Annotated in this window: 207 protein-coding genes, 3 tRNA genes and 1 riboswitch (2 of these 211 running past the window's edge); of the genes, 114 read left to right on the plus strand and 96 right to left on the minus strand. The window is 63.4% G+C overall.

All coding sequences use genetic code 11. The features are described 5' to 3' along the window. The 6 genes from ACQY4S_RS25450 to ACQY4S_RS25475 form a co-directional block, all read right to left on the minus strand. Positions 1-1194, minus strand: partial view of a CaiB/BaiF CoA transferase family protein gene (locus ACQY4S_RS25450; RefSeq protein ID WP_428487963.1) — the 5' portion only. The gene continues 9 nt to the left of window position 1, outside the view; the window shows 1194 of its 1203 coding nt (coding positions 1-1194); the start codon lies at positions 1192-1194; the stop codon falls past the left edge of the window. Further along, positions 1194-2051, minus strand: coding sequence for an HpcH/HpaI aldolase/citrate lyase family protein (locus ACQY4S_RS25455; protein ID WP_428487964.1), 858 nt, complete (start codon positions 2049-2051; stop codon positions 1194-1196). The genes ACQY4S_RS25450 and ACQY4S_RS25455 overlap by 1 nt, the downstream gene beginning before the upstream one ends. After that, the gene (locus ACQY4S_RS25460; RefSeq protein WP_428487965.1) at positions 2048-3415 is read right to left on the minus strand and encodes an LLM class flavin-dependent oxidoreductase; all 1368 of its coding nucleotides are present in this window, start codon (positions 3413-3415) and stop codon (positions 2048-2050) included. Before ACQY4S_RS25460 ends, ACQY4S_RS25455 begins: the two co-directional genes overlap by 4 nt. A 15-nt stretch (positions 3416-3430) precedes the next feature. After that, positions 3431-3742 carry a DUF4387 domain-containing protein gene (locus ACQY4S_RS25465; RefSeq protein WP_428487966.1) on the minus strand — a complete coding sequence of 104 codons (312 nt, stop codon included), beginning with the start codon at positions 3740-3742 and terminating at the stop codon, positions 3431-3433. A gap of 1 nt (position 3743) precedes the next feature. After that, positions 3744-5111 (minus strand): acyclic terpene utilization AtuA family protein, encoded by a 1368-nt coding sequence (locus ACQY4S_RS25470; RefSeq protein WP_428487967.1) that lies wholly within the window; start codon positions 5109-5111, stop codon positions 3744-3746. A 118-nt stretch (positions 5112-5229) separates the two neighbouring features. Beyond that, complete coding sequence (locus ACQY4S_RS25475; protein ID WP_428487968.1) at positions 5230-6429, minus strand: potassium channel family protein; 1200 nt, start codon at positions 6427-6429, stop codon at positions 5230-5232. 211 nt (positions 6430-6640) lie between these two features. Between ACQY4S_RS25475 and ACQY4S_RS25480 the strand changes: the two genes are divergently transcribed. Further along, positions 6641-9841 (plus strand): error-prone DNA polymerase, encoded by a 3201-nt coding sequence (locus tag ACQY4S_RS25480; RefSeq protein WP_428487969.1) that lies wholly within the window; start codon positions 6641-6643, stop codon positions 9839-9841. A 109-nt stretch (positions 9842-9950) separates the two neighbouring features. On the opposite strand, the gene ACQY4S_RS25485 is transcribed toward ACQY4S_RS25480, so the two are convergent. Next, the gene (locus ACQY4S_RS25485; protein WP_428487970.1) at positions 9951-10934 is read right to left on the minus strand and encodes an alpha/beta fold hydrolase; all 984 of its coding nucleotides are present in this window, start codon (positions 10932-10934) and stop codon (positions 9951-9953) included. Between the two features lie 71 nt (positions 10935-11005). Between ACQY4S_RS25485 and ACQY4S_RS25490 the strand changes: the two genes are divergently transcribed. Together ACQY4S_RS25490 and polA are read left to right on the plus strand one after the other, a co-directional pair. Beyond that, positions 11006-11218 carry a zinc-finger domain-containing protein gene (locus tag ACQY4S_RS25490; RefSeq protein WP_428487971.1) on the plus strand — a complete coding sequence of 71 codons (213 nt, stop codon included), beginning with the start codon at positions 11006-11008 and terminating at the stop codon, positions 11216-11218. 31 nt (positions 11219-11249) lie between these two features. Further along, positions 11250-14006 (plus strand): DNA polymerase I, encoded by a 2757-nt coding sequence (polA, locus tag ACQY4S_RS25495; protein ID WP_428488502.1) that lies wholly within the window; start codon positions 11250-11252, stop codon positions 14004-14006. A gap of 572 nt (positions 14007-14578) precedes the next feature. Here the strand turns inward: polA and ACQY4S_RS25500 are convergent. Genes ACQY4S_RS25500 through purM form a run of 3 tightly spaced genes read right to left on the minus strand, consistent with a single transcriptional unit; the run spans position 14579 to position 16510 of the window. Continuing rightward, positions 14579-14767, minus strand: a complete 189-nt coding sequence (locus tag ACQY4S_RS25500; protein ID WP_428487972.1) for a hypothetical protein — start codon at positions 14765-14767, stop codon at positions 14579-14581. 7 nt (positions 14768-14774) lie between these two features. Beyond that, positions 14775-15416 carry a phosphoribosylglycinamide formyltransferase gene (purN, locus tag ACQY4S_RS25505; protein ID WP_428487973.1) on the minus strand — a complete coding sequence of 214 codons (642 nt, stop codon included), beginning with the start codon at positions 15414-15416 and terminating at the stop codon, positions 14775-14777. Then, a complete protein-coding gene (gene purM / locus ACQY4S_RS25510; protein WP_428487974.1) occupies positions 15413-16510 on the minus strand; it encodes a phosphoribosylformylglycinamidine cyclo-ligase in 1098 nt (365 codons plus the stop codon). Before purM ends, purN begins: the two co-directional genes overlap by 4 nt. A gap of 462 nt (positions 16511-16972) precedes the next feature. Between purM and ACQY4S_RS25515 the strand changes: the two genes are divergently transcribed. The 6 genes from ACQY4S_RS25515 (at position 16973) to ACQY4S_RS25540 (ending at position 25968) form a co-directional block, all read left to right on the plus strand. Then, positions 16973-18139 (plus strand): AI-2E family transporter, encoded by a 1167-nt coding sequence (locus tag ACQY4S_RS25515; protein ID WP_428487975.1) that lies wholly within the window; start codon positions 16973-16975, stop codon positions 18137-18139. After that, positions 18139-18828: an HdaA/DnaA family protein gene (locus tag ACQY4S_RS25520; protein WP_428487976.1), complete on the plus strand. Its 690-nt coding sequence runs from the start codon at positions 18139-18141 to the stop codon at positions 18826-18828. The genes ACQY4S_RS25515 and ACQY4S_RS25520 overlap by 1 nt, the downstream gene beginning before the upstream one ends. A gap of 103 nt (positions 18829-18931) precedes the next feature. Next, positions 18932-21181, plus strand: a complete 2250-nt coding sequence (locus ACQY4S_RS25525) for an RNA degradosome polyphosphate kinase (protein ID WP_428488503.1) — start codon at positions 18932-18934, stop codon at positions 21179-21181. Positions 21182-21184: 3 nt separating this feature from the next. Next, positions 21185-22693 (plus strand): Ppx/GppA family phosphatase, encoded by a 1509-nt coding sequence (locus ACQY4S_RS25530; RefSeq protein ID WP_428487977.1) that lies wholly within the window; start codon positions 21185-21187, stop codon positions 22691-22693. 148 nt (positions 22694-22841) lie between these two features. Next, positions 22842-23651, plus strand: a complete 810-nt coding sequence (locus ACQY4S_RS25535) for an enoyl-CoA hydratase (protein ID WP_428487978.1) — start codon at positions 22842-22844, stop codon at positions 23649-23651. Positions 23652-24408: 757 nt separating this feature from the next. After that, positions 24409-25968: a beta strand repeat-containing protein gene (locus ACQY4S_RS25540; RefSeq protein WP_428487979.1), complete on the plus strand. Its 1560-nt coding sequence runs from the start codon at positions 24409-24411 to the stop codon at positions 25966-25968. Between the two features lie 55 nt (positions 25969-26023). On the opposite strand, the gene ACQY4S_RS25545 is transcribed toward ACQY4S_RS25540, so the two are convergent. Both ACQY4S_RS25545 and ACQY4S_RS25550 read right to left on the minus strand, forming a co-directional pair. Beyond that, entirely contained in the window at positions 26024-27052 is a 1029-nt protein-coding gene (locus ACQY4S_RS25545; protein WP_428488504.1) for a class I SAM-dependent methyltransferase, read from the minus strand. 213 nt (positions 27053-27265) lie between these two features. Then, positions 27266-29179, minus strand: coding sequence for a glycosyltransferase family 2 protein (locus ACQY4S_RS25550; RefSeq protein ID WP_428487980.1), 1914 nt, complete (start codon positions 29177-29179; stop codon positions 27266-27268). Positions 29180-29500: 321 nt separating this feature from the next. Between ACQY4S_RS25550 and ACQY4S_RS25555 the strand changes: the two genes are divergently transcribed. The 3 genes from ACQY4S_RS25555 to ACQY4S_RS25565 all read left to right on the plus strand — a co-directional run bounded on the left by ACQY4S_RS25555 (position 29501) and on the right by ACQY4S_RS25565 (position 32938). Further along, complete coding sequence (locus ACQY4S_RS25555) at positions 29501-30241, plus strand: SDR family NAD(P)-dependent oxidoreductase (protein ID WP_428487982.1); 741 nt, start codon at positions 29501-29503, stop codon at positions 30239-30241. A gap of 390 nt (positions 30242-30631) precedes the next feature. Next, the gene (locus ACQY4S_RS25560) at positions 30632-31639 is read left to right on the plus strand and encodes a hypothetical protein (protein WP_428487983.1); all 1008 of its coding nucleotides are present in this window, start codon (positions 30632-30634) and stop codon (positions 31637-31639) included. Between the two features lie 229 nt (positions 31640-31868). Beyond that, positions 31869-32938 (plus strand): IS630 family transposase gene (locus ACQY4S_RS25565; protein WP_428483117.1). Its coding sequence is split into 2 segments (ribosomal slippage): positions 31869-32355 and positions 32355-32938, totalling 1071 coding nucleotides; the frame shifts between segments, so codons are not numbered across the junction. A 14-nt stretch (positions 32939-32952) separates the two neighbouring features. Here the strand turns inward: ACQY4S_RS25565 and ACQY4S_RS25570 are convergent. After that, entirely contained in the window at positions 32953-33909 is a 957-nt protein-coding gene (locus ACQY4S_RS25570) for a peptidyl-alpha-hydroxyglycine alpha-amidating lyase family protein (RefSeq protein ID WP_428487984.1), read from the minus strand. 225 nt (positions 33910-34134) lie between these two features. On the opposite strand from ACQY4S_RS25570, the gene ACQY4S_RS25575 reads away from it, so the two are divergent. From ACQY4S_RS25575 to boxB, 5 genes are all read left to right on the plus strand, one after another. Continuing rightward, positions 34135-35622, plus strand: coding sequence for a class I adenylate-forming enzyme family protein (locus tag ACQY4S_RS25575; protein ID WP_428487985.1), 1488 nt, complete (start codon positions 34135-34137; stop codon positions 35620-35622). 148 nt (positions 35623-35770) lie between these two features. After that, entirely contained in the window at positions 35771-37324 is a 1554-nt protein-coding gene (locus tag ACQY4S_RS25580; RefSeq protein ID WP_428487986.1) for a benzoate-CoA ligase family protein, read from the plus strand. Between the two features lie 14 nt (positions 37325-37338). Beyond that, positions 37339-38343, plus strand: a complete 1005-nt coding sequence (locus ACQY4S_RS25585) for an alpha/beta fold hydrolase (RefSeq protein ID WP_428487987.1) — start codon at positions 37339-37341, stop codon at positions 38341-38343. Further along, the gene (gene boxC, locus ACQY4S_RS25590) at positions 38340-39983 is read left to right on the plus strand and encodes a 2,3-epoxybenzoyl-CoA dihydrolase (RefSeq protein ID WP_428487988.1); all 1644 of its coding nucleotides are present in this window, start codon (positions 38340-38342) and stop codon (positions 39981-39983) included. Before ACQY4S_RS25585 ends, boxC begins: the two co-directional genes overlap by 4 nt. A 14-nt stretch (positions 39984-39997) precedes the next feature. Further along, positions 39998-41446, plus strand: a complete 1449-nt coding sequence (boxB, locus tag ACQY4S_RS25595; protein WP_428487989.1) for a benzoyl-CoA 2,3-epoxidase subunit BoxB — start codon at positions 39998-40000, stop codon at positions 41444-41446. Between the two features lie 177 nt (positions 41447-41623). On the opposite strand, the gene ACQY4S_RS25600 is transcribed toward boxB, so the two are convergent. Both ACQY4S_RS25600 and ACQY4S_RS25605 read right to left on the minus strand, forming a co-directional pair. Then, positions 41624-42154 carry a Uma2 family endonuclease gene (locus ACQY4S_RS25600; protein ID WP_428487990.1) on the minus strand — a complete coding sequence of 177 codons (531 nt, stop codon included), beginning with the start codon at positions 42152-42154 and terminating at the stop codon, positions 41624-41626. Positions 42155-42250: 96 nt separating this feature from the next. Then, on the minus strand, positions 42251-42688 hold the full coding sequence (locus ACQY4S_RS25605) for a rhodanese-like domain-containing protein (RefSeq protein ID WP_428487991.1): 438 nt from the start codon (positions 42686-42688) through the stop codon (positions 42251-42253). A gap of 211 nt (positions 42689-42899) precedes the next feature. On the opposite strand from ACQY4S_RS25605, the gene ACQY4S_RS25610 reads away from it, so the two are divergent. After that, a complete protein-coding gene (locus ACQY4S_RS25610) occupies positions 42900-43418 on the plus strand; it encodes a GNAT family N-acetyltransferase (RefSeq protein ID WP_428487992.1) in 519 nt (172 codons plus the stop codon). 362 nt (positions 43419-43780) lie between these two features. Here the strand turns inward: ACQY4S_RS25610 and ACQY4S_RS25615 are convergent, their stop codons facing one another. The 4 genes from ACQY4S_RS25615 to ACQY4S_RS25630 form a co-directional block, all read right to left on the minus strand. Beyond that, positions 43781-44662, minus strand: coding sequence for a ribokinase (locus tag ACQY4S_RS25615; RefSeq protein ID WP_428487993.1), 882 nt, complete (start codon positions 44660-44662; stop codon positions 43781-43783). A gap of 86 nt (positions 44663-44748) precedes the next feature. After that, a complete protein-coding gene (locus tag ACQY4S_RS25620) occupies positions 44749-45630 on the minus strand; it encodes an alpha/beta fold hydrolase (protein WP_428487994.1) in 882 nt (293 codons plus the stop codon). Positions 45631-45634: 4 nt separating this feature from the next. Further along, the gene (locus tag ACQY4S_RS25625; RefSeq protein ID WP_428487995.1) at positions 45635-47029 is read right to left on the minus strand and encodes an amidase; all 1395 of its coding nucleotides are present in this window, start codon (positions 47027-47029) and stop codon (positions 45635-45637) included. Continuing rightward, positions 47026-47205, minus strand: a complete 180-nt coding sequence (locus ACQY4S_RS25630) for a hypothetical protein (RefSeq protein WP_428487996.1) — start codon at positions 47203-47205, stop codon at positions 47026-47028. The genes ACQY4S_RS25625 and ACQY4S_RS25630 overlap by 4 nt, the downstream gene beginning before the upstream one ends. A gap of 310 nt (positions 47206-47515) precedes the next feature. Here ACQY4S_RS25630 and ACQY4S_RS25635 point away from each other — a divergent pair, with 310 nt between their 5' ends. Then, positions 47516-48697 (plus strand): CaiB/BaiF CoA transferase family protein, encoded by a 1182-nt coding sequence (locus ACQY4S_RS25635; protein ID WP_428487997.1) that lies wholly within the window; start codon positions 47516-47518, stop codon positions 48695-48697. 23 nt (positions 48698-48720) lie between these two features. On the opposite strand, the gene ACQY4S_RS25640 is transcribed toward ACQY4S_RS25635, so the two are convergent. Further along, on the minus strand, positions 48721-49584 hold the full coding sequence (locus ACQY4S_RS25640) for a sterol desaturase family protein (protein ID WP_428487998.1): 864 nt from the start codon (positions 49582-49584) through the stop codon (positions 48721-48723). Between the two features lie 379 nt (positions 49585-49963). Here ACQY4S_RS25640 and ACQY4S_RS25645 point away from each other — a divergent pair, with 379 nt between their 5' ends. Continuing rightward, the gene (locus tag ACQY4S_RS25645) at positions 49964-50527 is read left to right on the plus strand and encodes a CHAP domain-containing protein (protein WP_428487999.1); all 564 of its coding nucleotides are present in this window, start codon (positions 49964-49966) and stop codon (positions 50525-50527) included. Positions 50528-50726: 199 nt separating this feature from the next. Here ACQY4S_RS25645 and ACQY4S_RS25650 read toward each other — a convergent pair whose 3' ends face one another. Continuing rightward, positions 50727-52469: an IS1634 family transposase gene (locus tag ACQY4S_RS25650; RefSeq protein ID WP_428483124.1), complete on the minus strand. Its 1743-nt coding sequence runs from the start codon at positions 52467-52469 to the stop codon at positions 50727-50729. Between the two features lie 222 nt (positions 52470-52691). Here ACQY4S_RS25650 and ACQY4S_RS25655 point away from each other — a divergent pair. Then, positions 52692-53634, plus strand: a protein-coding gene (locus ACQY4S_RS25655; protein WP_428483280.1) for an IS630 family transposase whose coding sequence is annotated in 2 segments (ribosomal slippage) — positions 52692-53027 and positions 53029-53634 — 942 coding nt in all. Because the reading frame shifts where the segments join, the coding sequence is not laid out codon by codon here. Between the two features lie 74 nt (positions 53635-53708). Here the strand turns inward: ACQY4S_RS25655 and ACQY4S_RS25660 are convergent. The 6 genes from ACQY4S_RS25660 to ACQY4S_RS25685 form a co-directional block, all read right to left on the minus strand. Continuing rightward, positions 53709-55139 (minus strand): acetamidase/formamidase family protein, encoded by a 1431-nt coding sequence (locus ACQY4S_RS25660; protein ID WP_428488000.1) that lies wholly within the window; start codon positions 55137-55139, stop codon positions 53709-53711. A 219-nt stretch (positions 55140-55358) separates the two neighbouring features. Further along, complete coding sequence (locus ACQY4S_RS25665; protein ID WP_428488001.1) at positions 55359-55484, minus strand: hypothetical protein; 126 nt, start codon at positions 55482-55484, stop codon at positions 55359-55361. Between the two features lie 61 nt (positions 55485-55545). Beyond that, positions 55546-55881, minus strand: a complete 336-nt coding sequence (locus ACQY4S_RS25670; protein ID WP_428488002.1) for a DUF1491 family protein — start codon at positions 55879-55881, stop codon at positions 55546-55548. Further along, positions 55878-57032 (minus strand): acyl-CoA dehydrogenase family protein, encoded by a 1155-nt coding sequence (locus ACQY4S_RS25675; protein ID WP_428488003.1) that lies wholly within the window; start codon positions 57030-57032, stop codon positions 55878-55880. The genes ACQY4S_RS25670 and ACQY4S_RS25675 overlap by 4 nt, the downstream gene beginning before the upstream one ends. A gap of 303 nt (positions 57033-57335) precedes the next feature. Beyond that, complete coding sequence (locus tag ACQY4S_RS25680; RefSeq protein WP_428488004.1) at positions 57336-58154, minus strand: enoyl-CoA hydratase; 819 nt, start codon at positions 58152-58154, stop codon at positions 57336-57338. 1 nt (position 58155) lies between these two features. Continuing rightward, the gene (locus ACQY4S_RS25685; RefSeq protein ID WP_428488005.1) at positions 58156-59373 is read right to left on the minus strand and encodes a CaiB/BaiF CoA transferase family protein; all 1218 of its coding nucleotides are present in this window, start codon (positions 59371-59373) and stop codon (positions 58156-58158) included. Between the two features lie 109 nt (positions 59374-59482). Here ACQY4S_RS25685 and ACQY4S_RS25690 point away from each other — a divergent pair, with 109 nt between their 5' ends. The 3 genes from ACQY4S_RS25690 (at position 59483) to ACQY4S_RS25700 (ending at position 60374) form a co-directional block, all read left to right on the plus strand. Next, a complete protein-coding gene (locus tag ACQY4S_RS25690; RefSeq protein ID WP_428488006.1) occupies positions 59483-59701 on the plus strand; it encodes a hypothetical protein in 219 nt (72 codons plus the stop codon). A gap of 95 nt (positions 59702-59796) precedes the next feature. Continuing rightward, positions 59797-60030 carry an AbrB/MazE/SpoVT family DNA-binding domain-containing protein gene (locus ACQY4S_RS25695; protein WP_428488007.1) on the plus strand — a complete coding sequence of 78 codons (234 nt, stop codon included), beginning with the start codon at positions 59797-59799 and terminating at the stop codon, positions 60028-60030. Positions 60031-60032: 2 nt separating this feature from the next. Beyond that, complete coding sequence (locus tag ACQY4S_RS25700) at positions 60033-60374, plus strand: type II toxin-antitoxin system PemK/MazF family toxin (protein WP_428488008.1); 342 nt, start codon at positions 60033-60035, stop codon at positions 60372-60374. 92 nt (positions 60375-60466) lie between these two features. On the opposite strand, the gene argF is transcribed toward ACQY4S_RS25700, so the two are convergent. Beyond that, entirely contained in the window at positions 60467-61426 is a 960-nt protein-coding gene (gene argF / locus ACQY4S_RS25705) for an ornithine carbamoyltransferase (RefSeq protein WP_428488009.1), read from the minus strand. Next, positions 61423-62622: an aspartate aminotransferase family protein gene (locus ACQY4S_RS25710; RefSeq protein ID WP_428488010.1), complete on the minus strand. Its 1200-nt coding sequence runs from the start codon at positions 62620-62622 to the stop codon at positions 61423-61425. The genes argF and ACQY4S_RS25710 overlap by 4 nt, the downstream gene beginning before the upstream one ends. Before the next feature lie 220 nt (positions 62623-62842). On the opposite strand from ACQY4S_RS25710, the gene ACQY4S_RS25715 reads away from it, so the two are divergent. After that, positions 62843-63436, plus strand: a complete 594-nt coding sequence (locus ACQY4S_RS25715; protein ID WP_428488012.1) for a regulatory protein RecX — start codon at positions 62843-62845, stop codon at positions 63434-63436. Between the two features lie 193 nt (positions 63437-63629). On the opposite strand, the gene ACQY4S_RS25720 is transcribed toward ACQY4S_RS25715, so the two are convergent. Then, entirely contained in the window at positions 63630-64157 is a 528-nt protein-coding gene (locus ACQY4S_RS25720) for a GNAT family N-acetyltransferase (RefSeq protein ID WP_428488013.1), read from the minus strand. Between the two features lie 132 nt (positions 64158-64289). On the opposite strand from ACQY4S_RS25720, the gene ACQY4S_RS25725 reads away from it, so the two are divergent. From ACQY4S_RS25725 to ACQY4S_RS25735, 3 genes are all read left to right on the plus strand, one after another. Next, entirely contained in the window at positions 64290-64583 is a 294-nt protein-coding gene (locus ACQY4S_RS25725; protein WP_428488014.1) for an NAD(P)H-binding protein, read from the plus strand. Positions 64584-64864: 281 nt separating this feature from the next. Beyond that, positions 64865-65836 carry an Hsp33 family molecular chaperone HslO gene (locus ACQY4S_RS25730; RefSeq protein ID WP_428488015.1) on the plus strand — a complete coding sequence of 324 codons (972 nt, stop codon included), beginning with the start codon at positions 64865-64867 and terminating at the stop codon, positions 65834-65836. A gap of 127 nt (positions 65837-65963) precedes the next feature. Continuing rightward, the gene (locus tag ACQY4S_RS25735) at positions 65964-66557 is read left to right on the plus strand and encodes a hypothetical protein (protein WP_428488016.1); all 594 of its coding nucleotides are present in this window, start codon (positions 65964-65966) and stop codon (positions 66555-66557) included. A gap of 19 nt (positions 66558-66576) precedes the next feature. On the opposite strand, the gene folE is transcribed toward ACQY4S_RS25735, so the two are convergent. The 3 genes from folE to metZ all read right to left on the minus strand — a co-directional run bounded on the left by folE (position 66577) and on the right by metZ (position 69240). Beyond that, a complete protein-coding gene (gene folE / locus ACQY4S_RS25740; RefSeq protein ID WP_428488017.1) occupies positions 66577-67218 on the minus strand; it encodes a GTP cyclohydrolase I FolE in 642 nt (213 codons plus the stop codon). Positions 67219-67315: 97 nt separating this feature from the next. Further along, positions 67316-67801, minus strand: coding sequence for a Co2+/Mg2+ efflux protein ApaG (gene apaG, locus ACQY4S_RS25745; RefSeq protein WP_428488018.1), 486 nt, complete (start codon positions 67799-67801; stop codon positions 67316-67318). Positions 67802-68022: 221 nt separating this feature from the next. After that, positions 68023-69240 (minus strand): O-succinylhomoserine sulfhydrylase, encoded by a 1218-nt coding sequence (gene metZ / locus ACQY4S_RS25750; RefSeq protein WP_428488019.1) that lies wholly within the window; start codon positions 69238-69240, stop codon positions 68023-68025. 54 nt (positions 69241-69294) lie between these two features. Beyond that, a riboswitch (SAM riboswitch) is annotated at positions 69295-69374 on the minus strand. Between the two features lie 372 nt (positions 69375-69746). Here metZ and ACQY4S_RS25755 point away from each other — a divergent pair. From ACQY4S_RS25755 to ACQY4S_RS25765, 3 genes are all read left to right on the plus strand, one after another. Next, the gene (locus tag ACQY4S_RS25755) at positions 69747-70961 is read left to right on the plus strand and encodes a calcium-binding protein (protein WP_428488020.1); all 1215 of its coding nucleotides are present in this window, start codon (positions 69747-69749) and stop codon (positions 70959-70961) included. A gap of 371 nt (positions 70962-71332) precedes the next feature. Beyond that, a tRNA-Gly gene (locus ACQY4S_RS25760) sits at positions 71333-71406 on the plus strand. Positions 71407-71501: 95 nt separating this feature from the next. Beyond that, on the plus strand, positions 71502-71828 hold the full coding sequence (locus tag ACQY4S_RS25765) for a hypothetical protein (RefSeq protein ID WP_428488021.1): 327 nt from the start codon (positions 71502-71504) through the stop codon (positions 71826-71828). 295 nt (positions 71829-72123) lie between these two features. On the opposite strand, the gene ACQY4S_RS25770 is transcribed toward ACQY4S_RS25765, so the two are convergent. After that, positions 72124-72471, minus strand: coding sequence for a DUF6481 family protein (locus ACQY4S_RS25770; RefSeq protein ID WP_428488022.1), 348 nt, complete (start codon positions 72469-72471; stop codon positions 72124-72126). Between the two features lie 180 nt (positions 72472-72651). Between ACQY4S_RS25770 and ACQY4S_RS25775 the strand changes: the two genes are divergently transcribed. The 5 genes from ACQY4S_RS25775 (at position 72652) to cobT (ending at position 78258) form a co-directional block, all read left to right on the plus strand. Then, entirely contained in the window at positions 72652-72948 is a 297-nt protein-coding gene (locus ACQY4S_RS25775; RefSeq protein WP_428488023.1) for an FAD-dependent oxidoreductase, read from the plus strand. 115 nt (positions 72949-73063) lie between these two features. Next, entirely contained in the window at positions 73064-74053 is a 990-nt protein-coding gene (gene hemB, locus ACQY4S_RS25780) for a porphobilinogen synthase (protein ID WP_428488024.1), read from the plus strand. Between the two features lie 482 nt (positions 74054-74535). Continuing rightward, positions 74536-75129, plus strand: coding sequence for a J domain-containing protein (locus ACQY4S_RS25785; RefSeq protein WP_428488025.1), 594 nt, complete (start codon positions 74536-74538; stop codon positions 75127-75129). A 76-nt stretch (positions 75130-75205) separates the two neighbouring features. After that, positions 75206-76222, plus strand: coding sequence for a cobaltochelatase subunit CobS (cobS, locus tag ACQY4S_RS25790; RefSeq protein WP_428488026.1), 1017 nt, complete (start codon positions 75206-75208; stop codon positions 76220-76222). Between the two features lie 158 nt (positions 76223-76380). Continuing rightward, complete coding sequence (cobT, locus tag ACQY4S_RS25795) at positions 76381-78258, plus strand: cobaltochelatase subunit CobT (protein ID WP_428488027.1); 1878 nt, start codon at positions 76381-76383, stop codon at positions 78256-78258. 116 nt (positions 78259-78374) lie between these two features. Here the strand turns inward: cobT and ACQY4S_RS25800 are convergent, their stop codons facing one another. From ACQY4S_RS25800 to ACQY4S_RS25810, 3 genes are read right to left on the minus strand one after another with little or no spacing between them, the layout of a single operon-like run. After that, positions 78375-78647 carry a hypothetical protein gene (locus ACQY4S_RS25800; RefSeq protein ID WP_428488524.1) on the minus strand — a complete coding sequence of 91 codons (273 nt, stop codon included), beginning with the start codon at positions 78645-78647 and terminating at the stop codon, positions 78375-78377. Then, positions 78616-79536 (minus strand): bifunctional riboflavin kinase/FAD synthetase, encoded by a 921-nt coding sequence (locus ACQY4S_RS25805; RefSeq protein WP_428488028.1) that lies wholly within the window; start codon positions 79534-79536, stop codon positions 78616-78618. Before ACQY4S_RS25805 ends, ACQY4S_RS25800 begins: the two co-directional genes overlap by 32 nt. Then, positions 79536-79958, minus strand: a complete 423-nt coding sequence (locus ACQY4S_RS25810) for a MaoC family dehydratase (RefSeq protein WP_428488029.1) — start codon at positions 79956-79958, stop codon at positions 79536-79538. The genes ACQY4S_RS25805 and ACQY4S_RS25810 overlap by 1 nt, the downstream gene beginning before the upstream one ends. Positions 79959-80068: 110 nt before the next feature. On the opposite strand from ACQY4S_RS25810, the gene ACQY4S_RS25815 reads away from it, so the two are divergent. The 6 genes from ACQY4S_RS25815 to ACQY4S_RS25840 all read left to right on the plus strand — a co-directional run bounded on the left by ACQY4S_RS25815 (position 80069) and on the right by ACQY4S_RS25840 (position 85323). Further along, a complete protein-coding gene (locus ACQY4S_RS25815; protein ID WP_428488030.1) occupies positions 80069-81193 on the plus strand; it encodes a M20 family metallopeptidase in 1125 nt (374 codons plus the stop codon). Between the two features lie 256 nt (positions 81194-81449). After that, complete coding sequence (locus tag ACQY4S_RS25820) at positions 81450-82010, plus strand: DinB family protein (protein WP_428488031.1); 561 nt, start codon at positions 81450-81452, stop codon at positions 82008-82010. A gap of 86 nt (positions 82011-82096) precedes the next feature. Then, entirely contained in the window at positions 82097-83098 is a 1002-nt protein-coding gene (locus ACQY4S_RS25825) for an alpha/beta hydrolase (protein ID WP_428488032.1), read from the plus strand. A gap of 14 nt (positions 83099-83112) precedes the next feature. Then, positions 83113-84609 carry an amidohydrolase family protein gene (locus tag ACQY4S_RS25830; protein ID WP_428488033.1) on the plus strand — a complete coding sequence of 499 codons (1497 nt, stop codon included), beginning with the start codon at positions 83113-83115 and terminating at the stop codon, positions 84607-84609. Beyond that, a complete protein-coding gene (locus ACQY4S_RS25835) occupies positions 84609-84962 on the plus strand; it encodes a hypothetical protein (protein WP_428488034.1) in 354 nt (117 codons plus the stop codon). Before ACQY4S_RS25830 ends, ACQY4S_RS25835 begins: the two co-directional genes overlap by 1 nt. Positions 84963-84972: 10 nt before the next feature. Next, entirely contained in the window at positions 84973-85323 is a 351-nt protein-coding gene (locus tag ACQY4S_RS25840; protein WP_428488035.1) for a hypothetical protein, read from the plus strand. 8 nt (positions 85324-85331) lie between these two features. Here the strand turns inward: ACQY4S_RS25840 and ACQY4S_RS25845 are convergent, their stop codons facing one another. Then, a complete protein-coding gene (locus tag ACQY4S_RS25845) occupies positions 85332-86273 on the minus strand; it encodes a LysR substrate-binding domain-containing protein (protein WP_428488036.1) in 942 nt (313 codons plus the stop codon). 365 nt (positions 86274-86638) lie between these two features. Here ACQY4S_RS25845 and ACQY4S_RS25850 point away from each other — a divergent pair, with 365 nt between their 5' ends. Next, a complete protein-coding gene (locus ACQY4S_RS25850; RefSeq protein WP_428488037.1) occupies positions 86639-87397 on the plus strand; it encodes an HAD family hydrolase in 759 nt (252 codons plus the stop codon). 181 nt (positions 87398-87578) lie between these two features. Here the strand turns inward: ACQY4S_RS25850 and ACQY4S_RS25855 are convergent, their stop codons facing one another. Next, entirely contained in the window at positions 87579-88445 is an 867-nt protein-coding gene (locus tag ACQY4S_RS25855; RefSeq protein WP_428488038.1) for an alpha/beta fold hydrolase, read from the minus strand. A gap of 505 nt (positions 88446-88950) precedes the next feature. Between ACQY4S_RS25855 and ACQY4S_RS25860 the strand changes: the two genes are divergently transcribed. After that, positions 88951-89715: an SDR family NAD(P)-dependent oxidoreductase gene (locus ACQY4S_RS25860; RefSeq protein ID WP_428488039.1), complete on the plus strand. Its 765-nt coding sequence runs from the start codon at positions 88951-88953 to the stop codon at positions 89713-89715. Between the two features lie 88 nt (positions 89716-89803). Here ACQY4S_RS25860 and ACQY4S_RS25865 read toward each other — a convergent pair whose 3' ends face one another. The 3 genes from ACQY4S_RS25865 to ACQY4S_RS25875 form a co-directional block, all read right to left on the minus strand. Further along, on the minus strand, positions 89804-91828 hold the full coding sequence (locus ACQY4S_RS25865) for an APC family permease (protein WP_428488040.1): 2025 nt from the start codon (positions 91826-91828) through the stop codon (positions 89804-89806). Positions 91829-92081: 253 nt separating this feature from the next. After that, complete coding sequence (locus tag ACQY4S_RS25870; RefSeq protein ID WP_428488041.1) at positions 92082-92717, minus strand: N-carbamoylsarcosine amidohydrolase; 636 nt, start codon at positions 92715-92717, stop codon at positions 92082-92084. 73 nt (positions 92718-92790) lie between these two features. Continuing rightward, positions 92791-94089 (minus strand): LVIVD repeat-containing protein, encoded by a 1299-nt coding sequence (locus ACQY4S_RS25875; RefSeq protein WP_428488042.1) that lies wholly within the window; start codon positions 94087-94089, stop codon positions 92791-92793. A gap of 241 nt (positions 94090-94330) precedes the next feature. Between ACQY4S_RS25875 and ACQY4S_RS25880 the strand changes: the two genes are divergently transcribed. Together ACQY4S_RS25880 and ACQY4S_RS25885 are read left to right on the plus strand one after the other, a co-directional pair. After that, on the plus strand, positions 94331-95536 hold the full coding sequence (locus ACQY4S_RS25880) for an ATP-binding protein (RefSeq protein ID WP_428488043.1): 1206 nt from the start codon (positions 94331-94333) through the stop codon (positions 95534-95536). Then, complete coding sequence (locus ACQY4S_RS25885) at positions 95514-96542, plus strand: ParA family protein (protein WP_428488044.1); 1029 nt, start codon at positions 95514-95516, stop codon at positions 96540-96542. Before ACQY4S_RS25880 ends, ACQY4S_RS25885 begins: the two co-directional genes overlap by 23 nt. Here ACQY4S_RS25885 and purH read toward each other — a convergent pair. The 3 genes from purH to ACQY4S_RS25900 form a co-directional block, all read right to left on the minus strand. Beyond that, positions 96514-98088, minus strand: a complete 1575-nt coding sequence (gene purH, locus ACQY4S_RS25890; RefSeq protein WP_428488045.1) for a bifunctional phosphoribosylaminoimidazolecarboxamide formyltransferase/IMP cyclohydrolase — start codon at positions 98086-98088, stop codon at positions 96514-96516. The genes ACQY4S_RS25885 and purH overlap by 29 nt on opposite strands. Further along, positions 98085-99236 (minus strand): glycosyltransferase family 4 protein, encoded by a 1152-nt coding sequence (locus ACQY4S_RS25895; RefSeq protein ID WP_428488046.1) that lies wholly within the window; start codon positions 99234-99236, stop codon positions 98085-98087. Before ACQY4S_RS25895 ends, purH begins: the two co-directional genes overlap by 4 nt. A gap of 67 nt (positions 99237-99303) precedes the next feature. Further along, on the minus strand, positions 99304-100167 hold the full coding sequence (locus ACQY4S_RS25900) for a LysR substrate-binding domain-containing protein (protein WP_428488047.1): 864 nt from the start codon (positions 100165-100167) through the stop codon (positions 99304-99306). A gap of 110 nt (positions 100168-100277) precedes the next feature. On the opposite strand from ACQY4S_RS25900, the gene ACQY4S_RS25905 reads away from it, so the two are divergent. Both ACQY4S_RS25905 and ACQY4S_RS25910 read left to right on the plus strand, forming a co-directional pair. Then, positions 100278-101297, plus strand: a complete 1020-nt coding sequence (locus ACQY4S_RS25905; protein ID WP_428488048.1) for a bile acid:sodium symporter family protein — start codon at positions 100278-100280, stop codon at positions 101295-101297. Positions 101298-101448: 151 nt separating this feature from the next. Beyond that, positions 101449-102391 (plus strand): IS630 family transposase gene (locus ACQY4S_RS25910; protein ID WP_428483280.1). Its coding sequence is split into 2 segments (ribosomal slippage): positions 101449-101784 and positions 101786-102391, totalling 942 coding nucleotides; the frame shifts between segments, so codons are not numbered across the junction. 28 nt (positions 102392-102419) lie between these two features. Here the strand turns inward: ACQY4S_RS25910 and ehuD are convergent. The 3 genes from ehuD to ACQY4S_RS25925 form a co-directional block, all read right to left on the minus strand. Beyond that, positions 102420-103100 (minus strand): ectoine/hydroxyectoine ABC transporter permease subunit EhuD, encoded by a 681-nt coding sequence (gene ehuD, locus ACQY4S_RS25915; protein ID WP_428488049.1) that lies wholly within the window; start codon positions 103098-103100, stop codon positions 102420-102422. Positions 103101-103175: 75 nt separating this feature from the next. Further along, positions 103176-104099, minus strand: coding sequence for a substrate-binding periplasmic protein (locus tag ACQY4S_RS25920; RefSeq protein ID WP_428488050.1), 924 nt, complete (start codon positions 104097-104099; stop codon positions 103176-103178). Then, positions 104096-104980 (minus strand): amino acid ABC transporter ATP-binding protein, encoded by an 885-nt coding sequence (locus ACQY4S_RS25925; protein WP_428488051.1) that lies wholly within the window; start codon positions 104978-104980, stop codon positions 104096-104098. Before ACQY4S_RS25925 ends, ACQY4S_RS25920 begins: the two co-directional genes overlap by 4 nt. A gap of 41 nt (positions 104981-105021) precedes the next feature. Here ACQY4S_RS25925 and ACQY4S_RS25930 point away from each other — a divergent pair, with 41 nt between their 5' ends. After that, positions 105022-105204, plus strand: coding sequence for a hypothetical protein (locus ACQY4S_RS25930; protein WP_428488052.1), 183 nt, complete (start codon positions 105022-105024; stop codon positions 105202-105204). Positions 105205-105210: 6 nt separating this feature from the next. Next, positions 105211-106101, plus strand: coding sequence for an NAD-dependent epimerase/dehydratase family protein (locus ACQY4S_RS25935; protein ID WP_428488053.1), 891 nt, complete (start codon positions 105211-105213; stop codon positions 106099-106101). Between the two features lie 67 nt (positions 106102-106168). On the opposite strand, the gene ACQY4S_RS25940 is transcribed toward ACQY4S_RS25935, so the two are convergent. The 7 genes from ACQY4S_RS25940 to ACQY4S_RS25970 form a co-directional block, all read right to left on the minus strand. After that, on the minus strand, positions 106169-107386 hold the full coding sequence (locus ACQY4S_RS25940) for a glycosyltransferase family 4 protein (RefSeq protein ID WP_428488054.1): 1218 nt from the start codon (positions 107384-107386) through the stop codon (positions 106169-106171). Beyond that, complete coding sequence (locus tag ACQY4S_RS25945; RefSeq protein ID WP_428488055.1) at positions 107383-108699, minus strand: nucleotide sugar dehydrogenase; 1317 nt, start codon at positions 108697-108699, stop codon at positions 107383-107385. Before ACQY4S_RS25945 ends, ACQY4S_RS25940 begins: the two co-directional genes overlap by 4 nt. Before the next feature lie 74 nt (positions 108700-108773). Further along, a complete protein-coding gene (locus ACQY4S_RS25950; RefSeq protein WP_428488056.1) occupies positions 108774-109862 on the minus strand; it encodes an LLM class flavin-dependent oxidoreductase in 1089 nt (362 codons plus the stop codon). A gap of 197 nt (positions 109863-110059) precedes the next feature. After that, positions 110060-111250 (minus strand): TIGR03557 family F420-dependent LLM class oxidoreductase, encoded by a 1191-nt coding sequence (locus ACQY4S_RS25955; protein WP_428488057.1) that lies wholly within the window; start codon positions 111248-111250, stop codon positions 110060-110062. 104 nt (positions 111251-111354) lie between these two features. Next, positions 111355-112911, minus strand: a complete 1557-nt coding sequence (locus ACQY4S_RS25960; protein ID WP_428488058.1) for an FAD-dependent oxidoreductase — start codon at positions 112909-112911, stop codon at positions 111355-111357. 94 nt (positions 112912-113005) lie between these two features. Beyond that, positions 113006-114409: an efflux RND transporter periplasmic adaptor subunit gene (locus ACQY4S_RS25965; RefSeq protein WP_428488059.1), complete on the minus strand. Its 1404-nt coding sequence runs from the start codon at positions 114407-114409 to the stop codon at positions 113006-113008. Continuing rightward, complete coding sequence (locus ACQY4S_RS25970) at positions 114406-117621, minus strand: efflux RND transporter permease subunit (RefSeq protein WP_428488060.1); 3216 nt, start codon at positions 117619-117621, stop codon at positions 114406-114408. The genes ACQY4S_RS25965 and ACQY4S_RS25970 overlap by 4 nt, the downstream gene beginning before the upstream one ends. A gap of 134 nt (positions 117622-117755) precedes the next feature. On the opposite strand from ACQY4S_RS25970, the gene ACQY4S_RS25975 reads away from it, so the two are divergent. The 4 genes from ACQY4S_RS25975 to ACQY4S_RS25990 all read left to right on the plus strand — a co-directional run bounded on the left by ACQY4S_RS25975 (position 117756) and on the right by ACQY4S_RS25990 (position 122108). Further along, positions 117756-118034: a metal/formaldehyde-sensitive transcriptional repressor gene (locus ACQY4S_RS25975; RefSeq protein ID WP_428488061.1), complete on the plus strand. Its 279-nt coding sequence runs from the start codon at positions 117756-117758 to the stop codon at positions 118032-118034. Positions 118035-118041: 7 nt separating this feature from the next. Beyond that, on the plus strand, positions 118042-119271 hold the full coding sequence (gene dmeF / locus ACQY4S_RS25980; protein ID WP_428488063.1) for a CDF family Co(II)/Ni(II) efflux transporter DmeF: 1230 nt from the start codon (positions 118042-118044) through the stop codon (positions 119269-119271). Between the two features lie 254 nt (positions 119272-119525). Further along, positions 119526-120131, plus strand: a complete 606-nt coding sequence (locus ACQY4S_RS25985; protein ID WP_428488064.1) for a uracil-DNA glycosylase family protein — start codon at positions 119526-119528, stop codon at positions 120129-120131. A gap of 339 nt (positions 120132-120470) precedes the next feature. Beyond that, the gene (locus tag ACQY4S_RS25990; RefSeq protein WP_428488065.1) at positions 120471-122108 is read left to right on the plus strand and encodes a hypothetical protein; all 1638 of its coding nucleotides are present in this window, start codon (positions 120471-120473) and stop codon (positions 122106-122108) included. Positions 122109-122405: 297 nt separating this feature from the next. Here the strand turns inward: ACQY4S_RS25990 and ACQY4S_RS25995 are convergent. Beyond that, a tRNA-Ala gene (locus tag ACQY4S_RS25995) sits at positions 122406-122481 on the minus strand. 72 nt (positions 122482-122553) lie between these two features. Continuing rightward, positions 122554-124317, minus strand: a complete 1764-nt coding sequence (gene asnB / locus ACQY4S_RS26000) for an asparagine synthase (glutamine-hydrolyzing) (RefSeq protein WP_428488066.1) — start codon at positions 124315-124317, stop codon at positions 122554-122556. Positions 124318-124824: 507 nt separating this feature from the next. Between asnB and rpsL the strand changes: the two genes are divergently transcribed. The 31 genes from rpsL to ACQY4S_RS26155 all read left to right on the plus strand — a co-directional run bounded on the left by rpsL (position 124825) and on the right by ACQY4S_RS26155 (position 143286). Beyond that, positions 124825-125196: a 30S ribosomal protein S12 gene (gene rpsL / locus ACQY4S_RS26005; RefSeq protein WP_428488067.1), complete on the plus strand. Its 372-nt coding sequence runs from the start codon at positions 124825-124827 to the stop codon at positions 125194-125196. Positions 125197-125206: 10 nt separating this feature from the next. Continuing rightward, positions 125207-125683, plus strand: coding sequence for a 30S ribosomal protein S7 (gene rpsG, locus ACQY4S_RS26010; RefSeq protein ID WP_428488068.1), 477 nt, complete (start codon positions 125207-125209; stop codon positions 125681-125683). Between the two features lie 85 nt (positions 125684-125768). Then, positions 125769-126956, plus strand: coding sequence for an elongation factor Tu (gene tuf, locus ACQY4S_RS26015; RefSeq protein WP_428488069.1), 1188 nt, complete (start codon positions 125769-125771; stop codon positions 126954-126956). Positions 126957-127058: 102 nt separating this feature from the next. Beyond that, on the plus strand, positions 127059-127367 hold the full coding sequence (gene rpsJ / locus ACQY4S_RS26020) for a 30S ribosomal protein S10 (protein WP_428488070.1): 309 nt from the start codon (positions 127059-127061) through the stop codon (positions 127365-127367). A 4-nt stretch (positions 127368-127371) separates the two neighbouring features. Then, positions 127372-128100: a 50S ribosomal protein L3 gene (gene rplC / locus ACQY4S_RS26025; RefSeq protein WP_428488071.1), complete on the plus strand. Its 729-nt coding sequence runs from the start codon at positions 127372-127374 to the stop codon at positions 128098-128100. Between the two features lie 17 nt (positions 128101-128117). After that, on the plus strand, positions 128118-128798 hold the full coding sequence (gene rplD / locus ACQY4S_RS26030) for a 50S ribosomal protein L4 (protein ID WP_428488072.1): 681 nt from the start codon (positions 128118-128120) through the stop codon (positions 128796-128798). Positions 128799-128818: 20 nt separating this feature from the next. Then, positions 128819-129115, plus strand: a complete 297-nt coding sequence (locus ACQY4S_RS26035; RefSeq protein ID WP_428488505.1) for a 50S ribosomal protein L23 — start codon at positions 128819-128821, stop codon at positions 129113-129115. Between the two features lie 12 nt (positions 129116-129127). Beyond that, positions 129128-129958: a 50S ribosomal protein L2 gene (gene rplB / locus ACQY4S_RS26040; protein WP_428488073.1), complete on the plus strand. Its 831-nt coding sequence runs from the start codon at positions 129128-129130 to the stop codon at positions 129956-129958. 17 nt (positions 129959-129975) lie between these two features. Then, positions 129976-130254 carry a 30S ribosomal protein S19 gene (gene rpsS / locus ACQY4S_RS26045; protein ID WP_428488074.1) on the plus strand — a complete coding sequence of 93 codons (279 nt, stop codon included), beginning with the start codon at positions 129976-129978 and terminating at the stop codon, positions 130252-130254. 1 nt (position 130255) lies between these two features. Then, the gene (rplV, locus tag ACQY4S_RS26050) at positions 130256-130651 is read left to right on the plus strand and encodes a 50S ribosomal protein L22 (RefSeq protein ID WP_428488075.1); all 396 of its coding nucleotides are present in this window, start codon (positions 130256-130258) and stop codon (positions 130649-130651) included. Between the two features lies 1 nt (position 130652). Next, positions 130653-131330 carry a 30S ribosomal protein S3 gene (rpsC, locus tag ACQY4S_RS26055; RefSeq protein WP_428488076.1) on the plus strand — a complete coding sequence of 226 codons (678 nt, stop codon included), beginning with the start codon at positions 130653-130655 and terminating at the stop codon, positions 131328-131330. 5 nt (positions 131331-131335) lie between these two features. Then, entirely contained in the window at positions 131336-131752 is a 417-nt protein-coding gene (gene rplP / locus ACQY4S_RS26060; RefSeq protein WP_428488077.1) for a 50S ribosomal protein L16, read from the plus strand. Further along, complete coding sequence (rpmC, locus tag ACQY4S_RS26065; RefSeq protein ID WP_428488078.1) at positions 131752-131976, plus strand: 50S ribosomal protein L29; 225 nt, start codon at positions 131752-131754, stop codon at positions 131974-131976. The genes rplP and rpmC overlap by 1 nt, the downstream gene beginning before the upstream one ends. Positions 131977-131988: 12 nt before the next feature. After that, positions 131989-132318 (plus strand): 30S ribosomal protein S17, encoded by a 330-nt coding sequence (rpsQ, locus tag ACQY4S_RS26070; RefSeq protein WP_428488079.1) that lies wholly within the window; start codon positions 131989-131991, stop codon positions 132316-132318. Positions 132319-132329: 11 nt separating this feature from the next. Continuing rightward, the gene (rplN, locus tag ACQY4S_RS26075; protein WP_428488080.1) at positions 132330-132698 is read left to right on the plus strand and encodes a 50S ribosomal protein L14; all 369 of its coding nucleotides are present in this window, start codon (positions 132330-132332) and stop codon (positions 132696-132698) included. Position 132699: 1 nt separating this feature from the next. Continuing rightward, positions 132700-133020 carry a 50S ribosomal protein L24 gene (gene rplX, locus ACQY4S_RS26080; RefSeq protein WP_428488081.1) on the plus strand — a complete coding sequence of 107 codons (321 nt, stop codon included), beginning with the start codon at positions 132700-132702 and terminating at the stop codon, positions 133018-133020. Between the two features lie 161 nt (positions 133021-133181). Beyond that, positions 133182-133721 (plus strand): 50S ribosomal protein L5, encoded by a 540-nt coding sequence (gene rplE, locus ACQY4S_RS26085; RefSeq protein ID WP_428488506.1) that lies wholly within the window; start codon positions 133182-133184, stop codon positions 133719-133721. A 66-nt stretch (positions 133722-133787) separates the two neighbouring features. Continuing rightward, entirely contained in the window at positions 133788-134093 is a 306-nt protein-coding gene (rpsN, locus tag ACQY4S_RS26090) for a 30S ribosomal protein S14 (protein WP_428488082.1), read from the plus strand. Between the two features lie 12 nt (positions 134094-134105). After that, the gene (gene rpsH, locus ACQY4S_RS26095) at positions 134106-134504 is read left to right on the plus strand and encodes a 30S ribosomal protein S8 (protein WP_428488083.1); all 399 of its coding nucleotides are present in this window, start codon (positions 134106-134108) and stop codon (positions 134502-134504) included. Between the two features lie 13 nt (positions 134505-134517). Continuing rightward, entirely contained in the window at positions 134518-135051 is a 534-nt protein-coding gene (rplF, locus tag ACQY4S_RS26100; protein WP_428488084.1) for a 50S ribosomal protein L6, read from the plus strand. Continuing rightward, on the plus strand, positions 135048-135410 hold the full coding sequence (gene rplR, locus ACQY4S_RS26105) for a 50S ribosomal protein L18 (RefSeq protein ID WP_428488085.1): 363 nt from the start codon (positions 135048-135050) through the stop codon (positions 135408-135410). Before rplF ends, rplR begins: the two co-directional genes overlap by 4 nt. Positions 135411-135463: 53 nt before the next feature. Further along, entirely contained in the window at positions 135464-136096 is a 633-nt protein-coding gene (gene rpsE / locus ACQY4S_RS26110) for a 30S ribosomal protein S5 (RefSeq protein ID WP_428488086.1), read from the plus strand. Continuing rightward, positions 136089-136271 carry a 50S ribosomal protein L30 gene (rpmD, locus tag ACQY4S_RS26115; RefSeq protein ID WP_428488087.1) on the plus strand — a complete coding sequence of 61 codons (183 nt, stop codon included), beginning with the start codon at positions 136089-136091 and terminating at the stop codon, positions 136269-136271. Before rpsE ends, rpmD begins: the two co-directional genes overlap by 8 nt. A gap of 1 nt (position 136272) precedes the next feature. Next, complete coding sequence (gene rplO, locus ACQY4S_RS26120; protein WP_428488088.1) at positions 136273-136758, plus strand: 50S ribosomal protein L15; 486 nt, start codon at positions 136273-136275, stop codon at positions 136756-136758. A 242-nt stretch (positions 136759-137000) separates the two neighbouring features. Continuing rightward, entirely contained in the window at positions 137001-138338 is a 1338-nt protein-coding gene (gene secY / locus ACQY4S_RS26125) for a preprotein translocase subunit SecY (protein WP_428488089.1), read from the plus strand. Further along, entirely contained in the window at positions 138335-139024 is a 690-nt protein-coding gene (locus ACQY4S_RS26130) for an adenylate kinase (RefSeq protein ID WP_428488090.1), read from the plus strand. Before secY ends, ACQY4S_RS26130 begins: the two co-directional genes overlap by 4 nt. Before the next feature lie 173 nt (positions 139025-139197). Then, on the plus strand, positions 139198-139575 hold the full coding sequence (rpsM, locus tag ACQY4S_RS26135; protein WP_428488091.1) for a 30S ribosomal protein S13: 378 nt from the start codon (positions 139198-139200) through the stop codon (positions 139573-139575). Positions 139576-139655: 80 nt separating this feature from the next. Beyond that, entirely contained in the window at positions 139656-140051 is a 396-nt protein-coding gene (gene rpsK / locus ACQY4S_RS26140; RefSeq protein ID WP_428488092.1) for a 30S ribosomal protein S11, read from the plus strand. 116 nt (positions 140052-140167) lie between these two features. Further along, positions 140168-141199, plus strand: coding sequence for a DNA-directed RNA polymerase subunit alpha (locus tag ACQY4S_RS26145; RefSeq protein WP_428488093.1), 1032 nt, complete (start codon positions 140168-140170; stop codon positions 141197-141199). Between the two features lie 114 nt (positions 141200-141313). After that, positions 141314-141736, plus strand: a complete 423-nt coding sequence (gene rplQ, locus ACQY4S_RS26150; RefSeq protein WP_428488094.1) for a 50S ribosomal protein L17 — start codon at positions 141314-141316, stop codon at positions 141734-141736. A 218-nt stretch (positions 141737-141954) separates the two neighbouring features. Beyond that, positions 141955-143286: a replication-associated recombination protein A gene (locus ACQY4S_RS26155; RefSeq protein ID WP_428488095.1), complete on the plus strand. Its 1332-nt coding sequence runs from the start codon at positions 141955-141957 to the stop codon at positions 143284-143286. A 116-nt stretch (positions 143287-143402) separates the two neighbouring features. Here the strand turns inward: ACQY4S_RS26155 and cysC are convergent, their stop codons facing one another. From cysC to carA, 6 genes are all read right to left on the minus strand, one after another. Then, positions 143403-145244, minus strand: coding sequence for an adenylyl-sulfate kinase (gene cysC / locus ACQY4S_RS26160; RefSeq protein WP_428488096.1), 1842 nt, complete (start codon positions 145242-145244; stop codon positions 143403-143405). After that, on the minus strand, positions 145244-146146 hold the full coding sequence (gene cysD, locus ACQY4S_RS26165) for a sulfate adenylyltransferase subunit CysD (protein WP_428488097.1): 903 nt from the start codon (positions 146144-146146) through the stop codon (positions 145244-145246). Before cysD ends, cysC begins: the two co-directional genes overlap by 1 nt. A gap of 45 nt (positions 146147-146191) precedes the next feature. After that, on the minus strand, positions 146192-147388 hold the full coding sequence (locus ACQY4S_RS26170; RefSeq protein WP_428488098.1) for a threonine ammonia-lyase: 1197 nt from the start codon (positions 147386-147388) through the stop codon (positions 146192-146194). Positions 147389-147620: 232 nt separating this feature from the next. Next, the gene (gene greA, locus ACQY4S_RS26175; protein ID WP_428488099.1) at positions 147621-148094 is read right to left on the minus strand and encodes a transcription elongation factor GreA; all 474 of its coding nucleotides are present in this window, start codon (positions 148092-148094) and stop codon (positions 147621-147623) included. An 84-nt stretch (positions 148095-148178) separates the two neighbouring features. Continuing rightward, a complete protein-coding gene (carB, locus tag ACQY4S_RS26180) occupies positions 148179-151439 on the minus strand; it encodes a carbamoyl-phosphate synthase large subunit (protein WP_428488100.1) in 3261 nt (1086 codons plus the stop codon). 167 nt (positions 151440-151606) lie between these two features. Next, positions 151607-153013, minus strand: a complete 1407-nt coding sequence (carA, locus tag ACQY4S_RS26185) for a glutamine-hydrolyzing carbamoyl-phosphate synthase small subunit (RefSeq protein WP_428488101.1) — start codon at positions 153011-153013, stop codon at positions 151607-151609. A 136-nt stretch (positions 153014-153149) separates the two neighbouring features. On the opposite strand from carA, the gene ACQY4S_RS26190 reads away from it, so the two are divergent. The 5 genes from ACQY4S_RS26190 to ACQY4S_RS26210 all read left to right on the plus strand — a co-directional run bounded on the left by ACQY4S_RS26190 (position 153150) and on the right by ACQY4S_RS26210 (position 158826). Further along, positions 153150-153608, plus strand: a complete 459-nt coding sequence (locus tag ACQY4S_RS26190) for a GatB/YqeY domain-containing protein (protein WP_428488102.1) — start codon at positions 153150-153152, stop codon at positions 153606-153608. Positions 153609-153629: 21 nt separating this feature from the next. Then, on the plus strand, positions 153630-155462 hold the full coding sequence (gene dnaG, locus ACQY4S_RS26195) for a DNA primase (protein ID WP_428488103.1): 1833 nt from the start codon (positions 153630-153632) through the stop codon (positions 155460-155462). 55 nt (positions 155463-155517) lie between these two features. Then, positions 155518-157476: an RNA polymerase sigma factor RpoD gene (gene rpoD, locus ACQY4S_RS26200; protein ID WP_428488104.1), complete on the plus strand. Its 1959-nt coding sequence runs from the start codon at positions 155518-155520 to the stop codon at positions 157474-157476. A gap of 149 nt (positions 157477-157625) precedes the next feature. Next, positions 157626-157892 carry a sulfurtransferase TusA family protein gene (locus ACQY4S_RS26205; protein WP_428488105.1) on the plus strand — a complete coding sequence of 89 codons (267 nt, stop codon included), beginning with the start codon at positions 157626-157628 and terminating at the stop codon, positions 157890-157892. Between the two features lies 1 nt (position 157893). Beyond that, on the plus strand, positions 157894-158826 hold the full coding sequence (locus ACQY4S_RS26210; protein WP_428488106.1) for a histone deacetylase family protein: 933 nt from the start codon (positions 157894-157896) through the stop codon (positions 158824-158826). Positions 158827-158966: 140 nt separating this feature from the next. Here the strand turns inward: ACQY4S_RS26210 and era are convergent, their stop codons facing one another. From era to rpoZ, 6 genes are all read right to left on the minus strand, one after another. Beyond that, the gene (gene era / locus ACQY4S_RS26215; RefSeq protein ID WP_428488107.1) at positions 158967-159863 is read right to left on the minus strand and encodes a GTPase Era; all 897 of its coding nucleotides are present in this window, start codon (positions 159861-159863) and stop codon (positions 158967-158969) included. Positions 159864-159874: 11 nt separating this feature from the next. After that, complete coding sequence (gene rnc / locus ACQY4S_RS26220) at positions 159875-160561, minus strand: ribonuclease III (RefSeq protein WP_428488108.1); 687 nt, start codon at positions 160559-160561, stop codon at positions 159875-159877. Continuing rightward, complete coding sequence (gene lepB, locus ACQY4S_RS26225) at positions 160562-161317, minus strand: signal peptidase I (RefSeq protein WP_428488109.1); 756 nt, start codon at positions 161315-161317, stop codon at positions 160562-160564. Between the two features lie 478 nt (positions 161318-161795). After that, a complete protein-coding gene (acpS, locus tag ACQY4S_RS26230; protein ID WP_428488110.1) occupies positions 161796-162203 on the minus strand; it encodes a holo-ACP synthase in 408 nt (135 codons plus the stop codon). Between the two features lie 92 nt (positions 162204-162295). After that, positions 162296-164566, minus strand: coding sequence for a RelA/SpoT family protein (locus ACQY4S_RS26235; RefSeq protein WP_428488111.1), 2271 nt, complete (start codon positions 164564-164566; stop codon positions 162296-162298). Between the two features lie 33 nt (positions 164567-164599). Continuing rightward, positions 164600-165007, minus strand: a complete 408-nt coding sequence (rpoZ, locus tag ACQY4S_RS26240) for a DNA-directed RNA polymerase subunit omega (protein WP_428488112.1) — start codon at positions 165005-165007, stop codon at positions 164600-164602. A 141-nt stretch (positions 165008-165148) separates the two neighbouring features. Between rpoZ and ACQY4S_RS26245 the strand changes: the two genes are divergently transcribed. Continuing rightward, positions 165149-165499 (plus strand): hypothetical protein, encoded by a 351-nt coding sequence (locus ACQY4S_RS26245; protein WP_428488113.1) that lies wholly within the window; start codon positions 165149-165151, stop codon positions 165497-165499. Between the two features lie 363 nt (positions 165500-165862). On the opposite strand, the gene ACQY4S_RS26250 is transcribed toward ACQY4S_RS26245, so the two are convergent. The 4 genes from ACQY4S_RS26250 to ACQY4S_RS26265 form a co-directional block, all read right to left on the minus strand. Continuing rightward, positions 165863-166987 (minus strand): Fic family protein, encoded by a 1125-nt coding sequence (locus ACQY4S_RS26250; protein ID WP_428488114.1) that lies wholly within the window; start codon positions 166985-166987, stop codon positions 165863-165865. 192 nt (positions 166988-167179) lie between these two features. Beyond that, positions 167180-168667 (minus strand): efflux transporter outer membrane subunit, encoded by a 1488-nt coding sequence (locus ACQY4S_RS26255; RefSeq protein ID WP_428488115.1) that lies wholly within the window; start codon positions 168665-168667, stop codon positions 167180-167182. Positions 168668-168778: 111 nt separating this feature from the next. Further along, positions 168779-170335: a DHA2 family efflux MFS transporter permease subunit gene (locus ACQY4S_RS26260; protein ID WP_428488116.1), complete on the minus strand. Its 1557-nt coding sequence runs from the start codon at positions 170333-170335 to the stop codon at positions 168779-168781. Continuing rightward, a complete protein-coding gene (locus ACQY4S_RS26265) occupies positions 170332-171504 on the minus strand; it encodes an HlyD family secretion protein (protein WP_428488117.1) in 1173 nt (390 codons plus the stop codon). The genes ACQY4S_RS26260 and ACQY4S_RS26265 overlap by 4 nt, the downstream gene beginning before the upstream one ends. 288 nt (positions 171505-171792) lie before the next feature. Here ACQY4S_RS26265 and ACQY4S_RS26270 point away from each other — a divergent pair, with 288 nt between their 5' ends. Together ACQY4S_RS26270 and ACQY4S_RS26275 are read left to right on the plus strand one after the other, a co-directional pair. Beyond that, on the plus strand, positions 171793-172815 hold the full coding sequence (locus ACQY4S_RS26270; RefSeq protein ID WP_428488118.1) for a glycosyltransferase family 9 protein: 1023 nt from the start codon (positions 171793-171795) through the stop codon (positions 172813-172815). Positions 172816-173161: 346 nt separating this feature from the next. Beyond that, a complete protein-coding gene (locus tag ACQY4S_RS26275; protein WP_428488119.1) occupies positions 173162-173953 on the plus strand; it encodes an enoyl-CoA hydratase/isomerase family protein in 792 nt (263 codons plus the stop codon). A 123-nt stretch (positions 173954-174076) separates the two neighbouring features. Here ACQY4S_RS26275 and ACQY4S_RS26280 read toward each other — a convergent pair whose 3' ends face one another. After that, the gene (locus ACQY4S_RS26280; protein ID WP_428488120.1) at positions 174077-175636 is read right to left on the minus strand and encodes a PLP-dependent aminotransferase family protein; all 1560 of its coding nucleotides are present in this window, start codon (positions 175634-175636) and stop codon (positions 174077-174079) included. Positions 175637-175734: 98 nt separating this feature from the next. On the opposite strand from ACQY4S_RS26280, the gene ACQY4S_RS26285 reads away from it, so the two are divergent. The 4 genes from ACQY4S_RS26285 to parC all read left to right on the plus strand — a co-directional run bounded on the left by ACQY4S_RS26285 (position 175735) and on the right by parC (position 181024). Beyond that, positions 175735-176475, plus strand: a complete 741-nt coding sequence (locus tag ACQY4S_RS26285) for a pyridoxamine 5'-phosphate oxidase family protein (protein ID WP_428488121.1) — start codon at positions 175735-175737, stop codon at positions 176473-176475. Positions 176476-176736: 261 nt separating this feature from the next. Further along, positions 176737-177426, plus strand: coding sequence for a hypothetical protein (locus ACQY4S_RS26290; protein WP_428488122.1), 690 nt, complete (start codon positions 176737-176739; stop codon positions 177424-177426). A gap of 573 nt (positions 177427-177999) precedes the next feature. Further along, positions 178000-178815, plus strand: a complete 816-nt coding sequence (gene recO / locus ACQY4S_RS26295; RefSeq protein ID WP_428488123.1) for a DNA repair protein RecO — start codon at positions 178000-178002, stop codon at positions 178813-178815. Further along, positions 178805-181024: a DNA topoisomerase IV subunit A gene (parC, locus tag ACQY4S_RS26300; RefSeq protein ID WP_428488124.1), complete on the plus strand. Its 2220-nt coding sequence runs from the start codon at positions 178805-178807 to the stop codon at positions 181022-181024. Before recO ends, parC begins: the two co-directional genes overlap by 11 nt. 83 nt (positions 181025-181107) lie before the next feature. On the opposite strand, the gene ACQY4S_RS26305 is transcribed toward parC, so the two are convergent. The 5 genes from ACQY4S_RS26305 to ACQY4S_RS26325 all read right to left on the minus strand — a co-directional run bounded on the left by ACQY4S_RS26305 (position 181108) and on the right by ACQY4S_RS26325 (position 185348). Further along, on the minus strand, positions 181108-182922 hold the full coding sequence (locus ACQY4S_RS26305; protein WP_428488125.1) for a glycoside hydrolase family 15 protein: 1815 nt from the start codon (positions 182920-182922) through the stop codon (positions 181108-181110). Beyond that, positions 182915-183154 (minus strand): SDR family oxidoreductase, encoded by a 240-nt coding sequence (locus ACQY4S_RS26310; protein ID WP_428488126.1) that lies wholly within the window; start codon positions 183152-183154, stop codon positions 182915-182917. The genes ACQY4S_RS26305 and ACQY4S_RS26310 overlap by 8 nt, the downstream gene beginning before the upstream one ends. 125 nt (positions 183155-183279) lie before the next feature. Beyond that, entirely contained in the window at positions 183280-183450 is a 171-nt protein-coding gene (locus ACQY4S_RS26315; protein ID WP_428488127.1) for a hypothetical protein, read from the minus strand. 338 nt (positions 183451-183788) lie between these two features. Beyond that, positions 183789-184712 carry a methylisocitrate lyase gene (gene prpB, locus ACQY4S_RS26320; protein ID WP_428488128.1) on the minus strand — a complete coding sequence of 308 codons (924 nt, stop codon included), beginning with the start codon at positions 184710-184712 and terminating at the stop codon, positions 183789-183791. Positions 184713-184895: 183 nt separating this feature from the next. Continuing rightward, a complete protein-coding gene (locus tag ACQY4S_RS26325) occupies positions 184896-185348 on the minus strand; it encodes a monooxygenase family protein (RefSeq protein WP_428488129.1) in 453 nt (150 codons plus the stop codon). Between the two features lie 48 nt (positions 185349-185396). On the opposite strand from ACQY4S_RS26325, the gene ACQY4S_RS26330 reads away from it, so the two are divergent. Then, positions 185397-185984: a TetR/AcrR family transcriptional regulator gene (locus ACQY4S_RS26330; RefSeq protein WP_428488130.1), complete on the plus strand. Its 588-nt coding sequence runs from the start codon at positions 185397-185399 to the stop codon at positions 185982-185984. Positions 185985-186083: 99 nt separating this feature from the next. Here ACQY4S_RS26330 and ACQY4S_RS26335 read toward each other — a convergent pair whose 3' ends face one another. Further along, positions 186084-186830 carry a DsbA family protein gene (locus ACQY4S_RS26335; RefSeq protein WP_428488131.1) on the minus strand — a complete coding sequence of 249 codons (747 nt, stop codon included), beginning with the start codon at positions 186828-186830 and terminating at the stop codon, positions 186084-186086. Positions 186831-187059: 229 nt separating this feature from the next. On the opposite strand from ACQY4S_RS26335, the gene ACQY4S_RS26340 reads away from it, so the two are divergent. The 3 genes from ACQY4S_RS26340 to ACQY4S_RS26350 all read left to right on the plus strand — a co-directional run bounded on the left by ACQY4S_RS26340 (position 187060) and on the right by ACQY4S_RS26350 (position 189179). Continuing rightward, the gene (locus ACQY4S_RS26340) at positions 187060-188508 is read left to right on the plus strand and encodes a gamma-glutamyltransferase (protein ID WP_428488132.1); all 1449 of its coding nucleotides are present in this window, start codon (positions 187060-187062) and stop codon (positions 188506-188508) included. A gap of 15 nt (positions 188509-188523) precedes the next feature. Further along, positions 188524-188832 (plus strand): hypothetical protein, encoded by a 309-nt coding sequence (locus ACQY4S_RS26345; protein WP_428488133.1) that lies wholly within the window; start codon positions 188524-188526, stop codon positions 188830-188832. Between the two features lie 272 nt (positions 188833-189104). After that, positions 189105-189179: transfer RNA gene (locus ACQY4S_RS26350), tRNA-Gln, on the plus strand. A 141-nt stretch (positions 189180-189320) separates the two neighbouring features. Here the strand turns inward: ACQY4S_RS26350 and ACQY4S_RS26355 are convergent. The 5 genes from ACQY4S_RS26355 to ACQY4S_RS26375 form a co-directional block, all read right to left on the minus strand. Beyond that, on the minus strand, positions 189321-189983 hold the full coding sequence (locus ACQY4S_RS26355; protein ID WP_428488134.1) for an ankyrin repeat domain-containing protein: 663 nt from the start codon (positions 189981-189983) through the stop codon (positions 189321-189323). A 294-nt stretch (positions 189984-190277) separates the two neighbouring features. Continuing rightward, on the minus strand, positions 190278-190919 hold the full coding sequence (locus ACQY4S_RS26360; protein WP_428488507.1) for a TspO/MBR family protein: 642 nt from the start codon (positions 190917-190919) through the stop codon (positions 190278-190280). A gap of 3 nt (positions 190920-190922) precedes the next feature. Further along, positions 190923-192020: an alanine racemase gene (locus ACQY4S_RS26365; protein ID WP_428488135.1), complete on the minus strand. Its 1098-nt coding sequence runs from the start codon at positions 192018-192020 to the stop codon at positions 190923-190925. Next, the gene (locus ACQY4S_RS26370) at positions 192017-193588 is read right to left on the minus strand and encodes a M81 family metallopeptidase (RefSeq protein WP_428488136.1); all 1572 of its coding nucleotides are present in this window, start codon (positions 193586-193588) and stop codon (positions 192017-192019) included. Before ACQY4S_RS26370 ends, ACQY4S_RS26365 begins: the two co-directional genes overlap by 4 nt. 67 nt (positions 193589-193655) lie before the next feature. Next, the gene (locus ACQY4S_RS26375) at positions 193656-194789 is read right to left on the minus strand and encodes a threonine synthase (RefSeq protein ID WP_428488137.1); all 1134 of its coding nucleotides are present in this window, start codon (positions 194787-194789) and stop codon (positions 193656-193658) included. 114 nt (positions 194790-194903) lie between these two features. On the opposite strand from ACQY4S_RS26375, the gene ACQY4S_RS26380 reads away from it, so the two are divergent. Next, on the plus strand, positions 194904-196037 hold the full coding sequence (locus ACQY4S_RS26380) for a M20/M25/M40 family metallo-hydrolase (protein ID WP_428488138.1): 1134 nt from the start codon (positions 194904-194906) through the stop codon (positions 196035-196037). A 151-nt stretch (positions 196038-196188) separates the two neighbouring features. Here ACQY4S_RS26380 and ACQY4S_RS26385 read toward each other — a convergent pair whose 3' ends face one another. Continuing rightward, positions 196189-196689 (minus strand): PEP-CTERM sorting domain-containing protein, encoded by a 501-nt coding sequence (locus ACQY4S_RS26385; RefSeq protein ID WP_428488139.1) that lies wholly within the window; start codon positions 196687-196689, stop codon positions 196189-196191. Positions 196690-197198: 509 nt separating this feature from the next. Beyond that, positions 197199-198626, minus strand: coding sequence for an aldehyde dehydrogenase family protein (locus tag ACQY4S_RS26390; RefSeq protein ID WP_428488140.1), 1428 nt, complete (start codon positions 198624-198626; stop codon positions 197199-197201). A 117-nt stretch (positions 198627-198743) separates the two neighbouring features. Between ACQY4S_RS26390 and crtI the strand changes: the two genes are divergently transcribed. From crtI to ACQY4S_RS26420, 6 genes are all read left to right on the plus strand, one after another. After that, complete coding sequence (gene crtI / locus ACQY4S_RS26395; RefSeq protein ID WP_428488141.1) at positions 198744-200309, plus strand: phytoene desaturase family protein; 1566 nt, start codon at positions 198744-198746, stop codon at positions 200307-200309. Continuing rightward, on the plus strand, positions 200306-201862 hold the full coding sequence (locus ACQY4S_RS26400; RefSeq protein ID WP_428488142.1) for a phytoene desaturase family protein: 1557 nt from the start codon (positions 200306-200308) through the stop codon (positions 201860-201862). The genes crtI and ACQY4S_RS26400 overlap by 4 nt, the downstream gene beginning before the upstream one ends. After that, positions 201862-202740, plus strand: coding sequence for a lysophospholipid acyltransferase family protein (locus ACQY4S_RS26405; RefSeq protein ID WP_428488144.1), 879 nt, complete (start codon positions 201862-201864; stop codon positions 202738-202740). The genes ACQY4S_RS26400 and ACQY4S_RS26405 overlap by 1 nt, the downstream gene beginning before the upstream one ends. Beyond that, positions 202737-203825: a glycosyltransferase gene (locus ACQY4S_RS26410; RefSeq protein ID WP_428488146.1), complete on the plus strand. Its 1089-nt coding sequence runs from the start codon at positions 202737-202739 to the stop codon at positions 203823-203825. Before ACQY4S_RS26405 ends, ACQY4S_RS26410 begins: the two co-directional genes overlap by 4 nt. 29 nt (positions 203826-203854) lie before the next feature. Beyond that, entirely contained in the window at positions 203855-204241 is a 387-nt protein-coding gene (locus ACQY4S_RS26415) for a DUF2141 domain-containing protein (protein WP_428488147.1), read from the plus strand. A 173-nt stretch (positions 204242-204414) separates the two neighbouring features. Continuing rightward, entirely contained in the window at positions 204415-204651 is a 237-nt protein-coding gene (locus tag ACQY4S_RS26420; RefSeq protein ID WP_428488148.1) for a hypothetical protein, read from the plus strand. A 70-nt stretch (positions 204652-204721) separates the two neighbouring features. On the opposite strand, the gene ACQY4S_RS26425 is transcribed toward ACQY4S_RS26420, so the two are convergent. From ACQY4S_RS26425 to ACQY4S_RS26440, 4 genes are all read right to left on the minus strand, one after another. Beyond that, on the minus strand, positions 204722-205690 hold the full coding sequence (locus ACQY4S_RS26425) for a UDP-glucuronic acid decarboxylase family protein (RefSeq protein WP_428488149.1): 969 nt from the start codon (positions 205688-205690) through the stop codon (positions 204722-204724). Positions 205691-205900: 210 nt separating this feature from the next. Further along, positions 205901-207094: a DUF1501 domain-containing protein gene (locus tag ACQY4S_RS26430; RefSeq protein ID WP_428488150.1), complete on the minus strand. Its 1194-nt coding sequence runs from the start codon at positions 207092-207094 to the stop codon at positions 205901-205903. 3 nt (positions 207095-207097) lie between these two features. Next, on the minus strand, positions 207098-208447 hold the full coding sequence (locus ACQY4S_RS26435) for a DUF1800 domain-containing protein (protein ID WP_428488151.1): 1350 nt from the start codon (positions 208445-208447) through the stop codon (positions 207098-207100). Positions 208448-208686: 239 nt separating this feature from the next. Continuing rightward, the gene (locus tag ACQY4S_RS26440) at positions 208687-210018 is read right to left on the minus strand and encodes an MFS transporter (RefSeq protein WP_428488153.1); all 1332 of its coding nucleotides are present in this window, start codon (positions 210016-210018) and stop codon (positions 208687-208689) included. A gap of 122 nt (positions 210019-210140) precedes the next feature. Between ACQY4S_RS26440 and ACQY4S_RS26445 the strand changes: the two genes are divergently transcribed. From ACQY4S_RS26445 to ACQY4S_RS26470, 6 genes are all read left to right on the plus strand, one after another. Continuing rightward, the gene (locus ACQY4S_RS26445) at positions 210141-210866 is read left to right on the plus strand and encodes a biotin--[acetyl-CoA-carboxylase] ligase (RefSeq protein WP_428488154.1); all 726 of its coding nucleotides are present in this window, start codon (positions 210141-210143) and stop codon (positions 210864-210866) included. A gap of 56 nt (positions 210867-210922) precedes the next feature. Beyond that, on the plus strand, positions 210923-212518 hold the full coding sequence (locus tag ACQY4S_RS26450) for an acyl-CoA carboxylase subunit beta (RefSeq protein WP_428488155.1): 1596 nt from the start codon (positions 210923-210925) through the stop codon (positions 212516-212518). 2 nt (positions 212519-212520) lie between these two features. Further along, the gene (locus ACQY4S_RS26455; protein WP_428488156.1) at positions 212521-215028 is read left to right on the plus strand and encodes a CoA transferase; all 2508 of its coding nucleotides are present in this window, start codon (positions 212521-212523) and stop codon (positions 215026-215028) included. Continuing rightward, positions 215025-216242, plus strand: coding sequence for an MFS transporter (locus tag ACQY4S_RS26460; RefSeq protein WP_428488158.1), 1218 nt, complete (start codon positions 215025-215027; stop codon positions 216240-216242). Before ACQY4S_RS26455 ends, ACQY4S_RS26460 begins: the two co-directional genes overlap by 4 nt. A gap of 9 nt (positions 216243-216251) precedes the next feature. Next, positions 216252-216710 (plus strand): YybH family protein, encoded by a 459-nt coding sequence (locus tag ACQY4S_RS26465; protein WP_428488159.1) that lies wholly within the window; start codon positions 216252-216254, stop codon positions 216708-216710. Positions 216711-216980: 270 nt separating this feature from the next. Beyond that, the gene (locus tag ACQY4S_RS26470) at positions 216981-217142 is read left to right on the plus strand and encodes a hypothetical protein (RefSeq protein WP_428488160.1); all 162 of its coding nucleotides are present in this window, start codon (positions 216981-216983) and stop codon (positions 217140-217142) included. Between the two features lie 192 nt (positions 217143-217334). Here ACQY4S_RS26470 and treY read toward each other — a convergent pair whose 3' ends face one another. The 5 genes from treY to treS all read right to left on the minus strand — a co-directional run. Then, positions 217335-219956 (minus strand): malto-oligosyltrehalose synthase, encoded by a 2622-nt coding sequence (treY, locus tag ACQY4S_RS26475; RefSeq protein ID WP_428488161.1) that lies wholly within the window; start codon positions 219954-219956, stop codon positions 217335-217337. Beyond that, a complete protein-coding gene (gene malQ / locus ACQY4S_RS26480; protein ID WP_428488163.1) occupies positions 219953-222019 on the minus strand; it encodes a 4-alpha-glucanotransferase in 2067 nt (688 codons plus the stop codon). Before malQ ends, treY begins: the two co-directional genes overlap by 4 nt. Next, the gene (gene treZ / locus ACQY4S_RS26485) at positions 222016-223713 is read right to left on the minus strand and encodes a malto-oligosyltrehalose trehalohydrolase (protein ID WP_428488164.1); all 1698 of its coding nucleotides are present in this window, start codon (positions 223711-223713) and stop codon (positions 222016-222018) included. Before treZ ends, malQ begins: the two co-directional genes overlap by 4 nt. 196 nt (positions 223714-223909) lie before the next feature. Beyond that, on the minus strand, positions 223910-226108 hold the full coding sequence (gene glgB, locus ACQY4S_RS26490; RefSeq protein WP_428488165.1) for a 1,4-alpha-glucan branching protein GlgB: 2199 nt from the start codon (positions 226106-226108) through the stop codon (positions 223910-223912). Beyond that, positions 226105-228046 carry the 3' portion of a maltose alpha-D-glucosyltransferase gene (gene treS, locus ACQY4S_RS26495; RefSeq protein WP_428488166.1) on the minus strand. 1340 nt of this gene lie beyond the right edge of the window, so the window shows 1942 of its 3282 coding nt (coding positions 1341-3282); the start codon falls outside the window, past its right edge; its stop codon occupies positions 226105-226107. Before treS ends, glgB begins: the two co-directional genes overlap by 4 nt.

Below are 228046 nucleotides of genomic sequence, written 5' to 3' on the forward strand. Positions count from 1 at the left end.
ACCCATGGTCCGCAGCCGATCTAGTTCATCGTCCAGCAGACCGAGACGGCCCTGGTAAACGTCCTTGTTGTGCACACCAAGCTCCATGCCAAGCCAGTTTATCTTGCCGGGAGTCTCGCTGAGACGTGGGACGAGGTTGGGCACCGCCAGTTCACCGATGCGGGGGTCGAGCATCCTTAGGATGTTGCCGCGGGCGGCGTAGTGCGGATCCTCGAAGATTTCGTCAACGGCATAGACCGGCCCGCACGGCACCTGACTGCGCTCACAGACCGCCATCAGGTCGGCGCGATCCATCGTCGCGGTCCAGGCGCCCACCGTTTCGTCCACCGCGGAACGGTCACGCTCCCGTGCTGCCAGCGTCCCCCAGCTTTCCGTCGCGGCGAGGTCCGCGCGGCCCATTGCCTCGGCGAGCCGGGCAAAGATCTTGTCGTTGGTGCAGGCGATGGCGATCCAGCGGCCGTCCTTCGTCGGATAGTGGCTGTGCGGCACCACGTTCACAGTGCCAGGTCCCATCCGCTGGCGGACATAGCCCTTGTACGCATAGGCGGGCGCGAGTTCGTCCAGGATGCGGAAGATCGGCTCGTAAAGCCCGATATCGACCACCTGACCTCGCCCGGTCTTCTCCCGCGCCTGTAGCGCCAGCAGGGTACCAAGCGCACCGTACACCCCGGCCAGATAATCGGGGATGGTCGCCGATCCGGGCGTGACCGGTGCGCGGTCGGGATAGCCGGCCAGGAATGACAGGCCGCCGAACGCGTTGCCGATGCGTCCAAAGCCAGGCCGATCCTTGTAGGGACCGGTCTGGCCATAGCCGGAGATCCGCACCATGATCAGCCGCTGGTTGACGGCACTCAGGACGTCGTATCCAAGTCCCCACTTCTCCAGCGTGCCAGGCTGGAAGTTCTCCACCAGAACGTCCGAGTCCGCGACCAGCCGCTTCAGCAGCGCCGCCCCATCCGGCTTGCGCAAGTCCAGCGTGATGCAGCGCTTGTTGCGTGACTCCGACAGCCACGGCAGCGAGTCGCCGCAGTCCGTCATGGTGCCGAAGCGGCGAGTGGCGTCGCCGGTTCCAGGCAGTTCCACCTTGATCACATCGGCGCCGAACTCGCCCAACTGAGTGGCGCAGAACGGGCCGGCCAGGAATGTCGAGACATCCAGCACCCGGCAACCGTCTAGGGCTTGCACATCAAGCATCACGCCGTTCCTTGTGCCAGTACGCGGCGGGCGCGTTGAACAATCGGATAATCGATGAACTGACCGTCAAGCTGGATCGAGGCCATGCCTTGCGCCTCCGCCGTTTCGAATGCGGCGACCACCCGCGCGGCCTGCGCGACGGTGGCTTCATCCGGCGTGAAGGCGGCGTTGGCGCCCGCGACCTGATCCGGGTGAATGCACATCTTGCCTTGGAAGCCCAGGCCGGCGGCGTGTCTGGCGGAGGCGGCAAAACCGTCAGAATCGCGCAGATCGGCCCAGACCGTGTCCAGCGGCGGTTCCAGCCCGGCAGCGCGGGAATGCAGCACGCAAGCGGCCCGATGCGGCAGCAGCTCAGCCTCGGTCCGCGTCCACGCCATGCCCATATCCAGCGTGAAGTCGCCGGCGCCGAAAGCGATGCGCCGCATGCGTGTCTCCGCGCCACAGATATCGGTGAGGTTGCGGATGCCCAGCGCGGTTTCGATGATCGGGATCAGGTCGACGACACCGACGGGAAGTCCGCGTTCGCGTTCCAGGTTGGTGATCAGCCAGTCGACGGCGCGAAGCTCGTGGCCATGCTCGACCTTTGGCAGGATGATGCCGTCGAGGCCGGCGCGTACAACGGCTGAGAGGTCGCCATGGCACCACTCCGTCGTCAGTGCGTTGACCCGGACATACAGTCTGCCGGCACGGGGTTTGCCGAATACCTCGGTCACGACCGGTCGGGTGGCTGCCTTTTCACTGACCGCCACGGCATCTTCCAGATCCAGAATGACGCCGTCGGCGGCCAGTCCCAGCGCTTTTTCCACCCGGCGCGCATGGTTGCCGGGGGCGAACAGCAGGCTGCGCAAGGCGGTCATTCGGCTGCCCTGCGCGCCGTGTGCCAGTCCGTGGCGTGCGGGATTGGCAGTCCGAGATTTTCTCGTAACGTCGTGCCGCGATAGTCGGTCTGGAACAGGCCCCGCCGTTGCAACTCCGGCACCAGCAGGCGGACCACGTCTTCATAGCTGCCCGGCATGTGGGTCGCTGCCAACACGAAGCCATCGCAGGCGGGTGCCATGAACCATTCTTCCATCTGGTCTGCCACCGACTTCGGCGTGCCGCAGAAGACCTTGTGTTCGGCGATGGTGCCGCGGCCGGAGACTTCAACGAAGTCGCGCACTGTCGGGTTCTTCTTGCCGGAATGCTTCACCACGCGCTCACGAAACCCGTGCCAGGAAAAGGCTGCCAGTTCCTCGTCGCTGAACGGTTCGTCGTAGCCCTTGGCGCCAAAGTCGTAGTTGAGAACTTCAGAAATCAGCACCAGTGCATCGACCGGCTTGGCCGATGCCTCGATCACCGCACGCTTCGCCTGGGCAGCGTCTTCCGACTCCGCGACGATCACGTAGCAGGCCGGCGCGACCTGCACCTGGGCGGGATCACGGCCAGCCGCGGCGACCGCCTGCTTGAACGCCGCGTATTGCTGCCTGCCCGCCGCCAGATCATGATAGATCACGAAAATTAGCTCGGCCCATTGCGCGGCGAAGGCCTGGCCGCGGCCGGACTGGCCGGCCTGGATCAGCACCGGATGGCCCTGCGTCGATCGCGGCACGCTGAATGGCCCACGCGACTTGAAATAGCGTCCGGCATGATCGAGCCGATGCACTTTTGCCGGGTCGGCGAAACGGTTGTTCGTCTTGTCCAGGATAAGGGCGTCATCCTCCCAAGTGTTCCAGTGCCCCATGACAACGTTCATGAATTCATCGGCGCGGTCGTAGCGAGCGTCGTGTTCCATGTGTTCGGCATGGCCGAAGTTCAGCGCCTCGGCGCTGTTCAACGACGTGACGATGTTCCAGGCGACGCGGCCCTTCAACATCAGGTCCATCGTCGCGAAGACCCGAGCGACATGATACGGCTCGTAGTAGGTGGTGGAGTAGGTCGTGCCCAATCCCAGCTTCTGCGTCTCCATGCCCATCGTCATAAGAATGGTTGACGGGTCCATCTTGACGGCGCGCACACCCGCGCCCACCGCATCAGCGTGGTGCCCGGTGTACAGGTCCGGCAGCGCCAGCCGATCATCGAAAAAGGCGAGCTGGATCTTGCCGTCCTCCAGGGTACGGGCGATGCGCTGGTAGTATTCCGGCGTGGTAAAATCCAGCATGGTGGACGGATGGCGCCACGATCCTGGCAAATTGGAGCAGTTCTGCGCTTGCAGGAAAGCAACCAGGGTCATCATGCGGTTCATCAGACCGTCTCGCTTTCAGATTGGAAGATCAACATCCAGCAGCGGCGCATGCTGCTGGCAGCCATAGACGTCGGTGTCGCCGAAGTCACCGGCGGGGACCAGGCGGGGCAGCGTTGCCTTGAAAGCAAACGCGGCATCGTATGGCGTGAACAGGACGTGTTGTTCGGGCACGTTGTAAAGCCTGGCGAACAGCGCGGGACAAAGCACGCCGGTGGCTTTCACGCGTTCAAAAGTTTTGGCGTTGTCGAACACCACGTCGATGGTCAGTTCAAATGGCCCGGCGTTCTTGCTCTTGCAGACTGTCGCCACGTCCTTGATCAGCGCCATGTCACAAAATCTCGTACTGGATCGGGAACGGTTCGGTCGGATCGTCGAGTTCCGCAATGTGGTAGACGCTGAAGCGATAGACCGGCCCAACCTCGATGTCCGACGGCGAGAACGGAAAGGCCATGTTGCCTTCGCGGCACAAGCGACCGGGGAAGTCGGTGTGCAGCATGTTGGTCCGCGCCATGCCCAGCACGGCGTTGGCCATCTCCTGGCTTTGCCGCGACACCACTTCCAGCACGAAGCCGAGTTCATGCGGCATCGCGTCCCGCAACGGCTCGCGCGCCGCCATGACGCCATCGCGGCCATAAATGCGAATGCCAAGCTGATAACTGTCGGGCGAGGCGCCAAATCCGGCCGCCTTGGTCGCGACTTCGCCGCGGACGCTGGCGATGAAATCGTCCAGGCGGCCAATCAGCAGCGGGTCGCGGGTGCCGCAGACGCAGACGGACCGGTAGCCAGCCAGTTCCACGCCTTCCAGCTTCACGGTGTATTGGGCAGCGGGATTCCAGCGCATACCGGAGATCCGCACCGCCCGGTCGCTGACCGCCTCGAACCGGCAGTCGGAGGTATCCAATGTTCCGCCCGGTTCGATATGATGGATTGGACTGCTGTTTTCATGCAGCGAATGATTGGCGATCGACAGCGGCGTGCAGCGCCGGGACGGATTGGTCGGCTCGCATTCGACATAATCTTCCTGGACCGTGACGAACAGGCAATCATGGCCCTTCGGGATCGATGGGGTCGCGCCGCATTCCAGCATCTTGCCGGCATACCAGGCTGGCGCTGGCGGAAGCTGCGCACGCGTGGCGGCGGCGGCCCAGGCGGCGGGATCGCTGGCCCGCCCGGCCAGCACAACCTGGGCACCGGCGTCCAGCGCCTCAATGAACGGTTCGGCACCCATCATGCCGACGATGCGCGCCGAACTGTCGATGATGGCGTTGGTCAGGGGTGGCTGATGGGCGAGCGGCCGCACCCGGCCAGCCGTGACCCGGCGTTTCACCGACTCCTTGTCCTGTTCGGCTTGAATCAGCGCCATCTTGAAGTGCAGCCCGTCCTCACGGGCGATCCGCTGAACCATCGCCGCGATCAGGTCGAGATGCGGCGCTCCGCCCGCACCCCCGCACGTGCCGATCACCAGAGGAATGCCCGCGCGGACCGCGGCGTTCAGCATCAGCCGCAGGTCACGGCGGATGGCGATGGGGGAGCAGAATGGCTTGCCGGAACCAAGGTAGTGCGGCCCAGGGTCAACACTGCCGCCATCGACTCCGATGACGTGCGGGTCGCGCGCCATGCCGGCGCGCAGGGAGGTTTCCGGGAACCCATACCCAAGGATCGCGCTGGTGGACAGCAGGCGGATTTCCTTGCTCATGCGATGTTCACAGGGGCTGGCTGCGCCATTGTTGCTTCCTCCTGGGAAAGGGAATGCACCCATTGCGGCCGATCCGGCAAGCGCAGCGGGTGAAAGGGCACGTGAAAATGGTGCCGCGTCACTTGCGTTTCAGCCGAGCGCGCAGCTTCTGGGAAGGTTTGCCGGGAGGTGAGTCGCGCGTGACGGGTTCAGTCGGGCGAGCTGAAAGCTGCTCTATCAGGCGGCCGGCGATCAGGCCACGATGGCCGCGCTGCCAATGATCCGCGGCGTCCTCCGTGGCTATCCATTCCGGTAACGGCAACAGCAGCGCGGACCCCAGGCCGTCGAGCAATGGCTCATATGTGGCGCGCAGCGCAGTCAATGTTTCCTCGGCGTCCCCGCCGCCATTCCACTTCAGGCCAGCGTTGGAGAAGATCGCTTCCATGCGAAGATATTCCGTGTGCGGCAGGCGGTTGCCGCCAGTATACCGTGATGGGCTTACGCCGAAAGATCGCGTCATCTCAACAACGACCTGGCGCGCCAGGGCGAAGGTCATGCGGGCTTGCAGCGGCTGCAACTCCTCCACGCCCACCAGGATCAAGGCGCAACTGTCCAGTATCGCCGTAATGGCGGCCAGCCAGGACTGGTTGTCGTGCTGCGAACGATAGTAGACCAGCATTGGATAGGACAGATGGCTTTCGAGTAGTTCGGAACTCCATATCTCCCATTCGCGCAGCAGGTCATCCAGCTTGTTCAGGCCGCCGGCCTCTGCGTGCCGGCTTAACATCGTGGTGGCGGTCGGCGGTGAGCCGGCGCGGGCATCGAGTTGGATGACATGCGCCTCCCGCCGGGAGAACAGTTGATACAGCACGGGCAGGTAGCCGATCACGACCGCGATCAAGCCGATGCCGGTGCCGGCTTCGATAACGCTGATGGCGCGAGCCGCGCCTGAATATGGGACCACGTCGCCATAGCCGAGGGTGAAGAAGGTCACCCCGCTCATGTAGATCTGTTCCGTCAGGGACGATCGGGCCCCATGGAGATCGCCTTGCAGCGCCCATTCCAGCAGCCCGAATCCGGCAACAAGGGTGGCGGCCCAGAGGATGAACAGAACCACCATGGACAATGCGCCGAAGACGCTGAGGAAGCGCTCTCGCAGCGCCCCGGCGGATAAGCAGCGTGCCAACCCACGCCAGACAGTCCAGGCCGCGCTGAAGTAATAGCGGGTCAAGCGAACACGCCGATCAACGCGCCGTGGCAGCAGCATTACCTCGAACGCGTCCTGCAGCACGACAAAGAGTATGACGACCGCCAGGATAGCGGCGATCCATGAACTCATGTCAGGTCGCTTCCAGGGCGGGCGTGTTGAAGTGCAATCCAGCGTCCTTTTTTCATGCCATTGTGGGTGAACGAGCATGTTTGTTTCAGGTTGCTGAAACACAATGTCACTCGCGTCTAAGGCAGGTAGATGGGCGGCCGAGCCGGCGGGCAAAGCGAGATAGCACAAGAACAAACTGGCAACATTAGGCCGATCCAGTTACACTCCCTTAATGTATACCGAGCTTCAGGTCACCACGAACTACAGCTTCCTGCGCGGCGCCTCGCATATCGAGGAGCTTGTCGCCCGCGCCGCCGTTCTCCGCATGCCCGCGCTCGGCATCACCGACCGCAACACCGTGGCCAGCGTCGTCCGGGCGCACGAACGCGCGCGGGAGGCTGGGATTCGCCTGATCATTGGTTGTCGGCTGGATCTGACGGATGGCCCCTCCGTCCTGGTCTATCCCACCGATCGCCTGGCCTGGTCACGCCTGACCCGCCTGCTGACCCTGGGCAAGCAGCGCGCCGGCAAGGGCAAATGCGAACTGCATTGGTCGGATCTGGCGGAAGCGGCGGAAGGATTGATCGCCATCCTCTGCACCAATCCAACCGGTGAAAACATTCGCCGCCTGAAGGCTGACTTCCAGGATCGCGCCTATGTCGCCCTGACCCTGATGCATCGTCCCAACGACGCGGTGCGGCTGCAAATCATTCAGGACGTGGCGAGCGCTCTGAATGTGCCGACGGTCGCCACCAACGACGTGCTGTATCATGCTCCCGCCCGGCGCATCCTGCAGGACGTGCTGACCTGCATTCGCGAAGGCTGCACCATCGACACCCTCGGCCGCCGCCGAGAGCGTTCAGTCGTACGCCACCTGCAATCATCTGATGAAATGGTCCGCCTGTTCGCCCGCCACCCCGATGCCATCGCCCGCACGCAGGAAATCGCCGACCGCTGCCGCTTCAATCTGGACGAACTGCGTTACCAATACCCGCACGAAGTCCACATCCCCGGCCTGAATGCCCAGCAGACGCTGGAAAAACGAACGTGGGAGGGCGCGGCCAGACGCTACCCCGATGGCATTCCCGACGACGTGATGAAACAGCTTCATCACGAACTGGCGCTGATCGCCGGCCTGGACTACGCGCCGTATTTCCTGACGGTGGACAGCATCGTCCGTTTTGCTCGATCCCGCCACATCCTCTGCCAGGGCCGTGGCTCCGCCGCCAACTCCGCCGTCTGCTTCGTGCTGGGGATCACCTCGATCGATCCCACCCGCAGCGGCCTGCTGTTTGAACGCTTCGTCAGCGCCGAACGCCGCGAACCGCCTGACATCGACGTGGATTTCGAGCATGAGCGGCGGGAGGAAGTCATCCAGTGGGTCTACGACACCTATGGCCGTGACCGCGCCGCCCTGTGCGCCACCATCATCCGCTACCGCGGCCGCGGCGCGGTGCGCGATGTCGGCAAGGCGATGGGCCTGACCGAGGACGTGACCGGCGCCCTGGCGTCGCAGGTCTGGAGCTGGAGCGAGGATGGCGTGGCGGAGGAACATGCCGCCGCGCTGAACTTCAACCTGGCGGACCGCCGCCTGCGCCTGACCCTGGATCTGGCCCGCGCGCTGATCGGCTTTCCTCGCCACATGTCGCAGCACCCCGGCGGTTTCGTTCTGACGCAGGACCGGCTGGACGACCTGGTGCCGATCGAGCCCGCCAGCATGGTCAACCGTCAGGTAATCGAGTGGGACAAGGACGACATCGACGCGCTGCGCTTCATGAAGGTGGATGTCCTCGGCCTGGGCATGCTGGGCTGCATGCGGCGAGCTTTTGATCTGCTGGCGGAACACAAGGGGCAAAGGCTGGATCTGGCAACCATTCCGCCGGAAGACCCGGCCACCTATGCGATGATCCGCAAGGCTGACACCTTGGGGACCTTTCAGATCGAATCACGCGCGCAGATGTCGATGCTGCCGCGGCTGAAGCCCACCACGTTCTATGATATCGTCATTCAGGTAGCGATCGTCCGGCCCGGCCCGATCCAGGGTGACATGGTGCATCCTTATCTGCGTCGGCGCGAGGGGCTGGAAAAGGTCGAATACCCCACACCTGAGCTGCGGCGCGTGCTGGAAAAAACCCTCGGCGTGCCGCTGTTTCAGGAACAGGCGATGCAGGTGGCGATCGTCTGCGCCGGCTTTACTCCGTCCGAGGCCGATGCGCTGCGCCGCAGCATGGCGACGTTCAAGTTCACCGGTGGCGTGTCGCATTTCAAGGACAAGCTGATCGCCGGCATGGTCGAGCGCGGCTACACCGCTGACTACGCTGACAAGACGTTTTCCCAGATCGAGGGATTTGGCAGCTACGGCTTTCCGGAAAGCCACGCCGCGAGCTTCGCGCTGATCGCCTATGCCTCGTCCTGGATGAAATGCCACCATCCGGACGTGTTCTGCTGTGCCTTGCTGAACGCCCAGCCCATGGGCTTCTACGCCACCGCCCAGATCGTCCGCGATGCTCGCCTTCACGGCGTGGCGGTCCGGCCGGTTTCGGTGAACCAATCGGCGTGGGACTGCACGTTGGAAGGCGCCGCCGTACGCCTGGGGTTGCGGATGGCGAAGGGTCTGTCCGGCATCCATGCCGACGAGATCATCACACGCCGCGGCGCCGGCTACCGTTCGATCGAGGATCTGTGGCACCGAGCGCACGTGCCGATCGCGACGCTGGAACGGCTGGCGGAAGCCGATGCCTTTCAGGTGCTTGGGCTGGACCGGCGGCAGGCATTGTGGACGATCCGCGGCCTGTCCGACATGCGCCTGCCGCTATTCGACACGATGTCCACCGAACCGGACCCGGAACCCGCCGTCGCGCTGGCGGCGATGACCGCCGGGCGACAGGTGGTGGAGGATTACCGCAGCACCGGCCTGTCCCTGCGCCGCCATCCCGTCAGCTTCCTGCGGCCGGACCTGTCCACGCGTCGCATCGTCCGCTGCGCCGACCTGGCAACGATCCGGGACGGCAAGCGGCTAGAGGTCGCCGGCATCATCCTGGTGCGTCAGCGGCCGGGCAGCGCCCGGGGCGTGTTGTTCATTACTATCGAGGACGAAACCGGCCACGCCAACCTGATCCTCTGGCCCTCGATCTTCGAGGCGCAGCGCCGTCTGGTGCTGTCCGCCAGCATGCTGGCCTGCCGCGGCAAGCTGCAGCGGGAGGGTGAGGTGATCCACGTCATCGCCGAACACCTGACCGACCTGTCTGGCCTGCTGCAGGGCGTAGGCGAACGCGACGAGGAGTTTCCAGTGCCCTATGGCCGCGGCGATGAAGCACGGCATGGTGGCACGCCAGACGCGCGGGAAAAGCAGCGGCCTGGCAGCCGCGATATCTACGTGCGAGACCAGCGTCCTGAGAAAGGGATCAAGGTGCCGACGCGGGATTTTCGGTAGGCAGCGGCCGCGCGACTGCAGACCACCGGCGGTACCCACACCCCCATTAAATCATGACGCAAACCGCCGGCGATGCCGGCGCCGTATCAATCCGTCCACATGCAAAACTCTATTCCTGCCGCGCCAACCAAACCACCCCCGCCTTGTCCGCCCCGGACGGCAGCGGCGCGGCCGGATCCTTGATCCATGACAGGATATCGCCGATTGGCACCGCCCGGTCCTTGTCGCGCAGCAGCAGATGATAGCCGCCCGGATAGAACGCCCGCACGGCGCCGAGCGGCAGGGCCCGCCAGGTTGCGGCCGTGGCGCGGGCCGGAACCAATTCATCATGCCCACCGTACAGGAACAGCGCCGGTGCGCTGAAGCGCGGCGCGACCGCCTCGGCCTGATCCATCAGGTCCACCAGCCCCTTGATCGCATCCACTCGGGTCTCGCGAATCGTCAGCGGGTCGGTGGACAGCCGGACCAGGGCGTTGCGGTTGTCGGTCGCGGTCACCCTCACCAGCCCGCCGCCAGTCACGGTCAGGCCAGGCACGGTATGGTCGGCAAGCCACAGCGACACGCGCATGACCACGTTCATGTTCGATCGACCCCATACCGCCGGGGCGATCAGCACATACCCATCCACCGGTGGCGGGTCAGGCTGCGTCGCCAGCACCATCAGCCCGGCGGCGCCCATGCTCTCGGCCATCAGGATCAGCCTTGTCCGCGGATAGCGCGCGCGCAACAGGCGAGCCATGACGCGGTCATCGGTGGTCAGGCCATTGGTGCCGGGCCACAGGCCCCTTGTCCGAGTGGCGCCGAAACCGCGCTGGTCGGGGGAGAACACCGCGATGCCCGCGTCGGCGAGGGTGGGCGCCGGATACTCCCACGCATCGCGGCTGTCGTTCATGCCGTGCAGCGCCAGCAACACGGCTTTCGGCCCAGCTTTTGGCATCCAGACGCGATAGGGCAGTGCGGTCCCATCGGGCATGATGAACCGATCGGCGGTTTCCGCCGGTTTCTCTACGCCAGGGCCCGGCAACGCAATGTGGCCGACGCACCCAGTCAGCAGCAGTGCAGCCAGCAGGATGCAGCCAAGGCGACGGATCACGGGATCATGGTTGAAAGCATTCGCCGTATCGCTATCATCACGCTGCTTCCCCGACCAGATAAAGGATCGAAATGCCGGACGGCGCCGCCCCACCGCTGACCCCTCAGGTGACTCCGACCGAGATCATCCACGTCGACACCCGCACGATCGCCTGCGACGGCGGCGATGGCGCGCTGGGTCACCCAAGGGTCTTCCTCCGCATCGCCGGCGAGCAGGTCATGTGCCCGTATTGCTCGCGGCTTTACATCCTGAACCCGGGAGCCGGCCACGCCAGCGGACATTGAAATAGCGGCGAATAATCCTCTCGGGGATGACATCCCGGCCGAGGTTGCGGCCAAGCCGCTGCACCTGGTCCTAATCGACGGATCGGGGTTTATCTTCCGCGCCTTTCATGCCTTGCCGCCAATGACTCGTCCGGACGGAACACCGGTCAACGCCGTTTTCGGCTTCACCAACATGCTCGCCAAGCTGCTGAAGGAGCATGTCGGCACCCATATCGCTGTCATCTTCGACGCCGGCCGCCTGACATTCCGCAACCGCCTTTACGACCTGTATAAGGCGAACCGCCCACCGCCGCCGGACGAATTGATCCCGCAATTCGCCCTGGTGCGTCAGGCGACCGAAGCCTTCGGCGTTCCGGCGATCGAGCTAGCGGACTGGGAGGCCGACGACCTGATCGCTGCCTATGCCCAGGCCGCGTCCGACGTCGGCGGCCAGGTGACCATCGTGTCGTCCGACAAGGACCTGATGCAACTGATCCGCCCCGGCGTGGAGATGCTGGATCCGATCAAGCAGAAGCCGATCGGCCCGGTCGAGGTAATGGAGAAATTTGGCGTCACCCCCGATAAGATGGTCGAGGTGCAGGCGCTGATCGGTGATGCGACCGATAATATCCCAGGCGTGCCCGGCATTGGCCCCAAGGGTGCGGCCCAACTCATCAATGAATATGGTGATGTCGAGGCCGTGCTGGCGGCCACCAAGGACATGAAGCCATCGAAACGGCGAGATATGCTGATCGAGCACGCCGCCAAGGCTCGCATGTCCCGTGAACTGGTTCGGCTGCGGCTGGACACGCCGCTGCCCGTGCCGGTCGCGGCGCTGGGCCAGCGCGACGCCGACAAGACGGTGCTGTCCGCCTGGCTGGCGCAACAGGGCTTCCGCAGCACGATCGCGCGCCTTGGACTGGATGCGGCCGAACCGGTCGCAGCGCCGCGGCCTACGGTTCAGGCCGATCTGGGACTTGGCAGCCCGCCGAATCCCGGAGCTGGTTTCGGATCCTATGAGACTGTCACCACCGCCGATGCTTTGCGTGGCTGGGCGGCCGAAGCCATCGCCGCCGGTCGCGTCGCCATGGACACCGAGACGAGCGGGCTGGACGCGATGCGCGCGCACCTGATCGGCTTGTCGCTTGCCACCGCGCCAGGACGGGCTTGCTATGTTCCGCTGGCGCATGAAGTCCTGGGCGATCAACTGACGCTTGATACGGCAGTCGAGGTGCTGGGACCGCTGCTGACCGACCGCTCGGTGCTGAAAATCTTCCAGAACGCCAAGTTCGACATGATGATGCTGGCTCGCTCCGGCTTTCCGATGCCGGCGCCGGTGGACGACACCATGCTGATCTCCTACGCGCAGGAGGCGGGCCTGCATGGCCATGGACTGGACGAATTGGCTCGGTTACATCTGGGGCACACACCGATCAGCTACGACGAGGTTACCGGCACTGGCCGCAACCGGATAAGCTTTGCCCAGGTGCCGATCGACCGCGCCACCACCTATGCCGCCGAGGATGCCGACGTCGCGCTGCGCCTGTGGGATGTGCTGCGCCCACGGCTGCGGCTGAACGGTGGCTTGGCGCTGTATGAGCAGATGGAACGCCGCCTGATGCCGATCCTGCTGGAGATGGAGCGTGCCGGCGTCAAGGTCGATGCCGCCGACCTCCGTCGCATGTCGGTGGATTTCGAGGCACGCATGGCGGTGATGGAGCAGGACTGCCATCGCCTCGCCGGCCACCCGTTCAACGTCGGCAGCCCGAAGCAACTGGGGGAGGTACTGTTCGACGAGCAGAAACTGCCCGGCGGCAAGCGGATGAAGACCGGAGCATGGGGGACAGACTCTTCCGTCTTGCAGGCCCTGGCGGACCAGGGGCATGAACTGCCGGAGCGCATTCTGGAATGGCGGCAGTTGCAGAAGCTCAAGTCCACCTACGCCGATGCGCTGGTGGAGGAAATCCATCCGGAAACTGGACGGGTGCATACTTGCTTCGCCATGGCAATTGCCTCGACCGGGCGGCTGTCATCGACCGATCCAAACTTGCAGAACATCCCGATCCGGACCGAGGAAGGCAGCCGCATTCGGGGCGCTTTCATCGCTGAACCTGGGCATGTGCTGGTCAGTGCTGACTACTCGCAGATCGAGTTGCGGCTGCTGGCCCATGTCGCCGACCTGCCGGTGCTGAAGCAAAGCTTCGCCAACGGGGAGGACATCCACGCGCGTACCGCCAGTGAGGTGTTCGGCGTACCCATGCAAGGCATGGACCCAATGATCCGCCGGCGCGCCAAGGCGATCAACTTTGGCATTATCTATGGCATCTCCGGCTTTGGCTTGGCGCGTCAGCTTGGCATCACGCCAGGGGAGGCGCGGGGTCTTATTGATCGTTACTTCGAGCGCTATCCTGGCATCCGTATCTACATGGAACGGACAAAAGAGGAAGCGCGGATCAAAGGCTATGTCCTGTCTCCCTTCGGCCGCCGCTGCTGGGTCCCCGGCATCGCCGACAGGAACGGCGCTCGGCGTGCCTATGCGGAGCGGCAGGCGATCAACGCGCCGTTGCAGGGCGGCGCGGCGGACATAATCAAGCGCGCGATGGTCCGATTGCCCGCCGCACTGAAGCTGAAAGACCTGCGCTCAAGGCTACTGTTGCAGGTTCATGACGAACTGCTGTTCGAGGCACCGGAGAGTGAGGCGGCGATACTGGCCGGGGTGGCGCGCCAGGTGATGGAGAGCGCGGCCGTGCTGTCGGTGCCGCTGGTGGTGGAGACGGGATTTGGTCGGACGTGGGCGGAGGCACATTAAACCATGATCGTTAGTGTCCGATCATGGTCCAGTGCTTTGCCTGATCGCGTGATCCACGCTTTCTGACGGGTCAGCCTCAGGCGATCACGCTTCAGAGCGGTTTTTCACCGTCTCGAGTTGCGCCGTTCTGGCCAGGACTTTCAAACCCTTTGAGGAGCCGAGTTTCCCTTTCATGGTCAATTCGGCGGGACCTTAGGGCCGCAGCCTGCTCAACCGACCCGCGCGAGCGGATTGTCAAAACCGTCAACAAAGGCGCCTTAGGACTCGCAGCAGCCTTGTGGTCAAAGCCGATACTCGTTCGGCGATCCGCTTGGCGACCACGCGTGCGACGGAGGAGCGGCGGTTCCAGGACACCAGCACGTCTGTCGCCAAGCCCACCGGCGACGATCTTCGTTCATGGACAGCCGAGGAGCACATCAGGACTAGTTGTTGGCGCTGGTGAGCCTGGAGGCAGACCCAAGGTTGGCAAAAGAAGGCGCCCACGGCCTCGCTATTCCGTATAAAGTGCAAGCTAATTGGAAAACGCTGCGGCGAAATTGTAATGATATATGTGGTTACCTGACGTAAATCAGCTACAACAGGAACACCGCCATCAAGACCAACAGCACCACCATGAAGATCACCGCTCCGGTCGTTGCCGTGGTGAATCCATTCCACATTTTTTCTCGATCGGCGGTCAAAGCTTCCAGTCCATCTGGTCCGGAGGAACGCGCAGGACTAGGTTCAGCCATGGAGATCGTCACCTCGCTGGTTAAATTCATCCTTGTTTTATTCTAGGTTCCCGAGCGAGGGCAAGGGGCTCGCGAGGTAAGACTCCGCGGGCGGATCGGTCGCAGCTATTCCAGCGGCAAACGCCGCCAGGGCTGCCGGATATATGACATGCTCCTGCCGGAGTACCCGCGCCGCCAGGTCGTGCTGCGAATCGCCTGACAGTACTGGGACCGCCGCCTGCGCCAAAATGGGCCCCTCATCCACCTGATCGGTGACCAGATGAACCGTACAACCGTGCAATTTCACCCCCGCCTGGAGCGCACGGGCATGCGTGTGCAAGCCGGGAAACGATGGAAGCAGACTGGGATGGATATTCAGCATGCGGCCCTGCCAGGCCTTCACCAGGAACGGGGTCAGCAGCCGCATATAGCCAGCGAGGCAAACGATCTCGACAGCGACCTCGCGCAGCCGAGCATCGAGGGCCGCCTCATGTGCCGCCCGGTCATTTCCGAATTGCCGATGATCGATCACCGCGGTCTGGATCCCGGCGTGCTGGGCGGTTGTCAGCCCGGCGGCGTCAGGCCGGTTGGACAGCACCAGCGCAATCCGCGCCGGGTAGGCCGGATGCCGAGCGGCGGTGATGAGCGCTTGCATGTTGGACCCGCGGCCGCTGATCAAGATACCGACTGGCCTTTTCACGTCACCGGACCAAGCGCGGGCCAGCCAACTGGCAGAGCAATCTGCACGCCGGCTTGGCCATCTGCCGCTGTGATCACGCCGATGCGGCTGACGCTTTCCCCATGCTGCTCCAGCAGACGCGTGGCGGCATCCGGATCGGACACCACCAAGGCCATGCCAACGCCGCAGTTGAAGACACGCAGCATCTCTTCGGCCGAGATGCTGCCGGTGTGCGCCAGCCAGCCAAAGATGGCAGGCACTGGCCAGGTTGGAGTCAAAGCCGCCGCCGTCCCGGCCGGCAACACGCGCGGCAGATTGCCCGACAGGCCGCCACCGGTGATGTGGGCGGCCGCCTTCAGCAATCCAGCGCGGTGCAGCGCCAGCACCGACCGAACATAAATCCGCGTCGGCGTCATGAACGCCTGACCCATGGTTTGTCCGGGCGCAAATGGCGCCGGATCATTCCAGGACAGCGCGCTGATTGTCATGACGCGCCGCACCAGCGAAAAGCCGTTTGAGTGCAGCCCCTGACTTGCGAGACCCAGCACATGATCGCCCGTGGCGACCGCCCTCGGCAGCAGAAAACCGCGCTCAGCCGCGCCCACCGAGAACCCGGCCAGATCGTAATCGCCGGTGTCATACAGGCCGGGCATCTCCGCCGTCTCGCCACCAACCAATGCACAGCCGGCCTGCCGGCAGCCATTGGCGATGCCGCCGATGACTGCACGCGCCTGCGCGACCGACAACTTGCCAGTTGCGAAATAGTCCAGGAAAAACAACGGCTCGGCTCCCTGAACAACGAGGTCGTTGACGCACATCGCAACCAGGTCGATCCCAACGGTATCGTGAAGCCCAGTCTCGATAGCAATCTTCAACTTGGTGCCGACCCCGTCGGTGGTGGATACCAGCACCGGATCGGCAAAACCCGCGGCCTTCAGGTCGAACAGCGCACCGAAGCCGCCAAGGCCGCCGATCACGCCAGGGCGGACGGTCGCTTTCGCCAGCGGCTTGATCGCCTCGACAAGCGCATCCCCAGCCTCGATATCAACGCCAGCGTCACGATAACTGAGGCTGCCTTTGTCCGATGCAGCGGCCTGCTGTTCCTTACGGCTCATGCCATTCCCTCTATGCCTAGCCCGCCGCACCAGATGTCGCTCGAAAGAACCATGGACCGCTGGTTTGATGCAAATCAACGTCCTGATTATTATGTTGCGCCAGTGACGATGCGCCGGATGTGGCAACTGGTCAGGAGAACCGCTTTGCAATGCCTGATCGCCCGCGCGTCGATTACCAGACAGCGGCGGCGCTACCGGTGTGGCTGGCTATCCTTATGTTCCACTGTGCCCTGACTGTCGGTGCCGTTGTCGCCCTTGCTGTTACCGGATATCCGGGCACCAAATCTATCCGCTGTTTGTTGTTGGAGTGGATATGTGCTGCAGATCGTCTTGATGGTCGTTATCTTGCTGATCAGCGGCTTTGGCCTGGGGCCGCCTGGGGCCGAGGTGGCGCTATCTGGGTTGTCACAGCGACGATGTTGGCCTCGGCCTATGGCGTGAACACAGCCCGTGGAGAGACAGGTGCCGCCAGCCGATCAGAATAATCCCATCGCGACCGAGGCAACGGACGCCATGGCCGAAGGCTACACCGCTGCTCCATCGCGGGCCCTGACAACGCATTCGACGCGAACCCAGAGAATCACGCTTATCATCGGACTGCTGGTCGCATTCTGGCTGGTGCTGCAACTCTTTGGGTCAGTGCTGGCGCCATTCGTAGCGGCCGCGGTGATTGCCTACGCGCTCGACCCGGCGACAACCCGGCTGCACCGGTTGGGGCTATCTCGCGGCGCGGCGGCCTTCGCGATGATCATGGCGATGATCGCCGCGGTGCTGCTGTTCGCGCTGCTGCTGTATCCGCTTGTCGTGGTGCAGGTCGGGCTGCTGGTCAACCGGATCCCGCAATACGCGACCCACCTGCAGGGCTGGGCGCGGGAAATGCTGACCCGGCTACAGGAGAATTTCGGCCCCGACGTGGTCAACGACAAGCTGCGGGATCTGGTCAGCGGCCAGGCTGGATCAATGTTGAGTATTCTGCTGTCGACCGTCATTGGTGTGATTGGCAGCGGCTTCGCCATCTTCAACCTGTTATCGCTCGCGGTCGTGACGCCGGTGGTTGGATTCTACCTGCTGCGCGACTGGCCGAACGTGGTTCGCATGGTGGATTCCTGGCTGCCGTTTCGCTACCAGGCGGTCATCCGTGCCCAGGCGAGGGAGATGGACCGCATCCTGTCGGCCTGGGTGCGTGGCCAGGCATTATGCTGTCTGTTCCTGGCGCTGTATTACGCGTCGGGTCTGACTGTAGCGGGGCTGGATCTCGGGCTGATCGTCGGGCTGACGGCGGGACTGCTGTCATTCATCCCGTACGTCGGTTCCATCACCGGCGGTGTCACCGCGATCGGACTGGCGCTGGCGCAATTTCCACATTGGCGCGGCGTCGTGGTGGTAATCTGTGTGCTGGTTATCGGACAGATCCTGGAAGGCTATGTGATATATCCCCGCTTCCTGGGCGACCGGGTGGAGCTGCCGGCGGTCTGGGTGATTTTTGCATTGCTGGCCGGAGGCGCCGCGTTTGGCTTCGTTGGTGTCATGCTGGCCGTGCCAGTGGCCGCGACGATCGGCGTGTTGGCGCGCTTCTGGCTACGCCGTTATTTGGCTAGCCCGTTATACCTCGACCCGCCGGCCGGCTGATGCAGGCCGTGCGCTTGCAGCTTGCGCTGCCATTTCCGCATGACCCCACTTACGATGCACGGGACTTCATACCCGCCGTCTCCAATCATAATGCACTTGCGTGGCTGGAGCGGGTGGTGGATTGGCCGGATCGGCGGCTGGCATTGTGGGGACAGGCCGGCTGCGGCAAGTCTCATCTACTGCATCTTTGGGCGGAGCGGGTCGGCGCGGTTCGCCTGGCAGGTCAAACCTTGGGCGGTCTGCAAGACCTGCCAGCCACTGGGGCGGTTGCGATGGACGACGCCGACACGGTGGCGCTGGACACCACGTTGCTGCATGTGCTGAACACGGCACGCGACCGGGGGCTGATTGTGCTGATGACCAGCCGATTGCCGCCCGCCCATTGGCCGGTCCGCCTGCCTGATCTATCCAGTCGGCTGCGGGCCATCACATCGACCGAGATTGAGGCGCCGGACGATGATCTGCTGCGAACCATGCTGCTCCGGCTGCTGGCGGACCGGCAGTTGCAGGTCTCGCAAACGGTACAGGACTGGCTGCTGCGGCGTCTCCCACGTGCGCCGGCCGCGTTGCGGGAGGCTGTAGCTCGCCTCGACCGTGCTAGCTTGGTGTGCGGCAAAGCGATCACCCGTTCGCTCGCCGCGAGCTTGCTGGCGGCAGAGGACGATTGCGACAACGATCAGCTTTGCTAGCCGATCACCTCTCCTCCCACTGATGGATTGGGTTACTCTGATGTTAACCGTAAGCAGCCGGCGGGGCAGAAAGATCATGCAGAAGGTTGGCCAGGCAGAGGCAATGCCTTGGGCCGTCACGCCCGCAGCATCAGTTCCGCAGACGCTTCTGACAAACGCGAATGGAGCTGAACAAGCTTCCTTGCCGGAGCCTCGACAGGGGATCGACAGTCCGGAGCGCTTTATCAACCGAGAGCTTTCCTGGCTGGATTTCAACCGCCGCGTCCTTGAGGAGGCCGAGGCCATCCATCACCCGCTGCTGGAGCGACTCCGCTTCCTGTCCATCAGCGCATCCAACCTTGACGAGTTCTACTCGGTCCGTGTCGCCGCCTTGATCGGTCAGGCCAAGGCGGGTGGTACCGTGACATCCGCCGACGGACGCACCGCGGCGCAGCAGCTTGTCGAGATCAAGGTGCGGGCTGAAAGCTTGCTGGCCGATCAGCAGCGCATCTGGCGGGATTTGCGCGCGCTGCTAGGCCAGGCAGGGCTGGTCGTCTGTGGTACGGAGGTCCTGACCCAGGCGGACAAGGCCTGGCTGGACGACTGGTTCATGGAGCGGGTATTTCCGGTCGTCACGCCATTGGCAATCGATCCGGCCCATCCGTTTCCATTCATTCCGAACATGGGCCTGGTGCAGGCCCTGCTGCTGGTGCGGGAAGAAGATGGACAGGGCATGCGCGGCCTGCTGCCGCTTCCCAGCCAGGTCGACCGTTTCATCCCGCTGCCCATTGGTGAGGCCGGTGCGCCGATCCGCTTCATCCTGCTGGAAGATCTGGTGGTGCTTTTCCTGAACCGGGTCTTTCCGGGCTTTCGCCTGACCGGGCAGGGGCTATTTCGCCTTATCCGCGACACGGACGTAGAGTTTGAGGAAGAAGCCGAGGATCTGGTGCGCTCTTACGAAACAGCCTTGAAGCGCCGCCGGCGTGGCGTCGCTATCCATCTTGAAGTCAGTGCCGCCATGCCGAAGGAATTGCGGGAACTGGTGGTGGACGAACTGGACGCCGCCGCGGACGAGATTCACGCCGAGGAAGGGCTGCTGGGGCTGGTGGACCTGCGGCAGTTGATCGTGGAGGAGCGACATGACCTGCTGTTCGCGCCGTATACCCCGCGCTTCCCGGAGCGTATCCGGGATTTTGGCGGCGACTGCTTCGCCGCGATCCGCGCCAAGGACATCATTGTTCATCATCCCTACGAAAGCTTCGACGTGGTGGTGCAGTTCCTGCGTCAGGCGGCGCAGGATCCGGCGGTGATCGCGGTAAAGCAGACGCTGTATCGCACCAGCCGCGACAGCACGATTGTCAACGCGTTAATTGAAGCGGCGGAGGCCGGCAAGTCGGTGACCGCGCTGATCGAGCTGCGGGCTCGGTTTGACGAAGAAGCCAACATCCGCCTCGCCCGACGCATGGAGGCGGCCGGCGTGCAGGTTGTCTATGGCTTTACCGGACTGAAGACGCACGCAAAGCTGTCGCTCGTGGTCCGGCGGGAGGCTGGCGCGATCCGCTCCTACGCGCATTTCGGCACCGGCAACTACCATCCAATCACCGCGCGCATTTACACCGACCTGAGTTTCTTCACCACCGACCCGGCGCTGATCCGTGACTCCGCGCGCCTGTTCAACTTCATGACCGGCTATGCCCGTCCGGAAACCATGGAGGAGCTTGGTTTCAGCCCCTTGACGACACGGCCGAAACTTCTCGCGCTGATCCGCAAGGAGATCACGTTCGCACAGGAGGGAAAACCTGCTGGAATCTGGCTGAAGATGAACAGCCTGACGGATGTGGCGCTGATCGAGGCGCTTTATGAAGCCTCCAACGCTGGGGTGAAGATCATGGCGGTGATCCGCGGCATATGCTGCCTGCGGCCTGGCGTGCCTGGTCTATCGGCGAACATCCGCGTCAAATCGATCGTGGGACGATTTCTGGAACACGGCCGCATCTATGTTTTTGGCAATGGCAATCTTTTGCCCAATCGCCATGCGCTTGTTTTTATAAGTTCCGCCGACTGGATGGAGCGAAATATGGATTGGCGCGTTGAAACCCTGGTGCCAATCCACAATCCGACCGTCCACGCCCAAGTGCTGGACCAGATCATGGTCATCAACCTGAAGGATTCACTGCAATCGTGGGAACTCAACGCAGACGGCGCTTGGAAACGCGTGGCGCCTGGCCGCAAACCGATTTCGGCGCATGACTACTTCATGACCAATCCATCCCTCTCCGGTCGCGGATCAGCGCTGCACGGACCAATCGTCGCTGCCCCGGTCGGCTCGCCGATCAGTGGATACCGACGCCAGGACCGACTTAATCAGGACTGACCTATGCACTTCATGCCTTCCTTCAATCTGCCTCGCTGCGGCGTCGTCGATCTTGGGTCGAACTCGGTACGGCTGGTGGTTTACGAGGGCCACACCCGTAATCCGATACATATATTTAACGAAAAGGCGGTGCTGCGGCTGGGACGTGGCCTCGATACGACCGGGCGACTGAACGAGGAAGGCGTGCTCCAGGCGCTGACCGTGATGCAACGTTATCATGCCGTGGCACGGGCAATGGGGGCGGAGCCATTTGAAGTTCTGGCGACTGCCGCCGTACGCGATGCGAAAAACGGACCAGCCTTCGTCGCGGCGCTGCAGGAGCGAATGCCGGATGTGCCGATCACTGTTCTTTCCGGGCTGGAGGAAGCTGCGTTCTCGGCCGACGGCATGCTGTGCGGCATTCCGTCCGCCGACGGCGTCCTGGCTGATATCGGCGGCGGTTCCCTAGAGGTCGTGCGGCTGATCAATGGCGTACGTGGCTTGTCGCAGACCCTGCCTCTGGGAATACTCCGCCTGGTGGAGCGATCTGGAGGTGACACGATACAAGCGCGGGCGGTAACCGATGCGGAGATGCGGGCGGTTCCCTGGTTGGGAGAAGCGTCCGGCAGCGACCTGTATTTGGTCGGCGGTGCGTTCCGCGCGCTGGCGCGCATTCACATGGCGCAGACCGCCTATCCGCTGAATATGGTGCATCACTACACGATCGGCTGGGAGGAAGCGCGGGAGCTGACCAGCCTGATCTCCACCGCCAGCCGCAAGGTGCTCGAGCGGCTACCGGCCGTGCCGCGCCGAAGAGCGGATGATCTGCCGTTTGCCGCCGTGGTACTACGGCGGCTGTTGCGGCTGACGAAGGTGCGCCGGGTCGTCTTCAGTGCCAGCGGCCTGCGGGAAGGCTGGTTCATGCGCCGAATGCCGGCTGAAATTCGTGACCAGGACCCGTTGCTGTCCGCGGCGCGCGATATGGCGGCCAGACACGGTCGCGACTCTGATCTGCCGCCGGCCCTGCTGGACTGGATCGCGCCTCTGTTTCCCGCGGAATCCCCCGACGCGTCCCGACTGCGGGAGGCAACGTGCTGGATGTCGGACATTGGCAGCCATGACCATCCAGAGTTTCGATCGGAGCAGGCGTTCCTGCGGGTCTTCCGCCAACCTGGCATCGGACTGGATCACCATACTCGGGCGTTTCTGGCATTGGCCGTGGCAATCCGTTACGAGGCCGAGGCAGATGCCGCTTTCCTCCGTCCAGCGCGCCTGTTGCTGGGCGACGCAACGGCCGCTCGCGCCGAGATCCTCGGGGTTGCGCTGCGGCTGGCTTACACCTTGTCGGCTGGCACGCGGGATCTGCTGACGGCGACGCGGCTGCGCATTCAAGCTGGCCAACTGACGCTGCTGCTGCGCGGGAACAGCGGCGTGTTTGCCGGAGAGAGCGTGATCCACCGGCTTGGGCGGCTGGCTCTGCTGCTAGGTCTGGAGCCGGTGGTTGAACCGGAGCTGCCGCAGGCAGCCGAGTGATTTACAAGCTTTCCAGGCATGCCGCGTCGGCTGTGCGGGATGTCGTGCTGGCGGCATTTCGGCCGGTTGTCGCCGCCAATGGCTTGAGCAATGCTGGCTGGCGACCGACTCCCGCCGCGTCGCCCCGATCCTTGCAAGGAGACTCGTCATGAACGCGCGCATCAGCGTCCCAGTCGCGACCGAGAATATGCTGGCCGAGATCGACGGGGCGATCGGTTGGATAACCTTCAACAAGCCGTCCCGGCGCAATGCCGTATCACTGGACATGTGGCAGTCCATTCCCAGCATCCTTGACCGGTTCGAGCAGGATCCGGCGGTGCGGGTGATCGTGCTGAAAGGCGCTGGGGACCAGGCGTTCGTTTCGGGTGCTGACATTTCTCAGTTCGAGAAAGCCCGCTCGTCCGAGGCGGGCAACGCGCACTATGACCAGGTGAGCGGGCTGGCCAGCGAGCGGCTGATCGCCTGCGGCAAGCCGACGATCGCGATGATCCGCGGCTGGTGCATTGGTGGCGGACTGGCCATCGCGGTAGGATGTGATCTGCGCATCGCCACCGATACGGCAAGATTTGGCATCCCCGCCGCCCGATTGGGGCTGGGTTACGGTGCATCCGGGGTAAAGAAGCTCATGGACCTCGTCGGACCCGCCTTCACCAAGGAGATCTTCTTCACCGCTCGGCATTTCTCAGCGACCGAGGCCGAGGCGATGGGGCTGGTGAACAGGATCGTGGCTGATACGGCACTGGAAGACCTTACGCGGCACTATTGCGCGACGATCGGCGAGAATGCGCCGATGACGATGCACGCGCTGAAGCGGACGGTGGATGAACTGGTGCGCGGCGAGAAAGCGGACATGGCGGCCTGCGAACGTCTGGTGAAGGCGTGCTTCGACAGTCAGGACTACATCGAGGGGCGGCGCGCGTTCATGGAGAAGCGGCGGCCTCTGTTCCGCGGGATTTGACCGTCGTCCGGCCATTTGGTGCTTGCCGATCGACCTGACCGTCGGTTGCGCGAGATCATCCAACCGACGGAAGCGTGAAGCCTGAAAGCGTGCATGATGCGGCAAGCGATTTGTGATGCTGCCATGGCTGACCATGTTCAGCAGCCGTTGAGGTGGCTGGCAATTCCGTACCAGCGGCGAGTACCGCGCCGGCGTAGGATCTGTCACCGCTGCGGCCATTACCAAGCAGACTCGTGACACAGCGAGCATTCAGCACTTCTTTCGCAACGACTGGCATGTAGCGAAGTCGTGGCGAGGGTATGTGGTGTCTGGCGTGGTCCTGGAGCGTATCGATCGTTGTGCAAGACGATTGGATTGAGCTAGGACAATTCGATATCACTGTTTGCGGTGCCGAATGCCAACGATACGGTCCTTGTCCCCTGTCGGACTGTCGTTTCGAACGGTTCTTATAGTTCAATAATGTTGCGTTTGGTGACCTCATGTTGTTGGGTCCAATTGCGCTTCTATTCGGAAAATGCGTGCTGAATTATGGCTTTTTGCAAATACGCAAGACTACGTTAATAGTCCGTTAACGGAACATTTGATCTTGTCAACAGTGACGGATTGTATATGTTGCGCCTGCTCAGAGGCCAACCACCATCAGCTCGGCACCGTGACGTAAGCTGCAATCCAGACTTGATAACCATTGCACGTCGAGGTGTGGAATGGTGCCGGATGACGGTTTGCATCGTGGTCAAGTGTATAGACGGAGAACAAGATGCCAGTAACAGTTCCTGGGTCGCCCGCGACCGGCAGTCCAAACGTCACGCTGTCAATGGGAACGGGCGACGTTCTACATTTGGCGCAGCAGATCAGCAATCTTCTGTCTACCGAGCAAAGCACCGGCAACCTGAGCGTGTCATCGGTCTCGGGTAGCAGCACCACGCTTCCCGCGGCGCCGGTTGTTCCGGGCACCACGACCGAATTGCTGATCCAGTCTTCCAGCCCGATCAACGCGGTCATACCGGCCGGCTACAACTACGTCCTGCCGATTGGGCCGGGTGGCGACACGCTGACCGGGAGCAACGTTGACATCATTGCCGGCACGATCGGCGGCACGTTCTACGTATCCGGGGCGAGCACGGTCGCGCCGCTCGGCGGCAACAACACCGTCGCCGCCAGCGGCAACTACGTGCTGTCCTTCAGCGCGGGCAACAACGTGGTGATAGCCGACGGAGCCGGCACCGTCGCGACGGACAGCGGGACCAGCACGGTCGTGGCCTCGAACCTGACTGGTTCGGCCAACTTGATCGAGTCCAACGGCACTGGCGACTTCATTGCCGCGACCTACGGCACCAACACCGTGAACGCAACCGGGTCCGGCGTCAGGATCCTCGGCGGCGCCGGCGCCTTGTTCTCCAACGTTTCCGGCAGCGGTGCGATTGTCTCCACGGGACAGACCAATGCGGCAATTGCCATTAGCGGCAGCAATGGGGCCGTGTTCGGTGGCAACGGCCTGTTGCTGGTCGACGACACCGGATCTGGCACCACGGTTGTGGCGGCCACGGGAGCCGCCAGCGTCGTGGCAGCCGGCAGCAACGAACTGATCGTTGGCGGGTCCGGCGGCCTCAACGTAACGGTTTCCGGTGCGAATGACACGATCAGCACGGGAACTGCGCCTTCGACGATCACTGCCAGCAGCAATGCTCTCGTATTTGGCGGTTCTGCCGCCCTCACCTTCGTCGGCGGAGCGGGTACCGCGACAGTGGTCGGCGGCTCGGGCGGATCCGAGCAGATCACGGGTGGTGCCGGCGGCGTGTTATTCTCGGCCGATCAATCCAACACCGGCACGTTTACAAACGGCTCGGGAACCTCCACCATCTTTGGCGGATCGGGTAGCGTCACGAACTTCAATTCTAGCCTTGGTGGCGGCATACTTGTTGCATTTGGTGGAAACGAAACGTTGAATGCCGCGGGCTCCACCACCGCGGCAACCTTGTCTGGCGGAAACATCCCCGGCAGCCAAGCCGACCTGATCGGTGGTTCTGGCCCGAATGTGCTGTTTGCCGGCGTCGGCTCCGACACCTTCACCGGTGGCGGAAGTTCCGATACGTTTGCCTTCTTCGCCTCGGCCACGAGCGGCGGCCAGGATGCCATCACCGACTTCAATGCCAGTGACTCACTTTTTCTGTTAGGCTACGACTCGACAAAATCCGCGGTTGGCACGAACGCGAGCGGGCATGTCACCCTCACCCTGTCAGACTCGACGACGATCACCTTCACCAACCTGACCGACACCACGGCGCTGAACGGCCACTATCTCTTCGGCAACCAGTAGGCCTTAAGTCTTCAATGCGGAACTGGAAGGCCTCGGGTTACACCCGGGGCCTTCTTCATTCAGGCGGCCGGCGAACTTTCCGCCAGATCGATCTAACCGGCGTCAGCATCGCCCGCAGCCAGCGAAGCGTCTCCGCCATCTCCTGCATCCGGCTGTCCTGCTCCGCCAACTTGTCCAGGAGATCTTGATAGGTCGTATCAGGCTGACCAGCGGTCGGTTCGGACCGGGCGACAGGCGGCAGTATGAAATCGATCTGCTCCCGGGTTTCCGTCAACTGACGAAGCAACAATGCCTGGCGACGCATCCGTAGATCCGCCGAAGCGTCTGCCAGACCTTTTGTTTGGCGCAGGGACACGAAGAACTCGAAGTTTTCCGGTCCCTCGAGCGTCTCGACGCGCCAGTCGGTCAGACCCATCGCCCGCAGTTCCAGCATCACCAACTCGAACCCAGCCGGGGTGAACTGCGAAGCATGGAAGTCCTGGTACGGTCCGTCGCCGGATTTCTGGAAAGACGCCACCGTGTCGGCCGCGGCCTGGAAAGATTCCTGCAGCGCCGGAGCATCGATGGGACGAGGCCCCCACGCGATCTGTCCATCCATCGTGGCCGAATAGGCCATGTGGTTATACACTGTCTTGAGACTGTGCCGGCTTAAGCCACGCTGCCACGCATCGAGCAGGTCTCCCGTGGTCGTCCAGGATTTGAAGCAGTCAAAGCAATAGCGCCGATCGGGGAGAGCCACGGACAAGCAGCCTCCCGGCCGGACCAGACGGCTTGCTGACTGCAGGAATCCGATCAGATCCGGAAAGTGTTCCAGGACATGACTCGCGATGATGGTGTCGACCTTGCCGAGAAGCGTCGCCGGTACCGCTTCATGCAGCGGCCCGCTGGTCCATATTGTGTCAACCTCCTCGATCTGGTTGATGTCAACGGCAGCCGTTGCATACTTCCTGCGGAGATTGTCCCTGGAGTCGTGATCAACGACATGGGTCCGCCATCCATCGAACTTCGGCGCGACCGGATTGTAGCCTGCTCCAACCTCGATAATAAGGTGCGAACGGTCCGTGGTTCGCAGCAGGCGCGTCATTCTATTCACGTGGCAAATCTCCATGCTGATGCCGAAGCACGCGGCGTTACCAATGTTGGCGGCATCGTGATTCTCCGGACAATCATCCTGCTGTGGAGGACTCGCAATGGGCTCCGCCAAGCCGATGTCCCGCGGATCGGGGCGGTGGTGAACCCAAGCGCGGCTTCGGCTATGCGACGGTTCTTGCCCAGCGTGGCGAAGCGTCAAGCCCAATCATCCGCGATGTCGAAACAGCCCACGCAGGGAGGCGAACAGGAGAATTCGGTAGCGCATGATGAAGCGTGCAAAGGGCGGAACGCGGAGAGCCGGTAGAAACAGGAACTGAAGCGGCACGCGCCGGATCGTTGACAAGTGGCCGGTGATGAACGCCAGATTGTCGAACGCGGCCTTCTGCTGATCCTTTCTGCCTTTCAGCACCGCCTTCCGAAGCTCTGACACCATGTCCCGGAAGAAGCGTGGCGCGATGAAATCGCGAACGAAATAGTTTTCCATGTCATGATCGTCTGAAAACCGCTGGATCAGCGTGCGGGCATAAATCGCGCGGCTGACCGCCATCCGCGGCGAATACGAAGTGCTGGACTTGTAGATGCGCCACTTGGACAGCGCCTGGGGGATATAGGTGTTGTCAAAACCGGCCTGAAACAGCCGCAGGAACAGATCGTCGTCCTCATAACCTGACAGCCGCTCGTCAAATCCGCCCACGCTCAGGAATGCCTTGCGAGAGATCAGTGAAGCGGATGGCAGAATGAACATGTCCTCCTTCAGGCAAAAACGAAGCTCGCGCTTGGGATGCGTGGTAGCCAATGTCCCGAGATAGCCGCGGGTAATGATCTCTCCTGTCTCGCTGATCTTGTCGAGTTCGCTGTAGGTCCAGCCAAGCTCGATGCCGCGTGTCTCATGGAACGGCTTGACCAGCGTGGCCAGATGATTGGGATACCAGGCGTCGTCCTGGTCTAGAAAAGCGATCAGGTCGCCATGGGCATGGTCGACCCCGACGTTCCGCGCCGACGACTGGCCGCCATTCGGCTTTCTGACAAGGCGTATTGGATGGTGCCGCGCCATCTCGGTCACGATATCCGGCCCGTCATCCGTCGAGCCATCGTCCACGACAATCAGTTCATCTGGCAACAACGTCTGGCCGATCACGCTCTGAATAGCTTCCCGGATGAACCGAGCGCCATTGTACAGCGGGATGACCGCCGTGATGAGCAATTCCTCCCGCAGCGGATAGGGTTTCGGCTCGGGAGAGATATGCGCCTCAAGGAACGCGATGTCCTGAAGGCAGGCTTCTATCGCCTGCGCATCGCCAGCACGCAGGGCTTTCCGGGTTTCCTCCACCACCTGGCGCAAGAAGCGTGGCGCGATCAGGTCGCGGGCGTAGTAGCGGTTGAAGACGGGTTGGTCAGGAAAGCAGCGTAGCAGCTTGCGTGCGTAGAGCATGCGGCTTTTGGCCATGCGGGGGGTATAGGACGAACTCGTGGAGTTCATCCGCCAGCGCCCCAGCGGCTCATTGATGTAGACGTTCTTGTATCCAGCCACGAACAGCCTGACGAAAAGGTCGTCATCCTCGTAGCCGATCAGATTTTCGTCGAAGCCGCCGACCGCATCGAAGGCCGAGCGGGAAATCATTGACGCGGAAGGCAGGATGAACATGTCCTCGCCGAGACATTTCTCCAGGTCTGTCTTGGGATGTTCGGCGGACCCACCAGACAGAAGGGACCTGATCCTTAATCTGTTGTCCTCGGTGATCTCGTCGAGATTGCTGTAGGTCCAACCAAGCGTCGCCGTATTGTCCTCCTGAAACGGACGCGAAAGTTCCCGCAGGTGGTGCGGATACCAGGCGTCGTCCTGATCCAGCAGTGCGATCAGCGTCCCTTGCGCGTGGCGGATGCCGAAGTTTCGCGCCGACGACTGCCCACCATTCGGCTTGTGCAGGTGGCGCAGCGGCTGCTGCGCCGCATAGCGCGCGACGATCGCCGGCCCCTCATCGGTCGAGCCGTCATCAATGACGATGACTTCAATCGGCTTGATGCTTTGGGCAAAAACGCTATCAAGCGCGTGAGTGATGAAACGCGCTCCATTATAGAGCGGAATGATCACTGATATAGATAGATTACCCGTACTCATGGTTGTATATTTATCATGCACTTCCCGTTAGCCCAACCAGTTTAGCGTCGCGAGTCGAGATTTGAAGTCGATCTTCGGGCTCGTTCGCGACCCGCGGTGGACCGAAGGTCCGGTCATCAACAGCGGGTCGGCCCATAATGAAGACGCGCCGTTGCGAAGATGGCCTTCATGCAACTGCCTCTCGGCTGGAAGACGACTCTGTGATATATGCCAAACGGGCGGTGCCAATTCAACGTTGATCAAGGCGCCCGCGGGAGCCGCGGTAACAAGATGGAAGTTCCTGGATCACCGCAGCGTATGACGCTACCGCGGATGCCCTCGATGCGGCTGGATGGTCGCCGCGCATTGGTGACCGGCGCCGGCCGGGGGATTGGGTTGGCTGCCGCGGCGGCGCTGGCCTCCGCCGGCGCGCATGTCACGTTGGTTGCGCGGACTGGGTCGGAGATAACCCAGGCGGCCGCGGACATCCGAGCCGAGGGCGGCCAAGCCTCGGCGCTGGTGCTGGATGTCACCGAGCTGATCGCTGTGCGCGCCGCTGTGGACGTGACCGATCCATTCGATATCCTGGTCAATAACGCCGGAACCAATCGGCCCCGCACATTCCTGGAGGTGACGGAGGACGACTATGACACGATCTCCAACCTTAACCAGAAGGCGGCCTACTTCGTGGCGCAAGCAGTGGCGCGGCGCATGGCCGCCACCGGGCGGGGTGGATCAATCATCCACGTGTCGTCTCAGATGGGGCATGTCGGAGGGCAGAATCGCACCGTGTACTGCATGACGAAGCATGGGATTGAGGGACTGACCAAGGCCATGGCGATCGACCTGGCGCCGTATGGGATCAGGGTGAATTCGATTGGGCCGACCTTTGTTGATACGCCGTTGACCAGACCCTTCTTCACCAACCCCGCCTTTCGCGACGACGTCCTGCGCCGCATCAAGCTTGGCCGCCTTGCTACCGTGGAGGATCTGATGGGCGCGGTGGTGTTGCTGGCGGGAGACGCGGCGGCGATGATAACAGGCACGGCGTTGATGGTGGATGGTGGATGGACGGCGGAGTAGGATTGCCGCAGCGGGTAAGCGGTTCACCGTAAAAGAGCGCTGATAAATACCTGGGCTATATGAGATCTGCCGCGGCCCCGGCTGCGCCCGCACCGGGGCTGCGTGCCAGACCTCTCAGCTGCGCATGGCACGCGGTGACGCGTGCTCAGCACGTGGCTGAGTTGAGCCGCGACGGCGAATACACCAGGTTGTCCAATTTACTTGTGTCCGAACAGGTCGTTCCTTGGATTAGTCGCACATGCCCGGACCGCTCCCGCGTTCGGTCTCCAGAGCAACTTGCTGTCTTTAACGAAAATCTTTCCGGCCCGGGTTCGGGACGCTTCGGTATCAACAGACGCTACCAACCGGCGCGGCATTGCGCCGCACTTCCGCACCGGGCATAACTCCGCCATGGACTTGCTTCGCAAGGTCGCGCTCAGAATCCCGCAGGTGCGGCGGGTTCGAGATCAGCGCGAAACGCTGCGCGAGGAGCGTGACAAGCTGGCGGCGCGTCTGGCCGCAGTCACGCAGCCGAACAGCCCGTTTTACCATTACAACGCTATGTTTGATCCACAGGAAGTCATACGCCGCCACGCAGCGTCGGGATTGAAGGGCGTGCCCGGCTACCTCACAAACTTTCTTGGCGTGCTCATTGATCCGAAATTCTTCCCGACTGTTCTCCAGGGGCAGGCTGGCAAGGTCGAGGGTATCCCCATCCCGGCGAACTGGCACGCCGACATCGCGGAATGGGGAACCGCACTACGATCAATTGACCTGGCACGTGGCAGCTTCACTGTCGCGGAGCTCGGCTGCGGCTGGGGCTGCTGGATGAACAATACCGGGGTTGCGGCGCGGCGTGCCGGGCTGGATGTCCATCTGATCGGTATTGAGGGCGACGAAGGACATATCGGCTTTGCCCGCGAGTCCTGTGCAGCCAACGGCTTTGCGCCAGGCCAGGTGACTTTGCGTCGCGGGATCGCGGCGCCGGCCCACGGTATTGCGTTGTTTCCCCGCCAGCAACAAGCCGGCGTGCAGTGGGGGCTGGAGCCGATCTTCAACGCTACAGCGGAACAATGCCATTCGGCCGCGCAATCCGGAGAATACGACGAGTTGCCGATGATCCCGCTGGCGGACGTAGTGGCGTCGCACCCCCGAATCGATCTGCTGCACGTAGACATCCAGGGCGGCGAGGCCGATCTTATTGCCAACTGTCTGCCGGTCTTGCGGGAGCGGGTTGCCTACCTGCTGGTGGGAACCCATTCCCGGCAAATCGAAGGCCGTATCATGCACATGCTACTGGTGGCGGGATGGATGCTGGAGCTGGAGCGCCCGGCCATCTTCTCGCTCGATGACGGCCGCCCGCGGATCGTCGTTGACGGCGTGCAGGGCTGGCGGAACGCCAACCTCACCTCACTTTAACAAGCAGCGGATCGTCCCGAACAAGGTTCAGCGACATGATCCGCTTACGAAACCTTAATGCCATTTCAGTTCCTTCTTGAGGTCAGGCACAAAGACGACTGGCGTTCTTGAAACTGTGGATGGTGAAGTGAACTTATACCAACCGACAAATGAGCTGACTCGTACGTGATTTCCGCCGGCTCGGGGCGTTGTGGTGGTTTGGTCCAGCTTGATGACGGGTGGAACAGCCATGACGATACAGATCACGCGACGGGAGCACGATGCCGGCGCACTGCGCTGGCAGGCCGGCCGCACAACCGAGGCGCCGGTGGCGCGGCGACTTCTGGCGCTGGCGCTGGTGCTGGAAGGTCATAACCGGACGGATGCCGCGAACACCTGCGGGATGGACCGGCAAACGCTGCGCGACTGGGTAATCCGCTATAACGAGCACGGCATTGCGGGTCTATCAGACCGTCCGCATGGCGGCGGGGCGGCGGCAAAACTGTCTGTCGAGGAGACGGCGCAACTGGCGATCTGGGTTGGCAAAAAGCCGACTGTTGCTGAAGATGGCGTCGTGCGTTGGCGGTTGTGCGACCTGCGGGAGCGGATCCTGGCGCGCTTCTTTGTCCTGATGGATGAGCGCAGCGTCGGGCGGATTCTGTCGGCATTGGGGTTCAGCCACATCTCGGTTCGGCCGCGTCATCCCAAGGCGGATGCCGAAGCGCAGCAGGCGCATAAAAAAACTTTGCCGAACTGGTCGCGGCTGCCATTCCGCCGGCCGCGCACGGCAAGCCGATCGAGCTTTGGTGGCAGGACGAAGCCCGCGTTGGTCAACAAGGCAGCCTGACCCGCATCTGGGCGGAACGCGGCAGCCGCCCCACAGCACCGCGGGATCAGCGTTACCACTGGGCCTACCTGTTCGGCGCGGTCTGCCCGGCGCGGGGCGTCGGGGCTGGGCTCGTGCTGCCGCACGCCAACGTCCACGCGATGAACCTGCACCTGCAGGAAATCAGCACCCAGGTCGCCGAAGGTGCGTTCGCCGTGCTGACGCTGGACGGCGCCGGATGGCACCAGACGGGCGACCGCTTGGAGGTGCCCGAGAATATCGGGCTGTTGCACCTGCCGCCCTACTCGCCGGAGTTGAACCCCGTCGAGAACGTCTGGGAATTCCTGCGACAGAACGACCTCAGCAACCGCGTCTACGCAACCTCTGAAGCGATCATCGACGCATGCTGCGTGGCTTGGAACAAACTCATCGCCGCACCAGAGCGTATCCGATCAATCGCCACACGGGACTGGGCAAAAACGGTCACCTCATGAGTCGTTTGGTATTACTACCCCAGCTTCCGGAACTTCCGCAGCGACCGGAGATTGTCCGGCCGAGGTTCATTGGGAAAGGTCTGCGGCCAGTTGGTCCAGGACACCTCGCCCACATAGATATCGCCGCGGCTGTCGACCGACAGGCCGTGCGGCGATAGGAATTGGTCCGGCCCAAGGCCAGGGCCAAGGCCACCCAGCCGAGCTAGCCGCTTGCCGGTGTTGTCGACGATGGAGACGCGCGGGCCGAGGTTCGGCGTGTTGCGGTTGACTGGCTGAACCGGACCGAGTTCGCCAATGTAGCAGATCGGACATTTCCCCGCCGGCATGAACAGGCCGCACGGCCGGTGCAGGTTGTTCCATTGCGTCTCATACCGGCCGTTGCCGTCGAACACCTGCACCCGGTGGTTCTCCCGGTCGGCGACGTAGACCCAGCCGTCGGCGTCGCAGGTGATGTTGTGCACCAGGTTGAACTCGCCAGGGTCGGTGCCTGGGCCGCCCCATGACATCAGCAACCGTCCATCGGGCGCATACTTGTGGACCCGGGCGTTGCCGTAACCGTCCGAGACGTAAATGTCACCGTTCGGCGCCATGGCGGTGTGGGTGCAGCGGTGGAACGGCTCGCCGCTCATGAACGGGGCGGGCTTGCCGGAGATGCCGAGGGTCAGCAGAATTTTTCCGTCCAAGGTGCAGTGCCGCACGGTGTGGTCACCGTCGTCGGTCAGCCACAGGGTCTGATCGGGGGCGACGAAGATGCCGTGCGCGCGGGGAAAGACGCCCTCGCCCCAGGCGCGGAGGAAGTTGCCGTCGCGGTCGAACACGATCACCGGGTGCTCGCCGCGGTTGAAGACGTAGACGTTGTCCTGGCTGTCCACGCCAATGCCGCCGATCTCCTTGAACGACCAGCCTGGCGGCATTGTGCCCCAGTTTTCCACCGGTTCGTAGATGTAGTCGCCGCTTCCCAAGGTGACCATGGCGTTCCCCCGCTCTTCTGGACGCGGTGAGCCTGCCACGGTCCATCGGAATCCGCCAGTCCGACGGCGACCGGTTCGGGCCTTGCCGTCGTCGATCCAGGGGCGAACGATCCGGCAACGGAAAAACCGATTGCGCAAGAAACTATCTTCGTTGATCAAAGCGGCGATGGCGCCGGAACTTCCACCTAGCGGCATCGGACACAAGGGCCGCGATGAGGATGGCGCATGGCATATCGGAATTTCGATCCAGGCTTGGCTGGCGGGCAAGACTCCACCTGCCGGTGCCTCGGGCGGTACGCGCGCCGGCGGCCGGCGGCGATCGCGGTCGAGCATCGCGGCGTCCGCGTGACCTATCAGGATCTCGCGGCGCATGTCCTGGCCGTCATGGATGACCTGACCGCGGCCGGCGTCAGGCGTGGCCAGGTCCTTGGCGTGGAACTGGGCGACCGTCTCCTGCACCTGCTGATCCTGCTGGCGGCCGAGGCGTTGGGCGTCCCCACCCTGTCCCTGACGCTGTCGGAACTCGGGCCGCCCGCCCACCTGGACCGGCTGTGCGCCCGGATCATCGTTTCGCATCCGCTACCGGCGTCGGCAGCGGACAAGCGGCTCGCGGCGCCGCTCGATTGGCTGACGGATGTCAGGGATCGGCCGGTGAAAGAAGATCGGCTCGATGAACTCGATTATTCGCCGGAACCGGACGCCATGGTGCGCCTCATCAAGTCATCCGGCACCACGGGCGTGCCCAAGGTCATGGGCATGATACAGCGCGTTCAGCAAGGCGTGATCCAGAAGGCCATGCTGCATGCGCCGGACTGGGTCACGTCACACCCTGACTATCTCTGCCTCTACAACTTCGCGGTCCGCGCCTCGCACGCGCGGGCGCTGTTAACCTTGCAGCTCGGCGGAACAATCCATCTGACCGGAGCGGACGTCATGTTCGACCTGATCGCCGCCGGCGTCGGCAACTATGCGATGTTCGTGGCGGGAGACCTGGAACGTTGCATGCGAGCGGCGCCGCATGGCGGCCCGTTCAGGCTTTACCTCGACGTCATCGGCGCCGCCGTTCCGCCACGGCTCCGGCAGGAGGCGCGGGCGAGACTGACCGAGCATATGGTGGTCACCTACAGTTCCAACGAGGTGAACCGCATATCGATCGTGGATGCGGACGATGTCGGCACCCTGTTTCCGGATGTCCGCGTCAGGATCGTGGACGAACACGGCAAGCCGATGCCGATGGGCCAACCGGGCCTGATACGGGTCAGGACCGATACGATGACGGACGGCTACCTCGACGCGCCGGAGCTGACGCGGTCGGTGTTCGTCAACGGCTGGTTTCACACCAGCGATGTCGGTTTTCAGCCATCCAAGGGCAAGCTGGTCGTGCTCGGCCGAGCCGACGACATGCTGAATATCGGTGGACTGAAGATCGCGCCTGGCCCGATCGAGCAGCGCCTGAAGGCGATTGACGGCATTCATGATGCCTTGGTGACCAGTATCGACGATCACCTGGAGACGCGGGTCATGCTGGTGGCCATCGAAACGACAGCGGATGCCGACCGGGCGAACCTCGTACGGCTTGTGACGCCGATCATCCGGGCGCAGGTGACCTATTTTCAGCTTGTGGTGTTGCCGGCGTTCCCACGCACGGAAACCGGCAAGGTCCGGCGCGAGGCGGTCAAGGAACTCTATCGCCGGCAAGCTGCGATCCTGTAAGACCGGAATGGTGACAACAGGCTCTTTCGGACGCCGGCAACATGCAATATAGTGCATGTGCGCCGGTAACAGGCGCAGGCTGCCGGGCCTCGACGCGCGCTGGTCCAACCTGCGTTTAGGCCCCGTAAGCTGATGGTATGAGGAACAGATGGAAAACGGCAACGCGGTCGACTGGTTCGTTGATCGGCATCCCCAGGATGGCGGCGGCGAGCGGCTGGCGTTCCAGGACCCCTGGCGGTTGCTGACCTACCGGCAGCTTCAGTTGGCAAGCAGCCGCTTCGCCGGCGCCTTGCGGCGCGCCGGGATCGAGCGGGAACGCCGCCTTGTACTGTTGCTGCAGGATACCATCGACTTCCCCATCGCCTTCTGGGGTGCGCTCCGGGCCGGGGTCATCCCGGTGCCGATCAACACGCTGCTGACGCCGGAGACGGTGGGCTTCATCCTGACGGATTGCAGAGCCGACGCGGTGGTGGCGTCCGCGCCGGTAGCGGAGGCGGTGGGCGATGCGCTGCGGAACGCGGCCGGGATCCGGTCCATCATCGTGTCACAGCCCGACGGGTCCGACCCGGCGCTGACGGATGGCCGCGCGATGGCGTTTGAAGCCTTCCTGGCGAGTGGTGATCCGGATACGCCGGCGGCTGAAGCATCGTCTGACGAGGTTGCCTTCTGGCTGTATTCCTCTGGCTCCACCGGCGCGCCCAAGGGCGTGCGGCACGTCCACGGCAGCCTGCACGTCACGGCGGAAACGTATGGCGCCAAGGTGCTGGGGATCGGGCCGGACGATGTGATGTATTCCGCCGCCAAGGCGTTCCACGCCTATGGCCTGGGCAACAGCCTGACCTTTCCGCTGTCGGTCGGCGCGTCCGCCGTGCTGTTGCCGGATCGGCCGACGCCCGATGCCGTGCTGGCGGTCATGCGGACCTATAATCCCACCCTGTTCGGCGGCGTCCCGACGTTGTACGCAGGGTTGCTCGCCAACCCCTACTTGATGGCCGGTGCCGGATCAGACCGGCTGCGGCGCTGCATCTCGGCCGGCGAGGCGCTGCCGGCGGAGATCGGGCGGCGCTGGCGGTCGCTGGTCGGCGTCGACATCCTGGATGGCATCGGCTCGACCGAGATGCTGCATATCTTCATCAGCAACCGCCCCGACGATGTTCGCTACGGCACCAGCGGCAAGCCGGTCCCTGGCTATGAGGCGCGCGTCATCGATGAACACGACCGTCCGGCGCGGCATGGCGAAACCGGTGAGCTTGTCGTGCGCGGCGACAGCTCGGCCGAGGGTTACTGGAACCGGCGTGCCCGCTCGCGGCGCACCTTCCAGGGCGAATGGACCTATACCGGCGATACCTACACCCGCGATGCCGATGGCTATTTCCGCTTCTGCGGCCGCAGTGACGAGATGCTGAAGGTCAGCGGCGTCTGGGTATCGCCGTTCGACGTCGAGGAGGCGCTGATTTCCCACCCCGCCGTGCTGGAAGCCGCGGTGATCGGGCGGCAGGACCGCGATGGCCTGACCAAGCCAAAGGCGTTCGTGATCCTGATGGACGGCGCGCACGATCGGGACGCGCTGACGCCGCTGCTGCAGGCGCATGTGAAGGCGCAGGTGGGGGTATGGAAATACCCGCGATGGATCGAATACGTCGACAGCCTGCCGAAAACCACCACCGGCAAGATCCAGCGCTTCCGCCTGAGGGAGGTCTGATGGGGGAAGGTCTAATGCGCACTGGCACCGTCACGTTGCCTGAAGGCAGGTTGGAAACCGGTTGGTGGGGACCGGGGCCGGACGATGCGCCAACGCTCGTCCTGCTGCACGAAGGCCTTGGCTGCGTCGAGCTTTGGCGTGACGTACCTGAACGCCTGGCCGCCGCCACTGGCTGGGGCGTGTTTGCCTATTCCCGCTTCGGCTATGGCCAATCCGAACCAACCGCCCTGCCGCGCCCGATGACCTATATGCAGCAGGAAGCTCTGACGGTTCTGCCAAAGGTATTGGGCGCGGCAGGAATCAGGCGGGCGGTGCTGATCGGGCATTCCGACGGCGGGTCGATCGCGACGGTATATGCCGGAGCGTTTCCGCATGGGTCTGCCGCTGCGACTGCCGCCCCCATATCACCCGCTCTTGCGTCACCCGCATCCGTGTCATCGTCGAGTGACCGAGCGCGTCAGGAAGGTTTGGTTCGGCCATTCATGACTGTGTCGGGCGGTGTCCCGCAAATCTTAAATGGCCGGCACGATCCGCGATCGCGTGCCCAGGCGCCCAGCCATGACCCGGTGGCAGCGGCGGGGGAGCGGGAAACCGTTCTGCTCGGCCTGGCCACCATCGCCGCCCACTTTTTTGTTGAAGACGTCAACATCACCAGTATCCAGCACATCAAGCAAGCGTATGAAACCAGCGACCTTCGCGCGCGCCTCGGCCGCTACCATCGCGATGTGGACATGGCATTTCGTGGCTGGAACGATGCCTGGCTGGACCCTCGTTTCCGTGCCTTCGACATCACCGCCTTCCTGCCCGAAATCCGCGTCCCGATCCTGGCGCTGCAAGGCGCCGACGACCCGTACGGCAGCAATGAGCAATTGCGGGTCATGCAAACCCAGGTCCACGTCCCGATCGATGTCGAACTGATCAGTGGCGCCCGCCACGCGCCGCATCTGGAGGCACCCGAGGCAACGCTATCCGCCATCACCCGCTTTATCGCCGCCCTGGCAAGGGAGAACCCGACATGATCGACTTCCAGACCGACCCCAGCCGCTACCGGCACTGGAAACTGTCCTTTGATGGCGCGATCGCGACCCTGAGCATGGATGTCGATCCCGCCGGCGGCCTGATGGACGGCTATGAGCTGAAGCTCAATTCCTATGATCTCGGCGTCGACATCGAACTCGCCGACGCCGTGCAGCGGCTGCGCTTCGAACATCCCGAGGTCAAGACGGTCGTCCTGCGCTCGGCCCAGCCGAACGTGTTCTGCGCCGGCGCCAACATCCGGATGCTGGGGAAGGCGTCGCACGGCCACAAGGTGAATTTCTGCAAGTTCACCAATGAAACGAGATTGGCGATCGAGGACGCCAGCGCCAACTCCGGCCAGGCGTGGATGGCCGCGGTCAGCGGCACCGCGGCGGGCGGCGGCTACGAACTCGCGGTGACCACCGATTACATCATGCTGATCGACGACCGCCGCTCCACCGTTTCCCTGCCGGAACTGCCGCTGCTGGCGGTGCTGCCCGGCACCGGCGGACTGACCCGGCTGACCGACAAGCGCCGCGTCCGCCGCGACCGCGCCGACGTGTTCTGCACCACCGAGGAAGGTGTGCGCGGCAAGCGCGCCGAACAATGGCGGCTGGTGGATGAGGTCGTTCCGCCTTCCGCCTGGGAAGCCAAGGTGCATGAACGTGCCCTGGAACTCGCCGCCCGGTCGGACCGGTCCGGCACCACCGGCATTGTCCTGACCCCGCTGCGACGCGTATTCGCCGACGACGCCATCACTTATTCGCATGTTGACGTCCGGCTTGACCGTGCGGGACGGGCGGCCAACATCACGCTGCGCGGACCGGCGGAGCTGCCGGGTGACCTGCGTGGCATCCACGACACTGGAGCCAGATTCTGGCCGCTGCTGCTGGCGCGCGAACTGGACGACGCGCTGCTGCACCTGCGGCTGAACGAGCCCTCCATCGGCATCATCGTCTTCCGTTCCATCGGCGATCCGGCGCAGGTGCTGGCAGCGGATACGCTGCTGGAACAGTATCAGGATGACTGGCTGGTGCGCGAGATCCGCCTGCTGCTCAAGCGCGTGCTCAAGCGGGTGGACATGACGGCGCGCAGCCTGATTACGCTGATCGAACCTGGAAGCTGCTTCGCCGGCACGCTGGCGGAACTGGTGTTCGCCGCCGACCGCGCGGTGATGTTCGCCGGCACCCTGACGGGCGACAATCGCGGCCCCGCCAATCTGCATCTATCGCCGCTGAACTTTGGTGCGTATCCGATGGGAAACGCTCTGACCCGGCTGGCAAACCGTTTCTTTGGCGAGCCAAACTCGCTGGACGCCGCCGGCAGGCGGCTCGGCGAAAGCCTTGACGCGGACACGGCGGAAGAGCTCGGCCTGGTCACCTTTGCCTACGACGAGACCGACTGGGACGATGAGGTGCGGCTAATCCTGGAGGAACGCGCCTCATTTTCCGCTGATGCGCTGACCGGCCTGGAAGCCAACCTCCGCTTCGCTGGTCCTGAAACGATGGAGACCCGCATCTTCGGCCGCCTGACCGCATGGCAGAACTGGATCTTCCAGCGCCCCAATGCGGTGGGTGAGACGGGATCGCTGAAACGTTACGGCTCCGGCGTGCGGCCGGACTTCAATCCAGAACGCGTCTGAAAGGATTTTTCACCATGCCCGATGGCAGCCTGATCGACTATGACGGCCTGATCCCGAACAATGTCGGACTGGCCGACGACCTGCGCGTCCGCAAGGCGCTGGAGACCTGGCACCCCGGCTACATCGACTGGTGGAAGTCGATGGGGCCGGAGGGCTTCCAGAACAGCCCGGTGTTCCTGCGCACCGCCGTCGGCGTCGGCAGCGAGGGCTGGGCGAAGTTCGACTTCGTCAAGATGCCGGAGTATCGCTGGGGCATCCTGCTCGCGCCGGCCGTGGAAGGCCGCACCATCCCGTTCGGCGCGCACAAGGGAGAACCCGCCTGGCAGGAGGTGCCCGGTGAGTACCGCGCCATGCTGCGCCGCCTGCTGGTGATCCAAGGCGACACCGAACCCGCCAGCGTCGAGCAGCAGCGCCACCTCGGTGCCACCGCGCCGTCCTTGTATGACCTGCGCAACCTGTTCCAGGTGAACGTGGAGGAGGGCCGCCACCTCTGGGCAATGGTCTATCTGCTGCAGAAATATTTCGGCCGCGATGGGCGGGAGGAAGCTGACGACCTGCTGCGTCGTCGCTCCGGCGACCAGGACACCCCCCGGATGCTCGGCGCCTTCAACGAGCAGACGCCGGACTGGCTGTCGTTCTTCATGTTTACCTTCTTCACCGACCGCGACGGCAAGATGCAGTTGGCCGCGCTGGCGCAGTCCGGTTTCGATCCGTTGTCGCGCACCTGCCGCTTCATGCTGACCGAGGAAGCCCACCACATGTTCGTGGGCGAGACCGGCGTGCAGCGCGTGATCCAGCGCACCTGCGAGGCAATGCGAGCCGCCGGCATCAGCGATCCGTATGACACCGAAAAGGTCCGCGCGCTGGGCGTGATCGACCTGCCGACATTGCAGAAGAAGGCCAACCTGCATTTCTCGCTGACGCTTGATCTGTTTGGCAACGAAATCAGCACCAACGCGGCGAATGCGTTCAACGCCGGCCTGAAGGGGCGCTACAAGGAGGACAAGCTGACTGACGATCATCAGCTTCTGTCCTCGGTTTATCCTGTCCAGCGCCCGCGCGACGGGTTGATCATCGCGGAAGACGTGCCGGCGCTGTCGGCTTTGAACATGCGGCTGCGCGACGACTACGTGGAGGACGCCGCCGCCGGCGTGACACGCTGGAACCGTGTGCTGGAGCGGGCGGAGATCGCATTTCGGCTGACCCTGCCGCATGTCGCCTTCAACCGCCGCATCGGCGAGTTCAGTGGCATGCGCACCGACACTGAAGGACAGGTGATGACCACCGAGGCGTGGGAGGCGCGGAAGGAAACCATGCTGCCGTCGGTCAGCGACAACCTGTTCATCACCAGCCTGATGCAGCCGGCGCGCGAGCCTGGCACCTATGCCGGCTGGATCGCGCCGCCGCGCCACGGCATCGACAACAAGCCGGGCAATTTCGAATATGTTCATATCGAGAGGTGACGAGGTGAGCGGTAGCCCTCTCTGACACTGCAAGGCGGCTTGAAAGCACGATGTCACTACCACGCCAGCACGCATTGAAGCCCAGGCCCCAGCAGCCGTATGGATATCCGCCGTCAGGTCTCACCGGTGCGATGAGTGAATTCCACGCGCCATTTGACAGACGTCCGCCGTTCCTCGCTATCCCGCGTAAACCTCTTCCACCGTGATCCCGATCCCTGGAGGATCAAGCTTGATCGGCCCGGCGGTCAGCACCCGGGTCTCGATCCCATCGTCTTCATCGCGCCGCCGGTGATGAATGACCTGCGGCCGATCCGCCCAGAATATCAGGTAATGCCGTATCGAGGGCACCCGGAAATAGCTGACAAGTTTTCGGGTCAGATCTCCTTGTCGGGTGGCTGGCGACAGAACCTCGACCACAAGCAATGGATCAGGCACGGTGATCGCATCGCCTGGCAAGGGATCGCCGCAGCGCAAGGTGGCGTCCGGCTCGAAGTCGTTGTCGTCCACCTCGACCGTCATGCCATCGGGGTAGACATGGCAGGGCACGGCAGCCGCCGCCACGGCACGATGCAGCGCCAGCCATACCAGGGCCTTACGATCGGCATGGCTTGCCCGTTCTGGCGCCATCGCGACGGGGTGACCCTCAATTCGTTCAAAGCGTTCGTTCGGCTGCGCTTCCGCCCATCGGCGATAGTCTGTCCGGGACATGGCACGCTCCGGCGCAGGATTGATCGCGGCATCCGCCATAGGATCCTCGTTGATTGTCCCGCCGGATCTTCGATCAATCCGTGCGGCCGTCACGCGCTATTCGGCGGCTGCATGCAAACTGCCCGCTTCCCGCGAAGCGATCACCGGATGTCCGTCGCGGCGCCACCAATCAAGCCCACCTAGCAGTTCCTTGGCGCGAAATCCCAGCCGAGCGAGCTTGTAGGCGCCCTTGGTCGATGCATTGCAGCCGATCCCGTCGCAATAGACGACATAAACCTTGGCGCGGTCGAGGCTTGCAACGGTTTCCGTGTTCATCTCGCGATGTGGAAAGCTGACAGCGCCGGGGATATGGCCCCCGATGTAGGCAGCGTGGGGACGGGCATCCATCACGACGATATCGGTAACGGCGGCCTTAAGATCAACAGACAAATCCCATGCATCGGTGTGGAATCGCAGCTTGTCTTGCATTATCGCAGCCATTTCATCTGGCTCAGGCGCGCCGAGTTCAAGAACCGCCGAGATGTGCTCCGCCATCACCGACCTCGTCTTAAGGAACGTCCTGATCTTCGATCATCCGGGCGCGGGATTCAACCTCATGAACCCAAAGCCTGGAAGCTGTCCCGCACGGGGCGGCGTTATCAATCAGCCCGCGGCGTTTGCGGTCCGGGTATGAACATTGCATTTTGACGCTCGGAGAGCGGCCCGAGGGTTCGGACGTTCTGGGCTGCTTGAAGGAGAACGCGGCTTGAACACAGAGGCAGTTATTCGCCCTTTTAAGGAGAAAGACGCAACTGACGTCCGCGCGCTGTTCGTCATGATCAATCGCCTGTTGTCGCCACCGCATTTGCGCAATGCATTCGAGGCTTACATTGCTCATTCGTTGACTGAGGAAATGGGACGGATCGTCGCCTACTACAGCGGGCGGAGAGGCGGGTTCTGGGTTGCGGTCAGAGAGGCGAAACTGGTCGGCATGTTTGGCCTTGAAGCCACCTCTCCGGACGCCTTGGAACTGCGGCGCATGTATGTTGCCCCGTCCGCTCGGCGCGCCGGAGTTGCGCGATCCATGCTCGGTTTCGCGGAGGATGAATGCCGCCGGCGGAAGGTGCGCAGGCTTGAATTGAGCACGTCCGAATTGCAGCCGGCGGCGCTTGAACTGTATCGGCGCGCCGGATATCACATGCTGCGAGAGGTCATTGCGGAACAGACCAGCCATAAAACCGTGGGGGGTGGCATTCGTCGATACCATTTCGAGAAGTGGCTGTGAGAACGCCGGCCTTTGACAGGCAACCTTGAGCCTATTCTGGCATAAGTTCAGTCGTTCTTCTTGTGGTTGATAAAATCGTTAACTTAAAGCATCAAGAATGTCCCATGGCACATGACCAGTGCGGGATGATCGCTGGTGCTGCGGAACGGGGTTGAATCGACGGTAAACACGCGATGCTTGACAGCCTGCTTGGCTTCAGGGCGCAGGTGCAGCCGGCGTGCTAACCTGTTTCGCTGGACGGCTGCAAAACTTCTGCACGGCTCGAGATCCGCCGAGGTGGCCGGGTCGGCACAACCGGCATCACCTCGCGTTAGCACCGCTTGAACGGCGTAAATCGCCCCTCGACACCCGCATCCCCGGCCCTAGCCAAACCCATCCGTTTCCGCCGCCATAGGCAAGCTCCCCTGGCTGCCTCGCCGCGTGCAGCACAGCGCGGCGGCGGTACCCGCTCGCCCAACGGCGTCCCGCAGCGTCTCGCCGCGATCCAGCCCGTGTGCCAGCACGCCGACAAAACAGTCGCCCGCCGCCGTCGTGTCCACTGCGTCGATCGCCCGCGCCGGTTCATGCCAGGTTTCGTCGGCAGACGCGACATCCGCCCCCGCGCCGCCTTGCGTCAGCACGATGGCGACGCCGCCCAGCCGCTGGTGCAGCGCGGCGGCCGAGGCCGCGCAGTCCAGATGCGCCGCCAGCCAGGCGGCCTCGTTCTGGTTGACCACCAGCACATCGACCAGGCGCAGGATAGGCTCCGGCAGCGCCGCCGCTGGCGCCAGGTTCAGCACGATGCGCGCGCCGGCCGCGCTGGCCCGCTCGATCAGCGCGGCGTTCTCCGGCGCCGCCACTTCCATCTGCAGCACCAGCGTTGCCCGCGGCCCGAGGACCGCGTCCTCGACCTGGCTGGCGCGGGTCAGCAGGTTGGCGCCGGAGCCGACGGCGATCGCGTTCTCGCCGGCCGGATCGACGACGATCGCGGCACAGCCGGTGCTGGCGTGGACCTCGATCACCCGCGCCAAGTCCACCCCCGCCTGGCGCAGCAGCCGCAACGCCCCGGCGGCCAGCGCGTCCGTGCCGATCGCGCCCGCCATCAGGACCGAGGCCCCGTCCCGCGCCGCCGCCACCGCCTGGTTCGCGCCCTTGCCGCCGGGCTCGATCAGCGTCGATGGGCCCAGCACTGTTTCGCCGGCGCCAGGGATGCGGGGCAGCGCGAAAATTAGGTCCAGGTTGATCGAACCAAAGATGATAACCACGCCATCTCTCCCCATGTACTTGTTCCAAACAACAGGCGAACACAGGGCGTTTCGGTACGCGGCGGTGAAGTTCCGCCAGAGGCCGGTTACGGCGTGCTCAGAAAAGCCCGCACCTCGCGTAGAAAAAAGCCGAGTTGGTCATGATGGACCCAATGACCGGCTTTCTCCACCGGCAGGACCCGGGCGGCCCGGAAGAAGTCCAGACGCCCGTCATCGGCCGGATTACGAGCCCAGCTTTCCTGTCCCCAGACCAGCAGGGTCGGACAGTCGATCCGCTCCCACAACGTCGCGATCGCGGCCCTGGTCATGTCATACGGCGGCCAGAGGCGAACATAGTGGTCGAATTTCCAGCTATAGGTGCCGTCCTCGTTCTGGTTGACGCCGTGCTGGGTGAGATGCCGAGCCTGGTCGGGGGTAAGGTGCGCGTTGGCCGCCTGCATGCGGGCACAGGCGGCGTCGAGCGTCGGATAGCGCCGAGGCGTGCGGCCGGACAGCGCCCGCGTCTCATCGATCCAGGACCGCATGCGGTCCTGGATCGGCTGACTTTCGACACCGGGCGTGCGTGGTCCCGGACCAAGTCCCTCGATCGCCACCAAACGATGCACGGTTTCCGGATAAATCCCGCTGTAGCGCAGCGCGATGTTGCCACCCAGGGAGTGGGCGATGATGGTAACCGGTGCCAGCTTCTGCTGATGGATCAACTGCGCCAGATCATAGATGTAGTTCGCCATGGTGTAATGCCCCGAGGCGGACCAGGCCGAGTCCCCATGGCCGCGCAGATCCGGCGCGATGACGTGGTAATCCCGCCGCAGGTCGGACGCCACCCAGTCCCAGTTGCGGCAGTGATCGCGCCCGCCATGCAGCAGAAGCAGCGGCGGCGCCTCCAGATTGCCCCAGTCCACGTAGTGCAGCCGCAGCCGCTGCGAGAAGAACACCCGTGAGGTCGGGCCAGACGCCGGAAAGATCATGCGGCTACCCGATCGGGGGCATCTTGGTGTGCCACTTCGTCGCCCTCTCATACGCCGCCGCCACGCGCAGTACGGTGGCATCGTCGAAGTAGCGGCCGGCGAACTGGACGGACAGCGGCAGGCCGTTGCGCGCCAGCCCCGACATCATCGCCACCGCCGGATGCCCAGTCACATTGAACGGCGTGCGGGCCTGACGCGGGTAGCTGCGGGCGGTCTCCGCCGCGTCGTCGAGCCTTGTCGCCGGATCCATGGAGCTGGCGCACAGCAGCACATCCACGTCGCGGAACTGGTCCTGCACCGCGGCGATCACCTGTGTTCTGCGGCGCTGAGCGCCGACATAGTCACCGGCGGTCATGAAGGCACCGGGCAGCAGCCGGCGGCGGGCCAACTGGCCGTAGTCGCCCGGACGCTCGCGCAGCCAAGGCGCGTGGATCGACCACGCCTCGCCGCACAGGATCACCCGGTTGATCGCGGCGAACTCGGTCAGGCTGGGCAAGGTCACGGTACGCACCTGGGCACCCTCGGCCTGCAGCACGCGCGCCGCGTCTTCCAGGGCGGCGGCGACCTCCGGGTGGGCGGGCAGATCACGCTCATGGAAATGACGGACGAAGCCGATACGCAGGTCGCGCACACCGCGGTTCAGCAACCATCCGAACGACCGTGCATCGGTCGCGGCACTTCCTGGATCGGCTGGATCGTGCCCGGCGATGGCGTCGAGCAGCAGGGCGTTGTCCGCCACCGTGCGGGTCAGCGGCCCGACATGGTCCAGGGTGAAGGACAACGGGAACACGCCGCGCCGCGACACCAGGCCATAGGTCGGCTTCAGCCCGACGATGCCGCAGGCGCTGGCCGGGTTGCGCACCGAGCCGCCGGTGTCGGTGCCGAGCGCCAGCGGGAACAGTGCGGCGGCGACGCCAGCGCCGGAGCCGGACGACGAGCCGCCTGGATGATGCTCTCGGTTCCATGGATTGCGCGCCGGCGGAAACGGCAGATCAAAGCTCGGCCCGCCAATCGCAAATTCATGCGTGGACAGCTTGCCAAGGATGATTGCGCCGGCCTGGCGCAGCTTCTGGATTACCACGGCGTCGGCGCGGGCAATGTTGTCGAGCAGGATTTTCGAATGACAGGTTGTCGGCAGTCCGGCGACATCGATGATGTCCTTGATCCCGACCGGCACGCCATGCAGCGGGCCGCGGATGCGTCCGGCGGTGATCTCCGCCTCGGCCGCCCGCGCCGTCGCCATCGCGGCATCGGCGTCCAGACGGATGAAGGCGTTCAGCTTTGGGTCCAGCGTCTCGATGCGTGCCAGCAGCGCGGTCAGCAGTTCCACCGGCGACAGGGTCCTGGCGGCGAAGGCGCGCGATGCGTCCGCCGCCGACAGCCAGGGCAGCGCGGTCACAGGCCGGTCCCCGGCCGCATCGGCGGCCAGGGTTCGGCGGCCGGATCGGTCGGCACCGTCACACCAGCGGTGTTGTTCAGCGCCTGCTCCGCCGCCGCCTGGACATCACCCGGAAAATCCTTGAGCGCCTGGTCGAGGCCGGCCGCCTTTGCAAGGGCAACGATGATCAAGTCCATGACATCACTCCGCCGTCGTTCACAAAGGTATCATGCTGCGGCCGCGGGCAAGGCGAAAGGGGTGGGGTTCTAGCCGGCATCGACACCGGCGCGGTTTGGCGTAAAAAAAGGCGGTACGGCCGGGGGATGGCCGTACCGCCTAAGGTTGTCGCGTCATAAAGACGCAACGAACGGGGACGAAACAGGACACCGCCGAAGCGGCTCCGTCGATGTGTATAGCAGCAAAATATTTCTCAAAGGTTAATAAAAATGTGTCCGAACCATTTCTCTGGATTGCGCCCCTTGTCGCTATTATCGCAGGTGACCTGACATGAGCACCTTGCCGCTGGTGGGCCTGAAGGTGCTGGAGATCGGCCACTATATCGCCGCGCCGTTCTGCACCCGCATCCTGGCGGACCTCGGCGCCGAGGTGATCAAGCTGGAACCGCCCGGCGGAGATCCGTTTCGCGGCTGGGGTGCGGCGAAAGACGGGCACTCGGTCTGGTTCAGCATTCATGGGCGCAACAAGCTGTCGGTCGAACTCGATCTGAAGCGGGACCGCGATGTGCTGCTGCGGCTGGCGGCACGCGCCGATGTGCTGGTAGAGAATCTGCGCGCCGGCCAGTTGGAGCGGCTGAAGATCGGGCCGGACGTCCTGCACGCGACGAACCCGCGGCTGGTGATCGCGCGGATCTCCGGCTACGGCCAGAATGGTCCATATCGGGACAAGCCGGCGTTCGGCGCGATCGGCGAGGCGATGGGTGGCCTGCGGCATCTGACCGGACATCCGAGCGGAAGCTCTGATCTGCCGCCGCCACGCTGCGGGGTCTCCATCAGCGACGATCTGGCCGGCTTGTATGCCGCCATCGGGCTGCTGTCGGCGGTGTGGCAGCGGGACGCGATGGGCACCGGGCGGGGGCGGGTGATCGACGTGAACCTGGTGGACAGCGTGTTCAGCCTGATGGAGGGAATGCTGCCGGAATACGCCATGGACGAGCGGATCCGGCAGCCCGCTGGCGCCGCGCTGCCGACCGCCGCGCCGACCAACACCTATCCCTGCGCCGACGGAAGGTGGCTTTGCATCGCCGGCAACTCCGATCTGATCTTCGCGCGTCTCATGGTAGTGATTGGGCGGCCGGAACTGGCCACCAACGCCGCCTTCGCCACCAACGGGTTGCGCTGCGCAAATCGCGATGCGCTGGACGCGGCGATCGGCGCCTGGACACGGAGGTTGCCGGCGAAGCAGGCGGAGGCGCTGCTGGAGGGCGCCGAGGTGCCGTGCTCGCGGCTGTTCGATATCGCCGACTGCGCGGCCGATTCGCATTTCCTGGCACGCAAGGCGGTGCAGGCGGTGGACGATCCGTTGATCGGCCAGACCTTGCATCCGGGTCCAGCGATCCGTCTGGATGGCGAGCGGCCGGAGGATGTGGTCCGCTGGACCGGTCCCGCCGTGGGAGCGCACACCGAGCACGTGCTGCACACGCTGCTGGGACTGCCGCGGCTGGCGGGATGAGCAGAGGTTGCTTTGGCAGTATTTTAGGCCATGTCCGGGCGCGTCCGGCTTTCCGGTATCATGGCGGCGCTCGTCCGCATGGGCGGTGACATCGCCATGGGCGCCCACTTAAGCTGTTGCGGCATCAAGGGATGCAGAAGCTGCGGAATGAAGCTTTGCGGGATCTTCTGGTCGATGCCATAGCTTTGCGGCACCATTCCTGCTGGCAAATGAAGCGTGCCAAACAACACGTCGAGTAAAGGCAGTTGGCCGGCGAAATTCTTGTCGTGCGCGGCATGCTCGTTACAGTGATGCCAATGATGGAATTTCGGCGAGGCAACCAATAAACGGAGCGGTCCGAAACCGATGCGCAAGTTGGAATGCAGGAAAATCGACTGCCATTGATACAACAGTCCGAAGGCGGCGACTGCCTCCGGTGAATAACCCAGGATGAAGATTGGCGCCAGCGAGACACCCTTGGTGATGATCTGGTCGGCCGGATGCACGCGGGTTCCCGCCAGCCAATCCAGATGCTCGATGCTATGGTGGATTTGATGAATACGCCACAGAAAAGGTATTCGATGAAACATGCGATGTGCGGCATAGAACCCAAGATCGGCAATGACCAGCACTTCGACAAACTGAAGCGATAGCGGCTGGCCGGACAGAGCGGCACGGAACAATTGCGGCACCCGTTGTCGGACCAGCAGGGCGCCCAGAATGACGACAACAAGACCAGCCTGGATGATCAGGCCATTGAAAACGGCGTAGACGAGATCGTTTTTCCAGCTTTTGCGGAAAATCTTTTGCGCCGGGTGCATCGGCAAAAGGCGCTCGAGTGGCAGGAAGATCAGCAGCGTAATCAAAAGGTTCTTGAGATTGAAAAGATCTGCGATATACGCTAGCATGTCCCTGTCCAACATCGGATGCGCGATATTTGTTACCGGAGGCCATCTAACATGGATATCGCGACTTTCCCAACGGTTTTGGCAAATCTCACCATAATCGGCTGAAACAGCCGCTCATGGTCTTCTGGTCGTTGGAGCATTTTCCGATCAGGTCGCTCTGTTTTGAACCCTTCATGGCCGGGCAACCGGGCGCGCGAGGGAGGGTTGTCTTGGCCATGACGAATTGGTGCAACTTGATCGGAAACCGCCCTAGACCATGATTGTCCGAGATTGCCTCATTGCGATGCTGGAATTCTTGTATCGTCGTGTGATTATGCCCTCTGACTGGTCAGCCTCAGGCGATCATGCTTCAACGACCTGCGTTTCTTGCGAGTTCACCTTGTCAGCCAAAGCCGCATCGTCATGCGCCGGCTTACGCCTTCTTCCCCTGCTCTGCCTGACGCTCGCAGCCTGCGGCACCAGCCAGACAGGCCTGCGTGCCGGCGACTACGTCGGCCGCAGCATATCGATCGAATGCGCGCCGTTCGCCCGCGCCTTGACCGACATGCACCTGTCGGGATCGGCAGCCGATTGGTGGTCGCAGGCGGCGGGCCGCTATGTCCGGACGCATGGTCCGGAGGTTGGCAGTATACTAGTCTTCGGCCGCTCTGGTCGCCTGCCGGCGGGGCATGTGGCGGTGGTGTCGCGGGTGGCGGCGCGGCGGCAGATCCTGGTGACGCAGGCCAACTGGGTGCATCACCGGGTGACCGAGGATCAGCCGGTGCTCGACGTCTCACCCGCCGGGGATTGGAGCGCGGTCCGGGTCTGGTGGCCGCCGTCCAGGCAAATGGGGACCAGCGACTACCGGACCTATGGCTTCATCCGCCCGCATCGTCCGATCAGCCGCGACGCCATCGTCGCGACAACCCCAGCGGCGATCAGGATTGCGGAGGCAGGCGGGTAATCAATCGCGGCAGGCATGACCCGTTACCGGGTGCCTCCGCTGGTTTGTCATGCCGACGAAGGCTGATATTCACAGCGTTGCACGCAACTCCAAACAAATGGATGGCAGCCATGCCCCTTCCTTGCATGCCTTAGACTGAACTTTACCGTCTTTTCGACGTAAGTCATTGATCCGACTCCGGACCCCACCTGCTTGCTGTCTACGCTGCCGTCAATTCGACCCCCAACAGACTGAGTGCGCGGCGCTGTATCGGCGTTGCGGTGGTCTGAACGGTAAGCATCTTCTGCCCTGCGAAGCAGACGGTGTTTCGGGCCAATGTTGCCAGATCGCCCAGCAGGGTGCGGAAGCTGTGCACCGGCTGGAGCTCGCCGCTAGCGTCCACCACGCGCTGCGTCGAGGCCTTGCGATAAGCCGCCTTGGAGACCTTGGCCTTGGCCACTGGCGACGTCCGCTCTGCTTCGGCCGACGCGCGGTCATGATCGTCGAACAACATCGGCGCCAGCGGCTGGCGCATATGCCACTCCAGGTAATACGCCAGCATGCACAGCAGGACATGCGCGCGTACCCGCGGCGCGGTCCAATGGAACACCGGCCGCAGGTCCAGATCGACGCTCTTGAGGCAGCGGAACGCGCGCTCTACCTGGGCCAAGGCTTTGTAGGCCCGCACGGTCCCGGCGGTATCGATCTGCTTGGCGGGGAGGTTGGTGCGCAGCACGTAAAAGCCATCGAACCTGGCTTCATCGGCGATCGCTTCGGCCTTGCGCGTGAAGTCAAATGCGGCGTCGGTGATGGTCAACGCGAAATGCTTGGCCATCTTGCGTTTGCCCAGGAGAGCGCCGACCGCGCGGCCGATGTCCCCAGCCCCGCGCAGAGGGTTCTTCGCGCGCGTCACCCGGGCCTGGATCTTGCTCAGGTCGGCCTCGGTCAGCGCCAGTAACGCGTCACGCTTGCGTTGGCGTTCCGCCGCCAGCAGCGGGTTCTGGCACACCACCAGCCGTTCGTCGGGATAATCCGGGCTGCTGATCTCAGCCATATCGCGGGTGTCGAACAGGGAGAATTGCAGCTGTCCGCCTTCCGCCAGTTGCCGGATCGCCGGGGCACGCAGCGCGGTGATCCAGTCTAGGCCGGCGGGGCGGAGGGCTTGTTCGATCCGTGCGGCGGTGAGCATGCCGCGGTCGCCGACCATCACCACGTGGCGCAGCCGCAAGCGCTGCTTCAGCTTGCTGATCTGCGCCGCGACGGTGGCCGGGTCGGCGGTGTTTCCCTCGAACACCTCGACCGCCACGGGGCAACCATCCGCGGCACACAGCAGGCCGATCACCAGTTGCGGCCGATCGCCACGGCTGTCGCGGCTGTAACCGTGGTGGGCCAGCGGACAGCAGCGGCCCTCGAGGTAGGTGGAGGTGACGTCGTAGAGCACCAGCGCGCCGTTCTTCAGATGGCGGCGGGCGAGTTGGTTTTCGATGAAGGCCTGCTCGCTGCCGAGCCAGTCGAGGGTGGTGTAGATTTCGCCGGCGGTAACGCAGCCAAGGCCGAGGCTTTCACCCAGCGAGTGGCTGGCGGTGGCGCTGTCGAGCATGCGCGCTGTCGCCAGCTTCGCCGCCGGGTCGAGCAGTCTGGCGACGATCAGCGCCAGCGCCAGGTCACGGCGGCGCGGCGGGGCGCGGCGCGGCAGCAGATCGTCGAGGCCGATGCGCCGTGCCACGCTCAGCGCCGCAAGCACGTGGCCATGCGGCAGCGAGCGGCGGATCTCGAAGCCGTTGTCACCAACCGGGGCGAGCGGGTCGCCACGCAGGGCAGCACGCAGAGTCTCGATGCGCTCGACCGGCAGCTTGGAGAGGTTGGCCAGCGTGCGGTTCTTGACCTTGCCGTCCTCGCGATAGGTTTGGCGCAGGAGGAAGGACGGTTTGGCGTTACGGTTTGGGACCTTGGCGATGTGCATGAGGCATGGAATCAAACCGGTTCGGCCTGTGTCAAGGAGAAATTCGCCAAATGCTTGACTACGTTCGTGGCACGTTTCCTTGGTAATCAACCGGATGGCTCAAAAACACAGCAAAGTTCGGCTTAGAGCATGATCGTTTTAAGTTGACTCCTGCGTGAGTAGGGGTTCCGGCGCGGCCTAAAATCTGATCCAAGCTGTGGGCTGGGTCGGAGGCCAGCATGGATGGGTGCTCCTTACACGTTGGATTTGCGAGAACGCGCTGTCGCGGCATTCCGCTCAGGCAGGAGCCGGCTTGAGACGGCGACCCTCTTCCAGGTCAGTGAGTCGTCTGTGCAGCGGTGGTCGCGGCTGGATCGACAGAAGGGCAGCGTGGCGGCGCAGGGGCTGGGTGGTCATCGGCCCTTCGCACTGGCCAACGAACGCGACAGGATTATCGAACGGATTGCGCAACAGCCGGATCTGCCGTTGCGCGCACTGCTCGCTGAGTTGCAAGACCGTGGCATCACGGTGAGCTATTTTGCTGTCTGGAACATCGTTGACCGCGCTGGTCTCAGCTTTAAAAAAAAGCCTGCACGCCAGCGAGCAGGATCGTCCCAATGTTGCCCGTCGGCGCCTGCAATGGCAAAAGCGGCAGGATAAAGTTGATCCCAGACGGCTTGTTTTTGTAGACGAAACCTGGACGAAGACGAACATGACCCCGATCCGGGGGCGGTGCCCGGTCGGCCAGCGTCTGCTCGCCAAGGTGCCGCATGGTCATCGCCAGACGCAAACCTTCGTTGCCGCCCTGCGATGCGACGGCATTCATGCGCCATGCCTGCTCGATCAGCCGATGAACGCGATCAGTTTTCGCGCCTATGTCGAGCAGTTCCTGGTGCCGACGTTACGACCGGGCGACGTTGTGATCATGGATAATCTGAGCAGTCACAAGGGCCCTGTCATCCGCAAGGCAATCCGGACAGCGGGTGCAAAGCTGATTTTCCTGCCACCCTATAGTCCCGACCTCAACCCGATCGAGCAGGTGTTCGCCAAACTCAAAACCCTGCTGCGCAAGGCCAACGCCCGCACCATCGACGCAGTGATCGAAGCGATCGCCAAGCTCCTCGACGAGTATACCGTCGAAGAATGCGCCAATTACCTCGTCAACTCCGGCTACGGGTCAACCTAAAACGATCATGCTCTAGTCGCTCGGCCATGGCGATGATAAGGCGGGGCTGACAGCCATCCTTCTGGCTGTTGGTGTTACACAACCGAACCTGCAAACACGTTCTTCTTGATGATCGCATGCACGCCCCAATTTCCGTCCACCACCTGGGTAATGCCGAAATCCACCGCAACCGACATGAGGGAGATTGCCTCGTCTTCCGTCAGTCCCTTGGTGTTCATCAGGAAGCCCCGCATCTTCCGGAACGCATCCCGCATCGCCAGATCGATCGATGATTTCGCGAAGATATCGCTCTGCGCGTTGGCGCCCAGATCAGCCAGATAGTTTGGATAGCTGAACCCCGACATCACCCAGTCGTCCTGCGTCTCGATCATCGGAAAATTCAGCGACTCCAGAGCGGTGCCCCCAAGGTCAGCCCGCTTGTGCAGGATCAACTGGAACGTTCCGGTCAACGAGCACTCGATCGCGGTGCCGCATAATTCGGAGTCGCCCTGGCTGGCATGCGGATCGCCGGCCGACAGCAACGCGCCTTCCACCGCGACCGGATAATACATCGTGGCACCCTTGCCGATGCGCCAGTTGTCGATGTTGCCGCCGGTGTAGCTCGGCGGGATCGAGTTGACGAAGTCGGCCTCCTTCGGCGCCAGCCCCATGGTGCCGAAATGCGGCCGGATCGGCACGCGGATGTTCTTCAGCACGCCCCAGTTGCGCTGCGTCCGCGTGTGGTCGACCAGCAGTCCGGGATAGTCGATGGTCGGATGCACCTTGCCGGTCGGATCGGTGACCGGAATCCATCTGAAGTTGTACAGCGCCTTGGCCCAGTTGCGCTCGCCGGTGGCGTCCACCTCGTAGATCGTGACGACCTCACGCGGTTTGTCGCCGGTGATCAGGTCCTTGTACTGGAAACCCCAGTTCGCCGCGGCATTGCTGCCGAAGGCCAGGCCCTTGTATTCCGGGTTGGCGGATGGCCGGAGCTTCACGTCCAGGATGCGCACTTCCAGCACGTCACCCGGTTCCGCGCCGCGCACCGCTATCGGTCCAGTGCAGATATGCACGCCGAGACCACCGCCATCACCCGGGCCGGCGCCGCGGCGCATCACGCCCTTGCTGTCCTTCGTCCACAGGTAGACGCTCTCCGCTCCCGGATCACCGTTGATCATCCGTTCAGGGTCATCGCTGGCCTGATGCGTCAGCGTCTCGATGGTGACGTAATCGCCTGAGTTTACCTCGATGCGCGGCTTGAGCGTCTTGCTGAAATAGCCCCAGTGGACGGTGTCGGCGTTAGCCGGCAGATGGTGGTAGCCGGACTGGACAGACGCCCGGGCGGCGGAGATCTGCGCGAGAGCCGGCGACACTAGCGAGATGCCGGTGGTGGCGAGGGCCGCCGCACCGCCGGTCGCGGCGAAGCCGGACTTCAGGAAGGCGCGCCGTTCCTTCGCCATTCCATTACGGAAATCGAGCCTGTGCTGTTCGAAGTCGGCGCAATTTGGATCGTCACCTTGGCACATTGGTTCCTCCTGTCAGACACAAACCGAATGCAAGGTCAGGGCCAGGATCTGGCGCGAGGAAAGGCGCCGGGACGATATAATTCGATTTTGCAAGTACTTCCACATCCAGGCATGATCTCTATCATCGCGCCAGACGTCCGCGGATCAGCATGCAACCAGCAACGTGGTGACGTCGGACATCACAGCTTCCGCGATAATCGTTGATCCGTGAACCAGGCACTAGGCGTGGCCGACAGGATTGGCGCTGTCGCCGACGCCATCGTAGTAGGCGAGCATGCCGGTTGAGCCCGCCAACAGGCTTACGCGGCTGTTGTATTGACGGCTGGTACCGGCCTCAGTCGTCATGGCGGCCCTGTGCCATGACGAGGTGGCGCAGCCAAGGTGTTGATTCTGCCACCGGCTGGTGTTACACGAGTTTCGCTTCGAACGGCGGCAGCAGGTCGGGCGCCTCGAATTCCAGCACCCACAGATCGGGATCGAACTTCACCTGCCGCGTGATGTAGGCATCGACGGCATCCTGATCCACCGGCGTGCCGCCAGTCGCGCGCATCCAGGCCAGTTCGCCTTCCGCCGACCGCAACTGGGACAGGACCGACAGGCCCTCCCTGCCCCGCAGCACGACCAGCACGCCGCCGGCGTCGGCGTCGCCCCTGCGCAGCACGGCGCCGGGCCGGTTGTCGATATCGCCCATCCGCAACGCCATCCTGACCCAGATCCCCGCCTTGATGCGGGGCTGGGTCACTTGCCGATGATCCGCCGCGCGATCGCCATCCGGTGGACTTCCGACGGGCCTTCGTAAACCCGCATCGTCCGCACCTTCTGCGCCATCAACTGCAGCGGCAGTTCCTTCGCCACGCCCATGGCGCCAAAGGCCTGCATCGCGTGATCGACCACCTCGGTCGCCATTTCGGTGCCGTAGAGCTTTACCATGGACGCCTCGGTGCGCACATCGCGGCCGGCATCGGCCTTGGTCGCGGCGTCGTAGACCATCAGGCGGCAGGCGTGGATTTTTATTGCGGCGTCGGTGATCCACCACTGGATGGCCTGCCGGTCGGCCAGCCGCTGGCCGAACGTCACCCGCTGCTTGGTGTGTTCCACCATCATGTCCAGTGCCCGGCGCGCCATGCCGATGCACCAGGCACCCATCTGCAGGCGACGGACGGTCAGGCGAAGCTGCATCGGCGCGTAGCCCTTGCCCTCGACGCCAAGGATCTGGCGGGCGGGAATACGGCAGTCCTCGAACACCAGTTCATAGGTCCGCGCGCCACCAAGCATCGGGATTTCACGCTCGATGATGAAGCCTTGAGTGCCACGCTCGACAATGAAGGCGGTGACGCCTTCGGCGCGCTTGCCCTCCCCGGTGCGGGCCATGACGATGACGAAATCCGCTTGCGGCACGCGGCTAACCCAGATCTTGCGGCCGTTGATGACCCAGTCGCCGCCGTCCTTCACCGCACGCGTGGTCATGCCGGCCGGATCGCCGCCCGCGCCGGGTTCGGAAATCGCGATGGCGGAATGGGCTTCCCCGCGGGCGTACGGTTCAAGATACTTTTTCTTCTGTTCATCATTCGCCACGGCGATCAGCATGTGCAGGTTCGGGCTGTCCGGGGGGAAGGTGAAGGGCACGCAGGTGCGGCCTTGTTCCTCATAGACGCCGACCAGGGCCGAGTAGGGCAGGTTGGCGCCGCCGTATTCTTCCGGCACGTCCAGCCCCCACAGGCCGAGTTCCTTGCAGGTGGCCAGCAGGCGGTCTTCTTCTTCGGCTGGCAGGCCAGATTTCTGGCCGGACATCTCGCGCGCAAGGACGCCTTTTTCCAGCGGGATCACGTCGCGGTCGATGAATTTCGCCACGAGTTCCTGCAGCATCCGGTGTTCTTCAGGCAGTTCGAACATCTGGGTGTGTCCTGAGTCTTAAATTATGAAGTGAGTTGGCATCTGGGTTGCGCCAAGTCCGCCTCATTGTGTCGCCGTGGGCGTCTGAGCACGTGGAGGCGTGTTGTCCCAGCCACCGAAGACTTGCGGTGCCGATGCCACCAAAGGCGGTGCCACCAAAGTCGTGGACGGCCGGCCTGCGCCGGCCATGACGCATCTGAACCGGCCTGCGGCGGGCGTGACGCAAAAGAGCCGATCCTTACGCCATTCTTTTAGCAGGTAACGAAATGACCAACGCCAATGACGATCCCGGCGATGCCTCCATCACGCACCAATGAACCGCGGCGGACGCTTTTCCATGAACGCCGTGCGGCCTTCCTTGTAGTCGGTGCTGTTGAAGCAGGTTTCACTGATTTTCTTGATGGCCTGCATGTCGCGCTGGCTCTCGTCCTTCAGCATCTCGTCGATCGTCAGTTTCGACGCCGCGACGGACAACGGCGCGTTGTCGGCGATGGTGCGCGCGACATCCAGTACCACGTCGTTCAGCGCTTCCTCCGTCGTCACCTTGTTGATCAGTCCGATCCGTTCGGCTTCCGTGCCGTCGATGCGCTTGGCCGTATAGAGGATCATGCGGGCATGCGCCGGACCGACAAGGTCGATCAGCCGTCTCACCGAATCCGGCGCGTAGGCGATGGAGAGCCTTGCCGCTGGAATGCCGAACTGGCTGTCAAGCGAGGCAATGCGCAGATCGGTCGCCATCGCAATCGCCAGGCCGCCGCCCATGCAGAAGCCGCGAATGCGGGCGATGATCGGCTTCTTGAACGCGTGGAACTTGTCGCGTCCAACACCGGTCGCGCGATCATATTCCGCCTGCGAATCAGCGCTGTTGCGGTTCTTCTCGAACTGGCTGATATCGGCGCCCGAGACGAACGCCTTGTTGCCGGCGCCAGTCAGGATCACCACGCTGACACCGCTGTCCTCGCTGAATTCATCCAGGATCTCGCCCAGGCCGGTCCACATCTCCATGGACATGGCGTTGCGCTTTTCTGGCTGGTTGAAGGTGATCAGGCCAACGCCGTCATCCTTCGCGGCCAGCATTTTTCCGCCCGCGAAAGCGCGGGTCTCGGCATGGTCAGGCAGCATGTCAGATCACTCCCTTCTGTCGCATGTCTTGCAGTTCGGCGTCCGTATAGCCGACGCTTTTCAGGATCTCGTCGCCATGCTCGTTGGCATTTGGCGTATGGCCGCGGATTGCTTTGGAGAAGCCGGAGATGTTGATGGCCGAGGCCACCACTTCCTTGTCCCCGACATGAGGGCTTTGCATCTTCGTCGCCATGCCGAGGTGCCTGACCTGCGGGTCGGCGAACACCTGGTCAATCGTGTAGATCGGGCCGCAGGGGATGCCGTTGGCCTCGAACAGCTCGATCCAGTGGTTTGACGGCTTTGTCGCGGTAATCTCGGAGATCGCCGCGTTGATCGCCTTGCGGTTCTTGCTGCGGCCAGCCTGGGTTTTCCACTCGGGCTGCTCCAGCCAATCCGGCCGCTCGATCGCCTCGCAGAACCGGGAAAACACGCGCGACGAACTGGCGGCGATGTTGATGTGGCCGTCGCTGGTGGGGAACACGCCGGTGGGGATGCCGGTGGGGTGGTCGTTGCCGGCCTGACCCGCCACTTCGCCTTCCATCAGCCAGCGGCTGGCCTGAAAGTCGAGCATGAAGACCTGCGCTTCCAGCAGCGACGTGGTGACCCAACGGCCGACACCGGTGCGCTCACGGTCGAACAGCGCCATCATGCAGCCGAGCGCGAGCAGGTTGCCGGCGGTCAGGTCGTCGATCGGGATACCTACCCGCATCGGCCCGCGGCCAGGCTCACCGGTGATCGACATCAGCCCGCCCATGCCCTGCGCGATCTGGTCGACGCCGGCGCGCGGCCCATAGGGCCCATCCTGGCCGAAGCCGGAGATGCTGCCATAGACGATGCGTGGATTGACCGCCTTGACGTCGTCGTAGGCGACCTTCAGGCGGTGCTTCACGTTGGCCCGCATGTTCTCCAGCACCACGTCGGCTTTCGCCGCGAGGCGCATGAACGCCTCGTGGCCTTCCGTCGACTTCAGGTTCAAGGTCACCGCCCGCTTGTTGCGGTGCAGGTTCTGGAAGTCGAAGCCGTGGCGGCGGCCAGCGACATCCTCGCCCTCGGTGGCCGGCGGTTCAATGCGAATGACGTTGGCCCCCCAGTCGGCGAAGTGACGCACCGCGGTGGGTCCGGCGCGCGCCAATGTCAGGTCGAGGACGGTGATGCCGTTCAACGGCAGGCGGCTCTGACTGGCAGCGAACATCGCCGTGTCGGTGGGGCTTTCAGGCATCCGGCAATCCTCCTGGGACGTATGGCGTAATCATCTGCCGGTCCTGGCATTTGCTCAAGAGCCTTGGTTTGCGGGGCATGGGACCCAACCAAGTATGACGGCTCGCCTCGTGATCTTGTCTCTCAATGATGCCGCAGCGGCCCATGCGGCGGAGATCAGGGCCAGTCTGGAGCGCCAGGGACAGTCCATCGGCGGTTATGATGTGCTGATCGCAGGGCACGCACGCAGCCGCGGTCTGGTTGTCCTGACAAGCAAGCTGCCAGAATTCCGCCCCGTGGGGGGCGAACTGCGCGCCGAGGATTGGTTGGCGGAACCTCCGCTTTCCTGACACAACCCAGGAAGCTTCACGACCGGCACTCCAATGCGGTATCTGTTTGATCAAGCCTGCATGATATACTATGTATATCCAAAATGGAGATCACCATGGCAGTGACATTGCACAAATGGGGCAACAGCATCGGGGTTCGACTGCCTAAAACGATGTTGCAGCAGGTTGATCTTAGAGAAGGTTCGCGCGTGGACGTGCTGGTAGAGGGAGACCATCTGGTTATCAGGCGCCAGCGCTTAAAGCTGGCGGAGTTGTTGGCGGCATGTAGGCCCGAAAGCCGTCCAGACCCAATCGACTTCGGCCCACCGGCCGGACGTGAGGTGATCTAGCAATGAACGGCCGTTATGTGCCGGATCGTGGCGACTTCGTCCGTATCGTGCTCGACCCGCGTATCGGGCGGGAGCAATCTGGCGAACGGCCGGGGCTGGTGCTTTCAGGACGGGCCTTCAACGAACTGACGGGATATGTTTTTGTTGCCCCGGTCACCAATACACGGCGTGACTGGCCTTTTGAAGTGGCAATCCCACCCGGTGGTCAAGTCTCCGGTGTCGTCCTGACGGACCAAACCAAAAGCATCGATCATGTTGCGCGACATGTCCGTTATATTGCCGCCGCGCCCGCTGGATTGGCTGAGGCGGCATTGGAGCGAGTGGCTGCACTCCTAGAATTCTAGCTCGTTGTTTTTAGTCTTCTGCAAATCCCCAAAGCTCGCCGCAAGATACGACGAACTTTGGGAACAGGACGGCGCTTTCACCCGTAATCAGCCTACCGCGCCGCGCCCATCACCCAGGCCAGGATCCCCTTCTGCGCATGCAGCCGGTTCTCCGCCTCATCAAATACCACCGATTGCGGGCCATCGATCACGTCCGCATCCACTTCCTCCCCGCGGTGGGCAGGCAGGCAGTGCATGAAGATCGCATCCGGCGCAGCTTTCTCCATCAGGCGGTTGGTCACGCGGTATGGCGCCAGCAGATTGTGACGGCTCTGGTTCGGCTCGTCCGACATCGAGACCCAGGTATCGGCGATGACGCAGCGCGCGTCCTTGACGGCCTCCATCGGATCGCTTGTCAGCTCGATTTGGGCGCCCTGCCCACGGGCCCAGGCAATCAGATCCGTTGGCGGTTGCAAGCCATCCGGCGTCGCCAGGCACAGGGTGAAGCCGAAGCGCACCGCCGCCTCGATCCAGCTTCGCGCGACGTTGTTGCCATCGCCGCACCAAGCCACGACCTGGCCGGCGATCGGCCCGCGATGCTCCTCAAACGTCAGGACATCGGCCATCAACTGGCAGGGATGCGAGGCTTCCGTCAGGCCGTTAATCACTGGCACGGTGGCATAGGCCGCCAGCTCCCGCAGCTTGGACGCGCCATCGGTGCGCAGCATGATCGCATCGACATAGCGCGACAGCACCCGCGCGGTGTCAGCAACGCTTTCGCCGCGGCCAAGCTGCATGTCCTTGCCGGACAGCACGATCACCTCGCCGCCGAGCTGACGCATACCGACCTCGAACGATACGCGCGTTCGGGTCGAGGGCTTTTCGAAGATCAGCGCCAGCGTCTTGCCCGCCAGCGGACGCGAGGTAACGCCGCCGGCACGCTTGAAGCCGGAGGCGACATCCAGCATCTGCCGCAGCGTTGCCGTGTCGAAGTCGCGCAGATCGAGGAAGTGCCGGGGCTTGGCGCCGGCCTCTCCTTCTTGGGCAGAGCGCCGCCTGACAGCGCCGCTCATTGTGCCGCGGCCTTGGCGGCTTCCGCCGATGCGCAATGCGCCGCGGCCTTGCGCAGCATCGCGATCGCCTGGTCAATGTCGTCGTCGGTGACCACCAGCGGCGGCGCCAGACGCAGCACGTTGTCCCCGGCGGTAATCGCCATCAGCCCCTCGGCGGCGCAGGCGGCCTGCACCTGACCCTGCGGGATGACGCATTTCAGGCCGAGAAGCAGGCCGAGGCCACGGGCGTCGGCGAATACCGAGGGAAAGTCCCGCGTGATGCGGTCCAGTTCGCCGCGCAGCTTGCGGCCCTTGCGCTCGACTTCTTCCAGGAAACCGGGTGCCAGGATCACGTCCAGCACCGCGTTGCCGGCGGCGCACGCCAGGGGATTGCCGCCGAAGGTGGTGCCATGCGTGCCGGGCTTCAGCGCCTTGGCGGACGATTCTTTCGCCAGCACGGCGCCGAGCGGAAAGCCGCCGCCGATGCCCTTGGCCGCGGACATCACGTCTGGGGTGATGCCGGCCCATTCATGCGAGAACAGCTTGCCGGTTCGGCCCATGCCGGATTGCACCTCGTCCATGCCCAGGATGATGCCGTACTCGTCGCAGACGGTGCGCAGGTCGCGGAGGAACTGCATGTCGGCGGGACGCACGCCGCCCTCACCCTGCACCGGCTCGACGATGATGCCGCAGGTTCCCGGCCCGATCGCATCGCGCACCGCGTTCATGTTGTTGAACGGCACATGATCGAAACCTTCCACCACCGGGCCGAAGCCTTCCAGGTAGTGCGCATTGCCGGTGGCGGCGAGGGTGGCCAGCGTGCGGCCATGGAAGGCGCCTTCAAAGCACAGGATGCGAAACCGCTCCGGCTTGCCGGCGTCCGACATCGCTCGGCGCATCATCTTGATCATGCCCTCGTTCGCCTCGGCGCCCGAGTTGCAGAAGAACACGCTGTCGGCGAAGGAGGCGTCCACCAGCCGCTGCGCCAGCCGTTCCGCCTGCGGGATGCGGTACAGATTGGACGTATGCATCACCTTCGCGGCCTGTTCGGCGATGGCCTTAACCAGATGCGGATTGCCGTGCCCGAGCGAGGCCGTGGCGATGCCCGACCCGAAATCCAGGAATCGTCGCTGATCCACCGTCCACAGCCAAGCGCCCTCGCCCCGCTCGAAGGCGAGGTCAAGACGTGCGTAGTTCGGCAGCAGAGCGGAAATCATCGGGGTTCGACCCTCGGTTTTTCGACAGTTCCCAACGGATCACCCACCCGCGACCTTTCGGGGCGGGTCCGGGGGAACATTTATCTTTGGCCAAAGCCCCTGACGATGTCAAACGGCCGTTCGCCGCGGCGGCGCAGGACTGCCTTGCAGCCGTTGCCATACAGCCGTTGCATTCACGAATGGGACTTGCATCCGGCCATCTTGTCAGCATCGTTGCGACATGCCGCCTGCGCAAACCCCACCGCCGCCTGACGCTGCCAACCTGTACCAGGCGGCGCTTTCGTATCTCGCCCGCTATGCTGCCACCGAGGCTGGCTTGCGCCGAGTCCTGATCAAACGGGTGGATCGCTGGGCCCGGACCCAGGCCGACCGCGACGCTGCCGCGCCAGTAATCGCCGCCGCGCGCAAAGCCATTGATGCTGTCATTGGCAAGCTGGTCCACGCCGGCGCGGTCAGCGATGCGAGCTTTGCCCAGGGACGGGTCCGGTCGCTGCTTCACACCGGCCGTTCTCGCCGCGCCATCCAGGCTCGGCTTGTCGCAAAAGGTATCGCGCCTGATCTGGCCCGTGACGCGGCCGGCGATGACGCGGGTTCGGAACTGGCGGCTGCGTTGGTCCTGACGCGGCGGCGGCGCATCGGTCCGTTTCGGGCCGGCGAACCGGCCGACATGGCGGCCACTCAGCGGAAGGAGCTAGGCATGCTCGCCCGCGCCGGGTTTGCGCGGGACACGGCGCAACAGGCGCTACGGATGGACGCCCTGGAGGCGGAACGCCGCATCCACGCGCTGCGGTCGGATCAGGCGATCGCCGACTGATCAGCGCAGCTTGATCGGAGCCTTATTGCCTGGTGCCGCGCCAGCACGCGGACTGCGTGCGGCGATGCAGGTCAGCGGGAGCAGGTCCGGCGGGGCACATTCGAGTTGCGGCTCTGGATGCAGCCGGGTTTGCCGGACCGGCCACAATGCCAGCATGGCTGCTGGTCCAGGTTTTCACCGCTGCCGGGGAACGTTATAGCTCGCTGCTGATGTCTTGCGGCGTCAGGCGGTAGTAGGTCCGCGTCAATGCGTTGGCACCGCAAGACTCATACATCTTGCGCGCCGCGGAATTGGCGGTGTCCGTGGTCCAGTCAAGCGCACAGAATCCTTCCTGGAAAGCCAGTCGCGCCGCGGCGCGTACTAGTTTCTGACCGATTCCGGATCGACGTATGCGATGCGACACATAGAGATCGCGAATGTACAAGGATTGGCTCAGCTCAAAGGCCGGGAAGGTCACGTTCAGCACGATCGACCCGATAATGACGTCGTCCAGAACAGCGATCAGGACCCGTGGATCAAATTCCGTCGCCACCGGCTTGCAGGCTAACCGCCCGGCCTGCAAGGCTTTTTCATCCGGAACCGGGCAGCCGTAATGGGTCTGCATTTCGGAAAACAGCATTGCCAAGCTTGCCGCATCGGACGGCGTCGGACGACGGACAATCACGCGTCGCGGCCCCAGGGCCTCCTGCATCTTCAATTCATGCAACCGGGCGTCGAACATTTCTACTCATTCCTTCGACTGTTTCTCATTATTTTGTCACTATAGCGTATATAATGAGAAAGTGATACGAAAAAATTTGTTGCGGGCGAGAATTTTGGTGTCACTTGTCGCGTGCATCGGAACCGAACCCGCATGGTCACCCAGAGCTTGCTGGCGCGGGGAGACGCCGTCCGTCTCGCGCAGCGCAGTCGTCCGGCAGATCTTCCGGAACGCATTACCTTCACCCAATGCGACGTCCTTCAACCGGGCGTCGTGCAACAGGCTGTCAAAGGCGCCACGCAGGTACTGCTGGCGGTCAGCTTCCCCTATGACACGCGGGTTCGGCGCATAGCCTGGCCGAGCACCATGACCAACGTCATTGAGGCATGCGCGGAAGTCGGCGCGCGGATTGTCGTCATCGACAACCTGTATCAGCTCGGGCCATAGACCGAGCCGCGGCGTGAGGACATGCCCCTCAGCTCGTCTGGAGACAAGCCGGCGATCCTGACGGAGGTGACGCATATCTGGATGGCGGCGAAGGTCCGCATTGAAGAGCGAGATACCACCATGACCGACGCTTCCCACCCGTGGTTGGTGTGTTGGGAGCCAGTCGAGACGGACCAGCCGCGTGGATCACGGCGCCGCAACTCTGACAGGCGTGTCAATTTCCTGCCGGTTCTGATCCATCGCCTGTGGCACCGGACGCAACCGACGCCTATCTTAGACGCATGTCAGATACGCCAGCCTTTCTGGACAGCGGCCGCCCGCCGGTGCCCGACCTTGTCGTGCCGCGCGGCGTCCTGCCGTTCTTCCTGCCCAACCGCCCGGTCCGCGGCCGTCTTGTGCGGCTTGGTCCGCTGGCCGAAGCCCTGCTAAGCCGGCACCAGAACCACCCGGTTATCACCCGCCTCACGGGACAGGCGCTGGCGCTCGCGGCCGGACTGTCCACCGCGCTGAAGTTCCGCGGATCGTTTAGCCTGCAGGCCAAGGGCGACGGGCCGGTGACAATGTTGTTGGCCGACTGCACCGATGCCGGTGAACTGCGCGGCTACCCAAGAGCGGATGCGGTTCGGCTGGAAGCGTTGGTGGCCGCTAATCCTTCACCCTCGGCCGACGCGCTGCTGGGCACAGGGTATCTGGCGTTCACCGTGGACCAGGGACCGGATGAGAACCGTCATCAGGGGATTGTCTCGATCGAAGGCGGCTCGCTGGCCGCCATGGCGCTGCACTACTTCGACACGAGTGAGCAACTGCGCTGCTTCGTCCACCTGGCCTGCGAAAAGACCGCTTCCGGCTGGCGGGCCGGCGCCCTGATTCTGGAGAAGATCGCCGGCGCCGGCGGCATTGATCCGGCGCTGGACGATCAGGCGCAGGAGGAAAACTGGCGCACCGCCACGACACTGGCCGCGACCCTGACGGACCGCGAACTGCTGGACGACAATCTGCCACCGGAAGATCTGCTCTATCGCCTGTTTCATACGGAAGGTGTGGCCACCAGCCGCGCCCGCGCCCTGTCGTTCGGCTGCCGCTGCTCTCGCGCTCGGCTGGCCAGCATCCTGGAGGGATTTCCGGCGGACGACCTGGATCACATGACGGTCGACGGAGACATCGTCATGACGTGCGAGTTCTGCAACCATGACTTTCGGTTCCCGCGTGGCGGTGTGCACGGCCAGGCTTCCACTGAACCGCGAGCCGATTAGAACTTGATCGCGTTGAGCGGACCAGCCGGAATGGGTGAATCATGCGATCCAACAATGAGCTAGACAGCCTTTCAAGCTGTACGCTCAGCCTGAGCGCAGTCCAGGTCGTCAAAGGAACTTCTTCGCCTTGATCGAGACGAGAAACCTCACCCGCCGCTATGCACTGTTGATGCCGCTTGTCCTGGCAGCCTGCGGCGGTCATGAAGTCGAGCCGGTGTTCGAGCCGCTGCACTACGACTACCTGCCGCCCATCCAATTGAACGTCGCCACGATCGATGTGGAGCAGCGTTTCATCCCGTCTGGTGTTCCACCCGACATCACCGCGCAGGACCCGGAGCCGCCGGTCGATGCGCTGAAAGCCATGGCGAACGGCCGGCTTAAGCCGTTCGGCACATCGGGACGCGCAGTCTTCGCGATCCTGGACGCCTCGTTCACCAAGCAAGAAGACGTTATTAACGCTGTCATGAGCGTCTCGCTCACGGTTTATGGCGCCGACGGCAACCAAGGCGGTTTCGCCGAGGCGCGTATCGAGCATCGCCAATCCGGTCGGATCGAAAACCTGCACAAGACCTTGTACGACATCACCAAGACCATGATGGACGAGATGAACGTGGAGTTCGAATTTCAGGCCCGTCAGCACCTGCGCGATTGGTTGACCACAACGGCGGTGCCGGATACGCCGGTGGAGCAGGCCCCACTGGAACAGCCGACGCCGCACTAATCGACGCCTAGCGTCTCGTCTATTCGCTGTGGATCATACTGCCGCGGTTGCCTACCATCGCCAGCAACTCCCGCCGCGTCGCGGCATTGTCGCGGAACGCGCCCAACATGCGGCTGGTCACCATGGTGACACCCGGCTTGTGGACGCCGCGTGTGGTCATGCACTGATGTGCGGCTTCAATGATCACGGCGACGCCGCGCGGTTCCAGCACGTCCTGGATCGTGTTGGCGATCTGCGCCGTCAGCTTTTCCTGGATCTGCAGGCGCTTGGCATAGGCATCCACAACACGCGCCAGCTTGCTGATCCCAACGACACGGCGATGCGGCAGATAGGCGACATGCACCCGACCAATGATGGGCGCCATGTGATGTTCACAGGTGCTTTCCAACCGGATGTCGCGCAGCAGAACAATTTCGTCGTATCCGTCGGTTTCCTCGAACGTACGCGCCAGCATCGCCAGCGGATCAGTAGCATAGCCGACGAAGAATTCCTTGTAGGCACGGGCGACACGAGCCGGCGTGTCGCGCAGACCCTCCCGGTCCGGATCGTCGCCGGCCCACAGCAGCAGCGTACGAACAGCGTCTTCAGCTTGCTCCCGCGTTGGCCGGTTCAAGGAAGCCGCCGTCTCGGCTCGAGACGAGGCAGGCGTAACGATGTTCACCGCGAGAAGTCCTCCGGGCTGTTCATGGAGCCGACGATTTCGCCATCGGTCGGATATGGGTCCGGTCAGGGACCCCGCAACCCATCATCGTGGCGGGTCAATGAACCCTACCGGTTTGATGTGGACTGTCCAGGCTGAAGGCGGGGATCGCCACGTCGAAGTTCTCACCGGACGAGGGAACGATCATATGATAGGTTCCCACCATGAAGCCGGATGGCGTGTCGAGTGGCGTGCCGGAGGTGTATTCGAAACTCTCGCCGGGCTCTAGCAGCGGCTGCTCGCCGACCACGCCGGGGCCATGCACATGCTGGGTCCGGCCGCGCGCATCGGTGATCTGCCACGTGCGGCGCAGCAGTTGGACCGGCTCCTGGCCCTGGTTGTCGATCTTCACCCGGTAGGCCCAGACGAAATGGCTCTCCTCCGGCTGCGACTGGTCCGCCAGAAAGAACGAACGCACCGAGACGTGGACATCCCGTGTGGTTCGTGAGTAGTCGGCGCGCCCAGAACCCGCGCCGCGGCCGGGCGGTGCGGACTCCACGGCGGGGCGGGTTGCCCGGCCTGATTTGCGATCTTCACTCGACATGGCACGTCACCTTCCTGCCTGGCAGGCGCCTTTGATCAAGACCCAATCCGGGCGACTTGTCCAGGCGGGCGGGACAGGACGCGGGTCCAGCCCGTCCGTCTTTTTACTCAAGGTCCCGCTGTCTGGATCACCTGTCGCGGCTGGCGATGGGACAGCTCGTCCCGACAAGCGGAGGCTTAACGGATCGGCAGGTGGCAATGTCAATACGCGGATCCCGACAGTTAATCGGCGGCCAGAACGGCGCTTCGATCTGCGGGTGCCGCCAGCGCGCGGCGAAAGTCATCTATCAGATCCTCCGCGTCTTCCAATCCGATCGACACGCGAAGCACGCCATCGGTGATCCCCAGGCGCGCCCGCTCGGCCTCGCCGATCCGCAGATGAGTCGTCGTGGCGGGATGCGTGGCGAGGGATTTCGAGTCACCCAGGTTGTTGGAGACAACGATCAGTTCGAAGGCGTTCATGACGCGGAACGCGCCGGGCTTGCCGCCCGCGACCTCGAACGTCACCACCGTTCCACCGCCGGTCATCTGGGCGGCGGCGAGCGTGCGTTGCGGATGATCGGCACGGGTCGGATACCAGACGCGGGTGATGCCTGGCTGGTCGGCCAGGAAGTCGGCGATGGCAGCGGCGGATCGGCCGGCGGCTTCGACCCGCAGCGCCAGGGTCTCGATCCCCTTCAGCAGCACCCAGGCGTTGAACGGCGACAGCGCCGGGCCGGTATTGCGGATGAACGGCTGAAGAGTCTCGTTGATCCATTGCTTGTTGGAGAGGACTGCGCCGCCCAGCACGCGCCCCTGGCCGTCCATATGCTTGGTGCAGGAATACACCACGACGTCGGCGCCAAGCCGGAGCGGTTGCTGGAGCAGGGGGGTGGCAAAGACGTTGTCGACAACGACGATCGCGCCGGCGGCATGTGCCAACTTGGCCACTGCGGGCAGATCCACCAGCTCCAGCATCGGATTGGACGGCGTTTCCAGCAGCACGAGCTGCGCCGAACGCGACAAGGCGGCGCGCCACTGGTTCAGGTCGGTGCCGTCGACAAATTCGCACTGGATGCCGAATTTCGGCAGCAGCGTGGAAACGATCCAGTGGCACGAGCCGAAGAGCGCCCGCGATGCCACCACCCGATCACCGCCTTTTAAATGCGAAAGCATCGTGGCATTGACCGCCGCCATGCCAGTGGCGGTGGTCCGGCATGCCTCGGCGCCCTCCAGCAGGCAGAGCCGATCCTCCAGCATGGTCAGCGTCGGGTTGGCGAAGCGAGAATACTGATAGTGATCGACGGCACCGGCGAACGTCGCCTCGGCCTGTTCGGCGCTGTCATACACGTAGCCGGAGGTCAGAAACAGCGCTTCCGCGGTTTCCCCATGATGGGTTCGCTGCACGCCGCCCTGTACGAGGCGGGTCGCGGGACGCAGACGAGAGGGATCAAGTGTCATGTGTCAGGGCCCTTGCACGCGATGGCCCGACCGTTGAGCAGCCTCGGCCCGTTGCAGGACCTGACGCTGGCCTCTTTAGCGCGCTTGTTTCACCTCGCCGCAATCCGGCCGGACAAATCGCGAGGGCCGGGAGCACCCGACACGATGACTGATAGAACTGGGCTGGCGGCCGCGTCAATGGGTCGCGTCAGCCAGCGTCTCCCTTAGGCGAACATACGCGCGCAAATGAGACATACGAGGGATAATGCTCGTGATCTTGCGATACATTCCTATGGAGGACTGTATAGCCGGCATGTATTGCTAAAAAGTAGATAGAATCTATATTATGCCGACTTGCCATAGGGCATATGTGCTATGGCGGAATGGATAGTAAACGTTTCAAAAGTCTGCACACAAAATTGTGAGGCTACCTGAATCCGGTGTAATTCCGCGTTCATGCGGCTACACAGTGCGCTTGCGAACCTTATCCGCGACCCGACGCAAAGTAATTACTTAAGGATAACGAAATGGCTGGTGTAACAGTACAAACTACGCGTTCCGGCGATCAGTTCACTGTGCCTTTCAATGCCGTCGATAATCTGCTGGTTGCCGGTCAGATCGCAGCCGCGGTCAGTCAGGGCGTCGCGGATGGCCACCTGGTGCCCTCAAGCAGCCTGAATGGCCCCCCACCGACGGTGCCGGCGGGCGGAGACGGTGTCTACTTTCAGCAGACCAATGGTCTGACGTTCCTCCCGTCTGCATATGGCGCGGTTGTGAATACCGCAACCGATGCCACGATCTTCGGTTCCGGCGGAACCAATGAATCAGTCCTGTCGGGCAATGGTAACCTAACATTCGTTGCCACCGGCGGATCAGGCACCATGGTCGGTGGCGGTGGAAGCAATAGCATTCTTGTTTCGCCCAGCGATGCGGGCGCCTGGTTCATCGCGCCGGGGAATGGAAACAACAAGATCCTGGCTCTGGGCGCCGGCGCCGATACCATTCAGGCCGGTGCGGGACACAATACCGTCCTGCTGGGCAGCGGCTCCGATCAACTGACGCTGACCGGTCATGATGCCGTGACCGCTTCCACCGGCAATGACACGATCGACGCTACGGCGGCGAAATCCACCTCGGTCAACGGTGCGTCCGCCAATATCACCTTTCTGGGTGGTGCGGGGGCAGTCACGGTTTTGGGCGGTACCGGCAGCGATACCTTTTTCGGTGGTCAGGGCAGAGCCGTCGTGCATGGCGGAACAGCCGGAAACAACCTGCTAATCGCCGGCGCGGGCGCAGCGACCTTGTTCGGCGGCGGCTCTGGTGATCAACTGTACGCAAGTGGCGGCAATCCGCAATCCTTGATCGCGGGCACCGGAAACGAGACGCTTTCAGCCGCGGCCAGCTTCGGCGCCGTATCCTTGCACGGCGGCTCCGGCAACGATCAACTGGTTGGCGGGTTTGAACCGAACACGTTCGTCGGTGGTTCTGGACACGCAACAATGACGGGCGGCTTTGGCGCGGATAGTTTCGACTTTATCAAGGGTTCGGCTGGCGGAACCGACCTGATCGTGAATTTCAACAGCAGCGACAAGGTGGTGCTACGGGGCTATGGCCCCGGGGCGATTGAAAATGCGCTTGACTCGCAGAGGCCAGGCAGCGGATCGGTCACGATTACCTTGTCGGACTCGACAAAGATCACCTTTAGCGGCATCAGCAGCCTCAAGAGCAGCGAGTTCGGCTAATCAATCGATACCGGTTATTGTCGATCAATCACTGCATCGCTTGCAGCAGTACATGACATGATGGTCGTAACGTCATGGCGGCCGCGGGGCCGCCATGACCGGATCAGGCAACCCGTGCCCGATCTGCCGCCGTTAGACCATGATTGTTGCAGTTCGCATCATCACCAGATCCGAACATGATGTAAAATCTTCTGCTCCCAAGAGTCACGTGCTTTGGCTGATCAGCGGCAGGCTTGCTCAACAGATCGTAAAGGTTGCCGTAGGCGCGCGGGTGTGGATCGCTACTGCTGCATCTTAGGCTTGGCCACCGTCCTCGGTGGATGATCCGCGGCTTGCGCCGCTCAGGGATCGGATACTAAAAGAAGCTTCGTGCGGGTGTAGTTCAATGGTAGAACGGCAGCTTCCCAAGCTGCATACGAGGGTTCGATTCCCTTCACCCGCTCCAAGACGTCCATACACCGAAGACCAGCTTGCCTACGACAGCTTCGCCGACCACCATATTGGCAGGACAAAGGCGCGCGAAGACGTTACGGAGTTTGCATGAACAAGGAAGAGCTGACGCGGTGGGCGCTGGATAACGGCTGGCAGATGATCGGTGGCTTCCCCAGCCTGACAAAGCCGTCCTCGCCCAAGGAAGCCATCGTCCGAATGGTCTTCAAGGCGACCTTGGTCAATCTGGAAGTTAAGAAGCCCGCTGGGAAGTGGGACAAGGTTTCCGGCCAAAGCTACGGCAAGATTTATCCCGACTCTGATACGGCACTCCCACTTGGCCTTGGGCTCGAGACCATTCCAGGCTTTACCATGCTGATGCGGGAGAACAGGGACCGTATGGTCTTCGACAGGATGTCAGGCGCCGCGAAATTCTGACCTCTGAGTGTTTTTCGCGAAGTCCTGTGTTGAAACAGCCTTGAAGCGCGGCTTCAGAGGCATGAACCTGCCACACGGGATCAGCTGTCGGCAGGAACATCACAGCCGCTCCCGAGGCGGATCCCGCAAGCGATCCAGTGCTGTCCGCGGCGCAAATCTTGAGGTGTCCTCTTTCCTTCCGGCTGTACGAGCCGAGCGGACTGGTCGCGCAAGGCTACGCTTGCGTCAGCGACGACACGCTGCGGTGTCCATACCGGAGACCAGGTTGCCATCCAGCGTGATCGGCATCCGCCGATCAGCGTCGCCGAGCGGTCCGCGCGGCGTAGCGTTTGTCGCGGGCTGCCTTCTGTTCGGCTGCCAGCGCGGCGGCGCGGCTGGAGTTTTCAGCGTCACGCGCCGCCTTCTCCGCCGCCAAGGCTTTCTGCTCCGCCGCCACCCTGGCCGCCTCCGCTTCACGAGCGGCCTTGCGCTCCGCGATGCGGGCCTCACGCGCCGCCGCGATCGCGGCCTGGGCGGCCTGACGTTCCAGAACCGCCGGATCGTCGGGTCCGGGCCGAGCGCGGAACTTCGCCAGAGCGGCTTTCTTGGCGTCGGCCTGGGTGCTCAGTCGGTCGCTGAAGTTGCCGTATTTAGGAGCATTCATGGGCGCGGCTTAGCGGAAAGCGCAGCGAGTGCCTAGCCCAAAAGCCATCCGAGCAGCGCTCGGCTGTCGTCATACCAGGCAGGCTTCGAGCACGCGCATGCAATTGCCATATATGCGGGATTTCCTGCCGGCGTTCTTGATGCGCCGCGGCGATGTGCGCCCGGGCTTGGCACCCAGTTCGTGACCGAACTGGCGCAGCCCTGGCGGTGGCGGCTGGACCGGCCCTCGTTTTTCGAAAAGCTTCGCGTGCTGGACCCCAAGCCCCATCCGGCGATCCTGCGCCAGGCGCGACGCTATTTGACGCGGGTGGTCCCGATATTTCATGCTATGCGCATCGCAGAGAGTTGGGGCGGCATGATCGACGTCACGCCTGACGGCATTCCGGTGATCTCCGCCGTCGATTCCGTGCCAGGCTTCTTTATTGCTGCCAGTTTCACTGGCCATGGCTTTGGCATCGCGTCCAGTGCGGGCGGATGATGGCGGAGCTGGTGACAGGCGAAATGGCGGTGGTCGATCCCCCGCCTTTCCGCTACAGCAGGTTCACTGACGGGACGCGGCCCTGGCCGTTGTCCCTGGCTTAGGGATGACAGAGATGGCCAACCGCGTCTCCTCCAACACCTTCCCGATTGTGCGCCTGCGCCGCCTGCGCGCCAGCCAGGCAATGCGCGACCTGCTGCAGGAGCATACTGTTTCGTTGAACGACCTGATCTATCCGATTTTTGTCGAGGAAGAGCTGGACGACTTCGCGCCCGTGGACTCCATGCCGGGCATTTACCGGATTCCCGAGCGGAAGCTGGACATGGCGGTGAAGGAAATCGCGGCGGCCGGTATCAAGGCGGTGATGACCTTTGGCGTCAGCCACCACAAGGACGACACCGGCAGCGACGCCTGGAACCGCGACGGGCTGCTGGCGCGGATGATCAAGCGCGCCAAGGACGCCGCGCCGGGGCTGATGGTGATCTCCGACACCTGCTTCTGCGAGTATACCTCGCACGGTCATTGCGGCGTGATCCACGGCAACGACGTGCACAACGACCACACGATCGAGAACCTGGGGCGGCAGTCCGTGGTCGCGGCGGAAGCCGGCGCCGACATGATCGCGCCATCCTCCATGATGGACGGCCAGGTCACCGCCATCCGCTCGGCATTGGACAGTAACGGGTTCGGTGCCGTTCCGATCATGGCGTACTCGTCGAAGTTCGCCTCGGCCTTCTATGGCCCATTCCGCGCCGCGGCAGGCTGTGATCTGGACGGTGACCGCAAAGCCTATCAGATGAACCCGATGAACGAACGCGAGGCACTGCGGGAATCCGACGCCGATGAGGCCGAGGGCGCCGATATCCTGATGGTGAAGCCAGCAATGCCGTATCTGGACGTGCTGACGCGGATCAAGCAGCGCAGCCTGCTGCCGCTAGCGGCGTACCAGGTCAGCGGCGAGTATGCGATGATCAAGTTCGCCGCCGCCGCCGGCGCGATCGACGAGCACCGGGTCGTGCGGGAAAGTCTCGGCGCGATCAAGCGGGCAGGTGCCGACCTGATCCTGACTTATTTTGCGATGGACATCGCGCGCCAGGGATTTTGAGGACTACCAGCGGCGAGGGGCTGCGCTTCGCGGCTGATTGGTGTGTACACGCGATTGATGAGGCGGACGCGCGTGAAATTAATAGGATATCGACGTCCACTGACCCGGCTTTCACCGCCGACATCGGGCGGCCGACCCTAACGACAGCGGACGCGATCCTGGATACGATCCATCTGCCGGGCGGCAGCCGGGTACTGCTGGTCACCCGCATAGACAGCCGGTGCACGAACCGGACATCGCCTTCCTGGGCCTGCATGGCATAGCGCGCGCGGGCGGCAGCTTTCTGGGCATGGCGCTTCTGATGCGCGATGCCGCGACCGGACAGCGTGGCGACAGGCTGAACGGCCGCTGGTCCATATCGTGGCGAACAACCCTACCATGGCAAGCATCCTGCTGGCCCTTTGCGGATTGCCCGGTTTCCGCCAGCCATTGCGTTGACCACCATTGCCAAACAGCCCGCCGCGAAGCACATAACGATGGTGATGATGCAACGCCCAAAGCGCCACCGGGCTTACGCGCCCGACCCGAACGCACCGGGCCGGACCTGCGACATGCCTGGCTGCCCGGAAGCCGGCGAATACCGCGCTCCGAAGTCGCGGCGGAACCTCAGCGAGTACTTCTGGTTCTGTCTGGAGCATGTACGCGCCTACAACAGTTCCTGGGACTTCTACAAAGGCATGTCCGCCGCGGAGGTCGAGGCCCAGCTTCGCGCCGACACGTCCTGGCAGCGGCCGAGCTGGCCATTGGGCCATCTGGGCGCGGGTGCTGCCTGGGACGAGGACATGCTGCGTGACCCGCTGCACATCCTGGCTGCGGGGCGTGCCAACGGTACCAGGCATGTTGAAACGGAACGCCCCCCTGCGGAATTGCGGGAGCCGCTGGCGACGCTCGGTCTTTCATGGCCGACCACGATGGACGTGGTCAAAATGCGCTACAAGGAACTTGCGAAGCGGCATCATCCGGACGCGAACGGCGGCAGCCGTGACGCCGAGGAACGCCTTAAAACCATCAACGTCGCGTATGCGGCGGTCCGCTCGAAGCTTGGTTCCGAAACCCGTGTGGCCGCCGGCGGTTAGGCTTCCTCCACGGCGCTCTTGCGCCGTTCCACACCGCGGTTAGACTTCCAGGAATTGTATCAGGAAACTTTGGACTATGAACACGGCTGTGGACATCGCCTCTTCTCGCCCGACCTCCGAGATCAACCTGCCGGACACCAAGGTATCCGCGCGGGAGGCGTTCGGCCTAGACATCGACATGGAGGTGCCGGCGTTTTCGGTCCGCACGGAACATGTCCCGGAGATCGACCCCGCTTACCGGTTTGACCGGGAGACGACGTTGGCGATCCTGGCGGGGTTTACCTACAACCGCCGCGTGATGATCCAGGGCTATCATGGCACTGGCAAGTCGACGCACATCGAGCAGGTCGCGGCGTGCCTGAACTGGCCTTGCATCCGCGTCAACCTGGACAGCCACATCAGCCGCATCGACCTGATCGGCAAGGATGCAATCGTGCTGAAGGACGGCAAGCAGGTCACCGAATTTCGTGAGGGGATCCTGCCCTGGGCGCTGCAGCACGCCTGCACGCTGGTGTTCGACGAATATGATGCCGGCCGGCCGGACGTGATGTTCGTCATCCAGCGCGTGCTGGAAGTCGAGGGCAAGCTCACTCTGCTGGACCAGAACCGCGTCATCCGGCCGCATCCTTCATTCCGGCTGTTCGCGACCGCGAATACCGTGGGCTTGGGCGACACCACCGGACTTTACCACGGCACACAGCAGATCAATCAGGGCCAGATGGACCGCTGGAACATCGTCGCCACCCTGAACTACCTGCCGCACGCGACGGAAACCGGTATCGTGCTGGCGAAGATGGGCGTGGATGTCGCCAAGGATGCCGGCACGAAAAAGCGCGTGGAAAGCATGGTCGCACTGGCCGACCTGACGCGCGCCGGCTTTATCAACGGCGACATTTCCACCGTCATGTCACCGCGAACCGTCATCACCTGGGCGGAGAACGCACGCATCTTTGGCGACGTTGGTTTCGCGTTTCGGGTGACGTTCATGAACAAGTGCGACGAGGCGGAACGGTCGACCGTCGCCGAATATTATCAGCGCTGCTTCAACGAGGACATTCCGATCGGTGGTTTCACCACCCGGAAGTTCGGCTGAGGGTCCATGCCTACCATGCCGCTGTCGCTTTTCGTTACGGTTCTGCCTGCCTGCGCCACCTGTCGCGGCACGAGATTTGGACACAAAGTCGAGACGAGCCCGACGACTACGGCTGACCGGCGGCGCCGTGCCACGACCTTACGACGGAGCAGCGGCTCATGAGCGGCTCGACCAAGGACAATGCACGCGCCGAGGACTTCAAGCGTGCCACGGCCGGCGTGCTGCGCGCGATCGCCGATCAGCCGGACGTGCAGGTGGCGTTTCAGCCTGGCCCATCGGGCGTGTCCGGCAAGCGCGCCCGCCTGCCGCTGCCGACACGTGCGCTGCCGGCAACAGAGATGGCCAAGTTGCGCGGCCAGTCGGATGCCATCGCCCTGCGCCTGCGCCACCACGATGATGCGTTGCACGCTCAGCGCATGCCGACACGACGGGAGGCGAAGGATGCCTACGACGCCTTGGAGCAGGTCCGCGTGGAGGTCGTCGGCTCTCGTCATATGAATGGCGTGAACGCCAACCTGCGTGCCAAGCTATCGGAGGAATGCGAATCCGAAGGTTACGACCGGATGACCCGTAAGGACCAGTTGCCGATCGACAAGGCGCTGGCTCTGCTGGCGCGGGAAAGATTATCCGGCGACGTGGTGCCGGAGGCGGCGCGGCGGGTATTGAACCTTTGGCGCGACACCCTGGGAAGCTCAGCCGACCAGGCACTGACGGAAATGCTCGGCGCGCAGGACAACCAGACGGCCTTCGCTCGCGCGTCCCGCAAGCTACTGGCGGCGATGGACCTGGCGGAAGCCGAGGTGGACGCCGAACCGGACGACAACTCGGACGACGGCGACGATGGCGGCGAACAGTCGGGTCAGCAGGACAATTCGCAGGATGGTGAGGGCCAGTCGGAGTCCGAGCAGGACTCGATGCTCGGTGCCCAGCCCGAGGAGATGGAAGGCGAGGCCGCCGACGACGACGGCTCGGAGTCCGAGGAAGAGGCCGCGGTCGCCGAGGGTGACGACCGGCCGGGCGGCCCCCAGCCGCGGCGGGAGCGGCCGAACCCTGACAATGATGCGATCTACCGCGCCTATACGCGGACCTTCGATGAGGAGATCGAGGCCGAGGATCTGTGCGACGCGGACGAGTTGTCCCGGCTGCGGCAGCAGCTTGATCAGCAGTTGCAGCATCTGCAGGGCGTCATCTCCAAGCTGGCGAACCGGCTGCAGCGGCGGTTGCTGGCGCAGCAGACGCGATCATGGGAGTTCGATCTGGATGACGGGTTGCTGGATGCCGGGCGGCTGGCACGCGTAGTGATCAACCCGATGCAGGCCTTGTCCTACAAGCGCGAGCTGGATACCGAGTTCCGCGATACGGTGGTCAGCCTGCTAATCGACAACTCCGGCTCGATGCGCGGCCGGCCGATTACCGTGGCGGCAATGTGCGGCGATATCCTGGCCCGGACGCTGGAACGCTGCGCGGTGAAGGTGGAGGTCCTGGGCTTTACCACGCGCGCCTGGAAGGGCGGGCAAAGCCGCGAGAAATGGGTGCAGGACGCCAAGCCGCGCAACCCTGGGCGGCTGAATGATCTACGGCACATCATCTACAAGGCGGCTGACTCGCCCTGGCGACGGGCGCGCAAGAACCTGGGCCTGATGCTGCGTGAAGGCCTGCTTAAGGAGAACATCGACGGCGAGGCGCTGCTCTGGGCCTACCGTCGACTGCTGGTACGACCGGAGCATCGACGTATCCTGATGGTGATCTCCGATGGCGCGCCGGTCGATGATTCGACTCTGTCGGTCAATCCCGGGAACTATTTGGAAAAGCACCTGCGCGAGGTGATCCGCGATATCGAGAATCGTGACCAGGTGGAGTTGATCGCGATCGGCATCGGCCATGACGTGACGCGGTACTACCGGCGAGCCGTGACGATCGTCGATGCGGAGGAACTCGGCGGCACAATGATGAAGAAGCTGACCGAATTGTTCGACGAGGACATGGAGGCGGCCTGGGTTCGGGCGGCTGGCGAGCGCGCGGCAACAGTCATCTGAGAGTTACAGCGTGATCGCCCGAGGTTGACCCGTCAGAAGGCGTATATCACGCTCTCAAACAAGAAGTCAGACCATGATTAGATCCCGGCGATGAGGCAATCTCAAACGATCACGGTCTAATGTCCAAAGACTGAAGTGCTGATGCCGCGCCAATCGGTCAGCACTTCCACCCCCGGCAGCAGCACGGCCAGTTCCGCACTGGTCGCGGCCGGGTGCGGAATGTTGGTGCCGAGCAGCAGGAATGTTGGTACTGGACAGTCGCGGACGAAGGCGCGATCGACGCAGAAGACGAACGGGTGGTCCCACATGTTGCGGCCGCAGGCAGCGAGTGCGTCGTTGTTCAGTTCAGAGCGAGCTTCACGCCAGCAGCATCCGAGCCTCGGCGGCATCGGTGGCGATTTGGGCTTTCAGGGCGTCCAGGCCGGAGAATTTGACCTCGGCGCGAATGTACGTGTGCAACGCCACGGTGATTTCCTGGTCATACAGGTCCCTGTCGAAGTCAAAGAGATTCACCTCCAGCCGGCTTTCGGTCCCAGCGTTCACGGTTGGGCGGCGGCCAATGTTCGCGACACCTTTGTGGATCGTCCCATCGGTCAGCCGGATGGTCACGGAGTAGACGCCCCGCGCTGGTTCCAGATGACGGCCCAGCGGCACATTGGCGGTCGGAAATCCAATCGTGCGGCCACGCTTGTCGCCATGGCCCACCAGTCCGCGGATTGCCCAGGGGCGACCAAGCTCCGCCGTCGCACGCTCCGGATAGCCGTCCTGCAACGCGCGGCGAATGCGGGTAGAGGATAGCGGCCCTTGCGCATCCGTCACCGGCGGCACCAACGTCAGCCCCATGCCTAGCGCTTCCGCTCGGCCGGCCAGGAAGCTCGTGTTGCCGCCGCGGCGATGACCAAAGGCGAAGTCCTGGCCGGAGACCAGATGCCGGGCACCCAATCCGTCATGCAGAACCCGTGCTACGAAGTCGTCCGCGGTCATCAGGCTGAAGGCCGGGTTGAACGACAGCTCGTACAGCAGATCGACGCCCAGCGCGGCCAGCGCATCCGCCCGCTCCGCCGCCAGGGTCAGTCGGAAAGGTGGGTCATCCGGCCGAAACACTTCCCGCGGATGAGGCTCGAACGTCAGCACCGCCAGCGGCGCGTCGGGCCTTGCTGCGTGCGCGGCACGAATGACGCTGGCGTGGCCGAGGTGAACACCGTCGAAGTTGCCGAGTGCCACGGTCGCGCCGCGCGCATCGGGCGGCAGGCCCTGCCAATTGCTGAACGTCCGCATCAGCCGCGTGACGGCACCAGGACATAGGCTTCACCGTCGATCACCACCTCCTCCTTCACCATGCAGGTGGTTCGCAGAGTGACGCGCTTGCCTCCAGGTTTCAAATCGATGACCTCCACTACGGCGCGGACCGTGCTGCCGATCCGCACCGGCGCGCGGAACGTCAGCGACTGGCGCAGGTAGATGCTGCCTGGCCCCGGCAATTGCGTGCCCAGCACGGCGGACATAAGGCCAGCGGACAACATGCCATGGGCGATGCGTCCGCCGAACCGGGACTGGCGGGCAACCGCCTCATCCAGATGGATCGGGTTGGTATCCAGTGTCACCATCGAATACATCTGGATATCGGCTTCACTGATGGTCTTCGACAGCTCGGCGGTCTGGCCGATGTGAAGATCCTCGAAAAAATAGCCTGTGGTCATGCTGAAGGTCCCGGATTACCGTGGTTTTCTGCCAGTCTGCGCATACGGCGACCAAGCCGCCTGGTTTCGTTACGTCCTGCCATGAATTCTCCGCACAAAGGAATTTATATATGCCGGCAACAAATGTTGGAACCTCGGAAGACCTTTTGGCGGAGCTATCGGGCTGGGTCAGGCTGGAAACACCAACAACGGACGGTGCGGCGGTAAATCGCCTGATGGATGTGGCGGAAGCCGGGTTGGCTGGGGCCGGCGCAACGATCACGCGGATTCCCGGGCGGGATGGCTACGGCGACAATCTGATCGCACGGACGCCTGGTGAGGGAAAGCCCGTGCTGGTCGCCGGCCATCTGGACACCGTATGGTCGCACGCGACGCTGGAGACGATGCCATACCTCGTGCAGGGGAAGAAGGCGCACGGCCCCGGCATCTACGACATGAAGGCCGGCAGCTTCCTGGCGTTTCACGCGGTGCGTTCTATTCTTCAACAGGGCATCGTGACGCCCCGGCCGATCGTGCTGCTGCTGACGCCGGATGAGGAAGTCGGCAGCCCGACCAGCCGCTGGCTGATCGAGCAGGAAGCGGCGCAGGCCGCGACCGTGCTGATCCCGGAACCCGCCGGCGGCGGCGGCGCCTGCGTCACCGCGCGGAAGGGAGTGGGACGGTTCGTGCTGCGGGTGGAGGGTCGCGGATCACACGCCGGCACGAGCTTCCAGGACGGTGCCTCGGCGATCGTGGAGTTGTCGCACCAGATCATCGGCCTGCACCGGATGGTGAATGTCGAGCGTGGCATTACCCTGAATGCCGCGCCGATCTGGGGCGGATCACGGCCAAACGTCATTGCGCCGGATGCGGGATGCGAGATCGACCTGCGCGTCAACTCGGTCACCGATGGGGTCTTGATGGAGGAGCGCCTGCTAGGGCTAACCGCGAAGACGCCGGGGTGCCGGGTCATCGTGGAGGGCGGGATGAACCGGCCGCCCTACACCGAGAGTCCCGCCATATCGGCGCTGTACGGCAAGGCACAGGCGATCGCGCAGCAGGTCGGGCTGGCACTGCCGAAGCAGCACCGTGGCGGCGGTTCGGACGGCAACTTCTCCGCCGCACTGGGCGTGCCGACGCTGGACGGGCTTGGCTGTCCTGGCGCAGGGGCACATGCGAGCCATGAGCACATTCTGTGGGGGCATCTGGCACAGCGGGCGGCACTGCTGGCGGGGTTGCTGGAGACGCTGGATTGACGAACGGCGGCGCCGGCGCATGCGTGGGTCGTTGATCCTTTTGCTTGATTGGTTTTTGAGCGCCATTGCTGAGCAGCGCGTCGGTTGCGCGGCATTGTCAGCTTCGGCCTGCGCTGTTCCAAGACCTTTAAGGAGCGTGGCCCTTTGAACGGATCATCTGGAAGTCAGCGCCAGCAGAGCAGAATGATAACCTTTGAAATCGCCGCGGACATCGAAGTGTAGTAACGTGCCAACAGTGTGAAGTGAGGCGTCGTGAATGAGTGCTCTGCTTCCCTATCGTTCCATGGCCTACAACAACTTTTGGGCAAACCACCGTCTGTTGACTGCTTGTCGTCCGTTGTCGCAGAACGAGTTCGAAGCGCCGCGTATCGGCTTTTTCCCAAGTCTGCGGGCGACACTCAATCATATCCTGGTCATTGACCATTTCTACATGGACGCAATGGAGGGTGGTACGCTCGGACCGGCAGCATGGGCGGACCCGGAACCCTGCAAGACCATAGCTGAGCTTCAAGCGGCGCAAGCGGACGCCGACGGACGACTGATCGCCTTCGTCAAACGTCTGGATGCGGGCGCCCTGGCACACATCGCCGCCGTCCATCGCAGCGTTCGGATTCAGCACGAGAGGCTGGATCGGCTGCTTCTCCATTTGTTTCAACATCAGATCAATCACCGAGGGCAAGCGCACGCCATGATGAGCGGCACGTCAGTGCAACCACCCCAGCTTGACGAGTTCTTTTCAACCGATGAGGCACCACGCCGCGCCGCGGAATTTGCCGGGCTTGGCTGGACCGAGGAAACGGTTTGGCAAATGGGTTAAGCCAGACTCCGTCCGGGCCGCCCTGGACGAACCCGCTAAAACCGTCCTCAATATCTCCGCACGAAACCAAACCAAGAAGGCCAACCATGGCGGGGAACAACCAGATCACCACCACCTCCCGACGAGGCGTCCTGATCGGCGCACCGCTCGCGGCCGCCGCCGCCCTGCCGGCCGCCGCGGCTGAAACCTTCTGGACCGCGCGATACGAAGCCAGGAAAGGCGACGTCACGCTGGCGATGTACCGCAAGCGCCTGACCGCCCCTCGCCCTGGTCACCCCAGGCTGCCGGTGCTGTTCCTGGTACACGGCTCCTCGGTCTCCGCGCTGCCCAGCTTCGACCTAACCGTCCCCGGCGCCGGCGAATATTCCCTGATGAACGTCTTCGCCCGCTACGGCTTCGATGTCTGGACAATGGATTTCGAAGGTTACGGCAAATCCACCGTCACCGCCGGCAACTCTGACATCGCCTCCGGCGTCGCCGACCTGAAGGCGGCGATGCCGATAATCGAGCGCGAGACGGGACAGAGGAAGTTCCATTACATGGGCGAATCCAGCGGCGCCATCCGCGCCGCCGCCTTCGCCGTCGCCGAACCCGCCCACGTCGACCGCCTGGTGCTGGAAGCCTTCACCTACACCGGCAAGGGCTCCCCGACCCTCGCCAAGCGCGGCGAGCAGACGGAATTCTACCGCACCCACAACCGCCGGCCGCGCGACAAGGCGATGATCCTGAGCATCTTCACCCGCGACAAGCCCGGCACATCCGACCCGCGCGTGCCGGAGGCGATGGCGAAGGCGGAGCTGCCGAACGGCGATAGCGTGCCCACCGGCACCTACCTCGACATGACCGCCAACCTGCCGCTGGTCGATCCCACCAAGCTTCAGGCGGCCGTACTGGTGGTGCGCGGCGAGTATGATGGCATCTCCACCGAGGCGGACCTGCTCGACTTCTTTTCCCGGCTGCCCACCCCGGATAAGCAATACGCCGTCATTCCGGGCGCCGCGCACGCGGTCACCCTCAGCCTCGCCCGCGCCGGGCTGTGGCACGTGATGCACGAATTCCTCACCATGCCGAAGAGCGTCCAGGCGTAGCTAAGGAACCGAACATGGGTCTGCTCAGTGACGAAGAACGCGCCCAGCTCCTGCCGGCCGAGGATCTGCCGCACCGCTTTCCCATCCCGACGCAGATCGTCTCCAGCGACGAGTATTTTCCCGAACGGCAGACGCCGCAACAAAAGCAGGTCGAAGACCGCCTGACGGAGATGGGCGACCATCTGGCGAAGCGGCAAGGCATCAGCCGGCGGCGCTTCTTCCAGACCGCGTCCGGCATGGCAGCGGCCTTCCTGGCGATGAACCGGGTCTACGGCAACCTGTTCGCGGTGACCGAGGCCGAAGCCGACACGCCCGAACTGGCGCGGCAACGCGCGGTCGCGCTGCAAGGCCAGGATGTGTTCGATGCCCACACGCATTTCCTGCGCGACGATACCAGGCTGACCAACTTCGTCGCCATGCGCGCCGCGGTCGGCAAGGCGGGCTGGAACGCGGCACTCGGCGGCAAGCCGCAGACCATCGCCGACCTGAAGTTCGACAACTACTTCAAGGAGGTGTTTCTCGACAGCGACACCAAGGTGGCGCTGCTGACCAACTCGCCGTCCGATATTCCGGAAGACTGGTTCCTGACCAACCAGATGGTATTCCAGACCCGCGACCGGGTGAACCGGCAGGCGGGATCGCGGCGGCTGCTGGCGCATTACACCATCGTGCCAGGGCAACCCGGCTGGCAAGATGGCATCGACCACGCGATCGCCGAGCTGCGGCCCGACGGCTGGAAGGGGTACACGGTCGGCGACAACACACACAAGGACACCAGCCGCTATCCCTGGCGGCTGGACGACGAAAAACTGATGTACCCGGCCTATGCGAAGTTCGCTGCCGCCGGCATCCGGAATGTCTGCATCCACAAGGGCCTGTTTCCGCCGTCGGTGGAAAAGCAGGTGCCGAACCTGCGGGCCTATGCCGATGTCAGCGATGTCGGCAAGGCGGCGAAGGATTGGCCGCAGCTTAATTTCGTCATCTACCATTCCGCTTATCGGCATGTCGGCGGATTGCCGGCGGACGCGATGGCGGAGTGGGATCGGACCGGCCGCAGTTCCTGGGTTAGCGATCTGGCGGACATTCCGGCGAAGTATGGCGTCAGCAACGTCTACGGCGATCTTGGTCAGTTGTTCGCCTATACCAGTATCGCGGAACCACGCCTGGCCGCCGCGCTAATGGGCACGCTGATCAAGGGTCTTGGCAGCGACCATGTGATCTGGGGCACGGACGCGGTGTGGACCGGCGCGCCACAGTGGCAGATCGAGGGCCTGCGCCGCCTGGAAATCCCCGACGACATGCAGCGCAAGCACAACTTCGCTTCACTCGGCGCCGCCGACGGCGCGGTCAAGCGCGGCATCTTCGCCAACAACGGCTTCCGCATCTTCGGCTACGACCGCCACGCCGAACTGGCCACACCCGACCGCTTCGCCTCGATCAAGCACGGCTATCTTCGCGATGGCGCCGACCCCAGCAACCTGCGCTACGGCTACGTTCGCGGCCGCGGCTGATGAGCATTTGTATCCGTAACCGGCATCGCGACGGCCGCGAAGACTTGCATTCGCGGGAGGTGGAAATCGACTGGACGCAGGAAGGGCTCTATGATGCCTCCGCCCGCCTTCCCGCCACTGCCATCATCTTTCGCCGGACCCAGGCAGAGCCCGACCCGCCCTGGCACCCGGCGCAACGCCGGCAATGCATCATCAATCTTGATGCGGACGTCGAACTGACCACCAGCGACGGGCAAGCCCGCGCAATCGGCGCCGGCGAAATCAATGTGGTGGCGGACACGCCGGGCAGGGGTCACCTGTCGAGGCCGGTGAACAGCCGGATGCGGCACGCGATCTTCGTGCCAAACGAGTAATGGAGGAAACATGCGAATTCATAACATCTATGTTGACGACGCCGGAGAAACCCATTGGCGCGATATCGAGGTCGAGTGGGTCGAGGAGCGCCACGGCAGCAAGCTGTCCGCCCGCTTGCCAGCGGCCGGCATCATCTTCCGTGAGACCGGCGGCGATTATGACCTGGATTGGCATCCCGCGCCGCGGCGCCAATATATCATCAACCTGGATGGCGGGGTGAAGATCACCGCCAGCGACGGGCAAGCCCGCGAGATCGGCGCCGGCGAGATCATCCTGGTGGAGGACATCCGCGGCAAAGGCCATCTGTCACAGTCCATTGGCGGCAAGATGCGGCACTCGATCTTCGTGCCGGTGGAGTAGACAGACACTCACACCAGCCAAGTCGCCTCGTTTTCCCCCCACTCGCGTCCGTCGCGCAGCCGAACCTCGAGTTCCCTGAAGCGGTCGATGAGGAAATCGATCACGATGCGGGTGCGTGGCGGCAGATGCCGGCGGGACGGATACACCACGAAGGCCTGCCGGCGTGCGGTCGTGTAGTCCGGCAGCAACCGGTAGAGACGGCTTGAGCGAATGTCGTTGATGATCAGCGGATCGGACAGCAGGGCGATGCCGTAGCCGGTCAGTGCGGCCTGCCGTACGACCTGCAGGTTATCGGATCGAAGCGGACCGGTGACCTCGACATTCACTGGCCCGGATGGGCCGGTGAATGTCCAATGCCCGCCGTCCTGCCCATTCTGGCTGACAATACAGGTATGGTTTGCCAAGTCGGACGGATGCGCCGGCGCGCCGTATTGCTCCAGATAGGCGGGCGCCGCGACCAGCGCGAATCCCAGCGTGGCGATGGCGCGGGACACGACCGAGGTATCCGGCGACTGCCCGAACCGCAGCGCGACATCCAGACGCTCGGTCACCAGGTCGTCGATCCGGTCCTCGACGACCAGTTCGACCGACAGGCCTGGATGCCGCCGCAGCAGGGCGCCAAACTCTGGCACCAACAGCATCGCGGCGCCCACCGTGACGCCGACCCGCACCAAGCCGGTGGGCGCGCCGCGCGCCCGTCCAACGGTATCTTCGAGATCGGTGGCAACCTCCAGCAGGTGCCTGGCTTGACCCACGAGATCCTGTCCATCGTCGGTCAGGCTGAGCTTGCGAGTCGTCCGGTGAAACAGCCGGACGCCGAAATGCTCCTCCAGTTGCGCGATGTGCCGGGTCACCGCCGATTGGCTGGTGTTGGATTCCCGCGCGACGGCTGAAAACGAGCCGGTTTCGACGACACGAATGAAACTCTGCAATCCACTAATCAGGTCCATCTGCCGGCCGGCGTCCTTTCCTCGATCCGAAACCACAGGCCGTCCTTACGGGAAGGGCCACCGGCAAAGCCATATCATCAAGACGTCCGGGCGGCACAAGGGCGTGCCTTGAAGCATTCCATCGATGCATGAAGGTCCGGAACGACGTCATCCTGAAGTCATGGCACAGAAGGTCTACGTTATCGTGAACCCTTCGGACACCCAGCAACTGGCGGCGATCGGCTTGAATCAAAATCGGCTGCAAGAGGCGTCGCATTGACGCAGCGTGATCCGTTGTGGTGCCTGCCGGCGCGGGGCCGTGGCTGACAAACGCGCGCACGATCCTGACCTGCGTCCGACCGTCGGCTGCAACCAAGAGGCTGCTTGTGGCGTTCGCGTCGCCAGCGATCGGGTTGGCTGGCACCCGGGACATGGTCCGACAAAAAGGGATGCAAGGGGTGATCAAAGCAGCGATCTTCGACGTTGACGGGACGTTGGTCGACTCGGTCGATCAGCATGCCAAATCCTGGGAAGAAGCCTTCCGGGACTTTGGCCATGTCATTCCCTTCGCGGATGTGCGGTCCCAGATCGGCAAGGGCGGCGACCAGCTCATGCCTGTTTTCCTGACGCCGGCGGAGCTTGACGCCACGGGCGACGCACTGGACAAGCAACGCAGCAGCATCATGAAGGAACGATACCTTGCCACGATCAAAGCATTTCCTGATGTCCGCGCGCTGTTTCAGCGGCTGCGAGACGATGGCGTCCAGGTCGTGCTCGCCTCATCGGCCAAATCCGACGAGCTAAAGATTTACAAGCGGCTGGCTGACATTGACGATCTGGTGGATGCGGAAACGTCTTCCGACGATGCCGAGAAATCAAAGCCCCATCCGGATATCTTCGAGGCGGCGCTAGCGCGACTGCCGGGCATTGACCCTTCCGAGGCTGTCGTGGTCGGCGACACACCGTATGATGCGGAAGCCGCGGCCAAGGTCGGCCTCGCCACGATCGGCATTCTGACCGGCGGCTTTCCGGAGAGCGCTCTACGTCGTGCTGGGTGTATCGAGATTTTCGCCGATCCCGCGGATTTGCTGAAGCATTATCACCGTTCGCCATTTGCAAGAGGAAAGTCTTCGCCGGCGGCCTGAGACATGGATTTCTTTGTTGGCAACATCACGGTTCGGCCGACGACGGTCGCGCCGCCGCAGAATTCCTCTTGCGCGAGATGTCGACATCCTCGGCAACGAACGGATGTTATCCTGCTGCAAACCAGGCGGCGGTGAGCGTCACACAAAGTGATCGTCACTTGGCTGATGGCTTGATCATCAGTCATCCTCGCCAGGAATCAAGGAACGCCAGAAGCGCATTGTTGACCACATCGGGCTGCTCCTCGTGTGGCAGATGGCCGCATTGCGGAATTGAAACGGTACGCAGGTCCGTCGTCATCTGCCGCCAGATTTCCACCACGTCCCACATCCTGCCGCCAAGCTCGAAATCCTCACCCCACAGAGCCAGAGTCGGGCAGGTGATCCGTGTGTCAGCGTCCTCCTTGTCCTGTGCGACGTCCTCGCGCCCCGCCCGGTAATCATTCAACGCACCGCGTACCGCGCCAGGTTTTTGGTAGGCACGGACATAGGCACCAAGGTCTTCGAGGGTCAGGGCCTCGGGATCGTAGGTCCAGCCCTGCAGGATGTAGCGCAGCCAGATTTCCTCGCGGCCGGCAATGAGCGCTTCGGGAAGATCGGGCACCTGATTGAAGATAAAGAACCAGTGGCCGCGGGCGATGGTCGCGTCCATCGCCTCGAAGATCGTCCTGGTGGGAATGTTGTCAAATACACCCAGGCGGCTGATGGCGTCCGGATGATCCTTGGCGAAGCGGGTCGCGACCCTGGCACCCCGATCGTGGCCAATGATGGCGGCCCGTTCAATCTTTAGATGATCCATAAGTGCGCGGATGTCCGCTGCCATGGTCCGCTTGTCGTAACCCGAGGCGGGCTTCTCGGTCTCGCCATAGCCCCGCAGGTCCGGCACGATCAGGCGATACCGTTCCGACAGGACGGGTATCTGCTTGCGCCAGGCATACCAGGTCTCCGGGAAACCGTGCAGCAGAATAACGGGCGGGCCGCTGCCCGCCTCTACGTAATGCTGCTTGATCCCGTTGGCTTGGGTGGTGTGGTGGGAGAGGGGTAATGCCATGACAGGCTCCTGCTGAGCGCTTGATGTCTTTTGCGATGTCGTCGGCGGTGACTTCGTGGCCCGCAATTCAGGCCGGCGCGCTGTATCTATGTCGCGCCCGCGCGCCGCGCCGCCGCACACGTCAAGCCGCGGCGACATTCCACCCCCGACCATGGAGGCTCGACGTCTCGGGCCTTCACCGCAGCCGCATGGCTGATTCTGTCCATACTGTTTCAGGCTTTGCTTCCGACACTCTTCACAGCGAACGAGTTGGCGGTTCAGGCAGTTGCCTGTGACCTATGCCCTGCCGATCAACAAGGTGGGCATCTGATCAAACGCGACGGCTTCTTGTTCGCAGCACTCGCATGTCAAGCCAGGAGGCCTCGTTTGCAGCCGCCGCTAATCGAGCAAGCTTCATTGCCCCTCTCTGGCCGCGACCGCGAAGTTGTGTTCGCCGGATTGGACTGTCCCGTGCACCTCAAAGCCGAACCGCGAGTTGCCGAAGCGACGGGTGGTGGAGGTTCCAATGCAGCGGTTCAAAGGCAAGATCGTGCTCGTAACAGGCGCGGGTTCGGGTATCGGCGCGGCGACGGCGCGGCGTTTCGCGGCGGAAGGCGCCTCGGTCGTCATGGCGGACCAGGCAAAGGACAAGCTCGTTCGAAGCGCCGCAGACCTGGATCAGGACCGGACCATGACCCATGTCGCCGACGTATCCGACCTTGCTTCGGTCGAGGCTCTGGTCCAGGCGGTGATCGAGCGCTTCAAGCAACTCGATGTTCTGGTGAACAACGCGGGAATTGCCACGACCGGGTCAATCACGGAAGCATCAGTCGATGACTGGCGCCGCATCATGGCAACCGATCTGGATGGCGTATTCCATTGCACGCGCGCGTCGGTGCCGCATTTGCTGGCGACGAAGGGCTGTATCGTGAATGTCTCATCGGTATCCGGTCTGGGCGGCGACTGGAACATGAGCTTCTACAATGCCGCCAAAGGCGCCGTGACCAATCTGACCCGCGCGCTGGCTCTCGATCTGGGACAGCAGGGCGTGCGGGTGAATGCTGTCAATCCCACGCTGACGCTGACCGGCATGACCACCGATATGGTACAAGACAGCGCACTGATGGATAAGTTCAAGGAACGGATTCCGATGGGCCGAGCGGGGGAGCCGGACGACATCGCGGCGGTTATCGCGTTCCTGGCGAGTGACGATGCAAGGTTTGTCAATGGGGTCAACTTGCCCGTCGACGGCGGCTTGAGCGCCTCGAATGGCCAGCCGCGTCAAGCCTGAGATCCTCAAACGAGCATGACATGGCAACGAATGGGGCGCGTCAGGGGCAAGACGTGTGTGGACCATGACCGGATTTGATACTGGCCATCTACGGTTGCGTGTTCAATCTGATGCCATGCCGGCATGCCTTGTCGACAGGTTCTGACGGTTCCTCCTGCGCCAGGCCTTGCCGCGGGGTTTGGGGCTTCAGTTGCCAAGGGACGGAGACGACGGCAATTCTTTTGCCGCCATAGCGCAGCAACTGAGCGCGAAGCCGCCGCTCTCGGTGGGTATGCATCATATAGCCCCACCAGCGGCCCTCAACCAGTTCCGGCAGCACAATCATTACAGGGCGACCCGGCAGACGCTTTTGAATATGCTCGATCCCCTTCAGGAATGGCGCCGTCACGCTGCGGAAATGGGACGGCATGAGCAGAAGCCGGGGGGCGGGCAGGCCGGCCTCGCACGCGGGCTCCTCGACGAACTTTCGCCATTCCTGCTTCAGGCTCGTCTCTTCACGCTCCGCTTCCGGCCCGTCCAGGGTGGTGGCATGAAGAGCTATCAGATCGGGCGTCAGACGCAATGCGTACTCGACCGCGTTTCGTGACAGGCGATCCCAGCGCTTGATGGGAACCAGCGCGACCGGCTTTCCGTGATCGCGCAGGTCAATGCTTCGCTGTGTCTCCCACCGCAGTTGGCGGTCATCCTGATCATAGTAATGGCGAACGATCTTCAGCAGCAGCACGGTGCATGGAATGATGATGATCGTCAGCCACGCGCCGTCCGTGAACTTCGCGATCAGGATGATGCCGAGCGCGATACCGGTGGCGACGGCTCCGCCACCGTTGATGGCCAGCTTGGCTCTGCCGCGGGTGGCAGACAGCGGACGGGCATCCGTCCCGCTGGTCTTGCGCTGGGCACGCCACCAATGTGCAGCCATGCCAGACTGAGACATGGTGAACGAGAGAAAGGCACCGATGGCGAAAAGCGGGATGAGCCGATCGGTGATGCCATCGAACGCGACCAGCAAGCCGCCGGAGCCCAGGGTCAGGAACAGGATTCCAACCGAGCAGACCAGTCGCCGTCCCGGAACGGCGAAGCCGCGTGGCAGGAACCCATCACGCGCGACCAGACGGCACATGCGGGGAAAATCGACGAAGGAGGTATTCGCCGACAGGCAAAGCACCGCGAGCACGCTGGTGATCGTCAGGTCGTAGAACCACCCCCGCCCATACACCGCCTTGACCAACTGCGACAGCACGCTCTGGTAGCCGTCCTTCGACTGATCCATGGCACTGATGCCATAGGCTGCCGCCAGATGCGCAATCCCCAGCAGCAGCAGGCCCAGGATCAACACGATCGCCGAGAGCGTGGCGCGCGCATGTTTCACGGGCGGATCGCGAAAGGCGCTGATCCCGTTGCTGACTGCCTCAACCCCGGTCATGGCAGAGCAGCCGGAAGCGAAAGCTCGCAGCAGGAGCCACAGCGACACTGCGGTGACCGCCTGGTGCGTCTCTGGCGGCGACACCACCGGGTGCGGATGGCCGCCAGTGGTGATGGCCTTGAAGACGCCCCACGCGATGATGAACCCGAGTGTCAGGATGAAGATGTAGGTCGGCAGCGACCAGGCGAGGCCGGCTTCCCGTGTGCCGCGCAGGTTCAGCACGGTGAGGACGGCCAGAACCGTCGGACACAGGTATAGCGTATAGGCATGCAGTTCGGGAATCGCCGAAGTCAGCGCGCCGATCCCGGCGGAAATGCCGACCGCGACGTTCAACATGTAGTCGACCATCAGCGCCGCCGCGGCCAACAGTCCGGCATTGATGCCAAGGTTGTCCTTGGCCACGATGTAGGAGCCGCCGTTGTTCGGGTAGGCCTTGATGGTCTGCCAGTAGGAAAACCACAGGATCGCGAGCAACGCCAGGATGACCCAGGTAATAGGCCCGATGTAAGCCAGCCCGGCGGTGCCGGTGCCGGCCAAGATGGTCAGCGCCGCCTCCGGTCCATAGGAAGCAGAACCGAGGCCATCCAGGCCCATCGCCGGCAAGCCTGAAAATATCCCCAGCTTGTGGCCCTGGGCCTCCTTGTTCGAGACCGGCCGGCCGATCAGAAGCCTGCTCAGGGAAAGGGGCATGACACCTCGGTCGTGGTTCGGCGCGTCCTGACGACAAGCGTTCAACGCCATGCGGCGGCAGCGGTAGCAGAACGGATGTGAGTTGATGCCTTTCCCTGCGTTGGGCGATTCCGCCTGGGCTAGCCGGATCCGGGTCATTCCGGTGAACCATGCTCAGGGATGCCGAGCGGTCATCGAACGCGCGGGCCGCTTGAGCGCAAAGTCCGGGACAACCCTTTCCCGGCGCATCCAATCCGAATTCCGCGCTATATCTTCACCGCTCGCCCGTGTTCCGCGTCAGCATGGCTTCGATCTCCGACAGACTGAGCAGGTCGGCATATTTCTGCGCCATGTCGAACAGGTTCGCCTGGTGCGGGCCGATAGCTCGATCGCCAACGCAGTCCGCGACGACAACGGTGCGAAAGTTGTGACTGCATGAATCGACGACCGTGGCGCGCACGCAACCACTGGTCGTGCAGCCGCTGACGATCAGCGTGTCCACGCGCTGGCCTACCAGCCATCCTGCGAGCTCGGTGCCGAAGAAGGCGCTGGCGTTGCGTTTGCGCAACACCATCTCACCGGGGCGGGGCGTCAATTCGGGAACGATCTGCGATAGCGGGCTGGTTTCCGTCAGCCCGCGCAGGGCAGGCACCTTCAGCGTGAACCCGCCGCAGTCGGAGCCGTCATCGGCGTAGACCACACGTGTATGGACGACAGGCCAGCCGAGCATCCGCGCGAGCGAGAGAAGCCGTTGAGTACGCTGAATAGCCGCCTGGATATTGCCGCCACCGAAATGCGCCGGATCGGTAAATCCTACGACGAAATCGACAATGACAAGAGCCGGCGCCACGCCTAGTCCGATCGGCTGGGCAAAGCCCTGCGCCTGATAGATCGCCAGCTCGTCGCTCATGACTTTTCTCCCACGTCGGGCGTCACGGCTGGCCCGCGACGCGTTCATGCCGACGTTGCTATATCGGCTGATACTACTCTAGCGGAACAGAACCGGTGTAGCGGATGATGTCCAGCCCGCCGCTCAGCCTGTCGTTGGCATAGATCAGGCCGTTCTCATCGACGTAGACGTCGTTGATCTGGATACTGTGGGTGGCGTTGCCGGCGGGCGGCGCGTCGATCAGAAAACCGATTTCCTTCGGATCGTGCGGATCGGCGATCGAGTAGGCGCGCACCCCGCCATTGAAGAAGCTGCCGACCACGGTCTTGCTCAGCTTGCGCGCGGTGGGATCAGGCCGGTTCTGGTGGATGTTGTGCGCGCCGAAACGACCACCCTGCTTGCACAATGCGGCGAAGTCCGCCGGCGGTGCAATTACCGACAGAGCAACGGGCGCTGTTTCGTTGGAGATGTCCCACACCCAGTCGCGCTTCGGCCAATCCTTGCAGTTGGCCAGAACGGCTTCCTCGGTCTGAATTGCCAACCCGCGCGACGGGATTGGGAGCACCGTGTGCGCGAAACCGACGTTCTGCGACTGCCAGGACCGGTGCGCCACCATTTTTGGATGCGCCTTGTCGGAGATGTTTAGGATGAAGAAGCCGCCGTCGATCCAGCCGACATACGCCCGATCCGGTCGGTCAGCGGACACGATCGGCGTGTGTTCGCGAATGCCGGAATCGATCGACACCCGAGGCGGAGCGGGTTCCTTGTCGCCGACACGCGTGCCGGGCATCCACCAGCGGCCGGCCTCGTGCGGGTGGCTTGGGTCGCTCATGTCGACGACCATGAAGAACTGGTCGTCGAGCGGATTGTTCGGTATGAAGTCGCGTGCCCCGGTCGTCAGATAGGCGTAATGACCATCGGCGAACCAGACATAATGCACGCCGCGCGAATGCGGGCCGGAGGTATCGAAATAGGCCAGCTTCCGCGGACGCGCCGGATCGGCCACATCGTAGACATCCATACCCGCACCGGACTGACCCGACTTATCGGTCTGCTGCGCCACCGTCAGGGTCGTGCCGGACAGGCCGAGGCTGTTGCAGCGAAGCTGTGGCGCCGAAACGGGAATCTGCATGATCACACGCGGATCTCCCGGCTTGGTTACATCCAGGATGCTGACGCACATCGGCGCCGACTCGTGCGCCAGGAACAGCACGCGCCGGCCGTCAGGATACTGGCGTAGTGCAAGGCCCTCGCCGCCCTTTCCGGCGCCGTTCAGGTCGCTGTGGCCAATGATCTCCATGTTGCTGGCGGACTGCACCGCGGGAATAGGATCGGCATAGGCGGTTGCCGCGACAGCGAACAAGATGATGGCGAACAGGGGAATTCTTAACATTCCGTTACATCCTGTTGTCAAGACGCTTTGTCAGGTGCAGGGCCGCACGATTAAAGGCTAATTCTTCGATTTGCGGTTCCTGCACGCCTGGCTCGCCTTCCGTCAGGCATCTTGATCCAGCCCATTAATAGAACACAAGCCCAAGCAGCGGCGGAAAGGCAAGTCGGCACCGGCCTTTGAATGTGGTATGTGAGCGACCATACATGAATGGCCCCATCCGGCACCTTGGGAAAACCTGTCGATGCTGACCGATGACGAACTCCGCCACCGGCTTGGCGACCTGGAAGCGTTCAATGTCGAACGTACCGAGTCGGTCCGAAACACCGACAAGTTCGGCGAGGCCATCTGCGCCTTTGCCAATGATCTGCCGGACAGCAGGACGGGCGGGATCTTATTCGTCGGCGTGAAGGACAACGGAGACTGCGCTGGCTTGGATATAACTGAGCAGATCGTGCAGACTCTAATGGGCTTTGGCCGTGATGGGCAGATTTCACCGCTTCCCAATATCCACGTCCGCAGGGTCACACTGAACGGCTGCACCGTGGCGGTGGCGGAGGTGGCGCCTTCAGACAGCCCGCCGGTGCGATACAAGGGGCGCATCTGGGTGCGCTTTGGCCCTTCCCGGGCGCTCGCAACCCCCGAGCAGGAACGCCGGCTGATCGAACGACGACGACGCGCCATTCTCCCGTTCGATCAGCAGCCAATGGCTGGCGCTACACTCAAGGACCTCAATCTGTTGAGTTTTCAAACCGAGTATCTGCCCGCCGCGATTGCGCCGGATGTGCTGGAAGCAAACGGGCGGGAGGTCGTGGATCAGCTCCGCGCGCTGAAGTTGCTCAGCCCGGATGGCGTGCCGACGACCGCTGGCGTTCTGGTCCTCGGCGGCGACCCACGCAACTGGCTTCCCGGCGCCTACATACAATTCGTTCGCTACGCTGGGGTTGAGGTCACCGACGCGATTCGTGACCAGAAGGAGATTGACGGTTCGTTATCAGAAATGCTTCGCCGGCTTGATGAGGTGCTGGAGGCTAACGTGGCAAGGAAAACCGACCTTTCGGGCGGTTCGACACAGGTGCGCCCAGATTATCCGATCCTGGCGCTGCAGGAATTAGCCCGGAACGCGGTCATCCACCGCGCGTACGACGGAACTAATGCACCGGTCAGGCTGACCTGGTTTGATGACCGGGTGGAGATCACCAGTCCCGGCGGACCGTTTGGCGCTGTATCGATTGCTAACTTTGGCCGGCCGGAAGCAACCGATTATCGCAATCCAGCCCTAGCCTCCGCCGCCAAGGACCTTGGCTTTGTGCAGCGGTTTGGTTCTGGTATTCCACGAGCCCGCCTTGCACTGGTGCGTAACGGAAACCCGCCCCCGGACTTCAGGCAGAGGTGGCGTTCGTCCATGTCACACTTCGGGCGCTGCCATGAAAACCATCGGCTTTTTTAATAACAAAGGTGGCGTCGGCAAAACCACGCTGGTCTACCATGTTGCCTGGATGCTGGCGGAAATGGGTGTTTCGGTCATCGCTGCCGATTTCGATCCGCAAGCTAACCTTACCAGCGCCTTCCTGCCTGAAGACCGGCTGGACGAGATCTGGAATGATCCCGCCGCACTGACCGTGGCGGGTGCAGTTCGCCCGCTGATCGAGCGTGCAGGCGACCTTGTCCCACCCACGGTGGAACGGGTTGCTGATGATAAGATTGGGGTGATCATCGGGGACCTCGCGCTGTCGCGCTTTGAGGATGTGCTGTCCCAGGTCTGGCCGACTTGCCTTTCACGCGATGTAGGCGCTTTCCGGGTCACCAGCGCCTTCCATCGCCTTGTCCAACTCGCTGGCAAGGAAACCGGTGCCGATCTGGCGCTGGTCGACGTTGGTCCCAATCTCGGCGCCATCAATCGTGCTGCCTTGATCGCCTGCGACCACGTGGTGATCCCACTCGGTGCCGACCTTTTTTCGCTGCAGGGGCTTCGCAACGTTGGCCCAGCCTTGCGGGAATGGCAACGGGATTGGGCTGATCGCCTAGATCGTCGGCCGCCGACCACGATCGATCTGCCAACAGGATCGATGACGCCCGCCGGTTATGTGATCATGCGCCATTCGGTTCGCATGAATCGGCCTGCCAGCGCATTCGGCAAGTGGATGGCGCGCATTCCGACGGTCTATGCCGAGTCGGTTCTTGCGCAACCGTCGCTGCCTTGGGGCGGTGGCATAGACCCGCATTGCCTCGCGTTGTTAAAGGACTTCCGGTCGCTTATGCCTTTGGCACAGGAAGCACGAAAGCCAATGTTTCTGCTGAAGCCCGCGGATGGCGCGTTCGGCGGGCATCAGCAGGCGGTATTGGACTGCTATCGCGCTTTCCGTGATCTGACGCGGTGCATCTTATGGCAATGCAAGATTTTTCCCCTACTCGATTGGCCATCATTCAATGCCGGAAGTGTCGCATCCCGGTGAACACCATCGCCACCCCCGCCGCGTCCGCCGCTGCGATGACCGCCGCGTCCCGCATCGATCCGCCTGGCTGGATCACCGCCGTCGCACCTGCCGCCACGGCAGCCTCCAGGCCATCGGCAAACGGGAAGAACGCGTCGGACGCTACAACACTGGCCTCGGTCAACTGCCCCGGCAAGCCGGCCGCCTTCGCGGCCTCCTCGCTTTTCCAGGCGGCGATGCGCGTGGAATCCACACGATTTGGCTGGCCGGCGCCGATGCCAACCGTGGCACCTGCTTTCGCATAGACGATCGCGTTCGACCTCACGTGCTTGCAGACGCGGAAAGCGAACAGCAGGTCAGCCAGTTCCGCCTCTGTCGGCGACCGTTGGGTCACCACTTTCAACTCGGCCGCGGCGATCCGCCCGGAATCGCGCGTCTGCGCCAGGAATCCCCCCGCCAGGCTGCGGAATACCAATCCGCCGGATGATGGATCGGGCATCCCGCCCGTCAGCAACAGACGGATGTTCTTCTTACGCGCCAAGACCGCCTTCGCTGCCTCATCGGCATCCGGTGCCACGATGACTTCCGTGAAGATCGCCGAGAACTTCTCCGCCGCCGCCGCATCGAGGGTCCGGTTCACCGCGACGATGCCGCCGAAGGCCGACACGGGATCGCAGCGCAACGCGGCATCCCACGCCGCCGCCAGCGACATGCCGGACGCGACCCCGCATGGACTGGCGTGCTTGACGATCACCACCGTCGGCGCGTCGAACTCGGCCACGCATTCGAACGCCGCGTCGGTGTCGTTCAGGTTGTTGTAGGACAGTTCCTTGCCCTGCACCTGGACCGCGGTCGCCATTCCGGGACGATTGCCGGAGACGTAGAAGGCCGCTGCCTGATGCGGATTTTCGCCATACCGCAGCGTCTGCCGCAGCGTGCCGGACACGCTCAGGCGCTTCGGAAATGCCTCCGCGCGCTGCTCGGCGAACCACGCCGAGATGGCTGAATCATAGGCGGCGGTCCGGGCATAGGCTGCCCCCGCCAGCCGGCGGCGCAGCCGCAGCGGCGTTCCGCCGGATAAAGAAAATTCCGTCAAGACTTCAGCGTATTGATCCGGGTCGGTCAGCACCACCACGAAGTCGTGGTTCTTCGCCGCCGCGCGGATCAGCGCCGGCCCGCCGATGTCGATGGTCTCGACGCAATCATCATACGCGGCACCGTTCGCAACGCTCGTCTCGAACGGATACAGGTTCACCGCCACCAGATCGATCGGCGCGATGCCATGTCGCGCCATCTGCGCCATATGCTCCGCCACATCACGCCGGCCGAGAATGCCGCCATGGATCTGCGGCACCAGGGTCTTCACCCGTCCATCCATGATCTCCGGAAAGCCGGTATGCTCGGAGACTTCCCTGACCGGCACCCCAGCCTCCCGCAAGGCCTGGGCGGACCCTCCGGTGGAGACGATCTCAACGCCCCGCTCCGCCAGCGCCTGGGCGAACGGAACCAGGCCCGCCTTGTTTGAAACCGAGAGCAACGCGCGTCGGATGGGAACGATGTCGATCATGGCGGCGCATCCACTCCTGCTGCACGCGCGGCGGGATAAACTGACAAGCCCAGCAGGTCCAGGGTGCGGGCCAGCACGTTCGCCTCGTCATAGTGATCCAGCGCTCGCTGCCGGCCCGCCTGTCCCATCCGCGCGCGCAGACCGGGATCGCGGGTCAGTGCCCGCAAGGCCGACGCCAGCGCCACCGCATCGCCAGCACGCACCTTCAGGCCCGTGAGACCATCCTCCACCTGCTCCGCGGGACCACGCACATCGGTGGCGACGACCGGCAGACCCGTCAGCATCGCCTCGATCACCGACATCGGCAGACCCTCGAACCGGCTAGGCAGGGTGAAGATGTCGGCGGCGGCCAGCAAGGCAGCGATGTCAACCCGATAACCCAGCAGCCGCAGCCGTTCCCCTAGTCCGGCGGCATGCAGCACCGCGATCATGTCCGCCCCCCGGTCGCTCGCCAGGCGTTCCCCGACGACCCACAGTTCCGCGTCGGGCACCGAGCGTATCGCCGCGGCCAGTTCAGGATAACCCTTGTGCCAGACCAGGCGGGACACGGCGATGACCACCACCCGGTCGTCGGTCACGCCGAACCCGTCCCTGATCCGCGCCCGCGCGGCGGGATCTGGACGAAACACCGAAGGATCACGGCCGTTGCCGACCGCGACAGCGTGTTTGCAAATCCGCAGGCGGCATGCGTCACGCGCCTCGGCCACCGAAACGGTCAGGAACACATCGGTCGCCCGCGCAGCCAGCCACTCCATGATGAACGACAGCACCCGGCGCGGTGCCGACGAGGACGCGTGGTTGAACAGGAAGCCGTGGCACGTATAGGCGACCACCGGCACCCCCGCGGCGCGTGCCGCCAGCCTGGCCAGGAAGCCGCTGATCGGCATATGGGCGTGGACGATGTCGGGCTTCTCGGCGCGCAGAATGGCAATCAGGGACCGGACGACGCGGATGTGCGCCATGGGTGACAAGCGGCGGACGAACGGAACGGCGATCACCCGGAACCCTTCGGCGCGAACGCCGTCCAACAGCGGGCCTTCGGCGCAGGCTCCCACGACCTCATGCCCCTCGGCGCGGATCGCGCGCATCAGCGGCAGCAGGAAATGCCGCAGGGAAAAATCGACATTGGTAATCTCGATGACTTTCATCAGGCGTCACTGACGACGGTAACAGCAAGGCGGCGGCTTTGCCGGTTCCGCCTAATAGCGCCTCGTTTCATGGACCCATTCGCTGCAAGCGATCGCCATTTGCCAGGATGACCCGCGCAAGCGCCGCGGCTGCGCCACGCAAACCGGTTCGGGCCCCCATGACCACAAACTCCGCATCGGCAAGATCAGGCAGGCGGCATGATGCCGGCATCTCCGACAGTCCCTCGGGCATCAGTCCGCGAGCATGCACGGTGACACCCAGTCCAGCCAGCGCGGCGGCGCGCAAGCCGCTCAGGCTGCCGCTGGTGCAGGCGATGCGCCAGGTCAGGCCGGCCCGTTCCAGCGCCTGAAGCGCCACCGACCGGGTGATGCTGGGGGGATTGAAGAGGATCAGCGGTATGGGTTCGCCGGGTTCAATACGGGTGGCGGTGACTCCGATCCAGGCCAGCCGGTCGCGCCAGACCAACTGCCCGCGTTCGTCACCCGCCGGCCGCTTCGCCAATACCAGATCAAGTTCACCGGCATCCAGGTGTTCATGCAACGTGGCACTGACGCCAACTTTCAGTTCCAGGTCCACCAACGCGTGTTCACGCACGAAGTCACGCAGCAGTTCCGGCAGGCGGGTGCTGACGAAATCCTCCGATGTGCCGAAGCGAAGCCGGCCGCGAAGCCTGGAGCCGGCAAAATGGCGGCGGGCACGGTTGTTGATGTCCAGAATGGACTGGGCGAAACCGGTCATCGCTTCCCCATCCGCGGTTAGTTCGACCGAATGGGTGTCGCGCACGAACAGGCGGCGGCCGGTGCTGGCCTCCAGCTTGCGGATGTGCTGGCTGACCGTCGACTGCCGCAGGCGCAGGCGCTGGCCGGCCTCGGTAAAGCTGCGAGTGCGCGCGACGGCGAGGAAGCTTTCCAGGTGTGTCGGCTCGAACATCGGGTGTCATGTCATCGTGAAACGTGATGACAATAAGCGCGGTCAGCGCAATTCACAATAAGCATTCATCGGTCCATTGTGCGTGGTGTTGTCGCAGAAGAATATCGCCGATGCACCCGAAGGCGCTGCTGTCCCGGCTGCCGATCGATCCCTACATCGCCGCGATTGTCGGCATGGTCTGTGTGGCCTCGCTGCTGCCGGTGCACGGCCATGGGGCGGTGATCGCCGGCTATGCGACCGAGGCCGCCATCGCCCTTCTCTTCTTCCTGCACGGTGCTCGCCTGTCACCGAAAGCAGCCTTGGCCGGCGCCAGGAACTGGCGGCTGCACCTTGTGGTGCTGGCTTCGACCTTTGTCCTGTTCCCGGCGCTGGGGCTGGCGGCGAAGGCACTGTTTCCGCATCTGCTCACGCCGCCACTCTGGACCGGCGTGATCCTGCTGTGCATGTTGCCTTCAACCGTTCAGTCGTCGATCGCGTTTACCTCGATCGGCCGCGGCAATGTGCCGGCCGCGCTTTGCGCCGCCACCGCGTCCAATTTGCTGGGCATGGGGCTGACGCCTCTGCTCGCCGGGCTGTTGCTCAGCACGCAGGGCGGGTTCTCCATCAGTGGTGCCGGCCACATCATCGTGCAGCTTCTGCTGCCGTTCGCGGCGGGGCAGCTTGTCAGGCCGTGGATCGGCGAATGGGCGTTGCGGCACAGGACGCTGCTGGGGCTGGTGGACCGGGGGTCGATCCTGCTGGTGGTCTATACCGCGTTCAGCGAGGGCGTCACCCAGGGCATCTGGCACCAGGTCAGCCTGGGCGATCTTGGGCGGCTGCTGGCGGTGAATGTTGTGCTGCTGGCGGCGGTGCTGGCGATCACCACCTCCGGCAGTCGGCTGCTGGGGTTCGCCCGCGCCGATGAAATTACCATCGTCTTCTGTGGCTCGAAGAAAGGCTTGGCGGGTGGCCTGTCGATGGCGACCGTGCTGCTGGCCGGGCAGTCGGTCGGGCTGATCGTGCTGCCGCTGATGCTGTTTCACCAGATCCAGCTAATGGCCTGCGCCGCGCTGGCGAAGCGCTATGCGAACGGCGGCCTTCGTGCCGAAGTGGAAGCCGCGGCGGCCGGCATCGTCGGCGTGGTGCGCTAGGATTGCTTGCTACAGTCTGATCCTGTGATTCATTCGCCTTGAACGTTTCACTTAGAGCATGATCGTTTTAAGTTGACTCCTGCGTGAGTAGGGGTTCCGGCGCGGCCTAAAATCTGATCCAAGCTGTGGGCTGGGTCGGAGGCCAGCATGGATGGGTGCTCCTTACACGTTGGATTTGCGAGAACGCGCTGTCGCGGCATTCCGCTCAGGCAGGAGCCGGCTTGAGACGGCGACCCTCTTCCAGGTCAGTGAGTCGTCTGTGCAGCGGTGGTCGCGGCTGGATCGACAGAAGGGCAGCGTGGCGGCGCAGGGGCTGGGTGGTCATCGGCCCTTCGCACTGGCCAACGAACGCGACAGGATTATCGAACGGATTGCGCAACAGCCGGATCTGCCGTTGCGCGCACTGCTCGCTGAGTTGCAAGACCGTGGCATCACGGTGAGCTATTTTGCTGTCTGGAACATCGTTGACCGCGCTGGTCTCAGCTTTAAAAAAAAGCCTGCACGCCAGCGAGCAGGATCGTCCCAATGTTGCCCGTCGGCGCCTGCAATGGCAAAAGCGGCAGGATAAAGTTGATCCCAGACGGCTTGTTTTTGTAGACGAAACCTGGACGAAGACGAACATGACCCCGATCCGGGGGCGGTGCCCGGTCGGCCAGCGTCTGCTCGCCAAGGTGCCGCATGGTCATCGCCAGACGCAAACCTTCGTTGCCGCCCTGCGATGCGACGGCATTCATGCGCCATGCCTGCTCGATCAGCCGATGAACGCGATCAGTTTTCGCGCCTATGTCGAGCAGTTCCTGGTGCCGACGTTACGACCGGGCGACGTTGTGATCATGGATAATCTGAGCAGTCACAAGGGCCCTGTCATCCGCAAGGCAATCCGGACAGCGGGTGCAAAGCTGATTTTCCTGCCACCCTATAGTCCCGACCTCAACCCGATCGAGCAGGTGTTCGCCAAACTCAAAACCCTGCTGCGCAAGGCCAACGCCCGCACCATCGACGCAGTGATCGAAGCGATCGCCAAGCTCCTCGACGAGTATACCGTCGAAGAATGCGCCAATTACCTCGTCAACTCCGGCTACGGGTCAACCTAAAACGATCATGCTCTAGCGCCATCATGCGCTATGTGCGCATCCCGAGCACGACGGGGCGGCGGGTGATGTCGAGCCGCACCTCCACCCATTCGACGAACTTCGCGGCGGGATAGCTGATCAGGAAATAGATCGCCGCGACCATGGCGAAGATCTCGAAGTGCTTATAGGTGGCGGATGCCAGCAATTGGCCGCTGAACATCAGGTCGCGCATGGTGATCACCGACACCAGCGCGGAATCCTTGAAGATCGACACGAAGAAGTTACCGATTGACGGAACGATGATGCGGATCGCCTGCGGCAGGATGATGCGGCGGAGCATCAGGCGGCGCGACATGCCGACCGAGGCCCCGGCTTCCCATTGGCCTTTCGGAATGGCCTGGATGCCGGAGCGGAACACCTCCGCCATGTAGGCCGTATAGTTCAGCGTCAGTCCCAGCACGCCGGACACGAACGGGGTAAGGACAATGCCGGCATAGGGCAGCACGTAGTAGATGAAGAACAGTTGCAGCAGCAGGGGCGTGCCGCGGATGAACTGGATATAGACCGCGGCCAGCATTCGCACCGGCCACGGCCGGGACATGCGGGCGATGCCGGTAATCAGCCCGCACAGCAGCGCCAGACAGAACGCCAGTAGCGAAACCGCGATCGTCAGCATCGCGCCGTGCAGCAGCGACGGCAGGAATTGGATCATGTCGGCGAGCGAGAACATCCAATCTCCTGTCGCGGCGCCGGACCCGTCGCCGCTGTGGCTTGTAGACCTTGTGCGAACGTCTGACGCGGAAGGCTAGTTGTTGTAGCCGCTCAGGCCCCACTTCGAGAGAATCTTCTTCATCTCGTCGTTGTACTCCATCCACTGCACCGCGGAGGAGAACGCGGTAACCCACTGTATGTCGCCCTGCCGGAAGGCGTAGCTGCTGTATCCGGCGGGATTTTTGAATGTGCGCGGCTGGTAGTCCTCGACGATCTCAATCTTCCACTCCGGGTGCTGCTTCATCTGCGCCGCGGCCACCGGCTGGTCGAACAGCGCGGCATCGGTGCGGCCGATGGCAAGTTCGGGAATGATCTGCGCCCAGTCCTTGTAGCCCTGGAAGTTGACGCCGGGGATCGCCTGGATCCACTCTGCGTAGTTGGTGCCCAACAGCGAGCCGACGGTATGGCCTTTCAGGTCGGTCAAGGAATGCAGCTTGTTCGGATTGCCCTTCGGCACGATCAGCGCCTCGGCGTAGTAGTACGTCGGAAAGCAGAAGCTCACCACCTTGGACCGGTTCTTGGTGTAGTGAATCGAGTCGCCGACGATGTCGAACCGGCCGTCCAGCAGGCCCGGGATCAGCCCGTCGAACGTCACCGTCTGCACATTGATCTTGGGGATCTTCAGCATTTTGACGATGTATTTGATGATGTCGCCGTCCAGTCCGGTCCATTCGCCCGTCTTCGGGTCCAGGAACGAATACGGCCAGTCGTTGGAGGTGCCGACGACCAGGCCCTTCTGCTGGACCTTGCTGAGCGACTCGTCGTCCGAGTTGATCTTCAACAGCGTGAAATCGGCGAAGCTGGTATCGACCGGCGGGGGCGTGGCGGGTGCCGCGCGGGCTGGTCCGCCGGTTGCCGCCAGCAGCGCCGCGGCACCGCCGACGGTGCCCGACCGGATCAGGCCGCGCCGTCCCACCGGTTGGTGTTCCATCCTGGCCGGGATTGGCTTCTCGGTCATGGCTTGCTGCCTCCTGTTGCGTGATCGCTGGCTTTGGCGGGTGCGGGCGGCGGCGGCTCATCGTCATTGCCGTTCCGGTTCAGGATCGACTGCAGGAACTGCCGCGTGCGTGGGCTGCGCGGCGCGGTGAACACCACGTTCGGCGGACCCTCCTCGACGATGGCGCCCTGGTCCATGAACACCACGCGGTCGGCGACATCACGCGCGAAATCCATTTCGTGGGTGACGACCACCATGGTCATGCCTTCGCTGGCCAATCGACGCATCACGCGCAGCACCTCGCCGACCAGTTCGGGATCAAGCGCCGAGGTCGCCTCGTCGAACAGCATGACCTTGGGGTTCATCGCCAAGGCGCGGGCGATCGCCACACGCTGCTGCTGTCCGCCGCTCAATTGATGCGGGTAGGCATCCGCCTTGGCTTGCAAACCAACCTTGCGCAGCACCGCCATGCCCCGCTCACGCGCCTGCACGGCCGGCTCATGCAGCACCTGCACCGGCGCCTCGATGACGTTGCCGAGCGCGGTGAGGTGCGGGAACAGGTTGAAGGACTGGAACACCATGCCGATCTGCGCACGGATCGCTTCGATGCGCTTGTCCGGGTCGATCATTACCTTCCCGGCCTGCGTGTAGCGATACACCGGGCGGCCTTCGAAATGGATGCTGCCGTCGTCGATGCCTTCAAGATGATTGATGCAGCGGAGCAAGGTCGATTTGCCCGCGCCCGACGGGCCGATGATGCAGACGACCTCGCCCTTCTGGACGGCCAGCGACACGTCAGTCAGCACCCCGAGGCGGCCGAAGGACTTCCAGATATGGTCCAGCCGGACGATCGGCATGGATGTGGCGCCGGATCTCGCGTGGGCCTCGACCGCATCCATCATGCAGTATCCTTTTGTTGGAGGTCGGCTGGCGATCTCGAGGAATGGTCAAGCAAGCGCTGTACCAGCCCCCCAGCGGCCGGGACCGGAGTGTCACCTGGGATGCGGCGGGAGAAGGTGACGCTGACTTCTGCATGGTTTTGGTGCAGCGCTCATTCGCCACGCCCTGTGCCGCGGCATTGTTCGTATGGCGGCGTAGTGCTTCCCTGCTCGCGGTGGTGGAGTGAAATCGATTGCGTATCGCAATAACCGGCGGGTCCGGCCGCCTCGGACGTCATGTCCTGCGAGCATTGAGCGGCCACGCGCTACGCGTGCTCGACCTCGTCGCTCCCTTCAATCAGGGCGTGGATTTCCGGCGTGCCGACCTGCGTGAGCTCGATGTACTGATCGCGGCCATGCAGGGGATTGAGGTGGTTGTGCATCTAGGCGGCATCGACCGCTCGGTGGCGACGGATGACGCGGTCACCATGCAGGTCAATTCCGTGGGCACCTGGAATGTATTCGAGGCCAGCCGGCTGGCCGGCGTTCGCCGGGTGATCCATTGCTCGAGCAGCGCGGTCACCGGCATCGACCATTCCAATCCGACCATGCCACCCGATTATCTGCCGATCGATGAGGCGCACGTGTCACGCCCCACCGATGCCTATGGGCTCAGCAAGCTCTGCGGTGAGCAGATCGCGGAAGCCTATGCTCGCCGTGGGCTGGAGGTGCTGGTTCTGCGGCCCTGTTTCATTGCATTCGCAACCTTGGCCGGTTTCATGTGCGGCGAGTCCAGACCGGCGGATCGTGATGAACCGATGCCATACCTGCGCGCCTATGTCGGACCCGAGGACTGCGCGCGCGGCTTTGCCGCCGCCGTCAACCTGGTGAACTACACCGGCTTTGATCGGTTCTTTCTCGCCGCCGCCGACACGTTCGCGAACGCCCCCACCGTTGCTCGCCTGGAGGCACTCTATAGCCGGTGGATTCCGTTACGCGAGCCGGCGCTTTACACGGACTTTCCCCAAGCCTCGCCCGTCAGTCATGCTCAAGCTCGGTTGCGCCTGGGCTGGACGCCGACCACGCGCTGGTCCGGCACCGGTATCGAGATGGCGCCCGCCGGCACTGACAGGTTGATGGGCTGACAGCCTGAAGCGCGATTGGTTTAGGTTGACCCAGAAGTCGCGCTTTACTCATTCTCAGGCGATCACTCTAAGCCTTCCGTTGCAGGCTGCTCAGACAGATCGCCTCGAACTGACGCGCCACGTGGGACCAGGAGAACCGCTCCTCCATCAAGCGCCGCGCCGCGGTGGCAAGACAGCTCCGCATCGCGGCGTCGTCCAGCAGCGTCAGGATGGACCGTGCGAAAGATGGACCATCATCGGCACGCAGAAAGTCTTCGCCGTCGGTGACGTCCAGCCCCTCGATGCCTAGCGTCGTCGAGACAACCGGCCGGCCCATCGCCATCGCCTCGAATGCCTTGATGCGCGTGCCGCTGCCGACGAACAGCGGGATCACGTAGACGTTTGCCTGCGCGACGTGGGGGCGGATATCGTCGACAAAGCCGGTCAGGGTGACGGCCAAGCCGCGCTGCTTGATTTTCTCGGACAAGGAGGCGGGCGGATTGCGACCAATGATCACCGCCCGGATGCGCGGCCGGACAGCGAGCAACAGGGGAAGCACCTCGTCCAGCAGGAAATGGATGCCCTCGACATTGGCGGCCCAGCTCATGGTGGCGGTGAAGATCAGCGTGCCGCCATCCGTGCCGGGATCTCCGGCGGCCTCGGGCGGGTTCATGGCGAAAAAATCGAGGTCGACGCCGGTGTCGATCGCCTCCACCGCAGACAAGTGGTAGCGCGTGGTCAGGACGTCCCGGTCGCGGCTGGAGACGGCAATCACTGTATCGTAGCGCGACAGGCTTTCGTGCTCGAACCGCTGCATTTTCCGGCTCTGGTCCGCCCAGACCCATTTCCACAGACCTGTAGCCCGCTTGGCATGGCGTTCGAAGATCTCGGTTTCGACGTTGTGGGTGAACAGGATGCTGGCCGATCTGATCCGGTCCGGCATCAGCACGTCGGCATGCGGGAAATCCACCACCACGACGTCGGGTTTGCCTGCCAGCGCATTACCGACCACGCTGCTGCCGGCGAAGGACCGATCGGTCGCGACGGCGATAGGCAAGCGGCTGGCCAGGGCGCGGAACCGGCGAGCTGACGACGGCGGCGCCTCCTGCCACGACGCGAAACGATCGCTGACGGCGGCGATATCCGCGTCAAACGGTATCAGGTCCTTCGGCGCCGGAGAGGCCAGAGTAATGTGGAACGCGCCGCCCTTCAGGCCGCGCAGGATGTTGCCGGTGCGGATCTTGCCGCCCTGGTCCATCGGAAACAGGAAGCGCGGGCTGACGAACAGCAGGCGCGGGCGCTTCACCAGCACAGGCCCTCATACATTATGCCGGGAAGCCCACGCAGGTCCGCCAGGCCGGCAAGATCGATTACCACGCGCCCGCCCAGGGCGGCGCGCAAGGCCGGCCTGTCCTCCGCCGCGATGTGGCCGATGATGGCGACCTTGGTGCCGGACAAGGCGGCTTCCGGGCTGATCACCATCAGCCGCTCCAGATGCGGGATTTCCCGGTCGATGTAGGCGCGGTTGGCGCCCATCAGGCGGGCGACCTGGACGAACCGGTCGTAGATGCGCAGGTCGTAGCCCTTGCCGAGCAGTTTCTCGGCCAGCAGCACGAACGGGGATTCACGCAGGTCGTCGGTGCCCTGCTTGAACGACAGGCCGAACAGCGCCACCGGCTGGCGCCCGTGACGTGCAACGGCTTCAAAAGTACGGTCGATGATCGCCTGATTGGCCGGCAGCAACTGCTTCAGCAATGGCGTCCCCAGGCCGCGTTGATCGGCCAGGGCCAGGAAGCTGCGTACGTCCTTCGGCAGGCAGGACCCGCCGAAGGCGAAGCCGGGACGCAGATAGGCCGACGAGATGTTCAGCACCCGGTCCTCGCACACCAGGCGGAAAGCCTCCCGCGCATCGACGCCGTGGGCGGCGAGAACGGCACCGGCCTCGTTCGCGAACGCCAGCTTGATGGCGTGGAAGACGTTGGAGATGTGCTTGACGCTTTCGGCCACCCGGATCGGCGCGACATGCACCGGGGCGGTCAGTGGCGCGTAGAGTTCGCGCAGCACCGTGGCGTCGTCACCCGGTGAAGCGCCAATCAAGGTGAACGGGGGCGCCCGGAAATCGCGGACCGAGGAGCCTTCGCGCAGGAACTCCGGATTGCTGTAGTAGGAAAGACGATCGCCTAGCCGCCGGCCGCTGGCCTGCTCCAGCAGCGGAATGACGCGGTCCTCGGCCGTGCCGGGCGGGACGGTGGAACGCATCACGACGGCATGCGGGCCAGCCTTGTCGCGTAGCGCGCCGCCGATCGCGTTGATGACGCTGTCCACCGCGCCCAGAGCCACGCTGCCGTCCCGTGCGCTGGGTGTTCCGACCGAAATGAACGACACGTCCGTTCCCGCCACCGCGGACGCAACATCGTCCGTTGCGGTCAGCCGGCCCTGCCGCACCGCGCCGGCAATGAGCGTATCAATCGCTTCCTCCACGATCGGGGAGCGGCCGGAGGCGAGCATGGCGATCTTGTCGGGAGAGATATCGACGCCGACGACCTCATGCCCCAGTTCGGCCAGGCAGCCGCAGGAAACAACACCGACATAGCCGATGCCGAAGACGGAAATACGCATGCGCGAGCGACCCTTAGCCGTTGGAGGGTCACTTTATTGCATGAAATCACAACCAGAGGGTGTAATTTTCGTTGCTATTCCGCTGCGGCGCGGGCGGCGGTCCGTTCGGCGATTAGTTGCTTCGTCAGCGGCAGCAGCGACCGGCCATACTCAATGTTATCCGCCAGCGGATCGAAGCCACGGATCAGGAACGTGGTCACGCCAAGGTCGTAGTAGTCGCACAGTGCCTCCGCCACCTGCTGGGGCGTGCCGACAAGGCTGGTGGAGTTGCCGCTGGCGCCGGTCAGCAGTGCCGCACCCATCCACAGGCGTTTGTCCAGACGCTCCCCCTGTGCCGCGGCGGCCAGCAGACGCTTGGAGCCTTCGTTGACCGGATTTCGCGGCGGGAGTCCAGCAGCGGCCCTGCGCGCGATGATGGTTTGCTTGATAGCCTCGGCACGGGCCCAGGCTTCGTCCTCGGTCGGCGCCAGGATTGGCCGCAGCGACAGGCTGACGCGGACGGTACGGTCGTGCCTCGCTGCCTGCACACGGAGGCGCGAGGTGATTTCACGCACCTGGTCGTGGGTCTCGCCCCAAAGGGCGTAAACGTCGGCGTGCTTGGCGCTGACGGCAATGGCGGCTTCCGACGCGCCGCCGAAGTAGATCGGGATGCGAGGCTTTTGCACGCAGCGGATTGCGGTGGAGGCGCCGGCGAAGCGGTAGAACCGGCCTTCGTGGTTCACCGTTGCGCCAGGCTCGGTCCAGATGCGTTTGAGGATGTCCACGTACTCATCAGTACGGGCGTAGCGATCTTCTTTTGGCAACGTGTCACCGTCGCGGAACTGGTCGGTGTCATCGCCGCCGCTGATCACATGGATCGCCGCTCGGCCGCCGGTGATCTGATCCAGCGTTGCGAATTTCCGCGCAGCCACAGTAGGAGCAACAAACCCAGGCCGGTGCGCCACAAGGAAGCCGAGCCGTTCGGTGTGAGCGGCCGCGGCGGCGGCAAGCAGGAATCCATCCGGCCCATCGGAAAAGTATCCGACCAGCACCTTGTCGAAGCCACCGGCCTCGGCGACCTGGGCGAAATCCCGGACGTAGCCGCGGTCCAGCACGACGGGCGGAGGCGCCATGGTCTCTGACGCCTCGCGATGATGGATCATGCCGATGAATTCGACGGTCATGGAGCGGTTCCTCTTGCCGGCTGGATATCCTGCCGAACCTGCGTTCAGACGGAAACACCCTAACCATCATTGGCCAGTTTGCCGAGCCATGATGGTCAGGGTGTCAGCTTTTGCAGAACGGGCGGCAATGGCAGCAGAACGCTGCCGCCATTGCATCCATCACGGAAGCAAGTATGGAGGATCCTTCCGGCTGGCCGTCAGACCGGCTGCGGAAACCGCGGCAGGACATGCTCCGCGTAGAAATCGATCACCCGCTTCTGGTCCGGCTGCCCAGAATGGATGTTGACGATGGTGACGCCGCTTTCGAACAGCTTCTGCGCCGCGGCGATGTGTACAGCGGGGTCGGTGCCAATCGCCCATGTCTTCATCACCTGATCCAGCGGCGTCTCCGCGTCAGCACGCTGCTGAATTCGCTCCGGGCTGGGAACATCAAAGAGGTTGTGCCAGGCCTTCACACCGAAGCGCCAAAGTTGGGCGGCCTGCTTGGCAGCCGCCTCGTCACCAACGACGACATAATGTTCGAGCATGACGGGCATGTCGGCGGTGTTCTTGCCCGCGGCCTGCGCGCCGGCTTCCCACTCTGTCTTATACTTCTGCCACGACATCGGATCGGTAATCAGGCCGTCGCCATACTGCCCGGCCAGCCGCATGGACTTTTTCCCGTTGGCGGCCGTCAGCAGCGGAATTGGCTTCGCCGGAGGATCAAAAAGTTTACCATTGACCGTGTAATATGTGCCTTTGTGGGAAACCTCCTGTCCGGTCCAGAGCTGGCGAATGATCGCCATGGCCTCGATCAGCCGGTCCCAGCGCTCCTGCCACTTTGGCCATTCACCCGTGGCGGCCTGCTCGTTCAGCGCTTCGCCCGATCCGACGCCCAGGAAAACCCGGCCGGGATACAGGTGACTGAGCGTGGCCCATGTCTCGGCCACGACGGCTGGCCGATAGCGCAGCGTCGGGCAGGTCACGGCGGTACCCATCCAACTATGCGGTGCATGGGCACCAAGCGCACCCATGGTGACCCAGGCCTCTCCGGCATGGCCCTGGTCCGACTGCCAAGGCTGAAAGTGATCGCTGGTGGCAAGCGCATTGAACCCGGATCGCGAGGCCAATCCACCGAGCTGCACGATCTCGGGGACGGGAAACTGCTCGTGCGCCAGCGTATAGGCGAACATGCCCTTGCGCAGCGGACCAGGACCTTGCGCCTGTCCGTGGTGGTTCGGCGCCGGTGTGGGGCGTCCCGGCGCCCCGGGCTGGGCCTGCGCTGTAGCCAGGCCAAGACCGGATGCGCCGGCCAGCATGGACGTCCACTTCAACAGGTTTCGCCGGTCCGGATCGGGGGGTGCCGGATCTATTAATGTGTGGGGCGTGGCGCTGTGATCAGAAAGCATGGGGAACTCCGTCGGTCCTGGCGATGCGGCCCGAACGGCGGAACAGAGCGAGAGTTGCACGTTTCAGGCGGCTGCGTCGCGTCCAGCGGTTCACCGCAGCGTCATCAGGTCATCGCCGCAAGAACAGTGGCGGGGCTGTCGCCCATCGCCGACGGCGTCCAGTCCCGGCGCGTCGTCATCAGTTCGATCAGCGCCGCGGTATCCTTGTCGCGATCCAGTCCGGCCGCTGCCTGGATTAGGCCATTCTTGACGTAGTAGGCGAGGAACTCAGGCTTCTCCAGATCGCCATGCACCACGATATCGTCCCATTCGACGGCATGACCAATATAGTCGAGACGCTTGAGGTACTGGATCGTCCAGAACACCGGAACCGCCTCATAGCGCGTGGTCTGGCCGAGCATGTTGAGTGCTGCGACGCGGCCTTGTTGCTGTGCAACACGCCAGTGTTCAACTCGGATCGGATCGCCGTCGCCATGCAGCGGGAAATGCGCGATGTCGCCAGCCGCATATAGCCCATCCGTCACGCGAAGGTTGGCATCGACCGGAATACTGCCGTCCTGATGCAGCACGATGCCGTCCAGGTAGCTGGTGGCTGGCCGCACGCCAAAGCCAATGACCACGAGATCAGCGGCCAGTGCCTCGCCACCTGCCAGGACGACGCGGCGCACGTGGCGGTCGCCTTCAAGGGCTTTGATCTCGCATCCGAGGCGGAAGGTCACGCCTCGTTTCTCGTGCAAGGACGTGAAGGCGGTTCCAATCCGCGCACCCAGTTGTTTCTCGAACGGCGCTGTCTCCTTGCCGACCACGGTGACATCCAGACCACGCTCCCGCAGGCTAGCCGCGACTTCCATGCCAATGAAGCTGGCACCCAGGACCACCACGCGCTCGCTACGTTCCGCCTGCGCCAGAATAGCGTCGGCGTCGTTTCGGCTACGCAACAGAAACACATTCTGAAGGTTGGCGCCGGGCAGGTCGGGCCGTTTTGGCGCGCCACCGGTGGCCAGCAAGGCAGCATCATAGTGCAGGCTGGTGCCGTCGGCACAGGTGATCTGCCGCCTATTGGCATCGACGTTGGTCACCTCGGCAGTCCACCGCTCGATGCGGTGTTGCCTGTAGAATGACTGTGTCTGCAACGGCGACTTTTCGGCGCCTTGCTCACCAGACAAGGCATACTTGCTGAGAATCGTGCGGTCATAGGGCACCCGGTTTACTTGGTCGAGCATGACCAGCCGCCCATCAAATCCTGCCTGACGTAGGGTCTGCGCGGCGACCGCGCCGGCGGCGCCCGCGCCAACGACTACGAAGCAGCGGGAATCATGAGCCTGTTCCGCATGAGCAGGCGTCTCCGCCGGATAAGTCAGCAGCACGCGCTGTCCGTCAACGCGGACATCATAACGGTTAAGACTGTCCAAGGCAGGCGGCTCCAGAACCGTACCGGTCTGAATGCAGAACGTTGCCTTGTGCCACGGACAGACTAGACGGTTGCCGTGCCGCACGCCCTCGACAAGCGGAGCACCCGCATGGGGACAGGTGGCGTCCACGGCATGAACGTCGACACCATCTCGTATGAGCAGGATCTTGTCGCCTTCGACCTCGATCGGTTGCATCGCCCCGGCGGGTAGATCATCCAGGCGGGCGACCTCGTACTCACGCCTCGGCATGACGGTGCTCCCATTTCAGCTATGTAAACGTAAGCCTGCGCCACCTTGAAGGTTCATCAGTATGCGATGTTCTGAACACGTGGCTCGGCGTAGATCAGCGGCTCGCCGTCTGCTTGGCCGTGTCCTGCTGCCCGGGCGGCGGTCTTGAAACCTGCACCTTGCTGCCGTCCGCGAGTTCCGTGGGCGGGCTCATCACCAGCAATTCACCGCCCTGCAAGCCCTCCCGCAATTCGGCGGTCGTGCCGAAGTCACGATAGATCGAAACCTTTGCAAACTTGATCGTGTCATCGGGCTGCACCGTCGCGACCCGCAGGCCCTCGGCATTGAACACCAGCGCCTCGTCCGGGACGATGACACCCGGGGCCTGACGCGGGATGGAGAAGGCCACGTCCACGAACAGGCCGGGCTTCAGCGCGCCATCCGGGTTGTCCACGTCGACTTCAGTCAGCATCGAGCGAGAGGCGGACTGCAACGCGACCGCACTGCGGGCGACACGCGCCTTGAAAACCCGGCCAGGCATTTCCGGCACTGTCACCTGGGCCTTCACGCCATCCTTCATGCCAATGGCGCTGCTCTGCGGCACATAGATGGCGATGCGCAGGACGTCGTCGCGGGCAATGGTGAACAGCGGCGTGCCGGTGCTGGTGTCCGAGGTCAGCAGATCACCGGTTTCCACGTTACGGGCGGTAATCACACCGTCGAACGGCGCTGTCACCCGTTCAAAGGCGGTCAGTGCCTGCAGCCGGTCAACCGTTGCCTGTTGCGCCTTCAGATTGGCGACTGCCACGGCCACGCCGGCCTCGGCATTGGCGATGCCCGCTGTCTGCACGGAAAAGTTCGCCGTCGCGTTGTCGGCGTTCTGCTTGGTTTCCCAACCCTGGCCAGCCAGCGTCGTTTCACGGTATTTCGTGACGTTGGCCAATTTTGCATTGGCCTGGGAGGACTGCACCTGCGCCTGTGCCTGCAGCACAGCGGCACGAGTCTGGCCAAGCTGGGCCTGTGCCTGTTCAAGCTGTTGGTCGAGATCAGGCGCGGTGATACGCAGCAACAGATCGCCAGCATGCACGCGGCTGCCAATGTCGACGCGCCGCTCCGCCACATAGCCGGTGGCGCGGGCATAAAGGTTAGACACGTTGAAGGCCTCGGTCTGGCCCGGCAGCGTCACGTCGACCGGCGTGTCGACCTTCTGCGCCGTGGCGGTACGCACCTGTGGAACAAAATCCCGTTGCTGTTGCTGGGTTTCCGTGGCGGCGGCGTAAGTCTGCCAGTGCAGGTAGCCGCCCAGCCCAAGTAGCGCCAAGATCGGAGCAAGGACGAAAACCAGGATGCGCTTGGATGGCGGCGGCGGCGTGGTCTTATCCGGCTGCCGCTCGTCGCGTGATGTTTCACGCGCTGGCTGGTCAGGCTTCTCCTGGTCGGGATCGTTCAAGCCATGCTGCCTCGGATCGCGCGGCTGCGGGCCATGCCTCTCGCCGCTGTCGATGGTTGAATCGTTCATGCGTAATCTTCCAGAGGTTTGGCTTCCCCGCGACGCAAGGTCGCGTAGAGGAACGGCACGAACAGCAGGGTCGAACAGGTGCCGACGCTGATCCCGCCCAGCACGGCCCGCGCCAGCGCGGCATTCTGTTCACTGCCTTCACCAATGCCAATCGCCATCGGCAGCAGGCCCACGAACATCGCGCCGGCCGTCATCAGCACGGGTCGCAGACGGGTTTCCCCGGCGGTGATCGCGGCCTCCTCGGCACCGCAACCCGTCTGCTCCCGATGTTCCCGCGCGAAGGTCACCAGCAGAATAGAGTTCGCCGAGGCGACACCCACACTCATGATGGCGCCCATCAGCGACGGGATGGAGAAGCTGGTCTGGGTAATGAACAGGCTGGCAACGATGCCGCAGAAGGCCAACGGCAAGGCTGCCAGCACCACGAATGGATCACCCCATGTCTGGTAGTTCAACACCATCAGCAGATACACCGCCACCATCGCCACGATCAGGCCGATACCGATGTGGAAGAATGCCTGGTCCTTGCTCTGGATTTGGCCGCGAATCGAAATCTTGTCCGGCGGCTGCAACTGCTTCTGCATGTCCGTTACGATCTGGCCGATTTCACCCTCCACCCCGCCCAGGTCACGATCCTGCACCGCGGCGTAGATGTCATAGGTCGGCTGGGTGTTGACGTGGTTGGCCACCGTCTGCTCGCTGCCGCGTTGCATGGTCGCGACGTTGGACAGCAACTGCAATGCGCTGGGGCCGACGGCACCGCTGCCTGGGCCAGCCGAGATCAGCAGCGGGGTATTGTTCAAGGCGGTAAGCGAGTCGTTGCGGTATTCCGGCGTCTGCACCCAGACCTGGTAGGGGATGCCGGTCTGTGGATCAGCCCAGAAATTCGGGCTAACCTGGAAGCTGCCGCTGAGCGAGACGTTCAGGTCCGCTGCCACCTGCTGCTCGGTCAGGCCGAGTTCACCGGCGCGCTGACGGTCGATCTTGACGAAGAACTCCGGCGCGTTGGTGATCTGCTGGATGTGCACGTCAACCGCGCCGCGCACCAGGCGCAGCTTGTTGGCGATCTCCTGGGCGACCTGCAGATCCTTGCCGGCATGCCGGCCGCTGACCTGCACGTCGATCTGCGACGGCACACCGAAATCCAGGATCTGGGTGATCATGTCGGCCGCCTCGAAATAGAAGATCGCATTCGGAAACCGCTGATGCAGCACGGTGCGCAGCCGCTTCTGATAGCCGAAGGTCGAGCCGTGACCCGGGTTCAACGTCACCAGCACCTCGCCATCGTTGTAGGCAAGGAAAGTACCATTGCCGAACGCGAAATTATAGTTCGAGGCCGGCAGGCCGATGTTGTCGATGATGGTGCCGACCTCGTTCCGCGGCACCACCTGATGGATCGTCTCCTCAACCTGCTGGAACAGCTTTTCCGCCTGTTCGATGCGGGTGCCGGGCGCGGCGCGGACATGCAGCGTCATCTGGCCCGCATCGACCTGCGGAAAATAGTCAGTGCCTACGAACGGGAACATCACGGTGGCACAGGCCACCACCACGCCGGCGACACCCAGGGTCATCCAGCGGTGCTTGATCACCACGTGCAACAAGCCGACATAGCCACGATGAAATTTGCTGAAACCGTGCTCAAAGCCGTTATGGATGCGGCCGAAGAAGCGCATGGCCATGCCGGACTGCTTTTGCGTGTCGCCACCATTCTTCGCCGCTTCACGCTGCTCGTGCTCGGTTTTCACCAGCACGTCGATCATGATCGGCACCAGGGTGCGTGACAGCAGGTAGGACGCCAGCATGGCGAAAACCACCGCCAATGCCTGCGGCGTGAACAGATATTTCGGTGCGTCGGTCAGGAAGGTAACCGAGACGAACGCGCAGCAGATCGACAGCGTCGAGATCAGCGCCGGCTTGGCGATGCCGGCTGCTCCATGCACCACCGCCTCCCTGAATTCGTGGCCCTCCTCCATCAGGCGATAGGTGTTCTCGATCGCCACCGTCGCGTCGTCCACCAGGATGCCGACAGCCAGCGCCATGCCGCCCAGCGTCATGATATTGACGGTTTCCCCCAACGCGCCGAGCACCGCCATCGAGGTCAGGATGGCCAGTGGAATGGAAACAAGCACGATCAGCGTCGAGCGCCAGGAGCCGAGGAACAGCAGGATCATCAGCCCGGTCAGGCCGGCGGCAATGGCACCTTCGCGCAACACGTCGCTGATCGCGCCGGAGACGAACACCGACTGGTCGAACAGCGGCGTGATCTTCATGTCCTTCGGCGCCGCGGCGCGGATACCCGGCAGCAGCGACTTTACCGTGTTGACGACCGAAAGCGTCGACGCGGCACCGTTCTTCAGCACCGTCAGCAGCACACCGCGCTGGCCATCCTGACGCACGATGTTCTGCTGCGGCGGGCCACCGTCGCGCACATAGGCGACATCCCGCACCAGGATCGGCGAACCATTGACGACCTTGACCGGCACCTCATTCAGTGTCGCGATCGCCTCGGGTGTCGAGTTCAGTCGGACAACGTATTGCTTGACGCCGATCTTCGCCAGCCCCGAAGGCACCGTGATGTTCTGCGCCGTCATCGCGCTGGTGACATCAGCCGGGGTCAGCCCGTAGGCCTGCAAGGCGTGCAGGTCGAGATCGACCATGATCTGCCGCGGCGCCCCGCCATAGGGCGAAGGCAGCGTTGAACCCGGCACCGTCGTCAGTGCCTGGCGAACCCGGTACTGGCCATAGTCGTAAAGCTGGCGCTCGTTCTCCTTGTTGGAACTCATGGCCAACTGGATCACCGGAACCGTGGAGGCGGAGAACTGCATGACCACCGGCGGCTGGATGCCGGGCGGCAGCACCGCCCGGATCGAGTTGGTCGATGCCGTCACCTGTGACAGCGCCAGGTCGACGCTGACACTCGGCTGGAAATAGATCCGCGTGATGGTGACGCCCTGCAGGGTGGTGCTCTGCATGTCGCGGATGCCGTTCACGTTATTGCTGAGCGCGAACTCCGTGTACGTGGTGACCCGCTGCTGCATCTCCGGCGTATCCAGGCCGGTATAGGTCCATACAATCGTGATGACCGGTATATTGACCACCGGCAGCACGTCCTTCGGCATGACGAAATAGGCGCCAATCCCGGCGAGCATGATAAGGATCGACATCACGTAAAATGTGATGCGAAACTTGAGCGCGTAGAGGACGAGACCCATTTGGTTTAATTGGGCGTTTCGCTTGCACCGGCAAGTGCTGCGGTGCAGCAGGAAACAGGCAGTTACAATTCGACCCTTCAAAAGCGCTGCGTGCCAGTTGAGATAGGGAGGGCGCCTATGGTAACTTATTACACATGACCCACACGGTTCGCGAAAAACACAAGCTGCTGGCGCGGGTCCGCCGCCTGCGCGGCCAGATCGAGGCGATTGAACGCGCCTTGGATACCGACGCCGGGTGCGAGCAGGTCATGCACCTTATCGCCGGCGCGCGCGGCGCCATGGCCGGACTGATGGCGGAGGTCGTCGAGGATCATGTCCGCACCCATCTGGTTGACCCCGCCCTGCATCCCGGCGCGCTAAATGCCGAGGCGGCCGAACAGCTTCTCGATGTCGTGCGAACCTACCTCAAATGAGGCCAGCATGTCCGATCTGAGCGCTTCACTTCATGAGCACGTCTTTCTTGGCGAGGGCCATGAGCACGCGGAACGGCAGACTTGGGCGGTCATCTGGCTGTGCGCGGCGATGATGGCCGCCGAGATCGCCGGCGGCCTGCTGTTCGGCTCGATCGCGCTGGTTGCCGACGGACTGCACATGAGCACGCATGCCGGCGCCCTGCTGCTTGCCGCCCTGGCCTACCGCTACGCCCGCCGGCACGCGACCGATCCGCGCTTTACCTTCGGCACTGGCAAGCTGGGCGACCTGGCCGGCTTCACCAGCGCCATCGTTCTAGCAATGATCGCGTTGCTGATCGCCTGGGAGGCGCTCGGCCGCCTGCTGGCGCCGGTGCCGATCGCTTTCCAGGAGGCCATTCCGATCGCCTGCCTGGGCCTCGGAGTCAACGTCGTCAGCGCCTGGCTGCTGAGCGGCGGCCATCACCACCATCATGGGCATGGTCACGGTCATGCTCACGAGCATGCCGAAACGATGCAACGCGTTGTCGCCGGCGACGCGGTTCTGCTGGTGGAAATCCATGAGGATGGAGTTCCGCCCCGCTTCCATGTCCGGCGGGAGGATGGACGAACCATTCAAGCCGTGGACCTGTCCATCGAGACGGTCCGCCCCGATGGATCGCGACAGGTCTTCGACTTCGCCAATCGCGACGGGACGTTGGCGAGCATCGAGGAGATCCCCGAGCCACATGCCTTTACGGCCTGTCTGTGCCTCGGCTCCGCCAGCGGGTCCACGCGGTTCGAGGAACACGCGCATGCCGACGCGGCGGCGCACCGGGACAACAACATGCGCGCGGCCATCATCCATGTCGTGGCCGATGCGGCTGTTTCCGTGCTGGTAATTGTCGGGTTGCTGCTGGCCCGCAGCTTCGGCTGGTTGTGGATGGATCCGCTCGCCGGTCTGATCGGATCGGCGGTGATCGCAAGCTGGGCCTACGGGCTGATACGCGATACTGGCGGCGTCCTGCTGGACATGAACCCGGATCGGCAACTCACGGAAATGCTGCGCCAGGAGATCGAGACGGATGGCGATCGGCTGACGGACCTGCATGTCTGGCGCCTGGGTCCAGGCCACCTAGGCGCGGTCCTATCCGTGCTGACCCGCACAGGCCGGTGCCCGGAAGATTACCGCTCCCGCCTACGCCGTTTCGCCGCTCTCTCGCACGTGACCGTGGAAGTACGGGCGCCGTCCGGCGGGTGACCAGACCCGCTCTCTGCTCCTGAATGTTCACGGTTGTCGTATCATAACAACCGGTGTCAAAACCGGCACCCAAGCCCAAATGACTTTTCCTCGACTTGACCGGGAGCGCTATGGCGACAGAGCAGGAATCACCAGATGGCAATCACAATGGATTTTCATTACGTCTATCAGGCCGAGCCGTCAGGACGCTTTCGGCTTTTCGGCTGGTTTCCCAGCTTCTGCTGCGCAGGCGCTCTATGCCTTCTATGGACTTGATGTCGCAGCCTAGCTCCACGCAGTCGTTGACCGACCCGCTGCTCGTCGCGATCAACGAGGCGCTGGTCTGCCGGCGGTGCGAGGCTGTGCTACCGCTAGGGCCTCGGCCGATCTTTCGTGTCTCCGCCACGGCGCGGGTGCTGATCATGAGCCAGGCGCCTGGAACCAAGGCGCATCTCACCGGGGTGCCGTGGAACGATGCCTCCGGTGATCGGCTGCGTGGATGGCTGGCGATGGATCGGACGCTGTTCTACGACGCAACGAGCATCGCGATCGTACCGCTAGGGCTGTGCTATCCTGGCCGGCTACCCAAGGGTGGCGATGCCCCGCCGAGGCCGGAGTGCGCGCCGCTGTGGCTGGATCGGTTCACCCGACTGATGCCGCAGGTAAGGCTGACACTCCTTCTGGGGTCGTATGCGCAGCGTCACGTGCTGGGGAAGGGGACGATGACAGACCGCGTGCGGCGTTTTCGGGAACTCGGGCCAGCCGTTATGCCGCTGCCGCATCCGTCCTGGCGGACCGCGGTGTGGGAGCGACGGAATCCATGGTTCGGAGAAGACTTGCTGCCGGCGTTGCGGCAGGCGGTGGTGTCGGCATTGGCTTGAGCCGTGAGAAAAACGGTTCGTCGGCATCGACAACCCAGTCAGGGTCGACCTGCTACCAGCAAATGCCCGCTTAAGGCTGCTCGATAACCGGGCGGCGTTGCGCACGGATGACGACAAAAGGTTGCCTAACGACCGGCGTCAGGCTCCCGGTCCAACCGCATTAACTTGTAGTCACAAATCTCTTACCGGTCCGCGTCCGCAATGTCATCGGAATGACAAAGACGGCGTTCTTCGCGAGTTTTAGTATTCGCCCGCTAGTAATGATCAACGAGACATAGTCCTCGAGATCTATCTGTAGTGAGGGGCGGGATGATTAAGTCAGGTACTTTCCGATATGCTTTGTTCTGTACAACTATATTTAGTAGTATTGGGCTAATTCAGCCGGCGGTAGCGCAGACCGACACGCGGATCGACTCGATTGAACGGCAGATCAGGGCGCTGCAGAGCCAGCTCGGTCAGGTCAAGGCCGACCTCGTGGCGCGAGACCGCGCACTGAAGTCGGCGCAACAGCAAGCCAAGGCGGCGCAGGATCAGGCTGCGGCGGCCTCGGCACAGGCTGCGCATGTTGCCGCGGCACCGCCGGTGCAGGTTGTCACGGCAGCACCGCCCCCGGCGCCGCCGCTGCCCCCTGGGCAATTCAAGGTTGGCGGCCTGACCGTCACGCTCGGTGGATTCGCCGCGGCGGAAGGCGTCTATCGTTCCCGCAACGAGGCCGCCAGCATTGCCACCAGCTTCAGCGGCATTCCACTCCCCAACAGTCCCAACTACCACATTCCGGAGTTCCGCGAGACCGCGCAGCAGAGCCGTATCTCGCTGCTGACGGAGGGGCAGATTGACGACGCGCAGAAGTTGACAGGGTATGTAGAGACGGACTTCCTAAGCGCCGGCTCCTCGTCCAACTCGACCGAGAGCAACAGCTATACCCTGCGGCTGCGCCAGTTCTGGGGGAACTACGATAACAGCGACCTGGGCCTGCACGTCCTGGGCGGCCAGACCTGGAGCCTCGCGACCTTGTACAAGACCGGCCTGGTGCCGCGGCAGGAGAACGTGCCGTTGACCATCGATGCGCAATACAACGTGGGATTCGACTGGGCACGTCAGGCCACCTTGCGGGTGACCAAGGACTTTGGTGACCACAAGTATTGGGCGGGTTTTTCGCTGGAGTCGCCGCAGACGACATACAGCAGCGCCGGCGGCCCGAACTGCCTGACCGGGGCCAACGCAACGACCGCGACTGGCGGTGGCACGCTTGAATTTGGCGAGTGTGGCGGTTCGAACGTCAACACCATCCAGAACTACAGCGACAATCATGCACCGGACATCATTGCCAAGCTCGCCGCGGATCCGGGCTGGGGCCATTACGAGGTGTATGGGCTGCTGCGCTTCCTGGGCGGCCGCGTGTCCTTCGCCAGCAGGGGCAATGGCAAAAACTATAATACCACGGGCGAGGGCATTGGTGCCGGCATGCTGTTGCCGCTGGTGCCGAAGATGCTGACCTTCCAGCTCAGCGGCCTGATTGGTCAGGGCGTCGGCCGCTATGGCACATCACAGCTTCCTGACGCCACCTTCTCCCCTGCCGGAAAACTCGAACCGCTGGCCGAATACTCGATCCTGGGCGGCATTGTTGGCAATCCCGTCCCCGCGGTCGATCTCTATGCCTATGGCGGCGCCGAGGGCGTGGCAATGAAGTCCTACGCAGGCACGGCAGGCTACGGCAATCCAAACCTCAATCTGAGCGGTTGCGAGGCCGAGCTAGGGGCGTGCAACGCGGCGACCTCCGCCCTTGTGGAGGGCACTGTCGGCGGATGGTGGCGGTTCATCAAGTCAAGATATGGCACAGCGGAGTTTGGTGCTCAGTATTCGTATGTGAACCGCAATACCTTCAAGGGCCTTGGTGCGACGAGGGGCAGCACGTTGTCGCCAAACGCGAACGAGAATCTCTTTCTGTTCAGCTTTCGTTACTTGCCCTTCCAGTAACGGGTGATCCGTTCCAGGCATCCGGTCGCTTGCGACCTGGATTCCGTAGCGAGCCAGGCACGCCTTTCATCTGCTGGCTTCGGCGTTGCGGCACGAGGCGGTTGCGGATGCAGGCTGGTGCAAGGAGATAGCCGCATTATCGGCCTGCCCCATGGTTTCACTGGCGGCCGCGTTCGTTGCCTGGAACCTGCTGTCGGTAAAGCGCAACCAGAAGACCGGCGGCAGTGTCAGGATTGGCGAGCGAAGAGATCCGATGTCCTGACAGAAGCGTTTGCGGCAAACAGCAGCCGGGAATGGTGGTGGAGCTGAGGGGAATCGAACCCCTGACCTCCTCATTGCGAACGAGGCGCTCTCCCAACTGAGCTACAGCCCCATCCCCGATCACGCGGCGCCCCTAATGATGGGACCGACCCGCGAAGTCAACAGCGAAAGTCGGCGTCCGTGGTCAGTGTAACGACAGCGTCTCAAACACGTCGCCGGCGGATTGCAGTCCCAGGATATGCCGGCGGTGCCACAGCGCGTAGAACAGCAGCTTCCAGCAGGCAAAGCCATGCCGCCAGCGCCGAATGTCACGGAACAGCGCTTCCACCTTGTCGGGATGGGCAATCTCCGCCACCCCCGGCTGGGCCGCGACCAGTGGTCCCAGCCGCGCGCCTTTCGCCTTGATCCAGGCGCCGACCGGAACGGTAAACCCTGTCTTCGGCGCGAAGGGGCGAGCAATGGGAAGGTTGGTTTCAAGCCATTTTCGCAAGATCCATTTGCCCATGGCGCCACGCAGCTTCATCCGGTCAGGCAGCCGAAACGCGGCCGCCGCCACACCGGGATCGAGAAACGGCGTCCGCCCCTCCACCGCGTGCGCCATCAGGCAGCGGTCCAGCTTCAGCAGCAGGTCGTGCGGCAGCCAGTCGGTCATGTCCAATGCCTGCGCCGCCGCCAGGGTGGAGCGGCCGCCTTCCGTCGCCAGCATTTCGGCCGCGGCCATGCCGTCGCGCCAGGCGGTTGGCTGGCTGCGTAGCACGGGCACCTTGTCGAAGCTGCCGCCGGCCCACATGGTCCGCCCGCCGCGCCACCAGGGCAGCGTGGCCTGCCGATAGCGTCTGTAACCACCGAATATCTCGTCACCCCCCTCACCGGATAAAACCACCTTCACATCCTGACGAGCCCTTCGCGCCAGGAACCAGGTCGGGATGATGGCGTAGTCCATGGTCGGATCGTCCATCGCCGCGACGATCTCCGGCAGGTGTCGCCAGACCATGGCCTCGGTAATCTCGATCGACTCGTGCCTGGCGCCGACCGCGCGGGCGATCGCCGCCGCCTGATCGCGCTCATCGACCGCGCCTGGCGCGTCGAAGCCGGCGGTGAAAGCCAGCACTGGGTCGCTGTTCAGCCGCGACATCAGGGTAATCAGGACGGAGCTGTCGATGCCGCCGGACAGGAACATCCCGTATGGCACGTCGCTGCGCTGATGCAGATCGACGCTTTCCATCAGCGCCTGGTCCAGCCGCTGCATCGCGGCCGCTTCATCGATTTCCTCCGGCGGCAGCGCTGGCACCGGGCTGATCCGCTGGCGGTCCAGGATGTGACCGTCGGCGCAGGTGATCGTCTCGCCGGGCAGCAGGCGCTGGATGCCTTCGAAAATCGTATCGGCGCCGGTAGTGAACTGAAGCTGCAGCAATTCCTCCAGCGCGGCTGGCCGGACCGCGCGCTTTACCAATCCGGCCTCGAGCAGCGCCTGCGGCTCGGAGGCGAAGGCGAGACCGCCGTCAACCATGGCGATATAGAGCGGCTTGATGCCGAAGGCGTCGCGGGTGAGCGTGACGGTGCGGCGGATCCGCTCGTGGATGGCAATCGCGTACATGCCGCGCATGTCCCGGGCATAGTCGGGCCCGTCACGCAGCCATAGATGCAGCGGCGGCTCGCAGTCGCTGTTGGTGGCGAAGTTCACGCCCTGCATCGCGTGGCGAAGTTCGCGATAGTTATAGACCTCGCCATTTGCCACCAAGGTAGCGGGGCCGGCGAACAGCGGCTGGTCGCCGCTGACCAGGTCGATGATCGACAGGCGGTTGTGCACCAGCGCGACACGCCCGATCACAGCATGGCCGGAGCCGTCCGGACCGCGGTGGTGCATGGCGTTGATCAGCTTGGACAGGACGGCCGGATCCGGCGGGGCCGCGCCGGAAGACAGGATCAGGCCCGCGATGCCACACATAAGTTAGAAGCTCTCCAAGATCCCGGCTCACATAGCGATAGCCGAAGTCCCCGGTCCGTGTCGCCTCCAACGTGGAGTAGGCGGGGTGATGGGAGGAAAGAAAAAGAATAAGACCAGGGCTCTGCCCTGGACCCGAAAAGGGGCGGATGCCCCTTTGATCCCCGTCCAAGGGTTCCAAGGGCGTCAGCCTTTGGCGGGGTCCCAAGGGGAGGTGGCGGGCGGAGCCCTCGCCTTTGTTTCCTTTAAACGCTCGTTTTCCCCGCTTGACTTGCACACAGGGGGCTTCTAGGTATCGCGCCCTCGGCCGAATCCGGTTTTTGGATGGGCGGTCGTCTGTTTGCAGGTTCAAGATGTATGCGGCGCCGTCTTCTGCCAGGAAGGCTTAGGCCGCCTGCCTCCGTAGCCCCGCTGGCTGGGATCTTGTCCCGTTTCAGCGGGTTTTGCCTGTTAGCGGATGACATTGCCAGAACCCGCGACGAGGCGCGAACGGAGAAGAGAAAGAGGTCCATGCCGACCATCAACCAGTTGATTGCCCACGGGCGTGAGCGGCCGAAGGCACGGAATTCGGTTCCGGCCCTTCAGGGCTGTCCGCAAAAGCGCGGCGTCTGCACCCGCGTCTACACCACGACGCCGAAAAAGCCGAACTCGGCGCTGCGCAAGGTGGCAAAGGTGCGGCTGACCAACGGTTATGAAGTGGTCAGCTACATACCGGGTGAAGGTCACAATTTGCAGGAACACTCCGTGGTGCTGATCCGCGGCGGCCGAGTGAAGGACCTTCCCGGCGTGCGCTACCACATCCTGCGCGGCGTGCTGGATACCCAGGGCATCGCCAAGCGTCGTCAGCGCCGGTCGCTGTACGGCGCGAAGCGGCCGAAGTAAGGATTGTCGAATGTCTCGTCGTCACCGCGCTGACAAGCGCGAAATCCTGCCGGACGCCAAGTTTGGCGACATCGTCATCAGCCGGTTCATGAACGCGTTGATGTATGACGGCAAGAAGTCCGCTGCCGAAGGTATCGTCTACAATGCCCTTGACGTAATGAAGCGCCGTGGCGGCAGCGCCGCCGATCCGGTGCGGATGTTTCATGAGGCGCTGGATAATGTGAAGCCGGCGGTCGAGGTCCGGTCGCGGCGCGTTGGCGGTGCCACCTATCAGGTGCCGGTCGAGGTTCGTACCGAACGGCGGCAGGCGCTGGCGATCCGCTGGATCATCGACGCCGCTCGCAAGCGGGGTGAGCACACGATGCAGGATCGGCTGTCCAACGAACTGCTGGACGCGGTCAACAATCGCGGCTCTGCGGTGAAGAAGCGTGAGGATACCCATCGGATGGCCGAAGCCAACAAGGCTTTCAGCCATTACCGCTGGTAGCACGAGCATTGGTAGCGTGGGCGCTGAGACGGTCCTGGTAACGGTTTAACCCAACAGATCTGCTGCTGGATCTACGGAGATTACGATGGGTAAGGCGAAATTCGAGCGGAACAAGCCACACTGCAACATCGGCACGATCGGCCACGTTGACCATGGCAAGACGTCGCTGACGGCGGCCATCACTAAGGTGCTGGCGGAAACCGGTGGCGCTACCTTCACGGCCTACGATCAGATCGATAAGGCGCCGGAAGAGAAGGCACGCGGCATCACGATCTCCACCGCTCATGTGGAGTATGAGACCGCGAATCGGCATTATGCTCACGTCGACTGTCCTGGCCACGCCGACTACGTGAAGAACATGATCACCGGCGCGGCGCAGATGGACGGTGCCATTCTGGTGGTGTCCGCCGCCGACGGCCCGATGCCGCAGACGCGGGAGCATATCCTGCTCGCCCGTCAGGTCGGCGTGCCGGCGCTGGTGGTATTCCTCAACAAGATGGACATCGCCGACCCCGAACTGGTCGAACTCGTGGAGCTTGAGGTACGTGATCTGCTCAGCTCCTATCAATTTCCGGGCGACGACATTCCGATCGTGAAGGGTTCCGCCGTTGCCGCGCTGGAAGGCAAGACGCCGGAGCTTGGCCACGATGCGGTCCTGGAACTGATGAAAGCCGTCGATGCCTATATCCCGCAGCCGGAGCGTGCGACCGATCGTCCCTTCCTGATGCCGATCGAAGACGTGTTCTCGATCTCCGGCCGCGGCACCGTGGTGACCGGCCGTGTGGAACGCGGCATCGTACGAGTGGGCGAGGAAGTCGAGATCGTCGGCATCAAGCCGACAGTCAAGACGGTTGTGACCGGTGTCGAGATGTTCCGCAAGCTACTCGACCAGGGCCAGGCCGGCGACAATATCGGCGCGCTGCTGCGCGGCACCAAGCGAGAGGACGTCGAGCGCGGCCAGGTTCTGGCCAAGCCCGGCACCATCACGCCGCACACCAAGTTCCAGGCTGAGGCGTATATTCTCACCAAGGAAGAAGGCGGCCGCCACACGCCGTTCTTCACCAACTACCGGCCACAGTTCTACTTCCGCACGACCGACGTCACCGGCGTGGTGTCCTTGCCGGAAGGTACGGAGATGGTGATGCCGGGCGACAACGTGTCGATGGCGGTGGAATTGATTGCGCCGATCGCGATGGACGACGGACTGCGCTTCGCGATTCGTGAAGGTGGCCGCACCGTCGGCGCCGGCGTGGTTGCCAAGATCACGACCTGATAGCGAAACAGACGTCGGCGCCCGACCCTCTCACGAGAGGCTCCGCCTCCGGGGCGGACGGGCGCCGGCTTCCGTTTCGGCGGGAACTTTGAAGAGCGAACGATGGACAACCAGAATATCCGCATCAGGCTCAAGGCCTACGATCATCGCGTGCTGGACAACAGCACGAAGGAGATCGTGAACACGGCCAGGCGCACGGGTGCCCGGGTTCGCGGACCGATCCCGCTGCCGACGCATATCGAACGTTTTACGGTAAACCGCTCGCCGCACGTCGACAAGAAAAGCCGTGAGCAGTTTGAGATCCGGACGCATCGCCGGCTGCTTGATATCGTGGAACCGACCCCGCAGACGGTGGACGCGCTGATGAAGCTCGACCTGGCCGCCGGCGTGGATGTCGAGATCAAGATCTAGCACGATGGCGACCTCATTCCCTCAGGCTCTCCGGACCGGTCTGCTGGCGCGAAAGCTTGGCATGACCCGGATTTTCAAGGATGACGGCACGCATGTACCGGTTACGGTCCTGCACCTGGATCAGGTCCAGGTGGTTGCCGCCCGGATCGAGGCGAAGGATGGCTACAACGCCGTGCAGATCGGCTGGGGCAAGGCCAAGGTGAAGAACGTCACCCAGCCCAACCGCGGCCACTTTGCCAAGGCGAAGGTGGAACCGAAGCAGAAGCTGGTGGAATTTCGCGTCGATGCCGACGCCCTGCTGCAACCTGGCGCCACGCTGTCGGCGGCGCATTTCGCTGCGGGGCAAAAGGTTGACGTCTGCGGCACGTCCAAGGGAAAGGGCTTCGCCGGCGGCATGAAGCGTTGGAATTTCGCCGGTCTCGAGGCCTCGCACGGCGTGTCCGTGAGCCATCGCAGCCTGGGTTCCACCGGTAACCGGCAGGACCCCGGCAAGACCTTCAAGAACAAGAAGATGGCCGGCCATATGGGTGGCGATCGCATCACAACGCTTAATCTGGAAGTGGCGGCGGTCGATGCGGAGAAGGGTCTGCTGATGATCAAGGGTGCCGTGCCGGGCGCCAAGAATGGCTACGTGCTGGTACGTGACGCGATCAAGCATCCGCGGCCGGCCGACGCGCCTTACCCGGCGGCATTGATGGAAGCGCCCGCTCTGGCAAATCCGGCGGCGGGTTGAGGAAAGAAGACGAACAGATGCAGGTCGATATCACCACGCTGGACCAGGCGGCTTCGCAAAGCAGCGCCGAGTTGCCGGAGGCGATTTTCGGCGCCACGCCGCGCAAGGATATCATGGCGCGGGTAGTCCACTGGCAGTTGTCCAGGCGCCGCTCCGGCAACCACAAGACCAAGGGCATGGCGGAGGTCTCCGGTACCACCAAGAAGCCGTACAAGCAGAAGGGTACTGGTAACGCGCGCCAAGGTAGCCTGCGCTCACCGCAGTTTCGCACCGGCGGCGTGGTGCACGGCCCGGTGGTACGTTCGCATGAGTACAGCCTGAACAAGAAGGTCCGCCGTCTCGGTCTGATTTCCGCGCTGTCGCAGAAGCTGGCGGAGAACAAGCTGGTGGTGTTGGCCGCGGCGACCTCCGAACCGAAGACCGGTGCATTGGCAAAGCAAATCAGGGCGCTGGGCTGGTCGTCGGCGCTGGTCATTGATGACGCGGTCGATCAGAATTTCCTGCGCGCAAGCCGCAACATCCACCGTCTGGACGTGCTGCCGACAATTGGCGCGAATGTCTATGACATCCTTAATCATGACGTGCTGGCGATCACCACGGCTGGCCTGGAGGGGCTAAAGGCGCGGTTGAACGGCAGGGCGTCGGATACGCCGCCACCCGGGACGACGCCAGCCGGGACGACGGGAGAGGCCGCATGACCGCCGCGTTAAAAAGGCCCATGTCGAAGGAGGCGATGTACCAGATCATCCGGGCGCCGTTGATCACCGAGAAGATGACGATCCTGTCGGAAAATGGCCAGTTCGGCTTCAAGGTTGCGATCGACGCGACCAAGCCGGAAATCGCCGCCGCGGTGGAAACCCTGTTCAACGTCAAGGTCAAATCGGTCAACACTTTGGTGCAGAAGGGCAAGACCAAGCGGTTCAAGGGACGGCCGGGCGTGCGGTCGGACGTCAAGAAAGCCATCGTGACGCTGGCGCCCGGTCAGTCGATCGATTTCACCACCGGCCTCGCATAAGGCACGCAGAACATGGCACTCCGGCAATTCAATCCCGTCACGGCTAGCCTGCGCGGCACCGTGCTGATCAATCGGTCCGAGCTGTGGAAGGGCAAGCCCGTCAAGGGCCTGACGGAGGGCCAGCACAGCCATGGCGGACGCAACAACCACGGCCGCATCACCACGCGGTTTCGCGGCGGCGGACACAAGCAGGCCTACCGCGTGGTCGACTTCAAGCGTCGCAAGTTCGATGTCGCGGCGGTGGTGCAGCGGTTGGAATACGACCCTAACCGCACCGCGTTCATCGCGCTGATAAAGTATGCCGACGGCGAACTGGCCTACATCCTGGCGCCGCAGCGGCTGAAGGTCGGCGACCCGGTGATCGCCGGCGCGCGCGTCGATATCAAGCCTGGCAACGCGATGCCGCTGGCCGCCATTCCCGTTGGGACCATCATTCATAGCGTGGAGATGAAGCGTGGCGCGGGCGGCAAGATCGCGCGTTCCGCCGGCACCTACGCCCAGCTTGTCGGCAAGGACGCGGGCTATGCGCAGGTCAAGCTGATGTCGGGGGAGCTGCGCGTCGTCCGGGCCGAGTGCATGGCATCGATCGGTGCCGTATCCAACCCTGACAACATGAACCAGAAGATCGGCAAGGCCGGCCGCACGCGCTGGCTTGGCTTTCGACCGCACAACCGAGGCGTCGTCATGAACCCGGTCGACCATCCGCTGGGCGGTGGTGAAGGCCGCAGCTCCGGTGGCCGGCATCCGGTGACGCCCTGGGGCATTCCGACCAAGGGCTACAAGACGCGCGTCAACAAGCGGACGGATAGCCTGATCATCCGCCGCCGCAACAAGGGCAAATAAGATGGGGGGCAAATAAGATGGCGCGTTCCGTCTGGAAGGGTCCGTTCGTCGACGGTTACCTGCTGAACAAGGCCGAAGCGGTGCGGGCATCGTCCCGCAACGAGATCATCAAGATCTGGTCTCGCCGCTCGACCATCCTGCCGCAGTTCGTCGGCCTGACCTTCGGGGTCTACAACGGCCACAAGTTCCTGCCGGTGCAGGTGAACGAGAACATGGTCGGCCACAAGTTCGGCGAGTTTTCGCCAACCCGGACCTTCACCGGCCATTCCGCCGACAAGAAGGCGAAGCGAGGCTGACATGAGCAAGCCACAAGCGCAGCGCCGCCTGGCGGACACCGAAGCCCAGGCGATCGTCAGCAACCTGCGCGTCAGCCCGCGCAAGCTAAACCTGGTCGCGGCGATGATCCGCAATCTGCCGGCGGGGCGCGCCGTCGCGACGTTGACCTTCAGCAAGCGGCGGATCGCCGATCAGGTGCGCAAGGCGCTGCAAAGCGCCATCTCGAACGCCGAGAACAATCATCATCTGGATGTCGATCGGCTGGTCGTCACCCGGGCCGAGGTTGGGCGATCCATCGTGATGCGCCGCTTTCATGCGCGCGGACGCGGGCGCGCGGCGCGCGTCGAGAAATGGTTCAGCCATCTGAAGATCGTCGTCGCCGAACGCGAGCAGGACATCGAAGGGAGGGCCGGTTAATATGGGTCACAAAGTCAATCCGATCGGCCTGCGCCTCGGCATCAACCGTACCTGGGATAGCCGCTGGTTCGCCGGCACCGACTACTCCAAGCTGTTGCACGACGATATCAGGCTGCGCACCCATCTGCGCACCAAGCTGCGCGGCGCCGGGGTGTCCCGCGTGGTGATCGAGCGTCCGGCAAAGAAGCCGCGCGTCACGATCTACGCGGCGCGCCCGGGGGTTGTTATCGGCAAGAAGGGTCAGGACATCGAGGTGCTGAAGAAGGACCTAAGCCGGATGGCCAAGTCCGAGGTGGCACTGAACATCGTCGAAATCCGCAAGCCGGAGATCGACGCCACGCTGGTGGCCGAGAACATCGCCCAGCAGTTGGAAAGGCGTGTGGCGTTCCGTCGTGCGATGAAGCGTGCCGTGCAGTCGGCGATGCGGCTCGGCGCCCAGGGCATCCGGATCAACTGCGGCGGCCGTCTCGGCGGCGCCGAGATCGCCAGGGTGGAGTGGTACCGCGAAGGCCGCGTGCCGTTGCATACGCTGCGCGCCGACATCGACTACGGCATCGCCACGGCCAAGACGACATACGGCACGTGCGGCGTGAAGGTGTGGGTCTTCAAGGGTGAAATTCTGGCGCACGACCCGCTGGCGCAGGACCGGCGAGCCGCTGAGCAAGCGCCGCAAAGGTAACAACGATGCTGTCTCCCAAACGCACCAAATTCCGCAAGCAGCACAAGGGCCGCATTCATGGCCTGTCCAAGGGCGGCACGTCGCTGAACTTTGGCACCTTCGGCCTCAAGGCCCTGGAGCCGGAGCGTATTACCGCGCGGCAGATCGAATCGGCTCGGCGGGCGATCACCCGCGCGATGAAGCGAGCCGGCCGGGTGTGGATCCGGATTTTTCCGGATGTACCGGTCTCCACCAAGCCGGCCGAAGTTCGCATGGGGTCGGGCAAGGGTTCACCGGAATTCTGGGTGGCGCGCGTGGCCCCTGGCCGCATCATGTTCGAGATCGACGGTGTGACCCCGGAACTGGCGCGTGAGGCGCTGACCTTGGGTGCTGCGAAGTTGCCGATCAAGACCAAGTTCATGGTGCGGCGGGGAGATAGCTGATGGCCAAGGCGGCACTTTACAAGGCCGGCGACATCCGCGCCAAGACGCCGGATGAGCTGTCCGCCCTGCTGCTGGATCTGCGCAAGGAGCAGTTCAACCTGCGTTTCCAGCGCGCCACCGGTCAGCAGGAAGGCACCGCCCGGGTGCGCGAGGCACGCCGCGAGATCGCGCGCGTGAAAACCATCCAGGCGGAAAAGACCAAATCCGCCCTGGTTAAGTCGTAAGGAGAGAGGGCGATGCCGAGGCGCGTCCTGACTGGACGAGTGACCAGCGACAAGATGGACAAGACCATCACGGTTCTTGTCGATCGGCGCGTGATGCACCCATTGTACAAGAAATTCATTCGCAAGTCGAAGAAGTACGCGGCGCATGACGAGTCGAACATCTGCAAGACCGGCGACACGGTGCGGATCATCGAATGCCCGCCGATCAGCAAGCGCAAGACCTGGACGCTGATTGAGCGCAACGGCGCGATTATCGGCGGGGTCGAAGCAGAGGCCGTCGCGATCGTTGAATCGCATCCCGCGCCGCCGGCGCCCGCGCCGACCGACGCGCAGTTGGGTTAAGGGGACGACGCATGATCCATTCAGAAACCAATCTGGAAGTCGCCGACAACTCCGGTGCCCGCCGCGTACAGTGCATCAAGGTGCTGGGCGGATCAAAGCGGAAGTTCGCATCCGTAGGGGATGTCATCGTGGTATCGGTGAAGGAAGCAATTCCGCGTGGCAAGGTGAAGAAGGGCGATGTCCACCAGGCGGTAATCGTGCGCACGTCTTTTCCGGTACGGCGGACCGACGGCAGTGCCATCCGCTTCGACCGCAACGCCGCCGTGCTGATCAACAAGCAGCAGGAGCCGATCGGCACTCGTATCTTTGGTCCGGTGGTGCGTGAACTGCGCGGACGCAAGTTCATGAAGATCATCTCCCTCGCGCCGGAGGTGCTGTGACATGGCCGCCCGGATCCGCAAGGGCGACACGGTCCTGGTGACCACCGGCAAGAGCAAGCGCCGGACCGGTGAGGTGCTGCGCATCTTCACCGACTCCAACCGCGCCATCGTCGCCGGTTGCGCCATCGCCAAGCGCCACACCAAGCCGACCCGCATGGGCGAGGCGGGCGGCATCATCGAGAAGGAGGCGACGATCCATCTGTCGAACCTCAAGCTGATCGACCCCAAGAGCGAAAAGCCGACCAGGGTCGGTTTCCGCATCCTGGAGGACGGGCAAAAAGTCCGCGTCGCCAAGGCGACCGGTCAAGTCATCGAGGGTTAGCCATGAGCGGTACAAAAAATGCCCCCAGGGGCGGCAAGGCGGGCGCCAAGACGGCTGGCAATCGTGGCTCCGGCGGACCTCCGGCTGGCAAGGACGCCCAGCGCGCCGCGCGCCGCGTGGAGATCGTCGGCGTCGATAATCCCACCGCCTCGCCCCAGGACATGCCGCGCTTCCAGCAGCGCTACCAGTCCGAGATAAAACCCAAGCTGCGTACCGAGTTCGGCTACAAGAACGAGCTGCAGGTTCCAAAGCTGGAGAAGATCGTCATCAACATGGGCGTGGGTGAGGCCACCGGCGACCAGAAGAAGTTGGACTCCGCGGTGGCCGAACTGGCGGCGATCGCCGGCCAGCGGCCGGTGAAGACGGTGGCGAAGAAGGCCATCGCCGGCTTCAAGATCCGCGCCGGCCTGCCGATCGGCTGCAAGGTCACGTTGCGCAAGGCGCGGATGTATGAATTCCTTGATCGGCTGGTCACCATTGCCATGCCGAGGGTGCGCGATTTCCGCGGCATCACCGGCAAAGGGTTTGATGGGCGTGGCAACTTTGCCATGGGCCTGAAGGAGCAGATCATCTTCCCGGAGATCAATTACGACCGGGTGGACGACGTGCGCGGCATGGACATCCAGTTCGTGACCACTGCCAAGACCGATGCTGAAGCGAAAGCCTTGCTCAAGGCTTTCGATCTGCCTTTCGCCAACTGAGTTTTTGGAAAACCCCTGCCCCCGGACTTGATCCGGGGTCGGCAGGTTCCGGAGGAAGTATATAGGATGGCCAAGCTTTCCCAGGTCAACCGCAACCTGATGCGTGAGAAGATGGCGAAGCGCGACAAGTCGAAGCGCCGAGCCTTGAAGGACGTGATGATGGATCGGACGTTGCCGGTGGAGGACCGGTTCAACGCTTCATTGAAGCTGGCGCAGTTGCCGCGCAATGGTGCCGCCGTGCGATTTCGCCTGCGTTGTGAATTGACCGGCCGGTCACGTGGCAATTATCGCAAGTTCAAGCTCAGCCGCATCGCCCTGCGTGACTTGGCCAGTGCCGGACAAATTCCCGGCATGGTCAAGGCGAGCTGGTAAGGGAATTCCGCCATGTCAATGTCTGATCCCCTGGGGGACATGCTGACCCGCATCCGTAACGCGCAGCGGGCGAGGCACTCCATCTGCATGGCACCGGCGTCGAAGCTGCGGGCCAATGTGCTGGGCGTTCTGAAGCGGGAAGGCTTCATTCGTGGCTATGCGGCCGAGGAAGTTCGTCCCGGCATCGCGCATTTGCGCATTGAGCTGAAGTATAACGAGGGCGAGCCTGTGATCAAGGAGATCCACCGCGTCTCCAAGCCCGGCCGCCGGGTGTACTCGAAGATCAAGGAGCTACCCCGGGTCTATGCCGGCCTGGGTGTATCCATCCTGTCCACGCCGCGCGGCGTCATGAGCGATGCAGAGGCACGCGCCGCCAATGTTGGCGGCGAAATCCTCTGCCGCGTGTTCTAAGGAGAAACGCGTCATGTCACGCGTCGGAAAATACCCGGTCGAGATACCCGCGGGGGTTCAGATTGCCATTGCTGGTGGCATCGTCACCGCCAAGGGCAGGCTAGGGGAATTGACCCTGCCGCTGACTGAGCAAGTGGAAGCGTCGATCGACGGTAACCATCTCTCGGTAAAACCAGTCGGCACCGCACCGCGGGCTCGCATGATGTGGGGCACCACACGTGCGCTGATTGCCACGATGGTGAAGGGAGTTTCCACAGGCTACGCCCGGTCGTTGGAAATCACCGGCACCGGTTATCGTGCCGCGGTGCAGGGCAAGAACCTGGAGATCAATCTGGGCTTTTCGCACCCGGTGGTCTATCCGGTTCCAGAGGGGATTAAGATCACCTGCGAACGGCCGACCTCGATTAAGGTCGAGGGTGTGGACAAACGGCTGGTCGGTCAGGTTGCCTCGGAAATTCGCGCCTTTCGGCCGCCGGAGCCTTACAAGGGCAAGGGCGCGCGTTACACGGATGAAACTATTCGGCGCAAGGAAGGCAAGAAGAAATGAGCGCCAAGCAGGACCTCGCCACCCGCCGCCGCATGCGGCTGCGCTATCAGCTTCGGCAGAAGGCTTATGGCCGGCCGCGGCTGTCGGTGTTCCGCTCGGGCAAGAACATTCACGCCCAGATCATCGACGACACACACGGCCGTACTCTCGCCGCGGCTTCGTCCTTGGACAAGGACCTGAAGGCCGTGTTGAAGACCGGAGCCGACAGGGCGGCGGCTGCCGCGGTCGGCAAGCTGGTTGCTGAACGGGCGGTGGCAGCCGGTGTCAAGCAGGTAATCTTCGACCGTGGCGCGTACATCTATCACGGTCGTGTCAAGGCATTGGCTGAAGCGGCGCGCGAAGGCGGGCTGGATTTTTAAAGGGATCAAGTCAGCCACGAATGCGGGCTGGCGCTCTGAAGGAACTGTTTTAAATGGCACGTGAAGCGAGAGAAGGCGGCCGGGGCCGGGATCGCGAGCGCGGCGGCGATCGTGATGCGGATGACGGCATTATCGACAAGCTGGTCACCATCAACCGCGTCGCCAAAGTGGTGAAGGGCGGCCGCCGTTTTGCCTTTGCCGCCCTGGTTGTCGTCGGCGACCAGAAGGGCCGTGTCGGCTATGGCGCGGGCAAGGCGCGTGAGGTGCCGGAGGCCATTCGCAAAGCCACCGAACGAGCCAAGCGCGGGATGATTCGTGTACCGATGAAGGAAGGCCGCACCCTGCACCACGATGTCGCCGGTCACTACGGCGCCGGCAACGTCATTCTCCGGTCGGCGACCGCCGGCACCGGCATCATCGCCGGCGGACCGCTCCGCGCGGTGTTTGAAACGTTGGGGATAGGCGATGTGGTGGCAAAAAGCCTGGGCAGCCGCAATCCGCACAACATGGTAAAGGCGGCGTTCGCGGCATTGCAGAAATGCGCCAGCCCGCGGTCCGTCGCCACGCGCCGTGGCAAGAAGGTGCCGGAACTGTTCGGCCGCCGTGACGTGCCTTCAGGTGGAGCGGTAACGGGACCATCAGGTGGCATATCGCCGCCGGCACAGGAGGCGACGGCCAATGCCTAAGGTCCGTGTGACGCAAACCGCATCCGCCCTTGGGCGCAAGCCCGGTCAGAAGGAAACTCTGGTCGGACTTGGTCTGAACAAGATCCGTGCGACGCGTGAACTGCAGGATACAGCCTCGGTTCGCGGCATGATCCGCAAGGTGGCCCACCTGATCAAGGTGGAGGAGCTGTCCTGACATGAACCTGAACGAACTGCGCGATAATCCTGGTGCGCGCCTAAAGTCCAAGCGGCTGGGCCGTGGCATTGGCTCTGGCAAGGGCAAGACCTCCGGCAAGGGCGTCAAAGGGCAGAAGGCGCGCGAGGGCGTCGCACTGAATGGCTTTGAAGGCGGTCAGCTTCCGATCTATCGCCGTTTGCCGAAGCGCGGCTTTCACAACCTGTTCCGCAAGTCCTATGCGCCGGTCAACCTGGGCACGTTGAGTGCGGCCATCAAAGCCGGCAAGATCGACGGCAGCCAGCCGATCACCGAGGCGATTCTGATTGCCGCTGGTCTCGCGTCCGGCAACTTGGACGGCGTGCGCCTGCTGGCGGACGGCAAGCTGAGCCGCCCGATCACCATCACCGTCTCCGGCGCATCCGCCACGGCAAAAGCGGCGGTCGAGGCAGCCGGCGGCTCGATCACCACCACGGTCGCGGCTAGAGTCGAACCGGAGGCGAAGTAAGGCAAGGCCAGGGCTCCGCCCTGGGACCCGCAAAGGGGCGGATGCCCCTTTGATCCCCGTCCAGGGGTTTGGGGGAGAGGGGGCGACCGAGACGGTTGCAACGGCTGAGTAGCCCCCTCTCTCCCAAACCCCTAAATGGGTTCTAAGGGCGTCTGCCCTTAGCGGGGTCGAGGGGCGGAGCCCTCGCCTTGCTTCCTCCGTCGCCCGGCCCGACACTAGTCTCGATCATAGAGGGACACCCGATGGCATCCGCCGCTGAACAGCTCGCAGCCAGCATGAACATGGGCGTCTTTGCCAAGGCGACCGAACTCAAGCAGCGCATCTGGTTCACCCTGGGTGCGCTGATCGTTTATCGTCTGGGCACCTACATTCCGGTTCCAGGCGTCGATGCCTCGGTGATGGCGGAAATGCTGTCGCAGCACGGCGGCGGCATCCTGGGCATGTTCGACATGTTCACCGGCGGCGCACTGCGGCGCATGACGGTCTTCGCGCTGAACATCATGCCATACATCAGCGCCAGCATTATCATCCAGCTTATGTCAGCGGCCATTCCCACGCTGGAAACGCTGAAGAAGGAGGGTGAGGCCGGGCGAAAGAAGCTGAACCAGTACACCCGCTACCTTACGGTGGTGATTGCTATGTTCCAGTCCTACGGCATCGCTATTGGCCTGGAATCGATGCATGGCAGCTTTGGCTCCGCGGTGATCGACCCCGGCCTGTTCTTTATTGTTTCCTGCATGATTACCTTGGTCGGCGGCACCATGTTCCTAATGTGGATCGGGGAGCAGATCACTGCCCGCGGCATCGGCAACGGCACCAGCCTGATCATCATGTCCGGCATCGTCGCCAACCTGCCGGGTGCCATGGCCTCCATGCTGGAACTGGGCCGCACCGGCGCATTGTCGCCGTTCTTCCTGCTGCTGTTCGTCGTCATCGCGGTGGTGACCGTCGGTGTGATTGTCTTTGTCGAGCGGGCCCAGCGCCGCATCGCGGTACAGTATCCGAAGCGGCAGGTCGGCAACCGCATGTTCGGCGGCGACTCAACGCATATGCCGCTGAAGATCAACACGTCCGGCGTCATCCCGCCGATCTTCGCCAGTTCCATCCTGCTGATCCCGGCGACCATCGCCGGCTTCGCCACCAACGGGCCGCCCTGGCTGCAGACGATTGCCAGTCAGCTTGGTCATGGTCAGCCGTTGTACATGGCGCTGTATGCGTTCATGATCATCTTCTTCGCCTACTTCTACACCGCGGTTGTCTTCAATCCGGAGGAAACCGCCGACAACCTGAAGAAATATGGCGGCTTTATCCCAGGCATACGTCCCGGCAGCGCCACGGCAGACTACTTCGACCGAGTGCTGACCCGCCTGACCACCGTAGGCGGTGTCTACCTCGTGCTGATCTGCCTGTTGCCGGAAATCCTGATCAGCGATTACGGATTGCCGTTCTACTTTGGCGGAACCTCGATATTGATCGTCGTCTCGGTTACCATGGATACGGTCACGCAAATCCAATCGCATCTTCTGGCTCATCAGTATGAGGGCCTGATGCGCAAGAACAGGGTAAAGGGGCGTCGGTGAACATCATTCTTCTGGGCCCGCCCGGCGCGGGCAAGGGAACACAAGCCAAGCGGTTGCAGGACATCCACGGAATTGTGCAGATCGCCACCGGCGACATGTTGCGGGCGGAGGTCGCCGCCGGCACACCGATTGGTCAGGAAGCCCAGGCCGTGATGCAGGCCGGCGGTCTGGTATCCGATGACATCCTGGTCCGTATGCTTGCTTCCCGCCTCGACCAGCCGGATGCGGCGCGTGGGTTCATCCTGGACGGCTTTCCTCGCACCGTGCCACAGGCCCAGGCGCTGGATGACATGCTCGCCCGCAAGGGCCTGAAGCTGGATGCGGTGATCGAGTTAAAGGTGGATGACGCCATCCTGACGGACCGCATCGCTGGCAGGTTCAGTTGCGCCAGATGCGGCGCCGGCTATCACGACAGCTTCAAGCCAACCGCCGTCGCCGGCGTCTGCGATGTCTGCGCCGGAGCCGAACTTGTGCGTCGACCCGACGACAAGCGGGAGACCGTGGACGCGCGCTTGAAAGTGTATCATAGCCAGACCGCGCCGATCATTCCACACTATGCCCAGACTGGCGCTTTGCGGGTGGTGGACGGGATGGCGGACATCAATGACGTCTCTCGGCAGATCGATGCGGTGCTCGCCGCCAGCCAGGACGCAAACGCACATCAATCACGTCCGGCAAAGGACTGATTGTTGCAGCTATCACGCAAAGTTGATAAAGTAGCGTTGACTCCTGCGGCGCGGAAACTATAGTCCCGGCCTCCGGCGCAAACCCCCTTACGGGGTTTCGGCGCCGCTTGCGCATATTTTGGCCCTGATGGGCCGTCTATGGTTCGGTACTCCGGACGACAGGAGAGTCAAGCGTGGCGCGTATTGCCGGCGTAAATATCCCTACGAATAAACGCGTGACCATTGGGCTTCGCTATATCTTTGGCATTGGCCCGACCAAGGCCGCCGAAATCTGCCAGAAGCTTAGCATCCCTGACGACCGGCGGGTCAATCAGCTTTCGGATGAGGAAGTACTCCGTATCCGCGAACTGATCGATCGAGACTACCGCGTCGAGGGCGACCTGCGGCGTGAAGTCGCGATGAACATCAAGCGGCTGATGGACCTCGGCTGCTATCGCGGTCTGCGTCACCGTCGGGGTCTGCCCGTTCGCGGCCAACGGACCCACACCAATGCGCGCACCCGCAAAGGCAAGGCAGTCGCGATCGCCGGGAAGAAGAAAGTTACGAAGTAATCGGCCAACAGGCCACATCTCATCAGGTTACCGCCGCGCCGGGTTCCGGCGCGGCCCCAGTTGAAGCAGGACAACAAACCATGGCGAAACCCGCCGCAGCCGCTCGGCCTCGCCGCAAGGAACGCAAGAATATCACCGCTGGCGTGGCACATGTCGCCGCCACGTTCAATAACACGGTGATTACCATCACCGATGCCCAGGGCAATGCCATCGCGTGGTCATCCGCCGGAAGCCAGGGCTTCAAGGGCAGCCGGAAGTCCACGCCTTATGCCGCTCAGGTCGCCGCCGAGGATGCCGGCCGCAAGGCCAAGGAACACGGCATGGAAGCGCTGGAAATCGAGGTCAGCGGCCCCGGTTCGGGCCGCGAGAGCGCATTGCGGGCGCTGCAGGCGGTCGGCTTTTCCGTCTCCACGATTCGCGACATGACGCCGATCCCCCATAACGGCTGCCGGCCGCGCAAGCGTCGGCGTGTCTGATCTTGTTGTCGCGGCGGCTGGACTTAGTCCGGCCGAACGACGGCCGGCTGAATAACAGGGGGTGACACTGTCCATAGGACATGAGCCGCCCTCCGGTGCGGTTCGAAAGGTGTAGCATGAGGCAAAGCGCAGTCATTCAGAGAAACTGGCAATCTCTGATCAAGCCTGAGAAACTGGAAGTCGAGCCAGGTGCCGATCCATCCCGCGTCGGCACGGTCGTCGCCGAACCGCTGGAACGCGGCTTCGGCATGACATTGGGCAACGCCATTCGTCGCATTCTACTGTCGTCCCTGCAAGGCGCCGCAGTCACCGCGGTGCAGATCGACGGCGTGCTGCACGAATTCAGCAGCGTCGCCGGTGTGCGGGAAGACGTGACGGATATCGTGCTGAACATTAAGCAGCTCGCGCTGCGGATGCACGGCGAGGGTCCCAAGCGGATGACGCTGACCGCCACTGGTCCCGGCGAGGTCCGCGCCGGGCAGATTCAATCCGGCCACGACATCGACATCATGAACCCCGAACTGGTCATCTGCACCCTCGACGATGGGGTGAAGCTGGGCATGGAGTTCACCGTCAACCTAGGCAAAGGCTATCAGCCGTCCAGCGTGAACCGGCCGGAAGACGCACCGATTGGCCTGATCCCGATCGACTCGATCTACTCCCCGGTGCGCCGCGTGTCCTATACCGTGGCGCCGACCCGCGTGGGCCAGGTCACCGACTACGACAAGCTGCTGCTGACGGTCGAAACCAATGGCGCTGTCACCCCGGAAGACTCGGTGGCGCTCGCCGCACGCATCCTGCAGGATCAGTTGCAGCTCTTCATCAACTTCGATGAGCCTCAGCAGATTCGCGCCGAAGAGCCGCAGGACGACCTGCCGTTCAACCGCAACCTGCTGCGCAAGGTGGACGAATTGGAACTCTCGGTTCGCAGCGCCAACTGCCTGAAGAACGACAACATCGTCTACATCGGCGACCTGGTGCAGAAGAGCGAGCAGGAAATGCTGCGCACTCCCAACTTCGGCCGCAAGTCGCTGAACGAGATCAAGGAAGTGCTGACATCCATGGGTCTCGGCTTGGGCATGAGCGTCGCCGGATGGCCGCCGGAGAACATCGAGGACTTGGCCAAGCGGCTCGAAGAGCCGTTCTGAGCATGATCGCGCCAGGCGGCGCGTCGGAAGTCCGTCAATCATGCGATCAACAATGAACCCAGATCGTGTTCAGCCTTCTTGAGGGCGGTCTGAGCCGGTACAAGGAATAAACCCATGCGTCACGGAGTTGCCGGCCGCAAGCTCGGCGTTACCTCAAGTCACCGGCTGGCCATGTTCCGCAACATGGCGCATGCGCTTCTTAAGCACGAGCAGATCACCACGACCCTGCCCAAGGCGAAGGAACTTCGTCCCGTTGCGGAGAAGCTGATAACTCTGGGCAAGAAAGGTGGTCTCGCCAACAAGCGCCTGGCTTATGCCGAACTGCGCGATGACGTCATTGTTGGCAAGCTGTTCAGCACTTTAGCAGATCGATACAAGACTCGCGCCGGCGGCTATACACGTGTGCTTAAAGCTGGCGTCCGTTACGGTGACGCAGCCGATATGGCGGTGATTGAACTGGTTGACCGCGATATGTCAGCCAAGGGCAAGGATAGTGGCCCGGTTCAGGCGAAAGATGACGATTCCGAGGAGGAATGAGCCCGAATGGGATGGCCCGTTGATAGCGGTCTTCGCTTAAGACTTGATTCTGGATGCTACGACACGGCTTGATCCCAGCCCGAAACGTCGTGATCGAAGTTGCCTTGGACACGCTGCAGAATATCGCCAAGCCGGCCAGACATCTGGTTCCGCTAGCCAATCGGTCATAATCGGACTGGTCCTTCGCCAGAGCGCGCCATCTGTTCTAGACTTGCTTCGTGTCTGACCCTGAAGACCTCTTCGGCTCGTCTGAACCCGCCGCCCCGCCGCAACCCGCTGGCAGCCGTCCCCTCGCGGATCGGTTGAGGCCGGCCACTCTTGCCGCTGTCGTTGGCCAGGACCATCTCCTCGGCCCCGAGGGCACGCTGACCCGCATGCTGGCGCTTGGCTCGCTGGCCTCGCTGATCCTCTGGGGACCGCCTGGTGTCGGCAAGACTACCATCGCACGTTTGTTGGCCGCGCAGGCGAAACTGGGATTCGTCCAGCTTTCCGCCGTCTTCTCCGGCGTCGCCGATCTCAAGCGGGCCTTCGACGACGCGGTGAAGCGTCGCAGGGCCGGGCAGGGAACGCTGCTGTTCATCGACGAGATCCACCGGTTCAACCGCGCCCAGCAAGATGGTTTCCTGCCCGTGGTCGAGAACGGCACCATTACGCTTGTTGGTGCGACAACGGAAAACCCGTCATTCGCGTTGAATGGCGCGTTGCTGTCCCGCTGCCAGGTTCTTGTGCTGCGCCGCCTGGACGATCCGGCGCTTGATCTTCTGCTCACGCGTGCGGAAGCCGAGCTCGGCCGGACACTGCCGCTGACGGTGGAAGCCAGGGGCACCTTGCGGGCGATGGCTGACGGCGACGGCCGTTATCTGCTGAACATGGCGGAACAGGTCGCCGCCCTTCCACCATCGACGCCAGACATGGACGCAGCCGACCTGTCCACCCTGCTGGCCCGGCGTGCCGCGCTGTACGACAAGGATCGCGAAGAACACTACAACCTGATCTCCGCGCTGCATAAATCGCTGCGCGGCTCCGATCCTGATGCCGCGCTGTATTGGTTCGCCCGCATGCTCAATGGTGGCGAGGATCCGCGCTACATTGCCCGCCGCCTTGTCCGCTTCGCCGCCGAGGACATCGGCATGGCCGATCCTAACGCCTTGCCCCTTGCCTTGTCCGGCTGGGAAACCTACGAGCGCCTGGGCTCACCGGAAGGCGAACTCGCCATCGCCCAGGTGGTCGTCTACCTCGGTACCGCGCCGAAATCGAATGCCGTCTACACCGCCTTCGGTCTGGCAAAGGCCGCGGCGAGGAACACCGGCAGCCTGATGCCGCCGGCCCATATCCTCAACGCGCCGACAAAACTGATGAAGCAACTCGGCTACGGCGCCGGCTACGCATACGACCATGGCGCGGAGGACGCGTTCTCCGGCCAAAACTACTTCCCGGACGGCATGGACCGCATCGACTTCTACCAACCCCACGATCGCGGCTTCGAGCGCGAAATCGCACGCCGGTTAGAGCACTGGGCTGGGCTGCGGGCGAAGCGGACGAATGAATAATATCAGTCGGCAGACGGATTGTCTGGTCAGCACTGCCTTATCATCGTCACGCCCGAGCGATCGAGCACGTGAGGCCGGTTGATCCGAGCGGCAGGGCCCTGGTCTTGCTTACCCCGTCACGTGATAATCGCCCGCACCCGCAGCGCCGCCACCACCTCATCGGCCAACGCATCCGGACCGGCTAACAAAGTGCGCAGTTGGATGTCCGGATCCAGCGGTTCCTCGTACGGCGCGTCCACGCCGGTAAAGTTTCGGATCTGGCCGCTGTCAGCCTTCTCATACAGTCCTTTCGGATCGCGACGCCGGCACTCGCCGACCGGTGTGTCGACGAAGATCTCCACGAACGCATCGCCGCCCACGCGGTCGCGGGCCAGCATCCGCTCCGCCCGGTAGGGTGAAATGAACGAGACAATGACGATCAGCCCGGCCTCGACGAACAGCCGGGAGACCTCCGCGATGCGGCGAATATTTTCGACACGATCGGCCTCGGAGAACCCCAGGTCACGGTTCAGCCCATGACGGACATTGTCGCCATCCAGGGTCATGGTATGATGACCCAGCGCGTGCAGCCGCTTTTCCACCAAGTTGGCGATGGTGGATTTGCCGGCGCCGGACAGCCCAGTGAACCACAGCACCGCCGGCTTCTGGTTTTTCAACAGCGATCGTGCCGCCTTGTCCACGTCCAGTCGGTGCCACACGATGTCGCTGTTGCGCACCCGTGTCGCCGTTACCATGCCGGCGCCGACCGTATTCCGCGTCAGCCGGTCGATCAGGATGAAGCCACCCAGGTCTCGGCTGGTCTGGTATGGTTCGCAAACCACGGGATGGGTCAGGGAGATCGAGACGCGGCCGATCTCGTTCAGACCAAGCTCCCGCACGCCGACCTCTTCCAGCGTCTCCATGTCCAGCCGCACGGTGATGTCGGTCACCGTCGCCATTACCGTGCGGCAACCGAGCATCAGCAGGTAGGCGCGCCCACGGAACAGCGGGGTCTCGTCCATCCAGACCACCCAGCTTTCCACGCCGTCCACCGCTGCCGGCGCCGGATCGACCGCCAGCACGTCACCGCGCGAGACATCGATCTCCCCGTCCAGCACCAGGGTGACGGGATCACCCGCCGCCGCCTCGGGTCGGTCGCCGTCCATCGTGACGATCCGTGCCACGGTCGCCTTGGTGCGGCCGGCGGCGTTGACCAGGGTATCGCCGGCTCGGATCCGGCCGGCGGTGACGGTGCCGCAGTAGCCGCGGAACCCCTGGTCGGGGCGGTTGACATATTGCACCGGCATGCGGAATGGACCAGGTGCCGCGCCGGCCGCCGGATCAGCGCTCTCCAGCGCCGCCAGCAGGGATGGACCGGTGTACCAGGGCATGCGCGGACTGACCTGAGTAACGTTGTCCCCCTCCCGCGCGCAGACTGGAATGACGGTAATGGCGCTGAAGCCGAACTTTGGCCGCAGGTAGGCGAACTCCGACCCGATCGTGGCGCACACCGCCTGCTGAAAGCCCACCAGATCCATCTTGTTGATCGCCAGCACCACTTGGCGCACGCCGAGCAGCGAGGCGATGGCCGCATGCCGGCGGGTCTGCGGCAGGATGCCCTTGCGTGCATCGATCAGCAGGATCGCCAGGTCGGCGGTCGAGGCGCCCGTGACCATGTTGCGGGTATATTGCTGGTGGCCTGGCGTGTCGGCCAGGATGAAGCGGCGTTTCGCTGTCTCGAAGAAGCGGTAGGCAACGTCGATCGTTACTCCCTGCTCGCGTTCGGCTTCCAGACCATCGACCAGCAGGGCGTAGTCGATCCCGCCTTCCACCGTGCCGAAGCGGCGCGAATCGCGTTCCAGAACGGTCAGCACGTCGTCGGCGATGCTGCCGCATTCGAACAGCAGCCGGCCGATCAAGGTGGATTTGCCGTCGTCGACGCTGCCGCAGGTCAGCACGCGCAGCACTGTGTCGGGCATCAGAAATATCCCTCGCGCTTCTTGCGCTCCATCGATGCGCCTTCATCGCGATCGATCAGCCGCCCAGCCCGTTCGGAAACCCGGGTATCCCGCATCTCCGTCAGCAGGGCGTCCAGGTCGGTGGCGCCGGATTCCACCGCGGCGGACAATGGGTAACAGCCCAGGGAGCGAAACCGCACCAGGCGCTCGACCGGCGTCTCCCCCGGCTTGAAGCGCATCCGGTCGTCGTCCACCACGATGATCTGCCCGTCGCGCATGACCGTGGGACGCAGTGCGGCGAAATACAGCGGCACGACGTCGATGCGTTCCGCCGCGATGTAGCTCCAGACATCAAGCTCGGTCCAGTTGGACAGCGGGAAGACGCGCAAGGTCTCGTCGGCCGCCAGGTTGCCGTTGTACAGGTGCCAGAGTTCCGGACGCTGGCGCTTCGGGTCCCAGGCATGACCGGGTGCTCGAACCGAGAAGATCCTTTCCTTGGCCCGCGAGCGTTCCTCGTCGCGGCGGGCGCCGCCAATGGCAATATCGTACCGGCCCAGGGTCAGCGCCTGCTTTAGCGCATCGGTCTTCATGATCTGGGTATAGGCGCCGCCATGGTCGAACGGATTGATCCCCTCGCGAAGCCCATCGGGATTGGTGTGCGATCTAAGCTCCAACCCAAAGCGGCGAATCGTCGCGTCGCGAAACGCGATCATCGCGCGAAACTTCCAGGTCGTGTCGATGTGCAGCAGCGGGAAGGGCGGCTTGGCCGGATGGAACGCCTTGCGCGCCAGATGCAGCAGAACCGAGGAATCCTTGCCGATCGAGTACAGCAGCACTGGACGGACGCCCTGTGCCGCGACTTCCCGCAATATGTAGATGCTTTCGGCTTCCAGAGTGGCCAAATGAGCCGGACGCGAATCCATCAATGTCGGTAATCCTGACGCCAACGAGTGGCGGCTCAATAGCTCTTACACACGCCGTACGGTATAAGTTTCTTGCAGCGCTTCCACGATCGCATTCGCATGCGGCTTGTCCCGCGCCTCCACCATCACTTCCAGTTCCGCCGCCTGGACCGAGGAGGCGGCGAACAGCCGCTGGTGCGAGACCTCGATGATGTTGCCGCCGGAACCGCCGATCTTGCCGGCGATGTCGGCCAGCACGCCGGGCCGGTCGGGGATCTGCAGATGCAGGCGCAGCAGACGGCCATCACGCAATAGGTCGCGCAGCAGCACGTTGGACAGGATGCGGGTATCGATATTCCCACCGGTGATGGCGATGCCGACCCGTCTGCCGCGGAAACGCGCTGGATGCGTCAGCAAGCCGGCTAAGCCGACCGCGCCGGCGCCCTCCGCCACGGTCTTGGCGGCCTCGATCAGCAAGCCAATGGCTTCCTCGATAGCGCGTTCCGGCGCCAGCAGGACGCCGGCGACGCGGCGATTGAGCAGTTCGAACGCGGTTTCGCCGATGTCGCGAACGGCGATGCCCTCGGCGACCGTGGCACCGCCGACCGAGACGGTGTCCCCGGTCAGGCGCTGCGCCATTGCGGCATAGGTTTCGACCTCGGCACCATAGACGGCGATACCCGGTTTCAGCGCGCTCGCGGCGACCAAGCAGCCGGCGAGCAGGCCACCACCGCCGGTGGGAATGATCAGTGCATCCAAGTCGGGGGCATCCTGCAACATCTCCAACGCCAGGGTACCCTGCCCGGCGATAATGGCGACATCGTCATACGGATGCACGAAGACCAGCGACCTTGCATGCGCCAGCGCCTGGGCGTGGGCGGCGGCCTCGGCCAAGGTTTCACCGTGCAGGACAACGGTGGCACCCCAGGCGGCGGTGCGGGTCACCTTGGTCGACGGGGTGAACTTCGGCATCACGATGGTGGCGGCAATGCCGAGCAGGCTGGCATGCCGGGCGACCGCCTGGGCGTGATTGCCGGCGGACATGGCAATCACGCCACAGCCGCGTTCGGCGTCGGTCAGCAACGCCAGCCGGTTGGCGGCACCGCGTTCCTTGAAGGCGCCGGTCACCTGCATGTTATCGAGCTTCAGCCAGATCTCGGCGCCGGTGAGACGAGAGAGCCCAGGGTTTGCCAACATCGGTGTGCGTATCACCTTGCCGGCGATGCGGGCAGCGGCGCTCTCGATGTCGGCCAGGCTGATCATAATTCGCGCCAGACTCCATAGCTGCGCCTGGGCGCTATCATATCAGAATATTAACAGTGCGGGAGCAGATTGTTTCCGCCGCCCCTGGTGCGTGGCCTTTCCAAGCTATCTGTCGTCACATTGCGCTTGAAATTGTGGCCGAACATAACGGTAGGACATCAGAATGGTCGATGCAAACAGGCGTTCTCGCAACCCTTGAACCGGCGTGTCTGTCTGTCCATCCGAAAGCCGCCTAGCGGAACTGGATTTCCAGAATCTCATAAGACCTGTCTCCACCCGGCGCGGGCACGGAGATCGTCTCGCCCACCTTCTTGCCAATCAGCGCCTTGGCCAGCGGCGAGGAGATCGACAGGCGAGCTGCCTTGATGTCGGCTTCGTGCACACCGACAATCTGATACATCGCCTCCTTCTCCGTCTCCTCATCGACCAGCTTGACGTGCGCGCCAAACTTCACGTGCGAGCCGGACAAGCTCGCCGGATCGATCACCTCGGCCCCCGAGGTAATCTCCTCCAGCTCCGCGATGCGGCCTTCAATGAAGGATTGACGTTCGCGCGCCGCGTGATATTCGGCGTTTTCCGACAGGTCGCCGTGTTCACGCGCTTCCGCGATGGCACGAATGACCGAAGGACGTTCCACCGACCGCAACTGGCGGAGCTCGTCTTCCAGCCGCTGAAGGCCGGGGGCGGTCATCGGAAACTTCTGCACGTCTTGGTCCTTTTGATCCTCGGTGAACACGCAAAGCCATGTACGGCCGCCGCGGCTGGGTCGTCCCCAACCACGGCACATAGGTCAAAACGAACCGCGAAAATAGGACTGTAGGGGCGCGACTTCAAGCGTTCCCGCTTTCAGCGCCGCAATGGCATGCACGGCGGCCCGCGCACCAGCGAGCGTGGTGTAGTGCGGCACCATGTGCGTCAGGGCGCTGCGGCGGATCGCGAAACTGTCGGCAACCGACTGCGGGGTCGAGGCGGTATTGATCACAAGCTGCACGTCGCCCGAGCGGATGGCGTCGACACAATGCGGCCGGCCCTCCAGCACCTTGTTCACCACGCTGACCGGAAAGCCGGCCTCGCGGATGCGGGTGGCGGTGCCGCGTGTGGCCATGATCGAGAAGCCCATCTCATTCAGGCGGCGAGCCAGCGACGGCAAGCCCTTCTTGTCCGCGTCCTTGATCGACAGGAAAACCGTGCCGGCCATCGGCAGGATGACGCCGGCGCCGAGCTGGGCCTTGGCGAAGGCGCGCTCGAAGCTGGAATCGAGGCCCATGACCTCGCCAGTGGATTTCATCTCCGGCCCCAGGATGGTGTCCACGTCGGGGAAGCGGGCGAACGGGAAAACGGCTTCCTTCACCGCGACATGCGGCGCGATGGAATCATCGTCCAGCGTGAAGTCGGTCGCGAGGCTGGCACCGGCCATCACGCGGGCGCCGATCTTGGCGATCGGCACGCCAGTCGCCTTGGCGACGAACGGCACGGTGCGGGAGGCACGGGGATTAACCTCCAGGACGTAGATCGTGTCGTCCTTGATGGCGTACTGCACGTTCATCAGGCCGACGACACCCAGCGCCTTGGCCATCGCCTCGGTTTCCGACTTCAGCTCGGTGATCATCGCCGGCGACAGCGAATACGGTGGCAGGGAGCAGGCGGAGTCGCCGGAATGGATGCCGGCTTCCTCAATATGCTCCATGACGCCCGCGACATAGACGCTTTCGCCGTCGCAGATGCAGTCCACGTCGACCTCGATCGCGTCGTTCAGGTAGCGGTCGATCAGCAAGGGTCCCGACTCGATCATGCCCTGCCCGGACACGCGCACGGCTTCACGCATGTAGCGGTGCAGAGCGGCACGGTCATAGACGATTTCCATGGCGCGCCCGCCCAGCACATAGCTCGGCCGGATGACCACCGGGTAGCCAATGCGTTCGGCGACGGCGACGGCTTCCTCGGTCGACCGGGCGATGCCGTTATCCGGCTGCAACAGGCCCAGGCGGTGCAGCAACTGCTGGAACCGCTCGCGGTCCTCGGCCAGGTCGATCGCGTCGGCGGACGTGCCCAGGATCGAAATGCCTTCGCGCGACAGCGCCTGCGACAGCTTCAGCGGGGTCTGGCCCCCATACTGGACGATGCAGCCCAGCAGCGTGCCGTTCTGCTGCTCCCGGCGGACCAGGGCAATGACGTCCTCTTCCGTCAGCGGCTCGAAATACAGACGGTCGGAGGTGTCGTAGTCGGTGCTGACGGTTTCCGGATTGCAGTTGACCATGATGGTCTCGAACCCGGCCTCCTTCAGCGCGTAGGCGGCGTGGACGCAGCAATAGTCGAATTCGATGCCCTGGCCGATGCGGTTGGGCCCGCCGCCCAGGATGATGACCTTGGTCCGGCCGGTGGGGTTCGCCTCGCAGACCGGTATGCCGTAGCCGCCCTCGAAGGTGGAATACATATAGGGTGTGTCGGAGGCGAACTCGGCGGCGCAGGTGTCGATGCGCTTGTACACCGGGGTCACGCCAAGGGCCAGGCGGGCAGCCATGACCCTGGTCGCTGTGCTGCCGGTCAACACCGCCAGGCGCTGGTCGGAAAAGCCCAGCGCCTTCAAACGCCGCAGGCGCCCCGCATCGTTCGGCAGGCCGGCGGCGGTCAGCTCATGTTCGGCGGTGACGATCCGATCAAGCTCACGCAGGAACCACGGGTCGAACTTCGTCGCCGCGTGGATGGCCTCGACCGTCAGTCCGGCCCGCAGCGCCTGTGCCGCCATCAGCAGCCGGTCCGGCCGTGGCGCCGACAAGGCGGCGCGGAAGGCATCGGCGCCGCCGTCACCCGGCGGCTCGACCGGATCAAGCCCGGACAGTCCGGTCTCCGTGCTGCGGAAGCCCTTCTGCAGGGCTTCGGCGAAGCTGCGACCGATGGCCATGGCCTCGCCCACCGATCTCATGGACGTGGTCAGCAGCGCCGGCGTGCCGGGGAATTTCTCGAACGTGAAGCGCGGGATCTTGACCACGACGTAGTCGATGGTCGGCTCGAAACTCGCCGGCGTGACCCGGGTGATGTCGTTGGTCAGCTCGTCCAGCGTGTAGCCGACCGCCAGCTTGGCGGCGATCTTGGCGATGGGAAACCCGGTTGCCTTGGAGGCCAGCGCGGATGACCGCGACACCCGCGGGTTCATCTCGATGACGACCATCCGCCCATCGGCCGGATTAAGGCCGAACTGCACGTTCGATCCGCCGGTATCGACGCCGATCTTGCGCAGGCAGGCGATCGAGGCGTCGCGCATCCGCTGGTATTCCTTGTCCGTCAGGGTCAGCGCCGGCGCCACGGTAACGGAGTCGCCAGTGTGGACCCCCATCGGATCGACGTTCTCGATCGAGCAGACGATGATGCAGTTGTCCGCGCGGTCGCGAACCACCTCCATCTCGTACTCCTTCCAACCGAGGACGGATTCCTCGATCAGCACCTCGGTGGTAGGCGAGGCCTCCAGGCCGCCGGCGACAATCTGCTCGAATTCCTCCCGGTTGTAGGCAATGCCGCCGCCGGTGCCGCCCAGGGTGAAGCTCGGGCGGATGACCGCGGGCAGGCCGGTCATCGCCAGTGCCGCCCGGGCTTCGCCCAGCGTATGGGCGATGGCGGAGCGCGGTGATTCGATGCCGATCTCCGCCATCGCGTCACGGAATTTCAGCCGGTCTTCCGCGCGGTCGATGACGTCGGCGCGGGCACCGATCAGTTCAACCCCGTGGCGGTCCAGCGCGCCGCTGGCAGCCAGCTTCATCGCGGTGTTCAGCGCGGTCTGGCCGCCCATGGTGGGCAGCAGGGCATCCGGTCTCTCCCGGATGATGATCTTTTCCACCACCTCGGGCGTGATCGGCTCGATATAGGTCGCATCCGCCAGCTCGGGATCGGTCATGATGGTGGCGGGATTTGAATTGACCAGGATCACGCGATAGCCCTCGGCCCGCAGCGCCTTGCAGGCCTGCGCGCCGGAATAGTCGAACTCGCAGGCCTGGCCGATGACGATCGGGCCGGCACCGATGATCAGGATGGAGGTTATGTCGGTGCGCTTGGGCATGTGGCCTACGTTGTTGTTGGAAGGGGGATCCCGATCAGCGGCGCACACGGAAGTTCAAGGCTTTTCCCCTACGCCAGCGCGCGCCGTGGCTGCCAGGAAAGGCTTGCGCTCGTATCGCTGTTTCCGGCTTCGGGATTGCATGCAAGACAGTGACCGTGCGCGTAGCCTCACGCAACAGGGGCCGGCGCACGTTGCCTTCGCTCCATCATCGCCACGAACCGGCCGAACAGGTAATGACTATCGCTTGGCCCTGGGCTCGCCTCCGGATGGTACTGAACCGAAAAGGCTGGCTTGTCCGTGCAGGCAATTCCCTCGTTCGAGCCATCGAACAGCGACACATGCGTCACCTTGGCATTCGCCGGCAGCGACTCCGCGTCGACCGCAAACCCATGATTCTGGCTGGTGATTTCCACCTTCCCGGTCGCCAGATCCTGCACCGGCTGATTGGCGCCGCGATGGCCGCGCGCCAGCTTGTAGGTCTTGCCGCCAAGAGCCAGCGCCAGCAACTGGTGGCCGAGGCAGATGCCGAACAACGGCACGCCGCTTTCCAGCACGGCGCGCAACACCGGCACGGCGTAAGCGCCCGTGGCGGCCGGATCACCAGGACCGTTGGACAGGAAAATGCCGTCAGGGCAATGTCGGAAAATATCCTCCGCCGTCGCCGTGGCCGGCACCACCGTCACGCGGCACCCGGCCGAGGCCAGACACCGCAGGATGTTCCGCTTCGCGCCATAATCCACCGCGACGACATGGTGGCAAGGCGCGTCCTGCCGCCTCGGCGTGCCCGGCCAAGCCCATACCGTCTCGTCCCAGTGATAGGACTGCTGGCAGGTGACCGCCTTCGCCAGGTCCATCCCCTCCAGCCCCGGCCAGGCCTCGGCCCGCGCACCCAGCGCCGGCAGGTCAAAGCGGCCATCCACCGGAAAGGCCAGCACCCCATGGGGCGCACCGCCATCACGAATGCGGATGGTCAAGGCGCGCGTATCGATCCCGGCAATCCCGGTCACGCCACGCGAGCGCAGCCAGGCATCCAGCGCCTGGGTGGAGCGCCAGTTGGCCGGATCGGTCACGTCCTGCTTCACGATCAGGCCGCGGGCGGCGATATTCGCGGCCTCCAGATCCTGTGAATTGGTGCCGACATTACCGATGTGCGGAAAGGTAAAGGTGATGATCTGGCCCGCGTACGACGGATCCGTGAGAGTTTCCTGGTAACCGGTCAGGCCAGTGTTGAAGCAGACTTCCCCGACCGCGGGCGGACCAGATGTGTGCGCGCCGAAGCCACGGCCCCAGAACACCGTGCCATCGGCAAGAACCAGCACGGCGGTCGCGTCGGCAGGCACGCTGCCGGCAGCCATGGTTTCAGCCGTACCGGAGATCGACACGCCCTCCGCGGAACTGGTCAGCAGATCGGTCATGGTCAACCCGGTGGCCGCGGTGACCGCCGCCCAATGGCGCGACGGAATGGCACGGGTTTGCCGCCACTTCCGCACCGCCTCGGTGCCCACGCCCGTCAAGCGAGACGCAGCCTCGGTTCCGCCCAGGCGGTCAATGATGTCGTCGATTGGAAGAGACATGCGCATGATCTATGGGAAAAAACTTCCCATGACAACGGCTGCATACACGGTCGCGAAATTTTTTCCGGCGCAGCAGGGCGCCTGACACGCCCGCATGCTCCATAGTATGATCATCACCTGTCGCACGGAGAACACCATGAGCCTAAGGGACCAATTCACCGCGCAGATGAAGCTGTCGATGAAAGCCGGCGATTCAGCGCGGACGTCGACCTTGCGCATGATCATGGCGAAGCTGAAGGACACCGATATCGCGGCTCGGCCCAAGGGCATCGACAAGGTCGCCGACGAGGACATCCTGTCGATGCTGCGTGGCATGGTGAAATCCCGTCATGAATCGGTGGCGCTGTATCGACAAGGCCACCGCCCTGAACTCGCCGCCAAGGAGGAGGCCGAGATCGCCGTGATCGAGGCCTTCCTGCCACAACAGATGGACACGGCGGCCACCGAGCAGGCTGTCGCGGACGCCGTGGTGGAAACCGGCGCTACCAGCATCAAGGACATGGGCAAGGTGATGGCCAGTCTGCGCGCCCGGCATGCCGCCGCGCTCGACATGGCGAAGGCCGGGCCGCTGGTGAAAGCCAAGCTATCCGGCTGATCGTCGGATCAAAATCACCGCATGGCCCTTCCTGCCAGCTTCACCGATGAACTCCGCGCCCGCATTCCGCTGTCCGCGTTGATCGGACGCCGGGTGCGTCTGGCGCGCTCCGGCAAGCAGTGGAAGGGCTGCTGTCCGTTCCACGGCGAGAAATCGCCCAGCTTCTACGTTTATGAAGATGGTTATCATTGTTTCGGCTGCGGCGCGCATGGCGATCTGATCAGCTTCGTGATGCAGAGCCAGGGCCTCGGCTTCATGGAAGCAATTGGCCAGCTCGCCGCCGAAGCCGGGCTGGAGGTGCCAAAACCCTCACCCGCGGCGGCGGAGGCGGAACGCCGGCGGCTTGATGTGGTGGGCGTGCTGGAGGCGGTTCAGCTACACTATCAGCAACGCCTGAAGCTGCCGGACGGGCGGCCGGCGTGGGATTATCTGCTCGGCCGCGGCCTGTCAGAGGAAACTATCGGCCGTTTCGGCTTAGGCTGGGCTGGAGAGCGCGGCGGACTAACCGCGGCGATGGCGCGACAAGGCATTGACGCCGCGCAGTTGCAAGAAGCCGGACTGCTTCGTCGTGATGACGAAACGGGTCGCCAGTTCGAACTGTTCTCCAATCGGGTAATGTTTCCGATCCGTGACCGCCGGAGCGCGATCATCAGCTTTGGCGGCCGGACGCTGGGCAGTGGTCAGCCTAAATACCTCAACGGGCCGGAAACGGCGGTGTTTTCCAAGCGCCGCACGTTGTATGGCCTCGACCAGGCGCGCGCCGCGGTCCGCAATGGCGGCGTGCTGCTGGTGGTGGAAGGTTACCTCGACGTGATCGCCGTCGTGCAGGCCGACTTTGCCGGTTCAGTCGCACCACTCGGTACCGCCCTGACCACCGAGCAGATGGAAGAACTGTGGCGGGTCTCCGCGTGCCCCGTACTGTGCTTTGACGGTGATAGCGCCGGCGCCCGGGCCGCGGCCCGGGCGATGGATCTGGCGCTGCCGCTGCTGACGCCAGACCAGTCGCTGAAATTCGCCACATTGCCGGCCGGCGAGGATCCCGACAGCCTGCTGCGCAAGAGCGGGCCACGCAGCTTGCAGGCGGTGCTGGATGCCGCGCGGACGCCATCCGAAGCGCTGTATGACATCGTGCGCGGATCCGCCGGCGAGGCGACGCCGGAGCAGCGCGCGTCGCTGCGATCAAGGTTGATCGAGGCGGCGAACCGGATCACCGACAAATCCCTTGCCAGTGAATATCGCCGGGTGCTGCTCGACAGGTTCTTCAGCGGCAGCCGGTCAGCACGACCCCATGCGGTCTCGTCGCGATCCTTCGGCGGCGGTCGCCGGCCGCCGCTGGTTCCGCCACGTTTTGTTCGCATTCGGATCGATAAAACAACGACGACCACGGAATGGTCGCGCATCCTGACGGTGATTTTGCTGCGCCACCCGTTCCTGCTGCATGATGTGCAGACTGCCTATGCCACCCTGCTGCTTGACGATCGGCTGTCGCGATTGCGGGACGCTCTGTTTGCCTGGGCGGAAACCGCTGAAAGACTTGACTTCGCAGGCCTCATGGACCACCTCACGAAATCCGGATATACGTCGGACATCGAGCAAATCTTGTCGGCGCGGTCGATGCCGCTGCCGGAATGCGCGATGTCATCCGCCATGCCGGCCGAGGCCGAACAAGGATGGTGGCATTTTTTTGGGTTCTTGAACGTGGAACATTTACGCGAGGAAGTCGCTTTAGCCGAGATGGAAGCTCAGCGAAACCTGACCGCCGAGACACAGCGACGGCAGATTGCCCTGCGCGAGGCGTTGATCAGGATTACAAGTGGCGAGCCCGACGGTGGCGGACCTCTGGAAGCATCATGACGGGTATGTTCGCCGAGATGGCCGCCGCCCGATAGACGAAGGAGTGCCCTGAACAATGGCTACGAAGCCAATGGTCGCCGGCGATACCGTGACGGCGGAGCAGGATGTCGAATCGACCCTGGTTGATGTCCAGACCGTCGCGGTGAAGCGGCTGATCGCCAAGGGCAAGGAGCGCGGCTACATCACCTTCGACGAGCTGAACGCGATCCTGCCGCCCGACCAGAACAGCAGCGAGCAGATTGAAGACGTGATGGCCAATTTCTCGGAAATGGGCATCCAGGTCGTCGAGAGCGAGGAGTCCGAGGAGGGCGAGACGCCCGTCGCCAAGGCCGAGAAGGCCGACGAGGCGGAGGAAGAGGAGCCGTCAGGCAACGTCGATGAGGCGAGCCTGGGCCGCACCGACGACCCGGTGCGCATGTATCTGCGCGAGATGGGCAGCGTCGAGTTGCTGTCCCGCGAAGGCGAGATCGCCATCGCCAAACGCATTGAAGCCGGCCGCGACATGATGATCAACGGGCTGTGCGAAAGCCCGCTGACCTTCGCCGCCATCATCACCTGGCATGACCAGCTCAAGGCCGGCCGGATGCTGCTGCGTGATATTGTCGATCTGGAAGCGACCGACGGCGCCGGGGCGCCAGCGCCCGAGGCGGCGGATCACACCGACGCCGCCGCCGCCGACGCGCCCGGCGTCAATGGCTTCGCTGGCGGTGATGACGCGGATGCGGATGATGAGGATGGCGGCCCCAGCATCTCGCTGTCCGCGCTGGAAGAGAAGCTGAAGCCTGAGGTACTGGCCCACTTCGAGGAAATCGAGAACCTCTACAAGAAGCTGCACAAGATGCAGCACCGGCGGCTGGAGACGATTACCAGCGGCGAGGAGATGACCTCGCGCTCGGAGAAAAGCTACGAGAAGATCCGTGAGGAGCTTGTCGAGAAGGTCGGCCAGGTGCGGCTGCACAACAACCGCATCGAGGAGCTGGTCAGCCAGCTCAAGCTGCTGAACCAGCGGTTGACAACGCTGGAAGGCCAACTAATGCGCATGGCCGAGGGCTGCAAGGTCAACCGCGAGGAGTTCCTGAAGAATTACCGGAGCCAGGAACTCGACCCGAACTGGCTGGAGAAGGTCGGCAAGCTGACCGGCAAGGGCTGGAAGTTGTTCGTCGCCAGGCATCCCACCGACATCGGCAAGATCCGCGCCCAGATCTCCGCCGTGGCCACTGACGCCAGCCTGCCGATCGCCGAGTTCCGCCGCGTCTATATGACAGTGTCACGTGGCGAACGCGACAGCGCGCGGGCCAAGAAGGAGATGATCGAGGCGAACCTTCGACTGGTGATCTCGATCGCGAAGAAATACACCAACCGCGGTCTGCAGTTCCTGGACTTGATTCAGGAAGGCAACATCGGCCTGATGAAGGCGGTGGACAAGTTCGAGTATCGCCGCGGCTACAAGTTCTCGACCTACGCGACTTGGTGGATTCGCCAGGCAATCACCCGGTCGATCGCCGATCAGGCACGCACCATTCGCATCCCGGTGCATATGATCGAGACGATCAACAAGCTGGTGCGCACCAGCCGGCAGATGCTGCACGAGATTGGACGGGAGCCGGCACCGGAGGAACTCGCCGACAAGCTGGGGATGCCGCTGGAGAAGGTCCGCAAGGTCCTGAAGATCGCCAAGGAGCCGATTAGCCTGGAAACGCCGATCGGCGACGAGGAAGACTCGCATCTGGGCGACTTCATTGAAGACAAGGCGGCTGTCATTCCGCTGGATGCCGCGATCCAGGCGAATCTTCGCGAAGCCACCACGCGGGTGCTGTCATCGCTGACGCCGCGCGAGGAGCGGGTGCTGCGCATGCGCTTCGGCATCGGCATGAACACCGACCATACCCTGGAAGAGGTTGGCCAGCAGTTCAACGTAACCCGTGAACGCATCCGCCAGATCGAGGCCAAGGCGCTGCGCAAGCTCAAGCATCCAAGCCGAAGCCGGAAGTTGCGCAGCTTCCTGGACGATTGAGGCGACGCTGGCGTTCGCCAGACTGTGGTAAGCCGCAACACACGGCTTCAGGTAAATACCCCCTACCTGTACTGCCCGGCGTTGCCCCGCCGATGGCGCCGAGGTGTCCTGGAATTGGTTCTTTGGGAATTCAGTGGCATGTTTTCGATATGAGCGAGACACTGCTTGACGTGAAAGGGATGAACTGCCCGCTGCCGGTGCTGCGGGCCAACCGAGCACTGCGCACCATGATCCCAGGGGCCAGGCTGCGGGTCCTCGCCACCGATCGTGCCGCGGTGGGCGACTTCCAGGCGTTTTGCCAGGAAACCGGACATGCCCTGCTGGCATGGAGCGAGGAAGCCGGGATATTCCACTTTGTCATTCGCCGGCGTCCGGATGACATGGGCCAGGCTGTGTGTCCCAGGAAGGATGGCTGACGTGACGACCGCTCTGATCACTCATCCGGCGTGCCTGGAGCACGATACCGGTCCTTATCACCCTGAAAATTCGGAACGGTTGCGCGCTGTGCTTGCTGCGCTGGAGGCTGAGGAATTCTCCATGCTGCTGCGGGAGAAAGCACCGCTGGCCACCATCGATCAGCTTGCCAGGGTACATCCGCGCGCCTACGTCGAGGCAATCCTGGCGATCCAGCCGGAGCTTGGCCAGCCAATCCAGCTAGACAGCGACACTGTCATGAGTGCTGGCAGCGCTGAAGCAGCGGCCCGCGCCGCTGGCGGCGCTGTCAAAGCCGTGGATGCGGTGATGAATGGTTGGGCCCGATCGGCCTTCGCCGCGGTCCGCCCACCCGGCCACCACGCGGAACCGAGCCGGCCGATGGGGTTTTGTCTGTTTAACAATGCCGCGGTCGCCGCACTGCATGCACGGGTGCACTGGGGCGTGGAACGTGTCGCGGTCGTTGATTTTGACGTGCATCATGGTAACGGCACCCAGACGATGTTCGAGTCTGACCCAAACCTGTTTTATGCCTCATCGCATCAAAGCCCCTGCTATCCGGGCACCGGCGCGCCGTCCGAACGCGGCACATCTGGCAATGTCATCAACGTTCCGCTGCATCCCCGCGACGGCGGTCCCGCATTCCGCGCCGCCTGGTCGAAGACGATCCTGCCGCTGCTCGAGGCCTTCCGGCCCCGGCTGCTGATCATCTCCGCCGGGTTTGATGCGCATGTTGCCGATCCGCTGGCTCAGCTTCGGTTGGAAACCGCGGATTTCGCCTGGATCACCGAGCAGCTTGTGGCGCTGGCCGACCGGCATTGCGACGGGCGGGTGGTTTCAGTGCTGGAGGGCGGTTATGATCTCGATTCGCTGGCCGCATCTGCCGCCGTACATGTGCGTGGACTGATGCGGGCCTAGTGTCCTGCCCCCGAAGTTCGTCATATCTTGTGACGGACGGAGGGGATAAGCAGACCACTGAAAACAAAGAGCGAGTGGCCGGGGATTTAGGGGTTTACCCACTATGGCGAACTTCTGACCCAGGATACTAGCCTACCTCCTCACGCTCGGCCCGGGTCGTCCAGCCCGATCGCACGCAGCCTGGCGGCTTCCTCATCCCAGCCGCTGCGCTGCTTGACGTTGAGGAACAGATGCACCGGGCGTTCCAGCAGCGAGGCCAGGTCCAGGCGTGCGCGGGCGCCGATAGCTTTGATCTTGTTGCCCTTCTCGCCGATCAGGATCGCCTTGTGGCCTGGCCGTGACACATAGACGGTGGCATCGATGCGGACTGAACCGTCCTTCCGCTCCTGGAAGCTCTCGGTTTCAACAGTGGCGCCGTATGGCACTTCCTCGTGCGTCTGCATGAAGATCTGCTCGCGCACGATTTCGGCGGCCAGCAGCCGATCCGGCAGGTCTGTCAGGTCATCGCCCGGATACAGATGCGGACCTTCGGGTACCGCGGCGGCCAGGGCGTCCGACAGCGGGCCGATCCCGTCGCCGGTGACGGCGCTGACCATGAAGGTCTCCTCGAACGTCGCCAGCGCGCCCATGGTGGCGATGAGCGGCAGCAGCGACGGCGGGGAGACGAGGTCACTCTTGTTCAACACCAGCCAGCACCGCCGGCCGGATGCCGCCAGCTTGGTGGCGATGCCGCGTACGGCCTCGGTCGCGCCCGATCGCGAATCGACCAGCAGGATGGCCACGTCGGCGTCGGCCGCCCCGGTCCAGGCGGCGGCGACCATCGCACGATCCAGTTTGCGGCGCGGCCGGAAGATGCCGGGCGTATCCACCAGCAGGACCTGAGACTCGCCACGCATCAGGATGCCGAGGACGCGGAAGCGTGTCGTCTGCGCCTTGGGCGAGACGATCGACAGCTTGGCGCCGGTCATCCGGTTCATCAGCGTCGACTTGCCGGCATTCGGCGCGCCGACGATCGCGACAAAGCCACAGCGGGACATGCCGCGGGACGTCATGATGGCAGTCTGGCGGTCAGCGCCTCGGCCGCCAGCTGTTCGGCGGCGCGTTTGTTGCCGGCGGTTCCGGTACCGGTCAGATCGCCGACGCAGACGGTGACGGTGAACGCAGGTGCATGAGGCGGCCCGGAGCGGCCGGTGACCTCATAGACTGGAAGCTCCAGGCCGCGCTTTTGCGCCCATTCCTGCAAGGCTGTCTTGGGATCCTTCGGCGGCTCCGCCTGACCCGTCATCGCGTTGTGCCACGCCCTGCGCACGAAATCCCGCGCGACATCCAGGCCGCCATCCAGGTAAAGCGCGCCCAGCGCGGCCTCTAGTGCGTCGGCCATCACCGTGGCACGTTTCGTCACGCCGGCCTTGGCTTCACCGGGTGCGACAGACAGGACGGCGGCGAGGCCAATGGTTTCAGCCACGGTGGCAAGCACCGGTTGCGACACCAGATATGCCAACCGGCGGCCAAGGTCGCCTTCCTGTTCCCGCGGAAACCGTTCGGCCAGCCATTCTGCCATCATCAGCCCCAGCACCCGGTCGCCAATGAATTCCAGCCGCTCGTTCGACCCATGCGAGCGGCCATGACCAGGCAGGCCGTGACCTGTCAAGGCGGAGCGGTGGGTCAGCGCCTCCTTTAACAGGACCGGGCGTTTGAAGGTGTGGCCCAACAAGGCTTCAAAGGATTGGCTCATTCAGTGAATGATTTGCAGCAGGCGGCTCCAGCGGATTTCGGCGGGCCACTCCCAGACTTCCCACCACGGGTACTCCGCGTTGATCGAAAAGAACAGGATGTCCGCGCGCCCGACCAGGTTCTCGACCGGGACGAAGCCGACGCCATCCATAAACCGGCTGTCCGCGCTGTTGTCCCGGTTGTCGCCCATCGCGAAGAGGCGGTCGGCGGGAACGACATAGTCCTGGGTGTTGTTGACCCACCCGTCATCACGCTCCTTCAGGATGTCGTGCTTGACGCCGTTCGGCAGGGTTTCCTGATAAAGGGCAGCCATGATCCTGATGCCGTTGTCGTCCGCCAGGTAGTCGCCCTCCGACTGGCGGGGACAAATCTGACCGTTGATGTATAGCTGTCCCTGGCGCACCTGGATGTGGTCGCCCGGCAGACCGATGATCCGCTTGATGTAATCAACCGAGGTATCGCGAGGATATTTGAACACGACCACATCACCACGTTTGGGCAACGATCCAAGAATGCGGCCAGAGAACAGCGGCGGGGCGAACGGAAGCGAGTATCGAGAGTAGCCGTAGCTGTATTTCGACACGAACAGGTAGTCACCAACCAGCAAGGTAGGGATCATGCTGCCGGACGGGATGTTGAATGGCTCGAACGCAACGGTCCGCACGCCGACGGCGATCAGCCCGGCATAGACGATGGTCTTGATGTTCTCGGCCCAGGCGCTCGCTTGCCGTCTGGGTTTGGCCTTGATGGTCGCCATGGGAGCAACGGACTTTCAGATTCTCGTTCAGCGGCGGGAGTCGCGAAATGTGCCCGGATCAAGCCCATGCGCGCCCGGCCTGTCAAGGAATAGGGGGTTTCGAGGAACAAGGCGCTTCAACACGAAATCATCCACAGGATCACGCCGATTGCCTCAGGATAGGTTTCCGGTTCGTGCGGCGGAGCGCCTGTTGATTCGGCGCAGGATCAGCAATAGCCCGTGAAGCATACAGGCAAAAATCCGCCGCTGACCGTCTGGCGGGTATGGAAAGGTCCGCGGCCAGGCGGCTTGGGTTTATGCTGGCGGCGTTGACGCCGCATCGCGGCCATTCGCAGCGGCACTATCCGACGACGATCATCGCCGCCCTGGTCGTAGGCCCTCGGGCGCAAGATAGGCAAGCCGATGCCCGCCAGCTTTCGGGCAATACCCACTGGGACGCATGGGAAACCCTCGAGGACGGGTGGCTGCCCAGAAAGCATCACGACATTGGAACGGCAGAGATGATCACCTGAGCGTAGGCATAGGGATATTCATCGGTCATCGTCAGATCAACCTGAGCCACCATCCCTGGCGGCGTGATCTCGCGCAGCCGTTCCGCCGATCCACCGGTCATTACCAGGGTGGGCTTGCCGCTCGCCAGATTGACCACGCCCAGATCGGCAAAGAACACCCCCCGGCGGAAGCCGGTACCAAGCGCCTTGGCGGCGGCTTCCTTGGCGGCAAAGCGCTTGGCGAAGGTGGCGGCCTGGATCTTCTCGGTTCGCCGCAGGGCCTTTGCCCGTTCGATTTCGGTGAAAATGCGTTCCAGGAAGCGGCCGCCGTGGCGAGCCATGGCGGCTTCAATGCGTCTGATGTCGCAGATATCGGACCCTAGACCCAGAATCATGGGTGGTCCCTCACCGGCTGTTGCCAATCCATATAGGTCGCTCGCGCCTCATCCACCGGTCGCTCGCTTCTCATCCACCGGTCGCTCGCCGCTTACCCACCGGTCGCTCGCTCCACGCCTTTGATCTCCTTCAGTCCGCGCAGCCCGACGATGACCTTCGACAGATGGGCGATGTCGCGCACATCGACATCGACCAGCACTTCCATGAAATCCCGCTGGCGGTTGACGATCTTCAGGTTGGCAATCGCCCCGTCCTGCTTGGCGATGGCGTTGGCCATGTCGGCCAACGCGGTCCGTTCATTGGCCGCGATAACGCTGATCCGCGCGGTCTGTCCGGATGCGACACCGTTGACACCGCCCTTGCCGACCGCCTCGTAGTTCCAGTCCACATCGATGTAACGCTCCGGCGTCGCGGCGAAGACGGTCAGGGTCTGACATTCCCGGTTGTGAATCGTGACACCCTTGCCGGTCGTCACGATCCCGACGATCTCGTCGCCCGGAACCGGATGACAGCAGCCGGCGAAGCTGAACGCCATGCCAGGCACCAGTCCAGTAACCGGCATGTCATGGTCCTGCCGGGTGGGCGAGCGGCCACGCGGCAGCAGCGTCGGGATGATCCGCGGCGCACGCGGCGCCTGGCGCAACTCTGGGTAAGCCGCATGGACGACATCCCTGGCGGTCAGGTTGCCGTTTCCAATGTTGATGTATAGGTCGTCGAGGGCGCCGATCTTCAACGCCTTTAGTGCTGGCTCCAGCGCCTTTTCCGATCCATCAACCCCGGCCTGACGGAACGCCTTGGTCAGTTCCGCCCGCCCGGCGTCGCGGCTTTGCTGGCGCTGCTCCTGGTGGATGAACCGCCTGATCCGGGCACGCGCCTTGCCGGTGACAACGAAGCGTTCCCATTGCGGCGACGGCGTGCCGCCGCGGGCGGTCATCACCTCCACCTGGTCGCCATTCTGCAGGTGGTGCCGCAGCGGCATCAGCCGCCCGTTGATCTTGGCGCCGACGCAGGTGTCACCAACCTGGCTGTGCACGGCGTAGGCAAAATCGACCGGCGTCGCGCCGCGCGGCAACTGGATCAACTGGCCTTTCGGCGTGAAACAGAATACCTGGTCGGCATAGAGTTCCATCTTCGTGTTATCCAGGAACTCGTCCGGCGCATCGGAATTATCGAGGATTTCCAGCAGGTCCTGCACCCAGCGGAAGCGCTGCACCTCGGTCCCGTCCAGCTTCTTCTCCGGCGCCTTATAGACCCAATGGGAGGCGACGCCGTTTTCCGCCACATCGTTCATCTCGGCGGTGCGGATCTGCACCTCGATCTTCTGGTTGCGCGGCTCGCGCAGGGTCACGCCGGTATGCAGCGACTGGTAGCCGTTCGATTTCGCCGTCGAAATGTAGTCCTTGAACCGTCCGGCGATCACCGGATAGGCGGAATGCACGGCGCCCAATGCGGCGTAGCAGTCACATTGCGTCGCCACGACGATGCGAAACGCCATGATGTCGGACAACTGCTCGAATGCGACGTTGCGGCGGTGCATCTTCTCCCAGATCGAGAACGGCGACTTCTCGCGCCCGGTCAGTTCGACGATATCAACGCCGCCCTGCTTGCAGACACGGATCAGCTCACGCCGCACCTCATCGATGACATCCGCCCCTTGGCCGCGCAGGAAGTTCAGGCGTGCCTGGATCGTGGCATAGGCTTCGGGTTCAAGCTGAGTGAAGGCCAGCGTCTGCAACTCGGTCTTGATCGCGTCCATGCCGATGCGTTCAGCGAGCGGCGCATAAATCTCCATGGTCTCACGGGAAATGCGCTTGCGCCGGTCCGGGTCGCGCACGAAATGCAAGGTACGCATGTTGTGCAGCCGGTCCGCCAGCTTGACCAGCAGGACGCGGATGTCCTTGCTCATGGCCAGTACCAGTTTGCGGAAATTCTCCGCCTGCTTGGTGCGATCGGATTGCAGCTCCAGCCGCGTCAGCTTGGTGACGCCGTCGACCAAGCCGGCAATCTCCTTGCCGAACCGAGACTCGATCTGCGCCAGCTTGACCGGCGTATCCTCGATCACGTCGTGTAACAGGCCGGTTACGATCGAGGCGACATCAAGCCGGTAGTCGGCCAGGATCCCGGCGACCGCAACCGGATGCGTGATGTAGGGGTCGCCATTGTCGCGGCGCTGGATGCCGTGCGCCTGTGCGGCGAGGTGAAACGCCACGTTGATCAGGTCGACATCGGCCTTGGGATCGCAGGCATGAACCTTGGCGGCGATTTCACACTGATATGCTGCCTCGACGTCCGGCGCAACGTCGCGCTCAAGCACGTCGACGCCCGAACCGGACCGTGCGGGGGCCGGCGCGGACCGTTTCATGTCACCGCCGAAGCCCCCGTCTGTCATCTCGGGCTACCGCGCTGACCGGCTACCAAGTTCGGCTGCGATGGCCGCTTCCATATCCTCGGGCGACAGATCCTCGCCTTCCACCGGCAAGCCCGAGGTTTCTTCCTCGGCACTGACATCCTGCAGACCAAAGATATTCTGATCCGTGGGGATCAGGTCCAGCACTTCCTCGTCGGCGGGTTCCGGCTCCGGCGAACGGGACAGCGACTTGATCAGGTCCTGCTCGATCCGGGGCAGCTCGATCGTCTCGTCAGCGATCTCACGCAAGGCGACGACGGGGTTCTTGTCGTTGTCCCGGTCGATGGTAAGCTCCTCGCCACGGCTGATGTTGCGGGCGCGCTGAGCGGCGAGCAAGACCAGTTCGAACCGGTTGGGCACCTTCTGGACGCAATCTTCGACGGTGACGCGTGCCATGCGCTCATCCTCCGGGTTTGAATATTGGGGAACCGACCATTTAAGGGAGCGGCGCTGGTTTTGCAAGCATTAACGCTGCGATGGGCATAGTGGGTCAGTTTGAATTTGGGCTTCTGGCCGACGCAAGCCAGAACAATGGCAATGGCGCGGCAGCTTTGCGCCCATTTCGGACTTGCGGTTGCCTCTGCCGATATCCTAGTAGCGGACATCTCTGTAAGCGGTGTCCACTTCGTACACATTAGTTGGAAAACCAAGCCGCTGACGGATACGCAGGGCCTCGAAGTTATTGTATCAGCATCGCACTTGTTTGAGCCAATAGCGCACGTGTTAATCCTTAGCGACAATACGGATAAGGACGCGGAACTTGATCCTAACCCTGTACCTTTTGTGGGCGGTTTCAAGCCAGACGTCACCCTGACCAACGGCATCAAAACCAACGCATTCTCATACGCACCTATGACGGGAGGAGGCGTTAGCTCAAAAACCAACTAAGGATCCGCTTTCTGCAGAAAAGCAGCACACCGTTGCAAATTCGCGGTGTTTTTCATAAGGAGGGTGAGCAATACATCCCCCTTCCGCAAAAGTTCAACTAGAACGCGCGGACTGGAGGCTCTCGCTACGTATAGTTGGCCATTCATCGAAGCATTATCGTGGGGGTACGTTGCCAACCCATCATTGCCGATCATTGTCAAGTAAAATTATGTAAGAACGCCCTTTTCGAGTGACATAATATTTTCTCATCGACCCACGTTCGTTGTTAGGTGCCGACGTCCTTGATATGACGCTAGCGTTTGCTTCTCCCTATCCCATGTCTGAGGCGACCCGCCCGCTTCCGGACTAGGCCCATCAGCGAGTTCACCCGAACCTCTCGCCTTTTAGCCTGTAGCTGGTGCTTCGCCCGCCAGCAGCATCCTGCACCAATATGCCGCGGCCGGTCAGATCGCCGATGTCGCGCAGGGCGGTATCCTGCGAGCATTTGGTGATCTGCGCCCATTTCGAGCTGGTCAGCTTGCCCTCGAACCCGTCCAGCAAGCGGTTCAGCATCTCGCGCTGGCGCTGGTTAATTGGCAACTCAGCCATCTCCTTCCAAAACTGCCCTTTTCGGATCGTGGCGGCCAGAATGCCATCTGCATCGGACAAGGCCTGGTCCAGCACGGTCAGGAACCAAGCCAACCGGGCCGTGATGTCCAGGTTGCCCTTCTGGGTGGCTTCAAGCGTCACGTAGTAGGCTGGCCGCTCCAGACGGAGCCGAGCCGACATGCTGTAGCAACGCTGTCCGGTGCTTTCGGACCGGGCGAGCATCATGTCAGCGATGGCACGGCCAATGCGTCCGTTCCCATCATCGAACGGATGGATTGTCACGAACCAGATGTGAGCCAGAGCGGCTTTCAGGACAAGGTCCGTCTTATCCGCCGGATCCTCAAGCCAGTGTAGGAAACGGTCCATCTCCGCCGGCACGTTCTGCGCATGCGGCGCCTCGAAGTGGACGGTCTCCTTGTCGAGCTGGCCCGACGCAACGATCATTCGGCCATGCTCGTCGGTCCGCCATCCGCCGACCTTGATCGGATGTCGGCCACGGCTCTCGTTTGGAAACAGAGCCGCATGCCATCCGAATAGGCGCTCGGTCGTCAGAGCCTGGTTGAAGCGCTGGGTGGCGTCGAGCACGACAGCGGCAATCGCGTCCGCCTTTTTGTCCACGGGCCGCAATCCACCCTTCTCCATGCCCAGCCGGCGCGCGAGCGATGAACGGACCTGATCGTAGTCGAGCAACTCGCCCTCGATCTCGCTTGTTTTGAGAGCATCCCGAGTTAGCGTTTGCAGTGTCGTCTCAGCACGGAGATTGAAGCCCAGCGCCTCAATCCGTCCTAGCAACCGACCCTGGTGGTGACGGACTGCGGCGAGCTGATCCAAGACCGCCTCGCTGCTCCAACGAAACCTAGGCCAATCAGCGCGTTCGTAAATGTATTTTGTTCGCCGCACGATGTGCGGCGATTAACAAAGCTATTCACCGCATGCAAGGCCAGACTGCGCGGAAGTTCCGGTGCCACTCAGCGAATGTCGCTTTTCTGGGTCGGCTGCTCCCCTGCGATGCGTTAACGCTGCGATGCACTGACGGCGGGGACACAGCGGCGCCCCTGAACCATAGGGTTGCTCGCCTCGCCGGATAAAGCCCTACTGCGCGGCAACGCTGTCCAGCGCGGCCGGCACAGGCGGCGGGGCCGGATTGATCCTCGGTGCTGGGCTGCCATTCGCATCATCCTGCCAGCCGCCACCGAGCGCGTTGTACAACGATATGACATCGTTGGTCAGTGTCACATCGGCCTGCGCCAATTGCTGTCGTGAGCCGATCAGCGTCCGCTCGGCATCCAGCACCTGGATGAAGTTCTCCAGGCCGTGGGTGTAGGCATTGCGTGCCAGATACAGCGTCATTTGCCCCGAGCGAACAGTCTCGGCCAGTTTGTCCCGCTGGGCCCGATCAGTCCGGTAGGCCACCAGCGCATCCTCTACCTCGCGCAGTGCGTTCAGCACCGTGCCGCGATAGGACAGCGCAGCCGCGGCTTGCTGGGCGCGCGCCAAGCGCAGATTGGCGGTCAGGCGGCCACCCTGGAAGATCGGCAAGGAGACGCTCGGGCCGAACGAGTAAAAGGCGCTGGCCCAGTTCGTCAGGTAGGCGGCGTCGAGCGCCCGCAGCCCAAAGCTGCCGGTCAGCGAGACGTCGGGATAGAAGCTGGCCACCGCGATCCCGACATTGGCGGTCATGGCGTGCAGGTTCGCCTCCGCCTCGCGCACGTCTGGGCGTCGGCGGGCCAGGGTGGACGGCACACCAATCCCGACCACCGCCGGAATTGTCGGCAGCGGCGCGGACGGACCAAGCATCGCATCAAGCGCGCCAGGCGGTTGGCCGGTCAGCACGCTGAGCCGGTTCATCGCCTGTTCGGTTTGTTTCTCGTAGCCCGGCAACTGCGACTCGGCACTCGCCAACTGGGTGCGGGCCTGCTCGACGTCGAGGTCCGTCGCCAGACCCCGAACTTGCTGCTGCTGTGTCAAAGTGAGCGCCGACTGGCTGGTGCGCACGTTTTCCTGCTGACTGGCGGTCAGCACCTGACCACCGCGAAGCTGCGCATAAGCCTGGCCGACCTGGCCTTCGAGCATGACGAGCGCGTCGTTCGTGGCTTCGATCTGCGCCTGGGTCTGTGCGCCGGCCTGCTCCTGGGAACGGCGCACGCGGCCGAACAGATCCAGCTCCCATGAGGAACTCAGACTATAGCTGAACAGGTTGATCGGCTGCTCGAACCGGTTCAGCGCGCCGTTAAGCGCGGTGTTGGTCCTGTTGCCTAGTCCGGGGCTCAACTGATCGACCGTCGAGCCCTGGTTGGTCAGCGTGTTCAACTGTCCATAAGTGCCTTGAGAGAGCAGCAGGCCACGAAGCCCCAACTGCTCGCGCGTGTAGCTGCCGGTGCCGTTTACCTGGGGAAGGCGGCCGGCGCGGGCCGTCACCTCGTTCTGCTGCGCTTCGACGACACGCAGAACCGCCTGCTGCAGATCAAGATTGCCGGCAATCGCCTGCTGCATCAATTTCGTCAGCACCGGATCGTTGAAGCCGTTCCACCAGCGCGGGTCAGGATTGGTCTGCTCGGTGACGGTGTTGGCGGTCCGCACCGATGGGTCCTTGAAGTTCGCGATGTCAGGTGGTTTCGGGGGCGTATAATTGGGCCCGACCGCACAGGCGGTGAGGCAAACAGCCAATCCGCAAAAGAGCAGGCGCATGGCTCAGTGCGCTCCGCCGCCGGACTTGGTCTTGATCCCGGACATCAGCAGCGCGGCCGGAATTATAAACAGGGCCAGGCCGGCGGTGATAAGGAAAACATCGTTGTAGGCCAGCACGGCGACCTGGCCTTGCAGCATTTGATTGATCTCCGCCTGCGCCTGCCCGGCGGCCTGACCGACATTGGTCAGACCCTGCTGAACCTGCTGCAGCAGCACGTCGTAGGGCTGATTGGTCGGTGTCAGGTTGTGGACGAGATAGGACTGACGGATTTGCTGATGGTCGGTGATCAATGCGGTCGAAATCGATATCCCGATGCCGCCGAACACATTGCGCGACATGGTGAACAAGGCCGCCGCATCGCCGTTCAGTTGCGGCGGCACCGTCGCGTAGGCGATCGTGCTGATCGGGACGAACAGCAAGGCCAAGGCCGCGGTCTGCGCGGCCCGGAACAGCACCAGATGGTAAAAATCCAGCTCTGGGACAAGATTCATCGAGTAGACCAGCGCCACTGCCAACGACAGGCCCCCTGCGGCGATCACGTATTTGGTGGGCACCAAATTCAGGATTCTGCCGGCGACAGGGATCAGCAATGTCAGCACCACCGCCCCCGGTGCCAGCGCCAGGCCGGCCCAGGTCGCGGTGTAATTAAGCTGCTGTTGCGCGAATTGCGGGATCAGCACGGCGCTGGCATACAGCACGAACCCCATCATCCCGATCTCAAAGGTAGCCAGAGCGAAATTGCGATCCTTGAAGACCCGCAGATTGACGACCGGATTGCGCACGTACAGCAGGTAGGCGATGCCGAACGCGTAACCGCCCGCCGACAGGATGAACATGACCCGTATGAAGGTCGAACCCAGCCAATCGTAATCCTCGCCGCGATCGACGCCGACTTCCATGCAGCCAAGAGCCAGGGCGATAAAAATCACCCCCAGGTAGTCGAAGCGCGGCGCGGTCCGCTTCGCTTGCTCGATCGCCGGCGAATCCTCGACGAGTGCCAGCACGCCGAACAACGTCGCGATCCCGATCGGAACGTTGATCAGGAAGATCCAGTGCCATGAGTACTGATCGGTCAGATAGCCACCAAGCACCGGGCCGATGACGGGAGCGATAATGATGGCGATGGCGGTGATGGAGAACGCCTGCTGTCGCTTCTCCGGCGGAAAATAATCCAGGACGATCGCCTGCTGCGTCGGCTGCAGGCCGCCGCCAAACAAGCCTTGCAGAGCGCGAAACAGCAGGATTTCCTCGAAGTTGGTCGATATCCCGCAGGCGAACGAGGTCGCCGTGAAGCCGGCGATGCAAATGAGAAAATACCTTTTTCGGCCAATCCGGCGACTGAGAGCGCCGGATATCGTCAGCACGATGCCGTTGGCGACCAGGTAGGTGGTCAGGGTCCAGGTGGCATCGTCGCTGCTGACCGATAAGGAGCCGGCGATGTGCGGCAGCGAGACATTCACGATGGTGGTGTCCAGCACCTCCATGAACGCGCCCAGCGTCACCACGATCGCGACCAGCCATGGATTGGCGCTCGGCTTCCAGTCCTGCGTGTCGCTCACCGGACCGTGACCGTCGGCTCGACGGAAATCCCCAGTGGCAGGCCGTGGTTGTTGTCGAGGCCACTGTCGATGATGACCTTGACCGGCACGCGGCGGACGATTTTCACGAAATTGCCGGTCGCATTCTCGGCGGGAAAGGTCGAGAAGCGGGCGCCGCTGCCTTGCTGGATGCTATCTATGTGGCCTTGCAGGTGCAGGTTCGGATAGGCGTCGACATCAATCGAGACATGTTGGCCGGGATGCATGTCGGCGAGCTGTCCTTCCTTGAAATTCGCCGTTATCCAGACCTGCGGCGTGACGATGTAGAACACTTGCTGACCAGCCTGGACATAGGTGCCGAGATCGACGTTGCGGCGGGTTATGTAGCCGTCCTGCGGCGCGATCAGGTCGGTGTAGGACAGATTGACCTCCGCCTGCGAAAGACTGGCTTCAGCCTGGGCGACCTGGGCCTCGCGCTGGCGAACCGTGTCCTCGGCCGACTGGATGTTCTGCTGCACCAGATCCGCGACTTTCACCTGCGCCTGGGCATTTGCCACCGACGCGGTGGTGGACCGCATCTGCGCGTTGGCCTGATCGATGCTCGTCTGCGTGGTCGCCCGCGGATCGACCGCGTGCTGGCGGATATAGCCCTGTTCGGCGTTGGACTTGTTCGCCTGCGCTTCCACGAGTTGGGCCTGCGCCTGTTGCAGGGACGCCGGAGCCTGGACACGCGCGATGTCCAGCGCGACCTGGGCGCTGGAGAGTTGCGCCCGCGCCAGCGAGAGGCTGGCGCGGTCCTGATCGCGGGTCGCGATGTAGATGCGCGGGTCGATCTTCAGCAAGTGGTCGCCCGCATGAACGAAGGTGTTGTCGTTGATGTTGAGCTGGGTCACGTATCCCGACACCTGGGCCGCGTAAGAGACGGCGTTGCCATCGGTATAGGCATCGTCGGTGCTTTCCAGGTTGCGCGTCAGGAACCAGTAAATCCCGCCGGCGATGGCCGCGATCACAACGACAATTGCCAGGATGATCAGCGGCCAGCGGCTTCTAGGCTTGTTGTCGTCGTCCTTGTCGCGGTCAGAATCGTCCTCTGGCTTGTCGCGCCGGCTTTCCTTGTCGTCAGGTGATCTGTCGTCGCGTGATTTGTCCGGCCCGCGCTCAGGCTTCTCGCCGCGCGCGCGTGCGTTCATGCCCTCGTTCTGATCCGCACTGTCAGGTCGCACGTCAGAGTCGGCACCCTCGGCTGTCCCGCTCACAAATTCTGGCCTCTACATTCTGCTGCAACAGCACAACACGCGAGCCGGTGAATGTATGCTTCATTTTCCGGTGAGGTGTTGGGTGCATCAACGTGCTGTCCTGCCTGCACAGTTCCATTGACAGTCGGTATTGACAGTCGATGTCGCGAGCCGATACCGAGTTCGCCGTGATCCGGACACAGGCATGACGGCGATTGCAATCTTGAAGGGCGCTCGATCCGCGTGACCCTGCGCCCGCCTGTCGCGGTGGTTCAGCCGTTGCCGGGTATCGGCGACATGGTCTGGCATGTGCCGCATATCCGCGCGATAGCGGCCTACGCCGGTATGCCGGTGACTCTGCTCGCCAAGCCGCGGGCCTTGGCGGACCAGCTTCTGGCGAACGAACCGGCGGTTGGCGCAATCCTTCGGCTGGACCTCAATCCCAGCGGCGCACGCGGCGCACATGACGGCATTGGCGGATTTTTCCGCCTAGCGAGGCTGATGCGCGGGGGCGGCTTTGGCTCGATCGTGCTGCTGCATCACAGCAGGTCGCTCGCCGCCGCGGCCTGGTTAGCCGGCATTCCGGACCGGCGCGGCTATGGCTGGGGCGGACAGCGCCTGTTCCTCAACACCGGTCCCTTCCTTCCGCACAGCATGGCCCAACTGCATCAACATGGCCGAGCGACAGAATATCTGGAGGCTGCCGGCATCCCGCTGCCCTCGGCTGAACCGTCTCTTGCCGTCACCGCCGCCGCCCGCGCCGCGGCCCGGCATCGCCTGGGACATTCAGGCCTGCCGTTCGTCGCTATCGGCATTGGCAGCAGCGAAGCCCTGCGGCAGTGGGGTGCGGCGGGCTTCACCAAGCTCGTGGCCGCGTTGCTGGATGCCGGCTGGCCACTGGTCGTCCTGCTGGGCGGGGGGGAGGATGCCGACACCGCCGCCGCCATCCGTGGGGCAGTGCCAGGCAGGGCGGGACGGATCGCGCTGGCCCTGGGTTGGGACTTGGCGGAGGTGACGGGACTGCTGGCCGAGGCCGGATTCTATGTCGGCAACAACACTGGCGTCATGAACATGGCTGCCGCGGTCGGCCTCCGCACCTATGCGCTGTTTGGGACGACCCGGCCGTTTCACCACGCCAGCCAGATCGTACCGGTCACCGCGCCCGATGTCGGTGTGCATGACGGCATGGCGCGATTAACGCTGGCCACGGTGCTGACGGCGATCCAGGCTGATCGAGGCCTGATGGGGCCAATACAGTGCAATTAACCGACGCCGTCTGCTCGAGGCGGCAAGCAAGGCAGTTCGCAGCACGAACCCCATCAGTGGCCGCGTATGGCTTGCCGAGTTCGTGTCATCGCGTTAGTGATTGTCCCTTGCGCGCCTTGAAATGCATCATGATTGATGGAGGCGGAATACCGTGATTTACGCTGACGCGTCCAAATCAAGTGGCGGATCGCCGGCCTCCGCCAACCGGATATGCCCGCGTCCAGACCTGCCGTATCAGCGGCTGTAGGTTGAGCATGCCCATGCCAGCAGTAATAGGCCGTCAGCGTGTCATACGTGATGTATGTCATACGCCACGTCGGCTGGTGCTGGATCGATCATCTAATCCATGACGTCATACGAGACACTGCTTACCGAAATTATCGGCGACCATCTGCTGAAGGTCACACTTAACCGGCCCGAGGTCGGCAACGCCAAGAACACGCGGATGGGGCAGGATCTGCTCGCGCTGTGGACCAGCCTGATCGACGATCCAGGGGACATACGCTGCATTATCTTGACTGGTGCGGGCGAAAGGATCTTCTGCGCCGGCGGCGATCTGAAGCAGCGCAAGGATCTGACGCCGAAGCAATGGCAGCACCAGCACGAGCTCTTCGAGCGTGGTCGCGATGCCCTGCTGGAATGCCCGGTGCCGGTGATCGCCGCGATCAATGGCCACGCCTACGCCGGCGGCCTGGAGACCGTGTTGGTCTGCGACTTCGCCTATGCCGTCAGCACCGCCCGCTTCGCGTTGACCGAAGTCACCATCGGCATCATGCCGGGTGGCGGCGGCACGCAAACCCTGTCTCGGGTCGTGGGGGAACGGCGGGCGAAGGAGATCATCCTGACCGGCAAGCCGTTCAGCGCTCGGCAGGCGCTGGACTGGGGCATTCTGAACCGGGTCTGCGAGCCTGGCACGCTGATGGACGAGGTACTGGAAACGGCGCGGACGATTTCGGACAACGCGCCGCTGTCGGTGCGGCAGGCCAAGAAGTCAATCCATCAGGGCCTGCAGATGGATCTCAGGCGCGGCCTGATGTTCGAGATTGAGGCCTACAACCGGCTGGTCGATACCGAGGACCGACGTGAAGGCGTGCTGGCGTTCAACGAGAAACGCAAGCCAATGTTCAAGGGGCGGTAATCGTAGCCAGCCCTAATGCGTGATCGCCTGAGGCTGATCCACTCAGAAGGCGTGAATCACGCGATCAAACAATAAGTTAAAGCGCGATTCGTGGTCAACCTAAACCAATCGCGCTTTAAGCCATCATCGAGATTGAGTGGCGCTGCAACGTTGCATTGGTCCTGGTTGGCTCTCCTGACGGTGCCCGCCAAGAACGTGTTGTAGCCTCATGATTGCAGGATCGATGTCCTCTTCTGGAGTTCCCGCATAGCCCAGCAGAAGGCCGTGTGTCTGCGGCGAACCACGGTAGCATCCCGATAGGGGCGAAACCCGCACAGAAGCTGCCGCCGCGGCGGCGGTCGTGGCCTGGTCGTTGAAAGCCGGTTCGAGATCGCGGTGAGGCCTGCCGATCAGGTGCATTCCGCCCGGGTCCGGAGCGATGTCGAGCAAGCCTGTGAGATGGCGCTCCGCCGAAGCAATCAGGGCTTGCTGACGGCTGGCATACAGCAGGCGCGTCCGTCGCAGGTGGGCCGCCAGATGATCGTCCGCGATGAACCGAGCCAGTGCACCCTGACCGAGCAGCGAGGCGGGGGTCGAGATTGCCTCCATGATCCTTTCAGTGATCTGAATGAGTGACGCAGGCAGAACGAGGAAGCTTAAACGCAGCGCCGGGAACAACAGCTTGGAGAAGCTTCCCAGGTAAGCCACCCGACCAGTTTGATCGAGTGCCCTCAGCGGCGCGAGAGGGCGCCCCGAATAGCGATATTCGCCATCAAAATCATCCTCGATGATCCAGCTCTTGGTCCGTTTAGCCCAGTTCAGCAAAGCCAGCCGGCGCTGCAAGGTCAGCACCGTCCCGAGCGGAAACTGGTGCGAGGGCGCGACGACAGCCAGATGCGCGTTTGGCGCCAGCGCCAGCGCCGCCTCGGGCGAGAAGCCGGCGTCATCGATCGGCACCGGCACCGCGCGTATCTCGGCCGCCGCCAAGGCCTCGTCCATTCCGGGATAGCCGGGTTCTTCGATCCATACAGCGTCTCCCGCCTCGAGAACGACACGAGCGAACAGTGAAACGCTCTGCCGAACGCCGGAGGTGACGACAACGGCCTCTGGCTCACAGGCAAAGCCGCGGGCTGCAGCCAGGTAGGACGCGATCGCCTCCCGCAGGCCAGGATGGCCGAATGGATGAGGCACTCCGGCAACTTGCCAGGCCGGCTTGCGCCACTCTTGCGCCAGTAGCTTCGCCCAAAGCGCAAATGGAAAGGCTAGGCGATCCGGCTGTCCAATCGGAAAGGCGATCAACGGGGCGCCAGCCGGACTCTGCATGACCGGCTTGTGACTGAGCAAGGCGCGGGTTCGCTTCGGCAGGATTGGCTCTCCCGCCACTACGCCATCCGGCTGGCCGACAACGCCTGGCGGTATGAGCATCTCGTCGGCCAGGTTCGTCGCGACCGAGATCCCAGACCCGGCCCGGGTAACCACGTAGCCCTCCGCGATCAGGTGATCGATCGCCGTCAGGACCGTGCCCCGGGCGCAGTTGAGTTCCATCGCCATCAGGCGTGATGACGGCAGCTTCGTACCCGCGGCAAGCCGACGTTCCAGGATCGCGCGGCGGATTTGTTCGCCGATCTGCTTGTGCAGAGGTGCCGACTGGCTGGCGTCCAGCACGATCCTTAAAGGCGGCGCCTTGCGGGCTCGTGTCGCCATAACTGGTCCATTCCTCTTTCCTGGAACTGGCTCTTTATCATGAACCTCATTGCGGTCACTGTGCGACCCGCAATCGCTTTCTCAGGACACCAGGGACCATGACACACGCCAGCATCTCGAACGAGAACGACGCTGCCAGATTTCCGATGACCACGGTCAACCGGGTGAAGCGCACGCCTGACCGAGGTCGCTACGACAAGAAGACGATCTATCAGATCCTCGACGCCGCGCTGCTCTGTCACATCGCTTACGTCATCGATGGCCGGCCGTACTGCACGCCCACCAGCTTCTGGCGGGAAGGCGACCATCTCTACTGGCACGGTTCTTCCGCAAGCCGGATGATCCGCACGCAGGCCCCGGGCGTCGAGGTATGCCTCACGGTCACCCACCTGGATGCGCTGGTCATGGCACGCTCTGGCTTTCATCACTCGGTCAACTATCGGGCCGTCATGGCCTTCGGACACGCCCACATCGTCCAGGACACCGACGAGAAGCTGCGGCTGATGGATAACTTCATCGACCGCGTCTATCCGGGCCGCTCCAAACTCATCCGTCAGCCGAATGCGCAGGAACTGAAGGCGACGTCGATGATGGGCATGGTGATCGAGACCGCATCGGGGAAGATCCGCGACAAGCACGTGGCGGACGACGAGGAGGACTACGAGACCGTACCGGCGTGGTCCGCGCTCTACCCCATCACCCAGATCCTGGGAATGCCCTCCGACTGCCCGCGCCAGCTTCCAGGGCTAACCCGTCCGGATGACATGGCCGACTTCGTGCCTGATGCTCGGCTTGACGAGGTTATGACCAAGACATACCGGCGGACCTTTGGGTCGTAGAGACGTTTGGATCGTGCTCGGCGTCAGGCTTCAGCGGAGGCCAATGATCGAGGTCGGCTCGGGTCGGAACCAGCTGGAGCCCCTAAAGTCTCAAGATTAAAGACGATACAAAATCGTGATACATGATCATACTTTGTCGGGCGAAGGTGCAAATTTTGTCCTTGCAGTCCTGTGACGGCACTTCTAACGTGACTATGGGCTAATGCCTACGCGGCAATTCCGAATTGGGAGCGGCGTTATAGTATAGTAAAGGATAGTAATATGGGTCGTAAGTGGGAAATAACTCAAAGTCAGTATGCTTGGAACTTTGAGCAGTGTGAAGAACTTCTTCTAATTGCTGGATATGAAGAAATAAAACCTTACATTCCATTTAATGAGAATTGGGTTGAGGAATTCGAAAACCACTTCTACCGCCATGGTAATGGCGTTGCTTTTCGATATGTAGACGAGGTTAATGCCGTCAGACGACGGCGGGCGCTGCCAAAACTCGAATTTCGGGAAACAGATGTCTTCGACTATGGGAAATCCACCAACAAATTAGTCAAATCCGAGCATCGCCAGCGCGTCAGAGCCGACTTACTCGCTGCTTCGGTCAATATTCGGTCACGCCTTGTGTCACAGGCGCTATCGGAAGCAAAGGCTTTGCCAGAGCCCCACCAGACGTTTGAGGAGTGGAAGGCGAACAGGCGGCGGTTCGCCAATGATGCCGAATTAAGTCGTGAGGAAGCGGCTCGTCGGTTCAGGGCGTTTGAGCAGGTGGATGGCTCAGTGTCCAGCCGGCAGCTGAACTTGGCCCCGGATCGTGCAGTCACGATGCTGAAATACGCCAGTAGCCCGGAGTTGCGGCAAGAAATTATTGGCAAACTGTCCCCAGACGGCGCCCTCGCCGCCGTTGAACAAGTCGACGATGCCGATCTTCGCGACGCCTTGATCCGCCATAGCCTGACGTAACGGCAGGCCGGGTCAGATGATGGCATGCTTACAGGTTTGTGACGGCGCGCCGCCAATCATGGCAATGCTGGGCTTGTCAACATAACGGCGCTCAGCTTGCCAGACCAACAACAGCACCTGTGACAAAAGCTAGCTCCCCCTCCACTGTCCTGGGGGGGAGCGCGGCTTATGCGCAGGACGCAGTAACTATAGTGCCCGAACTGATCAAGCCCTTTCGACACTAGTACTGCATTCGTGAATCGCTTCCTGTTGCGGGTACCAATTTCCTGCGTTCGCGAGCCAACTTAACGTCGCTGGAGCGTTTCGTAAAATCAATGTATTAGGACCGAGGTTCGGACTAATATGGAATTTAACGGGAATCTCGAAGATTCGACACTTGCTTGCGAGTAGTCATCGCTTGCAAGTGTACTCGGTCACTTCCATATCTCGGTGCATTAGTGCGGCATTAGAGGCAGCGCCAATTGATGCGCTGGTCGAAGCAGCGGGCCTACGCTTTCCAAAGCGACCGTCGGCGCCCTTGAACGCCCAGGACAAGGGCCTGGCATTTGCCGCGATGGACAAACTGGGGCAGCGATGGAATGGGAAGCGCCAACGATCGTGCTGGATGCTCGCCTGCACGGCGAAGGCGATGTGATCGCGACGGTGATGACCGAGGCGCACGGCCTGCACCGGGGTTTGGCACGTGGCGGAGGCTCGCGCGGCAAGGCGGCCACCTGGCAGGCGGGAAACCTGGTGCAGGCGCGGTGGACGGCGCGCCTGCCGGAGCAGCTTGGCAGCTTTACCGGTGAACTGATCCATTCCGGCGCGGCGCATGTCATGGATGACGCTTTGGCGCTGGTAATGCTGACATCGATCTGCGCCGTTGCCGAAGGCGCACTGCCGGAGCGGCAGCCGCATCCGCGCATTTTCAACGGGTTGCTGCGCCTGATCCCGCATCTGCCCTTTGGTGAGACGCAACTCACGAATGTCGTGCGCTGGGAGATGGTGGTACTGTCCGATCTTGGTTACGGCCTTGATCTGTCGGCCTGCGCGGTGACCCGCCAAACCGACGGATTGGCATTCGTGTCGCCGCGCACCGGGCGCGCCGTAACGCGGGAAGCGGCGGGGATATGGTCCAATCGGCTGCTGCCCTTGCCCGGCTTTCTGCTCGGCGCGGGCGATGGCGGAGCGGCTGGTTGGCGTGACGGATTGCGGCTGACCGGCCACTTTCTGGCTCGCGATGCCTTTGGACATCAGCATCGTCCCCTGCCACAGGCGCGACAGATGCTATACGACCGGGTCGCGGTCATGGCGGCCGCACAAGACCCCGCCGCGACGGCGGCACCGCAGATACCCGCCGCGACGGCGGCACACCATCCAGAGGAAGACGAGACCGACCATGCCGGATGATCTGATCGGCACCATTCAGGACACCCATCTGAAGGACGCGCTGTCCGAGCGCTATTTGGCCTATGCGCTGTCCACCATCATGTCGCGCTCCCTGCCGGATGTGCGCGATGGGCTGAAGCCGGTGCACCGCCGGCTGATCTACGCCATGCACCAGTTGCGGCTGGACCCGACCGCCGGCTTTAAGAAATGCGCCCGGGTCGTCGGCGACGTGATGGGCAAGTATCACCCGCATGGCGACGCCTCGATCTATGACGCCATGGTGCGCATGGCGCAGGAGTTCGCCGCCCGCTACCCATTGGTCGAGGGCCAGGGCAATTTCGGCAATATAGACGGCGATAACCCGGCGGCCATGCGCTACACCGAAGCTCGCCTGACCCTGGTCGCGCAGGCGATGCTGGCCGGCATCGACGAAGACACCGTGGATTTCCGCCCGACCTATGACGGTGAGGAATCCGAACCTGTCGTCCTGCCCGGCGCCTTTCCCAACCTGCTCGCCAACGGCGCGGCCGGCATCGCCGTCGGCATGGCGACATCGATCCCGCCGCACAACGCCGGCGAGACCTGCGCCGCCGCCATCCACCTGATCCATAATCCCGCCGCGACAACCGCCGATCTGCTGCGGCATATGCCCGGCCCGGATTTTCCCACCGGCGGCGTCCTGGTCGAGGACGCCGCCGCGATCCTCGCCGCCTACGAGACCGGCCGCGGCGGCTTCCGCCTGCGCGCCAAGTGGGAGGTCGAGAAGGGCAAGCACGGCACCTGGCAGGTTGTCGTCACCGAAATCCCCTATCAGGTGCAGAAGGCCAAGCTGATCGAGCAGATTGCCCAGCTCATGGAGGACAAGAAGCTGCTTCTCCTGGGCGACGTGCGCGACGAGAGCACCGACGTGGTCCGCCTGGTGCTGGAGCCGAAGACACGTGGCGCGGAACCCGAGGTCCTGATGGAAACGGTATTCCGCGCCACCGCGCTGGAAACCCGCTTCCCGCTGAACATGAACGTGCTGGACGCGACAAGAACGCCCAGGGTCATGGCGCTGCCGGAGGTTTTGCGCGCCTGGCTGGACCACCGCCAGCAGGTACTGGTCCGCCGCTCCAACCACCGGCTGGCGGCGATCGAACGACGGATCGAGGTGCTGGACGGCTACCTGATCGTCTATCTCAACCTGGACGAGGTGGTCCGCATCATCCGCGATCAGGAGCATCCCAAGCCGCGGCTGATGGACCGGTTCAGCCTGACCGACATCCAGGCCGAGGCCATCCTGAACATGCGGTTGCGCAGCCTGCGGCGGCTGGAGGAGATGGAGATCCGCAAGGAGCACAAGGCCCTGTCCAGGGAGCGCAAGGACCTGCAGACGCTGCTGGGGGACAAGAAGCGTCAGTGGGCCCGCATCGCCGAGGAAGTGGAGCAGACGCGGACGAAGTTCGGCTCCGGTCCGCTGGGCGACCGCCGCACCAGGCTGGGCACGCCGCCGCCGGTGGTGGATTTTGCCATGGATGCCTTCGTGGAACGCGAGGCGATCACTGTCATCCTGACGGAGAAGGGCTGGATCAGGGCGGTCAGGGGAGCGGTCGCCGATCCGGCGGACCTGAAGTTCAAGGAAGGCGACAAGCTGCGGCTGCTGCTGCCGTGCCAGACGACCGATCGCCTGACTCTGTTCGCGACCAACGGCAAGGCCTTTACCTTGAAGGCCGCCGATCTGCCGCGCGGCCGGGGTGATGGCCAGGCGGTACGGCTGCTGGCCGAACTGTCGAACGAGGACGCAGTGATCACGCTGCTCGTGGTGCAGGAGGGGATGAAGTACCTCGTCGCCTCCAACGCCGGCCGCGGCTTCATTGTGCCGGCTGCCGAACTGGCGGCGGAGCGGCGGACCGGCAAGCAGGTGCTCAATCTGAAGCCGAAGGAAGAGGCGGTGCTGTGCGTGCCGGCCGACGGCGACCATGTCGCGGTGATCGGCGAGAATCGCCGCCTGCTGGTCTTCCCGCTGGACCAGGTGCCGGAGATGGCGCGCGGGGCAGGCGTGATGCTGCAGCGCTACAAGGACGGTGGCCTGGCTGACATAAAGGTTTTCCGACTGGCCGACGGCCTGAGTTGGCGGCTGGGGGAAAGGGTTCGGACGGAAACAGATTTGCGTGCCTGGCTGGCGGAACGCGGTTCGACTGGACGTATGCCGCCAAACGGGTTTCCACGGGCGCCGAAATTCGGCGGATAACGGCAGTCACGGCAACAGCGCCAACATTGTTTGAAAAGGCGGCCGCGGCGACGGGCACAACCATAAGTCCGGGCGCTTTCCGGTCACCGTGAGCACGCGCGATCCACATAGTAGACCGCGCTGATCAACGCCAAATGGGTCAGCGCTTGTGGAAAATTGCCGAGTTGATGTGCCTGAACGTCAAACTCCTCGGCGTATAGGCCAACATGGTTCGCGTAACTCAACGTGCGTTCGAGTGTCGCCTGCGCCTCCGTAAGGCGCCCAGCACGTGCCAGACATTCGACGTACCAGAACGAGCACGCTGCGAAGGCGCCCTCACGGCCAGCGCGGCCGGCTGGCGTGCGAAAAACCAGCCCGTCGGCGGTCAGTGTCCTGGTGATCGCGTCCAGCGTTGCCAACCAGCGTGGATCATTGCCCGTCACGAAGCGCACCAGCGGCATCAGCAACAGGGCCCCATCGACCTCTCGCGAATCAGGTGTCTGGACAAAATGGCCGCAGGACTCGCTCCAGAATTTTGCCCAGATACTGTCGTGAATTTCGTTGCGGGTTTCTGACCAGCGGCCATACGGCGCCGGCAGCGAGCGCTTTGAAGCCATTCGTATGGCTCGATCGACGGCAACCCAGCACATCAGACGGGAATGCAGGAAATGCCGCGGTTCGCCGCGCACTTCCCAGATGCCGGCGTCCGGCTCGCGCCAGTGCTGGCAGACATACTCGACTGATCGTGAGATCCGCCGCCAGGCGTCGTAGCCGGGAGGTTCGCCGTATTTCGCATTGAGGTAGACGCTGTCGAGCAGCTCGCCATAGATGTCGAGCTGGATCTGTTCGGCGGCCAGGTTGCCGATGCGCACCGGGCGCGCGCCGCGATAGCCGGCGAGATGGTCCAATGCCCGCTCTTGCAGGTCGCTGCCGCCGTCGAGGCGGTACATGATGCGCAGGCTGCCGTCGTCGTCGCATCCGTTCGCACGAGCACCAACCCAGCGCATGAAATGAATGGCTTCCGCGGTGTGGCCGAGCCGCATGAAGGCGTAGACGCTGAACGAGGCGTCACGCAGCCAGGTCGCCCGATAATCCCAGTTCAGGGTCCCGCCGGGCTGTTCCGGCAGGCCGAATGTGGCGGCCGCGGCGATTGAACCATGTTCACGCGAGGTCAGCAGCTTCAGTACCAATGCCGAGCGGTTCATCTCGTTGCGCCAGCGGCCGCGATAGTCGGAACGGGCGGCCCAGCGTTGCCAGTAGGCGATGGTCGCCTCGATCGCCCGGTCCAGGGCGGCAAGCGGCAGCGCATTGCCGCCCTCCGCTACAGGCTCGTCGGCTTCCAGCAGGAAATCCGCCTGTTCGCCGGTGGAGAGGCTGAATTCGGCCGTTGCCTCGCCGGCGCCCGCGTCCAGCGCATGGGTACCAATTAATCGCAGCGCCGGGTCACCGGCGTTGCCGGAGAAGCGCACGCCATTCTCCATTTTGGTCACCGTGGCCTCTCGCAGGCCATAACCATAGCGTGGCGCGCAAGCGAGGCGCATGCGTACGGTGCCGCGCGTCGCACGAATGCGGCGGACAAGGCGTGGTGGATCGGGATCAAGCCCGTCGCTCACCACCATCAGGTCGAGTACCTCCACGCTCGCCTCTGGCGCCAGCCAGCGCGTCAACAGCACATTGCTGTCCGGCAGATAGATCTGCCGCGTTTCGGCCTCCGTCAGGTCCGGTGCCAGGCGAAAGGCGCCACCATGCACGGTGTCAAGCAACGCCGCGAACAGACTCGGGCTGTCGAGTTTTGGCCAGCAGAGGTAGTCGATCGTCGCATCGATCGCGACCAGGGCGATGGTCGAGAGATTGCCGATGACGCCGTGCTGCTCGATGCGGCGATGGGCGTCCACCGACGGCAGGAAACATCTACCCATCAGCGCGGAAGTCCGGATACGACATCATGCCGCCGTCGACGAAGGGGATGGTGGCCACCACGTGATCCGCCCCGTTCGAGGCCAGCCAAGCCGCGGCACGGCCGACGTCATCCATTTCACCAATGCGACGATACGGGATCAGCGTCGGCAGCCATTCGCCGGCTTTGCCTTCGGCGTCGAGCGATTGCAAGCCTGTTTCCGGCAGGAGACTGATCACAATCCTTATAGACATCAGTCGTCCGTATCGGCCGACAGCGCGATGTCCTTCTGTCGGCCAAAGATCGCCATCCGATCGGTGAGGGCCGCACGGATCCGAACCTAGACTAGCAGCCTCTTCTGCCCGCCCGGTCGCATCGGCTACTCGGCGGCTTGCGGCACGGCGCTGTATTTCTCGATCCACTCACGGCCAAGGCGGACCGCTTCGTCCGGGGTCAGCCATGACCAGTCGGCGCCACGGGCACGAAGCGCCACCCAAACGGTTTTGCCATGAACGTGCTCTTCGACCGCGAGGGAGGTTTGGTTCGCCATGATGAGGCCTTGTGCGTAATAAGGTTGTCTGTAGGGCCGCCGGGTTGAACAATATCACTTAAGTCTGGCCGCAAATCACCGTGGTTCCCACTAATGTGATTTGCATTGCGGTATTTTGCCTGAACGCCTAACCACGCTGCAATGGAAAACGCCTCATCCCAGCGTCGCAAATGTTGAATCCAGGTTCATGTGCAATAACGTGTTATTCCTGCAACAGAAACGTCCGATCCCGAATCGAATTGCGCAAATTCGTCGGCTTTCGTGGGACACCATCTTGCGCCGTCGGTCTTGATCAGGCGCTCGAGTCATGGCGCCTGAGCCGGGTATCTCTACCCGTTCTACCCGCTTTGCGGCATCGCCGTCGGGATGATCGTTGCCACAATGGACGCGTCCAGCGCCTCATAATCATGATAGCCGATCGTTGCATAAAGTTCGGCCCGGGTCTGCATGAAATCAACCATGTTCTGCGCTCCGCCATCCCGGCGGATTGCGGCATAAAGCCTTGCCTGCGCCTTGTTGGCGACGCGCAGGCTGCTGACCGGCCAGATCACCATCTTGTAGCCCATCGCCTCGAACTCGCCGGCGGTGAAGAATGGGGTGCGGCCAAATTCCGTCATGTTGGCCAGCAGCGGCACGCCCGGCAGGCGAACAGCGACTTCGCGGAACATGTCGGCCGTGGTCAGCGCCTCGGGAAAGATCGCATCGGCGCCGGCGTCCATGAACAGTTTGGCCCGCCCAACCGAGCCATCCAGACCCTCGCTGGCGGCGGCATCAGTGCGCGCGATGATGAACAGATGCCGGCGCGCCTTGCGGGCGGCGGCGATCTTGGCCGCCATGTCATGCGGGTCGGCCAGTTTCTTGTCGTTCAAGTGGCCGCATTTCTTCGGCAGAAGTTGATCCTCGATATGTACGGCAGCCGCGCCGGCATCCTCGAAACTGCGGATCATGTGCATGACGTTAAGTGCTTCACCATAGCCGGTGTCGCCGTCCACCAGCAGCGGCAGACCCGTAGCCCGGGCGATCTGGCGAACGAAAAAGCAGACCTCATCCACCGTGATCATGCCGAGGTCAGGGATGCCCATGGAAGCGGTCATCGCGGCGCCGGAAAGATAGAGCCCTTCGAAGCCGGCCGCCTTTGCCTGCAGTCCTGCCTGACCATTGTGCGCGCCGGGAAGCTGGACAATGCCGGGGCGGGCGAGCAGAGCGCGGAAGCGATCCCCGGCCAGACTCGCGGGAAGGTCATCGGCGACAAGGTAGGTCATGCGGTGCAGGCTCCGTTTTCCCGTGGGATAGCCGATGCAGGAAAGGAAGAACAGCTCAGGGCCTGCCCTGCCATGCCGCGGACCAGCCTGATCCGGTTTGGTGCGCCGGCGCGGCAGCCAGACCACATGTCGGCCAATCCGTTATAGCCGGGCGCCCGACTGCCAAGCGTCCGCCAATCCGCCTCAGGCCGCGAGCCGCTGGCGTGCGCGGGCGTAGTCGCCCTCGCGCGGACGGTTCGGCGCGAACCTGGCAAACCCGACCGTATCAGGCAAACCAAGATAAATTCCTTCCATTCCGCCTGACTTCCGGTAGGTCTCGTGCCAGAAGCCGGTGCCCTTCGGGTCGCGCAGGAACGCCGCCCACCAACCGTTATGCGGCGCGCTTCGGGTGAACTGCTCCAATGCCTCAAAATCCCGCCAGTATTGCCGAATGCCGACATGATCGAGCCGCCAGAGAAACAGCTCCTGGTGCAGCAGTCCGTCCAGTTTATCGCGGTCAAGCGCGGCGAGTGGCCTACCCAGTCCCAACACAGTACGGATACCGCGCAGCCGCGTCACCTTCATGCCGAGATACACGACCGTCAGATCAGGATATTGCGTGAGATCGACGGCGGTCACTTGTCCTTTGTAGGACATCGGGATACTCCAATGTTTACGGTGTAAACTTTAGTGCCAATGTAAGCAATGTCAACATCAAAGTACCATCACGGCAATCTTTATGCCGCGCTGATCGACTCCGGCCTCGCCCTGCTCCGGCGCGACGGTATCGACGCACTCAGCCTGCGCGGCGTCGCGCGGGAGGCAGGTGTGTCGCCGACCGCGCCCTATCGCCATTTCGCCGATAAGGAGGCGCTGCTTGCCGCGATAGCCGCGACCGGCTTCGCGCGGCTGGACGCCGCTTTGCGCGCCGCTGACGAGACTGCGTTCGGCGTCGCCGCGTTGCGTGCCCAGGGTGTGGCCTATGTCGGCTTTGCGGTTGCCGAACCGGCGCTGTTCCGTCTGATGTTCGGCCCATTGATATCAGCCACTGTCGATACCCCGGATCCTACGGCACTGCTGGACGAGGCGCAGGCCGCCTACGCCACCCTGCGCAGGCGGGTTGCTCGGCTGGTCGCCGACTCGCGCGTCGAGATCGCGTCTCTTGCCGCCTGGTCGATGGTGCATGGACTGGCGACCTTGCTAGTCGAGGGTCGGATCGATGCGTCCAATCCCGTTGCCCTGGCCGAGGCGATCACCGCTCAGTTCATTCTCGCCGCCAATGAGCGCCAATAATATTCAGGGCGCTCATGACCGCACCGCCCGCGCTTACGAACCGGATCAGCAAGCATCTGGATCATCAGGCGGGTGACGACAATCGTCTGGTTCATGCCGTCACCGCCGCGCCACCGCCACGGCCTTTTGCAGATCGTCCAGGTCGACCGCGCCAGGGATCAGGTCATTGCCGATCACCAGCGCGGGCGTTCCCTGGATGCCCAGCGTGTGGGCCAGTTTGATGTTCTCATCAATTCGCGCCTGCACCGACGGGTCTTCCATGTCGCGCGCCATCCTCGGCCAATCGAGGCCGAGCGTGCGGGCGGTTGCCTCAAGCTGGGGCAGGGTGGTGTCAGGTGGCAGCTTCATCACCGCCGCCCGCATCTTGTCGTAGCCACCCTGCTGCTGCGCCGCCATCAATGCCTTGCTGCCCAGCACGCTGGCGGGCCCCAGGATCGGCAGGTCCTTGTAAACCAGCCGCACCTTGCGATCCTGCTCCAGCAGTCGCGTCATCGTCGGCTCCATGCGGCGGCAATAGGGGCAGCGGGTATCGAAGAATTCGACGATCGTGACGTCGCCGTGCGGGTCCCCGGCCACCGGGTCGGACGGGGTCACCAGGGTATTGCGCGAATCGGCGATCGCTGCGCGGGCCGCCGCCTGTGATTTCTCACCGTCCTCCGCTTGCAACGCGACAACCGCGTCACGCAGGATCGACGGGTCCTGCTTCAGTGCATCCCGTATGATGGCAACGATCTCCGTCCGCTGGGCTGGCGTGAATGCGTCGGCCCAGGCGGCTGAATTACAGGCCGCGCCGTTATATAACAGGGCCAGAACGATCAGGCCGACGAGACGGAGTGGGCGTTGCATGGGCGGTCCTTTATCCTGCGCCGCGAGCATAGTCCCGAACCATGCCGCCACAGAAGCCCGCGTGTTGCGAACAGCCGGTTGCCGCTGATGGCGAAGGCGTTTATGGCACGGTGCTTCATCGACAGGACGCGGTCTCTTGGACTGGCGAGATGGACAGGACAACGGGATGCGTCGCGGCTTACTCAGGTTTTCCAGGCAGCGGGCGCCGCGATCCGTCCCCCGGCGGCCGATGCGGGCCCGCGCCGTACTTGCCTTGTTGGCCTTCCTGCCAAGCTGCTCCACCGTCAACAACGTCACTGAAGGTGTGCTGGGAACCAACGGTCCCCCGCAGGGCCAGCCCGGTTATATCGCCGGTTTTCTGGGCGGAGTCGTGGCGGATGAGCCGCGCGCGGTGCTGGCGGGGCGGGAGGTGCTGTCGTCCGGCGGCACCGCGGCTGATGCGGCGGTGGCCGTTGGTCTGACCCTGGCGGTTACCTTGCCATCGCGTGCCGGATTAGGCGGCGGCGGTGCGTGCCTGGCATTCTCCTCCGGTGCCAAATCCATCAACCACGGCGTACCGGAAGCGGTGATGTTCACGCCCATCGCCGCCGCCCAGCATGGCGCCGGCGCCACCGCCGGGAGCGGCCCCGGCGGGATCGATCGTCCGGCCGCCGTGCCAATGATGGCGCGAGGCCTGTTTTTGCTGCACGCCCGTTATGGCCTGCGCCCGCTCGAGAGCCTGGTGTCCGGCGCCGAACAGCTTGCCCGCTTTGGCGTGCCGGTGTCTCGCGCGCTGGTGAAGGACCTGTCGCTGGTCTCCGGCCCGTTGCTGGCCGATCCCGGCGCGCGGGCGGTGTTCAGCCATGATGGCGTGCCGCTCATTGAAGGCCAGACGCTGCAGCAGCCCGACCTGGGGTCAACCCTGGCACAGATGCGTGTGGCCGGTGTTGGCGACCTCTATCAAGGCGGACTGGCGCGCCGGATCGCGCAAGGGTCGGTTCTCGCCGGCGGTCCGATCACGCTTGACGATCTGCGTGCCGCGCTGCCAAAGCTCGCGGCACCGCTTGTTCGACCCTATCGTATCGACAAGGTGGCATTCCTGCCGCCGCCGGCGGATGGCGGGCTGGCCGCCGATGCCGCTTTCGGCGTGCTGGCCGAGGATCCGAATGATCTCGCCACTGCGGGTGCCCGCGCCCTGGCGGTCGCGGCCCGCTGGCGTGCCGGTGGCGTGACGCTGCAGGCCGCGCTGGCTGCCACCGACCTGCCTGCGGCTGGCCTGCCGGCGCTGCCCGCATCCACCACCTTCGCGACGCTCGACCGGTCGGGCAACGCCGTGGTCTGTGCCGTGACCATGGACAACCTGTTCGGCACCGGGCGGATCATTCCGGGCCTGGGGTTTCTGGCCGCCGCCTCGCCGGCGGCCGTGCCGCCGCCGCTGCTGGCTGCCGGCATGGTGTGGAACGACAACCTGAAGGCATTCCGTGCGGAGGCCGGCGGCTCTGGCCAGGCCGGCGCACCCTTGGCGGTCGCGGCCGCGCTGATCAACACGCTGCGAACACACCGGCCCATGAGCGTGCCGGTGCCTGATCCGGGCCGTGCCAACGTGATCGCCTGCGGCCGCTATCTGCCGGGCGAGAACAGCGAATGCGGTTGGGCAGCCGATCCGCGCGAAGCCGGCCTTGCATTCGGCGCGAACTAATCGGCTAAAGAGGCGATGCTGAAGCCGTCAACCTGCGCTTTGGCGCTGCTGGCGGTCACATCGGTGGCGCTGGGTCAAACGACCGGTGAGGCCCGGACGGTGGGGCCAGGGCGGATCGTCTGCAATGCCGCTTTCTGCGAACTGGGGATCGGCACGCAGCCGAAGCGGCGGCTCCGGATCAACGTGTCAGCCCTGCCGGAAACCGACATAAAGCGGCTACGAAAATGTACCGGCGTATCAAAACCCTGCGTGGTCACGGTCGAGGGAACCCAGCTAGGTGATCCAATGAAGATCATGGCCGACAGCATTCATTGGGAGGATTAAGCGTGATCGCTTGAGGCTGATCCAGTCAGAAGGCGTGAATCACGCGATCAAACAAAGGGTTAAAGCGCGACTCCTGGGTCAACCTAAACCAGTCGCGCTTTAGCCGCTTGTCTTGCTTGCGCAAGAGCATGAGCACCCGAGGCTGACCCGTCAGAAGGCGCGAGTGAGACGATCCAACCAGGCGGCCGATCAACCGTCTTCAGCCGAAAGCGGTGCCTCGGCGGTGTTCGCGCTTTACGCGAACCGCAGCCCGACTTATCACACCGACTAGATGGGGCGTCGCCAAGCGGTAAGGCAACGGATTTTGATTCCGTCATTCGGAGGTTCGATCCCTCCCGCCCCAGCCAGGCAGGCTGACAAGACCGGGATCGCGGTCGGCAGGACCGCCTACCGCAAGCGGCAATTCGTCGTCACCAGCGCCGACGAACGCCTGCGCTGACAATCTTCCCGATCCGGGCCGCTGCCTCCCGCACCCGAAACCACCGTGGTCAGTTGGCCGCCGACCGCGCGTCAAAGCCGAGGAACCCGGCGCTTGGCAGGGGCGTCCCGCCGTCATTGGCGAACAGCTTCGGCGCCGCCACCGGCCTTGCCGCGACGCTCCTTGTCGCCACCGCCACCGTCCTGGCGGAAGCCGCCCTTCTTGCGGTTGCCGGCGCGTTTTCGACGGTAACCGGCTTCGCGGCCGGCGGCTGCCGCGCGACCGACCGCGAGCCACGGTCGCTGTCCTCACCTCGCATCGACAGCAGCAGGAACGAGATGTCGTTGCGTCCGAGATCAACCGACAGTTCCATTGGCGTCATGCCCAGAATATTGACCGCATCCAGATTGGCGCCACGGTTAAGTGAATCCCGAGCCGCGGCGATGTCGCCCCGATTGATCGCGTCGAACAGCGCATCATTCGGCGCCATGTCGGTCAACGCGCGGGTTGCTGGCGCGGCGGTCACCCTGGCCTTGGCCCCAGGGATGGCGTCGGGCGGCGGAATCGGCGGCTTTTCCGACCCTCGATTCTGACCATTGCGCCGCCCCGTGGCAATGTCGCCACCGTTGATGATCGAAGGCGAACCCAACTGCGCCCAGGCACTAGCCGATACAAGTCCGCTCAGCAGCACGCCACAGGCAAGCACGACCCACCGGCGGCGAGCCGAAAACATCCCAGCCGGAGTCCTCATTGGGCAACCCTGTCGTTGAACTGCATGAACAAGATAAATGCTAGCAGTCGAGGCTGTGGTCCGTCGATAGCGTCAGTTCAGAAAGCTCCGGCCAACCCCGTCCACTTGAACGAAAGCGTCCACTTGAACGAAAGCGTCCACTTGAACGAAAGCGTCCAAGCGAGCAGGCAGTCTACGCAGCGTCGATGCGCTGCGTCACATGGGTTCCTCCGCCAAGGCCTGCCGAACCCGGCATTTCCTGGGGCAGCCGTCAAACAGCGCGGCGACGCTGGCGCATCACGTGTTATTGAGCAGCCAGAACCCGGCGTTCAGGTAGGCGGCATAAACGCACCAAGTGGCGTAAGGCAGCATGAGCCAGCCGGCCAAGCGTTGGACCGGAAGAAACGCCCTGATCGTCAGCACGGTCAGGGACAGCATCATGACCATGACGCCCATGGCGAGGCGGGGGCTGTGCAGTCCGAAGAACGCCGGCACCCAAAGGGCATTGGCGGCAAGTTGCCAGCCCCACATGCGCAAGGGCCGAGACGGCCCGCGCCGCCGCCATACAAGCCAGGCAGCGACACCGATCATCACGTAAAGCAGCGTCCAGATCGGCGCGAACAGCCAGTTCGCCGGTGTTCCAACGGGTGCGGCCAAGGCCGGATACCAGTGGCGCAGCGCCGGCGCTGTCATCGACCCGCCGACGGCGCCGACCAGCAGGCACAGTCCAACGAATCCAACCAGCGCGAGAACTGGCGAGACCGGCGCGGATGACCCTGGGTAAGACCCCCAGTCATTGGGACCCGGTTGCTGGAAGACACAGACCCTTTCACGCTGCTTCAGGAAGGCAAGTCTTGATCGAGCGTCCCGCTCCCGAGCCTCATACGCCGGGAGGATTGGCAGAATACTAAGGGCCTTTCTCCGACTTCGGAAGGCCAGAGTCTACCAACCATTAACGCGCTGCCAGACGGCGGCCACCTGCTGATTACCATCGACGACAAAATATCGGTCATGGGCCGCCGCGGTCATGCAGGTGTGGTTAGGTGCGATGCGCAGCTTGCCGCCGATGGGCAGATCGATCGGATATCCCGAATCGAATTCGATCACGCCATGTTCCTGATAGGCCCGCCGCACGGTCGCCTTGCCATAGACCGGCCGGCCGGCGATATCCAGCGCCAGCCCAAAGCCATAGTCGATCGGTGCGGCCTGGGTGCTGCGGTCCTTCGACAGCGCCAGTCCGCCGGCATCGATCAGGATCCTGCCGGGACGGCGCCCGATCACGCTCGCCAGCACCGTCACCGCGATGGCATCCAGACCGTGGGTTTCGATTTCGGCCTGGAACAGGTCACCGAACATATACACGCCGGCGCGAAGTTCTGTCACTCCATCAAAATGTTCGGCATGCCGAACCGTGGGCGAGCTGCCGGCGGAGACGGTGTCGGCCCGGAACCCAGCCGCCCGCAGGCGCTCTGCCGCGCGCGTCACCGTCGTCCGTTCCACCTCGGCAATACGTGCCATCTCATGCACGCCACGCCCCTCATACGAATGTCCGGCGTGAGTCATCACGCCCGCCAGGTTCCGCCCCAGCCGAACGGCAAGTTCGAGCAGAAGCGCGCTGTCCGGCGACACGCCGCCGCGCTCCTCGCCGCTGTCGATCTCGATCAGCGTGCGGGCAAGGTGAGAGCAGGCGGCAATCGCGCTGGCTGTCTCCGGGTCGTCGGTGATGAGGATGACCTGTGCACCGGCGGCATTGAGCTTGGCCACCTGGTCCAGTTTCTGCGGCGTGATGCCGACAGCGTACAGAATGTCGGTGATGCCATGGCCGGCGAAATACGCCGCCTCGGCCAAGGTGGAGACGGTGATGCCACCGGGTTGGCCCTCGATCGCCAAACGTGCGACATCAATCGACTTGGCGGTTTTCATGTGCGGGCGCAACGGGACGTTCAGCCGGCGCAGGTTGGCCGCCATGCCGCGCAGGTTGCGCCGCAGGATGCCACGGTCAAGCACCAGGCAGGGGGTCGGCAGGTCCTCGAGCATCATGCGGGCGGCGTCCATTCGGCGGCGTCGTCAATCGGCAGCACGGGGCGAGGCATGTGCCGCCAGGCAAAGCGGGACAGGATGGGGCTGGTCAGGCCAGGTGCATCCACCTCGATAATCTGGTCGTGGCGGAAGAACTCGTCGAAGCCGCCGCGGAAATGGCCGCGGGACTTCACCACGACAACGCGCGCGGCGGCGATGTCGAGGCCAAAGGCCTCGAAGAACACCGGGTCGGCGCACTGGTAGCGCTGGGTGACGACGATGACGGTCAGCCCGTCCAGCCGCAATGCGGCGGCCTTGCCGAGGTCCAGCGTGTTGTTGGCGTAGATGCCGCGCCGTCCGCGGATCGGCTTTTCGCGCAGCGCGAAGACGGCAGCGGACGCGGTGAATGGTTTGGAGAATTCATCGCCGCCGTCACGGTTGAAGCGGGCTTCAAAGGTCGCCCCCAGGCCGTTGTGGTGTGCTTCGGCCGCCAGGGCGGGATCGTGGATGATGCCGACCAGCGCATCACGGACGCCGGATGCGTGGAACGCTTGCAGAATCGCCATGGTGTTGCCGCGCCCGCCACCGCCGGGATTGTCGGCAACGTCGGCGAAGGCGAGTGGGGGCGCCGCGGCGTCCTCGGTCGCTTTGGCCAGGCGGACCGCGTCGTCCAGGCTGGTCAGGGTCGGACGGAACCTGTCCCGCCGAACCCAGCCGGCCACCGCGATCTCGTGCGCCAGCGCGTCGGCGGCATCCTGATCGGTGGCGGTGACCACGACCGTCAGTCCGTTGAACGGCGTGTCGGCATAGGCGAAGCCGCCCATGACCGAGACGTTCAGCACCCGGCCGGCATACGGCGCTTCACCCATCCGCTGCTGGCCGAGGTCGATCAACTCGCCGTAGGGCCGGTTCGGCGTATCCCGACCAGTCAGTTGGGTCACGGTTGGCGGCACGATCGGCAGGCGGATGCGGGCAAGACAGGTGCGCGTGCCGGCGATCAGGCGGCGGAGCAGGGCGGCTGCCTCGGCACCCCTTTCGCGCATGTCGAGGTGCGGGTTGGTGCGGTAGCCGATGAAGCCGTCCACCAGGTCCACGTCCGCTTCGGAAACGTTGGCATGCAGGTCATAAGTCGCCACCACGGGGACGGCAGCGCCGACTATGCGGTGGATGGCGCCAAGTAGCGTGCCTTCGGGATCATGGTCCCGCGTCGCCAGGCCGGCGCCATGCAGAACGACATACACGCCGTCCAGTTGTCCGGCGGCGGACAGATCGGTTTCCCACCGCTGCATCAGGCGGTCGAAGAACGCCTGTTCCACCGGACCGTTGGGTTCGGCCATCGCCAGCAGGCTGGGGACGGGTTCCCAACCTGTTTCTCCAGATATGTCGCTTGGGCCGACGGCGTCCATCGCGGCAATGAAGCCGGGCATCTCGCCCAGCATGCGGGGCGCCGGCGAGCGGGCTTCGGCCACCATGGCGTAACCACCGATCAGCGTACGGGCTTGGAAATCGACCTCGGTCGCGATGGGCGCGAACCGGTTGCACTCGATGGAGAAGCCGAGCAAGCCGATGCGCGGGGGTCTGGGTGTCATGGCCGAACCGGCCATGACGGTGACGGAGCGGGAAAGGCCGTGTTGCGCCCTGCCAGCTCATGCTGCTTCACAGCACGATCCCCAGCAACTCGGCGATCCGCGGCGTTGCCTTCAATCCTGTTCCGGTCATCACCAGAACCGTGGTCTGCTCCGCCGTGACCGTGCCGGTTTCCAGCAGCTTGGCAAATGCGGCGGCGGCCTGCGCGCAGGTAGGTTCAACATAGACGCCGATGCGGGCCAGGTCGAGCGTGGCCTTGCCAATCTCGGCTTCCGTCAGTGCCACCGCCCCGCCGCGGGTTTCGCGCAGCGTTCCCAGCACCTCGCGCAAGCGGATCGGCTGGGCGATGGCGGTGCCTTCCGCCATGGTCGGCAGGATTTCGATTGGCACGGGTTCGTTCGATCCGTCCAGGAAAGCGGCGGCGATCGGGCCGCAGTTCGCCGGCTGCGCGGCGAAGATGCGCGGCATGCAACCGATCTGGCCGCTTCGGAAAAGCTCGGAAAAGCCGATCTCGCAGCCAAGGACGATCGACCCGGCGCCACATGGCGTGATGACGTTGTCGGGAGCCCGGAAGCCGAGGTCCTCCCAGATTTCATACGCCAGCGTCTTGATGCCGTGCAGGAAGAACGGGTGCCAGTTGTGGCTGGCGTAGAAGATGCTGTCGGATCGGGCGATGGCGGCATCCGCGGTGTCCTGGCGGGTGCCGGGGATCAGTTCCACCGTCGCGCCATGAGCCCGCATCTGCACCGTCTTGGCCGGGCTGGTGGAAGCCGGCGCCAGGATCGTCGCCGCCATGCCGCCAGCCGCGGCATAGGCCGATACTGCCGCGCCGCCATTGCCGGAACTGTCCTCCAGAACATGGCGGACCCCTTGGGCGCGCAGCAGCGACAGCATCACGCTGGCGCCGCGGTCCTTGAAGCTGCACGTCGGGTTGAACCACTCGCATTTCAGCAGCACGCCGACGCCGGCAATGGCGCGCTGGATCAGCGGCGTGCAGCCCTCGCTTAACGTGATCGGCTGCTCGACAGGCAAGGGAAAGGCGGACCCATAGCGCCACAGGCTACGGGTCGGAGTGTCGATTTGGTCCCGCGTAAGGCCGGTCATCTGGGTGAGCAGTAACGGCGCATGGTCGGGGCCGCGCCAGCGCGGCTGGTCGATCGGAAAGGTGGCACCGGTGCGTGGATCGAGATATTCAGTCGACATGGGGGGAGTGTGCGCAAAATCAGGCCCTGGCTCAAGCGGAGACAGACTCAAGCGGGGACAGCCTGCGGGGCGGCGGATATTGCGAAGATCGCAGGTGGCCTGTAATGCCAGGCGATGCCGGATCTGATCGAGCGTCTCGCCACGCTGACCCGCGACCTCGTCGCATTGGACAGCCGCAGCTTTGTATCAAACGTTCCAATCGCAACCCGTATCGAATCCGAACTGCTTGGCTTCGAGGTGGAACGTCTGGACTACCTGGACGCGCATGGCGTAGCGAAACGCGTGCTCGTCGCACATCGCGGCGGCCCCGGCGGCATTGCGTTCTCCGGCCACATGGATACGGTTCCGGACACTGGCTGGCGCGACGACGCCTGGTCCGGGCGGATCGATGCTGACGGCCTGCTGCATGGTCTGGGCAGCACCGACATGAAAGGCCCTGTCGCCGCGGCCATCGTCGCGGCGCAAGACCTGCCGACGGCTGTCCCGGTTTCGCTGCTGCTTACCACGGACGAGGAATCCACCAAGCAAGGTGCCCGCATCATCGCTCGGCAATCCGCGCTCGTCCGATTAGCCGCGCCATGGGGAATCGTCGTGGTGGAGCCGACCAGCCTGCGCCCGGTGCGCGGGCATCGCGCCAGCATCGCGTTTACCTGCGTGGCCACCGGCGTGCAGGCGCACAGTGCCTCCGGCGAGGGCCGCAACGCGAACTGGAACCTGATCCCGTTCCTGGCCGAAATGAAGACGGTGTTCGAGCGTCTGCGCACCGACACCGCGCTGCAGGATGCGGACTACGTGCCGCCGTTCAGCGACTTTAACGTAATCATCGACAACCACGGTGCGGCATTCAATGTCACCGTTCCGATCGCGACCGCACGCATCAAGTTCCGCTATTCGGCGAAGATCGATCCAGCCCTTGTCCGCGATGCGGTTCGCGTGGCCGCCGCGCGATGCGACATCACGGTCACCGAGGCGGAGGAGGGCAGGCCGCCCGAACTGCCGCCAGACCATCCACTGGTCTGTCTGTGCGTCGATGTCACCGGCCAGTCGGCAACCACGGTGCCGTTCGGCACGGATGCCTCGGAGCTTCAGGTTATCGCCTCCTGTGTCGTGCTGGGGCCGAGTGATATCGCGGTGGCGCATAAGCCAGGCGAAGCGGTACGGCTATCGCATCTGGCGGCGGCGGTGCCCGTCTTCCAGGCGCTGGCTATGCGGGCGGCGCCTCATAATCCGAAGGGCGACGTGACATAGCAAGTCTTGCGCGTCTATTGTGCATGAACAGAAAGCATTGGTGCAGCGGGTTGATTGATCCAGCCATTTTTCTGGCGTGTACCTATAATGCCAACCGGCGGAGAAAGTCACCGAACCGACCACGGTCGCCGGTTCGGTGACATTCACAGCATCAGGTGCAGGTAGCGGCAATGCCGCGACGGCTGCGCAACATCACGCCAAGGCCCAGAATTCCGACAGCCAGTACCGCTATCGAAGCTGGTTCAGGAACGGCGCTGATCGTGATCGAAACCGGAACCCCGTTCGAAGGATAGCCGACCGGGTCAAGATTGCTTGAAAGCTCGTAGTAGCTGCCGTTCGAGGTATAGAGGTTGAAGTCACCGCTCGACGCCGTCGAGAACGAAACACCCGACAGATCAAAATAGGGATCGGCCGCGTAGACCAGCTGATCTGACCCGGCATAGGATGACAGCGCGGTGATCGTGTCAGTGCCGCGCGATCCGGTGATACCCGTTACGGTGAACGGACCACCAGCCGGTGTATCCGAAGCGGTCACGATGACATCACCATAGATGGCCGGATTCTGTGACGTATAATCGATTTCATAAGTACCGGCATGAGCCGTTGTTGCCGTGGCGACAGCAAGCGCGGCTACGAGAATGTTTAGACGCATTGTATTTATCTCCTGATACTAATGTGAAGGCCAAGAGAGTATTGCAACTATGATGCCACATGCGAATACATGCAAATGCATGCAGGTTAGGATAAATGTATTCTCTTTTGAGCATAATAGAAGGAAATACGGCAGTTCAGGTGTACATCCGTATTATGAAATCGCTTCTTTTGCCTGTCGCAATATCTTACATTTTCGTGAGCCCACTTTAATAGAGCCTTAAAGACACAACTGTATAGTTTAGCCCTGAAAATATGACTGATCCAGAGCAATGGTATACCATGATGTGCGGATCACCTATATTTGTATTCTCTTGCTATATATCTTGCTGTCAAAGAACTTTACATGCTGGCGCAGCAACTCATCGGGACGGAGCAGGTCGTTGGCGAAATTCAGGGGAAGATAAACGTGGACGGCATGACCGCTCATCCTTGGTTCGGGGTCACCACCATGACGCGGTGCGACAGCGCGGCTGCTGGGAACAACCTCTTGCCAGAGTGGACTTGCGATTACCGCCTGCTGCGTCCAACCAGCCGGCGCAGTGCCGACAGAAGATGCGCCGGCCTCCCGTAAAGCAGCTCGATCAGGCCAGCATAGCGCGCGACATCGCCGGCCTGTGGCGCCGCCAGATGCGGACGGAAGCGACCACGCCTTGTGCTGATCGTCTTGATCACGGTCATTTCCAGCAGACCTTCGGCGCCGCGCGTGACGCCAAACCCGCTTTGGCCACGGCCGCCGAACGGCAACCGCGGGTCCGCCGTCGGCACGATCAGGTCATTGATGCACACCGACCCCGCTGGAATTTGTTCCGCTAGCGCCCGAGCCTCGCGCTCGGGACCAAACACCGCGGCTCCCAGGGCATAGGGACACGCGGCCAGCGCATCCAGCGCCTGCGCCATGCCCGCGACCGGCACAATTGCGAGCCAGGGAGCGAAAACATCCTGCTGCAGCAGGCGCATCGCCGGCGTGGCATCGGCCAGGATCGTCGGCGAGACATGCCCCGCCCGCGCTTTGCCGGACAGCAACCTCGCACCTTGGCCGACGGCCTCCGCCACCAGAGCGTCAAGCCGAACCGCGACCCGGTGCGGAATACGCGCAGGCTTGATCATCATTATGCGAGCTTGCAGTGCATGTTCGAGCGCCGCGGCCTGTGGATGCGACACGAAGATCCGGCGCGGCGCGATGCAGGTGGCGCCGCCATTCAATCGCAAGCCATAGGACAATGCGTCGGCAACGGCCTTGAGGTCGGCGTTCGGCAGCACGAGCACCGGGTCATTTCCGGACAGTTCCATTGTCGTCGGCGTCAGGGTTTCCGATGCCGCGGCAAGAACCCGGCGGCCCGTCTCGGCCGACCCGGTCAGCACGATGCGGTCGAAGCCGGCGCCTGCCGCGGGCGTCCCCGCGCTCTCATCCAGCACCTGCAGCAAGCCGTCCGGCAGACCGGCCTCGGTCAGCAGGCCGGAGAGCGCGCGCAACGGTTCTGCACAGCCAGGCGCGGGCTTGGCGCAAACCGCGTTTCCCGCGACCAGCGCCTGAAGGATCTGGGCACCCGGCAGGAACAACGGATAATTTGATGGGGCGAGGACAAGCACCACGCCGCAGGGCTCGCGGCGTATCTCGGCCGCAACGCCAAGCAGCCAGAGTGGCCGGCGCGCCCGTAACCGATGAGGGGCCAGGATCGCCGTTGCGCGCTGCTCAAGGAACCGAGCGCCCGCGAGCAACGGCAGAATTTCCGCGGTCAGCGTATCGGCGATCGGCCTGCAGCCGTCCAGCGTGGCGGCAATCGCCACGGCCCGAGCTGCCAGCAGATGGCGGGTGCGACGGATGACCAGCAGCCGATCCCGCAGTTGCGTACCCCGCCATGCGGCGGCCGCCGCGCGCGCGGTTCGCAGGGCAGAAGCAACGTCCGCCGCGGTGCCGATGACAATTCCGTCCATGGCCCCACGTGTAGCGCGCTTCCACGAACCATAGAAGAACTGGCTAGAAAGCATGCGGTCTGGATATGTCTGCCTCGCCTTTTTACCGATGGCCCGGTGCAGCTCAGGGCGGACGTCATGACAAGCAGTGTCGGCGTTATCGGCGCGGGTCCGGGCGGACTGGCAGCAGCCATGCTGCTCGCGCAGGCTGGTGCCAAGGTAACCGTGCATGAACGCCTGGACCGGCTGGGCGGTCGATCGGGCACCATTGCCGCGGATACGCCAAGGGGTCGCTTCCGCTTCGACATGGGCCCCACCTTCTTCCTTTATCCACAGGTACTGGCCGAGGTCTTTGCCGCCTGCGGCCACAGGCTGGAGGATCAGGTCGAGTTGATCCGGCTGGATCCGCAATACCATCTTGTGTTCGAGGGTGGCGGTGAGCTTAACGCGACGCCGGATCTGGGTCGGCTGATGCAGGAGGTCGCCCGGCTCGCGCCGGCTGATGCGGCGGCCCTGCCGCGCTTCATGGCCGATAACCGGGCCAAGCTCGCCGCATTCAAGCCGGTCCTGGAGAACGCTTTCGACAAGCTGCGGCATTACGTGCGACCGGACATGCTACGCTCGCTGCCGCTGCTGCGGCCGCAACGCTCGGTTGACAGCGACCTCGCCAGCTATTTCAGCGATCCTCGCGTCCGGCTGGCGTTCAGCTTTCAAAGCAAGTATCTGGGAATGTCGCCGTTCCGCTGTCCCAGCCTGTTTACCATCCTGGCGTTCCTGGAATATGAATTCGGCGTCTTCCATCCACGCGGCGGCACCGGCGCGGTCATCAGTGCGATGGCGCGGGTCGCGGAAAGCATGGGTGTGCACATACAGCTCGACGACCCGGTCGACGAACTGCTGCTTGAGGGTCGCAAGGCAGTCGGCGTGCGCACGCGGCACGGCGAGCAGCGCTACGATGCGGTGGTCGTGAACGCCGATTTCGCCCAGGCAATGAAGACGCTGGTGCCTGACCAGGCGCGCCGGCGATGGACCGACCGCCGGATCGAGAGCAAGAAATTCTCCTGCTCCACCTTCATGCTCTACCTTGGTATCGAAGGACGTTACGACGCGTTATCGCACCACACGATCTATCTGGCAAAAGACTACCGGCGGAATATCCAGGAGATCGAGCAAGGCAAAGCCCCGCCCGGCGATCCATCCTTCTACGTGCAGAATGCCTGTGTGACCGATCCGGCGCTGGCTCCGCCTGGACATTCCACGTTGTATGTGCTCGTGCCCGTGGCGCATCGTGTGGGTCAGGGCATTGACTGGACGACTGAACGAGCGCGCTTCCGCGCCATGATCCTGCAACGCCTGGAACGCATCGGCATCACCGGGCTCGAGAAGCGCATCCGTTTCGAGAAAGTGCTGACCCCAACCGGATGGGAGCATGACATGCAGATATTTCGCGGCGCCACATTCAACCTGTCGCATTCCTTGAGCCAGATGCTTTACTTTCGCCCACACAACCGGTTTGAGGATCTGGACCGCGTCTACCTGGTCGGCGGCGGCACCCATCCAGGCAGCGGGCTGCCGGTGATCTTCGAGAGCGCGCGCATCACCGCTCGGCTGCTGGCCGAGGACCTTGGCCTGAAGGCGGACTGGCGGACGGATTTACCGGTGCCCGCGCGGGAGCCCGAGCCTGTCATCGCGGAGGCATCATGAACCGCATCTCGCCTGTTTCCCTCAGCCACGGATCCATCGGGATAATCGGCGGCGGCCTTGCCGGACTGGCGGCGGCCTGCGTGCTCGCGGCGCGTGGCCATCGGGTCATCCTGTTCGAGAAGAATGACTGGCTGGGCGGCAAGGCCGCGGCGCTGGAGGAAGACGGATTCCGTTTCGATATGGGACCGACAATCCTGACCGTGCCGGCCATCCTTGAGCGCATCTTCGCCGAGGCCGGCCAGCGCATGGAGGACAAGCTCGATCTCCGGCGGATCGACCCGCAGTGGCGATGCTTTTTCGATGACGGCTCGGTGCTCGACCTGCACCAGGACGTGCCGACGATGCAGGCGGCCCTGCGTGACTATGCACCGGGCACCGAGGGCGGCTATCGCGACTTTATCGCCATGAGCGAGAACCTGCATCGCATCAGCCAGAATTTCTTCTTCTGGCGCTCGGTGGAGGACATCGGCGACACGCTCGACTTCAAGAAGAACCTTGACCTCGCCACCTTGCGCGACGTGATGAACCTCAAGATGGGATCGTCCGTCGCACGCGAGATACGCAAGAAGGTCGGCGACAAGCGCGTCGCGCAGATGCTGGATCATTTTGTCCAGTATGTCGGCTCATCGCCCTACGGCTCGCCGGCGGTGCTGTGCAGCATCGCGCATATGCAGACCGGCGGCGGAGTATGGTATCCGATGGGTGGTACGCGCGCGGTGCCGGTTGCTTTGCAGGCCCTGGCGCAAGAACTCGGCGTGGACATGCGGCTCGGCACCGGCGTCGCGCGCATCCTGTCGAACGGCGGCCATGTCACCGGCGTGCAGACCGATGACGGCGCTACCATCCCGCTGACATCGGTCGTATCCAACATGGACAGTGTGCGGACCTATCGTGAACTGGTGCAGGGCGAACCGGCCGCGCGGTTTGCCCGGCGCTGGAAACGCGAGGCCGCGTGCTCGGGCGTCGTGCTGTATCTCGGCCTGGATCGGGGTTACGACCATCTGTTGCACCATGATTTCGTATTCTCTCGGGATCCCGAGGAAGAATTCGATTTCATCTATCGTCGCGGCGAGCCGGCACCCGATCCAACCTGCTATATCGCCGCGACCGCGCGCACCGAACCCGGCGTCGCGCCGCCAGGCGGCGAGGCACTGTATGTGCTGGTTCATACCCCCTATCTGCGACCGCACCATGACTGGTCGAAGATGCTGCCGGACTATCGCCGCGTCATCCTCGACAAGCTCGTGCGTACCGCGGGGCTGAAGGATCTGGAGAGCCGCATCCGCTTTGAACGGGTGCTGACGCCGCAGGATATTCACGAACGCTACCGTGTGCTTGATGGGGCGATCTATGGCCTTGCCAGCCACGGCCGCTTCTTCGGTGCGTTCAAGCCAGGCAATCGGTCGCGCGACTTGGCCGGCCTGTATCTGGCGGGGGGCGCCGCTCACCCGGGACCTGGCATGCCCATGGTGCTGATGTCTGGCTGGATCGCGGCCGATACGCTTGATCAGGACGTCATACATGCGGCCGCGCGGACGCAGGCGCTGGCGTGATGCGATTGCGTCAGCACGACCCGCTGACGGAGCGGTCTCCCGTGCTGGTGTTGCTGTTCGGCTGGTATCTGCGCTGGTATTTCCATCGCCGGTTTCATGCCGTCAGCGTCTCACGCGCCGGGCTGCCGCAAGTGCCGAACGACAGGAAGCTGATCATCTACAGCAATCATCCATCCTGGTGGGACCCGGCGCTGTTCATCCTTGTGGCGGCGAAGCTGCTGCCGGAGCGGGCCAGCTATGGACCGATGGAGGCCCATCAGCTCCAGCGATACGGTTTGCTGCGGCGGATGGGCGTCTTTGGGATCAACCCAACCAGCGCGCGCGGCGCCGCCGACTTCCTGAAAGTCGGCCGCCATGTGCTGGAGGATCCCAGGCGTGCGTTATGGATTACAGCCGAGGGACAGTTCGTGGACCCGAGGCAGCGGCCGGTTATCCTGCGCCCAGGCATCGCGCATCTTGCCCGACATGTGCCGGATGTCGTGTTCCTGCCGCTCGCGATCGAATATGCGTTCTGGAACGAGAGCCGGCCGGAAGCCTTGATCCGCTTTGGCTCGCCGATCGAGATCGCGCCTCGGCGGGACGTGACGGACACCATGGCCGTACTCGGCGCGGGCCTCAGTGCGACGATGGACGCGTTGGCGCGCGAGTCGATGACGCGCGATCCGGCGCTGTTCCAGCCGCTGGTGCGCGGCGTCGCCGGCGTCGGCGGCATCTACGACATGTGGCGGCGGATCCGGGCCTGGGCATCGGGCCAGACCTTCGATGCGGCGCATGCGCCAGGTTCGGCGCAGGTTCCCCCGCCAGGGCAGGTGACACCCTATGCGCCGAGTCCGCCCACCCCCCGCCTTGCGCCGCATCTTGGCGGCCAACACCGATGACGGTGCTGGTACTGGTCCTTGCGCTGGCGCCCTTGCTGCTCGCGCTGTGGAATCTCGCGCTTTATCGCCAGCCGTCGCGGGCCGAGGGACGTCCGGCGGTGTCGGTGCTGATCCCGGCACGCAACGAGGCGGATAACATCGGCGCCGCCGCCCGATGCGTGCTGGCGAGCGAGGGTGTGGAACTGGAGCTGATCGTGCTGGATGACGGTTCCACCGACGGAACGGCCGAAATTCTGCGCGCCATTGACGATCCGCGGCTGCATGTGGCCAGCGCACCCAGGCTGCCGGCGGGATGGTCGGGCAAGCAGCACGCCTGCAATGTACTCGCACACCTTGCGCGGCACGACGTCATGGTGTTCGTGGATGCCGATGTGCGGCTGGCCCCGGATGCCGTGTCGCGTCTGGTCGGCGTGCTGCAACGCCACCCGGAACTTGGCCTGGCCAGCGGCTTTCCACGCCAGATCGTGGAGTCGTGGTCGGAGCAACTGCTGCTGCCGTTGATCCATTTCCTCCTGCTGGGATATCTGCCGATCGCCCGGATGAACCATTCCTGCGCGCCGGCGCTTGGGGCCGGCTGTGGACAGTTGTTCATTGCCCGCCGCACCTCATACCAACGGGCTGGCGGCCACGGCGCGATACGGGCGTCGCTGCACGATGGGATCACCCTGCCGCGGGCGTTCCGCCGAAGCGGACAGATGACAGGCCTGTTCGACGCCACCGGTTTCGCGACCTGCCGCATGTATCACTCCGCCGCCGAGGTGTGGGAGGGGCTGACGAAGAATGCGACGGAGGGCATGGCAAAGCCGCTGGCGCTGCCGATCTGGACAGCGATCCTGGGCGGCGGCCAGATCCTGCCGGTCGTCCTGCTGCTCGTGGCACCAGGCGTGTTGCCGGCTGCCGCATTGGCGTGCGGGCTTGGCATGAGACTGGTGCTGGCTCGACGCTTCCGGCAGCCGGTGTTCAGTGCCCTGTTGCACCCGTTGGGAATGGCGGGCGTGCTGATCGTGCAATGGGCGTCGTTGTCGCGAGCACTACGTGGACGGCCGGCAACCTGGCGGGGTCGTGCCTATCCGGCGCAATCCTGATGTGGTGGGCGGCACTGCTCTTGGTGGGGATGGCAGCCGCGCCCGCCGCATTTGGCGCGCAGGTCGTGGTGACGGTGACAGGCGTGCGCGACGACCTTGGAACGGTGCGCGTGGCGATCTGTCCGCGCACCGATTTTCTCAAGCCGGCCTGTCCTTACAGTGGTCGGACGCCGGCGCGCGTCGGTACAGTTGTGGTGACGATCGATGACGTGCCGCCTGGCCTCTATGCGGCGCAGGCCTATCAGGATGCGAACAACAACGGCATTCTTGATCGCAACTGGCTTGGCTTTCCGCAGGAAGGAATGGGCTTCTCCAACAATGCGCTCTTCAAGCTCGGACCGCCGAGTTTCGTCGATGCGGCGTTCACGGTGACGGCGGACACCATACGAATTTCGTTCCGGCTAAGGTATTTCTAGGCTTGGCATAAGCCCGCCCATCGTCCCGCTGGTGTTGTATCCAACATCTGTCATCCGTCACGATCATACGGCCGGATCCAAATTTGATTGCCGGTCGTTAGGCGTTTCTCAGGACCATTGGCAACCTTGGCGAACGGACGACGTTTGGCTGACAGCAACTGGAGATAAGTAAGATGGCGAACGACGGGAATACGGATGGGAAACCTTATGAGAAAGCCCGTGATTTAACAGAGAAAGCTCTTGAGGCCTATGTGAATGATGATGACAGCCAAGGCGATAAGCTGATCAAGCAAGCGAAAGCCGTCAATCAGAATGCCGTCGAGGACGTCAATAAGGACCTCGAGGAAGATGCGTCGTCGGAACATGATCCGGCGAAGCTGAACGATCAGATCGCTAAGCAACGCGATTGACTCTGGCCGTGGCGCGGGTGCGTGATTCAAGTCGACAATACGGTCGGCCTTGATCGTGCTGCATGTTAGGCTATGCCACCGCACTCGTGCCCTTGGTCAGCAGTTTGTCAAAATAGGCGATGGTGCGACGTAGCCCATCCTCCAGTGGCACTTTCGGTTCCCACCCAAGAACTTGTCTGGCGTATGTGATGTCTGGGCAGCGCTGCATTGGATCGTCCTGCGGCAGTGGCTGGTGCACGACCTTTGATTTGGCATTGACCAGCTTGATGATCCGTTCTGCCAGTTCGCGGACCGGGATTTCGTGCGGGTTGCCGATGTTGATGGGGCCGGTGATCCCGGGGCTGGAGTTCATCAGGCGGATCAGACCGTCCACCAGGTCGTCGACATAACAAAATGCACGTGTCTGCATGCCGTCGCCGTAAAGCGTGATGTCCTCGTCCTTCAAGGCCTGGACAATAAAGTTGGAGACCACCCGTCCGTCGTTGGGATGCATCCGCGGGCCATAGGTGTTGAAGATACGGGCGACCTTGATCTCGACCTTATGCTGCCGGTTGTAGTCGAAGAACAATGTTTCGGCGCAGCGCTTGCCTTCGTCATAGCAGGCGCGGGGGCCGAGCGGATTGACGTTGCCGCGGTAATCTTCCGTTTGCGGGTGGACTGTGGGATCGCCGTAAACTTCACTGGTGGAGGATTGCAGGATTGTCGCCCCGACCCGCTTGGCGAGACCAAGCATGTTGATGGCGCCAATCACGCTGGTTTTCGTTGTTTGAACCGGATCGAACTGATAATGTATCGGTGAGGCGGGGCAGGCAAGGTTGTAGATCTCATCGACCTCTACATACAGGGGAAAAGTGATGTCATGACGAAAAGGCTCGAAATTATTGTTGCCGAGAAGATGCGCGATGTTGTCCTTGCGACCGGTGAAATAGTTATCGACGCACAGAATGTCGTTGCCCTCGGCAAGCAGGCGTTCCGAAAGATGCGAGCCGAGGAAGCCGGCGCCCCCGGTGATCAGAATGCGTTTGCGCGTGACAGGCATTGCGGACCTTTTCGCTGGAGACATTGGCTGGCAGGACAGTCGTCATTCGAGGTGCAGGTACAACACCAACCTCGGAAGCACGAGGATTTTAATCGTGGCTTTGTCAGCTTAACGTCTGCGCCGGCCGCGGTGAACTGTTAATTCCAGTTGATGCCGTCTGTTGGTTGAGGTGCGTCAAGCAGCCGCATGACCTGGCGGAACCATGGCGCGCTAGACCTTCAGCAGCCCACTCCTCGGCGTAACGCTTTCACTGTCCGGGAAAACCTTCGTCAAGCCAGCCGCGGATAAACCAAGAAGCGGACCGAGAAGCCCCTTTGTGACCGCCCGGATGTCGAGGGTCGGCTGAAGGTCGCGATCCTCGAACAACTGGCGGGCACCCAGGCCCGGCCAATCCGCGAGCACGCGACCGCCGGCGACCGCGCCGCCCATCAGAATAGCGGCGGTGCCAGTGCCATGGTCGGTTCCACCGGAGCCGTTCACCCGCACAGTCCGTCCAAATTCAGTCACCACCAGAATGGCTGTCTTCGTCCAGACCTCCGCCAGCCCGGCACGCAGTACGGCAATACCTTCATCCAGCTTTCCCAGCGCCTCAGCCAAGCGGGGCGGCTGCCCGGTATGGGTGTCCCAGCCATCCAATTCCAGCTCCGCCAGGCGGGGGCCGTCCGGTGCCGCCAGCATCCGCGCGGCGGCGCGCGCCAGTCGCGGGAAGCCCGGCGAGAGGCCGTCATACGTTGTTCCCGCCAGGATCGCATCGATGTGGCGGCGTTCCCTCAGTCCATCGGCAACGTCCGCCCCGGTTCGCGCATCCTGCGCATGCATGGCAACGATGTTGTCGTAAAACCCGGCGGAGACCCGCGGACGCGTATGAAATGGATCCCATGTCGTCGTCGGCGTCGGTCCGTGCAGAATGAGCGGCGGCATAGACCCCATGGTGAAGGCCATGTCGCAGTGCGGGTTCACTGGCAGCAGGGCGGCGATGCGATTAAGCCAGCCGCTGGTCATGCGCGTCTCGGCGCCGATCTCCATCATGTCCTGGGCTTCGAAATGGCTGCGGCTGCGGTTGGGACCAGCGACGCATTGAATTGGCAGCAGGTCGTTCGCCGCATACAGCGCATGCATCGCCTTCAGCGACGGGTGCAGGCCCCAGAACCCACCCAGATCGGCCAATCCCTTCTCCGCCCCCGGTTCCGGCAGCACCAGGCTCGGCCGCCACAGCTTCAGGTTCGCATCGCCATACGGCACGACCACGTTCAGCCCATCCATGGCGCCGCGCAGGAACACCAGAACGAAGCGGTTGTCGGTCTCAGCCGCACGAACGGACAGGGATGCGCCGCCCAGGAAGGCACCCCCCAAGGAAAGCGCCGCCGCCGAAGTCAGAAGAAAGCCGCGCCGGGTGGGTTGCATGGCCTATCTCCGAACGAATTCCGGGGAGGCGAAGACAGTGGCAAGTGCCTCGGTCGGCGTTGGGCAACGTGCGACGGCCGAGCGGGTGGCGCTGGAGCAGAGGTCGCCAAGGGTGGCAGTCATGACGGCATCCGCGGTTGGGGAACCCGTGCGGCAGGCTTGGGTCATCGCCCAGTCGGCACGTTTCAGCAGCGCTTCACCGGAGAGCCAGTCCGGTGCGGTGTCAGGCCAGCCGTTCGGGAGCATCGGTCCCATGAATGGCTGACCCAGATCCTTCGTGGCGTCCAGCAGATGGTGGCCAGGTTCGAATGGCAGATCGAGCCCGCGCTGCACGGCCACGACATACTCCGCCGGCGCGCGGAACTTTGTCAGCGGCTGCCAGGCTTCCCTCAAGGCGATGATCGTCAGCATCGCCTGCTTCAGGTCGCCGCCGGTATCCTGCAATGTAGCTGCCACCTTGGCGACGCATTGCGGCGGAGGAATATCCGCGACGAACTGCTGGACGAGCTGCGTGGCGAGATGCCGGTGGGTGGCCGGGTGGTTGGCGAGCCAGTCCAGCGCAGCCTCGCTGCCGGCGAAACCCTCTGGAAACGTGCGGCCCATCAGGGTCTTCGGCCCAGGTTCGTGCCGGTCGGCATGAAATACGAAGCCAGGCGGATTGCCGTCACGGTTCACGCCTCGGCCGCTCAGGATAGCGGCGAACGCGATCACGTCATGCTGGGTATAACCCGACTCTACGCCCAGCGTATGCAGTTCCAGGCATTCTCGCGCCAGATTTTCATTTATGCCAAGATGCTGCTTGAGTCCTGTCAGGCTGTCGGGACCGGTCGAGCTGTCGTTGTCGAGGTAGTAGAGCATCGCGGGATGCCGCATCACCGCCTTCAACAGGTCCGCGAATCGCCCGGTGACATGCGGCCTTATCGCCTCCTGAACATAGGCGCCGACCAGGCCAAAGGGCCAGTTGCCGGCCCGGGCGCTGACAGTGAAGTGGTTACTCCAGAACCAGACCAGTCTTTCGCGGAAGGGAAGATCGGTGGTGGTGGCATTCCGCAGCAGGGCCGTCATGTCTTGGGCAAAAAGGTCGGCAAAACCAAAATATGTTGTCGCGCCTGCTTTTCTTGCGTCCTGGTAGCGTTGATCGACCAGCGTGACCTTGAGAAAGGATGGACCGTCACGCGCCAGCAGTGGGTCTGGCGCATCCAATTGGGAAACCAGCCAGTCCTGGACAGCCGTTGGGACGGGATCCGCCCCTCGTTGCCCAAAGCCAAAGCGTCTGATCGCGTGGTCGGGATTGTCGATCATATCGACAACATACCACTCGGCGATTCGGCAATCGAATGAAAACTGATCCATCTCCGAAGCGAACCATCTTGAAGCACTAATAAGATCTTAGTGTCCGACTGGAAGAATTCTTGGTATCAACCGTTATTATTAGACGCCAGCCATACCGCCTTCGACTGGCAACGCGATAACTGTCTAAATCTTCGTCGGCACCGGCACGGAACCACAATCCAGCGGCAACGGACGCTGCACCGCCGGAAACCGTCGTCTTCTGATAGCCTGGCTGCTGAAGTATCCCTAGCTTGAAAGTATCATTCCGGCAGCACCTCATCCTTCGTCTCCCGCCCCAGAATCGCCGCGAGGATGCTCAACCCGGCAAAACAGGTCATCACGGCTGTTGCCTGGTTGAATGCACCGTTCAGCGCACCCGCCAGCAAGCCGGCGACCAGCGGTCCAAAGCTGGTGATCACCCGGCCCGTGCCGTTGCAGAACGACACCGCCGTGGCACGCACATGGGTGGGGAATAGCTCCGGCAGATAGACCGCGTGGCCAGAAAAAACGCCGAAGACAAAATACCCGAACACCGGCAGCAGATATGGATACAGGTCATAGGTATCGACCCAGAGAAACATGTATAACCCGACGACGATCGTGCCGATGTTGTAGAAGATGATGGTCGATCGCCGCCCGATCGCATCGGCGATGAAGCCGAATGTGGCGTAGCCGATGATCCCACCCAGGCCCCACAGCGTCATGCCATGGCCGATGAACGGCGCCGCCGCGGCCCCGCTGATGCCCGCGCGGGCCAGCAACTGCCCCTGGATCGTCGGCAGCCAGATCTGGCTCGTCCAGATCGCCAGCAACGTCCCAAGGCAGAACAGCACTCCAATGAAGGTGCTGTAGCGCAGCTTCGGCGCGAACAACTGCGCCGGCACGAACCGCAGGAAAGCATCGTCGGCCGCCGATCGCTCCCGCTGCGCGCGCAGCGTATCGCGTCGCGCCTTCACCGCCTGAAAGCGCTCCGGCTCCTCCAGCCCGCGCCGCAGCAGCAGCAGGATGACCGCCGGGAGCACACCGGCGAACATGACGTAGCGCCAGCCATAGGGTCCAATGAATGCGTAGAGCTGGCCGCCGATCAGGCTGCCGAAGGCGCCGCCGGTCATCATCACGCCCAACACCTTGGCACGATGCGCATCGGCGAAGGCCTCGGCCACCAGGGGAATGCCGACCACCAGCTCCGCCCCGGTGCCCACGCCGGTGAGGAACCGGCAAAAGCCGAAGGTCAGCGGGCTGTGCGTCAGGCCTTGCAGCGCGGTGAACACGGCAACGATGACCACGCTTGCCATTAGGGCGCGGACCCGGCCGATATAGTCGCCGATGATGCCGAAGCAGAACCCGCCCAGTGCCCAGCCGATAAGGCCCGTCATGCTGAGCAGCCCGCCCACTCGGCCAATGTCGGCGACCGTCGGGTGACCGCCGAGCAACTCGGTCACCGCCGGCCGCAGCACCAGGGCGAACAGGTTGAAGTCGGTGCTGTCCAGCGACCAGCCAAACCAGGCAACCAGGAACACCATCCACTGATAGCGCGTCACCTCGCGCAGCCAACCCCGTCCCGCGGCTTGAGTCTGTGCTGTCTGTCCCATCAAGTCCCTCCCGGCGCCTCTGCCGGACGCGCTTTCACAAGCTTAGCCACACGACCGCTTCAGCGGCAATCTCCGCCATGCTATGGACCACCGGTCCGACATGGGTTCGGCAACGGGGGCATATGGACGACATATTCACGGTGCGGCACCACGAGACGATCGGCTCCACCAATAATGAGGCACGCCGCCTCGCGTCCGAGGGTGCGCCGCACGGCACGGTGATCCATGCCGATGAGCAGACCGCCGGGCGGGGACGCCTGACACGGCACTGGTTCAGTCCGCCCGGCAACCTGTATCTGTCGGTCCTGCTGCGCACTGGTACGCCGCCCAAACGTGCCGGCGAGCTCAGCTTCCTGGCTGCGGTCGGCGTCGCCGAAACGGTGGAGGCACTGTTGCCCCGCAAGATCCGGCCAATGCTGAAATGGCCCAACGACGTCCTGGTGAACGGCGCCAAGATCGCCGGCATCCTGCTGGAGACACAGGACGATGCAACCATCCTGGGCATCGGCCTGAACGTCCTGGAGGCACCGGCGAACGCCAGCTACAAGACGACCACCATCGTCGCCAACGGCGGCATCGCCTCGGTCGACAGCGCGCGTGACATTCTGCTCGCCAGCCTGGGACGGCATCTGGCGGTCTGGCGCGCCGACGGGTTTGCGCCGATCCGCGCGCTTTGGCTGGACCGCTCCTATCCGATCGCGGCCGCTATCCGTGTGAACGCGCACGGCGAGTCAATCCAGGGCGCCTTCGCCGGACTTGACCAGGATGGCGCGCTGCTGCTGGATACGCCGGCCGGACGCCAGCGGGTCGTCGCTGGTGATGTGACTGTCGATCAACCGCCGGTTTGACCGGCGCCGCACCCGGTGGGAACATCGGCAGGAAACGTCCGCCGCAAGAGCATTGAATGATGGATCAGACGCTGACCACCGGTCCGTCCGCCAGTTGGCAGGCGGAACTGGATGAACTCGCCGAACGCAGGCGCATCGCTCGGCAAATGGGCGGCGCCGAACGTGTCGCCCGCCAGCACGCCGGCGGCCGGCTGACCGTCAGGGAGCGGATCGAGCAGCTTCTGGATGATGGGTCCTTCCAGGAGATCGGGTCGATCGCCGGCAAGCCGACCTATGACGCATCGGGCAGCGTGATGACCGACTTCATGCCGGCCAACGGCGTGTTCGGCCGCGGCGCGATCGAGCAACGTCCGGTGGTGATCTACGGCGACGACTTCACCGTACGCGGCGGATCGGCGGATGCCTCGATCAAGGGCAAATACTTCATGCCGGAGCAGATGGCCGGCGAGTACCGCCTGCCGCTGATCCGCATGATCGAAGGCTCCGGCGGCGGCGGTTCGGTCAAGACCATCGAGACACGTGGCCACGCCAACCTGCCAGGCGGCATCGGCCAGAGTTCCGGCCTATGGCTATGCGCCCAGAACATGGGCCGGATTCCCGTCGTCGCCCTCGGCCTCGGCTCGGTCGCCGGCCTCGGCGCCGCTCGCCTGGCCGCTAGTCATTACTCCATCATGGTGAAACACCGTTCGGCCGTCTTCGTCGCCGGTCCGCCGGTGGTGGAACGCCTCGGCGAGACGCGGACCAAGCAGGAACTTGGCGGACATCAGGTGCAGGTATCCGCCGGCACCGTCGACGACGCGGTCGATACAGAACAGGAGGCGTTCGAGCGCACCCGCCGGTTCCTGTCCTATCTGCCATCCTCGGTATGGGATCTGCCGCCGCGGCAACGCAACTGGGACAATCCGGACCGGCGCGACGAACATCTGATCTCGCTGGTGCCGAAGGACCGGCGAAAGGCCTATAGCATGCGGCGGATCATCGGCTCCGTCGTGGACCAGGCCAGCTTCTTCGAAATGGGCAAGCATTTTGGCCGCGCCATCATCACCGGGTTTGCCCGCCTGGATGGCTGGCCGGTGGCGATCCTGGCCGGCGATCCGCTGTTCGGCGGCGGCGCCTGGGGGGCGGCGGCGTCACGCAAGATCACCCGCTTTGTCGATCTGGCGCAGACCTTCCATCTGCCGATGGTGCATCTGGTGGATTGTTTCGGTTTCGCCGTCGGACTGCAAGCCGAGTCCAGCGCGACCATGCGCCATGCGGTGACGGCGATCAGCGCCATCCACCAGTCCACCATTCCCTGGTGCGCCGTCATCATCCGCAACGTCTTCGGCGTCGGCGGGGGCGCCCACGTGCCGCACACGCAGACCCCGATCCGTTACGCCTGGCCCTCCGGCAACTGGGGTTCCCTGCCGCTGGAAGGCGGCGTCGAGGCAGCCTATCGTGCTGAAATCGCCGCCGCCGATGATCCTGACGCGAAATTGAAGCAGATCGAGCAGCGGCTTGAACAGATGCGCTCCCCGTTCCGTTCAGCCGAGGCTTTCCTGATCGAGGAAATCATTGATCCGCGCGACACCAGGCCGTTGCTGTGCGCGTTCGCCAACATGGCCGCGCCGCTGCGCACGCCGGGCCAGTCGCTGTTCACCATGCGGCCATAGCCATGCCCCATGTGGCCTCGCCGCTGTCTGGTTTTCGGGTGCTGCAGACCGGCTCCGGCATCGCGCTGGACTACTGCGGCAAGCTGTTCTCGGACTTCGGCGCCGATGTGGTGAAGCTGGAGCCGCCGAACGGCGATCCGCTGCGGTGGTTCCCGCCGGTGCTGGAAGGTGGCGAAAGCGGCCTGTTCGCCTGGTTGAACACCAATAAGCGGAGCGTGACCGAGACGCCCGAGGCCCTGGCCGCGCTGCTGCCGGGGTCGGATGTCCTGCTGGATGGGCGGGCATTGACTCCACCGCCCGCGTCAGGGCCGGGCGGTACTGTCATCGCGAGCGAAGGCGCGTCATCCATGCCTCTGTCGAACCCGGCACCGGCCCAGTCCGTCATGGCGGGCCGAAATCCGGGCGACGCCGACCTGCTCGGTGCTCTCCGCACGGCTCAGCCCCACCTGTCCATCACCACGATCTCCTGGTTCGGCGAACACGGCCCCTATTCTGGCTTCGCCGCCACCGAGGCAACGGTCCGCGCCCTCGGTGGCCTGGTTGCCCTGACCGGACGCGCGGAAGGGCCCCCGACCCTGGCGACCGACGGCCAGTCGGGCATTCTGGCCGGCCTCGCCGCCTTCATCGCCACCGCCGCCGGCCTTTACAACCGCGCGGCCGGCAGCCGCCACTTCTCCGTCAGCGTCCACGAAACCGCCGTCAACGTCGCGGAGTACGAGGCCGCCGTTGCCTGGGAAGCCGGCGGCCGGCGCCCACGCAAAGGCGTCAATCGTTTCGGCCGCAACTATCCCCTCGGCATCTACCCAACGAAGCATGGCCTGATCGGCGTCACTATCGTCACTACAGGACAATGGCGCGGCATCTGTACCATGCTGGGCCTGCCGGAGCTAGGAAAGGACCCGCGCTACGCCATCAACCTCGACCGCCTGACCCATGCGCGGGAGATCGACGCCCTGTTCCAGCCGGTCTGGAACACCCGCACCGCGACGGAATGGTTCGAACTGGCATTGATCTACAAACTGCCGCTCGCCGTCGTTCCCACCATGGCCGAACTGCTCGAACAACACGTCCATCGCGAGCGAGGCGCCTTCGCTCCCATACGCATTGGCGACACGGCATTCGAGGCGCCGGTTCTGCCGCAGCACCTGACGCTGACCCCGCCCCTGGCCGGCGGCACCGCGCCGCTGGCTGGCGAGGATGACCCTGCCTGGCACGTTCCCGCCTCCGACCGCCCCGCCGGTCCCGCCCCATCTGGCCCCCCCTCGGCCGGCATCCTGCCGCTGAGCGGCCTGCGCATCGTCGACCTGACCATGGGCTGGGCCGGCCCTACCGCCGCGCGTCACCTCGGCGATCTTGGCGCGGAGATCATCAAGGTCGAAGCCTGCCAGTATCCCGACTGGTGGCGCGGCACCGATCTGCGCGCATCCTTCATCGCGGCGCAGACCTATGAGAAGATCCCATGGTTCCAGCTAATGAACCGCAACAAGCTGGACGTGACCCTGGACCTGACTCATCCGGAAGGCGTCGCGCTGCTCAAGCGTCTGGTGGCCGATGCCGACGCCGTTATCGAAAACTATTCCAGCGAAGTCCTGCGCAAGCTGGGCATCGACTACACCGTCCTGAAAGACGTCAGACCAGGATTGGTCATGCTGTCGATGCCCGCCTTCGGGTCGGATAATGCCTGGAGCGCCTGCCGCGGCTATGGCTCGACCTTGGAGCAGGCGTCGGGCCTGCCCACCGTGACCGGCTTTCCCGATGACCCGCCGACGATGAACCAGACTGCGTATGGCGATCCGGTGGGCGGCTTCAACGCCGCCGCCGCGTTGATGGTCGCGCTGCTGCACCGCCAGGCCACTGGCCAGGGACAGAACATCGACCTGTCGCAGGTGGAGTGCATGCTGCCCCTCGTGGCCTCGGCGATCATCGAGCAATCCGCGACCGGTCAGCTCTCCCCACGCAACGGCAACCGTCATCCGGCGCATGTCCCGCAAGGCTGCTTCCGCTGTGTCGGCGATGACCGCTGGATCGCCATCTCCGTTACCGGCGACGCGTCATGGCGTGCGGTCTGCGATCTGCTTGGGCGCGCCGATCTGGCTGGCCTGACCGCGCCGCGGCGGCGCGAACAGGAAGCCATGCTGGAAGCCCTGATCGAACAATGGACCGCATCGCGGGACCCGGACGAGGCCATGATCCTTCTGCAATCACGCGGCATCGCGGCCGGCGCGGTAAGGGCGCCGTTCGAACTCACCGAAGACTCGCATCTGGTCGCGCGCGGCTTCTGGCACCGCCTGGACCGGCCGTTCATCGGCCCGCACTGGCAGTCCTCCGCGGCCTTTCGCGAAGGGCTGGACGCCTATCCGGTCCGTCGCGTCGCCCCGACGCTGGGACAGGACAACGAGGCGGTTCTCGGTGGCCGCCTGGGACTGAGCCGCGGCGACCTGGATCGGCTCGCCGAGGCCGAGGTCATCGGCACCGTCCCCAAGCCCAGACGCCCACAGAGCGACTCATGACCGGCTCCACAGGCGCGCCACGCCGCGAGTTCAAGGCACTGAGCCTGATCTGCGCCGCGCATTTTGTCAGCCACCTGTATTACCTGGTGCTCGTCCCCTTGTTTCCGATGCTGAAAACCCACCTTGGGTTGGGCTTCGTCGAACTTGGATTGGCGATCACCGTGTTCAACATCGCGGGCGGCATCGCGCAAACGCCGATGGGCTACGCCGTCGACCGCTTCGGCGCCAGGCGTGTACTGGTGGCGGGCTTGATCCTGGGCGGCGCGTCGTATGTCTCCATCGGGCTGTTTCCGGTCTATCCGTGGATCCTCTGCGCCTCTGTTTTGCTGGGCGTGGCCAATGCGGTCTATCACCCCGCCGACTACTCGATTCTGGGGACGGTGATCGAGCCGGCCAGGCTGGGACGCGCCTTCTCCATCCACACCTTCGCCGGCTTCCTGGGCAGCGCGGTGGCGCCGATCCTGATGCTGCTGGGTGCGCGGACCTGGGGGTTCCAGGCCGCGATTGTCGCTGCCGGCGGCCTGGGTTTGGCGGTCGCCGTGCCGCTTTTCCTCGCCGGCTGGCTGGATCGCGCGGTGGCGGAGCATGCACCCGTGGACGCCGCCCAGCACATCCCGATGCGGCGGCTGCTGACGCCGACGGTGCTCAGTCTGGTCGGCTTCTTCATGCTGCTCAGCCTGAGCAGCGGAGCATTGACCAACTACTCCGCCGTCGCCCTGGTAACGTTATACGGCGTCACCTTGTCGTCCGCGAACCTGGCGCTGTCCGCCTTCCTGTTCGCCACCGCCATCGGGGTCCTGGCCGGCGGGGTGATCGCCGACCGCACCAGGCGGCATGGCGATGTCGCGGCGTTCGGCTTTGGCGCCTCCGCCCTGCTGATCCTGCTGGTGGGCACGGTGAACCTTGGGCCGGTGCTGCTGATTGGCGCGATGGCGGGGGCGGGCTTCCTGTCCGGCATGATCTCGCCATCGCGCGACATGCTGGTGCGGGCGGCGTCGCCGCCTGGTGCTTTCGGCCGGGTGTTCGGGATCGTGACGACAGGCTTCAACATGGGCGGCACCGTCGGTCCGTTGATCGGCGGCTGGATCATGGACCACGATCTGCCGCGCTGGGTGTTCTATTCGTCCGTTCTCTTCATGGCCCTGACCTCCATCATGGCATTGGCGGGCGACCGGCATTCGCGGCGCCGAACCGCGCTGGCGATATCAACGTAGGAGCCACGCATGGCCGACTTGCCGGAAGCCGACGCCGACACCCGCGCCTGGTTCATCGCCTGGCTGGAGGCATTTTCCAGTCACGTCCGCGCCGTGGACTACGCCTCCGCCCGACCTTTCTTCCATCCCGAGATCCTTGCCTTCGGAACCCATCAGGACGTGCTGCCGAGCCTTGAGGCGTGGGTGAATACGCAATGGGACAACGTCTGGCCGAAGACGGACGACTTCCGTTTCGACTTGGCGGCGACACATGTGCTGGTATCGGATGACGGCACTCTGGCAGCGGTTGTTTCGCCCTGGACCAGCACGGGCTTTCATGCGGACGGGTCGCGCTTCGACCGGCCTGGTCGCGCCACGATCATATTCCACAAGACGAATGGGGTATGGCTGGGCGTGCACTCGCACCTGTCGCTGAACCGGGGCGTGCCGCAGTCAAGCCACGGCGACCGGCCCGTCAAAGCGCGTTAGAGCCTAATCGCCTGAGGCTGAATTAGTCAGAAGGCGTGAATCACGCGATCAAACAATGAATCAAAGCGCGCTTCTAGATCAACCTGAACCAATCGCGCTTTTAGCGCCGTCTACGATCAGGTCGCTTCACCTTTGACCCGTCATGGCGGGGCTTGTCCCAGCCATCTTCGCACCAAGGGCTGGTGGCGGATGGCCGGGACAAGTCGATAGACTGCCGAAGTCAGGATAGCCCACCCACGCGGCCCGGTTGATCAGCGGCCGTTGTTGCCGGTGCCGCTGCCACTTTGCTTTGCTGTGGAGGTGTTCGGTGCGTCGCTGGACACGCTGCTGTTCGATCCGGGGACAACCGATCTGCCGGTCGCCCCTGGCTTGGTGGGGTTCGTCGCTCCAGGTTTGGTTGGTGCCGTCGTCATCGTCTGGTTGCTGCCGTAATTCCCAGTGGGCGTCCTGTTTTGCGCCCACGCGCCCGCGGCCGGAACGGCAAGCAGTGAAGCCGCCAACAAGATTGAACGTGATGTCATGGTCATGATCAACATCCTTGCCAAAAGTCCGCCGGATGATCCGAGCGGTTGCGTTACCCGAACGCCGCCTTACCGATTTGGTTCTATTTGCCGCAGTGCGATATTACGCGGTTTTAACTGATTGCAGAACCGCCACTGGAAAATCGTTGATCAGGTCATTTAGAGACACCTCAGCCCGTGCCTGCATGGTCTCGCCCGCGACCAGGACTGAGCGCAATTGGTAGCCGAGAATTTGTTCTGGAAAAACAACGATATTATTCTCCAGCCGCGAAGGGTCAAACCGTACCTCATCCGACAATTGCAACAAAGCGTGAGTCCAGCGCGGCGCCACGACAATCATTGCGTCGTGTCCGTCGATCCGGGCGAAAGCTACCATGCGGCTTGCCAATGCCCCATTGATCGATAGCGGAAGATATTCGCCCCGCGCAAACAACGATGGCCTGTCTCGCCGAAACGCCAGAACCTTTTGGATCATCGATTGTTTGACACGTCCATCGCGCCAGGTGGCGAGCAGCCGGCAAATGTCGCCGCTATCATCCAGTGCGGCTTTCCGGCTGCGATAATCCACCGGGCGGCGATTGTCGGGATCGACAAGGCTGAAGTCCCAGAACTCGGTTCCCTGGAAAAAATCGGGCATCCCAGGGACAGTCATCTTCAAGGCGGCTTGCGCCAATCCATTCACGGCGCCGGCGGATGCGATGCGTTCGACAAAGGACTGCACCAGGGGCAGGAAGTCGCCTTGTCCAGACAGCAATTCATGCAGGAAGCGGCGAGCAGTGTCTTCGTAAGCCATGTCCGGGGATGTCCAGTCGGTCCTCAGCTTCGCTTCCCGCAGCGCCTTTTCCTGCCATCCAGACAGCCTGTCGGCAAAGGCCTGGCGATCTGTCTGGTTCGTCGGGTCCAAGGCCAGCGGCCAGGCCCCGACGATCATCTGATACAGCATGATCTCGTCGCCGGGATCAGGCCGAGCGGTGGCGGGCAGGGAACGGGCAGCGGTGACGAAACTGGCCCATGCGTCGGGCATCTCGCTCAGCACGGCCAGTCGCGCCCGCACGTCTTCCCCGCGTTTGTGGTCGTGCGTCGCGGTGGCCAGCATTGCATCCGGAAACATCGCCAGACGTTCCGTGCACGCCCGATGGAACGCCGCGATAGAACAGCCCAGGCGCGCCGCGTCGAAGCCAACATCGTTTCGCGACAGCAGGCGTCCGTAACGATAGAACGCGGTGTCTTCCACGGCTTTGGCCGCGACCGGTGCGCTGAGCTGGTGAAACAGCGTCGCGGCGACCTTGCGCGCGGCAAGTGTCTGTTGATCGGCCGCCTCACCGCCCAGCCAGCGGTCCAGATGATCCAGCACAGCATGCGCGGATTTTGGTGACGAGCGTTTCGCCGCGGCCAGTGCCTTGGCAAACGCCGCCTGGTCAACGGCCGATCTTTGGCCGCCTTCGTTATAACCACGATAGACCGGGAAGTGGGACAACAGGGAAATCAGGCCGCGTCGGATTGCTGGCGCCGAAACGTCGCGAGTCGCGAGATCGGAGCGGGCAACGCGATGCAGCGCCATTGTCACGGCCCGCAACGGCGCATCGAAGCTCCGTTGCAAGATCTCCTGCCGTGCCAAGTCTTCCTCGGGCTCGAAATCCGCTGCACGCCCGCTGGCCTCGTGCCACAGCTTCGAGAGCCTGGTCTCGCTGTCCTGATCGTGCTGCAGAGCACTGATCTCGTTCATGAAGTCGTAGCCGCTGGTACCGTCCACGCCCCAGTCAGCGGGCAGCGTCTCGCCAACGCCAAGGATCTTTTCCACCACCAGATACGCTGATCCATGCGGAACGTTGGACGGCCGTTGTGGGTCGAGTTCATCCAGCCGCTGGCGCAGCCGCCGGCAGTAGCCAGGCGGGTCGGACAGACCATCGACATGATCAACGCGAAACCCATCGATCAGCCCCTCGGCATAAAGCCGAAACAGCGTGACATGGGTTGCCTCGAACACCTCCGGCACTTCGATACGCAAGCCTGCGAGACCATTGATGTCGAAAAAGCGACGCCAGTTAATTTCGTCGCCGGCGGTTCCCCACCATGCCAGGCGGAAATGCTGCCTCTCCAACAGCGCATGAATCAGCGCTTGACCGCTCGGGTTCGCCGGATCAAACGACTCCAGGCCGCATTCCGTGACGTGAGCATAATCCGTCGGGTCTATCGGGAACACGTTGTCAAAGTACTGGATGATTGGTTCCCCGGATGGCGTCTGTGACAGTCGAATGTCACCGTCCGCGAGCGCCTCGCCATAGGTCTTGCCCAGGAACGGCGCCAAGACCTTGCCGCGCAGATCGGCATCCTCGCAGTCCCAGTTCACGTCAAAGAATTTTGCATACCGGCTGGCTCGGCCGTGACGCAGCAGATCGTTCCACCAGGGATTGTCGGAGCCGCCGACAGCCATGTGATTCGGAACGATATCGATGATCAGCCCCAACCCGGCTGATCGCAGGACAGCGACGAAGTCCCGCAATCCCGTCTCGCCGCCCAGCTCGGGATTGACCGCCGTTGGATCGACAACGTCATAGCCATGCATCGATCCCGCCCGCGCCGTCAGGATGGGGGAGGCGTAGACATGACTGACGCCCAGATCGACAAGATACGGAACCAGTTCGGCCGCATCAGAGAACGTGAAGTCCTTGTGCAACTGCAGGCGCATCGTCGCCCGCGGCCGGGATGATATGGCGGCGCTCATTGCCGTGGTCTCTCGGACGCCACGGCTTCGATGCGGCGTGCCACCGATTCTTCCTCCAGCACCGAACCGGTGGAAAATGGCAGACGGCGGCGCCAGTTGGGATGTTCCGTCACCGTGCCTGGCAGGTTCGGCTGCTCCTCCTGCCCCAGCAGATCCTCCAGCGGAATCAGCGAGAGCGGAACTTCCGTCTTCGCGACGAACTTCACCGCCGCGTCGACCACGCGGCCGGTTTCCTCAGGAGACGGTACAGGACCCTCCGACACGTGCTCCCGCACGAAGGCGTTCCACAGTTTGGGCCGGTCCTTGTCGCGCTCCTCGCGGATGGTATCCGGGCTGACGCCCTCGCCCAGCCGCCCGTGTTGATGGCGGACTTCGATGTCGCTGCCCTTCCACCAGCCGGCAACCGTCGGCAGATCATGGGTGGATGTCATCGCAACCGCGCTGTTCCCCCATCCGCGTGGCGGCAGGAAGCTGGCTTGGGCATCACGCTCGAACCACAGGACACGCATTCCATGTACCCCGCCTTGTTCCAGCATGTCGTGAAAACCTTCCGGAACCGTTCCGAGGTCCTCACCGATGACGACGACGTTGTGCCGCACCGATTCAAGCGCCAGCAATCGCAGCAGGTCGGCCACCGGGTAATTCAGGTACGCGCCATCGGCGGGCGATGCGCCTTCCGGGATTAGCCACAAGCGGGTCAGACCCATCGCATGGTCGACGCGGATGCCGCCAACGTGGCGCATGCCGGCGCGCAAGGTGGCGATGAACGGGGCAAACCCGTGATCTTCAAGAGCCCGAGGCGAAAAACCCGTCAGGCCCCAATCCTGTCCACGCGGATTCAACAGATCCGGCGGCGCACCAATCGTCAAACCTAGAAGAATGTCGTTCTGGCGGCTCCATGCGTGACTTCCGGCCGGATCCATGCCGATCGCCAGGTCACCGATCAACCCGATCCGCATGCCGGCCTCGCGCGCCTGGCGCTGCGCCGCCGCCAATGAGCGGTCGGCCAGCCACTGCAGGAACTGATGAAACAGGATTTCCTCGCCATGCGCCTCGGCAAACGATGTGACCGCCGCGCCACGTGGATTGCGCAGGTCCATCGGCCAGGTCCGCCACTGGCTTTCGGGCATGCGCGCCGCCTGCATCGCTTCAAAGCAGGCATGTTCCAGCAGCAGCGCGCCCTGTTCGGCGCGAAACCGGGCGAAGTCGGCCCCCAGGGCCGAGTCCCAGTCGGGCCCATCCAGGAACATCTCGAACAGCTTGCGCAGCACGGTGTATTTCGCCCCGGATGCGGTCACCCAGTCGATCAGTCCGTTCGTGGGCGGACTCCCTACCCCGGATTGCTCCACCGCGTTGGCATAGATGGCCGTGCCGAAAATCAACTCGGGCGCGGCATGCAGCGGATTCATGAACAGGCGGGTTGATGGCGAGTAAGGCCCGAAATGATCCGGATCAGCGGCAAACAACGCATGCATGGGACTGAGGGCAATTGCGTCGGCACCCTTCGACCCCGCCGACCGGGCCAGATCCGCGGCACCTCCCAGATCGCCGATACCGATGTCGCCATTATGAGGTAGCCCGTATAGCTGTGCGGCCAGACCCCATAGGCGAGCGTCCGGCACGACGTCCTCGATGGAGCGGCACCGCGCGGGGGAAACTGCAAGGACGATCTCCCGATCCTCGACCCGCAGCCGGTGATAGCCGACTTCGGCAACGGCCGGAACGCGCAGCCTGCCGCGTGCCGGCAGCAACGAGATCGATCGCAGCTCGCCCTGTTCCAGCAAGAGTTCAGCAGCCTGGGCCTCATTGCCGCCGACATCCAGCCGCGTTGGCCGGCCGGCAACGGCGGTCAGCAGCGGCGGCAGGTCGGCCAGGCTGCTTCGCTTCGTCAGCAAACGACGGCTGGACGACAATTCCCTGCCCGTGTCCGCCGGCAACCCCAGCGCGGCGAGGACCCGGCGTAGCACCGGAGGCGAAGCCACATGCGGCTTTCCCGCATAATCCTGCCACTCCACGGCAATGCCGGCTCTGCGGGCCAGGTCACGAAGGACATCATCGCTCATGCGGCAGCCTCCAGGTACGCGCGCGTCGCTGGACCCGTCAGGTCGCCGCCGGTTTCGCTTGACGGGAACAGCAAACGGCCCGGCGGCCGCGCACAGGTTACCGTCTCGCCGCCTAGATTGGTAATGATCGTCAGCCGAGTGCCATCGCCCAGCTTCCAGTCGGCCCGCACCGCTTTCGGCCCGATCACCGTAGCCGAGGTGGCGACCGTACCAACCAGACGTGGCGCGATCTCGGTCATCCGCAAGCCGATCAGAACCTTATACAGCGCCAATCGTGCCTCGGCGCCGGCCGGGCCCGGCTGCGGGATGGACGCGGCAAACGTGGTGACGGCATTAGGATCCGGTATGTGCTGACGCTTCTCCGGATCAGCAAAGGCGGCAAACCCGGCGAACTCCAGCCGGCGACCTTCACGCACCGCCTCGGCAAGTTCATCGTGATGATCGGTGAAAAACAGAAACGGCATCTCCGAGGCGGTCTCTTCACCCATGAACAGCAGCGGAATCTGCGGACAAAGCATCTGCAGGGCGATCGCGGCTTCCAGTGCCCGCGGCGAGGTCAGCACCGTCAGGCGTTCCCCAAATGCGCGATTGCCGATCTGGTCATGGTTCTGGATAAACAGCACATGCGCATAAGGTGGCAGATCGGCGGACGGCTCACCGCGAGCATCCCCGAGATATTTCGATTGCTGTCCTTGATAAACCCAGCCCTCGGCAAGGCAGCGTGCCAGCTTGGCAGCGGCGTCGTCGGCATAGTCCGCATAGTAGCCAGCGGTTTCATCGGTCAGCAGCACGTGCAGGACATTATGCGCATCGTCGTTCCACTGCGCGTCAACCGCCTTGCGCAGGTGGGCGGCATTGTTGTGATGCTCCAGGATCAGGTGAACGTGGCGTCCCGGTTCGATGGAACTACGCACGGTGGCCGCCATTTCCTCGATCCAGTCCTGCTCCTGAATCGCATGGACGGCATCAAACCGGAGTCCGTCAAACCGATAATCCAGCAACCACATCAAAACGTTGCCGGTGAAATAATCACGCACCTCACGGCGGCGGAAATCGATCGCCGGTCCCCAGGGCGTCTTCACATCGTCACGGAAGAACTGCGGCGCGTAGAGGCTAAGGTAGTTTCCATCGGGACCAAAATGATTGTAGACCACGTCGAGGAACAGCATCAGGCCAAGACCATGAGCGGTATCAATGAGTTCCTTCAATGCCGCCGGCGAACCGTAAGTGCTGTCCGGCGCGTAAGGCAGCACGCCGTCATAGCCCCAGTTCCGCTGACCGGGAAAATCGGCGATCGGCATCAGCTCCACCGCCGTTATGCCGAGATCCTTCAGGCGCGGCAGGTCGGCTTGAATGCCCTTGAAACCGCCGGCGGTCCCAGGATGTAACTCATAGATGATCGTTTCATTCCACGCGCGGCCACGCCAGGCCGGATGTTGCCATGCAAAGGCACCATCGACCACAACGCTCGGATCATGCACGTCCGGCGCCTGCTGTCTCGACGCCGGATCAGGCACCATCAACCCGTCGGACAGGCGGAACTGGTATCGCGTGCCGGCTGGAACGGTGGCGGTCGCTTCAAACCATCCGTCCTGGGTGCGCGCCATCGGTAGCAGATCGCCGGAATCTATCGATATGGAAATGGTTTCCTGGGCCGGTGCCCATAGGCGGAACATCACGCTGCCGTCGTCCAACCGCGTCGCTCCAAAGCGGCGAAGGGAAACTATGCCATCAACCATTTATTGTCCGCCTTCAGCGCGTATGATCAGTCCGATGCCATCCGACACCGGTCAATCAACCGAAAACGGACTGGCCAACACTTTGTTCCACGGTTCATCTCGAATGTAGTCACAATGCGGCCATAATCACGTGGCGCCGATTGACGCGCTTTTAGGCTGCCGGTGAAAGGAACACCGTGGAAAGTGGCGGCAGGGTCAAGTAAAGACTCTGTGCCTCCCCGTGCATCTGATGCGCTACTGTTTCAATTCCGCCGGCGTTACCCAGATTTGACCCGCCATAAACCGCCGCGTCGGTGTTCAACAGTTCCCGCCAAAAGCCAGGCCTGGGAACGCCGATGCCATAGCCGGTGCGCGGCACCGGGGTCATGTTGCTGACGACCAGCACAACGCCCGCGTCATCGTCGCCTTGCCGCAGGAACGCAAAGACCGAATTCGCCGCATCGTTCCCGATCACCCAGCGAAAACCGGTCGAAAGCGAATCCCTTTGATGCAAGGCCATCTGGTCGGCATAAAGACCATTCAGGTCACGCACCAAAGTCTGTATCCCGCGATGCCGAGGCTGATCGAGCAGGTCCCAATCAATCGCCGTATCGTGATTCCATTCTCGCCATTGCGCGATCTCGCCGCCCATGAAGATCAGCTTCTTGCCGGGATGACCCCACATGAAACCGAAATAGGCGCGCAGGTTGGCAAAGCGCTGCCAGTCATCCCCGGGCATTTTTCGGATCAGTGAGCCTTTGCCGTATACCACCTCGTCATGCGAAAGCGGCAGCACGAAGTGTTCCGAGAACGCGTAGATCAGCCCGAATGTCATTTCGTCATGGTGCCACTGCCGATAGATCGGCTCACATTCCATGTAGTGAAGCGTGTCGTGCATCCACCCCATGTTCCATTTGAAGGAAAATCCCAGGCCGCCTTCCTGCACCGGGCGCGAAACGCCAGGCCACGCCGTCGATTCCTCCGCTAAGGTGATGGCACCTGGGCAGCGCTCGCCCACAACGGTATTGAAGTGCCGCAGGAACTCGATGGACTCCAGGTTTTCCCGTCCGCCATGGATGTTGGGAACCCATTCACCCTGCTTGCGGCTGTAATCGCGATACAGCATGGAGGCGACGGCATCGACGCGCAGGGCATCGACATGAAAATCCTCCAGCCAGTGAATGCCGCTGGCGATCAGAAAGCCCTGCACTTCCCGACGGCCCATGTTGTAGATGTAGGTGTTCCAATCCTGATGGAAGCCTTCCCGCGGATCGGCATGTTCATACAGCGGCGTGCCATCAAATCGCGCCACGCCGTGCGCATCGGTGGGGAAATGCGCGGGGACCCAGTCGACAATGACGCCGATGCCGGCCTGATGGCAGGCATCGACGAACCGACGAAAGCCGTCGATGGGCCCAAACCGGCCCGATGGCGCGAACAGCCCCAGCGGCTGGTATCCCCAGGAACCGCCAAACGGATGTTCCGCGACCGGCATCAGCTCCACATGCGTGAAGCCCAGGCCCACCACATAGGGAACCAGCCGTTCGGTCAACTGATCCCAGGTCGGCGTGCCGGCACCGTTCGGACGGAACCAAGACGCGGCATGCACTTCATAAACTGAAATGGCTGCCTCGGCCGTCTGCCGCCCAGCCCGGTCCTGCATCCAGGACGCGTCGTGCCAGACGAAGGGGATGGTATCGCTGACCACCGAAGCGGTGGCGGGCGGGCACTCGGTCGCTTTCGCCAGGGGATCCGCCTTGTCGGGCAGCCGGATGCCATCGGGGCCGATAATGGCGAATTTATAGCGCGCGCCAGGCCCGATACGCGGCACGAACAGCTCCCACACGCCGGATGGATGACGCAGGCGCATGGGGTGGCGGCGCGGGTCCCATGTGTCGAAGTCGCCGACGACCGAGACAGCACGGGCGTTCGGCGCCCAGACCGCGAAGCGGGTGCCTCGGACACCGTCGATCACCATCGGGTTGGCGCCCAAGGTGAACGCAAGCCGAAACAACCGCCCCTCGTTGAACAGATGCAGATCCATGTCGCTGAGCAGCAGGCCAAAGGCGTATGGGTCTTCGGTCTCCTGGTCGGCATCGGGCCAGTGAATGCGAAGCCGGTAAGGCTCGCCGCTGTCGACCCGGCCCATGAACAGGCCGTCAGGCTTGCCAGGTGAAAGAGTGCCCAGATGCCGTCCGTCGCTACGGGAGACGACATCGATCCCATGGGCGCCCGGCTGAAACGACCGTACGAAGCGGCCCGCCTCCGTCTCGAACGGTCCCAGGGCGGCAAAGGGATCGTGCAGGGCACCTTCCTGCATCTGCCACGCCTGCTCGGGCGACAAGGAAGGGACGACCACGAAATCGTTCATGCAAGCGCCTCGGTATCCAGCAACTGACGGATTTGCCGCATCAATCCGTGCAGTGGCACATCGATCCAGGTCGGCCGGTTGGCGGACTCATAAACCACCTCGTAGGCCGCCTTCTCGATCAGGAACAGCGTCAGCAGAGCCGGATTGACTTCGATCGACGCCTGATAACCCGACAGGAAAGCTTCGGTCGCCCGTTCAACGAAGCTGTCCAGGAAAGTACCGACGCGCTCATCCGTCAGATGACCATGGCTGGCCGGGCTGCGGCGCCGGATCACCGCCGCGGCATAGTCAAACGACCGGATGATGCCGGCGACATCTCGCGGCGGGTTGTCTTTCGCGCGCCGCATCGCCACCGGCCGAGCGGGTTCGCCTTCGAAATCAATCAGCGTGACGTCGCCATTCACCACCAGCACCTGCCCTAGATGCAGGTCGCCGTGAATGCGGGTCAGCACTGAATCAACCACCTCATTGGCCAGCGACGGCAGTTTCCCCAGCAGTGCTTCCCGCGCCGACAGCAAGCCAGCACGATCCTCTGCCGCGGGACCTTCCAGATCGTTACGTGGTTCAATAACGCGATACGCCGCTTCCAGTTGCTGGCGGACACGCCCTGCCAGCATGTCCTCGGTGTCCTCGGACGCGGGCGCGGGGGCGAAAGCGGGATTATCCGACGGCCGGGCGAGGACCAGGTGCATCTCCGCCAGCCGGCGGCCAAGAAGGGTAGCAAACTGGGTATAGTCGCTGTGATTCAGGGCATCCGCGGCCGCGGCCTCGTCGCCGCCGGTCAGATCCGACAGGCCGCGCATCAGCAGTTCCAGCGTCCAGGTCCAGGCATCCCCCTGGTTTCGGACGAACGCCTGAGCAATCGCCAGCGCGTGCCGGGTGCCGTCTTCATCGACCCGGACCACCTCACCCAGCAAGGCCGGGATGTTGGCGTAGCCTTGCTCGGTCAGGTGGCGCCCCATCTCCGCTTCGGGATGCTGTCCGTCACTGATCCGGCGGAACATCTTGATGATTGCCACGTCGCCGACGATGACGGAGGAGTTGGATTGTTCGGCGGAGATCCAGTTCATCTCCACATCCGGCGGCACCGTGATCTCCGGCATGCGGGACGTTGGTTCGAAGCGGATCGTGCCTTGCTCGATCTTGATGATTTCGCTTTGCGCCAGGCCGGACAGCACGCCGAGGGGGAACTGCCGAAAGGCGAAGGCATCGGTCAGCAGGCCGACCTTGGGGCCGCGGCGAACGCGGGCCAGACCGAGCTGGATCTGCAACGGTGGGGCAGTGGTGTCGTCCCAGGCGATGCCGACCGGCAGAAGCCAGCGCGCCGAACCGGACGCCGTCTCCGTCTCGATCTCCATCAGCAGGAAGTCCTCCTCCGGCACGCGCGTCAGCAGTGCGATCTTCACCGATCGCAATGCCTGGTCCTTCATTGCGAACCAGCGGCGTTTCGCCAGGTATGGTGGAAGTGCCTCCCTCTCCAGCACAGGGCGCGCCGCGCGCACCGCTTCGGCGAGATCGCGGCGCATGACGATTGTCTGATATTCGGGCATGGGTTCCGGGGCGGGTGTGTGGGTGGATGGCCAGTCGTCGGCGTCCGACAGCAAGAACCAATAGAAGCCGAAGGGAGGCAACGTCAGCAGATATGTCAACTGCCCGATCGGCGGGAATACCGAAAGCCCGTCCAGTTCGATCGGCAGACGGCCCTGGAATTCCGACAGGTCAAGTTCCACCGCCTGCGGCGTCCGCGAAAGATTGGCGACGCACAGGATCGTGCAGCCTTCGTATTCGCGCAGATAGGCGAGGATCTTGCGGTTCTTTGGATACAGCAACCGGTAGGTGCCGCGTCCGAACACCTTGTACTGGCGACGCACGGCAATGGCGCGGCGCATCCACATCAGCAATGAATGTGGATCGGAAGCCTGCGATTCGACGTTCACC

It is taken from the genome of Rhodopila sp. (genome assembly GCF_965276935.1).
In the GTDB taxonomy this organism is placed as follows: domain Bacteria; phylum Pseudomonadota; class Alphaproteobacteria; order Acetobacterales; family Acetobacteraceae; genus Rhodopila.

What these genes read in the sequence shown, in the direction of transcription:
- purM (WP_428487974.1), bottom strand. Translation starts at nt 16,510, where the DNA reads ATGAGCCGTAAGGAACAGCAGGCCGCTGCATCGGACAAAGGCAGCCTC.
- treY (WP_428488161.1), bottom strand. Translation starts at nt 219,956, where the DNA reads ATGAGCGCCGCCATATCATCCCGGCCGCGGGCGACGATGCGCCTGCAG.
- ACQY4S_RS26390 (WP_428488140.1), bottom strand. Translation starts at nt 198,626, where the DNA reads ATGGACGGAATTGTCATCGGCACCGCGGCGGACGTTGCTTCTGCCCTG.
- recO (WP_428488123.1), top strand. Translation starts at nt 178,000, where the DNA reads ATGGAATGGGAAGCGCCAACGATCGTGCTGGATGCTCGCCTGCACGGC.
- ACQY4S_RS26450 (WP_428488155.1), top strand. Translation starts at nt 210,923, where the DNA reads ATGATGGATCAGACGCTGACCACCGGTCCGTCCGCCAGTTGGCAGGCG.
- ACQY4S_RS25825 (WP_428488032.1), top strand. Translation starts at nt 82,097, where the DNA reads ATGGCGGGGAACAACCAGATCACCACCACCTCCCGACGAGGCGTCCTG.
- rplC (WP_428488071.1), top strand. Translation starts at nt 127,372, where the DNA reads ATGGCGACCTCATTCCCTCAGGCTCTCCGGACCGGTCTGCTGGCGCGA.
- boxB (WP_428487989.1), top strand. Translation starts at nt 39,998, where the DNA reads ATGCCCGATGGCAGCCTGATCGACTATGACGGCCTGATCCCGAACAAT.
- acpS (WP_428488110.1), bottom strand. Translation starts at nt 162,203, where the DNA reads ATGATTCTGGGTCTAGGGTCCGATATCTGCGACATCAGACGCATTGAA.
- ACQY4S_RS25950 (WP_428488056.1), bottom strand. Translation starts at nt 109,862, where the DNA reads ATGACCGTCGAATTCATCGGCATGATCCATCATCGCGAGGCGTCAGAG.
- rpmD (WP_428488087.1), top strand. Translation starts at nt 136,089, where the DNA reads ATGCCTAAGGTCCGTGTGACGCAAACCGCATCCGCCCTTGGGCGCAAG.
- ACQY4S_RS25560 (WP_428487983.1), top strand. Translation starts at nt 30,632, where the DNA reads ATGGACTTGCTTCGCAAGGTCGCGCTCAGAATCCCGCAGGTGCGGCGG.
- ACQY4S_RS26400 (WP_428488142.1), top strand. Translation starts at nt 200,306, where the DNA reads ATGAACCGCATCTCGCCTGTTTCCCTCAGCCACGGATCCATCGGGATA.
- ACQY4S_RS25965 (WP_428488059.1), bottom strand. Translation starts at nt 114,409, where the DNA reads ATGAACGATTCAACCATCGACAGCGGCGAGAGGCATGGCCCGCAGCCG.
- ACQY4S_RS25810 (WP_428488029.1), bottom strand. Translation starts at nt 79,958, where the DNA reads ATGACCACAGGCTATTTTTTCGAGGATCTTCACATCGGCCAGACCGCC.
- ACQY4S_RS25815 (WP_428488030.1), top strand. Translation starts at nt 80,069, where the DNA reads ATGCCGGCAACAAATGTTGGAACCTCGGAAGACCTTTTGGCGGAGCTA.
- ACQY4S_RS26280 (WP_428488120.1), bottom strand. Translation starts at nt 175,636, where the DNA reads ATGGCGACACGAGCCCGCAAGGCGCCGCCTTTAAGGATCGTGCTGGAC.
- dmeF (WP_428488063.1), top strand. Translation starts at nt 118,042, where the DNA reads ATGTCCGATCTGAGCGCTTCACTTCATGAGCACGTCTTTCTTGGCGAG.
- ACQY4S_RS25570 (WP_428487984.1), bottom strand. Translation starts at nt 33,909, where the DNA reads ATGGTCACCTTGGGAAGCGGCGACTACATCTACGAACCGGTGGAAAAC.
- ACQY4S_RS26375 (WP_428488137.1), bottom strand. Translation starts at nt 194,789, where the DNA reads ATGTCGACTGAATATCTCGATCCACGCACCGGTGCCACCTTTCCGATC.
- ACQY4S_RS25555 (WP_428487982.1), top strand. Translation starts at nt 29,501, where the DNA reads ATGCGGCTGGATGGTCGCCGCGCATTGGTGACCGGCGCCGGCCGGGGG.
- rpsL (WP_428488067.1), top strand. Translation starts at nt 124,825, where the DNA reads ATGCCGACCATCAACCAGTTGATTGCCCACGGGCGTGAGCGGCCGAAG.
- ACQY4S_RS25930 (WP_428488052.1), top strand. Translation starts at nt 105,022, where the DNA reads ATGGTCAAGCAAGCGCTGTACCAGCCCCCCAGCGGCCGGGACCGGAGT.
- rplF (WP_428488084.1), top strand. Translation starts at nt 134,518, where the DNA reads ATGTCACGCGTCGGAAAATACCCGGTCGAGATACCCGCGGGGGTTCAG.
- ACQY4S_RS26340 (WP_428488132.1), top strand. Translation starts at nt 187,060, where the DNA reads ATGCGGGCCCGCGCCGTACTTGCCTTGTTGGCCTTCCTGCCAAGCTGC.
- ACQY4S_RS26290 (WP_428488122.1), top strand. Translation starts at nt 176,737, where the DNA reads ATGGGTCGTAAGTGGGAAATAACTCAAAGTCAGTATGCTTGGAACTTT.
- ACQY4S_RS25620 (WP_428487994.1), bottom strand. Translation starts at nt 45,630, where the DNA reads ATGATCTTTCCGGCGTCTGGCCCGACCTCACGGGTGTTCTTCTCGCAG.
- ACQY4S_RS26445 (WP_428488154.1), top strand. Translation starts at nt 210,141, where the DNA reads ATGGACGACATATTCACGGTGCGGCACCACGAGACGATCGGCTCCACC.
- ACQY4S_RS25715 (WP_428488012.1), top strand. Translation starts at nt 62,843, where the DNA reads ATGCCGCCTGCGCAAACCCCACCGCCGCCTGACGCTGCCAACCTGTAC.
- ACQY4S_RS25920 (WP_428488050.1), bottom strand. Translation starts at nt 104,099, where the DNA reads ATGACCGAGAAGCCAATCCCGGCCAGGATGGAACACCAACCGGTGGGA.
- ACQY4S_RS25605 (WP_428487991.1), bottom strand. Translation starts at nt 42,688, where the DNA reads ATGGCGGAGCACATCTCGGCGGTTCTTGAACTCGGCGCGCCTGAGCCA.
- ACQY4S_RS26335 (WP_428488131.1), bottom strand. Translation starts at nt 186,830, where the DNA reads ATGCAACGCCCACTCCGTCTCGTCGGCCTGATCGTTCTGGCCCTGTTA.
- cysC (WP_428488096.1), bottom strand. Translation starts at nt 145,244, where the DNA reads ATGCCCGACACAGTGCTGCGCGTGCTGACCTGCGGCAGCGTCGACGAC.
- prpB (WP_428488128.1), bottom strand. Translation starts at nt 184,712, where the DNA reads ATGACCTACCTTGTCGCCGATGACCTTCCCGCGAGTCTGGCCGGGGAT.
- ACQY4S_RS25725 (WP_428488014.1), top strand. Translation starts at nt 64,290, where the DNA reads ATGGTCACCCAGAGCTTGCTGGCGCGGGGAGACGCCGTCCGTCTCGCG.
- ACQY4S_RS25535 (WP_428487978.1), top strand. Translation starts at nt 22,842, where the DNA reads ATGAACGCGCGCATCAGCGTCCCAGTCGCGACCGAGAATATGCTGGCC.
- ACQY4S_RS25955 (WP_428488057.1), bottom strand. Translation starts at nt 111,250, where the DNA reads ATGCTTTCTGATCACAGCGCCACGCCCCACACATTAATAGATCCGGCA.
- rplR (WP_428488085.1), top strand. Translation starts at nt 135,048, where the DNA reads ATGAGCGCCAAGCAGGACCTCGCCACCCGCCGCCGCATGCGGCTGCGC.
- rplB (WP_428488073.1), top strand. Translation starts at nt 129,128, where the DNA reads ATGGCACTCCGGCAATTCAATCCCGTCACGGCTAGCCTGCGCGGCACC.
- dnaG (WP_428488103.1), top strand. Translation starts at nt 153,630, where the DNA reads ATGGCCCTTCCTGCCAGCTTCACCGATGAACTCCGCGCCCGCATTCCG.
- ACQY4S_RS26310 (WP_428488126.1), bottom strand. Translation starts at nt 183,154, where the DNA reads ATGTCTATAAGGATTGTGATCAGTCTCCTGCCGGAAACAGGCTTGCAA.
- rpsG (WP_428488068.1), top strand. Translation starts at nt 125,207, where the DNA reads ATGTCTCGTCGTCACCGCGCTGACAAGCGCGAAATCCTGCCGGACGCC.
- ACQY4S_RS25680 (WP_428488004.1), bottom strand. Translation starts at nt 58,154, where the DNA reads ATGCTGCCTGACCATGCCGAGACCCGCGCTTTCGCGGGCGGAAAAATG.
- secY (WP_428488089.1), top strand. Translation starts at nt 137,001, where the DNA reads ATGGCATCCGCCGCTGAACAGCTCGCAGCCAGCATGAACATGGGCGTC.
- ACQY4S_RS25730 (WP_428488015.1), top strand. Translation starts at nt 64,865, where the DNA reads ATGTCAGATACGCCAGCCTTTCTGGACAGCGGCCGCCCGCCGGTGCCC.
- ACQY4S_RS25695 (WP_428488007.1), top strand. Translation starts at nt 59,797, where the DNA reads ATGGCAGTGACATTGCACAAATGGGGCAACAGCATCGGGGTTCGACTG.
- apaG (WP_428488018.1), bottom strand. Translation starts at nt 67,801, where the DNA reads ATGTCGAGTGAAGATCGCAAATCAGGCCGGGCAACCCGCCCCGCCGTG.
- ACQY4S_RS25900 (WP_428488047.1), bottom strand. Translation starts at nt 100,167, where the DNA reads ATGTTCGAGCCGACACACCTGGAAAGCTTCCTCGCCGTCGCGCGCACT.
- ACQY4S_RS26440 (WP_428488153.1), bottom strand. Translation starts at nt 210,018, where the DNA reads ATGGGACAGACAGCACAGACTCAAGCCGCGGGACGGGGTTGGCTGCGC.
- rplX (WP_428488081.1), top strand. Translation starts at nt 132,700, where the DNA reads ATGGCCGCCCGGATCCGCAAGGGCGACACGGTCCTGGTGACCACCGGC.
- carA (WP_428488101.1), bottom strand. Translation starts at nt 153,013, where the DNA reads ATGTCTCTTCCAATCGACGACATCATTGACCGCCTGGGCGGAACCGAG.
- rpsQ (WP_428488079.1), top strand. Translation starts at nt 131,989, where the DNA reads ATGCCGAGGCGCGTCCTGACTGGACGAGTGACCAGCGACAAGATGGAC.
- ACQY4S_RS26385 (WP_428488139.1), bottom strand. Translation starts at nt 196,689, where the DNA reads ATGCGTCTAAACATTCTCGTAGCCGCGCTTGCTGTCGCCACGGCAACA.
- ACQY4S_RS26035 (WP_428488505.1), top strand. Translation starts at nt 128,819, where the DNA reads ATGTCGAAGGAGGCGATGTACCAGATCATCCGGGCGCCGTTGATCACC.
- ACQY4S_RS26325 (WP_428488129.1), bottom strand. Translation starts at nt 185,348, where the DNA reads ATGTCCTACAAAGGACAAGTGACCGCCGTCGATCTCACGCAATATCCT.
- ACQY4S_RS25530 (WP_428487977.1), top strand. Translation starts at nt 21,185, where the DNA reads ATGCACTTCATGCCTTCCTTCAATCTGCCTCGCTGCGGCGTCGTCGAT.
- ACQY4S_RS25945 (WP_428488055.1), bottom strand. Translation starts at nt 108,699, where the DNA reads ATGCGTATTTCCGTCTTCGGCATCGGCTATGTCGGTGTTGTTTCCTGC.
- ACQY4S_RS26405 (WP_428488144.1), top strand. Translation starts at nt 201,862, where the DNA reads ATGCGATTGCGTCAGCACGACCCGCTGACGGAGCGGTCTCCCGTGCTG.
- ACQY4S_RS25960 (WP_428488058.1), bottom strand. Translation starts at nt 112,911, where the DNA reads ATGCCGAGGCGTGAGTACGAGGTCGCCCGCCTGGATGATCTACCCGCC.
- ACQY4S_RS26410 (WP_428488146.1), top strand. Translation starts at nt 202,737, where the DNA reads ATGACGGTGCTGGTACTGGTCCTTGCGCTGGCGCCCTTGCTGCTCGCG.
- argF (WP_428488009.1), bottom strand. Translation starts at nt 61,426, where the DNA reads ATGAGCGGCGCTGTCAGGCGGCGCTCTGCCCAAGAAGGAGAGGCCGGC.
- ACQY4S_RS25835 (WP_428488034.1), top strand. Translation starts at nt 84,609, where the DNA reads ATGAGCATTTGTATCCGTAACCGGCATCGCGACGGCCGCGAAGACTTG.
- ACQY4S_RS25500 (WP_428487972.1), bottom strand. Translation starts at nt 14,767, where the DNA reads ATGAATTTAACCAGCGAGGTGACGATCTCCATGGCTGAACCTAGTCCT.
- ACQY4S_RS25970 (WP_428488060.1), bottom strand. Translation starts at nt 117,621, where the DNA reads ATGGGTCTCGTCCTCTACGCGCTCAAGTTTCGCATCACATTTTACGTG.
- lepB (WP_428488109.1), bottom strand. Translation starts at nt 161,317, where the DNA reads ATGGCGACCATCAAGGCCAAACCCAGACGGCAAGCGAGCGCCTGGGCC.
- ACQY4S_RS25580 (WP_428487986.1), top strand. Translation starts at nt 35,771, where the DNA reads ATGGAAAACGGCAACGCGGTCGACTGGTTCGTTGATCGGCATCCCCAG.
- ACQY4S_RS25805 (WP_428488028.1), bottom strand. Translation starts at nt 79,536, where the DNA reads ATGCGGACGTTCAGCAATTGGCAGGGCCTGCCGCCCGATGCGCGCGGC.
- ACQY4S_RS26345 (WP_428488133.1), top strand. Translation starts at nt 188,524, where the DNA reads ATGCTGAAGCCGTCAACCTGCGCTTTGGCGCTGCTGGCGGTCACATCG.
- ACQY4S_RS25665 (WP_428488001.1), bottom strand. Translation starts at nt 55,484, where the DNA reads ATGACGACTGAGGCCGGTACCAGCCGTCAATACAACAGCCGCGTAAGC.
- ACQY4S_RS25460 (WP_428487965.1), bottom strand. Translation starts at nt 3,415, where the DNA reads ATGAACCGCATGATGACCCTGGTTGCTTTCCTGCAAGCGCAGAACTGC.
- ACQY4S_RS26435 (WP_428488151.1), bottom strand. Translation starts at nt 208,447, where the DNA reads ATGGATCAGTTTTCATTCGATTGCCGAATCGCCGAGTGGTATGTTGTC.
- ACQY4S_RS26430 (WP_428488150.1), bottom strand. Translation starts at nt 207,094, where the DNA reads ATGCAACCCACCCGGCGCGGCTTTCTTCTGACTTCGGCGGCGGCGCTT.
- ACQY4S_RS26355 (WP_428488134.1), bottom strand. Translation starts at nt 189,983, where the DNA reads ATGTTTTCGGCTCGCCGCCGGTGGGTCGTGCTTGCCTGTGGCGTGCTG.
- ACQY4S_RS25800 (WP_428488524.1), bottom strand. Translation starts at nt 78,647, where the DNA reads ATGCCGCCGAGGCTCGGATGCTGCTGGCGTGAAGCTCGCTCTGAACTG.
- boxC (WP_428487988.1), top strand. Translation starts at nt 38,340, where the DNA reads ATGATCGACTTCCAGACCGACCCCAGCCGCTACCGGCACTGGAAACTG.
- ACQY4S_RS26425 (WP_428488149.1), bottom strand. Translation starts at nt 205,690, where the DNA reads ATGCCTGTCACGCGCAAACGCATTCTGATCACCGGGGGCGCCGGCTTC.
- rpsJ (WP_428488070.1), top strand. Translation starts at nt 127,059, where the DNA reads ATGGACAACCAGAATATCCGCATCAGGCTCAAGGCCTACGATCATCGC.
- ACQY4S_RS25880 (WP_428488043.1), top strand. Translation starts at nt 94,331, where the DNA reads ATGCTGACCGATGACGAACTCCGCCACCGGCTTGGCGACCTGGAAGCG.
- rpsC (WP_428488076.1), top strand. Translation starts at nt 130,653, where the DNA reads ATGGGTCACAAAGTCAATCCGATCGGCCTGCGCCTCGGCATCAACCGT.
- ACQY4S_RS25540 (WP_428487979.1), top strand. Translation starts at nt 24,409, where the DNA reads ATGCCAGTAACAGTTCCTGGGTCGCCCGCGACCGGCAGTCCAAACGTC.
- ACQY4S_RS25585 (WP_428487987.1), top strand. Translation starts at nt 37,339, where the DNA reads ATGCGCACTGGCACCGTCACGTTGCCTGAAGGCAGGTTGGAAACCGGT.
- ACQY4S_RS25630 (WP_428487996.1), bottom strand. Translation starts at nt 47,205, where the DNA reads ATGGACTTGATCATCGTTGCCCTTGCAAAGGCGGCCGGCCTCGACCAG.
- parC (WP_428488124.1), top strand. Translation starts at nt 178,805, where the DNA reads ATGCCGGATGATCTGATCGGCACCATTCAGGACACCCATCTGAAGGAC.
- ACQY4S_RS26330 (WP_428488130.1), top strand. Translation starts at nt 185,397, where the DNA reads ATGTCAACATCAAAGTACCATCACGGCAATCTTTATGCCGCGCTGATC.
- ACQY4S_RS26365 (WP_428488135.1), bottom strand. Translation starts at nt 192,020, where the DNA reads ATGATGCTCGAGGACCTGCCGACCCCCTGCCTGGTGCTTGACCGTGGC.
- ACQY4S_RS25765 (WP_428488021.1), top strand. Translation starts at nt 71,502, where the DNA reads ATGAACAAGGAAGAGCTGACGCGGTGGGCGCTGGATAACGGCTGGCAG.
- ACQY4S_RS25840 (WP_428488035.1), top strand. Translation starts at nt 84,973, where the DNA reads ATGCGAATTCATAACATCTATGTTGACGACGCCGGAGAAACCCATTGG.
- glgB (WP_428488165.1), bottom strand. Translation starts at nt 226,108, where the DNA reads ATGAACGATTTCGTGGTCGTCCCTTCCTTGTCGCCCGAGCAGGCGTGG.
- ACQY4S_RS25710 (WP_428488010.1), bottom strand. Translation starts at nt 62,622, where the DNA reads ATGATTTCCGCTCTGCTGCCGAACTACGCACGTCTTGACCTCGCCTTC.
- ACQY4S_RS26305 (WP_428488125.1), bottom strand. Translation starts at nt 182,922, where the DNA reads ATGGGTAGATGTTTCCTGCCGTCGGTGGACGCCCATCGCCGCATCGAG.
- ACQY4S_RS25895 (WP_428488046.1), bottom strand. Translation starts at nt 99,236, where the DNA reads ATGAAAGTCATCGAGATTACCAATGTCGATTTTTCCCTGCGGCATTTC.
- tuf (WP_428488069.1), top strand. Translation starts at nt 125,769, where the DNA reads ATGGGTAAGGCGAAATTCGAGCGGAACAAGCCACACTGCAACATCGGC.
- ACQY4S_RS25550 (WP_428487980.1), bottom strand. Translation starts at nt 29,179, where the DNA reads ATGAGTACGGGTAATCTATCTATATCAGTGATCATTCCGCTCTATAAT.
- ehuD (WP_428488049.1), bottom strand. Translation starts at nt 103,100, where the DNA reads ATGTTCTCGCTCGCCGACATGATCCAATTCCTGCCGTCGCTGCTGCAC.
- ACQY4S_RS25635 (WP_428487997.1), top strand. Translation starts at nt 47,516, where the DNA reads ATGAGCACCTTGCCGCTGGTGGGCCTGAAGGTGCTGGAGATCGGCCAC.
- rpmC (WP_428488078.1), top strand. Translation starts at nt 131,752, where the DNA reads ATGGCCAAGGCGGCACTTTACAAGGCCGGCGACATCCGCGCCAAGACG.
- ACQY4S_RS25650 (WP_428483124.1), bottom strand. Translation starts at nt 52,469, where the DNA reads ATGCACATCGCCAAGGTCCCAAACCGTAACGCCAAACCGTCCTTCCTC.
- rplP (WP_428488077.1), top strand. Translation starts at nt 131,336, where the DNA reads ATGCTGTCTCCCAAACGCACCAAATTCCGCAAGCAGCACAAGGGCCGC.
- ACQY4S_RS25470 (WP_428487967.1), bottom strand. Translation starts at nt 5,111, where the DNA reads ATGAGCAAGGAAATCCGCCTGCTGTCCACCAGCGCGATCCTTGGGTAT.
- ACQY4S_RS26265 (WP_428488117.1), bottom strand. Translation starts at nt 171,504, where the DNA reads ATGAACGCACGCGCGCGCGGCGAGAAGCCTGAGCGCGGGCCGGACAAA.
- ACQY4S_RS25865 (WP_428488040.1), bottom strand. Translation starts at nt 91,828, where the DNA reads ATGCCCCTTTCCCTGAGCAGGCTTCTGATCGGCCGGCCGGTCTCGAAC.
- ACQY4S_RS25465 (WP_428487966.1), bottom strand. Translation starts at nt 3,742, where the DNA reads ATGGCGCTGATCAAGGACGTGGCGACAGTCTGCAAGAGCAAGAACGCC.
- ACQY4S_RS26420 (WP_428488148.1), top strand. Translation starts at nt 204,415, where the DNA reads ATGGCGAACGACGGGAATACGGATGGGAAACCTTATGAGAAAGCCCGT.
- asnB (WP_428488066.1), bottom strand. Translation starts at nt 124,317, where the DNA reads ATGTGTGGCATCGCGGGCCTGATCCTGTCTTCCGGCGCGGCCCCGCCG.
- ACQY4S_RS25700 (WP_428488008.1), top strand. Translation starts at nt 60,033, where the DNA reads ATGAACGGCCGTTATGTGCCGGATCGTGGCGACTTCGTCCGTATCGTG.
- cobS (WP_428488026.1), top strand. Translation starts at nt 75,206, where the DNA reads ATGAACACGGCTGTGGACATCGCCTCTTCTCGCCCGACCTCCGAGATC.
- ACQY4S_RS26285 (WP_428488121.1), top strand. Translation starts at nt 175,735, where the DNA reads ATGACACACGCCAGCATCTCGAACGAGAACGACGCTGCCAGATTTCCG.
- ACQY4S_RS25685 (WP_428488005.1), bottom strand. Translation starts at nt 59,373, where the DNA reads ATGCCTGAAAGCCCCACCGACACGGCGATGTTCGCTGCCAGTCAGAGC.
- ACQY4S_RS25520 (WP_428487976.1), top strand. Translation starts at nt 18,139, where the DNA reads ATGCAGGCCGTGCGCTTGCAGCTTGCGCTGCCATTTCCGCATGACCCC.
- ACQY4S_RS25720 (WP_428488013.1), bottom strand. Translation starts at nt 64,157, where the DNA reads ATGTTCGACGCCCGGTTGCATGAATTGAAGATGCAGGAGGCCCTGGGG.
- ACQY4S_RS26190 (WP_428488102.1), top strand. Translation starts at nt 153,150, where the DNA reads ATGAGCCTAAGGGACCAATTCACCGCGCAGATGAAGCTGTCGATGAAA.
- ACQY4S_RS26205 (WP_428488105.1), top strand. Translation starts at nt 157,626, where the DNA reads ATGAGCGAGACACTGCTTGACGTGAAAGGGATGAACTGCCCGCTGCCG.
- rpsH (WP_428488083.1), top strand. Translation starts at nt 134,106, where the DNA reads ATGTCAATGTCTGATCCCCTGGGGGACATGCTGACCCGCATCCGTAAC.
- ACQY4S_RS25675 (WP_428488003.1), bottom strand. Translation starts at nt 57,032, where the DNA reads ATGTTCGAACTGCCTGAAGAACACCGGATGCTGCAGGAACTCGTGGCG.
- cysD (WP_428488097.1), bottom strand. Translation starts at nt 146,146, where the DNA reads ATGGATTCGCGTCCGGCTCATTTGGCCACTCTGGAAGCCGAAAGCATC.
- ACQY4S_RS25820 (WP_428488031.1), top strand. Translation starts at nt 81,450, where the DNA reads ATGAGTGCTCTGCTTCCCTATCGTTCCATGGCCTACAACAACTTTTGG.
- ACQY4S_RS25545 (WP_428488504.1), bottom strand. Translation starts at nt 27,052, where the DNA reads ATGACGCGCCTGCTGCGAACCACGGACCGTTCGCACCTTATTATCGAG.
- ACQY4S_RS26415 (WP_428488147.1), top strand. Translation starts at nt 203,855, where the DNA reads ATGGCAGCCGCGCCCGCCGCATTTGGCGCGCAGGTCGTGGTGACGGTG.
- ACQY4S_RS25855 (WP_428488038.1), bottom strand. Translation starts at nt 88,445, where the DNA reads ATGGCATTACCCCTCTCCCACCACACCACCCAAGCCAACGGGATCAAG.
- ACQY4S_RS26145 (WP_428488093.1), top strand. Translation starts at nt 140,168, where the DNA reads ATGAGGCAAAGCGCAGTCATTCAGAGAAACTGGCAATCTCTGATCAAG.
- ACQY4S_RS26275 (WP_428488119.1), top strand. Translation starts at nt 173,162, where the DNA reads ATGACGTCATACGAGACACTGCTTACCGAAATTATCGGCGACCATCTG.
- ACQY4S_RS25480 (WP_428487969.1), top strand. Translation starts at nt 6,641, where the DNA reads ATGTATACCGAGCTTCAGGTCACCACGAACTACAGCTTCCTGCGCGGC.
- ACQY4S_RS26170 (WP_428488098.1), bottom strand. Translation starts at nt 147,388, where the DNA reads ATGATCAGCCTGGCCGACATCGAGAGCGCCGCTGCCCGCATCGCCGGC.
- ACQY4S_RS25575 (WP_428487985.1), top strand. Translation starts at nt 34,135, where the DNA reads ATGGCATATCGGAATTTCGATCCAGGCTTGGCTGGCGGGCAAGACTCC.
- rplD (WP_428488072.1), top strand. Translation starts at nt 128,118, where the DNA reads ATGCAGGTCGATATCACCACGCTGGACCAGGCGGCTTCGCAAAGCAGC.
- ACQY4S_RS25830 (WP_428488033.1), top strand. Translation starts at nt 83,113, where the DNA reads ATGGGTCTGCTCAGTGACGAAGAACGCGCCCAGCTCCTGCCGGCCGAG.
- ACQY4S_RS25845 (WP_428488036.1), bottom strand. Translation starts at nt 86,273, where the DNA reads ATGGACCTGATTAGTGGATTGCAGAGTTTCATTCGTGTCGTCGAAACC.
- rplO (WP_428488088.1), top strand. Translation starts at nt 136,273, where the DNA reads ATGAACCTGAACGAACTGCGCGATAATCCTGGTGCGCGCCTAAAGTCC.
- ACQY4S_RS25785 (WP_428488025.1), top strand. Translation starts at nt 74,536, where the DNA reads ATGATGCAACGCCCAAAGCGCCACCGGGCTTACGCGCCCGACCCGAAC.
- ACQY4S_RS25640 (WP_428487998.1), bottom strand. Translation starts at nt 49,584, where the DNA reads ATGCTAGCGTATATCGCAGATCTTTTCAATCTCAAGAACCTTTTGATT.
- rpsK (WP_428488092.1), top strand. Translation starts at nt 139,656, where the DNA reads ATGGCGAAACCCGCCGCAGCCGCTCGGCCTCGCCGCAAGGAACGCAAG.
- ACQY4S_RS25975 (WP_428488061.1), top strand. Translation starts at nt 117,756, where the DNA reads ATGACCCACACGGTTCGCGAAAAACACAAGCTGCTGGCGCGGGTCCGC.
- crtI (WP_428488141.1), top strand. Translation starts at nt 198,744, where the DNA reads ATGACAAGCAGTGTCGGCGTTATCGGCGCGGGTCCGGGCGGACTGGCA.
- ACQY4S_RS25875 (WP_428488042.1), bottom strand. Translation starts at nt 94,089, where the DNA reads ATGTTAAGAATTCCCCTGTTCGCCATCATCTTGTTCGCTGTCGCGGCA.
- ACQY4S_RS25885 (WP_428488044.1), top strand. Translation starts at nt 95,514, where the DNA reads ATGAAAACCATCGGCTTTTTTAATAACAAAGGTGGCGTCGGCAAAACC.
- ACQY4S_RS26315 (WP_428488127.1), bottom strand. Translation starts at nt 183,450, where the DNA reads ATGGCGAACCAAACCTCCCTCGCGGTCGAAGAGCACGTTCATGGCAAA.
- ACQY4S_RS25525 (WP_428488503.1), top strand. Translation starts at nt 18,932, where the DNA reads ATGCCTTGGGCCGTCACGCCCGCAGCATCAGTTCCGCAGACGCTTCTG.
- rplQ (WP_428488094.1), top strand. Translation starts at nt 141,314, where the DNA reads ATGCGTCACGGAGTTGCCGGCCGCAAGCTCGGCGTTACCTCAAGTCAC.
- rnc (WP_428488108.1), bottom strand. Translation starts at nt 160,561, where the DNA reads ATGAGCCAATCCTTTGAAGCCTTGTTGGGCCACACCTTCAAACGCCCG.
- era (WP_428488107.1), bottom strand. Translation starts at nt 159,863, where the DNA reads ATGTCCCGCTGTGGCTTTGTCGCGATCGTCGGCGCGCCGAATGCCGGC.
- metZ (WP_428488019.1), bottom strand. Translation starts at nt 69,240, where the DNA reads ATGACACTTGATCCCTCTCGTCTGCGTCCCGCGACCCGCCTCGTACAG.
- hemB (WP_428488024.1), top strand. Translation starts at nt 73,064, where the DNA reads ATGGCCAACCGCGTCTCCTCCAACACCTTCCCGATTGTGCGCCTGCGC.
- ACQY4S_RS25475 (WP_428487968.1), bottom strand. Translation starts at nt 6,429, where the DNA reads ATGAGTTCATGGATCGCCGCTATCCTGGCGGTCGTCATACTCTTTGTC.
- ACQY4S_RS26235 (WP_428488111.1), bottom strand. Translation starts at nt 164,566, where the DNA reads ATGAAACGGTCCGCGCCGGCCCCCGCACGGTCCGGTTCGGGCGTCGAC.
- rpsS (WP_428488074.1), top strand. Translation starts at nt 129,976, where the DNA reads ATGGCGCGTTCCGTCTGGAAGGGTCCGTTCGTCGACGGTTACCTGCTG.
- ACQY4S_RS25860 (WP_428488039.1), top strand. Translation starts at nt 88,951, where the DNA reads ATGCAGCGGTTCAAAGGCAAGATCGTGCTCGTAACAGGCGCGGGTTCG.
- ACQY4S_RS26370 (WP_428488136.1), bottom strand. Translation starts at nt 193,588, where the DNA reads ATGACACCCAGACCCCCGCGCATCGGCTTGCTCGGCTTCTCCATCGAG.
- ACQY4S_RS26460 (WP_428488158.1), top strand. Translation starts at nt 215,025, where the DNA reads ATGACCGGCTCCACAGGCGCGCCACGCCGCGAGTTCAAGGCACTGAGC.
- ACQY4S_RS25985 (WP_428488064.1), top strand. Translation starts at nt 119,526, where the DNA reads ATGTCGCAGCCTAGCTCCACGCAGTCGTTGACCGACCCGCTGCTCGTC.
- cobT (WP_428488027.1), top strand. Translation starts at nt 76,381, where the DNA reads ATGAGCGGCTCGACCAAGGACAATGCACGCGCCGAGGACTTCAAGCGT.
- rpsE (WP_428488086.1), top strand. Translation starts at nt 135,464, where the DNA reads ATGGCACGTGAAGCGAGAGAAGGCGGCCGGGGCCGGGATCGCGAGCGC.
- rplE (WP_428488506.1), top strand. Translation starts at nt 133,182, where the DNA reads ATGCCGCGCTTCCAGCAGCGCTACCAGTCCGAGATAAAACCCAAGCTG.
- ACQY4S_RS26380 (WP_428488138.1), top strand. Translation starts at nt 194,904, where the DNA reads ATGCCGGATCTGATCGAGCGTCTCGCCACGCTGACCCGCGACCTCGTC.
- rplN (WP_428488080.1), top strand. Translation starts at nt 132,330, where the DNA reads ATGATCCATTCAGAAACCAATCTGGAAGTCGCCGACAACTCCGGTGCC.
- ACQY4S_RS26455 (WP_428488156.1), top strand. Translation starts at nt 212,521, where the DNA reads ATGCCCCATGTGGCCTCGCCGCTGTCTGGTTTTCGGGTGCTGCAGACC.
- rpoD (WP_428488104.1), top strand. Translation starts at nt 155,518, where the DNA reads ATGGCTACGAAGCCAATGGTCGCCGGCGATACCGTGACGGCGGAGCAG.
- ACQY4S_RS25925 (WP_428488051.1), bottom strand. Translation starts at nt 104,980, where the DNA reads ATGATGGATGCGGTCGAGGCCCACGCGAGATCCGGCGCCACATCCATG.
- rpoZ (WP_428488112.1), bottom strand. Translation starts at nt 165,007, where the DNA reads ATGGCACGCGTCACCGTCGAAGATTGCGTCCAGAAGGTGCCCAACCGG.
- ACQY4S_RS25455 (WP_428487964.1), bottom strand. Translation starts at nt 2,051, where the DNA reads ATGACCGCCTTGCGCAGCCTGCTGTTCGCCCCCGGCAACCATGCGCGC.
- carB (WP_428488100.1), bottom strand. Translation starts at nt 151,439, where the DNA reads ATGCCCAAGCGCACCGACATAACCTCCATCCTGATCATCGGTGCCGGC.
- purH (WP_428488045.1), bottom strand. Translation starts at nt 98,088, where the DNA reads ATGATCGACATCGTTCCCATCCGACGCGCGTTGCTCTCGGTTTCAAAC.
- ACQY4S_RS25770 (WP_428488022.1), bottom strand. Translation starts at nt 72,471, where the DNA reads ATGAATGCTCCTAAATACGGCAACTTCAGCGACCGACTGAGCACCCAG.
- ACQY4S_RS25755 (WP_428488020.1), top strand. Translation starts at nt 69,747, where the DNA reads ATGGCTGGTGTAACAGTACAAACTACGCGTTCCGGCGATCAGTTCACT.
- ACQY4S_RS25870 (WP_428488041.1), bottom strand. Translation starts at nt 92,717, where the DNA reads ATGAGCGACGAGCTGGCGATCTATCAGGCGCAGGGCTTTGCCCAGCCG.
- malQ (WP_428488163.1), bottom strand. Translation starts at nt 222,019, where the DNA reads ATGAGCGATGATGTCCTTCGTGACCTGGCCCGCAGAGCCGGCATTGCC.
- rplV (WP_428488075.1), top strand. Translation starts at nt 130,256, where the DNA reads ATGAGCAAGCCACAAGCGCAGCGCCGCCTGGCGGACACCGAAGCCCAG.
- ACQY4S_RS26245 (WP_428488113.1), top strand. Translation starts at nt 165,149, where the DNA reads ATGGCGCGGCAGCTTTGCGCCCATTTCGGACTTGCGGTTGCCTCTGCC.
- ACQY4S_RS25600 (WP_428487990.1), bottom strand. Translation starts at nt 42,154, where the DNA reads ATGTCCCGGACAGACTATCGCCGATGGGCGGAAGCGCAGCCGAACGAA.
- ACQY4S_RS25660 (WP_428488000.1), bottom strand. Translation starts at nt 55,139, where the DNA reads ATGTGCCAAGGTGACGATCCAAATTGCGCCGACTTCGAACAGCACAGG.
- ACQY4S_RS25490 (WP_428487971.1), top strand. Translation starts at nt 11,006, where the DNA reads ATGCCGGACGGCGCCGCCCCACCGCTGACCCCTCAGGTGACTCCGACC.
- rpsN (WP_428488082.1), top strand. Translation starts at nt 133,788, where the DNA reads ATGGCCAAGCTTTCCCAGGTCAACCGCAACCTGATGCGTGAGAAGATG.
- ACQY4S_RS26465 (WP_428488159.1), top strand. Translation starts at nt 216,252, where the DNA reads ATGGCCGACTTGCCGGAAGCCGACGCCGACACCCGCGCCTGGTTCATC.
- ACQY4S_RS25905 (WP_428488048.1), top strand. Translation starts at nt 100,278, where the DNA reads ATGCACCCGAAGGCGCTGCTGTCCCGGCTGCCGATCGATCCCTACATC.